Origin of the sequence: Staphylococcus capitis subsp. capitis (assembly GCF_040739495.1) — a bacterium.
GTDB lineage: Bacteria > Bacillota > Bacilli > Staphylococcales > Staphylococcaceae > Staphylococcus > Staphylococcus capitis.
The window spans coordinates 1,499,455-1,730,140 of record NZ_CP145263.1; the positions used below are offsets into that span (position 1 = coordinate 1,499,455).

Here is a 230,686-nt window from a genome sequence, read left to right on the forward strand (position 1 = left end):
TTAGCTTGATCCACCTCATCTTCATCAATAATAAATTTTGGTGATTCGTAATGATTGATAAGGTCTGGTTGCGTATTTCTTTCTAATTTGAATGGTTGAATTTCAAAGTTTTCTTGAATCATATCTATCACATTTTGTTTATCTACATTTCCAACTACGTAAATTGCACAATCATCATTATGTAACATTGATTTATATGTATCATACAAATTTTTAGCAGTCACATGAGGTATTCGTTCTACTTGTCCTGTAGCTAAATATTTATAAGGTTCATTTTCAAACATATGATTCATTAATTTTAAAAATGAATATTGAGCTTTATTATCTGACATTGCTTCAAGCTTTTTAGTGAGCAATGATTTCTCTTGGGCTACAAAATTTTCATTAAATTGCTCATCAGTAATTAAAGGATTATAAATAAGTTCTTTAAGTGTCTTGAGTCCCTTCTCGAATAATGGTGTTGAGTCCTTTAAATAACGCTCGTTAGCAATTTCTAAAGAAATCGTAATCACATGTTTATCCTTGAATTTAGATACAAAACTATTAATATATGCGCCATATAATGATGATAAGTGTCTATTTAATACTTTATCGTTAGGCCATTGTTGTGTAGCACGTACTAAGACTTTACTCAAAATTGAACGCGCCGTTATCGTTTTATAATCCAATGGTGCCATAAATTTAAAAGTCACCATGGTTGTTTTAAATTTTTCAGTTGGTAAAACGTTAATATGTATATTGGAATAATCGAGTTTCTTATTTTCCAAACGGCATACCTCCCATTACTGTAAAAACAATGATTATTAATTAGCTTTTACTAATTTTAAATTTAACCAAACTACTTTTAATATAGTTTAATGAATATAAAATAGGCTGATCTTGCTCATCAAAATGAACTACTTTTAATAACATTAAACCCTCGTGAGGAGAAGCGTTTAACACTTCGGAAATGTGAGGTTCATAACTTATTGCTTCTAAGTTCATTTCTGCATGTTTGACCTCATGTCCTGTTGACTCTTTAATGGCTTTTAACATAGAGCCACTACTTTTCTGATAGTCTGTACAAGTTAAATATTGTTTAGCAATTTTATCTAAGCAATACACAACTGGTATTTGATCAGCCGTTCTTAATCTTTCAATGATTGTTACTGGTTCTCTATCACTTATTTCTAATAGTTCAGCATCAAGAATTGTTGCTGGTTGTTCATCAAAATTTAAATATTCTATACCTCCTTTATACCCAGCTTCTTCAATCATATTACTAATACTTACTAATTTATCTAATGGATAAAAGAAGGGAGGCTGCTTTTTAACGCTAGTCCCCTCTTCAAAATTATCAGTTACAATCTGTTCGGTAATGAGTTCACCAATACCATCGTATACGTCATCAGTTTTCACATTGAGTGTACGTGCTATTGATAAATTGCTTGGTAATTTACCAGTACTATCTAATTCTCCATTTTTTATTAACTTTAAAATGTATTGTTTAACTCTAAAAATCGCATTCATTTCCGACATTTTTACACCTCATCATTATCTAAATCAACTAGAATTTGTCTAGGTTTACTTCCTTTTTGAGGACCGATTACTTGATTACGTTCTAAATCGTCCATTAATCGTGAAGCACGATTATATCCAATTCTAAATTGTCTTTGTAATAAAGATGTGCTCGCTTTTTGCTTTTCTATTACAAACAAGTAGGCTTCATCATATAAAGAATCTTCACTTTTCATCTCTGACTTATCAACTGGTGCATCTGGTTCCATTTCTTTTACGTAATTTGCTTTTTGTTGTTCTACGACGTAGTCCACTACATCTTGAACTTCTTTATCACTTAAAAAAGCACCTTGGATACGTGTTTGAGTCGATTCACCATTACCAATGTATAGCATATCGCCTTTACCTAATAATTTTTCAGCCCCACCTGAACCTATAATAGTTCTGGAATCGGTTTGTGAACTTACTGCAAACGCTATACGCGAAGGAATGTTATTTTTAATGATACCAGTGATGACGTCAACTGAAGGTCTTTGAGTAGCTACTATTAAATGAATCCCTGCTGCTCTGGCCATTTGAGTTATTCGTTGGATCGCATTTTCAACTTCTTTACCAGCAACCATCATTAAATCTGCTAATTCATCGACGATGACGACAATGTATGGAAGTTCTGATTGTTTCTCTTCTAACTCTTCATTTTGTTTACGTATATATTGATTATATCCTTCAATATTTCTTGTTGAAGAGTGTTGGAATAAATCATAACGACGTTCCATTTCAGCAACAACTTTATCAAGCGCTTGCGAGGCCTTATGTGGATTCGTTACTACAGGAATAAGTAAATGAGGTATGCCATTATATACGTTTAATTCTACCATTTTCGGATCAATTAACATCAGTTTTACTTCATGAGGTTTTGCATTAAGTAAAATACTTGTGATAATTCCATTTATACATACCGATTTACCACTACCTGTGGATCCTGCTACAAGTAAATGAGGCATTTCATTAAGTTGTATAGATATAGGTTCTCCAGAAATATCTCGTCCAATACCGACTTCTAATTTATGTTGAGATGGAAATTTATCTTCTAAAACTTCTTTAAGCGATACTAATGAAATTTTGTCATTAGGTACTTCAATTCCCACCGCTGATCGTCCAGGTATAGGTGCTTCAATTCGTACATCTTTCGCTGCTAATGCTAAGGCAATATCATTGTGTAAGTTAACGATTTTACTTACTTTAACACCTTGGGCTGGCTGAATTTCATATTGAGTTACCGCTGGACCAATTTTGATTTGTGTCACTTTTGCATTGACACCAAAATTTTTCATTGTAGATTCTAAAACTTGACCTTTTCTTTGAACTTCAGCTTTAGAAGTAGATTTTTGTTTAGCTGGTTGGTTAAGTAGTGATAAAGGAGGAACCACATATTCTACATTTGCTACTTCTCCAGCTTCAGAAATTGACCCTTCAGCGTTACCGCTATCATTGGATTTGTCATCATCCTTACTTAAAGCGTTATCTTTGCTATCCTTTTGGTTCATACCTTGAGAATTTGTTGTGATTTCATTACTATTACTTTCATGATCAAAAATACGCTTTTTGCGTGGCTTAGGTACACTATTGCTCTTATCTTCTTGATCACTGTGTCCATAAATAGGAATATCATTATTTTGTGGAACTTCAGGAAAATCACTAACGTCCTTAACGTTTTCTTGTTGAGATCTTTCTTGTTCTTTCTTTCTTTTTTTCTCTTCAGCTCTATCTGCTTTTAATTGAGCCTTCTCTTCTTTTCTAGCCTTACTTGTTTCTCTTTTTTCTTTAAATGATTCAGATGCACTTTCACTAGATGATTTCATACTTTCAAATAAACTTTTACTTACATCTCTATGTCTTAAATTTAATAAAAGTATGATACTTGAAGCTAATAATAAAATAGTAATAATAATAACGCCCGCTATTGATATAAGAGGTATAAATAATTTAAATAAGTAAAATCCTATTAAACCTCCTCCAAAATTAGGAAAGTGAGTATGTTCGTATGACTTATAAACATAAGATAATACTGGTTCTCTTTCAGAGGAAACGCCCTTACTAAAATGGTAATAAAGTTGTGTGATGCATAGTAAAGCAATTTGCAAAACAAGTGCACCTACACTTCGACGTGTTTTAGGAATTTTTTTGGAATATGTAATAAAGACTGTACCTAGAATCACTAAAATATAAGTCAAAAATCTACTCATACCGAATAGATAATTAAAGAAACTATCAATCATTTGACCAACAATGCCTAATTGAAAAGCTCCTAACACGACAAGAATGACAATCGCAATAGCAATAATATAGCGTAAAGGACTTTCATTCTGTTTCTTTCTTTTAGTATTTTTACGCGAAGCATTACTTTTCCTTCTAGTCGTTGTTTTTTTCTTTGTTTGTGGCAAGATTTTACACCTTCTTTTTTAATCTTTCACAGTTATTTAATTAAGGCCTATTGATAACTATTATGTATATATTTAATAAGATGAAAGAGGCAGGGACAATTAATTGTTTAAGGTCATCTCAATCATTCTCATATCTCAATTAGATATGTTTGAACAAAAATCAAGAAGACCTAGTTACAAAGCATAATCATCTTAAATGATTTGCTATACACAATTGTCCCAACCTCTTAAAATGTTATTTATTTAGATTATATCTCAGAAATTACTGGAATAATCATTGGACGTCGTTTCGTGCTTTCAAACAATAATTTGCTGATTTGATCGCGCATATTTTGCTTGATTTCAGACCATTCTATACGTTTTTCTTGTAATCCTGCTTCTACAATTGTACGTACTTTTTCCTCAGCTTCATTTAATAATTCTTCACTTTCTCTCACATAAACGAATCCTCTTGATTGAATTTCAGGACCTGCAGCAATACGTCTATTCTTAGGATCTAGTGTGACCACAGCAATGAAGATACCATCTTCAGCTAATAAATGACGGTCTCTTAAAACAATGTTACCTACATCTCCAACACCAATACCGTCTATAAGAACATTACCTGAATTTACTTTTTCATTTAGAACCATATCTTTGCCGTTGTAATTAATCACATCACCTTTTTCAACTAAGAAAATCTTTTCAGGTGCTACACCTGATTCAGCTGCTAACTTAGCGTGAGCGATTTGCATTTTAAATTCACCTTGAACAGGAATAAAGTATTCAGGTTTCATAATATTTAACATCATTTTTAATTCTTCCATACAACCATGACTTGAAGCATGAATTTTTTTATTATTAGGAATGATGTGTGCACCTGCACGTACAAGTTCATTTAGAGTATCAGCAATAATAACTTCCATATTAGCAGAAGCCGTAATTGCTAAGAACACTGAGTCGCCTTCTTCAATATTCATAATTTTATGCTTGTTTTGCGCCATTTGACTTAAAGCCTCTACAGGTTCACCTTGCATACCAGTTGCAATAATAATGACTTCGTTTTTAGGATAATTATCAACTTCATTAATAGGAATTAATAAGTCCTTCGGAATATCAAAATATCCCATCTTACGAGCAATATTAAATGAACTTTCAAGTGAGCGACCTAAGAATGATACTTTTCTATTCAATTTGCTAGCTATATTTAAAACTTGTTGTATGCGTATAAAATTAGATGCATAGCAAGAAACTATAAGTCTACCTTTAACTTTAGTGAATGCATCATACATGTGATGTTCAATGACATTTTCAGGAGTGTTATAACCAGGTTTCTCTGCTTCTGTAGAATCACTAATTAAAGCAAATACACCTTCATCACCAATTTCAGCCATACGCTTCATATCAGGTGCATATTGACCATGTAAACTTTGATCGAATTTAAATTCTCCCGTATAGACAATTGAACCATAAGATGTGTGAATACAAATTCCCAAACTATCAGGAATACTATGTGTCGTGTTAAAGAAACTCACATTTACATTTTTAAATTTCATTACTGAATCATGAGACACTGTATAGTAACGCACTTTTTTCTTAATATTACGGGCCTTCATATTTTCTTTAATGAGTGCAATCGTTAATTTAGAACCATAAACTGGTGCATCAATTTGCTCTAAAATATAGCTGACTGCACCAATTGCATGCTCATGACCGTGTGAAAGGAAAATACCTTTTAATTTATCTTTGTTTTCAATTACGTATTGAATGTCAGGTATAACAATATCTACACCTAACATTTCATCCTCGGGGAACATTAACCCCGCATCTAACATAAACATTTCATCGTCTACTTCAACGATGTACATATTTTTAGCGATTTCGCCAACACCACCAAGTGGTATGATGCGAATATCTTTATTTTTTTTCTTTATTAAACTCAAAATGTTACCTCCTATAAATAGTGACCCGTCCATATATAAACTCATCATTTATTATAAGTTAAAATATGCGTGATGTACACTATTATTGCACGGTTGTACCGCTTGAACATTTTGAATTATCATTTAAATTCATAACAACTAATTAAAATGATACTTTTCAGTTGTTGCCTTTTTTCAAAAAACAAAAAGATTGAGCATTCATTTAAGAATACTCAACCTTTGAAGTTAATATTAATCTTCTAATAAAGTTTTATGAGATGCATTGACGCGACCTTGTTTATCAATTTCTGTAATTTTAACTTCAATTGAATCGCCTATGTTTAATACATCTTCAACTTTATTTATTCTTTCTTTAGATATTTGTGAAATGTGAAGTAGTGCATCTTTGCCTGGGAATAGCTCAACGAAAGCACCATATTTCTCAATACGTTTTACTTTAGCATTATAAACTTGACCTACTTCAGCCTCACGTGTAATATCTTCAATAATTTCTTTCGCTCGATTAATCATAGCTTGATCTACAGCACCTATAAAGATTGTTCCATCTTGTTCGATGTCTAATTTAACGCCTGTTTCGTCAATAATTTCGTTAATTTTTTTACCACCAGGTCCTATAACATCTCTGATTTTATCAGGATTAATATGCATAGTTACAACTTTTGGAGCATAAGCGCTTAATTCTTTTCGAGGATGGTCAATTGTTTGTAGCATATGATCCATAATGGCCAAGCGACCTTGACGTGCTTGTTCTAGTGCTTCTTCAATAACTTCACGTGTTAAACCGTCAATCTTAATATCCATTTGAATAGCTGTGATACCTTCTTTAGTACCAGCCACTTTGAAGTCCATATCACCAAGTGCATCTTCCATACCTTGAATATCAGTTAAAATTGTATAGCTATCATCACGAGTTACAAGTCCCATTGCAATACCCGCTACAGGAGCTTTAATAGGCACACCTGCATCCATTAGAGCTAGTGTTGAACCACAAATTGATGCTTGTGAAGAAGAACCGTTTGATTCTAATACTTCACTTACTATACGAATTGTATATGGAAAATCAGCTGTATCAGGAATAATATAACGTAAAGCTCTTTCACCTAGAGCACCATGTCCTATTTCACGACGTCCAGGTGCACGTACAGGTCCTGTTTCACCAACTGAGAAGTTAGGGAAGTTATAATGATGCATAAATCGTTTTTCTACTTCTGGTCCTAAACCATCAATAAGTTGATAATCGCCTAAAGCGCCTAAAGTTAACACTGATAAAGCTTGTGTTTGTCCACGAGTAAATAATCCAGAACCATGTGCTCTTGGTAACAAGCCAACTTCAGAATCAAGTGGTCGTATTTCATCTACTTTTCGACCATCTGGACGAATTTTTTCATCTGCAATTAAACGTCTTACTTCTTCTTTCACTAAATCGTTTAAAATTGCATACACTTCATTAATAAGCGCTTCATTTTCTGGATCTTCTTCATCAATAAAATGTGCAACCACTTCTTCTTTAAGCGCATCTAGATTTTCATCACGTTGCTGTTTATCAAAGGTTAGAACTGTGTCTTTTAATCCTTTTTCTTCAGTTAAAGCTTGCACTTTTTCAACGAGTGCTTCATCACGTTCAACTGGAATAAATTCTTGTTTTTCAGGTTGAATATGATCAATGATTTCTTGTTGGAATGCAACTAAACGTTTAATTTCTTCATGTCCAAAGAAGATTGCCTCAAGCATTTCACTTTCTGTAATTTCACTAGCTCCTGCTTCTACCATATTTACAGCATCTTTATGGCCAGCTACTTCTAAATCTAATCTAGAAACTTCTTTTTCAGCAACTGAAGGGTTAATGACATAATTTCCATCAACATAACCTACATTTACGCCTGCAATTGGTCCCTGAAAAGGAATATCTGAGACACTTAAAGCCATTGAAGAACCAATCATTGCAGCCATTTCAGGTGAACAGTCTGAATCAGCACTTAATACGATGTTCATAATTTGAACATCATGTCTGTATCCTTTAGGGAATAGTGGACGAATAGGTCTATCGATTAATCGAGCTGTCAGTGTCGCTTCGTCTCCAGGTCGCCCTTCTCTTTTTTTGAATCCACCAGGAATTTTACCTGCTGCATACATTTTTTCTTCATAGTTCACTGTTAATGGGAAAAAGTCACCATCTCTAGGTTCCTTTGAAGCAGTAGCAGTTGATAATACTACTGTATCTCCATAACGTACTAAAACAGCACCGTTAGCTTGTTTAGCTAATTGTCCTGTCTCAATCGTTAAAGAACGTCCAGCCCATTCAGTTTTGAAAACTTTCTTCTCTTGAGACATTATGAATCTCCTCTCTTAATTCTATTACTTACATCATATCATTTATTCACATATTTTTATATTTTTTATTATGTACGATACTAAAAATATTATGTACGATAATAAAAAAAGGAAAGTACCATTCAACTGGTGCTTTCCTAATTCTATATTAAGATTAACGACGGATACCTAATGATTTGATTAGTTCACGGTAACGTTGAATATCTTTACTACGTAAGTAGTTTAATAAGTGTCTACGACGACCTACCATTTTTAATAATCCACGACGTGAATGGTGGTCTTTCTTGTGTTCACGTAAATGCTCATTTAATGCAGCGATTTCTCCAGTTAAAACAGCGATTTGAACTTCTGGAGAACCAGTATCAGTTTCGTGTACACGATATTGTTTAATTAATTCATCTTTACGTTCTTGTGAAATTGCCATAATCAATTTCCTCCTTAATATTATTTAACTCCTTAATCTGAGTTAGGCGTCGGAGAATCGACCTACTAAGAAAAAGGTATTTCAGAAGATAGCTACTTAACATAGCTTTTCTTCCTCAACTCTAAATATTATATGATATATCATCACCGAAATCAACAGATAATAAATATTTTGCACGCGCTTTATCTTCATTCATTTGTTCAACTAAAGGATCTATACCCGAAAATTTAACTTCCGGTCTTAAGAAATAATGCCAATATACAATAACACGCTCACCATAAATATTTTCATCAAAATCAAAAATATTTACTTCTATAACAACTTCAGCTTTAGCTGGATCATGGAAAGTTGGCTTGACGCCCACATTGGCGACACCTCTATATATTTTACTTTCTGGACCAATTTCCATACTAACTGCATAGACACCTTTTTTAGGTAAGACATAATCGTCGCTTGGTTGAACGTTTGCCGTTGGGAATCCTATAGTTCTACCACGTTTTTCTCCTTGAACAACTGTTCCTTTAATTCTATAAAGATAACCAAGTTCTTCGTTAGCTTTTCTCAGATTCCCTTCAGTTAATGCTTCTCTTATCGCGGTAGTTGAAATCTTTTCAGAGTCTAATTCTTGTTTACCTACGATTGTAGTTTTAAAATCATTAGATTCTTGTAAAACAGTCATATTTCCTTTTCCGAATTTCCCAAAAGTAAAATCAAATCCAGCAATCACTTCTTTTACATTATTATTAATTACATATTCCTGAATAAATTCTTCAGAAGTGACACTAGCGAATCGTGATGAAAAATTAATAACTATACAGTAGTCAACATCATGCTGTTCAATCATCTCTAATTTATCTGAAAGTGGTGTTAAATAAGTCGTACGTTTACGTTCTGGATTCAACACAACAGATGGATGTGGGTCGAATGTCATTACAGCTTTCTTTAAATTATTCTCTTCCGCTTTTTGATTCAATGCTTGAAACACTTTGTCATGACCTCTATGCATGCCATCAAAGAAACCAAACGCCATCGCAACATTTTCATTAATTAATTGATCTTTTTGAATGGGATGGGTAACTTCTATCACTTTCATAAATGTATAACTCCTTTAGTTAAATACTTTTTTCGGTTTAATTTCATGTAGCTTCTCAGGATGTATCATATAAATGGCTAATGCTTTTTTTGACCTTTGATCAATAAAAACAAATTGTGCCTCGATTTCTTGATTTAAATCTTTAACATTAAATTTTTGTCCATTTAAAATTCTTTTCTTGAATGCTTCATCATCTACTTCAATCTCTTGCAATCCTTTTAAGCCATATTCTATAGGAAACAACTTATCTTGTAATGAATCATGCTCATGCATGTCCTTGATTTGTTCTAATTTTAGACTATTGTCGATTTGAAAACCGCCAGAAGAAATTCTTGTCAATCGAGACATATGAGCTGGATAACCTAATTTCTTTCCAATATCAGTAGCTAAAGTTCTTATATATGTGCCTTTGCCACAACTCACTTCAATCTCAAAATGACATTGGTTATTTTGGAAAGTTAAATTCGAAATTCTATTAATATTTTTAATACGCACATGCCTTACAGGTCGTTCAACTTCTTCATTGTTTCGGGCATACTCATAAAGTTTTTTACCTTTAACTTTAACAGAAGAATACATTGGTGGAATTTGTTCGATAACGCCTAAAAATCTTTCAAGGGTTTGATCTATATCCTGTTCAGTAACGTCGTCAGTATCAATTCCTTTAACCTCTAATATATCTCCAGTTTGGTCTTCAGTAGTTGTGCTTACGCCCAGAGTAACTTCAGCTTTATATGTTTTACCCATCTCCATAACGTAATCACTCACTCTAGTTGCATTACCAAGACATATTGGAAGCACCCCATCTACCTCAGGATCCAATGTACCTGTGTGTCCAATCTTCTTCATTTTTAATATTTTTCTAAGTTTAAAAACGACATCATGGCTCGTTAAGCCTCTTTCTTTGAATACGGGTAACATACCGTTATACATGTTGTCACACCTTTAATCTACTGTTACTTTTACCTCAATCATTATAACATCTCTTTAGAAATAATTGCCCACTATTTTTACATAAAAAAGTAGGCAAAGATTCATATAAGATTATATAAATCTGCCTACTATGAATGAGAAATTATTTATCTTCTTTGTGTAGATCTTGAATCATGCGTTCAATTTTATTTCCGTATTCGATAGATTTATCATATTCAAATGTTAAATCAGGAATAATTCTTAAACGCATTCTTGAACCTAGCTCAGATTTAATAAAACCCTTAGCTTTTTCAAGTGCTTTAAATGTGTTGTCGATTTCTTTATTACTACCCAATACTGTTAAATAAACTTTAGCATGAGATAAATCATTCGTTAGTTCAACATCAGTAATAGTTAAAAATCCTACTCTTGGATCTTTTACTTTGTTATTAACTATATCCATGATTTCTTGTTTCATTTGTTCGCCAACACGTTCAGCTCTCATATTACTCATATTATTTCACCTCTTTATTTATATTTCTCTTCAAAATTAAATTACCTTTAGCAAGTAATATTTTATTAAACTACATAATTCTTAGCAATGCGCTTTACTAAAAATCTCCTCCCTATTTTATTAAATAGCGAGGAGATTGCATTAGTTTAAACATTTATTATCGTTGAATTTCAACCATTTCAAACGCTTCGATAATGTCGCCTTCTTTTAGGTCATTATATTTTTCAATTGTGATACCACATTCATAACCTTGTGCTACTTCTTTAGCGTCATCTTTGAAACGTTTTAGCGTATCTAATTCACCTTCGAATAATACAATACCGTCTCTAATTACTCGTACACCCGCATTGCGTGTGATTTTACCTTCTGTTACGTAACTACCTGCAATTGTACCAACTTTAGATACTTTGAATGTTTGACGAACCTCTGCTTGACCAATAACTTGTTCTTCATATTCAGGGTCAAGTAAACCTTTCATAGCAGATTCAATCTCTTCAATTACGTTATAGATAACACGGTGTAATCGCATATCAACGTTTTCAGCTTCGGCAGCACGTTTAGCACCAGCATCAGGACGTACGTTGAAACCGATAATGATACCATTAGAAGCATTCGCTAATGTTACGTCGGATTCATTTACTGCACCTACTGCAGTGTGAATAATACGTACGTTTACGCCTTCCACATCAATTTTCATTAATGAAGCAGCTAATGCTTCAACTGAACCTTGAACGTCACCTTTAATGATAACATTTAAATCTTTCATTTCGCCTTGTTTCATTTGTTCAAACAAGTTATCTAATGAAACATTTTTACTTTCTTGACGTTGTTGAATCACGCTTGCTTCATGACGAGCTTCACCGATACGACGTGCTTGTTTCTCATCACTAAATACTACAAATCGATCACCGGCAAGTGGAACATCATTGATACCAGTGATTTCTACTGGTGTGGAAGGACCTGCTGATTTAATACGTTTACCTAAGTCATTAACCATAGCTCGAATACGACCATACGTATTGCCGACTACGATTGAATCACCAACGTTTAAAGTACCATTTTGTACTAATAAGGAAGCTGCTGGTCCACGAGATTTATCAAGTTCAGCTTCTATAACTGTACCCACTACACGTTTATCAGGATTAGCTTTAAGTTCTTGCACCTCTGCAACAAGTCCAATCATTTCAAGTAAATCCTCGATACCGTCTCCACTTAAAGCAGAAAGTGGTACAAAGATTGTGTCACCGCCCCAATCTTCAGGAATAAGACCATATTCTGTTAATTCTTGCATTACACGGTCAGGGTTTGCAGTTGGTTTATCAATTTTATTAACCGCAACAATTGTAGGCACTTCAGCTTCTTTTGCATGGTTAATTGCTTCAATTGTTTGTGGCATCACACCATCGTCAGCTGCTACAACAAGAATTGTAATATCTGTCACTTGTGCACCACGCGCACGCATAGTAGTAAATGCTGCGTGTCCTGGAGTATCTAAGAAAGTAATTTTCTTTCCACCATTTTCAATTTGGTATGCACCAATATGTTGAGTGATACCTCCGGCTTCGCCTTCAGTAACTTTAGTGTGACGAATAGAGTCTAATAATGTTGTTTTACCATGGTCAACGTGTCCCATAATTGTAACAACAGCTGGTCTTTCAATCGCATCAGGATCTTCAGTTTCATCATCGAAATAGATAGATAAATCTTCTTCATCAATGACTACTTCTTGTTCAATTTCCACACCATAATCATCTGCAATTAATTCTAATGTTTCTTCATCTAACGATTGGTTAATGTTAGCCATAATTCCTAATAAGAATAATTTTTTAATGATACCTGAAGATTCAACATTAAGTTTCTCAGCTAATTCACCAACTGTAATTCCTTCTTGATACGTAATTTTAGAAGGCATTTCTTTAGGTTCTGAAGCTTGACTTTGCTGTTTATTATTTTTGTTGTTTTTGTTGTTTTTATTATTCTTGTTTTGTTGTTTACCTTTATTGTTCTGACCATTCTTTTTGTTTTGGTTCTTTTGTTGATTATTACTTTTTTGCTGGTTACCTTTGTTGTTTTGTTTTTCTTTATTTGATTGATTACTTTTGTTGTTTTGATTTTGTTTATTATTAGATTTTTGGTGATTATTTTGAGTATTTTGTTTGTCGTCCGTATTTTGTTCTTTTTTGAACTTTTTATCCAAAGCTTTAATTTGGTCATCTTCTAAAGCTTGCATATGGTTCGACACTTCAACATTCATACTTTTTAACTCATCTATAATCTCTTTACTCTTTAGATTTAATTCTTTCGCATATTCGTAAATTCTTTTTTTACTCATATAATCACTCCTTACGATATTCATCTATCATTGATAATAACTTTTTAGCAAAACCATTATCTGTTACACCAATATTCACTCTCTCGCCTTTACCAAGTGCTCCCCCTAAATCAGCTCTCGTTCCAAAACACCTTATTGGAATATGATTACTCTTGCACTTGTCTTTCATAACTTTAAAAGTATTCTCAGACGCATCGGTAGCTACGATTACGAGCTTTATCTTTTTGGTTTTAATGTCGTTTAAAATAACAGATTCTCCACTTTTAACTTTTCCTGCTCTCATTGCTAAGCCAAGAAAATTAAGTATTTGATCTTTAATCATTTAGGAATCTCTTCTCTATAAATTAAACGAATAATTTCTTTATATACCGGCTCTAGGGTTTCTTTAGAGGCGTTAAAGTATTTTTCAAGTAATTCTTTTTGTTGAGCCTTTTCAACTAAAGGAACATCTTTAGAAACATATGCGCCACGACCTTGTTTCTTCCCAGTCGCATCTGCAAAGATTTCGCCTTCTTTATTGATGACTACTCGAATCATTTCTTTCTTCGGATGCATTTCATTAGATATAATACATTTTCGCATTGGAATTTTTTTCTTTTTCATAAGTTAACACTCCAATCTATTCTTCTGTATTTTTATCTTCTTCAGCATCAGATTCTTTTTCTTCATCAGTCTCTGCAGCTAATTCTGCTGTTGTTAAATTAGATTCTTCTAAATTAACATCATCAAATTCAACATCTTCATCACCAGTATTTACGATTTCATCAGCTACTTCTTCTGATTCAATCACAGGATAAACACCTGCTTCACGCGCATCAGATTCAGATTTAATATCAATCTTCCAACCAGTTAATTTAGCTGCTAAACGTGCATTTTGACCACGTTTACCGATTGCTAAAGAAAGTTGATAATCAGGTACAACAACTACTGTTGATTGATTTTCTTCATCTACAATAACTTCTAGAACTTGTGATGGACTTAAAGCATTTCTTACGAATACTTTAGGATCCTCATTCCATTGAACGATATCTATTTTTTCTCCACCAAGTTCTTCAACAACGGCCTCAACACGCGCACCTTTAGAACCTACACATGCACCCACAGCATCAATATCTGGGTTTTCAGAGTAAACACTAATCTTAGAACGGTCTCCTGCTTCACGTGCTACAGACTTAACGATAACAGTACCATCATAAATTTCAGGAACTTCTTGTTCAAATAAACGTTTTAATAAACCAGGATGACTTCTTGAAACGTAAATTTGAGGACCTTTAGTTGTTTGTTCAACTTTGTTTACATAAACTTTAATACGTTCATTAGGAATATAGCTTTCATTAGGACTTCTTTCCGCTTCAGATAAAACAGCTTCGATTCGACCAAAATTAACATAAACATAGCGATGATCAACACGGTCAATCACACCTGTTAAGATATCTTCTTCTTTATCAATAAATTCATCATATAAAATTTCTCTTTCAGCGTCTCTTAATCGTTGCATAACTGCTTGTTTAGCCGCTTGTGCACCTACTCGTCCAAAGTCTTTAGGAGTAACATCTTCTTCATAGATATCACCGATTTCATAAGCTGGATTTTTAACTAATGCAGTGCTTAAATCTACTTCGTCTCTATCATCAAAGACTTCCTCTACAACTTCTTTACGAGCTATTACTCTAAACGAACCTTCATCCATATTCAATTCTACTCTTACATTTCTTGCACTATCATAATTTTTCTTATATGCAGTGATTAAAGCAGCTTCAATAGCATCGATAAGTACTTCTCTAGGAATTTTCTTTTCCTTTTCTAAATATTCAGTAGCTAATAATAATTCATTACTTGACACAGTTTTTCCTCCTCATCACGTTAAATCATAACAGCGTAACGTGCTTTAGCGATTTTATTTCTAGGTATTTCAATTTCTTTAGTTTTTGATTTTTCTTTTACTTCCATAACTATATTTTCTTCATCTACAGATTTTAAGATTCCTAACCACTCTTTATCACCTTCTATTGGCGCGTAAAGTGATACAAATATAGGTTGACTTACAGCATTTTGAAAATCTTTTTCTTTCTTAATAGGTCTTTCTGCCCCAGGAGATGCTACATCAAGGTAATACATTTCCGGGATAGGATCATTTTCATCCATTGCTTCGCTAATTTTTTCTGAAGCTAAAGTACAATCATTAAGATCTACGCCACCCTCTTTATCGATGGATACTCTAAGAAAGCGATCTTTACCTTCTTTAACATATTCAATTTCAACAAGTTCAAATTTTAAGTCATCTAATATAGGCTGAATTATAGTTTCTACTTGTTCAGTAATTTTACTCATACAGGCCTCCTTTTTTGGCAAATAGAAAAGAGCGGGTATATGCCCACTCTTCTGCCTGAGTTTAATCATTTTTTACACAATTTAAGTATATCATAACTCATGATACTAAACAAATTTCATAAGTTGTAGATGGAATTGAGGTGCTTTTAACATTGAATTGTTTAGCACCTTCATCCTAAATTTTTTGAAAATATTTTGATAATAAGCAATCATTTTCAAGGGCAAATTACATGTCAAAAATAGATAATTGCGCTTTATCTGGTAAACCTGGCAATGATCCCATTTCATCTAAGTAATCAATAACTTTTTGAGAAAGTCCCGCTTTCTTATTTAAATCTTCTTTGGATAAGAAAGGACCTTCCTCACGTGCTTCAACAATCCGTTTGGCAACGTTCTCACCTAAACCAGGTACTGCAACAAACGGAGGAATAAGCGTGTCTTCTTCAATAATAAAGTCGAAAGCCTGACTTTTTTCAAGACTAATTGGCTGCATGCGGAATCCTCGATGTGCCATTTCGTTCATGATTTCTAAAACTGTTAAAACATCTTTTTCTTTTTTTTCTAAGTCCATATAACGAGAGTACATGTCTTTAACAGTGTTGCGAATGCTTGTTTTATCTTTAATCATTGTAATGAGATCAAAGTCAGAAGCTCTAATAGTAAAGTACGCTGCATAATAATAAAGCGGATGGTGTACTTTAAAATAAGCAATTCTTACTGCCATCAGAACATATGCTGCAGCATGGGCTTTAGGGAACATGTATTTAATTTTTCGGCATGAATCTAAATACCAGTCAGGTACATCATTTTCTTTCATAGCTTCGACCATTTCATCTGTTAATCCACGACCTTTACGCACGAATTCCATTGTTTTGAAGGCCATAGATGGTTCTAATCCTGCGTACATAAGATAAACCATAATATCATCACGACAACCTATTACGCTTGATAAATCACAAATACCTTGTCGTATTAATTCCTGAGCATTACCAAGCCACACATCAGTACCGTGTGATAAGCCAGAAATTTGTACAAGCTCTGAGTAAGTTGTTGGTTTCGTATCTTCTAACATTTGTCTAACGAATCCAGTACCGAATTCAGGGACGCCAAATGTACCAGTTTTACATAATATTTCATCTTCAGTAACACCTAAACTCTCAGGACCACTGAAAATTTGCATCGTATCTTTATCATCAACTGGAATAGTCTTAGGATCAATACCTGATAAGTCTTGAAGCATACGTATCATAGTTGGGTCATCGTGCCCAAGTATATCTAGTTTTAAAACGTTATCATGTATGGAGTGGAAGTCAAAGTGTGTTGTCATCCAAGCTGCACTTTGATCATCTGCAGGGAATTGTATAGGCGTAAAATCGTAAATATCCATATAATCTGGAACTACTATAATACCACCCGGATGTTGTCCAGTCGTACGTTTAACACCAGTGCAACCTTTAACCAATCTGTCAATTTCAGCTCCACGTTTATGGATACCTTGATCATTGAGATATCCTTTTACAAATCCGAAAGCAGTTTTCTCAGCAACTGTACCAATCGTACCTGCACGGAAAACTTTATCTTCACCAAATAGCACTTTAGTATAGTTATGCGCGTTTGGTTGGTACTCCCCACTAAAGTTTAAATCAATATCGGGAACTTTATCTCCTTTGAAACCTAAAAACGTTTCGAATGGAATATCTTGTCCTTCTTTAATAAGGTCATTACCACAAGTAGGACACTTTTTATCAGGAAGGTCGAAACCTGAACCTACTGATCCATCATCAAAGAACTCGCTCGTTTTACAATGTGAACATATATAATGTGGAGGTAAAGGATTAACTTCGGTAATCTCAGTCATCGTAGCCACGAAACTAGACCCGACCGAACCACGTGATCCTACTAAATAACCATCATCAAGTGATTTTTTAACTAATCTTTGTGAAATCAAATAAATTACTGAGAAACCATTACCGATAATACTAGCTAATTCCTTCTCTAATCGATCTATAACGATTTGCGGTAAATCTTCACCATATAACTTTTTAGCATTAGAATAACTTAATTCACGAATCTCATCATTTGCACCTTCCATTCTTGGTGTAAATAATTTATCTTTAATCGGAACAACTCTCTCAATACGTTCGGCTAATTCGTTTGTATTTCTGACTACGATTTCATTCGCTTTCTCTTCTCCAAGAAAATGAAATTCGTCTAGCATTTCATCTGTAGTTCTAAAATGTGCTTCAGGTAACGTTGAACGATTTAATGGATTACCTGGTTGTGACGCAATTAAAATTTTTCTTGCAATTGCATCGTGTTCATATAAATAATGCACATTACCCGTCGCAATAACTGGAATATTTGCACTTTCTCCTGCTTCAATTAACCGTTGATAAATTTCTGTTAAAGTTTCATGATCACGAATTAATTCTCTGTCCATTAAATCTTGGTACAATGCAGGTGGTTGAACTTCTATAAAGTCATAATACTTTGCAATTTTTTCAACTTCTGATTGGTCTTTTTGCATTACAGCAGTAAATAATTCCCCTTCATCACATGCAGTACCAACCAATATCCCCTCTCTATATTCATTTAAAAGAGAGCGTGGAATTCTAGGTGTACGATAATAGTATTTTACTAAAGACGCACTTACGATTTTAAATAGATTTTTAAGTCCTTCTTGGTTTTGAACTATAAGTGTTACGTGAGATGGGCGTGCTCTTTTATAAGCATCTTCATTAGTTAGCTTTTTATTTATTTCCAAGTGATTTAGAACGCCGAGTTCTTTCATTTGTTGAATCATTTTGATGAAAATATATGCGGTTGCTTCAGTATCATAAATCGCTCTATGGTGTTGTGTGAGTTCGACGCCATACTTTTTAGCAAGGAAGTTTAAACCGTGTTTACCGTATTCAGTGTTAATCGTACGTGAAAGTTCTAATGTATCGATGACACCGTTAGTAGACGGCCCAAAGCCTAAGCGCTCATAACCAGTATCAATAAATCCCATATCAAATGAGGCATTGTGAGCTACAAATATCGCGTCTCCAACCCATTCTTTAAATTCAGTTAACACTTCTTCAATTTCAGGAGCATCCGTTAGCATGTCGTCTGTGATATGAGTTAAATTAATGATTGTTTCAGATAAACGTTCATGAGGATTACTAAAGCGTTCGAATTTATCAATAATTTCACCATTATGAACTTTTACAGCTGCTAACTCAATAATTTTATCGTATTGATTAGATAAACCTGTTGTTTCAACGTCAAATACCACATAAGTAGCATCTTTTAAAACGCGGTCAGTAGGTTTGTAAGCGATAGGTACTCCGTCATCAACAAGCATGCCCTCCATACCGTAAATCATTTTAATTCCATGTTTCTCTGCTGCATTATGTGCATCTGGAAATGCTTGAACGACATTATGGTCAGTAACTGCAATAGCAGAGTGTCCCCATTCAGCGGCTTGTTCAACATAAGAACTAATATTCGGTATACCGTCCATTTGGCTCATAGCTGTATGCAAATGAAACTCTACACGTTTTTCGTCAGCTTTATCTTTTTTTGGTGCTTTTTTAATTTCTTCAATATCTGACATCATCATAACTAAATCACGCACAAATGTATCTTCTTCAATACGACCTTGTGCTCTCACCCATTTTCCTACACTTAAAGCCTTAAAATGGTCTAGGTCATCTTTATTTTTACGTGTGAACTTTTTTAAAACTAAAGAATCTGTGTAGTCTGTAACTTTAAGCTCTACGATATGACGCCCACTTTTAAGTTCTTTTAAATTGATATCGAAAATAACACCTTCAATTGCTACTTTGAATTCTTCTTCGATAATAGAATCAATAGAACGAATGTTTTCAACTTGAATAGATTTACCGATTTGGCACTTATCAACAGAACTTTCATTATTATCTTGTTGTTTAGCCTTTTCAGCTTTCATTTTTTCTAATTTTTCAGTAGCCTCTCTAGCACTTTGCTCATCTTCTTGTTGAATATGAGCTTCTAATGAGGCTAGATCATCATCATGATTTGTAGTGTCTGTTTCAAAGATAACCTTGTCTATATTAAAACCACATTTTTGAAAAGCTTTAACTAAACTACCATTGCATGCTTTGTCAAAGTGATTACGTTCAATATCGTTAGATACCAATACTTTAATTACATTACCAGACATAATCAATTTCTTTTGTTTTAATTGTCCTTTAACTTTAGGTGATAATCTGGTTTGATCAATACAATGGGCAAAGTATTTCAATGCATGTTCATCTTGGTTAGTTGTATCTTTAATTGAAAAATGGATTGTAACTGTGGCTATTTCTTTAAATTCTTCTTCTATTGCATGAGTAAATAATAGATAATCTTCATTTGATAGAAAACGTGGTAGTGAGATTTGAAATTCCCATGTTCTATTCTTATTAGAGACATCAATTCGAGTTAATTCACCCTCATTAAGAATATCAGTCTCTAATTGATTTGATATTTTAATTTGATCGGCAAGCACTTTGAATTTTTCTTGATTTGTCATTGCCAAAATAATAACCACCTTAAATTTTATTACTTATACTTTTTATTTAGATTCTAATTATGTATGTGTTACGAAATACTTCTTAACTACTCACTCAAATTTAATAGCAAATTTGATTCATATTATACTACTCATTAGATTAATTTTCATGAGAAATTAGTTGTAAATGATAACAATAAAGAAGAGCAGGTTTGAATTTCAAACTCAAAATTCATTCCCCGCCCTACTTAAACAAGTTAAATTTCTAAATTCAAATCTATTTTAATTTGTCATATAAATCTTTTAAATAATTTTCTAAATCATTAACGTGAATCTCTTCACTTTCACCATTTAAGCGTTGTTTAACTTCAACAACACCCTCTTCAGCTCTTTTACCAACTACAACTCGTAAAGGTAAACCAATTAAGTCAGCATCGTTAAACTTAACACCTGCGCGTTCTTTTCTATCATCATAAAGAACATCGAATTTATCATTTAATTGCGCATAAAGTTGATCTCCTAATTCGCGTTGATCATCTTTTTTAGGGTTAATTGTTATTAAATGTAAATCGAATGGTGTGACTGATTTAGGCCAAATAATACCATTTTCATCATTATTTTGTTCAACGATTGCGCTAAGTGTTCTTGATATGCCAATACCGTAGCATCCCATAATTAATGGTTGCGCTTTACCTTGATTATCAAGGAAAGTGGCGTTCATAGCTTCAGAGTATTTTGTACCCAATTTGAAGACTTGTCCTACTTCAATACCTTCAGCAAATTGAGCTTTACCAGAACCATCACTTAACATTTCGCCTTCTAAAATAAATCTGAAATCACCATATTCATCAATGTTGAAATCTCTTTCGACATTAGCATTAACATAGTGATAGCCATCCTCATTAGCACCTATAACAAGATTATTTAAATCTTTAACATAATTATCAGCATATATCTTAATTTCTTTATTATGAATTGGGCCTATAGATCCAGGATTAGCTCCAACTAAATTTACGATTTCATCTTGTGAGGCCATTTCAACATTATCGGTACCAAAATATGCTTTTAATTTAACATCGTTTAGTTCATGGTGCCCTCTTATAAGAATCATCATAAATTCGCCATCTACTTTAAAAATCATCGTTTTTATAATTTCATCTAGTGGACGATTTAGGAAATCTGCAAGTTCTTGAGCTGTTTTGACATTAGGCGTCTCAATATTTGATAATTCAGCTGTTTCAGTATGTTTTTCTGAAGGATAATAAATAACTTCTGCTTTTTCAATGTTAGCAGCGTAATCACTTTCATTACTATAGACAATTGTATCTTCGCCAATTTCACTTAAAGCCATAAATTCATGAGTATGATTACCACCAATCGCTCCTGAGTCAGCAACTACAGGGCGTGCGTTAATTCCAACACGCTTGAAGATTCTGCTATATGCATTGTACATATCTTGATATGTTGCATCTAATGATTCTTCGTCAGCGTGGAATGAATAGGCATCTTTCATAATAAATTCTCTACCACGTAATAATCCAAAGCGAGGTCTTTTCTCATCACGGTATTTTGATTGGATTTGGAATAAAGTAAGAGGTAAACGTTTATATGATTTTAACTCGTCTCTAACTAGAGAAGTTACAACTTCTTCATGAGTAGGTCCCAATGCGAATTCTCTTCCATTTCTATCTTTAAGTCGCATTAACTCAGGACCATAAGCTCCCCAACGTCCAGATTCTTCCCATAATTCAGCTTGTTGTAAAGCGGGCATTAAAATTTCAACGGCATCGATACTTTCCATTTCTTCTCGCACAATTTTAGAAATGTTATTTAAAACTCGCGTTGCTAATGGTAAATAACTGTATATACCACTTGTACTTTGTTTAATTAAACCTGCTTTAAGCAATAAACGATGACTTAGTGCTTCAGCTTCTGCAGGAACCTCTCTCATCGTTGGTATAAATACTTTAGATTGTTTCATTCTCTATTTTCCTCCCTATTTATAAGAAATACCGTTGTATATCGTTCCAAGTTACGATAATCATAATAATGACAACAAATAATGCACCTGTTGCTATAATAGCTGTTTCAGCCTTTTTATTTACTGGTTTTCTGAAAATAGCCTCATATAATACGAATAAAATTCGACCACCATCTAACGCTGGTATAGGTAATAAGTTCATGATACCTAAGTTTACACTCAATAACGCTGTATAGCCTATTAAGTTTATAATACCAGACTTAACTACTGAGTCCACATTATGGTAAATACCTACTGGTCCATTGAGCAAGTCGAATGAGAATCCACCAGTAAAGATACTCGCAATCATACCTACAACAGCTGTGAAGATTAATTTACCTTTATCAAAGAAATTATAAATTCCATAACTTATTGGTTTAAAGATACTATGCTCCAGCTTTGGTGCAAATCCAATTTGGTAACTTGTTTGTTTTTTATTTTTACTAATTTTGTTTTCTACCTTTTTAGGTTCAAGTTGCATTGTTTTTGTATGATGATTTCTTTGAACTTTAATTGATGTTTTAGAAGTTTTATTTTCATCTAAAACTTTTCTTATTTCACTGAAATCTTTAATTTTATGATCACCGATTTGAACAATTTTATCACCTTTATGTAGCCCAGCTTCATCTGCAGGTGAATGGTTCATTACTTCACCTATTGTGTTTGTAGGCGTACCTTGATAATAAGCTAAACCTATGAAGAGCACCAATGCTAGAATAAAGTTGAATAGCGGGCCAGCAAATAGTGTTAAAAATTTAGGTAATGGTTTCTTATGTGCAAACTGTCTATCTCTAGGAGCAATTTGTATAAGGCTTCCATTTTCAACAAAATACGCTTTCTTAGCAATTGAGTAATGGTGTCTTTCCTCATCATAAGACGTTATACCTTCTAAATATAAATCATCTTTAAAGTCACATTTTTTAACTTCTATAGCTTCAATTTGTTGAAATTTATGTTGATCGTCTAAAATAATATGGGTAATTTCATCTTTATCATTTAATTTAATTTTTACGTTCATACCTGGTTGAACTGGTGGCTCCTCAAGGCCATCTCCAGCCATTCTTACATAACCACCGACAGGTAACAAACGTATTGTATATAATGTTTCATCTTTTCTAAAACTAAAAATTTTAGGACCCATGCCAATCGCAAATTCAGGACACATGATACCTGCTCTTTTAGCAAAGAACATATGACCGTATTCATGCACCGTAACTAGTACGCCAAATACGATAATAAATGAAACTATTGTTATTAAATAGCTCATACTCTACACCTCTATTGATATTATGTTTTATTTTCAATAAATCTAAGCACTCGAATAAATAAACAATATAAAACATTATAATACGCTTAAATTCATTCTCAAATAAATATGTATAATTGTAGTTAGGAATTTAAATAATGATAGTGTTCAAAAGGAGTTAAGAGATATTGTACTCTCTCCAATATCTCAATAACTCCTTTATTATAACATCTATTTTATTTTATAGACTGAACCACAAATTAAATTTGGATTAATAAAATATTTAGTAATGGTAATACAAACATAAAACTATCAAATCTATCTAAAATGCCACCGTGGCCTGGTAATATACGTCCTGAATCTTTTACACCAAAATGACGTTTAAATCCAGATTCAACTAAATCTCCTAGTTGTCCAAACATACTCAAAATTATTGTAACTATCAGTAATAGCCATATATTTAAATGGAAATTCACGAAAAATTGCATGATTAAAGGAACAAGTAAACTACAAATGATTCCACCTATAAAACCTTCAATCGTTTTATTAGGACTAATCACAGGCCATAATTTGTGTTTCCCCATTAATCGACCGAAAATATATGCTCCAGTATCTGTTAACCACACAATTAAAAAGGCAAATAATATGTAGTGTAATCCTTCTGAACGAGTTTCATAAAAATACATAAAACCAATTCCTACATATGCTACTGACATAAGACAAAAAGCTGCATCCATGAAACTAAATCTATTCTTAGATAAAACGGTATAACTAAGAACAATAAAACTCATAGCTATTAAACTTTTAAGTTGTATGGTTTGTACCCATTCTCCAGCATCTTGAGGCAACATGATAATAATTAAGGCTAATGCACTGATAAACCCTGGTATAGATAAGAACTTAATCATGTTCATGTTTAATAGTTCTTTTAATGCAATTAAAGCTAATAAGTAAGCGAAAAGCATTAAAATCATGCCACCTTTTAGTAAGAATGGCAAGAATATTAATAAAGCAATAATTGCAGTTAATGTTCTTACTTTCATACTTTACTCCTCACTTAATCCCCCAAAGCGTCTTTGGCGCGATTGATAAATTTTTAAACACTCTTTCAATTCATTTTCATCGAAATCTGGCCATAACTTTTCATTAAAAATAAATTCACTGTATGAAGCTTGCCAAATTAAAAAGTTACTAATTCTTTGTTCTCCAGAGGTGCGAATTAATAATTCTGGATCAGGGTAATCACGAGTCATTAAATGTTTGTTTAATAGATTTTCATCAATAGCTTCAGAACTTTGATGCTCAGATTGTAACTCTTCAAATATCTCTTTCATACTTTGAATAATTTCAGCACGTCCACCATAATTTATAGCGAAAATTAACGTTAGTCCTGTGTTATTCTTCGTCTTTTCTTTCGCTTGATCAATAGCTTCAATAGTTGATTGAGGTAAGCCTTCAGCAAATCCAATTGTTTCAACTTTAACATTTTTTTCAATTAACTCGGGTAAAAATGTTTTAAGAAAATTAACAGGCAGATTCATAATATAATTAACTTCGCTTTCAGGTCTAGACCAATTCTCTGTAGAGAAAGCATAAAGTGTTAAGTATTTAATACCAATATTACTCGCTTCTCGAGTAATTTTTTTGATTGTTTGCATGCCTTCATAGTGTCCTTTTATTCTTGGCATTTTACGTTTTTTAGCCCATCGACCATTTCCATCCATAATGATGGCCACATGTTCAGGAATATTATGTAAGTCTAAATCATTGTTTAGATTATTTTCAGTCTTATTTTTATTTTTTAGCTTTTTAAACATGGTCTTTCCTCCGAGCCTGATCATCTCTGTTTTATTGTATAGGTTAATTAAACAATCATCTACCATTTTATCATACTCATTTATTGCATTGAATAAGCAAAATAAAAAACTGTACCAAAGTCCTACTTGGTACAGTTTAGACTAATAAAGCATATAGATTCATGTTGTGTTTGAAACTTTGTAGATAGTAAAATCTCAAGTCGAGCTCATTCATTCTTAAACACTAAATGAGTATCTTGAGTAATTAAATATTTTTAATTCACTCAATCTCTTTATTAAACAGACATGATATCTTGTTCTTTATCCTCTACTAACTGATCTATTTCTTTAATAGAATTATCAGTAGCTTTTTGAACGTCATCAGTTTGGCTTCGTAAGTCATCTTCAGTAATGTCACCCTTTTTTTCTTGCTTTTTAAGGTGGTCATTAATGTCACGGCGAATATTTCTGATTGAAACCTTAGCATCTTCACCAATTTTCTTAACGTTTTTAACTAGTTCTTTACGTCTTTCTTCTGTTAATGCAGGAACTGAAATTCGAATAACCTCACCGTCACTAGTTGGATTAACACCTAAGTTTGCGGCGATGATTGCTTTCTCAATATCATCAACTGAAGTTTTGTCATATGGTGAAATGACTAATAAACGCGCTTCAGGAACATTGATACTTGCTAATTGTTGTACTGGAGTTGGTGCACCATAGTAATCAACAGTTACACCATTTAATAAGTTTGAATTAGCACGACCAGCACTAATATTAGCTAATTCACGTGATAAGTTGTCGATAGATTTTTGCATTCTAGCTTTAGTATCTTTGATAATGTCACTCATTTTTTACACCTCTAATTTATTTTGTAATAAGCGTACCGATTTTTTCTCCCATTACGGCGCGCTTGATATTTCCTTCTTCCATAATAGAGAATACATTTAATGGAATATTGTTGTCCATGCAGAATGATGAAGCAGTTGAGTCCATTACTTGTAAACCTTCTTGTAACATTTGAATATGTGTTAAATGTTCATATTTAACGGCATTTTCATCAACTTTAGGATCAGCTGAATAAACACCATCTACATTATTTTTACCCATTAAGATTACATCTGCTTCCACTTCAGCTGCACGTAAAGCTGCTGTAGTATCAGTTGAGAAGTAAGGGTTACCTATACCAGCCGCAAAGATAACTACGCGCTTCTTCTCTAGATGTCTTATTGCACGTCGACGAATATATGGTTCAGCAACTTGTTTCATTTCAATTGAAGTTAAAACACGTGTATCGCAATCTAATTGTTCTAAACTATCTTGCAACGCTAAAGCATTCATTACAGTTGCTAACATGCCCATATAATCAGCGGTGCCACGATCCATTCCTAAATCGCTACCTGTTTTACCTCTCCAAATGTTTCCACCGCCAACAATTACTGCGATTTCACAATCCATTTTAGCAACTTCAGCAACTTGTTTCGCTACACTTTTAATAATAATTGGATTGATACCGAATCCTTTATCTCCAGCTAAAGCTTCTCCACTCAATTTCAAGACTACACGTTTATATTTAGAAGTTTGAGCCATTTTCTTATCCTCTCTATAGTAAAAATATGTAAAAATATATAAGTAAAGAAGACACGGATGGCTCCTTTCTATAGATTAAAAACTATTAGAAAGGAAACTTAATAGGTGTCTTCTTCCTTGTTAAAATTATGACAGATTATTTCATTTGTCCTTTAACTTCATCAGCGAAGTTTTCTTCGCGTTTTTCCATACCTTCGCCTACTTCGTAACGAACGAAGTCAGTAAGTTGACCACCTTTTGATTTTAAGAATGCTTCAACTGTTTCATCTGGATTTTTAACGAAGTTTTGATCTACAGCACAAATTTCTTGTAAATATTTACGTAAACGACCTTCAACCATTTTTTCTACAATGTTTTCAGGTTTACCTTCGTTTAATGCTTGTTGTTTTAATACTTCTTTTTCGTGGTTGATTTCTTCTTCGCTTACTTGATCAGAAGAAACATATTTAGGGTTGATTGCAGCGATGTGCATAGCTACATCTTTAGCAGCTGATTCATCAGTTGTACCTTCAACAACAGTTAACACACCAATACGTCCACCCATGTGTAAGTAAGAACCGAAAGCGTCATTATCAGATTTAGTTCTAATAGCAAAACGACGGATACTTAATTTTTCACCAATTGTAGAGATAGCTTCTTTCATTCTTTCATCAACAGTTTTACCGCTTGATAATTTAGTTTCTAATAACGCTTCAACTGTTTCAGCTTTACTATCAAGAATTTGGTTAGCAATTTCTTTAACTAATTCTTGGAATCCTTCGTTACGAGCAACGAAGTCAGTTTCTGAGTTGATTTCAACGATAGCTGCTTCATTTCCTTTAACTTCTACGTGTACAAGACCTTCAGCTGCGATACGGTCAGCTTTTTTAGCTGCTTTCGCAATACCTTTTTCACGTAAGTAGTCGATTGCTTTATCGATGTCACCATCAGTTTCAGTTAGCGCTTTTTTACAATCCATCATACCTGCGCCTGTTTTTTCACGTAATTCTTTAACAAGTTTTGCTGAAATTACCATTAATTTCTCCTCCAATATATAATTGTATTTATGATATACCCAAATTTTACCATTATTTTAGATTATATTTCCAATACTCTATTATGATTTGTTTTACTTTTAAAAAAAGGTGATAAGCATTAGTATCTTATCACCCATTTAAACTATATCTTAGTTTGATTCAACAGAAGTGTTTTCTTCAGTTGTTTCTGCTTGTTCAGATTCTTCTTTTTCATCTAAATTGATGTTTTGTTCTGCAGCTACTTCTTCATTAGATACACCTTGTTGACCTTCTAAGATAGCATCTGCCATTTTGCCTGTTAATAATTTAACAGCACGGATAGCATCATCGTTTGCTGGGATAACGTAATCGATTTCGTCTGGATCACAGTTAGTGTCAACAATACCTACGATAGGAATATTTAATTTACGTGCTTCAGCAATAGCGTTGCGCTCTTTACGAGGGTCAACAACGAATAATGCTTGAGGCATAGATTTCATATCACGAATACCGCCTAAGAATTTAATTAAACGGTCGTATTCTTTTTTAAGTTCAACAACTTCTTTTTTAGGTAAAACTTCAAACAATCCGTCTTCTTCCATTTTTTCAATTTCAGAAATACGTTTGATTCGTTTAGAGATTGTTTTATAGTTAGTTAAGATTCCGCCTAACCATCTTTGGTTAACGTAGAATTGACCAGCACGTTCAGCTTCAGCTTTAACTGATTCTTGTGCTTGTTTTTTAGTACCTACGAATAAGACTTTACCGCCATCTTCTGATACTTGTTTAAGGAAGTTGTATGCTTCTTCAACTTTTTTCACTGTTTTTTGTAAGTCAATGATATAGATACCATTTCTTTCAGTGAAGATATATTTTTTCATTTTTGGGTTCCAACGGCGTGTTTGGTGACCGAAGTGAACACCGGCTTCAAGTAATTGTTTCATTGAAATTACTGCCATTTTTAAATTCCTCCTATTGGTTATTTACCTCCATAATTAACTCATATAAAGACAAATGTGATGATTTGCACCCTCTATATTTACATTAATTATGTGTGTATTGGCTTAATAGCCGTCAATTAATATATCATAACTTGTACAGAAACGCAATGCCTTTGTGAATGAACTATAAATATTATTCATCTTTACATATAAAAAGAGTATCGCTCGAAATATAAGCTGACACTCTTTTAAAAATATTTGATGTTCTATTAATTATTTAGTTCTTTCTAATTCATCTAAGAACTTTTCTTTTTTAACTTTGATGAAAGTACCTTTCATACCTAGTGAACGTGATTCAATTACACCGGCGCTTTCTAATTTACGTAATGCATTTACAATAACAGATCTTGTAATACCAACACGATCAGCCACTTTAGAAGCGATAAGTAAACCTTCGTTTCCACCTAACTCTTCAAAAATATGTTCAATCGCTTCTTTTTCAGAATAAGATAGCGAATTAATAGCCATTGTGATTGCAGCTTTATCACGAGCTTCTTTTTCAACCTCATTATGTTTCTCACGTAAGATTTCCATACCAATTACAGTTGCAGCGTATTCACCTAAAACTAGGTCGTTCTCATTAAAGTCATCTTGAACTCGACCTAAAACGAGCGTACCAAGTCGTTCTCCTCCGCCTAATATTGGGAAAATAGTTGTTCTACTATTTACAAAAACGTCTTTATTTTCAGGAGGGAACACTGTTAAAACATTATCAATATCGATGTTAGATTGTGTTTGTTTAACATCCATAAGTTTCTCAGTATACTCACTAGGAATATGTCTTTCTTCTAACATATTAATAATTCGTTCACTCTTTAATAATTCGTTAAGACTCGACCCTAAAATTTTACCTCTTCTAGATACGATAAATACATTTGTTACTGTAACGCTACTAATCGTTTGTGCAACATCTTTAAAGTCTACTGCAATGCCTTTATGTTTTTGTAATAACGTGTTTAATTCTCTAGTTTTAGATAATAAGCTCATAATTTTTCTCCTTGTATTTGTATTATAAAATAAATGCACTTAAATCCTTATTCGTTGAGATAGTTTTTAGTTTATCGTCAACATATTGTGGTGTTATGTCTACAACAGCATGTGGCATATTTGGTGCTTCGAATGATAAATCTTCAAGCATCTTTTCTAAAATTGTGTGTAATCTACGAGCACCAATATTATCAGTGTCTTGGTTGACTTGATAAGCAATTTCAGCTAAACGTTTGACCGCTTCTTCCGTGAAGTTTACAGTCACTTCTTCAGTTTGAAGTAACGCTTCATATTGCTTAATTAATGATAATTTAGGCTCTGTAAGAATTCGAACAAAGTCGTCTACAGAAAGACTTTCAAGTTCAACTCTGATAGGGAAACGACCTTGTAATTCTGGAATCAAATCACTGGGTTTTGATACGTGAAACGCACCAGCGCCAATAAATAGCATGTGTTCAGTATTTACAGTACCATACTTAGTTTGAATCATGCTACCTTCAAGGATTGGTAAAATATCTCTTTGAACACCTTGGCGCGAAACATCTTGGCCGCTATTGTGATTATTTGTAGCCACTTTATCAATTTCATCTATAAAGATGATGCCCATTTGTTCTGCAAGCTCTAAAGCTTCTTGATTTGCTGTCTCTTGATCAATAAGTTCATCAGCATAATCATCAGCAAGAATTTTTCTTGCTGTTTCAACAGATACCTCTCGTTCAACTTTTTTCTTAGGCATCAGTTGGTTCATCATATCTTGCATTTGTTGATTTTGATTTGTTCCTAACATGCCCATAGCAGCTGGATCTTGCTCTACTTTAATTCTTACTTTTTCTTTTTCAAGTTTACCTTCTTCTAATTGTTTCTTAATTTCTGAACGCTTAGTCTTTATCTCTTCAGTAGGTGGATCTTCCTCTTCTTCATTATTTTGACCAAAGTTTGGAATCGCACCTCCGAACAGATTCTCAAGTGGATTATTTCCTTGAGAAGCCTTCTTCTTCATGCTTGGCACTAACAATTTAACCAGCTTATCATTTGCTTTAGCGATGGCTTCATCTTTGACGAGTGCTTTCTTCTCCTCTTTCACTAAACGTACAGCTACGTCAACTAAGTCTCTTACCATACTTTCAACGTCTCGACCTACATAACCTACTTCAGTAAATTTAGTAGCCTCAACTTTAATGAAAGGTGCACCAACTATTTTAGCCATTCGTCTTGCTATTTCAGTTTTACCAACGCCAGTCGGCCCAATCATTAAAATGTTTTTAGGTGCGATTTCTTGTTTAGCTTCTTCGTCTAATAAACTTCTTCTATAGCGATTTCTTAATGCAATCGCTACTTTACGTTTTGCGTCATCTTGTCCAACAATGTATTCATTCAATTTAGATACGATATCTTTTGGAGTCAATTTAATTCCATTTGTATCCATATATAACATTCCTCCATCTTGTTACTTTGTAACAAAGATTCATTTCCTAATTTAATAAAAATAAAATCACATTATGCAATTCGACTACAATGTCTCAACGATAATATTATCATTAGTAAATACGCAAATGTCTGCAGCAACTTTTAAGCTCTCGTAAGCCATGTCTTTAGCAGAAAGTTGTGAAGCATGTCTCTTAAGCGCACGACCAGCACTTAACGCGTAGTTACCTCCAGATCCAATAGCTATAAGGTCATCGTCTGGCGCAATAACTTCGCCCGTACCACTTACAACAAGAATTGCATCTTTATTCATAACTATAAGCATTGCTTCTAATTGTCTTAGTTGCTTATCTCCACGCCATTCTTGTGCTAATTCAACTGCTGCACGTTCTAAATTCCCACTAAATTGTTGTAGCTTTGTTTCAAACTTTTCGAAAAGCGTGAATGCATCAGCGACACTCCCAGCAAATCCTGCTAAAACTTTCCCCTCATATAAACGTCTTACTTTTCTAGCAGTTTGTTTCATAATGACTTGTTGTCCTAGAGTAACCTGTCCGTCACCTGCCATTGCAGCTTCTCCATTATGACGTACAGCATATATTGTTGTTGCATGTAAAGTATTACTCATAACTTACTCTCCTTTTTTTGCTCGAGGATGTGCATTTAAATAAACCTTACGAAGTTGTTGATTTGAAACATGAGTATAACGTCCTGTCGTTGATAAATTAACATGACCTAAAAGAGATTGTACTGTTCTCAAATCAGCACCTTGATTTAATAAATGCGTTGCAAACGTATGTCTAAGCTTATGTGGGTGTATATCTGTGACACCTGCAGTACGTTTAACTACATCGTTAAGGACGTACCTCACACCACGTTCAGTGATAGGCGCACCACTCATATTAACTATAAGATATTCATGATCACTAGATTTTCTAGGTTGAAATTCATCTAAATATCTTTCAATACTTTGCTTACAAAATTCACCAAAAGGAATGAAACGTTCTTTATTACCTTTACCTAAAACTTTCACACCAGGTAAATTCATATCTATATCTTTAATTTTGATATTAATTAATTCTGACACACGTATTCCTGTTGCATATAATAATTCAATAATAACCCTATCTCGCATGCCCTTTTTGTTATCTTGCTCTACAGTTTGAAATAAAGCTTCCATTTCCTCTTCATAGAAAAATTGAGGAAGGTACTGCTCTTTCTTAGGGTGTACAAGTTGAACAAAGGGGTTAACTATTAATTCATCTTGAGTCATCCAATATTCATAAAAAGTACGTAAAGTAGAAATTTTCCTAGATACCGTCGTTCTTTTTAAATTATGAGAATATAAAAATGCTAAATAATTTCTAGCGTCTTTATATTCAAATGTTGCTAAATCTAAATGTTCACTAACTAAAAAGTCATTAAATTGAATCAAATCATCATGATAGGATTTCAAAGTATATTCTGAAAAATTTCTTTCTACCTTTAACATATATAAAAATGTTTTTTGGATTTCATTCAATATAATTCCCCTCCATCATATTGCATTGTAGCATATGAATGATAGGGCATACAGTAATTTGGTAATCAATTCAAAATCTTTAGAGAATTAATGTCAAAAAGAATTTATAAATCCTTGAATCATTAGACCTGAATAGCAAGGTGTAAAAAGTCATCTTTTCACCTAACAATGTACAATTTCTTCATAAAAAAACTAGGTAGTAAAATTTTTACTACCCAGTTGAACTACTACCGCTCATTAAAGTGTTTGTTTATAATTATCAAGATATTCAAGCGCTCTATTCGCTTGAGCTTCATATCTTTCTTTTTTATCTTTAATTCGTTTTTCTAATGACGGTAATAAACCGAAATTAGCATTCATAGGTTGGAAATTTTTCTCGTTTTTAGCGTGAGAAATATAATAGGCCATACTTCCTATCATTGTCTCTCTAGGGAAAATAACTTCCCCTTTACCAGCAAGTTTATGCGCAAGATTAATTCCAGCAACTAAACCACTGGCCGCACTTTCTACATAACCTTCTACGCCAGTCATTTGACCTGCGAAATAAAGATGCTCGTGTCCCTCAAGCTCATATTTCTCATTTAGAACATCAGGAGAGTTGATAAATGTATTACGGTGCATCACACCATATCTCACTATATCCACATTCTCTAACCCAGGAATGAGACGTATAACTTCTTTTTGTGCGCCCCATTTTAAATGGGTTTGGAAACCTACAATATTATATAGTGTTCCTGCTGCATCATCTTGTCTCAATTGTACAACCGCATATGGGCGTTCACCTGTTTTAGGATCTTCGAGTCCTACAGGTTTCATTGGACCAAATAATAATGTTTTACGACCTCTTTCAGCCATTACTTCGAAAGGCATACACCCTTCAAAATATTTTTCTTTTTCAAATTCATTAACAGGTGCAACTTCAGCTTCTAATACAGCATCATAAAATCTATTAAATTCTTCCTCGGTCATAGGACAATTAAGATATGCCGCTTCACCTTTATCATAGCGAGATTTTAAGTAAACTTTATTCATATCTATTGTATCTTTTTCTACAATTGGCGCTGCTGCATCATAAAAGTAAAGTTGATCTTTGCCTGTAATATCAACGATTTCTTGTGCTAAATGTTCAGTAGTTAAAGGACCTGTAGCTATAATTGTATATCCCTCAGGAATATGATTAACTTCCTTATTTAATACTGTTACATTTGGATGGTTACGTAGCGTATCAGTGATATATCCAGCGAAATCATGTCTATCTACAGCTAGAGCTCCCCCAGCTGGAACGCGTGCTTTATCTGCTGCTTGAATAATAAGAGAATCTAGACGTCTCATTTCTTCTTTAAGCACACCAACAGCATTTGTCAGAGAATTACCTCTTAATGAATTAGAACATACAAGTTCAGCAAATTTATCAGTGTGATGAGCTGGAGTTTGTTTAACTGGTCTCATTTCAATTAAATTAACATTTAAACCACGCTGAGCTAACTGATATGCCGCCTCAGAACCGGCCAATCCGGCTCCAATGACATTAACTGTTTGAGTCATCATTTTCCTCCTAATTTAATTTTACCTATTTTTGAACCTCTTCTTTGTAATCACAGTTAGAACATACTACTTGGCTACTTCTGCCCTTTTTCTTATCTACTAAGTAGTGGTTACATTTAGGACAATCTCTGCCTACTGGTTTATCCCAAGAAATGAAGTCACAATCGGGATATTGAGAGCATCCGTAAAATATTCTATTTTTCTTAGATTTACGTTCAACTACTTCACCCTCATTACATTTAGGGCATTTTACTCCGATAGATTTAACTATAGCTTTAGTGTTACGACAATCAGGGAAATTAGAACACGCCATAAACTTTCCATATCTTCCCATTTTAATAACCATAGGTGAGCCACATACTTCACAATCTTCTCCGGCTGGTTCGTCTTTAATTTCTATTTTTTCCATTTCCTCTTCAGCGCGTTCAACATCTTGTTTGAAACTATTATAGAAATCACCGACAACTTTACGCCAGTTAGTGTCTCCCTCAGCTATTTTATCTAATAAAGTTTCCATGTTAACGGTAAACTCTACATCAATAATTTCTGGGAAGTACTCTTGAACTTGTTCATAAACAATTTCACCAAGTTCTGTTGGAACAAAACGTTTACTTTCTAATTTAACGTAGTTACGTTTTTGAATAGTATCTATAGTTGGAGCATAAGTTGAAGGTCTTCCTATTTTAAGTTCCTCTAATGTCTTAACTAAACGTGCTTCTGTATAACGTGGAGGCGGTTGAGTAAAGTGTTGTGCAGGTTCAATTTGAGTTGCTGTAACTTTATCGCCTTCCTCTAATTTAGGAAGTTTGTTTTCCTTATCATTTTCCTTGTCATCTTTAGCTTCAACATAAAGCGTCATGAAACCTTTGAATTTGATAGTCTGACCATTTGCTCTAAACTTAATATCATTTTGAGTAACATCGAGTGCAATAGTATCTAAAATAGCCGGAGCCATTTGACTTGCCACAAAACGTTCCCATATTAATTTATATAAACGATGCTGGTCTCTAGTTAAATATGGCTTCATGTCGTCTGGTGTTCTAAGAGTACTTGTAGGTCTAATCGCTTCATGGGCATCTTGATCACCTTGTTTACCAGTTGCCTTACGTTTAGACACATATTCTTTACCGTATTTGTCAGTGATATAATTATGAGCTTCTGACTTTGCAGAGTCTGATATACGTGTAGAGTCCGTACGCATATAAGTAATCAAACCGATAGTACCTTGACGTTTTAAATCAATACCTTCATATAATTGTTGCGCTAACATCATAGTTTTACGAGCTTTGAAGTTTAGCTTACGTGCAGCCTCTTGTTGTAGAGTTGAAGTAGTAAATGGGTTAGCTGGATTTCGTGTTTTTTCTTTCTTATTTACATTAGTAATCTCAAATTGATCCCCATCAAGAGCTGCTGTTATTTTCTCAACGTCTTCTTTTGTATTTAATTTATAAGGTTTATTTTTAAAATGAAGGAATTTAGCATTAAATTTAGACTTTTTATACCTAAATTCCCCTTCAATAGTCCAATATTCTTCAGGTTTGAAATTACGTATTTCATTTTCTCGATCGATAACTAAACGTAGAGCTACTGACTGAACACGTCCCGCAGATAATCCTTTTTTAACTTTCTTCCATAATACAGGAGAAATGTTATAACCTACTAGTCTATCTAGAATACGGCGAGCTTGTTGAGCATCAACTAAATCCATTTCAATACCTCTAGGGTGTTTGAAACTATCTTTAACCGCATCTTTTGTAATTTCATTAAATACTACTCTGTTTTCTTTTGAGTCTTCTAATTCTAAAATTTTTGATAAATGCCAGGCAATCGCTTCACCTTCACGGTCGGGGTCACTAGCGAGAAATACTTTTTTAGCTTTTTTAGCATATTTCTTTAAATCTTTAACAACCGGACCTTTACCGCGAATTGTAATATATTTTGGTTCATAGTTATCTTCAGTATCGACACCCATTTGACTTCTAGGCAAGTCACGTACGTGTCCCATTGAAGCGATAACTTTGTATCTTTTTCCTAAATATTTTTCAATGGTTTTAGCTTTTGCAGGCGACTCAACTATGACTAAATTATCTGCCAAAGTGATTTCCCCCTTGCAAATTGAATTACTAAAGATAAATGATAAACGCTTAATTTTGTGTTTGTCAACGTTTTAATTTTTAATTTCTCATTTTGTTACAAATATTATTAATTTTGTCACATAAAACTTTAACTAATTTAATACATGTCACTCACTATAAATAGAGGTATATTCATTAGTATTTTAGAAATTGTAGTCCGAAAGGATACTACTTTCATCTAAAACTACTTGTGCACCCTCTTGAAGCCTAAGTAAATTACTTTTGGTCATAGGATTGAACATTGATCCTGGTAAAACATATACATTTCGATTTTGTTCTAAAGCGCAATCTACTGTTATTTGACTACCACTTATTTCCTCTGCTTCTGTAATTAATAAACCTCGAGCGAGACCACTAATCAATCTATTTCTTTCTGGAAATTTATATCTGGATATAGGAGAATGCGGCGGATACTCACTTATAACGAGCCCTTCTCGTTCGACACTCTCTCTTGTTTTAAAAGTTGATTTAGGATAATGATATGAATGTCCAAAACCAAGAACTCCTATTGTTGGCAGTTGATTTTTTAGTGCAACTTGATGAGCTACACTATCTGCACCGTATGCTAATCCTGATATAATCGTCATTTTTAGTTGTTTAAATGAGGGAAATAGATATTCTAATGCTTGTGTGGTATATGAAGTGGACTTTCTTGATCCTATAACAGCTAAAGTATGCGGATAGTTAAATAGTTGTTTATTTCCTTTGTAAAATATTATATATGGAAAATCATAAATTTCTTTAAGTAATTGAGGATAATTTTTATCAAAGTAAGTTAAAAATTTGAGGTTCTTTTTTGACATTTCTTGAAGTAGAACTTCTGTATCAAGTGATTTAAATAAGTTGAATTTTTTCTTCAATGTGGAGGTGGTTTGTCTTATAGTCCAATCTTCAATCATTTCTTTTTGAGTTGGAGGGCTTTCTGATATAACTTCAGGGTAATCTTTAATGAATTGATGAATTTGAGTGGTGGTGAAATTAGCCCAATAGAGCTTCAATAAAATATGTTGGATCACTAGTATTACTCCTTTAGAAGTATTATAGCTTAATTTAACTTAGATGGTTGTTACTATTCAAAGACATATTAGTGCTAAATTTAATGTATTTGTAAGGAGTAAATTTTTAATAACAACGTTCATTAAATTATGACGAGTTTCTACTATTATATATGTATCTTATACTCAGACAATAAAAAAGGGGGTAAGACAGAAATATAATTTATCAAAATTATTTTCGCTGTTCTCCCCCCAACTTGCATTGTTTGTAGAATTTCATTTTAAAGAAATTCTCTATGTTGGGGCCCCGCAACTTGCATTGTTTGTAAAATTTCATTTTAATGAAATTCTCTATGTTGGGGTCCCGCAGCAAGGATGACTAGGATTGAAAGAAGCTTAATATAAGCGTACTTTTAATTCAGACATCTACTGCCTATATCTTAAAAAAGACTGAGACAATAAAAAAACTCGAACCTCATTAAAGGTTCGAGTCAATTAAACTCTATCGATTATTTATCAACTGTTAATAGTTCATCATAGATTCCAGCTTTTTTAGCTGCATCGATTAGAGTTGTACCAATTTCTGAAGGTGTATCTGCAGTTTCAACACCACAATCATTTAACGTTTTGATTTTTTCATCTGCAGTACCTTTACCACCAGAGATAATTGCACCAGCGTGTCCCATACGTTTACCTGGAGGTGCAGTTTGACCACCGATGAATCCTACAACTGGTTTATTCATGTTTTGTTTAATCCATTGAGCAGCTTCCTCTTCAGCAGTACCACCGATTTCACCAATCATTACTACTGCTTTAGTCTCAGGATCTTCATTGAATTCTTTTAATACATCAATGAAGTTTGTACCATTAACTGGGTCACCACCGATACCAACAGCCGTTGTTTGACCAATGCCTTCTTCAGTTAATTGGTGTACCGCTTCATAAGTTAAGGTACCTGAACGAGATACAACGCCTACGTGACCTTTTTTATGGATGTATCCAGGCATGATTCCGATTTTACACTCATCAGCTGTAATAACCCCTGGGCAGTTTGGCCCTACTAAACGAGTTTTACGTCCTTGTAAATAACGGTTAACTTTAACCATATCCACAACAGGAATATGTTCAGTAATACAGATAACCATATCTAATTCAGCTTCAGCGGCTTCTAAAATAGAGTCTGCAGCGAATGGTGCTGGAACGTATACTACTGATACGTTTGCGCCAGTTTCATTTTTAGCTTCTTCAACTGTATTATAAACTGGAACACCTTCTACAACTTGTCCACCTTTGCCTGGTGTTACCCCTGCGACAATTTGTGTTCCATAATCAAGCATTTGTTTTGTATGGAAAAGGGCAGTAGACCCTGTGATACCTTGTACCATTACTTTCGTATTTTTATCAATAAATACACTCATCTTAGTGCTCCCATCCTTTCCTTACGCTTCTTTAACAAGTTTAACGATTTTTTGTGCACCTTCAGCCATAGTAGCTGCTGGTTCAATAGCTAAACCTGAGTCGTTTAAGATTTCTTTACCGCGCTCAACATTTGTACCTTCTAAACGTACTACTAATGGTAAAGTTAATTCTACTTCTTTAACTGCTGCTACGATACCTTCTGCGATAACGTCACATTTCATAATTCCACCAAAGATATTTACAAAGATACCTCTTACATTGTCATCACCTAAAATGATTTTGAACGCTTCAGTAACTTTTTCTTTAGTAGCACCGCCACCAACATCTAAGAAGTTAGCTGGATTTCCACCAAAATGATTAATAGTATCCATTGTTGCCATAGCTAAACCTGCACCGTTAACCATACAACCGATATCGCCGTCTAAAGCGATATATGATAAGTCATATTTTGATGCTTCGATTTCTTTAGGATCTTCTTCTTCTAAATCACGTAATTCAACGATATCTTTATGTCTAAATAAAGCGTTATCGTCAAAGTTTAATTTAGCATCTAGAGCTAATACTTGTCCGTCACCAGTAGTTACTAGTGGATTAATTTCCACGATAGAGCAATCTTTTTCGATGAACACGTTATAAAGTGCTAATAAGAATTTAGTTGCTTTACCAATAGATTCTTTAGGAATATTAATATTGAAAGCAATACGACGTGCTTGATAAGGAGATAAACCTACGACTGGGTCGATAGTTTCTTTAAAGATTTTTTCAGGTGTCTTAGCTGCTACTTCTTCAATCTCAGTACCACCCTCTTCAGACGCCATTAAAGTAACTTTGTCTGTTGCACGGTCAATTACAAAACCAACATAATATTCTTTCTGAATATCGCAACCTTGTTCGATATATAAGCGTTTAACTTCTTTACCTTCAGGTCCTGTTTGGTGAGTAACTAATTGTTTCCCTAATAATTCATTAGCGTAAGTTTCAACTTCAGAAAGTGATTTAGCAATTTTTACACCGCCTGCTTTACCTCTACCCCCAGCGTGTATTTGTGCTTTAACCACATATACATCTGAATCTAATTCTTTCGCTTTTTCCACCGCTTCTTCAGCAGTGAATGCTACTCGTCCTTCTGGAACAGCTACGCCCATAGAACGAAATATTTCTTTACCTTGATACTCGTGGATATTCATCTTCCATCCTCCTGTTTCTTAGGTTAAGTTCCCTTTTAATTATAAAAAATGAAAGCGCTATTGTAAACTGAAAGACCATATTTTTTGCAATTAAATCAAAATTCAAATTATTTTAACATCGATTTGATAGGTTCGAAGGTTTGGCGATGTTCCTTTATTACACCAAACGTGTCAATTGCTTCTAAATGCTGTTTCGTCCCGTATCCTACATTCTTTTCAAATCCATAATTAGGATACTCGTTAGCTAGTTCTTTCATATAATCATCACGATATTCTTTAGCCATAATACTAGCTGCAGCGATTGAAACGCTTTTAGCATCCCCTTTTATAATTGATGTTTGAGGAATATTATTATCGAGCTTCATTGCGTCTATAAGTAAATGAGTAGGTTTGATACTTAATTGGTCAATCGCTCTTTGCATCGCTACTTGAGTAGCTCGATAGATATTTAAATCATCAATTTCTTGTGGAGTCGCAATTCCATAAGCGTAACTCATGACATTATCTTTTAATTTTTCATTTAAAATTGAGCGTTGTTTAGCTGGTACCTTCTTAGAGTCATTTAATCCAAGATAATGATGGTCTCTATTTAAAATGACTGCACAAGCAACGACAGGACCAGCTAGTGGCCCTCGTCCAACCTCATCAACTCCACAAATTAATGCTTCATTATTATGATTTAATATTTCATTTTCATAGTGATTCATAATAATATAATCACTCTCTAATTCTTGCTGTTTGAATAATTGCTTTTTACGCGATTCTATAGCTTTTTGAACTCCTTTTCGGGTATCTTCATTGGCTACATGCGCTTCAAGTTCTTCTATAGATTGAATTAATGCGAGTTGATCACGTATTTCTTTTATTGTTGATGTCATATTATAAGTCACTCTTCATTTCTTTTAAAATATCAAAACAGTATGTGCCTATCTTAGCATTTCTCATATCATTAATTAGTAATTCTATAACGGATTCATAATCAACTTCATTACCTTTTTGGAGAAGGCCTCTTCTACGACCAATTGCATCAAACCACTCTAAAATTTCTGCATCTTTATCTACATCTATATTGTAATGTTGCTTTAGACCATCTATATCATGTTCAATCATAAAGTTTAATCCATAAATTGCAACTTCATCTAAATGAACGATGCTATCCTTGATTGCACCGGTCAAACTCAATTTCTTACCGACTTCTTCATCCTCAAATTTTGGCCATAATATCCCTGGTGTATCTAATAATTGAAGTGATTTTCCTACTTTAATCCACTGTTGTTGCTTGGTAACACCTGGCTTATTACCCGTTTGAGCAATGCTACGCTTAGCCAATTTATTAATTAAAGTTGATTTTCCTACATTTGGAATACCAACGATCATTGCACGTATCGCTCTAGGCTTAAGACCTTTTTCTTTTTCACGTTCAAATTTTTCTTTTGTTGCTTTAATCGCTTCAGCCTCTACATTTTTTAGATTTTTACCATGTTTAGCATCAACTGCAACTGGAAAGAATCCCTGTTCTTTGAAGAATCCTTCCCACTTTTCTAATTCTTTTAAGTTAGTCATATCTTTTTTATTTAAAATAACCACTCGAGGTTTTTGTTTAATGACTTCATCAATCATGGGATTTCTAGAACTATATGGAATGCGAGCGTCCACTAACTCAAATACTACATCAACTTTTTTAAGTTGTTCACTCACTTCTCTTTTAGCTTTCGCCATATGTCCTGGATACCATTGTATCGCCATGCCTATCACCTTACTTTCATATTCAATTTATGATAATCGTATAATTAATTCGACTTATTAATTATACTTTAATTCTATTTATACAACCACTTTTAGTGTAACATGCTCATCTTTTATTTTTAAAAATGAATAGCGAAATTAAATAACTTAAAAATTAAATTTATGTAAACATCACTTATATTAAACATAATCACTTTCATTCACAGACGCTATCGCCTACAATTTAAATAACTAATAAGAGAATTAGATAATGAGCATCAAGTTTTCTAGGAGTAATTAATGAAGAGATTTTTAAGTTATACCGTATTATTTATAGCACTACCAATCATCGGGCATAGTTATATCATATTTCGTTTTTATCATGATGGTATTTTATCAACTGGTCCAAATGATGGCATGGAACAAATGGTTCCAATACAAATGTATCTTTTTAATCAGTGGCATCAAGGAAATCTATTTTATGCGACAAACTTTGGTTTAGGTGGAGATTTCTTCACTGATTTAAGCTATTATTTTTCAACGAATATATTATTCATCATTAATGTTCTTTTTATTTCATTCTTAAAATTATTTATATCTTTAGATACTCATCAAGTGATGTTTTGGATGAATAATGCACTCATCGTCTCAGTATTTAAAGGAGCCATTGCACTTTATTGCACATTTTTATATGCACATTACTTATCTAAAAATAAAATTTTGAGTGTATTTATTGCATTTTTATTTGTCATCTCACCACTCTATTTCAGATTTACTGCTTATTGGCCATTTTTCAGTGATGTGTTTATTTGGTTACCATTACTTTTATTAGCTATCGAAAGAGCAATTCAAAAACAGAAGAGTGGTTTATTAATCGTCACAATTACATTAGTATTAATAAATAATTTCTATTTTGCTTACTATTTTTTAATTATTGCTAGTGTTTATGCATTGATTAGAATCATATTCAAACATCCGAATGATAATTTAACGCGTTTTAGAACTCTATGTACATTGCTTATCCCAGCATTATTAGCTTTAGGAAATAGTTTATTTATTTTCTTTCACGGCGTACAAAGTTTCTTGAATAACAGACGAGTATCGTTCTCGGGAAATGTTCCAGCTTTTGAACATCTTAATATTAATACAAACATATTTTTCGATAACTATCTTATCGTCATATTATTTTTAACAATTCAGAGTATATTGAGCTTTAAATTGTATAAACATTACTATTATCGATTATTTGTATTGCTTACTTTAGCACTTATCATATTTACTTTTATACCTCTTATAGATCAAATTTTTAATGGGTTTTCAGCTCCTCAGAAACGTTGGCATTTTATTTTAGCCTTTTCATCATCTTTATTAATTGGACTATACGTAAAGTACTTTAGAACAGTGAGTATTAAATCTTATATAACTACAAATTTAATCGCACAACTCGTCATTTATATTAGTGCGTATTGTTATCATAAATTTTTACCATGGTTAATACTTGTGCCTGTAGTTTCAATAATTGGATTATTAATTTTATTTTTAAAAGAGAAAAAGGTTCGCATACATCTTACATATATTTATATCATTTCAATTATTGCTTTAAGTATGATGATGAGTTTTGTATTTATAAAAAATCAAATATACTTCCAAGACCATCAAGATCGAGCAAATACATTTTACGCAAATTCAAGTTTATATAGTTCTGATTTGCAAAGAGCATTAGTTAAAGAAATGAAGAATAGTAAGAAAGACGACCAACGTATTGATTGGCGTGTTAACGAGCAGGATAATACGCCTATGTACCAAAACTTCAAAGGTTTAAGTCTCTATTCAAGTATCTTTCATCATAATATCTTAGATTTTTATTATGATGCTTTAAAAATTAATTTGGCAGAGGAATCACTCAGTCGTTATCAATCGACAAATGCTAGACAAAACATTGATAGTTTATTCTCTATCAAATATGTAATGTTAAAAAAATATCAAAATAATATACCTACATACTTCAAAAAAGTGAAATCGAGTGGCCAATATAACATATATGAAAATCAACTTAATTTACCTAGCGTTAAAGTAACTAATAACCTATATAGTAGTCAAAGCTTAAAAACACCGATAGACCGTGAACATGCAATGCTTAGAGGAGCGATAGTAGATTCTAATGATAAAGATTTTAATTCTAAAAGTAGAAATTTATTAAAACATGCAAAAATAACTACTAAAAACATTAAAAGCAGTAGTAATAATCGATTAGAAGTAAAAAATAATATAGGAACTATTAATATTCATGTTCCTAAAAATATACGTAAACAATTTAGAGACTTTTATTTAACTTTATATATCAAGCGAGGTACTCCAGACAGCAATTACACTGTAAATATCAATAATTACTTTAATAATCGTCTTTATAATAATTCTGTTTACAAAACTGGGATAAATACACAGTTATATCGGACACAACCGGATAAAAATGGAAATATTTCTATCAAGTTATCACCAAATGGCGGTTTTAAATTTAAATTACTCAATCTCAATGGAGAAAACTATAAAACACTTAAAACTGCACATCATAATGTAAATTTCAATATGAATTACAAAGATATTAAGAATGGTGTAAAAGTGAATCTCGCTAACCACTCAAAAGGTTTAGCTACAATAAATATTCCTTATAGAGCTGGTATGCGTGCTTATATTGACGGCCGTCAAGTTAACGTTCATAAAGTGAATTATATGATGACTGGCATACCAGTAAACAAGAATGATCACACAATAATCATTAAATATCAGCCCCCTTATTGGAAAACAATGATATTTATTTCATTTATAACTATTATTATTAGTATGATATATATAAGATATACGAATTCAATTAAAAGAAAGATGAGGATTCACCGTGATTAAAAAGTTTTGGCAAACACCTAAAAAGCGATTTTTATCTATTGTAATAATAAGCTGTATCTTTTCATTTATACTCTACTTCCCATTTATCTATCAATACATGACAAAAGGTGTCGTTTTCAGTGGAAGTGGTGATGGTTTTAGGCAAATGATGCCATTTCAAATGTATCTTTATGAACATTTTGCTTCTTTTAAAGGGTTCTATGATGCCTCTTTTGGTTTTGGTGGTGATTATGTTAAATCATTAGCATATTATTATTCAATGTCACCACTTATGTGGATTAATTTTGCATGTATTTGGGGGCTTGAACATACAATTCATATTAATCCGCATGATATTAGCTTTTGGCCAACTAACCAACTCATTATGGCGTACGTGCGAACTGTAATTACTTTCATTTTCACTTTATATTTGTTTATTTATTTAAAATTCAAACCCGCACCTATGTTTATTGCTACAATTTTATATGGCATGTCTACTGTTATGACATATTATAATTTTACTTGGTCATTTTACGGTAACCTACTTATCATGCTACCTATGTCACTTTGGGCTATGGAAAGATTTTTTAGAGAACGCAAGGTAGGATGGTTTATCTTTGCAATTGCATTTACACTATTTACTAATTTCTATTTTAGTTATTATGAAGCGGTTGTATTAGGATTTTATTTTATTTATCGTCTCATAGCCGCACACCCGCAAGATATTGTTAACCGTTGGCAAAAATTATATATATTAGTTATCGCTACTTTATTAAGTGGTTTATCGAGCTTCTTTGGTCTTTATACAGGTGTTTCTTCATTTTTAAATAATGATAGATCTCAGAATCCTAAATTTGGCATTACCTTTTTAACTAATTTATTTGAAAAAAATTATAATATATTTACTGATGGTTTTTACATAACAATTTCTATTATAGTGATTATTGCACTATTCTCATTCAAGTTATATCGACATTATTATTATAAGTTATTTGCCATCGCAACCTGGATATTGCTCATTGGTTCTTTATCGCAATGGTTTGATAGTGCATTCAATGGTTTCTCATTACCTCAAAGACGTTGGGTTTACTTTTTAGCATTATCCGCAGGTGCTTTAATTGCTCTTTTCATACAATATTTAAGTGAATTATCTTTAAAAAATTATTTAATCATAGCTATACCAATATTTTTATATAGCTGTTTCTATGTTATTTATACTGATCGCTCTGTAAATTGGATGTATATCGCAATTATAATCATGATAGTGCTTGGCTTATTAATATACAGAAAATCATTTTTAAACAGAAAATGGGTAGCAATTGGTTTAGTTATTCTATTTCTAGTTGAACAAGTTATTATGGTAAATGATTCGAAAAAAATAACTATTGAACCATATCAAACGACTATGAACACTATTAACGACTCAAGTTATAGAAGTAAAGTATTAAACAATAAAATCAATCAAATGACTCGTAATAAATTAGATCCTTTAAAAAGATTAGATTATTTTTCATTTTACGCACTTAACTCGCCATTTATTTATCACTATAATGGGACATCTTTATATTCAAGTATTTTCAACGGTCAAACTTTAAAATACTATGATCAAACAATGCAGATTAACATGCCTGTCGATAAAAATAGTACATATCGCTATTTAGGTAATCGAGCGAATTTAATGGCTTTATGGAATGTACAAGATAGATTAAGACATCCTAATGACTTGAACATACCCTATGGATTTAAAAAGAAAGATCTTATCAAAGACGGGAAAGACCAATGGATCCACTCAAAGAATACGATTTCTTATCCAAGTGCACATATTACGCATAAAGTCTATAATTCTAATGACTTAAAATCACCTTTAGATAGAGAACAAGCGATGCTTCAAGGTGTGGTGTTTGATAATAATAAGAAAAGTGCTAACACAAAGTTTAGCCCTAACAAAAATCTATTAAATGATGCTCAGCTACAACTCAAAGATTCACAATGGGAAAAGAAGAGTCAGCTAAACGTAGATAAAAATAACGGTGGTGTTCAACTCACATTACCTCAATCTTTAACTAAAAAATATAAAGACATGTATATCGAAATGGATGTTGAACTGCTCACTCCTGATAAAGAACATAGTATCGGCGTGAATGAATATACTCAAAATAGAAATGCACTTTCATATAAATATCGACGTGTGGTATCACCTGTAACAATGCGTGTTAAAGCTTCAGACAAACTAAATATTCATATGTCTGAAGGTACGTATAGATTTAAGATTAAAGGAATTTATGGGGAAAATTATCACACACTTAAAAAAGCTTCTAAACAATTACAACCGGTAAAAGTGAAAAAAGAAAGAAACGGTTATACGATTACTAAAAATAAAAATGATAGTGGATATATTGTGTTACCTATAGCTTATGAAAATGGCATGAAAGCTAAAGCCAATGGAAAGCCTCTAAATGTAGAAAAAGGAAATGGGATTATGACTACAATTCCAGTTAAATCAGGACAAACGACGATTAGATTGACTTACACACCGCCTCATTTCTATTGGCTAATTATTATTAGTATAATTGGCATCGTATTAAGTGTAATATTCTCTAAAAAATTCAAAGAAATAAACTTCACTAATCATTAAAATTTGTTCAACAATTAAACGTGACACATTTTAAACATTTGTATATAAAAAAGCTTTCAAACACCTGTACTGAACCCCAAAAGTTGTACTTTGGTTTAGTATACGATTTCAAAGGTTTGTTTCCTATATTGTGTAGGAGACAAGCCTTTTAATTTTGTTTTAATTCTAGTGTTATTATAAAAATTAGATAGACAGTTACCTTTTTTAGACATACTTTGAAACATGTGATTCTCTTTGAATATATATACTTCTTTCTAGGTCATGCTACACATAGTCCAAGTGAACTCTCAGGCGATAAATAACGCATGGACATTATTTTATAATATTATTTAAAACAACATTTCAAAATCTAATATAGAACGTTTAAGAACTTAACTCAGACATATAGGCAATAATACAAAACCTAACGATACAATATGATAAAAGTGAAGTGTATCACAAAATATCATGATTGAAGTGTTGGTTTTGTTTGTAAATATGAATAAACCATTGTCAAGATTTGTAATCTCTTTGCTGTTGTTTGTATTAGCATTAACTGTAGTTTCTCCATTTTCTTCTAAAGCTGAGGAAGGGCATAAATATAATCAAAAAGAAGTTGATGAATAAGCTCAAGCATTACAGGTTACGTTTGAACAGTCTTCAATAAAGTCAGAAGGTAAAATTATAGGATATCAAAATCTACCATTGTGAATAATTTGCAAAATAACAAATATAAATCAGAAATAATAAATGGGTTAAGTAAAAAAGGACTACTTTTGTCAGATCAAGATGCAAATCAATATAAACATAGCGGAACAGCATCAAGAGCCGCCGGTAATTTTTGAGATGATGCGCCAAATGCTAGTCCAGCTGAACAAAAACATGCGAAGAAATGGCTGAAAGTACGTAATGGTTGCCTTTACAATAAAATTCCTGAAATATTAGGTGTGTCTGCTACGGGTACTTTAATTGACGCTATGACTACAGGAAGTTGGCAAAAAGCAGCTAAAATAATATTGAAATTAGGCAGTAAAGGTACTGTAGTTGGATTAGCAGCTAGTTTGACATGGACGTATGGTGAATGTAGTAGATATGCCAATAGTAAAGTGGAATAGGAAGTGGTTCTTTGAAAAAATATATATTATTCGCATTTCCATTGGCTTTTGTATGTCTGTACACAATATTTAAAGTAATTTGGAATAAAGGAATTATTGTAAACAACAATCCAATACATGCGATATATTTTTTATTATTTTACTATATTGTTGCAGGATTTATTATATTAATTCTGTTTTTAAGAGAAAAATGATTTCCTTTTAGTGAATGTTAAAGTGTAATAATTAAATATAAGTTAGAATCTTGCCCATCAAAAGAGTTGTTGATGGGTTATTTTGTATAAATATGACACTCTTAGGCATTCATTTAAATAGTCTTGAACTATTTTTAACTTGATTTTAAATTTATAATATTTACTTATAAAATGTTCGCCTCTAATTTTAGATTTTCAGTCCAACTTTTAGGAGGCATATCATTCTTAAAGACAATGTTGTGTTTTATTTATACGATTTTGTCAGCACTTAACATTCAAATGAAACAAAAAAGCTTTCAAACACCTTTGATTAAGATGTTTGAAAGCTTTATCTTTATTACAAGTTACAAGCAACTTGTGTTGAAAATGTCGAGTTTGCTGATTAACGAATTTCTTGGATTCTAGCAGCTTTACCACGTAAACTACGTAAGTAGTATAATTTAGCACGACGTACTTTACCGCGACGTTTAACTTCGATTTTTTCAATTTTTGGAGTGTGTAATGGGAATGTTCTTTCCACGCCTACACCTGAAGAAATTTTACGAACTGTGAAAGTTTCAGAAATTCCTCCACCACGGCGTTTAATTACAACACCTTCGAAGACTTGGATACGTTCACGTGAACCCTCTACGATACGAACGTGTACACGTAAAGTGTCACCAGAACGGAAAGTAGGTAAGTCAGTACGTAATTGTGATTTAGTTACTGCTTCGATTAACTTATGATTACTCATTATAAATTCTCTCCTTCAACCTATGTTCTTGCCTAGACAAAAGTATAGCAGCGGATCATAGTGATTTTTAGTGTTTTTTCACACTTAAATTATGTTAGCATAACGCTACTTGTTTTTCAATTGCTTTTTGTACGTTTCTAAAATTTCTTTATCTTTTTGACTGAGCTCATAATTTTCTAAAAGGTCTGGTCGTTTTTCATAAGTGCGAATCAATTTTTGTTCATGTCGCCACTGCTCAATATGAGCATGATTTCCGGATAATAAGACATCCGGTACCTTCATTTCTTTATATTCACGGGGTCTTGTATATTGTGGAAATTCTAATAATCCATCTGAAAATGAATCATCTTGATGTGAAGCTTCATTACCTAACACTCCAGGAATCAAGCGTACAATCGCATCAGTCATTGTCATAGCAGGCAATTCTCCACCTGTAAGTACATAATCTCCCATAGAAATTTCATCAGTAACAAGATGTTCTCTGATACGTTCATCATACCCTTCGTAATGACCACAAATAAATACAATATGTTGCGCTTCACTTAACTCTTGTGCTATCTCTTGAGTAAAAGGTCTACCCTGAGGACACATTAATATCACACGAGTGTTATCATCTTTTTTTAAATCTTCCATAGCATTAAACACAGGCTCTGGTTTTAATACCATTCCTTGCCCACCGCCAAATGGGTAATCATCTACTTGATTATGTTTGTTAACTGAATAATCTCGAAAATTAATTGTATTTACATTAATAATTTCTTTATCTTGAGCGCGTTTCAAAATCGAATGATTAAGCACACCATCAAACATTTCTGGAAATAACGTTAAATAATCAATTCTCATTAATCTAACAATCCTTCCATAGGTGTAATTTTAATTGATTTACCTTCCACGTCTATATCTTTAACTACATCTTCAATGTATGGAATAAGGTACTCTTTATCTCCTTTAACAACCCACACATCATTAGCGCCAGTCTCAAAGATATTAATTACACGTCCGATGGGAGTGTCTGTATCATCAAAAACTGTACATCCTATAATATCAGAATAATAGTACTCATGTTCATCCAACTCTATATCCTCATGATCACGTTCTTGATATAAATAATCTCCTTTAAGGTGTTCAATATCATTTATATTATTTATTCCTTCGAACTTTAACATATGAAACCCTTTATGTATGCGATAAGATGAAACAGTATATTGTAAATCTTCGTTATTATGCTTAACAATTAAATTTTCACCTGGTTGAAATCGTGTTTCTGTAAAATCTGAATTTGATTTCACTTTTATTTCGCCTTTGATACCATGTGTATTTACAATTTGTCCTACTTCTACTTCCATACAACACCCCTCCTAGTCCATCTATTTCTGACTTTTTGAAAATGAATCACGTATATTTTATCACGTATAAGCGGTTATATAAAAAAGTGATAATAACAAACATGCTAGTTGTTTAGAAATTGTGATAAACGTATTTTATATAATAGAAACTTTCAAGTTTATAATTCATTATTTAGAAGAAATAAAAAAATGACTCACACATCTTTTAAATGCGTTTAATACTATCAAAAAGTTAAAAAAGTCTGAGACATCAATTCTGTCTCAGACTAACAAAGATTTTAGCTAATTATTTAGCATTTTTTTGTTCATCAAATTTTTTCAAGATACCTTCTCTTGATAAGATATTGTGAACTGTATCTGTTGGTTTAGCACCATCGTGTAACCATTTTAAAGCTAACTCTTCATCAATTTTTACTTCTGGTGCATTAACATTTGCTGGATTATAAGTACCTACTTGCTCGATGATACGACCATCACGTGGTGAACGTGCATCAGCAACTACGATACGATAGAATGGGTTTCTTTTAGAACCTAAACGTGTTAAACGAATTTTAACTGCCATTTAAATTACTCTCCTTTATGTGTTTTCATTTTATTTTCTACAAGAATAAATATTAACAGTTACACAAAAGTTTGTAAAGACTTTTTTCTTTACCAAAAGTAGATTTATGAAATAAATCGTACTTTTGGTTATGCATGAGCTTTAGCTCAGGCGCTCCTTTACTCATTTTATGAAATAAATCGTACTTTTGGTTATGGGAGCGAGACAGAATTCATCATGAATTCGTCTTCTCGCCCCCGCACAATTGATTAGGGTATTATAAACATAATGCCCAATCAATCACTGCGTACATGAGCTTTAGCTCAGGCGTTCCTCTAAATTTATTTAGTTAGTGAGACTTACGCACTGGCTTTTAACTCGAATGTACCATAATAAATAAAACATCGAACAATCAATAAAATTGTTCGATGTTTTTAAACTATTTATTAAAATGGTAAATTCATACCTTTTAACATATTTTCCATCTGGCTTCGCTTACCTTTTTTACCTTTGCCGCCACCAGTAAATTGTTTCATCATTTTCTTCATATCATTGAATTGCTTCATAAGACGATTAACTTCTTGTAATGATCGACCAGAACCTTTAGCTATACGTTTCTTACGAGAAACATTTAATGTTTCTGGGTTAGAACGTTCTTTTGGTGTCATTGACTGAATAATTGCTTTAATATGGTCAATTTGTTTATCGCTCATATTAAGCTTATCCAATCCTTTCATTTTATTCATCCCAGGAATCATTTTCATAATATCATCTAACGGACCTAAGTTTTTAACTTGGTCTAATTGTTCTAAGAAATCATCCAACGTAAATGAAGAATCACGCATTTTTTTCTCTAAATCTTTAGCTTTTTCTTGGTCAACATCTTGTTGTGCTTTTTCAATTAAGCTTAAAACGTCACCCATGCCTAAAATACGAGAAGCCATGCGTTCAGGATGGAATAATTCTAATCCATCTAATTTCTCACTCATACCTACAAATTTAATAGGTTTCTGAGTCACTGAACGAATAGATAGTGCAGCACCACCACGTGTATCACCATCTAATTTAGTTAGGGTTACACCTGACACATCTAGTTGATCATCAAATGATTGTGCAACATTGACAGCATCTTGACCTGTCATTGCATCAACAACTAGCATAATTTCGTCGGGTTTGGAAATTTCTTTAACTTCTTGTAACTCATTCATTAAAGCTTCATCGATGTGTAAACGCCCCGCTGTATCGATGATGACAAAATCTAAATGTTCTTCTTTAGCATGTTGCAATGCATTCTCAACAATTTGTTGAGGTGGAACTTGGTCACCTTCACTATATACAGGTATGTCGATTTGTTTACCAACAGTTTGTAATTGGTCAATCGCAGCCGGACGATAGATATCTCCAGCAACTAACATTGGCTTTTTATTATATTTTTTACGCATTAACAATGCTAATTTACCAGCAGTTGTAGTTTTACCGGCACCTTGTAAACCAACCATCATGACAACAGTAGGTGGTTTATTTGCCATTTTTATAGATGTATTTTCTCCACCCATCAAGCTTGTAAGTTCTTCTTGAACAATTTTAATCACTTGTTGGCCGGGTGTTAAAGATTGCATAACGTCTGAACCTAAAGCACGGTCAGAAACAGTTTTAACAAACTCTTTAACAACTTTGAAGTTAACATCGGCTTCTAACAATGCTAATCGTACTTCTCGCATCATTGTTTTGATATCCGCTTCGGTAACTTTACCCTTACCACGCATTTTTTGCATCGTGGCTTGCAAGCGATCGGATAATCCTTCAAATGCCATTACTATTGCCCTCCTTTTTAAAAATAATTACTACTCTAACTCTTCTAATTGAGTGATATATTCTTCTAGTAAATCTGAATTATTAAGAGATTGTTTCATTAAATCATAAATTTCTTGGCGTTTCTCAAATCTTCTATATAAACCTAGTTTAGTTTCATAATCTTCTACTAAATCGCCAGTTCTTCTTATATTATCATAAACTGCCTGTCTACTCACTTCAAATGTATCGGCAATTTCACTTAATGAATAATCTTGTAAATAAAATAATTCTAAATAGCTTTTCTGCTTTTGAGTTAATAATGATTGATAAAAATCAAACAAATAATTCATTCTAATTGTTTTTACTAAATCATCTTGGCCCATCTTGAGTACCTTCTTCAGTGTCAGTAGATGATTCATCTATTAATTCATCAGGGATATCTTCATTTTGTTCAATCATATCAGCAAATAAACCATACACGTAACTTTCAGGGTTAAATGGTTGTAAGTCATCAAGTTTCTCGCCTAAGCCTACATATTTAACAGGAATATGCAATTCATTACGGATGGCAAGAACGATACCACCTTTAGCAGTACCATCTAATTTGGTTAACACAATACCTGAAACATTTGTGACATCTTTAAATGAACGTGCTTGCGATAACGCGTTTTGACCTGTTGTAGCATCTAAACATAATAACGCTTCATGAGGTGCATCAGGGATAGATCGACTAATCACACGTTTCATCTTATCAAGTTCTTGCATTAAGTTAGATTTATTTTGTAAACGACCTGCAGTATCACAAATTAAAATATCCACACCTTTATTTTTAGCAGCGTTAATTGCATCGTACACCACTGCAGCTGGATCAGAACCTTCACTTTGGCTCACAACTTCAACGCCTACACGGTCTCCCCAAACTTTCAATTGTTGAATTGCACCAGCTCTGAATGTATCACCGGCTGCAAGCATAACTTTTTTACCTTCTTGTTGATAACGATATGCTAACTTACCAATCGTTGTAGTCTTACCTACACCGTTAACACCGACCATTAAGATAACGTTCAATCTTCCATCTTCAAGATTCATTGCTTCTGAATGATCATCTTCTTGGTGATAAATCTCAACAATTTTTTCTACAATTACTTCACGTAAGTCTTCAGTTTCTTGAATATTACGTCTTTGAGCTTCTGTACGTAATTCATCTGTCAATTTCATAACAGTATTGAAACCAACGTCAGCTGTAATAAGCATTTCTTCAAGTGCTTCAAAGAAATCTTCATCTACTTTTCTATATCGAGCAATTAGATTATTAAGTTGTTCTTGAAAATTTTGACGTGATTTTTCTAAACCAGCTTTAAATTTCGCACCAATTTTTTGAGCTTCAATTTCTTCAAAGTCTTCGATTGAGATTAAGCCATCTTCATCGAAATCAGCTTCACTTAATTTTTTTGGTTTTTTCTTAGGTTTAGGTTCTTCGATTGTATCATTAAAATTCGTTTCGCCTGATTCATTGGATGCATCCGAATCACTTGTTTCATCTGATTCCACATCTTCAGTTAATTCTTTTTGAATCTCATCTTCACTTTTACTTGAAAATTTATCTTTTAAGCGCTTAAAAAAGCTCATGCTTGTTCCTCCTTCATAACCTCATCTATAGTATTTAGGTTAACGCTAACTAACTTAGAAACACCTGACTCTTGCATTGTGACTCCATATAATCGGTCCGAGAACTCCATCGTTCCTTTTCGATGGGTAATAACGATAAACTGTGTTTGTTCTGATAGTTCATTTAAGTACTGTGCGTAGCGAATCACATTCGCTTCATCTAGCGCTGCCTCTACCTCATCTAGTATAACAAATGGAGCAGAACGTACCTTAAGAATTGCAAACAATAATGCTATCGCACTTAATGCACGCTCCCCACCACTTAATAATGAAAGATGCTGAAGCTTTTTGCCAGGAGGTTGAACAATAATATCAACACCAGCTGATAAGTAATCGTCCTCTGTTAAACGTAGTTCAGCTTGTCCACCACCAAATAATTGTTTGAAAACAGTTGTGAAGTGGTCTTGGACTGCATGGAAGGTATCTTTAAAACGTCCTTCAACTTCGCGATCCATTTCATTAATAATTTGTTCAAGCGTCTCTTTAGCTTCTCTTAAATCTGTACGTTGTTCATTGAGGAAGGTATAACGTTCATTTAATTCCTCAAATTGTTCAATAGCATTTAAGTTTACTGGGCCTAATTCATCTATCGACATCTTCGTAAGTTTGACTTTCTTACGTAAACTTTCAATCGGTTCATTAGATTCATATAAAGTACGTGCCCTCTCTACCGTTAATTGATATACATCATTGAGATGGTCTATAGCATGATTAATCAACACATCTAATTTTGATTGTTTTGCTTTAATATCTTGATAATGATTTTCGATAGCTAAAATATCTTGATGACACACTTGGAGCTGACTTTCATTTTTCTCAATTGTTTCATTGATGTTGATACGTTGTTGTTTAAGTTCTTCATGTTGTTTATTAAGCTGATCACGTGCCTCTTCTTGTTCTTGAATTTGAGATTTTAAATTCTCAAACGCTTGTTCACCCATCATTTCATCAGAATTAAATAGCTTTATTTTTTCTTCAACAGTATTGATTTGTTGCTGCGTAGATTCTTGTTGTTTAACTAAACGTTCAATCTCTATTTTTTGAGATTTTATTCGCTCTTTCACTACTGCTAAATCAGATTGCTTTTGATGAAGTTGTTGTTGTGTTTTAGTTGTTGATTCTTTACCTTCTTTAGACAATTGAGTATAACGTTCAATTTCGCTCTCTAATTCAGTCAATTGTTGTTGAATTTCAGATAAACGTGCTTGTTTTTGAGTTAAAGTTTCTTTACTTTTATCACTTTGATAACCATCATTCTTCTCAAATTCAAATTCTTCATGTTCGTTCTTGAGATGTGTCTCTTGTGTTTTCAAGCGATCTAATTCTAATTCATGATGATGCACTTTTTCTTTCAAGGTATTATATTGTTGACTCGCTTCAAAATACTGCTCACTTAATTGTTCGGCCTTATCTTTTGATTCTTTAAAATGACGTTCAAAATCAGCAGTTTGACGTTGATAATCCTCAAGTTGGTGACGCATCGTTGATAGTTCATCTTTTTGAGAAAGAATACTTTTCGATTTTCTTGCGCCACCGCCAGTCATTGAACCACCAGGATTAACTACATCTCCCTCTAAAGTTACAATACGAGTGCGATAGCGTATAGCTCTAGCTAATTCATTAGCATGTTTTAAATCATTTACGATGATTGTATTTCCTAATAAATTTTCAATGACACTTTGATACTTGGAAGACACTTTTACAGCATCTGAAGCAATATCAATAAATCCTTCAGTTTGACGGGCTATATCCTTAATATCTGAAGCAATATGTCGTGGCTTAATGACATTTAAAGGTAAAAATGTCGCACGCCCTAAATTGCGTTGCTTTAAGAATTGAATGGCTTGTCTCCCATCTTTCTCACTATCAACAATGACATGTTGTAGTGATGCACCTAAAGCTGTTTCGATTGCTTGAGTCATTTGGGATGGAACATCAATCACTTCAGCTACAGCGCCGTGAATGCCTTTTAATTCATTATTTTTTGCTTTAAGGATATGCTTAACCCCATTAAAGAAATATGTGTAATCCTCTTCTTGAGTAGCTAAACTATCAATTCTAGATTTTAATTTTTCATTATATCGGTAAGCTTGATATAACTTATCTTCATATTCAGATTGCTGTTTTTTAGATTTTGTTAAGTCTTTTTCAATGCGGTGAATTTGTTGTTCAGCTTCCGATAAAGCCTTTTTTGAAATTTTATTACTTTTTTCAGTTTCATTAATGTTATTTTGTATCTCTTTTAACTGATTAAATGCTTCAACAAGTCTGGAATCTAATCTAGATTTTTTCGCTTCGTTTTCATTAATTGTATGTTCAAGGAAACGTATATCATTATTAACATCCGATTGTTCAGACATTAACGTATAATAATTATTCTTGATTTCTTCAAGCTTTTCATCATGTTTTTCATCAGAAACATAGAGCAGTGACTCTAAATCCTGTACTTCTTTATTAAGATGCTTCTGTTTGTCTTTGAGCTCATTTAATGTTTCTTCATTTTGATGTTTATCATGCTCAATCGTTTTCATTTGGGCATTTAAATTTTCTAGTTCTTCTTCGTATCTAGCATTCGTTTCTGATTGGTTCTTTTTACGTTCTTCTAATACATTTAATTTCCCAGCAAGTTGTTCATATGCTTCAGTTGTTTTAACTAATTCATAATTTAATTTTTCAATATCATAATCAACTTGCTGACGTTCACCTTTATACTTTTGCAATAATTGATTTACTTGGGCTTGTTGAGCTTCTTTGTCGGCTTGTTGACTTTTTAACTCATTTAAACGCTGGTCTAATTGAGTATTATCTTCATTATATTGATCGATGTCATGAACCGTAACAATAACATCGCTTTGTTCCATTTGTTTAGATAATTGTTGATATTCTTTAGCAATAGCTGCTTCTTCTTTAAGAGGCTCAACTCGACCTTCTAAGTCATATAAAATATCTTCAACTCGAGTAAGATTGTCTTCCGTATGATCTAGCTTATTTATAGATTCAGCTTTACGCTTTTTATATTTTAGTACGCCAGCAGATTCTTCAATAATTTGTCGACGGTCGATAGGTTTAGCGTTTAATATTTCATCAACTCTACCTTGTGAGATGATACTGAATGCTTCTTTTCCCAGACCAGAATCTAAAAAGATTTCGATAATATCTTTTAAACGCGCACGATCGTTATTTAAATAGTACTCACTTTCTCCACTACGATATAGACGCCGAGTGACTACTAATTCATCTGAATCAATCTGCAGTTTTTTTGAATGATTATCTAATTTGAGTTTAACTTCAGCGTAGTTCTGAGCCTTTCTGTGTTCAGCTCCTGAAAAGATAATATCTTCCATTTTGGAACCACGTAACGACTTAGCTGATTGTTCACCCAATACCCATTTAATTGCATCAGTAATATTACTTTTACCACTACCATTAGGACCAACAATAGCTGTCACACCTTTATCGAATTGGACATTTGTATGGTCGGCAAAAGACTTAAATCCTATGGCATCTATCGATTTTAAATAAACCATCTTATTCTCCTTATCACATTCATGTTGAGTTTATCAGCATGTCACAATACAATCTAATGATTACTTATTCTATTGATAATAATATGTATGCGTATGCTCCTCTATAGATGTCATTCATCTACATTAAAATGACTCATTTTTCTTCATTATCTTATAAGCTTGCTCGGCTGCCTTTTGTTCGGATTCTTTTTTCGTCTTTCCTTTACCTTCTGCAACTGCATTATTTTCTAAAATAACTTCAGAAGTAAATAACCTATGATGTGCAGGACCTTCTTCTTTGATTAGCCGATAGGTCACATCACCTTTATTTTGTCGATGTACATATTCTTGAAACTGCGTTTTGAAGTCCACCACACCAACTAATTCATCATCTTCAACATATGGGAAAATGACTTTCTCAGCGAACTTCCATACAGTATCTAAACCTTGATCTAAATATAGAGCGCCTACAAACGCTTCAAAAGCATCAGATATTAACGATGGTCTTGTTCTACCACCTGTTTTCTCTTCACCTTTACCTAATAAAATAAGTTCATTTAAATCAATTTTATTTGCAAATATTACAAGTGAGGGCTCACAAACAATTGTTGCACGCATCTTTGTCAGATTACCTTCTGGCAAATGAGGATGCTTATCAAACAAATAGCGTGAGACCGTCAATTCTAATACCGCATCACCTAAAAATTCTAAACGTTCATTATGATCAAGTCGATTCATATTAAAATCATTGATAAAACTCGAATGCGAGAACGCTTGTTGATACAAATCGATATTATTGAAACTAAAACCCCACTCATCCATTTTATTGGCAAATTTTTGTTGAAATTCTATGACCATTTCTCTCTTTTTATGGTTAGCCACTGCCTAACCTCCTAACTCTAAACTAAATAATTATATATCTTAATTTTACGTGAAAATATAATAAAACTAAAGAAAAAATCTGAGCCGACGTGAGTGACGACTCAGATGTAAGTTTATTATTTTTCTAAGCTATTGATGTACTTAACAGCATCACCAACAGTGTTGATTTTTTCAGCTTCTTCATCAGGAATTTCAGTACCAAATTCGTCTTCTAATTCCATTACTAATTCAGCGATATCAAGTGAGTCAGCGCCTAAATCATCTTTGAATGATGCATCTTCAGTTACTTTGTCAGCATCAACACCTAAACGGTCAACGATGATATCTTTTACTTTATCGAAGTTTTCCACGTCGATTCACCTCCTTTAAAAGTGTCTATCCATAGACTACTATATTTTCCCATTTTACTTTCTAAAATACAAGTAGAATTTTTAGAAACACTTAGCACTTTAGTGCTTAGTGTTTCTTATGCAGTTGCGCTAGCAACTGTAATCCTTCTAACTAAAATGCACTTTAGTGCTTATATAGTATCACTTTCATTTTTAATGATTAGTGATAATTACACAATGGCTTGTCCATTGTGACCATTATAAATAAAATGCTATATTCCTCAGTTCATTACAACCGCTTTGCGGTTACATAAGTAACACTAACTTTCACCTCGTGAAAGAAGTGGATTTGCACTTCATGACTTACTTAAGATTTCACTTACTTCATTTATCTACTTTTGTCATTCGTGCTTACTTCAAGGATTACAACCGCTTTGCGGTTGCATAAGTAACACTAACTTTCACTTCGTGAAAGAAGTGGATTTGCACTTCATGACTTACTTGAGATTCCACTTACTTCATTTATCTACTTTTGTCATTCGTGCTAACTTGATGGATTACAACCGCCTTGCGGTTGCATAAGTAACACTAACTTTCACTTCGTGAAAGAAGTGGGCTTGCACTTCATGACTTACTTGAGATTTCACTTACTTCATTTATCTACTTTTGTCATTCGTGCTAACTTGATGGATTACAACCGCCTTGCGGTTGCATAAGTAACACTAACTTTCACTTCGTGAAAGAAGTGGGCTTGCACTTCATGACTTACTTGAGATTTCACTTACTTCATTTATCTACTTTTGTCATTCGTGCTAACTTGATGGATTACAACCGCCTTGCGGTTGCATAAGTAACACTAACTTTCACTTCGTGAAAGAAGTGTTACTTTACATATACATACCACCGTTGACATGAATTGTTTGACCAGTAATATATTTAGCTTTATCTGAAGCTAAGAATGCAACAGTATTCGCAATATCAGTATCCTCACCAAAACGTGCTAATGGAATTTGTTCTAACATTTGATCTTTAAGTTCATCGCTTAAAGCATCAGTCATATCAGAAACAATAAAACCTGGAGCTACTGCATTAACAGTAATACCACGAGAAGCTAATTCGCGAGCAGATGATTTAGTTAAACCAACCACTCCTGCTTTAGTTGCTACATAGTTTGCTTGTCCAGGATTTCCCACTGCACCAACAACACTTGATAAATTAATAATCGCGCCTCCGCGTTGACGTAACATTTGAGGTGTTACTTTTTGGATACAGTTAAATACACCTTTTAAATTAGTGTCAATAACATCGTCCCATTCTTGTTCTTTCATACGCATTAATAAATTATCTCTAGTAATACCAGCGTTATTTACTAATACATCAACTGAACCGAATTGGCTTACAACTTCTTTAATCATAGCCTTCACTTCATCGCCGTTCGCCACATTAGCTTGAATAGCAAAGCTATCTACACCTTTAGCTTTGATTTCTTCAACCACAGCTTCAGCTTTATCTTTACTACCTGCATAATTGACAGCAACATTATAGCCTTCTTCAGCTAATTGTAATGCGATGCTACGCCCGATACCACGTGAAGCACCTGTAACTAAAGCACTCTTACTCATTTTCATTCCATCCTTTCACATCTTCAAGTGTTTGAATTGAAGTAATTTTAACATCTCTATTAATTTTTTTAATTAATCCTGATAATACTTTGCCTGGACCAATCTCAATAAAGTGATCTACACCTTGTTCAATCAACCACTCTGTCGATTTTATAAATTGAACAGGTGAATACAATTGCTTAACCATATTATGTTTAATCACTTCAGCGTCTGTCTCGCCTTGTGCATTAAAGTTTTGTACGACAGGGAAGTTAGCATCATGCCACTCAAACTGATTAATATAAGAAGCAAAATCTTCTTCAATCACACTCATCATAGATGAATGGAATGGCCCTGAGACTGCTAGAGGAAGTACACGTTTAGCTCCTAAAGATTTACCTTCTTCAACTAATTTATCGATTAAAGTTTTATGACCTGAAACAACAATTTGTCCTGGTGAATTAATGTTAGCAGGTTCAATTAATTCTTCTTCATTAGATAAATCTTTACAAATCTTATCAACGTCTTCGTAATCTAATCCAAGTACAGCAGCCATACTACCTACACCATTAGGAAATGCTTGAGCCATAAGTTGTCCACGTTTACGAACAATCTTAACTGCATCTTCAAATGAAAGTACACCACTAGCTACTAAACTTGAATATTCACCTAAACTATGACCCATTGTAAAATCAGCATTTAAATTTTCTAATGCCTCTAATAATGCCACACTATGAGTTAATAAAGCAGGTTGAGTATTTTCAGTTTCACCCAGTTTACCTTCCTCATCAGTAAACATTGTTTCTAATAAATCAAAATCTAGTGCTTCTTGTGCTTGATTTAAGATTTCAGTTGAACGTGTTTCTTCATTATATAAGTCACTTGCCATTCCAACTTTTTGAGCGCCTTGCCCAGGAAAAATGATTGCCGTTTTACTCATTTTTACCACCTACCGTTTCTCTCATTGTTTGAACTATATTTTCTTCTCCAGCTATTTTGGCTTGTCTTATGGCTGAATAGAATGCTTTAGCATTTGAACTACCATGTGCTTTTACAACAGTTCCATCTAAGCCTAAAAGTACTGAGCCACCGTACTCAGAGTAGTCCATTTTCTTAGAGAAAGCGTCTAAGTCTTTCTTAAGGATAGCACCAGCAATTTTATTTTTAAAACTACCTAAAATAGTCTCTTTTAACATTTTACCAATAGATTTTGCAGTACCTTCTAGGTTTTTTAATACCATATTTCCGGTATAACCATCGGTAACGACCACATCTGTATTGCCATCCATTAGTGTTTTAGCTTCAATGTTACCTTGAAAATTAAATGAATGATCCTTTTCAAATAATTCATAAGCTTTTTTCGTTAATGAGTTACCTTTAGCTGCTTCAGTTCCTATATTTAATAATGACACTGAAGGATTCTTTATACCACGAATCTTTTGAGCATAGATATTACCTAATTGTGCGTATTGTAATAGATGCTCGGCCTTAGCATCAGCATTAGCTCCCACATCTAAGAAGACAAAGCCTTTACCATCAATTGTAGGTAATGTAACTACAAGAGCAGGTCTTGAAACGCCTTTTATACGACCAACAATAAACAATCCTGCTGACATTAATGCTCCAGTATTCCCTGCTGAAACACATCCATGTGCTTCTCCAGATTTGACAGCTTCTGCCATCTTCACCATTGAGCTATCTTTCTTACGTTTAATTGTTCGAACAGGTTCATCTTCCATTTCAATCTTTTCAGAACAATGTCTAAACTCAATACGATCGTGATTTAAATGATATTGTTCTTTATCTCCAAAAAGAATTATCTCTAAATCTTTAAAGTCTTCTACAGCTTTTTTAACTGCATCGAGTACGATACCTGGCGCATCATCTCCACCCATCATATCAACTGCAATTTTAACCATTGAATTCATCCTCACTTATATAAAACATTTTAAAATTCCCTTTAAAAACTAATTTATCTTTCACATATGAATTAACTTCTATAATATAATGCTTACATGTTTTATCTATGACTTGAGCCTTTGCTCTTACCGTATCATTTAATTTCACTTTTGCGATAAATTCAACCTGACTTTCCTGTGTCAGTACTGTTGGATTATGTATTAATGCTACGCACAAAGAATTCGCCTGCGCAAAGAGGATATGTCCTCTAGCAATTTGAGTTTTAGCAAAGACAGTATCTTCAGTAATCTCAATTAGAGATTGAGCTTCAATATCTGGCTCAACTTGTATTAAGTCTCCAATAATTTCATTAGCTTCAATCGATCTAATTTGACCATAGTTCTGTTCTGCCACTAACTTAATTCTCTTACGTAACTCAGGAATATTTAAATGTGTACGGTCTAAACGTATTGTTTGAATACTCACGCCAAACTTTTCGCAAAGTTCATGATCAGTAATAAAGGGGTTAGCATCAATAGCATTTTGAATAGCTATTCTTCGTTCGTCCTTCTTTAGTTTCAAACTCTCACCCCTCATTTTAGTACCAAGTCTTAAATATTCCTAACATATCATAACACTTTCTGATTCAATTCCTCAACAAATAACTGCACTGTCGTCATCTTTTCTACTTTAAAAATTTTTATCTTTAAAATATGCTCTGTGGCCAGTGGCCCCGATCCCCAGCTTGCACTGTCCGTTGACTTTCGCTTACGAAAGTCTCTTTGCTGGGGCCCCGCTAGTCCCTACTTCCATGGCCGGTAGCATTTCTTTTCGAAATGCTCTGTGTAGGGAACCCTAATCAAAACTGGTGTGTAGGAGGTTGTTTTGGATGAAGGTTCTGAGTTGTGTGTATGGTTGTTGGAAGAATTGTCCTGATTGTATGAGTTCGGCTGCTTCGTCTCTTGCTACTTCTAACATGCGATAGTCTTCTACGACGTTGGCGACTAGAAAGTCTGGTAGTCCGCTTTGTTTAACTCCAAAGAAATCTCCTGGACCTCGCATTTCTAAATCTCGCTCACTTAGCTCAAACCCATCTGAAGTTTGAGTCATAATTGTCATACGCTCTATACCAGTTTCAGTTTTTGGAGAAGCAATAAGTACACAATAACTTTGATGTTCACTTCTTCCCACACGTCCTCGTAATTGATGTAACGTTGATAAACCAAAACGATCTGCGTCATAAATCATCATAAATGTAGCATTTGGTACATTAACACCAACTTCAACTACAGTGGTTGAAACTAATATATCAATTTCTTTATCACTAAATCTTTGCATCACATCATCTTTTTCATCAGGAGTTAACTTACCGTGTAATAATCCAACTTTGTCTGCTCCATAATATTGTTGTAACGATTCGTATAACGCAACCACATTTTGAACATCTTCTAAATGCTCTGAACTTTCTATTAATGGACAGATTACATATGCTTGTCTACCTTTACGTAATTCACTCGTCATTTGCGCTAAAACTTGTTCATACTGCTCATGTTTAGCCCAGCTCGTAATAATAGGCTTTCTACCTTTAGGTAATTGTTTAATTGAGGAAACATCCATTTCACCAAAGACTGAAATAGCTAATGTTCGAGGTATAGGCGTCGCTGTCATAAATAAAACATTCGTCATAGCACCTTTCTCTCTCAACATTTGACGCTGGTTAACACCAAATCGATGTTGCTCATCTGTAATAACTAACCCTACATTTTCAAAAACAACATCGTCTTGAATAAGCGCATGAGTACCGATTAAGCAATCAATTGATCCATTCTCCAACTGCTCTAAAAGTATACGTCGCTTCTTACCCTTAACTGAACCAGTTAAAAGTGCAACATTCATCGTATCTCCAAACAATTCCATTAAACTTTCAGCGTGTTGCTCAGCTAATATCTCTGTCGGCACCATCAGAGCAGATTGGTAACCTGCCGTTTTTAATGCATACATACAAATTGCTGCGACTACTGTTTTACCAGAACCTACATCTCCTTGAAGTAAGCGATGCATACGAATAGGTGCCTTTAAGTCTCTAAATATTTCATTAACACTTGCTTTTTGTGCATCTGTAAGTTCAAAAGGTAAGCGATTGATAAATTGTTTAACTTTAGATATATCATAATCGATCTCAATCGCCTCATCTGATGACTTCTCTAAACGATTCAACCACTGCATGCGTAGTTCAAACATAAATAGTTCTGTAAAGGCATATGTTCGACGGGCTTTTAACAAACTTTGTTTATCCTTAGGGTGATGTAAAGTGCGTAATGTATATTCTAATGTTTCTAATTTATATTTCTCTCTTAAATCATCTGATAACCACTCATGTATCGTGACATCCTCTAACGCCTGTCTAATGTTATCTCGAATTTGTTTCTGTTTAATACCTTCTTTAATGCGATACACAGGCTCTAACTGAACATCATCTTGTGGTGATTGTTCATTAAAGAACATGCGATTGCCATTAATTTCTTGCTTAGCGCGATTCCACTTACCTTTTACTGTCACGGTACCGTGTAATTCAATTTTCTTTTTTAAATAAGGTTGATTGAAAAAGACACACTTAACCGCAATGTTGTTCACCATTATATGAACAGTGAGTTTAGATTTATTTCTACCAAAAAAGGCTACCGCTGGTGTTGAATATACTTCTCCTTGAACTGTAACTGTAGATTGATCTTCTGCTTGGTTTAGGTCAATCACAGTATTATCTTCATAACGCGTAGGTAAATAGAGTACAAGATCTTCTACAGTATTTATATTTAATTCTTCTAATATAGTTAATCTTTTCGGACCAATTCCTTTAATTTTGTCTAAAGTGTAGGGGCTTTCGATTAAATGTACTTTTGTCATGATCTATCACCTAAAACTTAATAATGTTTTTCTTCAATAGTCATTATATATTCTATCATGTTCATCTTAATTATTTGATTCACATACGTTAATAATTTGGAAAATTAACCTCAAGTCATTGTTTCATCATACAAAAAAGCTACTAACATTTTGAAAAATGCTAATAGCTTTGAAATATTTTTCTTTTTAATTATCTAACTTCACAAGCATAGTTATCTTTATCTCGATCTAGTTTAGCCCGATAAGCAGGATGTCCCTTTTTAACGCCGTGAGGATATTTCTTTCTTAAAGCTGTACAGTTTTTAAAATATTCTTTCTTAGAGGTACTTTTAGCTTTAGAAGGTGTCTTAGATTTTTTTGAATAATGATGTATCGTAGCCGGTTTAGTTGAAGTTGGTTTAACTGCTGTGTGTTTTTTCTTAGTCGAAGTTAGAGAAGTTTTCACAGTATTGGATACACTCCAAATATTAAGCTTTTCAGCTTTAGCCTGAGCTTCACTTGTTCTAATTAATTGTTCATACGTGTTGTTTGGTGGATAAACATATTTCACTCTAGCAAGGCCTTGTCTTACAACGGCATTGTTAACCATTTTCCCATCGGCATACACATATGCTAATAATCTTCCGTATTTATCAGTTCTTTGCCCTTTATCAAATTCTACTTCAATTTTTTTCGCTTTTGTCATCATGTTTGTAGTAAATGCACTTGCTTCTGGACCATATTTTTGAACTGGTTTTCTAGGATCTTTCGTTTCAGGTGTATCAATAAGTAATAGTCTAAACGTTGCAACTTTACCTTTGTAATTTAATTTCACTGTGTCGCCATCAATGACTTTAACTAAAGTCGCTTTCTCTTTATGTAATCCATTAGCTGCATGTGCTTGATGTGTATTAAACGTTTGACCTAATGTTGAGAATACAATAACAAATACAGCTAATAGCGAAATAACTCGCTTATACTTTAAACTAGATGATTTAGCCGTATATTTTCGAATACAAATAAAACCTAAACATAAAGTAACTAGAATCGATAAGAGAATCATCTTTTCCATTTCACACCTCTTTTATATGTAATATACATTTATTCTATAACATATTTATTTAGAATAGTGTATATTTTTTGTAAAAAGTGTTTATATCATTAATTTTCGTCATAATCTTTTTAACTTAACTAGAACACTTATATTTCAATACAACGTATTAGCGTATAGTATTGATCCGTTATATTAAATTTTATAAAAAAGCACGACAATGATTTTAAACTTTTAATCATTGCCGCGCTAAACTTACTTTAAATCTATTCTTTTATTTTCTAATATCTTTAATATGAGAAATTTGCTTCATTCTAGTTTCAGCAAAGTGTTGAGATGCTTCAAGTGGTGTTTCATTATGTTCATCTGAAATATCAAAGATGTGTTTTAATATTTGATCGATACTTTCAATACTTTCTTTAGCTCTTTCCTCATTATAGCCATTTAATTCATCAGCAGTATTGATAACACCACCACTATTTACAATGTAATCTGGTGCATATAGAATACCTTTATCTTCTAACATTTTACTATGTTTATCTTCATCTTTTAATTGATTGTTAGCTGAACCACATACTGCTTTTACTTTTAATTGAGGAATCGTATCATCATTTAAAACACCACCCAATGCACAAGGTGCAAAGATATCTGCGTCTACAGAGAATATATCATCTGGTTCAACAAACTCCGCACCGAAATCATCAACAGCTCGTTGTGCATTGTCTTTATTAATATCTGTAACAATTAATTTTACACCATCTTCATTTAATAAACGGCATAACTCGTATGATACATGACCGACACCTTGAACAGCGACTGTTTTACCTTCAAGTTTATCTCCATCGAATTTTTCTGCTACAGTACGTTTCAATGCAATATAAATACCATAGGCAGTCATAGGACTTGGGTTACCGGCTGAGCCAAATGATTTACTAGTTCCGCATACATATGGTGTTTCTTTATATATTAAGTTCATTTCATGTTCAGAAGTACCAACATCTTCTGCAGTATAATAACGACCATTTAATGTATTAACATAACGACCTAACGCTCTATAGAATGCTTCTTCATTCTGTTTATCAGGTGCGCCCATCACTACTGTCTTTCCTCCACCAAGGTTTAAACCAGCAGCAGCATTTTTATATGTCATGCCACGTGCTAAATTCATTGCATCCTCAATGGCCTCTTCCTCAGATTCATAATCATTTCTAACACGACATCCACCTAATGCTGGTCCCAATGTAGTATCATGGATACAAATGATTGCCTTAAGCCCTGTTACTTCATCTTGACAAAAGACAAGTTGTTCATAGTCTTTTTGCTCCATAGTTTCAAAAATCATTAAGAATACCCCTTTACTAAAAATTTTATCCACTATTCGCATACCCTGACATAAAGCGGTTAATCTCAATTATAAACACGCACAATATTAGCTAAATTGGGAATTATATGAAAATTCTTATTATACTTTTTTAACTTAGTTTTCCAAAACAAAATTTGTCATGTCATAAAGAAACAGCAATTCCTATCTCGTTAAAAAATAGAAATTACTGTTAAATAAATATTTAATAAATATGAAATTGCTATTCAACTGCAAAGAAATACTGATAAATAGGTTGACCACCCTCATGATGTTCAACTTCCACACCTGGATATGTTTCTTCAATCCATTCACTTAGTTGTTCAGTGACATCTTGATTAGATTCTTCCCCACTAATCATAGTTAAAATTTCACTATCGTCAGTAAGTAATTTGTCTAGTAAACCTTTCACCGCTGTTAATTGATCAGCATCGCTTGTTACAATTTTATCTTCTGCTAGTCCCATAAATTCATCTTTTTTAATTTCGATACCATCAATTTTAGTATCACGGACTGCATAAGTGACTGAACCTGATTGGACTTCCTCAAGTGCTGTTTCCATATGATTTTTATTATCTTCAAGAGATAACTCTTCATCATATTGGAATAAAGCAGTAATACCTTGAGGTATCGATTTAGTTGGAATCACTACAGTATCAACATCAACGATACTTGCTGCTTGTTTACTTGCCATTAAAATATTTTTGTTATTAGGTAAGATAATTGCTCGCTTACATTCGGATTGCTCAATAACTTTAACAATATCCTCTGTTGAAGGATTCATTGTCTGTCCGCCACTAATGATGTGAGTTGCACCCATAGATTCAAACAATTCTGAAATACCGTCACCCATGGAAATTGTGATTACGGCTGTTTCCACAGTTTTAGGTTGATCTACTTTGCCTTTTTGTTCTTGTCCACTTTGTTCTTTGCGAATAACCTCTCTATGTTGCTCTCTCATATTTTCTACTTTAAGTTTAATTAATTCGCCATACTGTTGCCCATAATTAAATACATCACCAGGATGTTCTGTATGAACATGAACTTTTACGATTTCATCATCATTTATTACAAGTAATGAGTCACCAAATTCACTCATATCATTTCTAAATTCCTGCTCTTCAAATGGTTTTTTATTTTTACCAAAACGAACCATCATCTCTGTACAGTAACCATAAACAATATCTTCAGTATTGATTACACCGTGAAAATCATGGTCATCATTGACAAGTGATTCCGTATCTAATTTAGGAGCTTGAGCTTCTACTTTTTCTCCTTTTAGACCTTTAAGAAAACCTTCATATACGCATAATAATCCCTTACCACCACTGTCAACGACACCTACTTCTTTAAGCACTGACAATAAGTTAGGTGTATTGTCTAACGATTCCTTAGCAGCTTGTATAGTATGCTCCATAAGTTCAATACAATCTTCTGTGCTTTGAGCTTTATCAACTGATGCAGCAGCTGCATCTTTTGCGACAGTTAAAATTGTTCCTTCAACTGGTTTCATTACTGCTCTATATGCTGTTTCCACTCCTGCTTGAAAACTCTCAGCTAGTTGTTGTGCATTGATATCGTCATTATTTTCGATGTTTTTACAAAAACCTCTAAATAATTGAGAAAGAATAACGCCCGAATTACCACGTGCCCCCATAAGTAATCCTTTAGAGAACGTCTTTCCTAACTCACCAATATTTTGAGATAGATTATTTTCTACTTCCTCGCGTCCAGAAGTAATTGTTAGATTCATATTCGTCCCAGTATCTCCATCTGGTACAGGATAAACATTTAAAGAATCTACTAAATCTGCATTATTTGATAAATTTTGAGCCCCTTGTATAATCATATCGGCAAATAATTTACCATTTATTTTGCTAATCATTTCACGATGTCCTCCTAAACCTTTTTGCCTGTATCGTTTACACGTACACCTTGTACGAAAATATTAATAGAATTGACTTTAACATTAAGTGTTTTTTCGAGTGTATATTTAACTGTGGATTGAAGGTTACTAGCTACTTCAGAAATTTTCACTCCATAACTCACAATAATATACATATCTATATCAATCGTGCCATTTTCTTCTCTTACTTTGATGCCTTTAGCATAATTATCATGTCCTAGAATCTCAGCAATACCGTCCCTTACTTGTTGTCTAGAAGCCATACCGACTATGCCATAACTTTCAACGGCTTTACCACCTACTACAGATGCAATCACTTCATTTGAAATATCAATTTTGCCATAATCATTTGAAATTTCTAATGTCATTTTTGTTTCCTCCTGGAATTCTCATGGTTTATGTTAAAGGTGCTTAAGCTTTATCTTATTATTTTAAATTGTTTAATTCAAAATTTCTAAAAATTAGAGCAATTGTAAAAAATAACAATTACTAATCATTTCAATTTCGTTATTTTTCTACCTAAAATCTAATTCAATTGTATAATTTCAACTATTGCTTTACAGTATCATACTATATAACTCCACAGCTTACAATTATACCATAATTATGGCATATGTAGCGTATCGAATTTTAATTAGATTAAATATTTATTGCTCAATTACCCTTTATGTGTTATCTTATTAAAGTATGTAAGTAGTAATGTGTATTTATATTTATTAAAGGAGGTACTTTCATGGGTAAACAATGTTACGTAACAGGTCGTAAAGCTTCGACTGGTAATAATCGTTCACACGCTTTAAATGCGAACAAACGCAGATGGAACGCTAACCTTCAAAAAGTTAGAATCCTTGTAGACGGAAAACCTAAAAAAGTTTGGGTTTCTGCACGTGCTTTAAAATCTGGTAAAGTTACTAGAGTTTAATAAATATAATGCACTAAAAATGCCCTTATGTGGAGGAGCACATTTTTTAGACCTTAAAGGCTATTGGCCTCTAAGGTCTTTTTTATTGCTGTATTTTTAATCAGTACTTCTCATTTGTAAAACAGTTCCCTTTTCCACATTCACCTTAGCAACATTTGTTGTAACTTCATTTGAAATAGTTAATGTAGAACCCGATTCTAAATGCTCGTGACTCAAATTATATTTAAATCCTTCTAATGATATGATTACCTCATCGTTTAATGGAATAAATGAAATGTATGGATAGGTACTATCTTGGTTAACTTGATGTTCACCTTGACTTAGTAAAGTAATTTCATTTTGCACATCTATAATTTGAATATTGATATGACACTTTAAATATTCAGGCTTTTGTAAAATTTGAATTACTCCCATAAAATGATCTAATCTCCCGCCAGTTGCTCCGTAAATTGTAATTGACGAATATCCTTGTTCTACAGCCTTTTGCACGCCAAGTGCGAGATCAGTATCATCTTTTTCAGCTTTTACAGGATGAATATTTAATTGATCTTTTAATATAAGTCTTTCCTCTTCATTGACTGAGTCAAAGTCTCCTACAGAAAATACAGGCTCTATACCATTTTCAACAAGTATAAGCGCACCTCTATCAATACCGGCCCAGTGTGAATGTTGTTCCATCATAAATAAATGAGTGGGGAGTAATCGATTCGAACATAATAAATTAATTTTCATAATATATTAGCCTTTCAATGCATTTGTGACCTTTGCATAGTCGTCTTGTTTAAAGAAATAAGAACCTGTAACAAGCATTGTTGCGCCTTGCTCAACACAATATTTACTTGTTGAATCATTTATGCCTCCATCAACTTCAATATCGAATGTAAGATTATTCTCATGTTTAATTTGGTTGAGTTGTTCAATTTTGTTAATACATTGATCAATAAATGATTGTCCACCAAACCCTGGATTAACAGTCATAACTAAAACGTAATCAACAATACTTAACACAGGTAAAATAGACTCTACAGGCGTGCCTGGATTGATGACAACTCCGGCTTTCTTCTTATGTAATTTAATTTCTTCAATTGCACGGTGAATATGTGGAGTTGCTTCTACGTGAACTGAAATCATATCTGCGCCATGCTCAGCAAATAAATGTATATAGTTTTCAGGCTGTTCAATCATTAAATGTACATCAATTGGTAATTTAGAATAACTGCGTACTGCATCCAAAAGCGGTATACCTATAGAAATATTAGGTACAAACTTCCCATCCATAACATCGAAGTGTAAGCCATCAACATTCGCTTTCTCTAAATGATCTAATTCTTCTTTTAAATTTAAAAAATCAACTGATAAAAGTGAAGGTAAAACCTTAACCATTAATATCGTACCTTTCTATTAGAGATTTCATTAAATAACTGTAAATAATGCTCATATCTAAATTGAGCTATTTCTCCCTCATCAACTAACTGTTTAACGTTGCATTTAGGTTCTTTGATATGATTACAATTTCTGAATTTACACTCTTGTCCCGCATCCTTAATATCAACAAAATAATTTTTAAGTTCATCTTTTTCAATATGATCAAAGTCGAGTGCACTAAACCCTGGCGTATCAGCAATATAACCATAAGTTCTCTCATATAATTCTACATGTCTAGTCGTATGCTTACCTCTATTCAATGATTTCGAGATATCATTTGTTTCTAAATTTAACTCTGGGCGATAATGATTAAGAAAAGTAGTTTTACCTACACCTGATTGTCCGCTTAAAACAATCAAACCATTGTTCCATTCATTGACAATATCGACTCTATTATCGTCTTTACCAATAAACTGTGTACGGTATCCAATTTCTTGATATACATTTAGCATAGCTTGAATGTATTCACGGTCATCCTCTGTAGTTAAATCTTTCTTAGTAATCAGTATTCGAGGTTCTAAATCATAAGAATGTGCTATGACTAAGAAACGATCAAGTAATTGAGTTGAAAATTGAGGCTCAACAGCACTCATTACAATAACTAGCTCATCTATATTACTGACAGGTGGTCGCTTAAGTTCATTTTCTCTTTCGTGAACATGATGAATATAGCCCTCTTGTTCATTTTGAACTTCAAAATCTACGATATCTCCTACTACCGGAGAAAATTTTTTCTTTCTAAACAACCCTCGTGGCTTGGTGTCAAATCGAACACCATCAACATCTACTTGATAGACACCACTAATGAGTTTAACGATACGTCCAGTCTTCAAATCGACACCTCTCTAGATTCATTTTACTATTCATAGTATATCAAAATCATTGTAAATATAATACGTTTAACCTAGTTTCTTAATGGCATATAGTTCAATTAAATTAATCAAATTATCTTGTCACTTCTCTAAGCAAGTGATACGATTTTAACATCTGTCAAAAGGAGGGATAGTCATGCCTAATGAAAAATTAGATAGACACATTAATTTATTATTAGTAGTAGGAATTATGTTGGTAGCAGCTAACTTACGTGCTCCCATTACATCGGTTGGCGTGGCATTACCTTCTATTAAAGAAACATTACATACAACTAACAGTGCACTTAGTTTAATGACTGTAGTTCCTTTAATAGCATTTGGAATTGTATCATTTTTTGCTTCTAAAATAGGCAATACATTAGGTTTAGAACGAACAATATTCGGAGCTTTAATCTTTATATTTTTAGGTATCTTATTACGGTCAATAATTGGACTAAGTTGGCTATATATTGGTACAACACTTATTGGAATAGGTATTGCGTTCGGTAATGTATTAGCACCAGCTATAGTTAAAACACGGTTCCCACTTCATATTGGTATTATGACGGGGCTATATACCGTAGTAATGAATGTTGTAGGAAGTTTAAGTTCTTCAGTTATAAGTCCATTAACCTCACATTTCAACTATGCAATCGCATTAGGACTAATGTCTGTGATTACTTTATTTACTATCATTATATGGACTTTTCAACTAAAGCAACAACCACCTAGAGCTACCAACACTGTTCATAGTCAAATCAACATTTGGAAGTCTCTATTAGCTTGGCGAGTTACAATTTTTATGGGTGCACAATCTCTTATCTTTTATACAATTATTAATTGGTTACCAGAATTACTAACCGATCACGGCATATCTATACAAACCTCAGGTATCTATGTATCAATATTACAAATTGCTATTATACCTTTAACTTTCATCACACCTATTATTACTACAAAAATGAAATCACAAGTGCCATTAACTTTATTAACGAGCATTCTTTTTATGATAGGCGTACTTTGTTTAATATTTGTTAATTACAAATATGTATGGCTAGGCATCATCTTAATAGGTGTAGCAAGTGGTCTAGCATTTGGATTAGCTAACACATTATTCGTTGTTCGTACTGAAAGTGGACAAACTGCGGCTAAATTGTCAGGCATGGCACAATCTATTGGTTATTTACTTGCTGCGATTGGTCCATTCTTATTTGGAATTTTCCACGATTTAACACATAACTGGACACTATCACTTAGCGTGTTACTCGTTACGTCACTACTGATTCTTCTCTTCGGAACAAAAGCAGGTAGTCAAATAACTATTGAACAAACGAAAACAAAATAAAAAACTAACTAAGCAAAATGAGGCTGAGACATAATTCATTGTCTCAACCTCATTCAACATATTGGCAGTAGATGTCTGAATTGAAAGTGCGCTTATATCAAGCTTCTTTCAATCCTAGTCATCCTTGCCGAGGTGGGACGATGAAAATAATTTTGACAAATTATATTTTCTGTCCCACTCTCATTTCATATAATTATATTAATCATCATAGCCAACATCTTTATCGGCAACAATTTTATTATCAACACGTACAGTGTATCCCGCTGTTTTACCTTTTTCAATTTTTAAAGGTATGCTAATCGTTTTATCCTTAGAAATTTTATAAGTTTGTGATGCTGAATTTCCAGTGTTGTCTTTATCTCTGATAAAGACTTCTACTGTTTGACTCTTACCTTTACTTCCTGAGTAAGGCACCTTAACTGTTTCAGTTGTAGTTTTCACATCACTATCGTCGGTGTCGTCATCGCCCTCACCAGACTTGCCTTTTGAAACGGTTAAATTAATGACAGAGCCTTCATCTACTGATTTATTTTTTGGTGATTGAGAAATAATATTCCCTTTTTTAACTTTGTCATCATTTTCTTGAGTGGCTTGTACTCTAAATCCTTTAGATTCCAGCTCTTTTTTAGCTGATGAATAAGATTTATTTTCAAAATCACTCACATAAACTTGACGTACACCTAGTGACTCGTAGATTTTTATATGATGATCATTTAGAGCGACTTCACTATTTGCTTCTACACTTTGTTCGGAAATTAAACCTTTGTCTACTGAGCGACTATATGCTTGTTCAACATCAATATCTTTTAATCCTAAATCTTTTAGCTTCTTAACAGCTTCGTCTTTAGGCAGTCCCACAAGATTTGGCATTTTTACTTTTTGAGGACCCTTAGAAAGAATGATATCAATCGCTTCTCCCTCTTCTACACGTTCACCACTATTTGGTTCAGACTTGATGATTTGACTTTCAGGGTATTTATCACTGTATTTCCTGGATATATCGCCCATGGTCAAGTGATGATCTTTTAATATTTGCTCTGCTTCTTTTTCAGTTTTTCCTGATAAATCTGGCATTTCTTCATACTTACTGCCAAATACGCCCATGCCAATAAATCCAACTAATCCGGCTAACAACAACGCGAATATTAGAGATAGGACAATTATTTTCATCTTAGAGTGTTTCTTCTTAGGTGGTGGCGAATAGCGCCCCTCTAACGATTGAAATTCTTGCTGACGTACTGGTTCATTTACAATGGGTATTTGCATTGTTTTATTTAAATCATCATCGTTATGCGTACTATTCATCTTTTTATTGAGTTCATCTTTAGTAAGTGGAACTGTTTTAGTTTTATCTAATTCATATTTTTCCTCGTTCGCACGGTTCTCATGTAGAGCACTGGTTAAGTCATCACACATTTCTTGAACAGTATGATAACGATTATGTTTATCCTTTTCAGTGGCGCGTAACACAACATTGCTTAACGATTGTGGTACTTCTTCGCGTTTATCAGTAGTAATATTGGGTATTGAATCTTGAATATGTTTTATTGCAATACTAACTGCAGTTTCCCCATTAAATGGAGGTTCACCCACTAACATTTCATATAGCACAATACCAATTGAGTAAATATCTGTACCTTCATCAGTTGATTCACCTTTAGCCTGTTCTGGTGAAAGATACTGTACTGTTCCAAGCACGTGATTCGTTTGTGTTAAGGATGTTTCACTTAACGCTTTAGCTATACCAAAATCAAAGATTTTCAACGTTTTGTTTTTATCTATTAATACATTTTGTGGTTTAATGTCCCGATGCACAATTCTCATGTCATGTGCATGTTTAATACCACTTAAAATTTGCTCAGTAAATTTTATAGCTGTTTCTACACTTAAAGGGCCATGACTATGTATGTATTCAGCTAATGTTGGACCTTCAATATATTCCATCATTAGATAGAAACATTCGTCTTCTTCATCTACATCAATCATACTTACGATGTTTTCATGTGAAAGCTGAGATGAATTATGTACCTCTCGTTCAAAACGTTTTAAGGTTTCTTCCTTCTCACGGGGTGGAATTGAAATAGCTTTGATTGCGACTTTACGATTGAGTATTGTATCCTCTGCTAAATATACAATACTCATACCTCCGCCACCGAGTTTATCTATAACTTTGTAGCGTTCATTAACCATCTTTCCTATCATACTTTGTCACCTTCTATCGATGACAGTATGAAACTAACGTTATCTTGGGAGTCATGGGACATCGCTAAACGCATAAGACGTTCACAATGTGCTTCAATGGTGTCATCTTGATTGAGCTCCTCCTGAATTTCGTAATCTCTAACGTAATCCGTTAAGCCATCCGTATTTAACAATAAGAAGTCATAAAAGTTAATTCTTTTAACAAACAAATCAGGTGACACGCGTTTATCAGTGCCCATAACTTTAGTAATGATATTTCTTTGTGGATGATTAAAAGCTTCTTCTTTAGTAATTTGACCAGTTATAACAAGATGATTAACAAAGGAATGATCACTTGTAATTTGCTCTATTTGTCTCTGATTAATAACATAAGCGCGAGAATCTCCAACATTAGCTACAACAACTTGCTTGTCGTAAACAATTGCGCACACAAGAGTTGTACCCATACCATTATAATCTGGATTTTCTTGAGCGTAGTTATACAATTGAAAGTTAATATCTTTAATGTTTGAACGCAACCATGATTCAGCTTGATGGATTTCAATGAGGTTTTCATCTTCAAAACGTTTTTGAAGTTCATACGTAACGAATTGACTTGCTACTTCACCGGCTTTATGACCACCCATACCATCGCATAAAACTAACAGCTGCTGCTGAGTTTGGTTATAAAAAATACCGCCAGCATCTTCATTTTTATCTCTATGTTGCCCAGTATCCGTGAAAAATTGTGCGTTTAACATATGTCTTTACCTCGTTTCTACTTGTCGTTCCTTTGCTCTTAATTGACCACACGCTGCATCAATGTCTGATCCTTGTTCACGTCTTATTGTAGCATTGATTCCTAATCTCTTTAATTCTTTTTCAAATTTAAAAATATCATCTTTAGGAGTTTTAACATAATTACGTTCAGGTACATGGTTTACTGGAATTAGATTTACATGACAGTTTAGATTTTTAATTAAGTGTGCTAAGTCTCTTGCATGTTCAAGTTGGTCATTTACGCCACCGAAAAGACCATATTCAAATGTAACACGACGATTTGTTTGTTCTTGATAATATTTAATCGCTTCCATTAATTTTTCAACATTATAAGCACGGTTAATCGGCATCAAACGAGAACGAATTTCATCTTTAGCACCATGTAGACTTACTGCAAAATTAATTTGAATGTCTTCTTCAGCGAAATCATAAATTCTAGGAATTATACCGGAAGTGGACACTGTAATATGACGAGCCCCAATATTTAAGCTATTATCATCATTAACGATTCTTAAGAAATCCATCATCTCATCATAATTTTCAAATGGTTCCCCGATACCCATAATTACGATTTGAGATACACGCTCATCCGTTTCGTCTAAAGCTTTTTGAACTGTGAGTACTTGAGACACTATTTCTCCCGCTTCTAGATTTCGCTTTAAACCACCTAAAGTAGATGCACAGAATGTACAACCGATACGACAACCTACTTGTGTTGTGACACAAACTGAATTACCGTATTCATGTCTCATCAATACCGTTTCGATCGTGTAACCATCTTGCAATTCAAATAAAAATTTAATCGTTCCATCTTTACTTTCTTGCTTAACTACTGTCGTCAATGTAGTCATTGCAAAATTATCTTTTAAAACTTGACGTAATTCTTTAGAAAGATTCGTCATTTCATCAATACTATCCACTCGTTTTTGATATAACCATTCAAAAATTTGTTTGGCTCTAAATTTTTGTTGTCCGTGGTCAATTAACCATTGCTGCATTTCATCATAACGCAAAGAATAAATTGATTGTTTATCAAAATTAGGTAAGAACTTATTCTTTTTCTTTTTTTCTGCAGTAATCATTCTTAACTTTCCTTTCTTTTAATTTGAGTTATAAAGAATCCATCCGAGTCAAAATCTTGTGGCAATATTTGTAATGTCTTTACTTGCTTTCCAGTAACAGGGTGTTGGAAAGGCTCAAATTCAAACTCTTCATTTTGTTTTAAAAATGTATAAATTACATTCTCATTTTCCATTTGTTCTATTGTACATGTTGAATACGTAATCGTACCACCAGATTTAATGTTATGTTTAATATTCTCTAATATTTGTAGTTGTAAATCAACAAGTGATTGAATGCTATCTTGAGTCTGAGTATATTTTATTTCAGGTTTATGTCTTAACACACCTAAACCACTACAAGGTGCATCTACTAAAATTTTGTCATACATCTCTTTATAAGGTTCAGTTGCATCATGTTGGAAAGCATGAATATTATCAAGCTTTAACTTTTTAATATTATACTGGATAAGGTCAATTTTATGAAGATGAATATCTGTAGCGTCAACTTGCCCTTCAGGAGATAATATTTCCGCCATATGACAGGCTTTTCCTCCCGGAGCACTACATGCATCTAATACTTTATCATCTCTGCCTAATTTCATTATATGAGCTACCATCATCGAGCTCTTATCTTGAATAGATACATAACCATCTTTAAAGGCTCTAGAATTTACAATCGTTTGCCCACTCACGTGCAAACAAAAAGGTAAAATATCATCTTTTTCAACATTAAATCCTTCATTTTCCAATTTAGTAACGATGTCATCTACAGAACCACGAGAAATGTTAGCTCTCACTGTTGACTTTACAGGAGCTAATAATGACTGTGCAATTTCTTCTGTTTTTTCAAGGCCATGATGCGTTACCCAGTGATTAACTAGCCATTTAGGCAAGCTATACTCTATAGCGATTCGTTTCTTGTCATCTCTTATTTCTTGAAAATCAGGCAGGTCACTTCTCATTAGTGAACGTAAAATACCGTTGACAATATTTCCATTATGATGGCCACCTCTTTGTTTAGCAATATCAACTGCTTCATTGATAATGGCATGATCTGGTACTTTATCTAAATAAACATATTGATAAATACTCATCCATAAAAGCTGACGTACCCATCCTTTTATTTTCGTTTTTACAAAAGGTTTTAAAATATAATCCAAGGTGTATTTTCTTTTAATTGTTCCATAAACAAGCTCAGTGAATAAATTTCGATCAACATCAGCGATGATATTAGAAGATAAGACTTCATTAATTTTCAAATTACTATATGCGCCTTCATTTAAAATATGCTGGATAGTTTCGAAGGCATGGGCTCTGACAGTATTTATCATATTAATTGTTTCCCAACTAGTGACTCTTGAACGCCACTAAGATAATTAGCTACTAACATGCGTTTTTTCCCAGCAAGTTGCATATCCGTTAAAGCGATAGCATCGTTAGATCCTGTTCCAATAATGATAGCTTTTTTAGTAGTTTCAATAATTTTACCCGTATCTCCATTTTTACCTGTGATAACGTGAGCTGAGAATAATTTAAGGTTTTTGTCATCCATAGTTGTATATGCTACAGGCCATGGTGATAACCCACGTATATGATTATGAATATCTTGAGCACTTTGGTTCCAATTGATTCGTTCATCTTCTCTGCTAATGTTAGAAGCAAATGTCGCTTTTGCATCATCTTGAGGAATACTATCATTCGTTTCATTAATAATCGAAGGCATTGTTTCTCTAAGTAAATCAGCACCAAGGAAACTTAATTTATCATGCATTGTACCTACATTATCATCTTCCTCAATGTTAATTGCTTTCTGAGAAATAATATTACCAGCATCTAATTTTTTCACCATATACATTATCGTTATGCCTGTCTCTGCTTCGCCATCAATAATTGCTTGGTGAATGGGTGCGCCACCACGATATTTTGGTAGTAATGAAGCGTGTACATTAATTGCTCCTAAACGTGGGGCATTAAGTAAAGACTCAGGTAGTAATTGACCAAATGCAGCGGTAACAATTAAATCAGCATCTAACGTTAATAATTCTTCAAGTTCTGCTGAATCTTTAAGTTTTTCAGGCTGATAGATTTTAATGTCATGTTCAAGCGCTACTTTTTTTACAGGAGGTGGCGTCATAACTTTTTTACGACCAACTGGACGATCAGGTTGTGTCACCACTGCAATCACGTCGTGTTCTGCAATTAACATTTCTAGTACTTTAGTTGAAAAGTCAGGTGTACCCATAAATATAATTTTACTCATTTTCAAAATATGCCTCCACTTCATCTTCATTTAAAATACGATTTGCTTTCTCTGTAAAAAGGATACCATTTAAATGATCTACCATATGTAATATCATTCGAGCTACATCATCATACGCTGTCAATTCAACTTGATTTCCATTTACATCATTGCATTGTACAACAATCATTTTACTTCTAGTTACCTCACCAAAAATATTAGGTAAAGTAATCGAACCTTCAAGATCAGTAATTTCTTCATCAGAATGACTTTTAATGACTGGATTAATTAATTGAAGTAGTCCCTCGAGTTCCATATCGATTAATGCAACTCGTTGGTTCACCCCAATTTGTGGTGCACTAATTGCAGCAGCCTCTTCTGCATATAAAGTATCTTCTAAATCCTGTAATAATGATTTTAACTGGTCATCATATTGATTCACGGTCTTAATTTCTTTTTTTAAAATCGGATGTGTAGATTTAACCAATTTCTTTACTGTCATGCTAACGGCTCCTCTTTAAAATTCATCATATCATTATAACTTACTTAAATTGAAATTGCGACCTTTCTTAAAAGTAATTTTAATTATTTAATGTCTTGCAACTTTAGTCTGAATTTGATTTATGGGAAAGTAAAATAATTGATTTTAATCTATGAACTAATAAAATACTAAGTAAGGTAAGTTTATTAAAGACTTAAAAATCTGGACGGAGGTGAACATTATGGAAGTAAATAAGGTAATATATATTTTATTAGCTGTTTTTCTAGGAAGCTTTGGCATTCATAAATTTTACGCTGGTAAACCATTTCAAGGAATTATGCATATTTTATTCTGTTGGACAGCCATTCCTCATATTCTAGCTATCATCAGTGCAATTTTAACTTTATTCAGACCAGCTGACGAATATGGTAATGTAACAATGTAAATATAAAAGTTTATAGTTGGTTACACAACTGCTTCTAAAATATTTTAAAAAGGCAATTTCTGTATGATTAAAACAGAAATTGCCTTTTTGCATTTATCTTATTTAAGCTCATATGATAGTATCACATCATCATTTGTGGGTTGATATCAATTTTAAGTGCTAATTTTTCTTTTACATACTGGTCATGATAATAATCATCTAAATATTGAAGTGCCTGATGTAATTGTGGTTCACTTTTATATTTTACTAAGATTTGGAAACGATATTCATTATTTATCCTTGATAAGGCTGCGGGCGATGGCCCTAGAACTAAAGCTTTCTCACTTAAATGCTGCAATAATATTTGATGAATGTGTTTTGACGCTTCCATCACTTTTTTCATATCTTTATGTGAAATTGTAAAATTAATTAAGAAATAATAAGGTGGATATTTCCCTAGTTTACGAAAGTTCATTTCTTTTTGATAGAACGTGAGATAATCATTTAGTTTTACATCTTCAATAGCATAATGTTCCGGATTATACGTTTGTATAATGACTTGACCTTCCTTTTCATGACGACCAGCACGACCAGAAACTTGAGTCAATAATTGATATGTTCGTTCACTTGCTCTAAAATCAGGCAAATTAAGCATGGTGTCAGCATTTAAGACACCAACTAATGTGATATTAGGATAATCTAAACCTTTCGCAATCATTTGCGTACCTAGGAGAATATCACCTTTACCCGCTTCAAAGTCATTTAGTAACTTTTCATGTGCACCCTTTTTAGATGTGGTATCAACATCCATTCGTATAATTCTTGATTCTGGAAATTCCTGTTGCAACAATTCCTCAACACGTTGCGTTCCAGTACCTACTTGTCTAATATGATCACTTTCGCAATTTGGGCATAAATTAGGTGGTGTTTCTTGATAACCACAATAATGACATTTCAGTTGATCAGTCGTTTTATGATATGTCAATGAAATATCACAATTAGGACATTGCGGAACATATCCACAATCTCTACATAACATAAATGAAGCATAGCCTCTTCTATTTAAGAAAAGTACGATTTGTTCTTGTTTATCTAAGCATTGTTGAATCGCTTCTTTAAGCGAATTAGAGAACATAGAGCGATTTCCTTCACTTAACTCTTCACGCATATCTACAATATTAATATGAGGTAATGCCTGTTGATTCACTCTATGTGGTAAGGATAGTAATTCGTAAACATCTTTCTCCGCTCTCGCATATGTTTCTAAACTTGGTGTCGCGCTTCCGAGTATGACAGGACATTGATGATATTGACTACGCCATTGTGCGATATCTCTCGCATGATATCTTGGATAATCTTCCTGTTTATATGTAGATTCATGTTCCTCATCGATAATAATAATTCCTAATTTTTTAAAAGGTGCAAACACACTCGAACGTGCACCTACACTTACACGCGCACGACCGTCACGGATTTTTTGCCATTCATCATAGCGTTCACCATTAGATAAACCTGAATGAAGTACAGCAACATCATCTCCAAAACGACGTTTGAACCTTAAAACCATTTGAGGTGTAAGGGCAATTTCTGGTACAAGCATCATCGCCTCTTTACCTTTATTTAAAACGGCTTCTATTGTTTGTAGATAAACTTCGGTTTTGCCAGAACCTGTCACACCATGTAGTAAAAAGGTTCTAGATTCATTGTGATCAATTTTATTTTTAACTGCTTCATAAGCCTGTTGTTGTTCAGTTGTAAGTTGACGTTTATCTTCTTGTTCAAATATGCGGTTAGCAAATGGATCACGATTAACCTCAGCATCATATTTTTCAACGTAGCCCTTTTTAATTAAAGAATCTAAACTAGACTTAGAGAATCCAATATCTTCTATTTCTTTTAAAAATATAGTGCGATGCGATTCCTCTAATAAAAAAGCGTATAAATCATATTGTTTCGCGTACTTTTCAAGTCGAGCTAAAACATCATCTCCATTGAATTCTTCTCTTACAGCAATCGCTCTTTGTGTTTTCTTCTTAATATTTTGAGTCAATAAAGTGACTTCTTGTACAAGTCCCTCTTTCATTAAAGAGAGCAGGTCATCTAAATCATTATTGTGTTGCGCATCTTTATATAAATAGTGACCATCTTTATTAAATTTCTTTAAAATTGCTTCAGGTAGGTCATCCCCCTTAATTATTTCAAAAGCTTTATTATATTTTGCTTTTATTGCACTCGGCAGCATAGCCTCAAGCACAGAAATACGTTTAGTAACGTGATAATGACTCATCCATTCACTTAATTGAACAAGTTCTGTAGTAAGCTCTGGTTGAATATCTTGAACTTCTTTAATCGCTTTAAGCTTGGAGATGTTAACATCTTCATCAGGTTCATCTTGAATGTCCATCACATAGCCTTGGATAGTACGAGGTCCAAAAGGAACAATCACACGCACTCCAACTTGAACGACACTTTCTAAATGAGTCGGGACAATATAATCGAATTTAAAATCAACACTTTTAGATGGTATATCAACAATTACTTTTGCAATCATTGTTGCCACCTAGTTTCTAATTCATCTAAAATTTGTTTAGCTAATTCTACTTTTTTGCCCTTCTTTATATTGACCATATCTTTATTCTTAAAATGCATCGTCAATTCATTATCATCAGAACTAAATCCTATAGATTGATCACCTACATTATTTGAAATAATGACATCAGCATTTTTACGAGCTAATTTATCTTGCGCATACGCTTCAATATTTTGAGTTTCAGCAGCGAAGCCAACTAAATATTGATGCTTTTTGTTGTCACCTAAATACTTTAAGATATCAGTTGTACGCTTGAATGTGACAGATAAGTCTCCTTCACGTTTCTTCATTTTATGATCTAGCACTTCTGAAGGTGTATAGTCTGAAACAGCAGCCGCTTTAAAAATAATATCTTGCGCATTATATCTTTCTTTTACAGCATTGAACATGTCCTCAGCACTTTGAACATGTATCACATTGATGCCCTTAGGATCTGTTAATTGCGTAGGCCCTGTTACTAATGTTACTTCAGCCCCCTTCTCTCTAAGAGCTTCAGCTATCGCAAAGCCCATTTTACCTGAAGAACGATTTGTAACATATCTCACCGGATCAATGACTTCAACTGTAGGCCCTGCAGTTACTAGAGCTCTCTTCCCTGAAAATGAACTATCAGTCGAAACTGCATCATTATTGAAAAATTGGTTCATTACAGACACAATTTGCAACGGTTCTTCCATTCGTCCTTTTGCTACATAACCACAAGCTAAATACCCGTCACCAGGTTCAATGAAATGATAGCCATCTCCTTTTAGAACTTCAATATTACGTTGAGTACGAGGATTTTCAAACATATGCACATTCATTGCTGGCGCAACAAACTTTGGCGTTTCAGTAGCAAGTAACGTTGATGTAATCATATCGTCAGCGATACCTACACTTAACTTCGCAATTGTATTAGCTGTAGCTGGCGCTATAACAATTGCGTCTGCCCAATCGCCTAAAGATACATGTTGAATTTCTTCTGGTGTTTCTTCTTTAAAAGTATTGGTATAAACTGGATTTCTGCTAATAGCTTGAAATGAGAGTGGTGTAACAAACTCTTGTGCATGGTTAGAAAGCATTACTCTAACTTCATAACCTGCTTGAGTTAACTTACTCGTTAAATCTATCGCTTTATATGCTGCAATGCCTCCAGTTACAGCTAATAAAATGTGTTTCATTATATAATCTCCTTGATACTTAACTTAAAATATTCATTTAGACAGTTAAAATGTTCAATTCCTATGCATAATTAGAGCATGAACCATGTTCTTCATATTTAATTTTATTATACACAAATAAGTTTAATAATTAAAAAAACACACCTTAATCATTATGGATCACACATCTAAAATATGTGTCCTTAATAAGGTGTGTCAAAGTTATAGACTAAAGTAAAAATATTAACCTAAGTATTCTTCAGGAATTACTGGTTCAATTTTACCATCAGCAATTTCTTCTAAAGCTCTACCGACTGGTTTAGCTGAATGATAATTTTCTATAAGTGCTGTTTCATGTTTTTCATCTAACTCGCGTGCTCTTTTCGCAGCAGTTGTAGCGATAAGATATTTAGAATTAATTTTTGCAGTAAGTTGGTTTAACGGTGGATTTAACATTATTTTTTTGCCTCCAATAACATTTTTCTATATTTAGCTTCGATGCGCTCTCTTTTTAAATGTTCAGCTTCTACTATAGACTGAATTCGATTTTTAGCAAGTTCAACTTCATCATTTACGACCACATAATCATATAGATTCATCATTTCAACTTCTTTACGTGCTTCATTCACACGACTTTGAATTTTCTCATCTGATTCAGTGCCTCTGCCAACTAAGCGCTCTCTTAAGTCGTCAAGACTTGGTGGCGCAAGGAAGATAAACAATGCATCAGGAAATTTTTTTCTTACTTGTTTTGCGCCTTCAACTTCAATTTCCAAGAAAACATCGTAACCTTGATCCATAGTATCTTTAACATATTGAACTGGCGTACCATAATAATTGCCTACATATTCCGCATATTCAATAAATTGATCGTCCTTAATTAATTCTTCAAACTGCTCTTTCGTTTTGAAAAAGTAATCTACACCATCCACTTCACCTTCGCGCATGTTACGAGTAGTCATTGATATAGAGTACTTATATGAAGTAGTGGGATCATCAAAAATCTGTTTTCTTACAGTTCCTTTGCCGACACCAGAAGGACCTGAAAGAACAATTAGCAATCCTTTTTCATTATCCATGCCTTACGACCTCTCTAAGCTATTCTTCTATTATTTAAATATAATATCATACCAAACTAAAGAATGTATAGGAGTACTTTTATCAGATTGATAAATAGTACTCCTTAATGCATTAACTTCAGTTTGATTATTTCACTAATGTTATTCACCATTCTATATTTTATAAAACTAAAACGATGACCGTTTAGATAACGCATGTTACAATATGATGAATGAAAAATTTTAAGGTGGCAGATAAATATGGCATATGATGGCTTATTTACTAAAAAGATGGTTGAATCATTACAAAATTTAGTTTCAGGTCGTATTCACAAGATAAATCAACCTGAAAACGATACTATTATTATGGTAGTACGACAAAATCGTAAAAATCATCAATTATTGTTATCTATTCATCCTAGCTTTTCAAGATTACAAATTACAGATAAAAAATATGATAATCCATTTAATCCACCTATGTTCGCACGTGTTTTTCGTAAGCATTTAGAAGGTGGATTTATAGAAAATATACGTCAAGTTGGCAATGATCGTCGTGTTGAAATTGATATTAAAAGTAAAGATGAAATCGGCGACACAATGCATCGTACTATTATATTAGAAATTATGGGGAAACATAGTAACCTTATTCTTGTAGATGAAAATCGCAAAATTATTGAAGGATTTAAGCATTTAACCCCCAATACTAACCAATATCGTACTGTAATGCCTGGCTTTGAATATGAAGCGCCTCCAAGTCAAAATAAGTTAAATCCTTATGAAATTTCTGGACAAGAAGCATTGAAATATATTGATTTCAATGCAGGCAAAATTTCTAAACAATTATTAAACTCATTTGAAGGGTTTAGCCCACTTATTACAAATGAAATAGTTAGTCGTCGACAATTTATGACACAAGATACGCTACCAGAAGCATACGATGAAGTGATGGCTGAAACTACATTAACCCCGACTCCTGTTTTTCATAAAAATCATGAGACTGGCAAGGAAGATTTCTATTTTATGAAATTAAATCAGTTTTATGATGATGTCGTAGAGTATGACTCACTTAACGATTTACTCGATCGTTATTATGATGCTCGTGGGGAACGAGAACGTGTTAAACAACGTGCAAATGATTTAGTCAGATTTGTACAACAACAATTGCAAAAACAACAAAATAAATTGAGTAAGTTAATTGATGAGTATGAGAGTGCTAAAGATAAAGAAACACAACAACTTTATGGTGAATTAATTACTGCAAACATTTACAGAATCAAGCAAGGTGATGAATCGGTAACGGCACTAAATTATTATACCGGCGAAGAAGTAAATATACCGCTCAATCCAACTAAATCCCCTTCAGTAAATGCTCAATACTATTATAAGCAGTATAACCGACTTAAAACACGTGAACATGAATTAGATCATCAAATTCAGTTAACGAAAGAAAATATTGATTACTTTTCAAATATCGAGCAACAATTAGAACATATCACCGTTGATGACATAGATGATATCCGCGACGAATTAGCTGACCAAGGTTTTATGAAACAGCGTAAAAATACTAAAAAGAAAAAGAATGCTCAAATTCAATTACAAACATATCGTTCAAGCGATGGTGACACCATCTTAGTCGGTAAAAATAATAAGCAAAATGATTACTTAACAAATAAAAAAGCACAAAAGTCTCATATTTGGTTCCATACTAAAGATATCCCAGGTTCGCATGTCGTTATTTTAAATGATAGTCCTAGTGATGAAACAATTAAAGAGGCTGCAATGTTAGCTGGTTACTTTTCTAAAGCAGGAAATTCTGGTCAAATTCCGGTTGATTATACAGAAATTAGAAATGTTCACAAACCATCTGGCGCAAAACCTGGCTTTGTAACTTATGACAATCAAAAAACATTATATGCAACACCAGACTATGATAAAATCCAACAAATGAAAGAATCTTAATATAAATAAATTCCGTGCGATAAACTGGATAAGTTATCGTACGGAATTTTTAATCATTCTCATCCTTATTCTGGTAGAGCAAGTTGGAAACTAACCCCAAACTTATCTTGAACCCAAGCAAACTCTCTAAAAGGTGGCATTTCAGTTTTAGGCATAAGAATAGCGCCTTCTTTTTTCAAGCCACTAAATAAGCGTTCCATTTCCATAGCATCTTTAACAGTGACATATAATGACATAGCAGGATTCATAGGCAATTCTTCACCATTATTCGCATCAATCGCCATAAATACTTGACCATTTAAAGTAAAGATAGAGTGTTGTACTGTTCCTGGAGTGCCAGGTCCATCTTCATCATATTTAACCATCGTCAATATTTCACTATCTTCGAATAGACTTGTATATAAATTAATTGCTTCTTCAGCTTGGTCATTGAACATAAGAAATGTTGTAATTTTAGGTATTTCCACTTTATATCTCCCCTAGTTTTTAAATTTTAATTACTTTACCAATTTAAGTATCTCGTATATCATTTTAACATGATAACTATTAGATTGTAGAATCTCACGATACAGATGAAACAAAACTATGGCTTCATTTTTTTTATGTTTATAAGATAGCTTACCCTAATCTTATTGTCACATAACAATTTAAATAAAGCTTTTTACTATATAGGGAGGTATGGCTAAAAATGATAATTCATTATGGTCTTCCAATTTTAATTTTATTAGTTGTTTTACTTATCGGTTGGTTACTCACTAAAGTATTTATCCGTTAATAAAAAAGAGCCAAAGACATGAAATTTCATGTACTTTGGCTTTAAATATTTTCAGATTTAATTTTCGATTATAATTGTCCTTTATGACGTAAACTTTCTTTAGCTCTTTTAAATATATCACCAGAATGTGTGAATGCATCATCATCTATTGATTCTGAGAAATCTCGAACACTTTCGTCAATGCTTTTTAAGTTTTTTGGGGCTTTGTAATCATCTTGTCTTTTTAGAAAATCATTACAATGCTTCATCGTAACATAAAGATAATTATTTTCATCTCTTTGAGTCATTCACGTTCCCCCTTCATAAACTTATCTTATGACAAGTTATCTCTCCAATCAACTAAAGTCTGAATATCATCTTCAGAAATTTTTCCTTCTTCTCTCGCTACTTCAATTAATTCATTATAATTACTTAAAGTATAGAAAGGAATTCCCGCTTCTTTGAATGTAACCTCTGCTTTATTCAAACCATACGTGAAAATAGCTACTACGCCAAGCACATCAGCACCAGCCTCTTTTAAAGCCTCTACAGCTGTTACTGAAGAACCACCAGTAGAAATTAAATCTTCAATCACTACAACTTTTTTACCTTCGCTTTTAGCGCCTTCAATTTGATTTTGTTTACCATGGCTTTTACTTTTAGAGCGAACGTAGTTCATTGGTAGTTCCATCTTTTCAGAAATAAAAGCAGCATGAGGTATACCTGCAGTTGCAGTACCAGACACTATTTCTACTTCTGAAAAGTGTTCATTTATTAATCGTGCTAAACCATCCCTAATTGCATTGCGTACTAAAGGATAACCAAGTGTGACACGATTATCACAATAAATTGGAGATTTAATCCCAGAACTCCAAGTGTATAAATCATTCGGAGACAATGAGACTGCCTCAATATCTAATAAAGCTTTTGCAATTTCTTTAGCCATTAACCTAACCAACTTTCTTTGATATTTTGATAGCTCTCTACAGGACGATCACTTTGCGTAATGGGTCTCCCTACTACTATATGTGTAGAACCTAAGCTTTGAGCTTCTTCGGGCGTGGTAATACGTTGTTGATCATTTTGAGCAGCACCCTTAGGTCTAATTCCGGGAGTGACTTTCATAAATTCAGGGCCTAATTCCTGAGAAATTAATTCAGCTTCTAGCGGTGAACATACTACACCGTCTAAACCAGCTTTATGAGTAAGACGAGCATAATTTAGTACCGCTTCATCAATAGTAGTTTGAATATTTTGCTCTTCATGCAACTGTTGTTCAGTAGTAGAAGTAAGTTGTGTTACAGCAATTATTTTAGTATGAGGATTAATTTTTCTTAAACCTTTTTTAGCCTCTTCCATCATCTTCACACCGCCAGCAGCATGAACATTTACTAAATCAACATCTAATCGTGCTAATCCTTCCATAGCTTTGCTTACGGTATTCGGAATATCATGCAATTTTAAATCTAAGAAGATATCGTGACCTCTCTTTTTTAGAGATTGGATAAGTCCAGGCCCCGTTTGGTAAAACAATTCCATACCAACTTTGACACATAATGGTTCATCAAATTGATCTAAAAAGGCATTTACTTCTTCTGCAGATTTAAAATCTAATGCAATGATTGGTAAATTTCTCATTTAAATACTCCTTCAATCATTCATTCTTTTAATTACATATTTCTCATTGTGAAAGTCATACTTTCAATTACGTTAGTCAATGCACTTGCAGTATCAAGTGATGTGAGACATGGCACACCATTTTCTACAGTTGTACGACGGATTTGGAAACCATCACGTTCAACCTCTTTACCTTTAGTCATTGTATTAATAACGATTTGTACTTCACCATTTTGAATACGAGTAAGTAAATCATCTTCGCCACCAATTTTTCCTACAACTTCAACAGGTATTTGGTTGTCTTCAAGTTTTTCAGCTGTACCTTTAGTAGCTAAAATTTTATAACCCACTTCATTTAAGCGATGTGCTATTTTTACGATTTCGTCTTTATCTTTATCGCTAACAGTCATTAAGACTGTGCCATGGTCTTTGACTTCTACACCACTACCTGTTAGTCCTTTGTAAAGCGCCTTTTCAAGAGTAAGATCTTTACCCATAACTTCACCAGTTGATTTCATCTCAGGTCCAAGCGTGATGTCTACATTTTTCAATTTATTAAAGCTAAATACTGGAGCTTTAACAAATACACCCTCTGAGTATGGTTGAATTCCTTGATGATATCCTATATCAGCTAATTTATGTCCCATAATAGAACACATAGCAAGCTGTGCCATTTGAATGTCAGTAATTTTACTTAAGAATGGGACCGTACGACTTGAACGTGGATTAACCTCTAACACATAAACACCATCATGAGCGATGACAAATTGAATGTTGATTAAGCCAATAATATTTAATCCTTTAGCTAGTTTAATTGTATAATCCTCGAGCGTATCAATCTCTTCTTGCGTTAACGTTTGTGGTGGGTATACTGCAATCGAGTCACCACTATGCACACCAGCACGTTCAATATGTTCCATAATACCAGGAATAATAACTGTATCTCCGTCACAAATAGCATCCACTTCAATTTCTTTACCTGTTAAGTAACGGTCAACAAGTACTGGATGTTCAGGGCTTGCTTTAACTGCTTGTGTCATATAATTTTCTAATTCTTGATCATTATCTACAATTTCCATAGCACGGCCACCTAACACGTATGAAGGACGTACGACAACTGGATAACCGATTTCACGCGCATTTTCAAGTGCCTCTTTAGGAGATGTAGATGTCTTACCTTGAGGTTGCGGTACTTCAATCTGACGTAATAGCGCTTCAAATTCTTTTCTATCTTCAGCGCGATTTAAATCTTCTAAAGAAGTTCCCATGATTTGAACACCATGTTTAGCAAGTTTATCAGCTAAGTTGATAGCAGTTTGCCCACCAAATTGAACGACAACACCTTTAGGTTGTTCTAAATTGATGATATTCATGACATCTTCTTCAGTTAATGGTTCGAAGTATAATTTATCAGATATTGAAAAATCAGTAGACACTGTCTCTGGATTATTATTGACAATAATAGCTTCATAACCCGCATCTTGAATAGCCCATACAGCGTGTACAGTAGCATAATCAAATTCTACACCTTGACCAATGCGAATAGGTCCTGAACCTAATACGAGGATTTTTTCTTTATCTGTTACGATTGATTCATTTTCAGATTCATACGTACCATAATAGTAAGGAGTCGTAGATTCGAATTCCGCAGCACATGTATCTACCATTTTATATACCGGTTTTACATCATTTTTAACTCGTAATTGATAAACGTCGTCTTCATTCATGTCCCAACGATGTGCGATGACTTTATCGCTAAATCCATAATCTTTAGCATATTTAAGGTATTCCAAATCACCTTGATGTTCTTTTAATTCGTGTTCTATGTTGATAATGTTTTGGAATTTATTTAAGAAGAAATAATCAATTTTCGTCATTTTATGGATTTCCTCTAAAGTTGTACCTCGACGAATAGCTTCTCCTATGAAGAATAGTCGTTCATCATCTTGATGACCAATACGTTCCTTAATGTAGTCTAAATCAAAGCTTTCACCATTTGGTAAACCTAAGTGATGCACGCCATACTCGAGTGAACGAATCGCCTTGAGTAGTGATTCCTCGTAAGTACGGCCAATAGCCATGACTTCTCCAGTTGCTTTCATTTGCGTACCTAGTTCACGTTCACCTTTTTCAAATTTATCAAATGGGAAACGAGGTATTTTAGAAATCACATAATCCAATGTTGGTTCGAAAGCAGCATAAGATGTTCCGGTAATAGGATTTAACATTTCATCTAATGTTAAACCTACTGCAATTTTCGCTGCTAATTTAGCAATTGGGTAACCTGTAGCTTTAGAAGCTAAAGCTGATGAACGAGACACTCGAGGATTCACTTCAATGATGTAATAATTAAGAGAATGTGGATCTAAGGCAAGTTGTACGTTACATCCACCTTCGATACCTAATGCTCTAATTACTTTTAATGACACATCACGTAACATTTGATATTCAACATCTGACAATGTTTGGCTTGGAGCTACGACAATTGAATCCCCTGTATGTATACCTACTGGGTCGATATTTTCCATGTTACATACAACAATGGCATTATCATTTTTATCACGCATGACTTCATACTCAATTTCTTTATAGCCTGCTATAGATTTTTCGATTAAACACTGTGTAGCCGGACTATAGTGCAATCCATTACTTACGATTTCTTTTAAATCGTCATCATTGTAACAGATTCCACCTCCAGTACCACCCATAGTGAAGGCTGGTCGTACGATAAGTGGATATCCCACTTGTTCTTTAAATTCAAAGGCTTGCTCTACTGTATTAACAATGTCACTTTCAGGCACAGGTACATTTAAATCATTCATAAGTGTTCTAAACATTTCACGGTCTTCAGCTTGTTGAATGGATTCTAACTCAGTCCCTAAAAGTTTTACATTATTAGCAGCGAGTACACCACTATCATGGAGTTGAATTGCCATGTTTAAACCAGTTTGTCCACCTAATGTAGGCAACAATGCATCTGGTTGCTCTTTACGTATAATGCGAGCAATAAAGTCATGAGTTAATGGCTCAATATAGACTTTATCAGCGATTTCTTTGTCAGTCATAATTGTCGCAGGGTTTGAGTTTACTAATATTACTCTATATCCCTCTTCTTTTAGAGCAAGACATGCTTGCGTACCTGCATAGTCAAATTCTGCAGCTTGACCTATAATAATTGGTCCTGAACCTACTACTAAAATTGTTTGAATATCGTCGCGTTTAGGCATTAAAATGACGCTCCTTTTCTTTGAACTCATTCATCATCGTTATAAACTCATCGAATAAATAGTTTGAATCACTTGGGCCTGGTCTTGCTTCAGGATGATATTGAACAGAGAAGGCAGGTAATTGTTTATGTCTTAAACCTTCAACTGTACCATCATTAAGCGCAATGTGTGTCACTTCTAAATCAGTATCTTTAAGTGAATCACGATCAATTGAATAACCATGATTTTGACTGGTGATGTCTACTTTACCTGTTCTTAAATCCTTTACAGGGTGATTAGCACCACGATGTCCGAATTTCATTTTGAAAGAAGTGGCACCTTGAGATAAAGCGAAAAGTTGATGTCCTAAGCAAATGCCGAAGAAAGGTATTTTACCTAAGATACCATTGATCATTTCGATAGCAACTTCATCTGGATCTCCAGGGCCGTTAGATAACATCACTCCGTCCGGTGACATGCCTAAAATTTCTTCTGCTGTTGTATTGTATGGTACAACGGTTACATTACAACCGCGTGAATTAAGTTCACGAACAATGTTTTGTTTCTTCCCGAAGTCGAGTAAAACAACACTTAAATCTGAACCTGTAGATACATACGGTGTTTTTGTAGAAACTGTTTGAACTTCATCTCTTGGCAATTCAGCAGTTTTTAATTGTTCTGCAAGCGCTTGAATGTCATCTTTATTATCTGTAAATCCAGCTCTTAACACACCGTGTTGGCGAATCTTACGTGTGATACTTCTAGTATCCACGCCAGAAATACCTGGGATATGATATTGAACAAGTACTTCGTGTAATGTTTTTTGGTGTCTAAAGTTACTAGGATGTGTGCTTGCCTCTTTCACAACTACACCATTCAATGTCGGTGTTAATGATTCAAAATCATCACGATTAATACCATAATTTCCAATTAATGGATAAGTAAATGTAATGATTTGACCTGTATATGAGGGGTCAGAAATAGTTTCCTGATACCCCGTCATTGCAGTATTAAATACGATTTCGCCTATTGAAAGATCATCAGAACCTAAGCGATATCCTTCATAATAAGAGCCATCTTCCAGTACAAGATAACGTTTTTCAAGCATCTATTTTTCCTCCTCAAATACTACTTCGCCTTTAACCATTGTTAAAATCGGATTACCATAAACTTTTTCACCGATAAATGGTGTATTGTCGGCCTTAGATAAGAAATCTTCACTTCTGATTTCTTTATCATTATTTAAATCAATAATTGTTAAATCAGCATAACTATCTTTATGCAATTTACCATAATTTAAATTAAAGATTGTTGCAGGTTTAATAGTGAAATAATCCACTAACTGTTGAAGTGACCAATTACCTCTTCTTACAAAATGAGTGTAAAGTAATGGGAAAGCTGTCTCACTACCTACAATACCGAATGGTGCTTGAGTCATTGGTTGATCTTTTTCTTCTTTCGCATGTGGTGCGTGGTCAGTGGCGATACAATCAATCGTTCCATCTAATAAACCTTCTAATAACGCCTCTCTATCCTCTTTACTTCTTAATGGCGGATTCATTTTATAATTGGCATCATCACCTGGTACATCATTTTCAGTTAAAAGTAAGTGATGCGGTGTTACTTCTGCAGTAACGTGAATGCCCGCTTTCTTAGCGTCTCTAATTACACGTACACTTTCTTTAGTAGAAACGTGACATACATGATAATGACATCCTGTAGCTTCAGCTAGTAAGACATCTCTAGCAATTTGTACTGATTCGGCAATATTTGGAATACCTGGAATACCTAGTTCTTCACTACGTTTACCTTTATGCATTGCGCCACCATAAATCAAGCTATTATCTTCGCAATGTGCTACGATTGGTTTCTTAACACGAGCTGCTTGTTTCATAGCTGCATACATCATACTGGCTTGTTGAACTCCTACGCCATCATCTGTAAATGCAAATACCCCTTCTAATGCTAACTCTTTGAAATCAACAAGTTCTTTTCCTGCTTGTCTTTTAGTGATAGATGCGTAAGGTAATACACGTACTTTAGCTGTTTCTGAAATTCTTTGTCTTAATTCTCTAACATGTTCAACTAAATCTGGTACTGGTCTAGTATTAGGCATTGGGCATACAGTAGTGAAACCACCTCTTGCAGCTGCTTTCGTACCAGTTTCAATTGTTTCTTTATGTTCCCCACCGGGTTCACGTAAATGCACGTGGACATCAACAAATCCTGGTGCGATTAAATTACCTTTAGCATCGATAACTTCAATATTTGGTGATGAAGAATTGATTTTACTACTAATTGTTTTAATACGTTTACCATCAATTAAAATCTCAGTATCTTTTAAAATTCCGTTTCTTAAAATCTTTCCATTTTTGATTAATTTCATTTTTAAAATAACCCCTTCCTATTTTAAAAGCGCGCTTATAACTGCCATTCTTAAATACATCCCATTTTCCATTTGTTTAAAAATGCGTGATTTTGGTGCTTCTACTAAATCACTTTTAATTTCGACACCTCGATTGACTGGAGCAGGATGCATGACAATGGCTTCATCTTTTAATTTATCATATCTTGACTGAGTTAACCCATATTGTTGATGATATTCCTCTGCTGCAAAATTAGCTTCACCAGCTATACCATGTCTTTCATGTTGAACTCTTAACAACATTACAATATCGACTTGATCAATCACATCATCTATATTAACGTATGGCGCCTCTAATGTCTCATCTACCCATTCTTTAGGACTTGAGAACATTACATTTGCACCTAGCGCTCTCAAACTATGATAATTACTTCTAGCTACTCGAGAGTTTTTAATATCACCGCAAATCAATATGTTTAATCCATCAAATGATCCATACTCTTCATATATAGTCATTATATCTAGTAAACTTTGCGTAGGATGTTGACCGCTTCCATCTCCTGCGTTTGCAATAGGTATATTGATGTTTTCTAATTCTTCGTAATATGCATTTTGAGAGTGACGAATAACTAATAAATTAACACCAATACTTTCTAATGTTTTACAAGTGTCATATAAAGACTCCCCTTTTTTAACTGAAGAGGTACTCGTTTCAAAGCTCACTTGTTTTAGCCCTAATTTGAGTTCAGCTACTTCAAAACTACACTTTGTTCTTGTTGAATTTTCAAAGAATAAGTTCGTTACATACGTATCATCAAATTGAGGTAAAGCTCTTTCACCTGATTTATATTGGCTTGCAGTTATAACTAAATCATATATTTCGTCAGTTGATAGATGTTCCATAGATAATAAATTTTTCATATAGCGCCCTCCTAATGGATTAAATCTTAATTTTCTTCTTTTTTATCTTTTGGCAAAATTAAATTTAAAATAATTCCAGAAAGTGCGGATAATGCCATACCTTCAATTTGTAAATTAATTCCAATACCTTTTAAATTGATAAGTAAATTACCAATACCTACTACAAGTATTACTGAAGCAATCACTAAGTTACGGTTACTTGAAAAATCTACATTACTTTCCACTATCATACGCAAACCACTCGCCGCAATGATACCAAATAATAGTATAGAAACACCGCCCATGACAGGAGTAGGTATCGATGAAATCAATGCAGTAAATTTACCTATGAAAGCTAGAATGATTGCGATGACTGCTGCCCCACCAATTACGTAAATACTATATATTTTAGTAATCGCTAGTACGCCTATATTTTCACCATAGGTTGTACTTGGAGGCCCACCGATAATGCTCGCAAACATTGTAGAGACCCCATCTCCAATAATTGATTTATCTAATCCTGGATCTTTAAAGAAATTGCGACCTACAATTTTATTAATGACCATTTGATGACCGATGTGTTCACTTACTGTTACAAATACAACGGGTATCATCACTAATACTAACCCTAGATGAAATGACGGCGTGTAATCTTTAAATGGTAAATAAATATGTGGAAAATCTAACCATTTTGCTTGAGCAATAGGCCCGAATTTTACTAAGCCCATAAAAATAGAAACAATATAACCTACTACAATGCCAATTAATACAGGTATCAGTGATAAAAATCCTTTAAAGAAACCTTGTACTACGATTGTGACTATAAGAGTAATAAGCGCAACAAGTAAATAACTTAAGTTATAACCTTTCATATCTGAAGAATTCTCATACATAGCCATATTAACGGCTGTAGGTGCCAAACTTAATCCAATCACCATAATCACTGGTCCCACTACAACTGGTGGTAGCAAATGCATTAACCAACCCGTTCCACTTAATCTAATAAGCAAACCTATAATGACGTACATCAAGCCACTCATGAACAGAGCCACTAACATATCTCCTAAGCTGTGTGTGCTTAGGCCAGTGATAATCGGTGTAATAAAGGCGAAACTTGAGCCTAAATAAGCTGGAATTTTAGCTTTTGTGATTAATATGTAAATAAGCGTGCCGATACCTGAAGCAAGTAATGCAGCTGATATCGGTAAATGCGTTAAAAATGGTACAAGGACAGTTGAGCCAAACATTGCAAATAAATGTTGTAAACTTAAGAATGCCCATTGTGCTGGTTTAGGTTTGTCTCTAACATCAAGCACTGGCTTAACAGTGCGCTCAAACATTTGTTCATTTTCCATTTAATTCATTTCCTTTCATAAAAAAATCTCTTTACATCAGCAAATGCAAAGAGACTAATTGAAATGTATTTGAATAAGGTTTCACACCTTTAAGGTTACATTTCTAACGAAGTATTACATTAAGCAATGTTTAAGATATGATTAAATCTTTAGTGATTGCACATTCATTCCATTATATATCAAATGCTTAATTTATTTACTTCACCTTTTTCAGTCTCTCGTACTGCTTTAAAAGGGATATTATTTAATTATTACTGCATTCTGAGTATCAATTTCATTTAAATAAACTGAAACGGATTCATCACGTGCAGTTGGTATATTTTTTCCTACGAAGTCTGCTCGGATAGGAAGTTCACGATGACCTCTATCGACAAGCGTTGCTAGTCCAATTTTAACTGGTCGTGAGTGTAATAATATTGCGTCTAATGAAGCTCTTACTGTACGACCGGTATATAAAACATCGTCAACGATAACTACCACTTTATCAGTAATGTCAACGTCGATATCAAACGCTTTAATGTCTGATTGTTGTGTGACATTATCAATATCATCACGAAAATGTGTGATATCAATCGTGCCGGTTGGTACATTACGCTGCTCAATAGCGTGAATCTTTTCTTGGATACGATTCGCTAAAAATGCGCCTCGTGTTTTGATTCCTAAAAGCACTAAATTGTCAGTGCCTTTGTTATATTCTAAAATCTCATGTGCAATTCGAGTGATTGTACGTTGTATCGCGGCTTCATCTAAAATGATACGTTCAGACATCGTTTCACCTCTTCTATATAGAAAAAACCTCATATCTTTAATCAAGACATGAGGTTAAGGCGCACTTCAAGAAAATAAATTACACTTAAGTAATTAACTTTCAAGTATATCATTACAGCATTTTCACTTTAAGAACGCGAATACATTCTTAAGCAAAATTACATTAATATGCATAATTATTCCTATTATCATGTCTTCGGAGCCTCTCTGGACTCGCAATTAAAGACTAAGATTAATATATTTAAACTGTTACTAGTCTAAAACTTTTTGATAAATAAGTCAATGTTTTATTTAAACTAAAAGTTATCAATAGTATTCGAAATGTTTAACCTTATAAAGTGGTTAAATTATTAAAATATTTTAAGCATCACGACGTCGAATGTCTTCTAATAAATCTTTAAAATCATTAGGCAATTCCGAACTTCTTTCAATATACTCATGTGTTACTGGATGATCGAAACCAATTACACCTGCGTGCAATGCTTGACCACCGATATCTAATGTTTTCTTCGGACCATATTTAGGGTCTCCCACAAGTGGAAAGCCAATATATTTCATATGCACACGGATTTGATGCGTACGTCCAGTTTCTAATTCACATTCAATCAATGTATAATCTTTAAAATGCTCTAATACATTGAAGTGCGTGACAGCTTCTTTTCCATCATCAACTACAGACATAGCTTGACGATCGTTTTTATTACGACCGATTGGAGCATCTACTGTGCCATAATCATGTGGGATATTACCGTGAACTAACGCAGTATATTTACGTTTAACACTTTTATTCATAAGTTGCTCGACAAGACCTCGATGAGCGATGTCATTTTTAGCAACCATCAATAATCCAGAAGTATCTTTATCAATACGGTGAACAATACCCGGACGTATTTCACCATTTATACCAGATAAGTTTTTAATTTGATACATTAAACCATTCACGAGTGTTCCAGTGTAATGACCTGGTGATGGATGTACTACCATACCTTTAGGTTTATACACAATCGCCACATCATCATCTTCATAATAGATATCCAAATCTAAATCTTCTGGTTGAATATCTGCTTCTACGACTTCCTTTTCAGTAACAATTATATGATCATTTAATTTAACTTTATAATTAGATTTAATCACTTTATCATTAACTTTGACTAAATCCTCTTTAATCCAATCTTGGAGTTGACTACGTGACCATGCATCATTAGACTCAGATAAAAATTTATCTATTCGTTGACCGACTCGTCTTTCATCTGTAATCTTAAATTCATGTTTTTCCAAGAGTATACCTCCTTAATTCTTTTTAGTTGTATCTTTCAATAACGCGATAACTACAAATATAACACCTATTGTTAAACTTGAATCTGCAATATTAAAGATCGGGAAATCATAACCAAATATATTTGTATCTATAAAATCGACAACTTCACCATTAAATACACGATCAATAAAGTTACCTAACGCACCAGCAAAGAGTAAGCTAATTGCAACTTGCATAAATAAATTATATTTAGCTTCTTTTATATAAAACAGCACGAGAACTACTAAAATGACTAGTGTGATAATATAGAAAAATCCCATTTTACCACTTAAAATTCCCCAAGCTGCTCCGTTATTTCTATGTGAAGTAATATTTAGAAAATGAGGAATGACTTCATAGGAATCACCAATTTTCATGGATGAAGCAATAATCCACTTTGAAACTTGGTCAAAAACTATAATTAAAATTGTTATTAGAAGTGAGATTCCAGTATAATATTTCTTTTTCATTCATGTGCCTCCATTCAGTTCAACGTCACTTTTGACAACACTTAACATTATATCCTACTCCAAGTCATAAAAAAAGATTGCCGAGTATAAATCTATTCTTTAATAATTAATGGGTAGCATCAACATATAAAAAGTTGAGACCTAATAGTGTCCCAACTCTTTATAGTAAATATTAATTTCATGCAATCATTCTTCTTTAATTCGATTAAATCTGAAGTATAATCCATCTGGACCTTTTAAATTTATATGCGTAGATTCAGGGTAGTGGAAATCAATCAACGCTAAACCATAAGTGTTTTCATTATCAATACGTTTTGTTCCTGATAACCATTGATTCACCGCTAAATGATTATAATAATTATTTGAGGATAAGAATAACGAGAAATCATCCATATAAGCTGACTCTTCTAAACCGAAATAGTTAAGATAATATGCTTTAATCTCTGAAATTCTAATCGTTTTAAGATGCAAAGAACCAAATTTCGCTTCATCAGGTATACCTTGCCATTTTGCGTCAGAAACTTCTTTCAACAATCTAGGTACATTGATGGGTCTTATATCCATTTTCACTCTATTTTCTTCATCATAATTCCACATTTCAAAATCATAGTCGACATAAAATTTGAGCGCGTTGCCTTCAGGATCTTCAACAAAGAGAGATGTTCCAACACTTTGTTCTCCACCATTGACCGGTATCTCAAAATCACTCAATTGTACTAATAAATCTGCTAGAGAGGATAAATTAGGCAGCTCAATTCCTATATGAAATAAGCCAGCTTCAGACATGAGTGGTTCTCTACCATTTTGTATTTCATTAAAAGTTATATATTGATTATGAGCTCCAACCTTATATTGAACAGCTTTCATAGATTCATTAACAAAATTAAACCCTAAAACTTCTTCATAAAAAGCTCTAATAACTTCTATATCACGTACATTGATTATTATTCCATTGACGAAATGTGCATCTTTACTATGAAACATCTTTCTACCCTCTCAACAATTACTTGTACTATTAATGGTAGTCTTAATTTAAGACCCCATCACCATATTTTTAACATTATGACTAAAAACATTTAAGAATTCAAATTTCTGATTTATAGTATCCATTTAAAGTCTATGTAGATATTATTCATAACATCTTACTACTCATTTTCAAATAAATTTTTCAAAGTAAAAAGACCTAAGAAAACTTCTTTATGATGAGAAATCTTCTTAGGTCTTTGATTCATAATTATCACTTAAACGTAATTATTGAGAAATTATACTAATGTTTTAACTACTTCTTGGCAACGTGGGCAAAGATGATCAAGTTCTCCTACAGAACCTAATTCATCACTATAGTTCCAACATCTTTCACATTTTTCGCCTTCTGCATGTTCAATGCGAATGTCACCATATTTGTACGTTTCTCCATTTTCAACTGAATCGACAACTTCAACTTGAGAAACGATAAATAATTGTTGTAAGTCTTTGAACTCTTGTAAGAACTCGGCAGCTTTAAATGACTCATTATTACCGATAACTACTTTAGCTTCTAATGATTTACCAATAACTTTTTCATTACGAGCTTGTTCTAATGCACGGTTCACATCGTCGCGTAGATCCATTAGTGTATTCCATTTATCTAATAATTCTCTATCAACTTCAACAACTTCTGGCATATCTGTTAAATGAACACTCTCTTCTTTAACATGAGGTGTATGTGACCATACTTCTTCAGCAGTATGAACTAGGATTGGTGATAATAATTTTGTCATATCAGTTAAGATTTGATATAACACTGTTTGCATACTGCGACGTTTATGAGAATCTTTCTTTTCAATATAAAGAATATCTTTACCATAGTCTAAGTAGAAGTTACTTAATTCTACGTTAATGAAGTTCTGAACTTCTTGATAGATGTTTAGGTAATCAAAATTCTCATAATTATTAATAGTGCTAGCCGTAAATTCACGTAAACGGTTAAGTAAATAACGATCTACGTCGAGTAATTCATTTTCAGGGATATAATCTGTCTCAGGGTTATAATCATTAATATTACCTAACATAAATCTTAGAGTGTTTCTAATTTTACGATAAACATCAGAAGTTTGTTTTAAGATTTCATCTGATATACGTACGTCTGCAAGATAATCAGTACTACTTACCCATAGACGTGCGATATCTGCACCTTTTTGCTTAACAACTTGGTCTGGAACGATGACGTTACCAAGTGATTTACTCATTTTTTTACCTTCTCCGTCCATAACGAAACCGTGTGAGAGTAAGAACTTATAAGGCGCTTGGCCACGAGTTGCCACAGCAGTAGTAATTGAAGAGTTAAACCATCCGCGATATTGGTCACTACCTTCAAAGTAAAGATCTGCTGGGAAACTTAACTCTGGTCTTGTTTCTAATACACTACGGTGAGATGAACCTGAATCGAACCAAACATCCATGATGTCTGTTTCTTTAGTAAATTCACCATTAGGGCTCCCAGGGTGTGTGAATCCTTCTGGTAGTAAATCTTTCGCTTCGCGTTCAAACCAAATATTTGAGCCGTGTTCTGCGAATAAATCAGCAATATGATTAACAGTTTCTTTCGTCATGATGATGTCACCATTTTCAGCATAAAATACTGGTAATGGAACACCCCATACACGTTGACGAGAAATAACCCACTCGCCACGATCACGAATCATATTATAGATACGTGTTTTACCCCAATCTACTTTAAAGTTAGTCTCTTCAATTGCATCTAAAATATCTTGTCTTACTTTGTTAATTGAAGCAAACCATTGAGGAGTTGCTCTAAAGATAACCGGTTTTTTTGTACGCCAGTCATGTGGGTAACTATGTGTAATAAAGTCGAGTTTAAGAAGTGCGTCCTTTTCAGTTAATAAGTCAGTGACAGCTTTATTCGCTTTGTCATAGAACATACCTTCAAATTGGCCACCCTCTTCAGTAAATACACCCTTATCATCTAAAGGACTGATGACAGGTAGTTCATATTTTTGACCGACAATATAGTCATCTTCCCCGTGTCCTGGAGCAGTATGTACACATCCAGTACCTGCATCTGTTGTAACGTGTTCACCATTAATCACTAATGATGTACGATCTAAGAAAGGATGTTGCGCTTCAACATACTCTAATTCTTTTCCAGTGAATTCTTTTTCAAGTTGAATTGATTCTTTATCCCAACCTAAGGCATCAGCTACAGTCTCAGATAAAGCTTGAGCAACAATATATTTTTGTCCATTTACATTATATTGACCATACTTAAGTTCTGGATGAACAGTGATGGCTACGTTTGATGGAATTGTCCAAGGCGTTGTAGTCCAGATAATAAATTTAGCATCTGAATCAACGACACCTTTATCATCTTTAATGTTAAATGCGACATAAATAGAGGCAGAACGTTTATCATGGTATTCAATTTCCGCTTCAGCTAATGAAGATTCACTTGATGGTGACCAATAAACTGGTTTCTTACCTTTATAAATTAAACCTTTATCTGCCATTTCACCGAATAAACGAATTTGTGCTGCTTCGTATTCAGGAGTAAGTGTAATGTATGGATTATCAAAGTCACCACGAACACCTAGGCGTTTGAAATCCTTCTTCTGAATATCTACTTGCTTAAGTGCAAATTCTTTACACTTTTCTCTAAATTCAGCAATTGACATTTTTTTACGGTCTACACCTTTTTTAGTTAAAGCCTGTTCTATAGGTAAACCATGTGTGTCCCAACCCGGTACATATGGTGCATAAAAACCTTGCATTGTTTTATAACGTACGATGAAGTCCTTGATAATTTTATTAAGTGCATGTCCCATATGTAAACTACCGTTTGCATACGGAGGTCCATCATGTAAGATATAGGATTGATTTCCTTTATTCTTTTCTAATGCTTTTTTATATTGATCTTCTGCATCCCATTTTTCCTGAATTTGAGGTTCTTTATTAGGTAAACCGCCTCTCATAGGAAAGTCAGTTTTGGGCATTAATAAAGTATCTTTGTAATTCATTCTGTTCACTCCTTCTAATGATAAAAAGAACTCTAAGTTCAATTAATAGGGACGGCTAAACCGCGGTACCACCCTATTTAACTCAACTTAGAGTTCTCTCGTAAATCTATTAAAAATTAAAAGCCAGTGATATAAGAAACAAACTATATGTTAGGCTCTCACCATTCCTAACTCGCTGGAATATGTTTCCTGTTTCTTACGCGTCTGTCTTTTTATATCATATCAATAAATTGTCTTTAAGAAAATGTATTTTTAACATAAATAACTTCACAAATTCAATATTCTAGGATTAAGTCTCCAGTTACTGATTAACAATTTATAAAAAAATGCTTATACATTACTATTAGTTGTAGAAGTTTCTGATTGACTATTAGTTGTGTGTGATGATTCAGAAGTAGAAGTTACTCCACTATTAGTTTGTGCTTGAGACTGACTTTCTTTCATAGCACGTTCTTCAGGTGTAAGATCATTATCATTTAAGTGATGAATATCTTCTAGAGTCACTTGTTCTGCATCTAGATCATAATTTAATAAGTAATCCCAATCTTCACTTTTAAGTAAGTCTAATTGAGCTTCTACCAACATACGGAAACGAGATCTAAACACTTTAGATTGACGTTTCATATCTTCAGTTTGGAATGATAAACGACGTGCTTTTTCAATAGCATCATTCACAATTTTGTCAGCTTGAACTTGAGCTTTAGCAAGTGTAGCTTCAGCATCTTTATTTGCAGCTAATTTCGTTTCTTCTCCAACTTTTTGAGCTTGAATTAGAGCATCACTTACAGATTGGTGCACATCTTTGTAAGATTTAATATTAGTATCTCTATCTTCAACTACTTTTTCAAGTTGCTTTTTATCTTCTTTAAGTCGTTCAATTTCAGTGCTTAATTGATCTAAATAATTAGCAACTTCAGTAGGCTCTAAACCATTCTTCACTCGACTAAACTCTTTATTTTTAATCTCACTTGGTGTGAAAGGCATGATATATCCTCCTTATTTCATCACTATTTAAATAATGTTTGATAGGTAATGTGTAGTTTATCTTTTTTAGTTCTTCCTCCAATTTGAGTAATTTGAGCTCTGCCAAATCCTTGGATAGAAAGAAGATCATTTTGTTCTAATTGAAAGTCAGGTGTATCAATAATAGTATGATTCACTTTGACTCTCTTCTTTTCTATTAATTGCTTTGCTATATTACGAGATTTATGGATCATATCTTTCAAAACAACGTCCAATCTCATTGCACTTACAGTCGTGCTGTGAATTTTCCAATTCTCTTCTGATTGTATCATATCTTTTATAGGAATAGAATTAAGTTTAACTGTTGCACCTTTAATCCTATTTAATTCAAACATAATATAAGATTCTAAACGTTCTGTCAAAACAAATTGTATATCACCAGCGACTATAATATCTCCCAATTGCTCTCTTTCAATACCTAAAGACATTAAGGTACCCAACACATGTTGGTGATGAATTGAAACAAATTTCTCAGGATAATCGATGCGTAATAGTGAAAGTTCAAAATCTTCTGGTTGTGCTTCATAATATGAGGGAGCTATGATAGCACGTTTTCTTTCAGCATAAGGGCCACCATAAAAGTTGACTTTTAACATATCATAACTCCCTACGATTACTTCTAAGATATATTGACCCCTTGGATCTAAAAATGCAGTAAGCACGGGCGCATAATGATTATCAGCTTGATTGCACTTATCTATTAATTGATCTATTAATTCTTGCTCTTCTCTTCTAAAATGTTGATATATATCGATGTGAGACACTCCTAACATTTTATTTTCACAACATTAATTTAGATAACTTCAATTTCACATGATAAAAACGAGGTCAAAGTTCACTAATTACTTTGCCTCGCTTAGAATACTCATATAAAGTTTAAATTACATCATTTTACGCTAAATGTGTAAGTATCATATTAAAAATAGACACTAAACCTCTTTGAAATAACATTAATACAATAATCGCTGCTATAGAAGAAATATCTATGATACCAATGGGCGGAATGATTTTTCTAAATGGTTCTAAAAAAGGTTCATAAATTTTACCAAGAAATTCTCCCACTTTTGATTCTCTAATGCTTGGAACCCAAGAAGTGAAGAAATAAATAATCATTCCTATATAATAAATTTGAACTAAAAATAATATAAATCGGAATATAGTACTAAGTAGACCGATATCCATAATTAGACTCCTTATTCGTAATGTTGCTCCATGTTTTCGATATGATCAGTTATGCTTCCAGCAACTTCTACGTTATCAGGTGTACATAAGAATATATCAGTGCCTACACGTTGAATATCTCCACCAATCGCATATACCGTTCCACTTAAGAAATCAATAATGCGTTTAGCAGATACTTTATCAATACGTTGTAAGTTAACTAAAGTAGCACGTCTATTTTTTAATTCATCCGCAATATCTTGTGTATCTGAAAATACACGTGGTTCAAATAAGCACATTTTAGAGCTTTCTTGAGTCGCATAATTTTGTGATGATTGATTCATAGTTACAACATTACGAGAATTACTTTTAGAATTATTATTCATACGATAATTCCTTTCTTCAGAAGTTGCACTTTTTCTTGTTGTGCTCTTTTGTGGCACAGATTTAATTGCATTTTGTTTGTTCACATTATTTTGTGATTGCGATGATGTTAAATTATTTTCATTTCGTGATTCAACATCACGTTCTTGACCACGCTCACGTGTATGAGATGTTTCACGTTCTTCAGGTGCTTCAACTTCTTCTTCATCTTCTACTACAAAAAATCCATTAAATAAATCCTTTAAAGCCAAGGGGCTCACTCCTCTTCTCCTACAAGTTTAGTCCCAATTCTGACGAAGGTTGCACCTTCTTCAACTGCTATCTGATAGTCATTACTCATTCCCATAGATAATTCTGTGCAAGGTGCATGTTCTAAATTGAATTGTTGAATTTCTTCTTTTTTATGTCTTAAATCATTGAAAATTGATTTTATGTACGCACTATCATCAGTTAAAGGTGCCATTGTCATTAAACCAATTACTTTGATGTTTTCATAAGCTTTTAATTCTTTTAAAAATTCATTAACTTCGTCTAATGCTATACCATGTTTAGATTCTTCCCCAGAAACATTAACTTGTAAAAAACAAGATATAACATGGTCTGCTCTCTTATTAATCTCCTTAGCTAAACTCAGGCGATCTAAAGCGTGAAAATAGTCAACTTCATTAATTACTTCTTTAACTTTTCTAGATTGCAAAGAACCAATAAAATGAAATACAGCATCATCAGGTAATGTTGCTTTTTTCTCTTTGAAGCCTTCTAATCTATTTTCGCCAAAGTGCCTAATACCTGCTTCATAAGCTTCTTTAGCTCGCTCTATTGTAACATACTTTGTCACTGCAATCACGTGAGGGTGTGCTGAATTAGAACTTTTTTCTAAATGTTCACTTATTTTTTGTTCAATTTGCCTTAAATTTTGTTTAACACTCACTAATTTTCCTCCTCACTTTACTTGCGACCTATAAATGCTAACATACGCCCAGTTTGACCTTTTTCAATTCTATATGAGAAAAATAAGTCTAAATTTTCAGAAGTAGCATATTCAGTTATATAAATATTATCTGATGGAACGCCTACTTCTTCAAGTAATAAAGCATTGGCTTTCTTTAAATCAATGCCGTGTTTATCTACCGCACGCGAGTCAATATATTTAGATGAATCTATTGATAATGTTTCAAATTTGTCTTTGATATCATCATTTATCTCGTAGGTATTAGATGTTGCTGGTCCGATGACCACATGTAAATCTCTTAAATCAAAGTTAATTCTTCTAACCATTTCTTTAACAATTTCACCATAAGTTCCACGCCACCCAGCATGGGCGAGGCCCACATATCCATGATTTTCGCTGTAGAAGTAAACAGGAACACAATCAGCATAACACATGGTTAATAATATATTGGAATCATATGTGAAAATACCATCTATACCATATAAGTCATTAGTTAATTTATCAATGTTCATACCTCGATGTTCTTCAGTAATTTCTGTGACTTTATTTCCATGAGTTTGAATTGGAAAAACCCAGTCTTTTCTATTAAATTCTATTTCATTTGCAAGGATTTCCTGATGTTGAGTGATATTCTCTTGGTTATCATCCACGTATCTCGCCAAGTTAAAAGCGTGTTCAGGATAATGACTCAGCCCATTCTCTCTAGTTGTGAAACCGAGCTTAATATTACTAGTAGGTTTTACATCATAATCTAAATAATGTTCTTTCTTTATAAACTTTTCAGTCACTATGTTTCACCACCATTTGAGAACGTTATTAAAGCATGATTATACTTCATGACAATAAAGTATATTATAAAACTATTATATATCATACTTTCTACCATTTAAACTACTAGTTATTAGAACAAATAATTTAAATACGTGCTTAATATTGGGTTAAAGAAATAAGTAAACTATATATGTAATTAATAAACGGTAATTTAAAAAGCCATCAGTACAAACTCTGATGGCTTTTTATGTTAATTATTGTATATTGAATTAGCGTCTTGTTCTTCTAGAACGTCTTTCCTCTCTATTTCTAATGAAGCTAGGAATATCGTCATCTTTAGTAGAGTGACTTCTTTCGCTTACACCTTCTGAAGATTGAGAGCTAGATGAAGTGTTTGTAGCAAATGAGTCTTCTTTAGGAGCAGAATGACTTTGGTTAGAAGAATTGCTATTTACACTTGAACCGAAACCAGTACTTGTAGCTTTACGACCTTGAGATGACGGTTTATCTTCAAAACCTGTAGCAATTACTGTAACAACGATTTCATCTTGAAGTTCAGGATTAATTACTGTACCGAAAATCATGTTTACATCTTCGTCAGCTGCATCTTGAACAATATCAGCTGCTTCTTGAGCTTCAAATAATGAAAGTGATTCTCCACCAGTAATATTCATAAGTACGCCTTGCGCACCAACAATTGAAGTTTCTAATAATGGTGAAGAAATAGCTTTTTTAGCTGCTTCAACTGCTCTGTTTTCACCAGAAGATACACCGATACCCATTAATGCTGAACCTTGGTTAGACATAATCGTCTTAACGTCTGCAAAGTCTAAGTTTACTTCACCTGATACAGCGATTAGATCTGAGATACCTTGTACACCTTGACGTAATACATTATCTGCTTCTTTAAATGCTTCCATCATAGGTGTTGATTTATCTACGATATCTAATAAACGATCGTTAGGAATAACGATTAATGTATCAACTGCAGCTTTCATTGCTTCAACACCTGCAGCGGCTTGAGTTTGACGTTTACGTCCTTCAAAACCGAATGGACGAGTTACAACACCTACTGTTAAAGCACCCATTTCTTTAGCGATTTTAGCGACAACTGGAGCAGCTCCTGTACCAGTACCGCCACCCATACCAGCAGTAACGAATACCATGTCTGCACCTTGGATAGCATCTTCGATTTGTTCACGTGATTCTTCGGCAGCTTTTTTACCAATTTCCGGATTAGCACCTGCACCAAGACCTCTTGTTAACTTTTCACCAATTTGGATTTTTGATTCCGCTTTAGATAAGTTAAGTGCTTGCCCATCCGTATTGATAGCGATAAACTCAACGTTATTCATACCATGGTCAATCATACGATTAACAGCGTTGTTACCGCCGCCACCTACACCGATGACTTTCAATGTAGCTAAATGATTAAATCCTTGTTCAAATTCTAACATTTAAATTTCCTCCTAGTCTTAATGGCCAATAATCATTCAAATAGAGATTTCATTAATTTTTTAAATTTACCTTCTTCTTTGTCCTTACCTTCTGCTTGATGATAATCTTCTTCGTGATGTTCTCTGCGGCCTTCATATGATTCCTCACGAGGCGTTTCAGGTTCTTCCTCATGATTCTCTTTTTTGTTTGATTTACGTTTAAACCAATCAAAACCGCTTGATTTAGATTCGTTATCTTTATCTTCTGATTCGATAACTTCCTCTTCAAATTCTTCATTATCTTGATAACTAATTGTAACATAATCTAATAACTCGTCAAAAGCGATACTACTAGAAATTGTCGAAATAGCAGAAGAGAATTCAGGCTTTCTTATACCCATTTGTGATGGAGTATGAATTCTTACCTTTTCACTTACCATATCTTGTAGCAATTCTTTTACACCAAGTAAGTTAGCAGAACCACCTGTAACAATAAATCCGCCATTTACTTTAGTAAGTCCAAGTTCTTGTAACACATCGAACACTTCAAAGAATATATCCTCTACTCGTTGTTCGATATAATCGCTTAAATCTTTCTGAGTATATTGAACATGTTCTTCACTATCAATTTGATCTACTGAGAATACATCTTGCTCTGAAGCAGAATCATAGAAAGCATGTCCATATTGATGCTTAATCTTCTCAGCAGTATCATATGTAGTATTCAAGCCTTGCGCAATATCATCAGTGATATCACGACCAGCCATTTCAATTGAATCAGCATCGACTAACTCTCCACGCTCATAAAAAGCAATTTGAGTTAAATCTTCGCCAATATCAATGACACAAGCGCCTAATTCTTTCTCTGTAGCGGTTAAAATTGAACCATAATTATAAGCATCAGAATAAACATCTAATACATCTACGCCACATGCTTCAACACATTTAATCATATTAATTAAAATAGATTTTTGTATCGCTATAACGCCTGCATCAACTTTCAATGAGTGTCTAGCAATTAATTCTTTAGGGTCAGAAACTTCATTGTCTTTATCAACTACGAATCGTATAGGAAAGACATTAATCACTTCTGTTTCTGTTACATCATTCTTATCACGAATTCCATCTAAAACCGATTCAATGTGTGTTCCATTAATTTCAGTATCTTCATAAAACTCAATTTCATTTGATTCATCGTATACTTCGGTACCAATGATAGGTAACTTTAAGAATACTTCTTTTATATCTACACCAGAGGCAATTGAAGCCTTCTTAATCGTATCTTTGATTGCTTGTCTCGCAATATCAAAATCATCAATAAGACCATTTTTGATACCGCTAGTGTAGGTTTGTCCTGTACCTATCACATTTATTCCATTGTGAAATTTTTCGCCTACTATCGTTTTTACGCTTGATGAACCTATATCTATACTTACATAGTAATGTTCCTCCATAGATAGGCACCTCCTGACAAATTACTATTAAAATACACTATGTTTAGTTTACAATACGTTGAATAGCTTGTGAACTATAAACACATAGTATTAACGAAATTTTTTAATTATTATCTTTTGATTGATTATTAATTTTATTTAAAACACTTTGAAGTTCTTCCTTAGCTTCACTTTCTTGCTGAGTAGATTTAGTTACATTCTGATCAGATTCAGACTCAGCACCTGTTGCTCCACTATAAGGTATAAACGAAGCACCGACTGATAAATCAATGTATCCATCCGTCTTAAGATTGCCTGAATCATCTCTACTTAAAGATTGGGACATCTGCGGATAATATTTCATTTTATCAGCTATTGTAGTTATATCACCGACAACTTGCATATCATCTTTAGTAAAGATCTCTATTCTATTTTGTTTATTCTTTTCTGGAGCATAACTCACTTCACCAATTAAACTTCTCACTTCAGGTGACATTTCAGATAAAGCTTGAATGATTCGTGTTTTTTTATTTCCTTTAAAGCCATCGATAATTGGCCCATCATGTGAAACATCATCACTATAATCTTTTAATTCTTTGCCATCTTCAATAATTGGAACGTAACTGTCTTTATTTTTTTCTAAACCAACAACTTGATACTCAGTTACTTTTACATTTAACGTGTTTGGCAATTGTTTATGAATTTCCACATCCTTGATTAAAGGATTCTTCTTCAAATTGTTAATTGCCTTTCTCTTACTAAATGTGTACATTCTTGAATGAGATGTGACATTTAACTCTTTATTGATTTTACTCTTACTAACATTGTTATTACCTTTAATATTTACATTAGAAATCTTGCTTAAAGGAGTAAACATATAAAGTAAGAAAATAACAATCAACAATATTAATACAGTAATAATGACATACTGTATTCTCTTTTGTCTTTTTCGGCGTAACGCTCTTTTTTTCTCCAATGTTAGAGGTTTTTGATGTTCATTTTTATCTTTTTCTTTGTTGTGTTTACTGTTGTTTTTAGAAAAAGGTATCTTATTTATAAAACCTTTTCTACCACTTTTCTCTTCTTGAGCATCTTTTTCTATCTTATCCTTCTCATCTTGGTTAGCTTCAGAAGAATCACTTTTACTATCTGAGTAGGATTCTTCTTTATCTTCGATGTCCTCATTTGATTCTTTTTTATAATCTTCATTTGGTTTTGTGTCAGCATTATTATGATGTTGAATTACTTCATCACCATTGTCTAGACTTTCATTATCGTGTTCTTTCTTATATTGAGTCTTTTCATCTTGTTGCGTACGTTCCATCTCGCGAGTATCATCTTCATGTATTTCCTCATTCGAATATTCATCATCTTTAACTCTATCACCGAAACGTTTTCTTTTTCTATTACGGAAATCTTTATTTCTTCTAAAAAGACTCACATCATCTTTATCATTATTGTCTTTCTTAGATGTAGTAAAATCTTCAATACGCGAAACTTTATCATTTTTATTTTTATTATTTTCATCCATGAGCATTCACACTCCTTAATAAGATGGCAAGTGTGCTCGGAATCTCTCGATAAATTTCTCACCACGTTCTTCAAATGTTTTATATTGATCCCAACTTGCACAAGCTGGTGATAGTAACACCACATCATTAGGTTCGATAATGTCTTGAATCTTATCAACTGCATCTTCAACGTTAGTTGCTTTAATTACATATTTACCTTGGCTATTACCTAGTTTAGCAAATTTTTCTTGTGTTTCTCCAAAAACAATCATCACACGTACATTATTCATATATGGTATAAGCTCATCAAAGTCGTTACCTCTATCTAAACCACCACATAACCAAATAATAGGTTGTTGGAATGAATTTAAAGCGAATTGAGTAGCTAAAGTATTAGTTGCTTTTGAATCATTGTAATATTTATTCGTACGATTAGTACCAATGTATTGCAGTCTATGATCAATTCCTGAGAAAGTTGTCAGACTATCTACGATGGCTTTAACTGGTACGCCTGCCAAAATAGCAGCTAATACTGCAGCCAAAATATTCTCTAAGTTGTGTTCGCCTGGTAAAACTAAATCTTTAACATTTATTATACGAACGCCATTAAATACGATAAATCCGTCTTTAATATATATTCCATTAACTTCTTGCTGTGTTGAAAAGTAAAGTGTTTTTGCTTTGAGATTCTCTGTTTCAATTAAATGTCTTTGATGATAGTTACAAATAAGATAATCATCTTCAGTTTGATTTTTATAAATTTGCTTTTTAGCATTTTGATAATTTTCTAAAGACTCATGATAATCTAGATGTGCTGAGTATATATTTGTAATGATAGCTATGTGAGGCTTATATTCATTAATACCTAGTAATTGGAAAGATGAAAGTTCTGTAATTAAATATTCATCAGCTTTAGCTTCCTGAGCCACCTTCGAAGCAACATAGCCTATATTTCCTGATAAACGTCCTGTTATGATACTTTTTTTAAACATATCTCCAATTAAAGATGTCACAGTTGTCTTCCCATTAGTACCAGTAACACCTATAATAGGCGCTTCAGAAATAAGGTAACTTAATTCGACTTCGGTTAAGATTTTTAAACCTCTTCGAACTGCCTCATCAATAATTGAAACTGTATAAGGAATACCCGGATTTTTGACGATAATAGGATTATCATCAAGTAGTGAAAGAGGGTGTTCTCCACTAACAACCTCAATTCCCATTGATTCAAGATCTTTTGCATGTGCGTCTTGGGAAAGGTCTTTTCCATCATTTACTTTGACGTTTGCGCCTAATTTAGCTAATAATTTAGCTGCTTCATAACCGCTTTTAGCTAAGCCAACTACTAGAACATTTTTATTTTCTAATCCTGTGTAATTTAGCACTCTAATGCACTCCAATCCATAAGCCTATTAATCCTGAAATTAAACCTACTGTCCAGAATACAGTTACTACTTTCCATTCTCCCCATCCACTTAATTCAAAATGATGATGAATAGGACTCATTTTAAAAATTCGTTTCTTAGTTAATTTATAAGACGCCACTTGCATCATAACTGATAATGTTTCAATTACGAATACTAATCCTACAAAGATAAGTGACAATTCTTGATTTAACATAATTGAAATTGTGGCAAATATTCCCCCTAATGCTAGACTACCTGTGTCACCCATAAACACTTTAGCAGGGTTAAGGTTATAAGGTAAAAAGCCAATTAATGCAAACACCATGATGACACAGAATGTACCGATTGCTGGAGAATCTAGTATAAAGCTCATAATCGCATAGATTGCAAATCCAATGATAGATAACCCAGTAGCTAAGCCATCCAATCCATCAGTTAAGTTAACCGCATTTGAGAAACCAACCTGCCAAAAGATTATGAATATTACATAAGCAAAAGAGAGGGGTAAATCAAAATGAGTAAATGGAATATGTAAGTTTGTAGCGAAATTGACTAAATGAAAGATATCACCCAGCACAAAGAATATAACTGCAATTAAAATTTGAGCTAAGAATTTTTGTTTACTCGTTAAACCTTGGTTATTCTTCTTAACTACGATAATGTAGTCATCAATAAATCCAATTAACCCAAATCCAATTGTAACTAATAATAATAAGATAATAGGGTTTGATTTATCGACAAATATAATCGCAATAATAGAAGTAATAATAATACTTATTAAAAACGTGAGTCCACCCATAGTCGGTGTTCCTGTTTTTTTCATGTGGCTTTGAGGCCCTTCTTCTCTGATACTTTGGCCAAATTTCATTCTTTTCAAGGTTGGAATGAGCACGGGTACTAATATAAATGTTATGAGTAGTGCGATGATCGCATATATAAATAACATATGAATCTCCTTTTCTTCACTTTCTAATTTATTCGTTAAATGTAAATAACCTTTAATAGTTTATCAGTTTTCGTTTTATTTTCATATAAAACTTAAAACATAAATAAATGAGGTTGGGACCATCTCTTAGTTAATCCCTAAAATGATCATCCCAACCTCTGTTGTCTGCTTAGTTCAATCAGCTGTCATCGCTGGAACTTGAATTATTTTTTGAATTACTATTGGAGTCTTTTTTAGAGTCAGAATTAGAACTATCCTTTGAATCTGATTTTGAAGATGGGCTTGAATCTTGTTTAGAGTTTTTATCTTTAGACTTACTGTCATCTTTTGAGCTTTTGTTAGATTCAGTTGCATTAGAATCATCTTCACTATCATCAGTTTTATCAGCAGATAGAGTCACTTCTACTTTATCTTTGTTTTTCAACGTTTGGCCTTTAGTAATACTTTGATTAGTTACAAAACCATTACCTTTAGTAGAAACCTTAATATTTGTTAAGTCTTCAAATGCTAGTACATCTTCTTTTGTCCAACCAGTCATATCAGGCATCGTGATATCACCATCAGTAAGTAGTAACACTTTACTATGAGGTAAGATCTTTGTTCCTGCTTTAACAGATTGAGATTTAATCTGTTTACCACTACCTATAGTAACTGGTTTGAGTGACTGTGCATTCATACTATCTTCAGCTTTTTGAGTTTCTTGACCTTCAGCATTAGGTACTTTGCTGTAATCAGCTTTAGATGCAGAATCACTTGATTTACCTGCATTGAGATATTTGAGAGTATTTTCCATAATAGGTTTAAATGCTTTACTCACACCCATCTCGTAAGCTTCTTCATCATTTTTCTGAGCTAAACTCATACCTGCGTAAACAATGACTTTAGGATTCTTCTTAGGTGCGTCGCCTATAAAGCTTACAAAGTAAGGATTTTCACCTTTAACATAACCGCCACCATTTGAATCTGCAACTTGAGCAGTACCTGTTTTACCTTCGATGTCATAACCTTTAACACGATAATTCATCGCATGACTTTGTTTACTATTAACAACCTTATCTAGCTCTTTTTCAACTTTGTCTGCAGTATCTTTAGTAATTGGTTTTCCTGCATATTGTTTTTTACCACTATAGGAGTTTTTCTTAGTAACAGGATTATCGATACTATTTACAAACCAAGGTTTTAGCATATTACCTTTATTGAAGAATGCTGATTGCGCTTGAATCATCTGTACTGGTGTAACAGTCGTAGATTGTCCGAACGCAGACGTTTTTTGTTGTAACTCATTAGACCAAGCTACATGTCCTGACGCTTCTCCATCAAACATTCCATTTGTTTTCTTACCGAAGCCAAAACGTTCATACCATGATTTCATCTTATCTGCACCAACTAAATCTTGTAAGTGCATCATTAGAGTATTAGATGAGTAAGTGAAACCTAGTGTCATAGGTATATTGCCCCAGCCTTCTTTATTCCAATCGGAAATTTCAGAACCCATAATATCTCTGTGACCAGATTTATATTTTTCATTAGGTTTAAATTTACCTTCTTGAATAGCAGCGGCTAATCCATAAGACTTAAATGTAGAACCTGGTTCATACGTATTCTGGTATAAATCGTTGGCCCATTTCTTACCGAAATCCTTACCTGTTTCAGGATTAAAGGTAGGTCGTTGACTATAAGCAAGTATTTCACCTGTTTTAGCATCCATCACTACTGCAAATAAATCTTTAGGAGCATATTTATCTACCATGCCATCTAACGCTTCTTCAACAAAGACTTGAATATTAGAATCAATCGTTAAATGAACATCATCTCCTCGTTTAGGAGTTTGTTCTTTTTTAGTGTTAGGAGCTATATACCCCCAAATATCTTGGATGTATTTAAGCGTACCTTGCGTTCCATTTAAGTAACTATTAAAGATTTTTTCAACACCTAGTGCACCATTGAGTTGCCCTGTGTCAGGATCTTTTTGAGCCATACCAATTAAATGGGAGGCAAAGTTTCCATTAGGATAGAATCGTTCTGTCTCTGGATATAATGAAACACCAGGTAAATTCATCTTTTCAATTTTTTCTTTATCTTGATATGTTAAGTTAGTTCCTTTTTGACCAAACTCAACTTGGAAAGCTTTCTTTTGATTGAGTCGTTTTTCAATATCAGAGGCTTTCATATCTATAATTTTAGATAATTGTTTAGCTGTTTTCTTCTTATCTACTACGTGACGTGGCTTTTTACTGTTTTCACTTGCCTTTTTATCGACAACTGCAACAACTTTATACCTTTCAACATCTTCAGCAAGAACCTTTCCATTGCGATCATAAATTTTACCTCGCTCTGGTTGCTCAGAGTTTTTAACTAAGTATTTTTCATTTGCCTTCATCACAAGATTCTGACCATTAGAATGACCTGTTACCATAATATATGAGAACCTTAAAACCAATATAAAAAAGAGCAGTCCGAATAAACCAACTAGTAGGACTGCCCCTATTTTATTTTTTTTAATTTTAATTTTTCGCTTCGCCATTACTACGCACTACCTTTACATTATCGTTCTGTAGGCTCATACCTTGTTGTTTAGCCTTATCGTAAATGCGTTCATATGAAGAGTTTTTCTTGATTTCAGACTTTAATGCGCTGTTTTCACTAGATTGTTTTTCTATTTTTTGATCTAAATCTGCAATTTTTCCCCGCGTATCATACGCATCCATTTTTAAAGATAGCATATAAATACTAATCATGGCAATTACTGTAATAAGCGTTATGTATAAAACTTTTTCAAATCTAGTTAATTGTACGACTACTTTTCTTTTAACAGTCTGTTTTTCAGGACGAGATTGCGGTTGTCTTTGTGGAATACTGGTTTGAGTTGCTTCATCATAAGGTTGATAAATTTTTTCTACAGCCATTTCAATTACTCCTTATTTTAAAATTTCTGCAACACGTAGCTTCGCACTACGCGCACGATTGTTTTCGTCTAAATCTTCTTCAGTAGCAGTTATCGGTTTGCGATTTACACGTTTCAATTTCGGCGAGTAACCTTCTGGAATAATTGGTATCCCTCTCGGAACTTCTGGTCCTTTTTCATACTCTTGGAAAATTTGCTTACATAAGCGATCCTCCAAGGAATGGAACGTGATGACCGAAATCCTTCCATTAATATTTACACTCTCAATTGCTTGTTCAATTGAATCTTCAAACGCGGATAATTCATCGTTTACAGCTATTCGAATTGCTTGAAAAACTCTTTTAGCAGGATGTCCCCCTTTACGTCTCGCTTTTGCTGGTATACCTTCTTTGATGACGTCAACGAGTTGTAAAGTCGTTTCTATTGGATGTTGTTCTCGATTAGCTTCAATTCTTCTTGCAATTTGTTTTGAAAACTTTTCTTCACCGTAACGATAAAAGATCTTAACTAATGCTTCATAAGACCATTCATTCACTACCTCAAAAGCTGATAATGTTTGAGTCTGATCCATTCGCATGTCTAATTTCGCATCGTGATGATAACTAAATCCTCTTTCAGGGACATCCAATTGCGGACTCGAAACACCGAGGTCGTAATAGATGCCGTCCACTTTTTCAATGTTTAAGTCTTTTAAAATATTCGTTAATTCTCGAAAGTTGCTGTGAACAAAAGTGACTTTATGTAAGTGCTCTTTTAAAACAACTTTTGCATTTTCTAAGGCTGTTAAATCTTGATCAATCGCAATAAGTCTACCTTCATCATTTAATTGATTAAGTAAATAAAGGGCGTGACCTGCACCACCAAGCGTACAGTCAACATACACACCATCTTCTTTAATATTTAAATAATCAATGGTTTCGTTTAACATGACGCTGACGTGATGAAACACTTAAATACCTCCATTTAGAAATCAAAATCTATTAAATCTTCAGCAATATCTTCGAAACTATCTTCAGATTCTTCATAGAAGTCATTCCAAGTTTCTCTGTCCCAAATCTCAATACGATTTGAAACACCTATTACTGTACATTCTTTGGTTAAATTAGCGTATTTCCTCAAATTCTGAGGTATGTTAATACGCCCTTGCTTATCTAATTCCACTTCTACAGCTCCAGAGAAGAACATACGCATAAATTTACGTGCATCTTTTTTAGTCATAGGTAAGGTTTTCATCTTCTCTTCAATTTGTTGCCATTCTTCAAGTGTGTAACCAAATAAGCATTTATCAAGGCCTCTAGTGATAATAAAACGTTCATTTAAGTCATAACGAAACTTGGACGGTACTATCATCCGTCCTTTTGTATCTAATTGATGATCGTATTCTCCCATGAACATTTTTTATCACCTCACCTTATCTATAATTTACCACATCTCCCCACTATCCTCCACTAATTATGCAAAAATAGTTCAATTAATTTGCTCAAACACAAAAAAACCCGTTTTATCAAATTGATAAAACGGGCTTAAAAGGCTTTATATCAAGGTTTTATAATAATATGATTAAAAGTGTATTGAAGTGGTGGATAGGTGGAGGGATTGAACACATCTTTCCCAAAATCATTCATTATTTGGATTGGATTCCAAATTCTTTCCTGTAATCCACCCATTGGGTGGAGCACTTCATTGATTTCTCTAAATTGACGCATACTAATATCATTTTCTCTTTCTACATTTAATAAGTAGCGTTTCAACAAGTAATCATATTGCTTTTGATGAATTTCATTATTTTTTTCTACCAATAATTCATTATCATGATTTCCTGTAACTTGAGCTTTTAATCTTTCAGTTAGTTTTTGTTGTTGTGCTTTCATTTGTTCTACTTCATCTATCATTTCTTGAGAAGCTTTTTCACGAACAAATTTCTGTCTATCTTGTTCAACTCCATGTGAGATAATCATTTCAGTTTTCAGATTATATTGATTCAACAGTTTTTGAGTTCTATCATACATATAGCTTATTCTAAGTCTAGGTAAAACAATAGGCATTTCAACATCGAGTAAATTAAACACTTCTTTTAATTCTGCCCAATATTTAATTTCACTTGGTCCACCAATAAATGCAACAGTATTAAACAACCATTCTTCCATGACCGGGCGAGTAACAACATTATTTGATATTCTTTCAGGCTCATTATCAATTATTTCAAACAAATCTTCTTTCGAATAAGATATGTCTGACTTACTAGTAATAAACTTGCCATCTTCATATGTTAATAACTGCCTCATATTTTCCTCATGAATAAATAAATGCGTGTTCGTATCCGTTTGAATCCTTGGTTTTAACCCTTGAGCTTCAATTTTAAATTGTGTGTTTCGAAAAGCTTGATCCAAACTTTCACGTTTTTCTAGCATATTTTTGAGAATAGGCTTCTCCATTTTTCTCAACTCTGAAAATTGAGCATCTAGGAGTAATAATCCATATTCTTTAAAAATTTCATGTAGTAGCCCTTTAAAGATATCAGTCCAACTTTCATAACGTAAGATAATGTTACGACACAACTGATACACTTCATTGCTATGCTGGGTCTCTGTTAATTCTTTAAAAAACTGATTCAGTGCATCTAACAAAGCCTCTTTATCAGGAGTAAAACGAGTAACATTACTTTCAGGTGGAGTCATCGTGTGATATTTAATCTTATTAAGCGTTGCCTTATTATGATTAAATGCAAAAGTATGATTAACCTCATCAAAATCATGATCTTCTCCAGCAATCCAAAATACAGGAATAATTTTTTCGTTATATTGATCTGCCAACTCATTACTTAAAGTTATAATTGAAAAAATTTTATGAAATGTATAGAGTGGTCCTCCAAACATCCCCGCTTGTTGTCCACCAATCACTACTTTAGCTCCCTTAGCTAAATCATCAATATTTATCATTTGTGATTCCGACAAATCTAAATCACCCATATAAGATTTTATAACAGAAGAAAGTTGCTCTTCTCTACCATTATTAGGTGTCTTAAGTCTTTTAGAAAAACTATCATTTAAACTTACATCATATTCATAAAATGTCGTAATTTGAGAATCGCCATTTTTTATTTTAGAGATAAACTGATCATCTTCATTTAACTTTATTACATTGCACTTCATGTTTTAACTCCTTCAGTATCACTATTACTCATATAGTATAAAGACTATACTCATTTATGACAATTTTACGGCTTAAATTTATTTACATATTCTCTTTAATACTTTGAATTTCTATAATTTTAAATAAATGAAAGTTACCATTAAAATAAGGTATAATAGAGAAAAGAAATTAAAGGGGAGAGAAAATATGAGCGAGGTAAAACATCTAGAGATTAATTATAAAACTGATGAGCGTTTTGAAGATTTCAGAGAGTTCGGAAATAAAGATCTCTATATGGTCGAAGAATTAAAAGGTCAAATGATAGATGCAAGTTCAGATTCACCTTTTTATGGCATTTTTGTAGGAGATAAATTAGCGGCAAGAATGGCTTTACTTAATAAGGGTGAAGTTGAAGAAACTTATTTCCCAGATTGTGATGATTACATCTTATTATGGAAATTAGAAGTTCTTGAAAAATATCAAGGTCGTGGATATGCTAAAAAACTTATCGATTTTGCTAAAGAAAATAATAAACCTATTAAAGCCATCGCAAGAAACAACTCAAAAGACTATTTCTTAAAACATGGCTTTAAGGATGTTGAAGCTAAAAATCCTGAAGGTCACGATGTATTAATTTGGAAACCTTAATATAATTAGAAGAGAGTGGGACAGAAATATAATTTAAAAAAATTATTTTCGTTGTCCCACCCCAACTTGCATTGTTTGTAGAATTTCTTCCAAAAGAAATTCTCTATGTTGGGGCCCCGCGGCAAGGATGACTAGGATTGAAAGAAGCTTGATATAAGCGCACTTTCAATTCAGACATCTACTGCCAATACGTTATGTGAGGCTAAGACAATAAATTATGTCTCAGCCTCATTTTCTATTCAACAATATCAATAAGTTCTGTTAAATTACTGATCTCGTAATGAGGTTGGATGTTAGAGTTATTTTCTTTTTCACGATAATTAAACCAGCATGTTTTAATATTAGCATTGAGGCCACCCCTGACATCAGAAGTCAAAGAATCTCCGACTATAATCGTTTCCTCTCTATTAAGATCTCCAATTTTATTAAAAATATAATCAAAAAACTCTGGCATAGGTTTTTGGTACCCTGTCTGCTCTGAAATAAATATTCCATTAAATTTATCATTAAAATTTGTCTGAGCAATACGACGCTGTTGCGTAATTGTCACACCATTTGTAACTATATATAATGAGTGTTTGTTTTTCAGTTGATTAATCGTTTCAATCGTTTGATCGAAGAATTTGAGCGGGGCTTTAGCTAATTCATCTCTAAATATCTCATCTGCCTCTTTACCGTCTACTTTTATGTGATAATCATTAAAATAGTTAGTAAATCGATGAGATAAAACTTGCTCTTTCGTCAATTCATTCTTTTGAAAGGCTTCCCAATGTGCTTGATTGACCTTTCTAAAATGTTGAAAATCTTGTTCAGATGGAAAATGACGATAATGTTTCGACATATTATAAAATGCTTTTTCCTCTGCATCGTAAAAATCAACAATGGTATCATCAAAGTCTAATAATATATTTTTATAAGTCACAATTAATCCCCGTTTCCTATTTTAATGAGCAAATATTTTAATCTTCTTTATATTAACAAATATTTTCCAAATAAAAAAAGACCAGAGCGCTTGCCCTGGTCCATTGAATAATTTATTAGAATCCGAATACTTTACCTAATAAACCGATTCCGTTTTCTGCGATACCCACGATGCTTGTACCTAATTTTGCCCAGTCATGATCTTGTCCTGCTTTTACTGTGTTTGCGATTGCTTCTGCTAATTTTTGCATTATAATCTCTCCTTTTAGTAGTTTATTGTAATATTAGTAATTCGCTTAAATTAGAATCCGAATACTTTACCTAATAAGCTAATTCCGTTTTCAGCAATACCTACGATGCTTGTACCTAATTTTGCCCAATCTTGGTCTTGTCCTGCTTTTACTGCGTTTGCGATTGCTTCTGCTAATTTAGTCATTATAGTCTCTCCCTTAGTATATTTTATTTATTATTAAAGTTCTTATTTATCGAAAATTAACCACCGAATACTTTAGTTAATGCACTTACACCGTTTTCTACGATATCAACGATGCTTGTACCTAATTTAGTCCAATCTTGGTTGATTCCAGCATCTACTGTGTTTCTAATTGCGTCGAATAGTTTTTCCATTACAAACACTCCTTAAGTAAAATGTAATAATGCGTGAGTTAATTAATTTAAAACGATGAATGAACTTGTGTTGTTTGTTTATCTATCGTTTTGTTACTTATACTATAAAGCGGATTTAGCACAATTTGTTCATATTTCCTTAAGTCGGTATTTAAAGGTCTAAACTGTTAAATGAAAACGTTTACACAACAGTTTGGAATTCGCTAGTGTATTGTTTACAATCCAATTGTTAAAAATTTCTTGCATCTTTACAATAAATTAACATTCTAGTATAAAAAGCACTAATATAGTGAAAAATATAAACATTTTTTATTAGAGAACTATTGCTAAAACTCCCCCACTTAGATATAATAATTCTTGTGTTAAAAAATGTCCTGGTAGCTCAGCTGGATAGAGCAATGGCCTTCTAAGCCATCGGTCGGGGGTTCGAATCCCTCCCAGGACGCTAATAGCTTAAAATTAAACACTTTTCGAAACAGAGAACCCCGTAACGACGGGGTTCTTTTTATTTTGCTTGTTTATAACACAACATATAACGAATCTAAACTGCACCAAAACTGCACCAAAAGCCATCGATATACAAAATCTAGTTTCTACCACTATATAAAGCGAATTTTTATGGCACCGAGTCCCTAAAAAATAACCACGCCTTTTAGTGACGTGGTTGGAAAATAAAACCCACCTCTATAACTTAAACTAACTACCACTATTTATAATGATAGTTTCTTTCATTTTAATAATACTTATGAAATTTTTAAGTGTGTGTTTCAATTCTTCCAAAGCAAGTATGCATTATAATCACGTAAATTCATAAAAATAGTACAGTTATCGTGCCTAACTGTACTTAAAAATTGCTAAAGTGTTACTTGATAAAAAAATACCCATCCTTTTATGGATAGGTTTAGCACTTTAATGCTTATCTGTTTAAATATCTATCTTAACTGTATCTATTATTTTATTTTCTCTGTTTCTAAAGTTTAGTTGAGCCTGCGTGTCTGTATCGTTAATAATAAGTTCGGCAAATGTTTCTTCTATATTACTGCGAGATTGAGAAATGCTTCCCGGATTAATTACATGAATTCCAGCAATATTTTCATATTTAGCAACATGGGTATGTCCATAAAATGCGAATGGGCAGGATAGAGATTTTGCTTTTTCAGCAAGTTTCATACGCGTACGATTGACATCATAAAAATGACCATGAGTATAAAATGCTTTAATACCGTCTTGTTCAATCATATCTTCTTCAGGAAATTCAGGATAAAAATCACAATTACCTTTAACACGATGATATAGACTTAATTCCGTATCATTATATTGAAACTCTGAATCACCTAAATGTAGAAAGACATCTGCATCTTGATGCTTTTCAAAAACGTGATACAAAATCCCTGATTCATTGTGATTATCACTAATAATGATCCACTTACTCATCTTGACCACCTTCTAGATACTCTTTCAATAATTGAATCGCATTTCCTCTATGACTTATTTCACTTTTTTCTTCATCAGTAAGTTCTGCCATTGTTCTTTTTTTATCAGGCACAAAGAAGATTGGATCATAACCAAATCCGTGATTCCCTTGTCTTGTATGAGTAATCTCACCAGAAACTGTGCCTTTAAACGTTTTTGTTTCTTCACCTGGTGCACTCATGCTAATCACACAAACAAATTGTGCTCGTCGATCAGATTCATTCTCTAAATTAGCCAATAACTTATCAATATTAGCATCATCACTTTTATCTAATCCTGCATATCTTGCTGAATAGACACCAGGTTCACCATTGAGTGCAAACACCTCAAGTCCACTGTCATCTGCAATTACACGCTTATTTAATGCCTTAGCTGCAGCTTCAGACTTTAACTTAGCATTTTCTTCAAAAGTAGAACCTGTTTCTTCAACATCAAAATTTGGAATAAGTTCAGAAATACCTATTACATTATCTTCTTTGAAGATAACTTTAAAGTCATTAATTTTACCTTTATTGTTCGTTGCAATGACAATATCTTCCATAATTACATCTACTCCCTTCTACTATTTACCTACAGTAATTTGTTCAACTTGCACATTCATTTTAAGCCATTCAGCAATGATATTTTTTATGTGTGTGGTATCGCCAGTTGCAAAGAATCGATGTTTCGGATGTTCAGTGTAACTCGCATGTTCATTACTAAACGTTAATAATGCACTTACTTCACGTGCTGTTTCTAAGCCTGAAGAAATTACAGTTTTTTCACCATCAAAATAATCATAAATCGGTTTATATAATAGTGGATAATGCGTACAACCTAAAATTACAGTATCAGCATCACTATTTCTCCATTGCTTTAATGTTTGATGTATAACAATACTTGTGATAGTTGGGTCGTTATATCTCATTTGTTCAACTAATGGTACGAAACCTGGACATGCTACACCATATACATTGACATTAGGATTAATCTTTTTAATATGTGTGCGATAGGCTTCTGATTTGATTGTACCTTCGGTGCCTAATACTAAAACATTTTGATTTTTAGTCGTCATAATCGCAGTTCGTGCACCTGGTTCAATAACCCCAATCACGGGGATTGGTAACAATCTTTGTAAATGCTCTAACGCAACGGCTGTTGCTGTATTACAAGCAATGACTAACATTTTTATATCAAATTCCATTAATTTTTGAGCAATTTCTGTAGTAAATTGTCTAACTTCATCCCCAGGTCTAGGTCCATATGGACATCGTCCAATATCACCGAGATAATATATCGTCTCATTAGGTAATTGTCTCATAATCTCTTTGGCTACCGTTAAACCTCCCACACCTGAGTCGATAACACCTATAGGTTTATTCATATATCTTCATCCTTATTTTTTCAGTTAACCTTTATTTTATCACAACGGACTTAAGCTGTTTATTATTACGAATTTAGTTTTTCTTTCTATTTTAAAAATAATTCTAAGAGGCATACCATTTAAAAAGTCTCTAATATTAATACTAAATTGGCCAAAACAAAAAACGACTAAGACTCAAATAGTCTTAGCCGTAATCTAATTAATATTAATCTACTTTATGGTCAGAACCGAAGAATGATTTAAACATATGGAATGACGTCTCTCTGTTTAAAGCTGCGATAGAAGTTGTCAAAGGAATACCTTTAGGACAAGCATTTACACAGTTTTGAGAGTTACCACATTCTTGTAAACCACCCGTACTCATTAAAGCATCTAAACGTTCATCTTTAGTCATAGAACCAGTTGGATGTAAGTCGAATAAACGTACTTGAGAAATTGCTTGTGCCCCAACGAATTTGTTGTTAGGCGTGACGTTTGGACATACTTCCAAGCAAACACCACATGTCATACATTTAGATAACTCATATGCTGTTTGACGTTTTTTCTCTGGCATACGTGGACCTGGACCTAAATCATAAGTACCATCGATTGGAATCCAAGCTTTCATTCGTTTTAAGTTGTCGAACATTCTTGAACGGTCAACTTGTAAGTCACGAATTACTGGAAACGTACTCATTGGTTCTAGACGAATAGGTTGCTCTAATTGATCAACGATTGCTGAACAAGATTGTCTTGCGCGACCATTGATAACCATTGAACAAGCTCCACATACTTCTTCAAGACAGTTCATATCCCAAGTTACTGGAGTCGTTTTCTCACCTTTAGCATTTACAGGATTACGTCTAATCTCCATTAAACATGCGATAACATTTAAATTCTCTTTGTAAGGAATTTCAAAAGTTTCTTCGTAGGGTTTAGATTCGTTATTATCTTGTCGTTTAATAATTAATTTAACTGTTTTTTGTTTAGATTGTTGATTCTGTTCTTTTGCTTGTTGATTACCTTGAGTTTCTGGAGTTTCTTTTACTGATTGTTCAGCCATTATTTTTTACCTCCTTTAGACTTACTAGTGTAATCACGTTTACGAGGTGGAATTAAACTTACATCAACTGGCTCGTAAGTAAATTCTGGTTTTTCAGTTCTACCTCTATAATGAGCCATTGTAGTTTTTAACCATTCATCATCATTACGATCTGGGAATTCTGGTTTGTAGTGTGCACCACGAGATTCGTTACGGTTGTAAGCCCCAATAGTAATAACACGTGCTAATACTAGCATATTCCATAATTGACGAGTGAAGAAGACAGCTTGGTTACTCCAAGTTTGTGTATCTTCCATATCGATATCTTCATAACGTTTCATCAATTCTTGGATTTTCTTATCTGTTTCTAATAATTTATCATTTTCACGTACTACTGTTACGTTAGCTGTCATAATTTCACCTAACTCACGGTGAAGTTTATATGCATTTTCAGTACCACGCATGTTTAATAATTTGTCAAAACGCTCTTGTTCTTCTTTAACGCGTTTTTCATAGATACTGTCGTCTAACTCTGAGTAAGAAGTTTCGATGTTTTGAACATATTTAACAGCGTTAGGACCTGCAACAGTACCACCGTAAATTGCTGATAATAAAGAGTTTGCTCCTAAACGGTTACCACCGTGTTGAGAGAAATCACACTCACCAGCAGCGAATAAACCTTTAATATTTGTCATTTGATCATAATCTACATATAGTCCACCCATTGAGTAGTGTACAGCTGGGAATATTTTCATTGGTACTTTACGTGGATCATCACCTGTGAATTTTTCATAAATCTCAATGATTCCACCTAATTTAACATCTAATTCATGTGGATCTTTATGAGATAAATCAAGATATACCATGTTCTCGCCATTGATACCTAATTTTTGGTTAATACATACATCAAAAATTTCACGCGTCGCGATATCACGAGGTACTAAGTTACCATAATCTGGATACTTCTCTTCTAAGAAGTACCAAGGTTTACCGTCTTTATATGTCCAAATACGTCCACCTTCACCACGAGCTGATTCACTCATAAGACGTAATTTGTCATCGCCAGGAATAGCTGTTGGATGAATTTGAATAAACTCACCATTGGCATAAATTGCACCTTCTTGATAAGCAATTGATGCTGCAGATCCTGTATTAATCATTGAGTTTGTTGTTTTACCGAAGATGATACCAGGACCACCTGTAGCCATAATAACTGCATCTGATCCAAATGATTGAATTTCTGATGTAGTCATATTTTGAGCAACGATACCTCTTGCTGCATCCTCATCATCTTTAACGATACCTAGGAATTCCCAGCCTTCGTATTTAGTTACTAATCCATCAACTTCATAAGAACGAACTTGTTCATCTAAAGCATATAATAATTGTTGACCTGTTGTAGCACCAGCAAATGCAGTTCTGTGATATAACGTACCACCAAAACGTCTGAAGTCTAATAAACCTTCGTTTGTTCTACTAAACATTACGCCCATACGGTCTAATAAGTGTATAATTTTTGGTGCTGCTTCAGCCATCGCTTTAACTGGTGGTTGGTTAGCTAAGAAGTCTCCCCCATATACTGTGTCATCGAAGTGAATCCACGGAGAATCTCCTTCACCTTTAGTATTAACCGCACCATTAATGCCCCCCTGGGCACAAACAGAGTGCGAACGTTTTACAGGCACTAATGAGAATAAATCTACATGCGCACCTTGTTCTGCCGCTTTAATTGTTGACATCAGACCGGCAAGTCCTCCACCGACAACAATAACTTTTTTCTCTGCCATAGAAATGTCACTCCCCTGATATTATAAATCTAAGACTTAAGTTGAAATCATCGTTGTTACATAAATGCGATAATAGCTGATACACCGATATATGAAACCACTAAGAATACAATTAAAGAAATCCATGTGAATACGCGTTGAGATTTTTTAGATTGTAAAAAGCCCCACGTAACACAGAAAGACCATAAACCATTTGCAAAGTGGAACACTACCGCAATGATACAAATGATATAGAAAATCGCCCATAATGGATGCTTCAACGTTTCATGCATCATGTTGTAATCCACTGCTTTACCGAAAAATGCTTTCTGTAAGCGTGTTTGCCATAAGTGCATTGCGATGAAAACGAAAGCTAAAATACCACTTACACGTTGGAAGAAGAACATCCAGTTTCTAAATAGAGAATAGTGACCGATGTTTTCTTTAGCAGTAAATGCGATATGTAGTCCAAAAAGACCATGGTATAACAATGGAATATAAATGAATAAAAATTCTACCACAATTAAGAATGGTAGTGATTCCATGAAACCAGATGCTTTATTGAAAGCCTCTGCGCCTTGTGTTGCTTGATGGTTTACCAATAAGTGAACAATTAAGAATGCACCAATTGGGATAATACCTAATAACGAATGTAGTCGTCTAAGGTAAAATTCGTTTTTTGATTGAGCCAAAAGGAGTCCCCCCTGTAAAACAAATAATTAAATTTGCTAATTCCCAGAAAATTGTATGCAATATGCCCTGAAATTCCATATAAAAGACTAGCTTTCATTTACTTCTTTATTTTGTACTTGTACGTGTAAACACTTTAGTTAAATGAGAAATACATCCACACAAGTATGGCTTAAAAAAGTAAAAGGCTAGTGATTATAAAGAATTCTTTAATAAAGATGTGACGACTCATAGTTGAAGTTACCAACACCTAATTGATAACATTTCTCATTTAGAAAACGCTTCCACACAACCTTAAAAAAATTAGCTTTTGTTAACCATATTGTAACATTATTTATACTACTTTTGGGCATGAGAATAATTCTCATGCCCATTTTTTTAAAATTTATTTATTTTGTAGAGCTTTTTGTAGGTTTTTAGCGACTTTTTCAGGTAAGCCTGCACCTTTTAAATCATCTAAATTTGCTTCCTTCATTTTCTTAATAGATCCGAATGTTCTTAAAAGCGTGGTTTTTCTCTTAGCACCAATACCATCCACATCATCTAAAACTGATTTAAGTCCTGTTTTTTGTCGAGTTTGTCTATGGAAAGTAATCGCAAAACGATGTACCTCGTCTTGGATTCTATGAAGTAAATAAAATGCTTGGCTGTTTTTCTTCAATGGCACAATTTCAGCACTCGCACCATAAAGTAATTCAGATGTTTGGTGTTTGTCATTTTTTTGAAGTCCTGCAACAGGAATGTCTAAGCCTAATTCATTTTCAAGGACATCCATCACGCCGTTCATATGACCTTTACCACCATCAACAATAATTAAATCTGGTAAAGGTAAACCTTCATTTAAGACACGCGTATAACGACGGCGTACTACTTCTCTCATTGATTTATAATCATCAGGGCCTTCTACAGTTTTAATTTTATATTTACGGTACCCTTTCTTGTCTGGTTTACCATCTACAAAAGTAACCATCGCAGAAACTGGATCCACACCTTGAATATTGGAATTATCAAATGCTTCTATTCTAATAGGCGTTTGAATTCCCATGCGTTCTCCTAATTCTTCTATAGCTTTCACAGTTCGAGATTCATCTCTAGCAATTAATTCGAATTTATTTTCAAGTTGCACTTCGGCATTGTGATTGGCTAAATCAACCATTTCTTTTTTAGCTCCTCGAGAAGGTTGAACAATTTTTGTATCTACAACTGAATATATCATATCTTTATCGAGGTTCTTTGGTACATGGACTTCCTTTGGCAAGATATGTTGATTTAGGCTATAGAATTGTCCTATGAAAGTATAAAACTCTTCTTCCTCTGATTGTTGTATCGGTATCATTGTAGCATCTCGTTTTATCATATTACCTTGTCTAATGAAGAACACTTGAACACACATCCAACCTTTAGAAACATTGTATCCAAAGACATCTCTAATTGTATTATCAGTAGACATAATTTTTTGTTTCTTCGTTAAGTTGTGAATGTGCTGAATCATATCACGATACTCTTTAGCTTGTTCAAAGTCTAAATCTTCACTAGCTTTCGTCATTCTGCTCTCTAAATTATGAATAATCGTTTTATCTTCTCCATTTAGAAAATCCGTAATTTCCTTCGTCATTTGTGCATATTTATCTAAATCAACATCATAGACACATGGTCCCATACATTGACCGATGTGATAGTATAAGCATAGTTTATCAGGCATATTATCGCATTTTCTAAAAGGATAAATTCGATCTAATAACTTCTTAGTTTCTTGTGCAGAATACGCATTTGGATAAGGACCAAAGTATTTTCCAGTTCCCTTTTTAACAGTGCGTGTAACGATAAGCCTAGGATGCTTTTCTTTAGTAATTTTAATAAATGGGTAACTTTTGTCGTCTTTAAGTAAAATATTGTAACGTGGTTGATATTGCTTAATTAAATTTAATTCTAATAATAGAGATTCAGTTTCACTTGAAGTTACAATAAACTCAAAGTTTCGTATCTCACTAACTAAGCGTGTCGTCTTAGCATCATGTGCACCAGTAAAATAGGAACGCAAACGATTCCTTAATTTTTTGGCTTTACCTACATAAATCACTTGATCATTTCTATCTTTCATCAAATAGCAACCCGGCTCTAGGGGTACAACGTTAAGCTTTTCCTTAATTTTCTTTTGATAGTCCTCCAATGTCTTCCTCCTTTCTTTTATGTTTTAATTTCTGTCCTTAAACAAAATAAAGCTGGAGCATTTACATAATGAAATGCCCCAGTCTTAAGTCATATAATTCTTATAGATGTTTATCTAATACTTCTGCTAAGTTTTCTTTTGGTTGGAAACCTACAACTTTATCAACTGGTTGACCATCTTTAAATACGATTAAAGTTGGAATACTCATTACTTCGTATTTTGCAGCAGTTGATGGGTTTTCATCAACATCTAATTTTAAAATATCAGCTTTACCATCATAATCTCCGGCTAACTCCTCTAATACTGGAGCGATCATTTTACAAGGTCCGCACCAAGTAGCCCAGAAGTCTACTAATTTAACGCCAGATTCAATTTTAGTATCGAAATCAGAGTCAGTTACTTTTACGATTGCCATAAATGCCAATCCTCCTTAATTTTTAAATGATGAGCAAATTATAACAGACTTTAATAACAACTGCATTGCTATTGCTCAATTAAAGTATGAATATCTCATTAGCTTCATCACATCGTATTATTAACTAATAATACTGGGTTTATTGTACGTTATTTTTTCAAAAAATCAAATGCAGTGCTTTTATTAATCAAAAGTATTTATTTTAATTCTGCAACTGTTACGCCAAAACCACCTTCACTAGGCATACCACCTCTAAAGTTGTTCACACTTTTATGTTTTTTCAAATGCTGTTGAACACCTTTTTGAAGCGCGCCTGTGCCTTTACCATGAATAATATAAACTTGCTCGTAATTACTTAAAACTGCTTGATCAAGATATTGATCTAATTCTAATAATGCTTCTTCATAACGATATCCTCTTAAATCAAGCTCAGTTTTAATCGTTTGTCTATTTTGACGCGTAACCATTTTAGCTGGCTTTTCTTTTTTCTTCTTCGTTTTCTCTAAATCTTCAATAGGTAATTTCATTTTAATAATGCCCATTTGTACAACTGCTTCATCTTCACCAACAAGTTCAAGTACTTCGCCTTTTTGACCATAAGAAAGCACTTTTACTTCATCACCAGCGTTAATTTTATCGTATTTCTTCTTCTGGACAGTTTGTTTAATTGACTTCGCTTCATATTGATCATCTAGTTGTTTTTTCTTATCAATTAATTCATGTTCTTTAACTTCTGCACCTTTATTGTCGCGTAAATCTCTTAATTCTTTAAGAATTGTATCCGCTTCTTTAGTCGCAGATTTAACACGTTGGTTGGCTTTTTCTTTCGCTTCATTCATCAATGATTGTTCATAATTTTGATATTGTTGATATTGCTTTGCTAGTGCATCGTGTGTTTCTTGTGCTTCTCGAACGAGTCGATCTAATTCAATACGTTGTTCATCTACACATTTAGAATTCCTTTCAAGAGATTCTATCATTGAGTTGATTTCTTGTTCGTCTGTACCAATCATTGTTTTTGCTTTATTGATAATATTGAGGCTTAGTCCTAACTTTTTAGAAATATCAAATGCGTTAGAACGTCCAGGTACGCCCATGAGTAATTTATAAGTTGGACTTAACGTATCAACATTAAACTCCACACTAGCATTCATTACTCCTTCGCAATTATAACTATAAGCTTTTAACTCTGGATAATGCGTTGTTGCCATAACAAGTGATCCTAAGTTACGAACGTAATCTAATATACTCATTGCTAGGGCTGCCCCTTCACTTGGATCAGTTCCAGCTCCCAATTCATCAAATAATATTAAGCTGTTTTTATCAGCCTCGTGTAGAATTTCGACAATATTCTTCATATGAGAGGAGAAGGTTGATAATGACTGTTCAATTGATTGTTCATCGCCTATATCACAGTAAACATTTTCAAAAATACTTAATTGACTGCCATCAAGCGTCGGAACTAATAAACCTGATTGTGCCATCACAATAATGAGTCCAAGTGTCTTCAGTGTCACTGTTTTACCGCCTGTATTAGGCCCAGTAATAATCACCGTCTCAACATCATCGATAAATTCAATCGTATTCGCAACAACAGTTTCTTTATCTAACAATGGATGGAACGCATTAGGAAGATAAACTGTTCTCTCTTTCTTAAAAGTAGGTTTCGTTCCCTTTATCGAACGTGCATAACGTGCTTTAGCAATCAAGAAGTCAATCTGACCCATCACTGATTCAGCAATAAGGATTGAATCGGCGTCTACAGCTACTTGACCAGTCAATTCAGTAAGAATACGTTCACGTTCCACAGCTTCATCATTCCGTAAACGACTGATTTGATTGTTCATCTCGACTACTGAAGTTGGCTCAATATAGAGCGTTTGTCCAGACGCTGATTGATCATGCACAATACCATTAAAATCCTGTCGATATTCCGCTTTGACCGGAATAACATTACGATCATTTCTAACTGTGACGATGGCATCAGATAATTTCTTTTGATTGCTCTGACTTTTAACAATACGATCTAAATTCTGTCGAATCCTCTGATTAGTACTTGAAATTTTGCTTCTAATACCTTGCAGAGCATAACTTGCGTGGTCAAATAAATCATAAGTATCACATTTATCTTTGATTTCTTGAAATAAATCAGTTAAAACCGGTAGCTGGTTCATCTTCTCATCTAATATAGGATACTTTACTTCTTCATCTTCTTCTAAAAGTTGGTTGTAAAATGTTTTAAATTGATTTTGAACTTGAATGAGTCGTTTAATTACATTCAATTCAGACACATTTAAAACACCACCTATATTCGCTCTATGGATTAGTGGTGAGACCTTTGCTAAACCACTTAAACTTGGTAATCGATGTTTATTGTATATTTGAGAAATTTCATCAGTTTCATTGATTTGAAATTCAACAGTATCGAATTCAGTTGCTGGTGTCATTGCATCTACTTTTTCACGACCTAAATCACTTATTGTTTCATCCGCAACAAACGATTTAATCTTATCGAATTCCAAAACATCTAATGTCTTTTGTCTCATGCAATCCCTCTATTTCCTTAATTTAATATTATTTTCAATGAGTGATTTAAACTCTTCTCGTGATAACGCGTTGACCACTCTATCTTTTGCTACAAAGCCTTTCTGTGCCGTAGCAACACCATATTTCATAAATTCTAGGTGATTCGTATGATGTGCATCCGTATTAATCGTTAACTTAACGTTAGGATACTTACGAACAGTCTCAGCATTTAAATCTAAACGTTTAGGGTTCGCGTTAATTTCTAATATCGTATTTGTTTCTTCAGCTAATTTCATTAGTTTTTCTATATTAGGTTTATAACCAGGACGTCGCCCAATAATTCGACCTGTTGGATGTGCTATATGACGTACATAAGGATTTTTACAAGCTACTTCTAAGCGTTTCATTATCTCATCTTCAGATTGATTAAAACTCTGATGGATAGCTGCTATCACATAATCAAGTTGTGCTAGTACTTCATTATCATAATCTAGTGAACCATCTGGTAATATGTCCATTTCTGTACCTGAGTAAATATCAATTTCATCATATTCCTCATTTAATTTCTTGATTTCTTCATTCTGTCGTAAGAGACGCTCTACCTGTAAACCATTTGCAACTTTTAAACTTTGTGAATGGTCTGTAATAACCATGAATTTATAACCTTTAGCGATATTTGCTTCTACCATTTCTCTTATTGAGTTAGCACCATCACTATACGTGGTATGCATATGAATATCTCCATTAATATCCTCTAATGAAATGATATTGCTTAAGTCTTTATCAAATTCACTGCCATCTTCGCGCATTGCAGGTGAAATCCAACTTACGTCAAAATGGTGATAAATTTCTTCTTCACTTTGAAATTGTAATAAAGTACCATCAGCTTGTTCTATACCATATTCACTTACTTTTTCATTACGTTCTTTAGCTAATTGTCGAATACGAATATTATGGTCTTTCGAACCTGTAAAGTGTTGAAGAGTATGATAGAAGGCTTTAGGTTCAATTAATCTGAAATCTACACCTATCGTCTCATCATCATAAGATAACTCTAACGATACTTTAGTATCCCCTACTGCAACTTCTTTTACTTTGTTAGGAATATTAAGCAATTGTTGTTGAACTTCTAGAGGTTGTGTCGTACTGATAATGAAGTCTAAATCTTTACTCTTTTCTTTATAACGTCTAAAACTGCCAGCTGAAGAATAGTTATCTACATGTTCAAGCTTTTTAATGAAATCAATAATTTCATTATTTAGCCCTCTCATTTGATCAATTGGATAACTGTCTTTTTTAGCGCCCATTGCTTTAACTGCTTCTAAAATATTTTGCTCAGTTTTTTTCGCGAAACCACTTAGTTTACTCACTTCACCTTTTTCACAAGCTTTCTGTAAGCTTTCTTTATCGATAATTTGCAGTTCTTGATATAGTTTAGCGATTTTCTTGCTACCGAGTCCTTGAATTTTTAGTAATGGGACTAAGCCTTCTGGCACTTCCTCTTGGGGAGCTTTTAATGTGCTAGACTCCCCTTTATCTCTATATTCGTTAATGACGTCACCCACACCTTTACCGATGCCTCTAAGTTCAGTAACATCCTTAATATCATCCAAAGGTCGTTCATCTATTTCTAAACTCTGTGCTGCTTTTCGATAGGCAGATACTTTAAATGTATTTTCTCCTTTTAACTCCATATATGTTGCTATTTTTTCTAACAATTGAATTACATCTTTTTTAGTCATATACATCTCTCCATAAAAAGAAGACCAGGACACAACATTCAAGTTAGCTCTAGTCCTGACCTTATATAATTAGTTTATAAGTTTAAAATAACATGTGATACATAGGGTAAATTTAAAATTAACCTTTTACTTATTAACGATTGTGCTATTTGATTTTGAATAAATGGCTCTGGATATAATGAAATAAAATAAAGTCCAATTTGAATTACGATTAAACTCATTATAAGTCCTAAAATAAGTCCTATAATTCGACTGACTAATTGGTGTTTCTGATACGCTACTATATTATCAAATGTAACAATAATTAGATACAAAATAAGCTTAGCTAATATCGCTAACATTATAAACGCAACAATATTTTCAAATCGTTGTTGCAATTGATTATAATGAATTGCATAAGACGTGTCATATGCTACCGTCTTAGGGAACGGTAAAAATACAATTAGTCTCTGTGCTATCGGTTGATAAAACTGAGATGCAATCCACAATGATACGATTGAAGAAATAAAATGTAGTGTCGACAACCACGTGCCTCTACGGAAACCAATCATCATAAAGTAGGCAATCAATATAATGACAATTAAATCAACAATCATCTAATCTTCACTTTGTTTGAATTGATTGATTTCTTGTTGTAATCGACGATTTTCTTCTTCTAATAAAACTTTCTCATGCATAATATTTACCGCTGTTAAAATCGATTTACGAGTTGTATCTAAGCCTGCGGATTTTTGACCTAATTCTTGCATCTTCTCATCTACAAGATGTGCAACATAACGAATATGCTCAGGACTGGCATCGCCAATGATTGTGAAATGTTGATCGTTGATCGTAACATTTATTCTATTTTTAAATTCACTCATATTTAATTGCTCCTGACCTAATATTTAAATGATTTTAACTTTCTATAATGTTTTACTTCAAGATACTTCACTTAATCTTGAAAATAAATAGCTATTTGTTTTAATTTCAATTTTTACTTATCAACACACATTATACATGAGAGTAAAAAATTATGTAAGTAGCTGTTTTTAAACAAATTTAGCTATTATATTATTTTAAATCATTTAATAGTTATAATTTATATTCATGAATGTGTTAGAAAATGAAATTTGATAGAATATATTAGTACGAAATCAAAAGTGAGGTTACTTACCATGGGAAATGTCGTTCAAAAATTAACTCAAAGTGAAATAGATAAATTATTATCTCAAATCCAATTTGAAACAACTCAATTGCCACAAGGTATGAGAGCTCGAACTAAATACCAAAACACTACAATTAACATATATAATTCAGGGAAAGTCATGTTTCAAGGAAAAAATGCAGAAGTAGTAGCTCAAAACATATTACCTAATCAAGCTATTTCTTCACCGTCTCAATCCAATACCTCTACTCCTAAACAGTCTTCAATTCAATACAATAAATATAATTGCATAGGGAGTGATGAAGCAGGTAGTGGTGATTATTTTGGTCCATTAACGGTCTGTGCAGCATATGTTTCAGAAAAAAATGCTCAAGTTTTAAAAACTTTAGGCGTGGATGATTCTAAAAAATTATCTGATGACAAAATTGTTGAACTAGCCGAACAGCTCATCACTTTTATTCCTCATTCTCTACTAACTTTGAATAATGTGAAATATAATGAGCGTCAAAAGATGGGTTGGTCACAAGTGAAAATGAAAGCCGTCTTACATAATGAAGCCATCAAAAATGTCGCTCAGAAAATTGAAGTAGATGACTTAGATTATATTGTGATAGACCAGTTTGCTAAACGTGAAGTTTATCAACACTATGCACTTTCTGAATTACCATTTCCTAATAAAACTAAATTTGAAACTAAAGGTGAATCAAAATCTCTAGCCATTGCAGCAGCCAGTATTATTTCGAGATATGCTTTCGTAAAACATATGAACCATATAACACAACAAATTAAAATGGATGTTCCAAAAGGTGCTAGTAAAAAAGTTGATTTATTCGCAGCTAAAATCATTCAAAAATGTGGCTTAAGCCAACTCGATGCTATATCTAAAAAACATTTTAAAAATCGTGAAAAAGCACTTGCTTTAATCGAGAAAAAATATAAATAAATAAAATAAGACCTATCCTCATTTTTTTAATTTTTATTGAGGATAGGTCTTTTTTCTTAATAAATTATCTTATTGTAGCCCCTTGTTGCTGTAGCGCTTCTAAAATTTTATCGTGTACTGCTGATACACGTTCGTCTGTAAGGGTATTTTCAGTATCTAAATAATTCAATCTAATAGCTACTGATTTTTTACCTTCTTCTAAGTGTTCACCTTCATAAACATCAAATACTAACGTATCATCTAGAATATCTTCCCCGTTATTATGAATGATAGATATTAAATTTGAAGCAGGAACTTCATGATCCACTTCTAACGCTATATCTCTTGTTACACCTGGGAATCTAGGTATTGGTTCATAATTAATATAACCTACAGATACTTTCATAATCGCATCATAGTTTAATTCAAATACATATGTGCGTTTTAAATCATTCTCTGCAGCAAGCGTTGGATGTAATTCACCAATAAAACCAATATCTTCTCCATTTAATGAAACTATAGCAGTTCTACCTGGATGTAAACCTGTGATTTGACCTGCTCTATAATCAAATTTTAGATTTAGCTTTTCAGCCACTCGGTCAACAACACCCTTAGCTAAGTAAAAATCTACTGACTCTTTCTTACTTTGCCAAGCATGATTAACATATTGACCTGTTAAAATACCACTTAGATATTCAACCTCATCTGGTAATTGTCCTTCTCCATTACCGAAAAAGACACGACCAATTTCATATAATTTAACATCTGAGTTTTTACGCGCAACATTGTATGCCACCGCTTCAATCAGATGCGGTAAAAGACTTTGTCTTAATGTAGAATGCGCTTCACTCATTGGCATTAATAGTTCGATAGTAGAACGATCTTGTAAAGCAAAGTCTTTAGCGTGATCTTTAGATACTAATGAGTATGTGATAGCTTGATCAAGACCAGCACCTTCAAGCGTTTCTTTTACCGTACGTGTTTTATATTGACGATCTGTTAATGATCCACTCGTTACATCTTCAAATACAGGAAGTGTTGAAGGGATTTCGTCATATCCATATATACGTGCAACCTCTTCAATTAAATCCTCTTTAATTGAAATATCTTTACGACGTGATGGTACATTAACTATTAATTGTCCATTTTGATTTTGAGTTTCAAATCCAAGTTGTTCAAATATATTAATGATTTCTTCATCACTTAAGTTAAACCCAATTGTTTGATTTACCTTTTCAGCAGTAATATTGATTGGAGTCACCATTGCTCCTAAATCACCTGCTGCTACTCTATCTTTTAAAACTGTACCTGAAGCATATCTTTCTAGTAAATAACAAGCTCTATCTACTGCTTCATCTACAAATTCAGTTGCAATACCTTTTTCAAAGCGACTTGATGATTCACTTCTAAGATTTAAACGACGCGAAGTATGACGAATAGATACTGGGTCAAAGATTGCACCTTCGATAATTACATTGCGTGTTTGATCAGTAACTTCTGAGAAGTCTCCACCCATTACTCCACCTAAAGCTATCGGCTCATTTCCGTTAGTAATAACGATATCTGAATCGAGCAATTCTCGCTCACAATCATCTAAAGTCGTCATTTTTTCATTTTGATTGGCTTGTCTTACTTCAATCTTTTGTGAACCAATTTGATTTTGGTCAAACATATGAAGTGGTTGACCATATTCTAATAGAACATAGTTAGATATATCTACAACATTGTTAATAGGACGAATACCCGCTTTCATTAAGCGTGCTTGCATCCATACGGGTGATGGCGCAATAGTTACATCATGAACAATTCTTGCACTATAATAAGGCACTTTATCTTCATTTTGAACTGTAACAGATAATTCATCACTAGCTGATTTGTCACTTTCTTGACTTGAAGTTTGTGGTTTTGTCATTTCAGTTTGATATAAAGCAGCTACTTCATAAGCCGTACCAACCATACTTAATGCATCAGCACGGTTAGGAGTTAAGTCAAATTCCATCACTTGATCATTAAGATATAATGCTTCAAGTGCATCTGTTCCTGGAATAACTTCCGTTGGAAATACATAAATACCTGATTCAAACGCTTTAGGCGTAACGTTACTTGAAATACCTATTTCTTGTAATGAGCAAATCATACCTTCAGAACGTTCACCACGTAGCTTCGCACGTTTAATTTTCACGCCACCAGGTAGACGACCTCCAACTTTTGCAACGATGACATGCTGCCCCTCTTCTACATTAGGAGCACCACAAACGATTTGAACCGGCTCATCCTCACCTAAATCAACTTGACAAATATTTAATTTATCGGCGTCTGGGTGCGGTGCTTTTGACACAACATGACCAACCACTAAATTTTTTATATCTTTCGTATAATCGATAATGTCATCAACTTCGATACCTGTACGAGTAATTCTTTCTGCTAAATCTTGAACGGGTTGATTAATATTGACATAATCTTTTAACCATTCATTTGAAATCAACATTATTGGTCACCTCTATCTTCCACTGCTTTAAATTGATCTAAGAATCTAACATCATTTGTATAGAAATGACGAATATCTTCGATACCATATTTCAACATTGCGATACGATCTGGCCCCATTCCAAATGCGAATCCTGAATATTCATTTGAATCAAAGCCCGCCATTTCAAGAACGTTTGGATGTACCATACCAGCACCTAAAATTTCAATCCAACCTGTGTGTTTGCAGACATTACAACCCTCTCCTTTACATTTGAAACAAGACACATCTACTTCAACTGATGGTTCTGTGAAAGGGAAATAACTTGGACGCAGACGTATTTCACGATCCGCCCCGAATAACTTTTTGGCTAATAATTCTAAAGTACCTTTCAAATCACTCATTTTAATATTTTTATCAATAACTAAACCTTCAATTTGTGTAAATTGATGACTATGTGTCGCATCATCTGAGTCTCGACGGTACACTTTACCTGGACATATTATTTTAACGGGGCCCTGTCCACCACGTTTCTCCATTGTTCGAGCCTGAACTGGTGACGTATGTGTACGCATTAGTATTTCTTCAGTAATATAGAAACTATCTTGCATATCTCGGGCAGGATGTGACTTAGGTAAATTTAAAGCTTCAAAATTATAATAATCCTGTTCAACCTCATAACCATCTACAATTTCATAACCTAATCCAAGGAATAAATCCTCAATTTCTTCAACTGTACGAGTAAGAGGATGCTTTGAACCAATCTCAATATGACGACTAGGTAACGTCACATCAATAGTTTCCTCAGCAAGCTGTTGATTTAATTTCTCTTCTTTTAACAACTTCTGTCTTTCATCTAATTTATTCTGAATTGTTTGACGCAATTCATTTACTTTTTGACCATATGCAGGTTTTTCTTCATTAGGTAAATCTTTCATATTTTTCATTAAACCACTTACTGAACCTTTTTTACCTAAATACTTAACTTTCACATCTTGTAATGCACGTTCATTATCTGCTTCATTAATATCAACGAGAGCTTGTTGTTTTAATTCCGCCATCGTATCATTTTGAGTCATGACCGAACTCCTCCTTTTTATGCCACTATTTTATTTTTGAAAATAAAAACCCAAATACTTCAACATCAAAAAAAGCTTTCACCCCATATCGAACTGGGACGAAAGCTTTCCGTGGTACCACCCAAATTTATGCCTAAGCATACACTTGTATATCTATTGATAACGGAATGACAATTCCGACTTAAATTTCTTTAAGTAACCAAAAAGATGAACAAAACTATTTCAAGTTGGAATAACTTTCAGTCACGGTTATTCTCCCTTTTCAACTTTCTAAATAATTTACGTCTTTTTATAGGCTAATCATTTAATTGTATTAGTGATGTCTAAATGATAATGAATACTTCATTTTTAATAAATTCATTAATTATTATAGCCGAAATTTCAACAAAGGGTCAACCTTTCAACTGGTAGAGTAATATACTACCTGCAATGGCAACATTTAAACTCTCAGCTTTACCATAAATTGGTATAATCAGATTTTTAGTAGTTCGTTGTAACAAATCTTTGTTAACACCTTCACCTTCGTTGCCTAATAATAAAGCGAATTGTGATTGTGATTCTATTTCTTTAAAACTTACTGCATTTTCAAGTGCTGTTCCATACACCGGCCCCTCAAATTCAGTGATATAGGTAGCTAAGTCTTTAATAACAACAGGAATATGGAATATACTACCTTGACTCGCTCTCATTACCTTATCTTGATATGGGTCTGCAGTCCCCTTTTCCATTACAATTAAATCTATACCAGCAGCATCTGCAGTACGAATTAATGTACCTAAGTTCCCTGGATCTTGAATACGATCAATTAATAATACTTGCAGCGCTTCTATTTCATTATATTGTGGCTTTTCAATCACTGCAAAGAAACCTTGAGGTGTCACCGTACCAGAAAGCGCTTCAGCCACTTTCATATTAATTTCGTACGCTTCATTCGCGTAATCCAGTAGTGCTTCATCTGTTCTGTCAGGTTCTATCACAAATAATTGCGTTATCTCAATACCACTTTGATATGCTTCTTCAATAAGATGTATTCCTTCTATTAACGCTAGGCCTGTCTTATCACGATCACGTTTCTTTTTTAACTTGTTTGCATTTTTTATTTTATTATTTTGAGCAGACGTAATTTGTTCCATGATCAATTCTCCAACTCTTAAGTTAATGTATTCATATTGTAATCTACTTTTTATTGATTTCAAAGTCTACTATAATTTCTTCCATTAAAAAGAAGCAAGCGAAAGTTCCACATGAATATAATATGTTTCAATTATATATAGCCTGTAAACTCTCGACTTGCTTTAGTTTGATAGAAATCAAGTAATCATAATTTTAATATTAGTACTTTAACTTCATTTAAATAACAGTTCTTATTATTTGAAGTATTGATATCCAATATCATATTTCTTAACTACATTTTCAAGAATTGGACTTGATGCATCCGCTGATTGATGACGAACGTTTCTATGTGCCTTTTTAAACACATCTGATTGTAACCAATCGGTAAAAGCTTGTTCAGATTCCCATAACGTTAAAATTTTTACTTCATCATAATCTGATTGTTCTTTAGTGTTTGTTACAAACATCCCTTTAAAACCTTCAAGTGTTTCAATGCCATGTCTTGTATAGAACCTTTCAATTATATCTTGTGCTGTTCCTTTATCTAATTTTAACTTATTTTCTGCCATAAATTTCATGATGTCTTCCTCTTTTCTGTTAATTTATTTTGACTAATTTCGCCACGACTACAATTCTTCCTGATGTTTGGTTATAAGCATCTTCACACGTAGACAAAGTAACTACCTTGTCTTGAGCATTAATTTGAACTTTCGATTGTATCTCTGATTTATTCTTAGTATTATTTATAAATTGTTGAAATTCAGAGGGTGTTTTAAAGTCAGTTTGTATGTAATTATCTTTCGTAGTAGTGCGGTATGCACTAAAAACTTCCAATTGATATTTTCCATATTTCGTGTCGTATTGAATATCTTTATGCTGATCAAAGTAACTTTGTTTTAAATACTTTTCTAATACATCAAACATTGTATTATCACCCATATGGTGACCATAAATAATTGTGTTAGCATTAGGCGTTTTTATAGAATTTCGATAATCCATAAAAATACTTCCCTTGCGCGTCTTTTCGTGATCAAAATCTTTCCTTAAATAGTCATGATTAGTTTTACCTTGTAATACTGGATAATTTAATGATGTTCCATTAAGTTGAATCCAACCAACAATATCTTTATTAATAGATTCTAATTTAGAAAATTGCGGGCGCACCTCATTTTTATTGGACATAGACTCTGACTTAAATTGTTGTTGTAAATTTTCATATCTTTTGGCTGACGCTTTGTCTTCAAAGTAAGTTTTGAACAATTGATAACTAAATACAAGAATAACTGCTATCAATACAATTTGAATAATCCTAACGATTTTAATCATTTGAAGTCATCACCCTTTTTCTACAAACAATCATGCCACATTCTCTATCTTTAATAATTTTAGTATCAATTTGATACATTTCTTTTAAAATGATTTCATTAATAACTTCATGAGGAGCACCCTGCGCAATAATTCCTTTGTCACTTAAGCATATTACTTCATCACTATATTCTATTGCTTGATTGATGTCATGAAGTACCATTATAAAAGTGATTTGGTAATAATTTTTTAAGTTGCGAATAGTATCTAAAACTTGATACTGATAATGAATATCTAAATATGTTGTTGGTTCATCCAATAAGATGTAACGTGGTTCTTGCACGAGTGCAGTTGCTAAAAATACTCTTTGCGCTTCACCTCCAGATAAAGACGCCAACTTTTTATTTTGAAGAGGTACTAAATTTAATTGTTGTAGAATGTGTTGAACAATTGTTTCTTTTTTAACATCCTTCTTCAACAAACTTTCATGACTATATCGTCCAAGTTCTATGTATTGTCTTACAGTGAATTCTTCAGGTATATTCATCTTTTGAGGTACTGTAGCAAGCATACGCGCAAATGCTTTCTTACTAAATGTCTTCAAATCTAACTCATCTAAATATATGACACCTTCTGAAGGCTTCAAATTACGAGAAAGTAACTTTAATAAAGTGGATTTACCGCATCCATTCGGTCCAATTATAGAAGTGATTGCATTAGAGCTAAATGTTAATGACAAATCTTTTATAATTTCAGATCCATTTTTATATTGAAAATGAAGCCCCTTAATTCGCATCATTAATCGCTCCCTTACAGATAAGATAAATTAAGACTGGCCCACCTATAAGCATCATAATGACATTCGCTGGTATTTCGAGTGGTGGATGTAACGTTCTACCTAATAAATCAGTAGCAACAACAAACCACCCACCTAAAATCATTGATAGTGGTATCACTTTTTTATAATTACTTCCGATTAACTTACGCACAATATGTGGAATAATTAAACCTACAAAAGTTAACGGTCCTACAATTGCAGAAGAAGCACTCGCTAGAAATACAGCAACGCCCCCAATGATTAATCTATATTTAGTAATGTGAAAACCTAAATTGTTAGCTTGCTTGTCCTCTAAAGCTAATAAATTAACTTTAGATATTAATAGCAATGTAATCACTAAGCCTATACTCGCTGATATCACAATAATTTTAACGTCGTTCCATGTTTTCATGGTTAAACCTTGAGGAATTTTCAAAAATGGATTCTGCGCAAATAAATCAAGTAATCCTGTAAGCATCGCATACATCGCTACACCGATTAATATCATACGTGTCGGTTGAAAGTTGAATTTCAAACTTAAGAGAAATAATAATAAAAAAGGTATCATTCCCCCTATAAAACTAAGTAAAGGTATTACAAAAAATAAATGGGGTGTCATCAACACTAGAATCATACGCATGACCAGTGCTCCTGATGAAACACCAAGTAGTTGCGCCTCAGCTAAAGGATTTTGCAAAACTGCTTGCAATAATGCCCCAGACACCGAGAGCATCGCACCGACGCATAAAGCGATTATAATTCTAGGTAATCTTAAATCAATAATTGTCTCAACATTAGACACATGACCAGTGGTAAGTTGGTTTAAAATATCTTTAAACGTAATTGGTATCGTGCCAACAATAAATGATATATATAATGTTACGCATAGGAGAATAAATGAAATTAAAAAGAGTAATTTAGAATAGTGTTGTAACATTATGTCCCCCATCACTTTTTATAAAATAAATTATATAGCTGTGTCATCGCATCATCAGCGTCTACATTTGCGGTGATACCAAATGGCACTTCCTCTAGATCATAAACTTGATGAGTCTTGACTGCTTTAAAATGCTTCCAAATATCATTTTGTTTAAATTCTTTTTGGAACATTTTCTTTACTTCATCTGGCATCCCGTGAGGAAGTCTTAATATAATATCGGGATTCACATTGACTAAATGTTCAGTATTAGAAGAAATATACTGTTTAGAATGATCTTGTATCACATTCTCCCCACCAGCGATTTTCACAAGATCACCGATATATGATTTATCAGTGGCTACTAAATAACTGCCAGGTATACCCGTCAGAATAAGTACTTTAGGGTGTTTCTTTTGTTTAGCAACTTTACTTTCAATATTAGACTTCACAGAATTAAGGTGATTATTTAGTTCTTTAGCCTTTTTCTCCCTATTAAACTGTTTACCAAGTTCAGTAATCGATTTTTCCATACCATCTAAACTATCGTAATCATAGAAGTAACCTTTCATGTTTAACTGTTTATAAAAGGGCTTCATTTCATCTTTGATTGTAGATACACTTAAAACATGTGTGGGATTAACCTTTTTTACTGCCTCAACACTTGGTTCCATAGGTTGTCCGACTTCCGGAACATTTTTATAACGATCTGGTAACTTTTTATAAGAGGTTGGCTTACCTACAATAGGTAAATCTAACTTGTCTAATGTCATAGTTAATGCGACGGTAGTAGGTACGATACGAACATCCTTCGATTCAGCTTTATCTTTCTTTTTATTGCTATCATCCGTCTCGCAACCACTGAGTAAAACGATAAATGTTATGATAGTAATCAATATTCGAGTTATTCTCATTCTTTCGACTCACTCTTTCTTTTAACAAAATATGTTGTGATTAAAGCTAAAATTGCCAATAAAATAATGGATCCTAGAAGATAATAAGTACTTCTATGATTAGAGGGCATATCTTGATTAATTTCTTTTTTTGCAACTTTTTTCTTATCAGCATCCCTATTGAAACTTGGATTAGGTTTTTCCTTTTCTTTTTTAAAAGGATTAAGTTGAGGCAATTGGCTATACTTAGAATTAGTATTTAAACTAGTTGGTGTATTTGTGATAGTATGATTGGGTGAAACTGCGCTTGGATTTGATAATCGATTGCTATTTGAATTAGAAAAATTATTTTGTTTTTCTCTATTAATAGTTTGAATTGAAGAAATATCATGTTGAGTTGGCTGTTTTGACTCATTTGGATGATTATTATCATTTTTTATTTCATGAAGTTCATTTTCCGTTTTAGACGTTTCTTTTTGACACTCTTTATCATTACAATGATTAGAATTTTTACTCTGAGTGGCTTCTTTGTTAATTTTTTCTTCTTTCTTTTCGCTATGATTCATAACGATGTAAGTTGTATATATATGATCATAATGTATCGAAGGTATTTTAATATGGATAAGAGATTTTATTTCTTCTTTTGTATTTATTAGTGGTATTTGAATGGTAACAGTACCTTGTTCCTTATCCTCTTTCGTAATACTAACTTTTAATTCTTTATCTTGTTGATAAAATTTATAACTTTCCCACCATTCTCTATTTAATAATGTCATTACAAAATAAGTTTGTTTGCCGTCATTAACAATATAACCTGGATGTTTTACATATTCATTCATATGTGAAACATCCTGATTATTCTGTTTACGAACGTAAAATTCTATAGCTTGCTTTTTCTTATTTTTGATTTCTTGATGATCACTATAGCGTTTCGCATGCTTTTTATCCTCTTCAAAGCTTTCTTTTATATAATAATCGGCTGATGATAAATTTTTATCATCAGCCTTTACTTGATATGTATCATTATTTAAAGATAAAGATATTTCTAAAGTAAACGCTATAACGAATAATTTCATCATTAAGCGACTACAATATTTCATTATTCATTACCTTTTTTTAATTTGAATGTGAAAACTGAAATTGTAACTAATATAAATAGAGAAACTATAGGAAGTAAATATGTATATGCTGGTATTCCACCACTAGTTTGAGGATTTTCAACAGTTGATTTATCTTGGACAATATTCGGTGAACCAGTCGCTCCACCACCATCTTTACCATCAAATTTAAAAGTAATATTGTAATGATGATCATATTTAAATGGTTTACCATTAACTGGCTCATTGATATATACTGCAATTGTTCCATTTACTTTACCAGAAGCTTTGTTTACCACAAATTCATATGTTCTCATGTCTTTACTAGCATCTTTGCTAATAATTTTCTCTTTACTACCGTCAATACTCATTCCAGTTATCCAATGACTATGATTGACTGTAATTTGAAGTACTTTCTTTCCATCTTTTTCAATTAATTTTGCAGGCTTTTCAAAATAGTCATTAGCCATTGAAGTATCATTTGTATTGTATTTTAAAACTTCAAAATTAATAGACTTACCTTCGGCTGCGTAACTTACATTAGGTCCCCAATTCACTAAAAATATTAATAAAACTAAAATAAAACTTAACGCTTTATAAGTCACTTTCATTTATACAACCTCCATAAGAGTGAAAAACTTGATAAATAACTCACCCTAATTCTTGTAAAAAGAATAAATGAAAATAGTTATCAATGTCAATATAAAATCGATAATATTTTTAATTAGTTGTTTAAAGTTATAAAAATATTCTAATATATTGTTTGACCATTATCATTGGATAATGTTTTATTTCACTCTAATTCTATAACTTCTCAAAAGACAACTGAGACAACTACTTATCAAAGGAGAGAATAAGTTATGAACAAACCTAACAATTTTTTCAAATGGCAAACCCACACAGAAAAATCACTATTCAATTAGAATATTCACGGTTGGTACTGCTTCTATTATCGTAGGTTCATTCCTTTTCTTCGGACAAGCACATGCTGAAGAAGGTACAAATGGTAATACTTGGCAAAGAGAAGCCGTAGGTACTGTTGGTCCAACTGGGCAACCTAGTACTACTGGTCAAGACCAAAATAACCAAGCTGGTACTCCTGCTGCTACACAAACAGGCCAAGACGGAGCTAGAACAAACGCTGCTGACCAACAAGGTCAAGGTACTGCAGAAGCTACTGGAACTCAAACTAATCAAGCTGATGCTACACAAACTAATCCTAGCCCAAATACTACTGGTCAAGATAACCAAGCTACTGGAACTCCACAAGGCACTCAAGCTGCTGGCACAGAACAAGCTGCGCCAACTACAGCTACTGGAGATGCTCAAGCAAAACCTAACGCTGAAACGGAAGGTCAAAGTAACGGAGCTACTGTGACTCCTAGCCCTCAAAATGATACAGCTTCCCCAGCAGCTCCAACAAAACCAGAGGCAACTACTGGTCAAGACACTGCACCTAAACCAGGTACTACTGAAAATAATGGTACAGGTCAAGATGGTACTGTAGCTGGAACACCTGCTCCATCTCAACCTGAAACACAACCTAATACCGACACTACAGGTTCAGCTAAGCCAAGTACTGGTACTACTGGTCAAGAGAAACCTAATACAGAAGCTCAAGGAGAACAAACAGGTACTTCAGCAGGTAACGCTCAAAATACTGCAGGTACCACAGGTGAAACTAAACCTAATCAAGCTACACCTGCTCCTAACAACCAAGACACTCAAACTGGTAATACAGAAAATGGCGCTGATACAACTCCTCAACCAGGTACTACTGGTCAAGATAATCAAGGTACTCAAACTAAACCTGGCACAACTGAAACAAGTACAGGTCAAAATACAGGAACAACAGGTACACCAGCTACACCTGAAGCTGGCAATCAAAATGCAGGAACTACTGTGACTCAACCTGCAGATAAAGATAACCAAGCGGGTTCAGGAACTCCTGGTAATGAAAATAATAATCAAGCTGGACAAGGTACTACTGGTCAAGACACTGGTACTAAACCTGATACTGATCAACAAGGTCAAGACACACCTCAAACTGGTACTTCTGGACAAGGTAATCAGACAGGTGAAAATGGTGCTGGCACTACTGTAACGCCTTCTCCTGATCAGAATGCTGAAGTAAAACCTAATGACAATGGTGTCGCTAAACCTGATACTGATAATAACGCTGGCGCTACTACACCTGATCAAGGTACTGCACCTAAACCTGGCACAGAACAGAATGCTGGAACAGCTACTCCAGAACAAAATAATCAAGCAGGTGCTGGCACTACTAGTACTCCAGCTCCTGAAAATAATAACGGCGCAACAGGTACACCAGAGCAAACTACACCAACGCCAAATGATCAAGATAATCAAGGAAAACCAAGTACTCCTGGTACTGATCAACAAGGTCAAGACACACCTCAAACTGGTACTCCTGGTCAAGACAATCAAACAGGTGAAAACGGTGCTGGTACTACTGTAACGCCTTCTCCTGATCAAAACCAAGCTGGTACTGAGAACCAAACTAAACCTGATACTGATAATAACGCTGGGGCTACTACTCCTGACCAAGGTGCTGGTAACAAACCTGAAACTGATCAAAAACCTGGAACAGCTACTCCAGAACAAAACAACCAAGCAGGTGCTGGTAATACTGGTGCTACTGCTCATGAACAAAATGGTCAATTAGGTGCTGGTGTTAAACCTGGTACAGCTAAACCTGATCAAAATACTGAAGTAAAACCTGATGACAACGGTAATGGTAGTCCAACTGGCGGAGATACTGGTAACAGAACTGGTTCAAACAATGTTAACGAAAAAACTGTTGTTAACGATGAGGTGAAAACTTCAAATGTTTCAAAAGAAAAATCTGAATTACCAGAAACTGGATTAAGTAATGAATCAGACTACACTACTACTGTTTTCGGCACACTATCTTTAGCTGCGTCATTACTTTTATTAAGAAGACAAAGAAAAGAATCTAAATAGTTATTAAATTATAGGCGAGTTAATCTTTAAGTAGATTAGCTCGCCTTTTGGATGCAAAATATAATAATAAAATTATTAAAAATCTATCCACTTATTTAAATATTAGTGTATAATACCTTTATGTTAATTGATAAATAATATCAATAAAAAATTACATAGGAGTTGTTAACAACATGAAACACCAACATAAGAAAAATACACTCATTTCAAATAATTTCTTTTCGATTAGAAAACTCAAATTTGGAGTTGCTTCAATCACATTAGGTTCAGCACTTGTTATTGGTGCACACCATGAAGCTCAAGCTGCTGAAAACAATGACAGTCAAGCTACTCAAAACTCTACTACTCTCGACCAAACTAGCACTAATACGAATCAATCAACTCAACAAGATCAGTCCAAACCATCCAAAACAGTTGATAGTCAGAATTCAAATGCACAAAATAGTCAATCTACGACTCAAAATGCGCAAACTACTAATGCATCAAATAATAATTCTCAGTCAAATGAACTTTCTCAACCTTTAAATTTCCAAGTTCAAAAAGATAAAACAAACGACGTTTCTCACATGGATCAATATGTGCAACACCCAGGTAAAGTCATTAAAAAAGATGATAAATACTATTTCCAAATTACTTTAGATAATGCCTCATGGTGGAAGAGTTTTCGATTTTTCGATGAAAGCGATACTGAATTACCTACTACTGTTGTAGATAATAATACTGAAAAAGATACTAAAACAGTTAATATAGAAGTAACGCCAGGCATGAATAATATTATTAGTAAAGTTCATATTGTAATACCAGCATTAAAATATGATCACGAATATACAACACATATTGAATTAGAAAGTGTCATTCCTACTATTGAGGATCCAGAGCCAACAACTGATCAAGACCAAGCTAAACAAAATGATACTTTAAATGACAACCAAACTGATGCTAGTAAAAATCAAGTTGATAATGAAAAACCAGTAGCGCCGGCAAACGATACTGATAAACAAGATGTGAAAAATGATAATCAAGCTAAAACAGACGATTCTTCTAAAAATCAACAAGCTGATTCTAGTAAGAAACAAGATACAACTCAAAAAACATCTACTTCAGAAAGCAATACTACAAATAAACAAGATGTAAAAACTGATAATCAAGCTAAAACAGACGATTCTTCTAAAAATCAACAAGCTGATTATAGTAATAAGCAAGATACAACTCAAAAAACATCTACTTCAGAAAGTAATACTTCTGATAAACAAGATGTAAAAACTGATAAGCAAGTTAAAAAAGACGATACTTCTAAAGATAAAGACCAACAAGTTGTTTCTGACAAAAAACAAGATACAACTCAAAAACCAGTAGCGCCGGCAAACGATACTACTAAAAAGCAAGATGTAAAAATTAATAAACAAGATAAAAAAGATGATACTTCTAAAGATCAACAACCTGATGCTGATAAAAAACAAGATACGACTCAAGAACCATCATATCAAGTAAGCGATACTGATAAACAAAAAGTAAAAACTAATAAACAAGATAAAAAAGACAATAAAACACATAAGGACACCTACGACCCTAAACCTAAGAAAGATCAGAAACATGATAACGATACTAATAAAGACCATGTAAAAGGTAAAGATTCTAAAGCAACCATATCTAATTCTTCTGAAGTTAAAGATGATAGTAAATCTAAATCTTCAAAAGAATTACCAGAAACTGGTTCACAGCATGAATCAAATAATAATGGAATGGTATTTAGTCTAATTGCCCTATTATCTTCATTACTCCTTCTTAAAAGAAAAAACAATAAAAATATCTAACGAACCACTACAAGTACATCATTAAGCGATGTACTTGTTTTTTATTATAAAATTAAATCAATAAAATATTTTTAAAATACTATTCAAATTTAAAATAAATAGTGTATAATAACCCTAAGCTAATTGATAAGATTTATCAATTAGAAATTTATTTTCAGGAGTTGTTAACATCATGAACACACATCATAAGAATCATTCATTGAGGTATACCAATTACTTTTCAATTCGTAAATTAACTGTAGGAGTAGCTTCAATAACGTTAGGAACTGCAATCTTTCTAGGTACTAATCACGAAGCACAAGCTGCTGAAGATACTACTTCCCAACCTAGTACTAATACGGTTACTTCTTCTGGACAAAATACTAATTCAGCTAACCCAACAACGTCTTCTACTTCAAGTTCAACTAATCAAACTCAACCAAGTCATACTACTCAAGCTACAACTGGCACACAAAGCACGCCTACTTCTCAAAATAATACAAATAATAATGCAAGCAATCAAACACCATCCGCTTCAAGCACTAACCAAAGTGCACAAACTCAATTTCACTCTGCTGATAATTTAAAAGAAGCAATTAAAGACCCAGCAGTCGCAAACCAACCACATGATGAAGGACCTAGACGTCCTATTGAATTTAGTGTTGAAGGTAGTAGTGAAAAAACTTTCTATATTGAAGCGAGCACAAAAAATCCAGCCGATGTCATCTTTGCTAGAGATGGGGCAAAAGTTGAACTTGAAGTTCAAACGGCAGATTCATTTGAAAAATTGGAAGTATATAATGGTGACACTAAATTACCCGTAAATCTTGTTTCATTTGATTCAGAGAAAGATTATGCATATGTAAGATTTCCAGTTACAGACGGAACTAAAGAAGTCAGAGTTCTTGCTACTATTGTATGGGGAGGTAGCAACAGAGATAATTATGATGCGAGATTAGTATTTAAACAGCCTATTCAAAATGATACATCTCAATTCCAAACTCAACAGGAATATGATACTGAAAAATTATTAGAACCCTACAGAAAAGCTAAAACACTGGAAAGACAAGTTTATGAATTAGAAAAGATACAAGATAAATTACCTGATCATTTAAAACAAGAATATAAAGAAAAACTTGCTAAAGCTAAAAGTGATTTAGAGCAAGAAGTAACATCCGCTAAAACAGAGTTTGAAAATGTAGAACCAACTCCTAAAACATTAACTGACGAAAAAAATGCAGACTTTGTGGTACTTGAAAGCACTGAAGATAACCCTTCAGTTATGGACGGTTTTGTTCAACATCCTTTTAAAACAGCAACTATTGATGGTAAAAAATATGTTGTAATGCAAACTAAAACTGACTCATATTGGAAAGATTTAAAAGTTGAAGGTAAACGTGTAGTAACTATTTCTCGTGATAAAACGAATGATACACGTACAATCATTTTCCCTTATGAAGACGGTAAAGATATATACAACGCTATCGTGAAAGTTTTAGTTAAAAATATAGGATATGATGGTCAATATCATGTGAGAATTCAAAATAATGAATTTGCGAAAAAACCTGTTTTAAGTGATTCAACAGAAAATAAAACCACACCAACAGAAACAAGTACTTCAAACGCATCACAAGACAATAATTCATCGAAAAAAGTGACCGCAAAAGATTATCAAGCTACGACTTATAAAAATATATATAAAGACGTGGTGTATGATAAAAATAAATTACATAAAGAATTACCAATTTTTGTAAGCGGACATTTTAGAAATGCAATTAATAATGAAGAATCATCTTTATATGAAGGTGCTTTAAACCCTAATGTAAAAATCGAAAAATTAAATGACCTCTATAAATACACTGTTCACTTACATCCTGGAATTGCGGATGTAGGCGGAGAATTTTATGATTTCGAACTTTTTAAAGTAGAATATAAAGACCAACCATTAGAACTAAAAACAATCAATGAAAAGAATAAAATAAAAGAGTTCACTGTAACTTCTAAAGATTTATTGGAGAAAATTCAACTTACAGGCACAACTAAATATCCTGAAAATATTAACAATCCAAATAAAAGTAGAGATCAAGCTCATGACGTTACACTTCAATTATACTATGATAGTGCACGCCAATTTAATAATGACTTATGGAATGATCCAAAAGAACGTCCATCTAAGCCAGCTAAAACAACAAAACCGGCATCATCTTCATCTCAGAATCAACAACCTACTACTCAAACTAATAGCACTGCCCAATCACCAGTTCCAGACCACGAAGTAGAAACAACAAAAGTTCCAACTTCTTTCCCTGTAACTATCAAAGGTGATTTAAAATATCAAAAAGATAATAATCAAGATTCAACATATGCTAATTTATTTGAAAAGGATGTAAAAGTAGAAAAAGTTGGGGACAATTATCAATATACTTTCAAAGTTAAAGAGGCAAATGGTAATTCGCTCATTACTAAGAGAACTAAATATCAATTCTCTAAAATTACGCATAATGGCGAAAATGTAACATTGACTGATCAAGGTAATAAAGTTAAAGAAGCAATTTTAACTACTAATAAATTACTAGATAAAATCCAACTTAAAACGACTGTCGTTTCTAAACAAGATAAAGCTGGTAATGAAGTAGATACTACTCTTGCACTTGACTTCCCTATTGTTGAAAAGGCACCTGAAACACCAGCATCACCAGAATTTAATGATCATGTAGTAGATGCAAACAAGGTTCCAGAAACTTATCCTATAACAGTCAAAGGTGATTTAAAATATCAAAAAGATAATAATCAAGATTCAACATACGCTAATTTGATTGAAAAAGATTTTAAAGTTGAAAAAGTTGGGGACAAGTATCAATATACTTTTAAAGTTAAAGAGGCAAATGGTAATTCATTGATTACTAAGAGAACTAAATATCAATTCTCTAAAATTACGCATAATGGCGAAAATGTATCTTTAACTGATCAAGGTAATAAAGTTAAAGAAGCAGTTTTAACCACTGATAAATTACTAGATAAAATCCAACTTGTCACTAAAGTGGTATCGAAATTAGACAAAGAAGGAAATGACGTAGGCACAACATTAGTACTTGATTTCCCTGTTATAGAGAAACCAAAAGCTGATTCTAACCAAACGAACAATCCTACAGATAGTAATTCTAACATTAATAATGCAACTACTAACCCTATAGAAAAGCCAGTAGAAACGCCGACTAATAAAACGGTCGAAACACCAACAGATACATCAACTACGAAACCTGTTGAAACACCAAATACAAAACCTGTAGAGACTCAAAAAACGACAACAGTAGTAAAACCAAATATAACAGAGTTTGAGAGTGCTACAACAATACCTACAATGTTAAAAGAAGAAAAAGCCGTTGATTTTTCTATACTGAAAAAATTAAAAGATCAACCTTCTATCATAGAAAGTTATATTCAAAAACCTTTCAAAGTTGCTATAGATGACAAAGGTAATAAACTTGTCGTTTTAACAATCAAGAATGATTCTTATTGGAAAGAATTTAAAGTTGAAGGTCAACGTGTAACTACAATAGCAAGAGATAAAGAACATAACACACGTACTGTAACGTTCCCTTATGTAGAGGGCAAAAAGGTTTATAACGCATTTGTAAGTGTTGAAGTACCTAAAATTGGCTATAAAGGAAATTACGATATTAGAATAGTCAATAACGAATTCAATAAAAAAGCAGAACCTACTCCAACTCCTAATACAGAAAAACCAAATACTAAGAGTCCAACTAAACCTACAAAGGTTACTACAAAAACTAAAACTACAACGGTAACAGTTACTAAAGATAGCAAGTCAAACAAGGCTCAATCAACTAATAAATCTAAAACTTTACCTAATACAGGTTTAAATTCTTCTCAAACAACGATTTGGGCAAGTTTATTAGCTTTCTTAGGTTGTACGTTACTCATTAATAGAAAGCAACGTAAAGACAACAAACATTAATATCATCATTACGCGCATGATTAATAAATAATTTATTTTCGAGGCTGAGACATAATTAATTGTCTCAGCCTCACTTAACATATTGGCAGTAGATGTCTGAATTAAAAGTGCGCTTATATCAAGCTTCTTTCAATCCTAGTCATCCTTGCCGAGGTGGGACAACGAAAATAATTATAACAAATTATATTTCTGTCCCACTCTTTATTTTATATAACAAATTAAAAAATCCAGTAACCTTAGTAAGATTACTGGATAGAAATAAATAGATATATTTATTATTTAGAAACGACTTCTTCACCATTGTAAGAACCGCAGTTTTTACATACACGGTGAGATAATTTGTATTCGCCACAGCTTGGGCATTCAGTCATACCAGGTACTGAAATTTTGAAATGCGTACGGCGTTTATTTTTTCTAGTTTTAGACGTTCTTCTTTTTGGTACTGCCATGATTAATCCTCCTTAGAATAGACACTTAATTAAAATGTCAGTTCAATTAATACTATTATACCATTAATTAAACTGCTATTGCTCTTTATCATATAATTGTTGTAATTTCTGAAGCCTTGGATCAATTTGCTTAGTTTCAGAATCATCATTTTCTTGTTCTTTTTGAACTTCAATTAATTGATCTTCATCAATGACTTCCCAGCCATTACCTTCTGTTAGCATTTGATCACTATTCTCAGAAAAGGCACGCATAGGCTTTTCAATAATTACAAGTTCTTCAGCAATGTCTTTAATATTAATCATACCATCAGTCACAAGATGATAATGTTCATCTTCTTGATCGTCATCATCGGTATAATTATCATAGCCTTCTAAGTCAAATACTTCTGAAGTAGTTACATCTAAAGGCACATCTACTGGCTCTAAAGTACGTGCACATGGCATAGTATATGTACCAGTCACATGCATGTCTGCAATTACTTCATTAGATTTCACTGTTAATTGGCCTTCAACATTTATTTCTGATAGATCAATTAAATCTAATGACTCTTTCAAATGATCAAAATGAGCCTTTTGGTTAAACTCAAACGGCTTACCTTGATACTTTCTCAATTGTGTTATTGACCATTTCATATGGCTTCACCTCTAACAAGCACAAAATTTATTTTAACTTTCCCAACAAAAGTTGTCAAGATTTTTTCTTAACATATATTGTTCTGTTACAATACTAATGATGAATATTGAAAGGACGAAATGCAAATGAAAAGTGTTGGGCTCATAACTGAATATAATCCTTTTCATAATGGACATTTGTATCACGCACAACAAACTAAATTACACTCCAATTCAAATTTAACAATTGCGTTGATGAGTGGCAACTTTGTTATGCGTGGAGAACCTGCAATTTATAATAAATTTACTCGTGCTCAAATGGCCCTCACTGGCGTTGATTTGGTCGTGGAATTGCCTTTAATAGCTAGTCTTTCTTCAGGAGATACATTCGCTGAAATGGCTATCAAAGTAGCTGATTATTTAGATATTGATGAAATTTCTTTTGGAAGTGAAAGTGCTGATATAGAGGAACTACAGCAACTTGCGACTTATATTTCAACTCTTGAAAGTCACCCTGATTTTAAAAGTAAACTTAAAGAAGGAAAGAGTTACCCTCGTATATTGAGCGAACTTACCCATCATCATGAACTCATTCAATCGCCGAACAATCTGCTAGGGTTGAGTTATCTCAAAGCAATCAAACAATTGGCGCCACATATAAAAGCTATGACAATTAAACGTGAAGGTTCCCACCATCATCACTCTGAAATACAACATCATACTTTTGCAAGTGGTACATCAATTCGTCAATCTCTAACAAATGGCGATAATGAATGGAAACGTGTGGTTCCCGAATCAGCACACGCTTTATATCAAAAACCTCACGCTCTAATCGAAGATACATTTCCTCTTATTAAATATCAACTCACAATACAGGATGCTGATTCTCTAGCATCAATATACACTGTCAATGAAGGCTTCGAAAATCGTTTAAAGTCGATGGTTCAAGTGAGTCACTCACATAGAGAACTAATGGAAAATCTTAAAACCAAACGTTACACATATACTCACATACAACGCATTCTTATGAATGTATTAATGAATATATCTGGTCAAGATGTCAGCAAAGAAATCAATGCTGTCAGAATTTTAAGTATGAATGATACTGGCAGAAATTACTTAAAATATTTAAAAAATAAATTTCCTTATCGTCATTTCATCACTAACTTAAATAAAAAAAATGCCCATTATTTTCATAATGAAATTAAAGCTACAAACGTTTATAACCTAATCAGCAGTCAATCGCAAACAGATTTCAACACACCTATTATTTGCAAATAAATAACCATTTCAACACGTACCTTCACTGATTGAATTTCTGTCAGTAAAATGTGTTGAAATGGTTATTTTTTAAACATCAAATTTATCTTTTAATGCTTTTTCGACGTTTGGTGGCACAAATGCTGAAATATCTGCTTTATAGGCTGCTACCTCTTTTACAATGCTTGAACTAATAAAAGAATAATTTGTGCTTGTCATCATGTACATTGTTTCAATGTTATTATTCAACTTCTTATTCATTGAAGTTAAACGTAATTCATATTCAAAGTCACTCACTGCACGTAAACCTCTAATAATCGTTCTTGCTCCTACTTGATCACAGAAATCAACTAGCAAGCCATTAAAGTGATGAACTTCGACATTTGATAGATGTTGAACGGAATCTCTGATTAGATCCATTCGTTCTTCTAAATCAAATGTTCCACCTTTGCTGCTATTTTTTAATACACATACATGAATTTCGTCAAAGCGATCGGCACTTCGCTCTATAATGTCTAAATGACCATATGTAATAGGATCGAAACTACCGGGAATAACTGCTCTCGTCTTACTCATATTATTCTCCTTTTTCAAGTAACAAAGTATCTGTTAAACCATAATGATAACGCTTAATCACTTGGAACGGCTCATATTTGATATCCTCATGATTACTAAACTCACAAACGATAATACCATTTTCTTTTAATAAATTAAACTCCGAAATTCGTTCAATTGCTTCATCAATCAACCCCTTTTTATAAGGGGGATCTAAGAAAATGACATCAAATTGAATATCACGTTTAGCAAGTGCTTTTAGTGCTCTATCGGCATTATTTTTATATACCTCAGCTTGAGTCATTAAATCCAATTGATTTAAATTAGCTTTAATGACTTTAACAGCCTTAAAGTTTTGATCCACAAAAATAACTTTCTCCATACCACGTGACAAAGCTTCTATACCTAATGCACCGCTTCCGGCGAATAAATCTAAACCTATACCTGAAACTTCATGCAAACTATTAAAAATGCCTTCTTTCACTTTATCCATAGTAGGTCTTGTATTTCGCCCTTCAAGACTCTCTAACGCTTTACTTTTATGCTTCCCTGCTATTACGCGCATCGCTTACACTTCCATTTCAATAAGTTATTTAATATAATTTGTTGTATCAAAGGAGAATGATTAAAATATGAAACAATCTTTTATCAAAATCGGTGAAGGTTTAACAGATTTATTCGAGTTTACCACTCTCATCGAATACAATCACCCTCGTATCAATCGCATCATTTACTTTCATTCGCCACAATCTGAGAAACAATTATCTTCAGTAGCAATGATAATGAATCCAACATCTGGTAACCACTTCCAAGCCATGTATATCATGGTCAATGCTCTAAACTATCCATATCCTGATGGAAATAAGAAATTTGATATCATTAACACTGAAGCTGAAAAGTATGATATCCCAGTTGTAGGCATTGATGTTCAACCACCAGAAACATACCCTGACCTAGACTTATATTTCAACTATCTTATCAGTGTATTACGTCTACAGCGTTGGATTCCACCATTGCAATAAAACATGAGTGTTTATGACACTTCATGTTTTTTCCTTCTCATAAGTTTTCTTTAAGAACTTATAAGGCGATCCGTCAATATCTCGCACATATTTTAGCTGCATAAGTTTGTGCACTACATAATCAGCATCCGCTTCATCGACGTACATCACTACATATTTTCTTTGTCTATTTGAATGAACAATATGTCCATACTTTCTTATTTGTCGTTCATGCTTAATATGTTTTAAATAAATAATTAAACTCACTCTAGGAATTAAATTCATATCTTGCTCACTCCATTATTTATACATAAGTAATCATATCACGTCTATGTTTGTATTGAAATGACTATGATTCTTCTTGAAACACCATATCTTTTCTATTAAAGATGATTCTTATGCCCATTAATTTTTAAAAAGAATAAAATCATTACTATATGAAATGAAGGTACTATACTTTTAATAATAAGAAAATATTTGTTAAGCTATGTCTTATAATAAAGAGGAGGCTCATAAATGAGTAATAATAAAAGATGGTTAGTCAAATGTTCTTTAGCAACGGCTGGTATCATAGGTAGTTTGTTTTATTTTAATAAAAATAAAGCACCTAAACAGGCTAAGTCTATTCCAGCATTCTTCTCAGGTCAAGCACCCTATTTATTCGCCCATAGAGGTGGTATGGCGGTTCGTCCCGAACAAACTCAATTAGCATTCGACAATGCTGTAGAATACGGTCTAGATGGTTTCGAAACAGATGTACGTTTAACTCAAGATGGTAAATTAATTGTCTTTCACGATGCACTTGTCGACCGTACTACTAATGGTTCAGGGAAAGTAAGTGAACATACATTAGAAGAATTAAAACGTTTAGACGCAGGCTATCATTTTACAGATATTAATGGTACTACGCCTTATCGCAATGATCCACACGCTAAAATACTTTCATTTGAAGAATTATTAGAGATGTACCCAAACATGTATATCAATGTTGATTTAAAAGATGCTCCCAATACGTACGAAGGGCGTCTTGCTCCTGAGATCATGTACAATAATATTGTTAAACATCAAGCCCAAGATCGCGTACTCGTAACAAGTTTTCATAAAACTCAAATTCGACGTTTTGTCGAGTATAGTAAGGGAGAAATAGCTGTCGGTGCAAGTCAAGCTGAAGTAGCTGAAGGGTTCTTAAAATTTAATAGTATGCTTGGTAATACATTTACGCCTCAAGCTGATACATTTCAAATGCCAACTGAATTTAAAGGTGTGCCTTTAACATCTAAACGTTTTATTGAATGGCTAAATCTTAATAATATCGTACCAGGTTTCTATGGTATTAATAGTATTGATTTAATGACAGACTTGTATCATAAAGGCGTTCATACCTTAGTTACTGACCGCCCTGACTTAGCTAAACAATTTAAAGAAACACTTCTTAAAAAATAAGATGTTACAGCTTAAGGTTTCTCGATAGAGTTGAGACTCAATATAAAAATAATGACACTTATAAATTTATATTTCTTTCTCTTTGTAGGATTACATCATTTTTAGTAGATATATCATCATAAATCACATCTTAATCAGATAAAAAACACTTTCGATGACATTTTTATATTCACCGAAAGTGTTTTTATTTACAAATATTGTACGCTCTTCATATGTTCCTTCATCAACATTTACAATGAACAGTTGCAAGATCCACCAGTTGCACACCCGTTATGCCCTGTTTGGAAGAAAGGGTTCCCTGCTTCTATTTTTACGTTTTCTGAAACTGCAAAAGCAATTTTTGTGAGTACTTCATCAATTAAATTTTGTAATGCAACTTCCTTTGTTTTATATTCCATAACAACAGGTAACATTTCGTATGCACGCTTACGTTGACGTGTTTCCATCATAATTCTTTTATAGTCAGGGTGATATTTACCAAATCTCATGACATCATCGTATTGATCTTTTGACTTTAAAAATGCTTGATAAAGTAGATGTGCTTCGTCATCATTTTCTAAATTTTCTTTAGCATATTGATAATTTTGATATACTTCTGATTGAACAATCATATCAGATAGATTTTCTATCTCATCTAAAATGGATAATGTTTCTTCAGTAATCATTTTTTCACCCTTTCGTTTTTACTTTTCCAAGAAAATTAATGAATAATAATCTTTCATGACCTCTCCGCCCATTTCGTCATACTTATTATTTAACATGCGAGAGCGATGGATATCTGAGTTCATCCAACTATGAATTAAGGTTGGTACATCATCAAAATCATACCCTACATTCTGACTCGTTGATGAGTAAGACACATTGTTTTCATCGAGTTGTTGTGTTAATGCACTCTCAGTGAATTCAGCACTATCTGTACCTTTTTCAGTTGCTTCGTATAAATTAATTGAAGCTATGTGTGCGATATCATCATTAATTTTTAAAGGTTTTAAACCTTTTAATTCTCTCATTTGATTAGCTACTTCATAAAGTGTAATAAGTTGATTTGGGGTTTGTTCGAATGGTGTTTCTTTGTCTTTAGACTCCGAGCTATCCCCTTCATCTGTATTGAGTTTGTATGGTTGTAAGGCTGCTAATGTATCAGAATCTAAAAATCGAACTGCTAAAATTTTATTTGATTGTTGATCTGAGTAAACTTGTGCGTAAATATTACCATATTTAATTAATGTTTGAGTTTTCATGTCTTCATCTGACATTTCAAATCGATACGTCTTACCTTTAGATTGTATCGTTGGTTCAGGATTAATGCTTGTATTTTCAAAAAGGTGTGAAGCACTCTCGCCAATGGATAACGGATCAACTTTGACATCTTTTCCGGTTGCATAAACTGAGGTAATGATATCTTTCTTAGTACTTACAATATAATATTGCTTATCTTTCTTGAATATGTAATTTTTATAACCATATTTAAATGGATATGTGCGATCAGCTTGACCGTAGTGTTTAGTCATAAATTTAATATCCTTACCTATCCAAGTGCCGATACCTTGTTTAGGTTTAGGATTTTCAACATTTTTATTAGACTTTTGGAATTGTTCTGAGTGATTACTTTTATGACTTTTATTTGGATTTTCTAACACATCAAATTTAAGACGTGGTGAGTAAAATAAATAAATTAAAAAAGTAATTAAAAAAATGACACCTACTACTTTGATAACTAACTTTTTCATTACTCACCCACCTCTTCAGAATTAAGTTTATTGTACAAAAATATTCTATTAATTATCAAGACAAGCGATTAAGCTTTCTGCGCTAATTCACAGTTTAGTGCAATAATAAATTAAAATTTAAAAAAACTGACAAAACCCAGAATGAAGTTTTATCAGTATACATTGAATAGAAAGAACGAATAAGTAAATTATAGTCCTAGTGTTGCTTTGATTAACGAAGTTGTTTCTCCTCCTGGGTAAAGTACATACAATAGAATGTACACCGCTACACCAGTGATTGCTGTGAAGAACCAAATTATCGACGCAACCGGTCCAATCTTTCTATGAATATTAAATTTATCTTTAAAAGCTAAAATAATTTGTAATAATCCTAATATACCGCCAATAGTAGCTAAGTTGATATGGAAAACTAAAAAGATGGTGTAGTAGATTTTCACTGAAGCTGGACCACCAAATGCAGTATTTCCAATAAAAATAGTTCTACTAGCGTAAATAATAAAGAAAGTTAATGCAAAAATTGCTGCCCATAACATGACTTTTTTATGTTTATCAATTTGACGTTTCCAAATTAATCTCCATCCAATAGCAACTAAGATTGCACTAATGACGATACACGAAGTACTTATCGTGGGTAAAATAGGTACGCTCATAAGTTTCATCCTTACTTAAGTAAATTTAGATCATTTTTATTAATGAAACGACAACAACAAGTACGAAGAATACAACTAAGTAGTTCAATGAATAAATGAACATTTTTGTCGCCCATTTTGTTTGGTCAGAATCTTTCTTAAAGGTAGTCAATCCTAAAGCTAACCATCCTAGATTAAGTAATGTAGCAATGACTACAAATGTTACACCTAAGTCTGATAATAAGAATGGTAAAGGTAATAAGAAGACTAACCAAATAAACATGCTAATTCTAGTGCGTTTAAAACCTTTAACTGATGGTAACATTGGAATATTAGCCAATGAATATTCGTCACTTCTTTTAATTGCAAGCGCATAGAAATGAACTGGTTGCCAACAAAAGACAACTAAAAATAGCGCAATGGCTGCTAAGCTAATATTGCCATCGATAGCTACCCAACCAATTAATGGTGGTACAGCACCAGGAAAACTTCCGACAACTGTATTCCAAGTTGTATGTCGCTTAGACCAAATTGAATAATAAGAAACATATCCTACAATACCTATTAAACCTAAAACGCCTGATGGTACGTTTAATAAGAAAAGACAAGCTTCACCTATTAACATCATACCAAAGCTTAATATTAATAAGTTTTTATCTGAGATTCTATCGTTTACAGTTGGTCTACCTTGTTTACTAGGCATGATGCTATCAATATCTTGATCATAATAATTATTTAAAGCACATGCGCCCCCCATGATTAATGTAGAACCAACAATCATCAATAATATTTGAGGAATAGACGATAGGAAGGAATGGTTTGTCATTACAACTGCAAGCCAAGCGCCTGCAAATGCAGGTATCAAGTTACCTTGAACGAGGCCCATTTTAATAATTTGTTGTAATTCTTTGAAGGTTACTCGGCCCGTATCCTGTGACAAAGTGTGTTCTTTGCTCATAGTTCCCCTCCTTGAATTTTTCATATAGTACAATGATATAGCATATTTTACTAAAAGACTAGGTTTTATAAAATTAAATTGTGACACTTTAGCGACATTATAAATCGTCGATTTTGTGACACAATTAAAAATGGTATTCTTGTTATAATAAGTTAAAAGTAAAAATATGTACATTAATCTAAAGTACTAAAACTAACAAGTGTCAAAACAGTTTATAGCATATCTTTTGTCTCATACTCACAATATGTGATGCAATAAGTAGAGTTAAGATTAATGACAAATGATGGCAATGAAATAAGTACTTTAATTAATGATGGGGTGTTTATCATTGTTTAGAAAGCAGAACCTTAAATGGTTAGGTGTTTTAGCTACGATTATTATGACCTTTGTTCAATTGGGTGGCGCCCTCGTAACTAAAACAGGATCAGAAGATGGTTGTGGATCATCATGGCCATTATGTAATGGTGCACTTCTTCCTCAAAATTTACCAATTCAGACGATTATTGAATTAAGCCACAGAGCTGTATCAGGTCTTTCTCTTATCGTTGTGCTTTGGTTAGTTATTACAGCATGGAAGAATATTGGATATATTAAAGAAATCAAACCACTTTCAATCATTAGTGTTGCTTTCTTACTTGTCCAAGCGCTAATAGGAGCCGCAGCCGTTATATGGCAACAAAATGCTTATGTTCTTGCATTACATTTCGGTATTTCTTTAATTAGTTTTTCATCAGTATTTGTTATGACTTTAATCATATTTTCAGTCGACCAGAAATATGAAGCTGATGAATTATTTATTAAGAAGCCACTGCGAACATTAACATGGCTCATGGCAATTATCGTGTACCTTACTATTTACACTGGTGCTTTAGTAAGACATACTAAGTCAAGTCTTGCTTATGGTGCATGGCCAGTTCCATTTAATGATATTGTGCCGCATAATGCGCATGATTGGGTACAATTCGCTCATAGAGGTATGGCGTTTATCACTTTTATGTGGATTATGTTCACATTTATTCATGCTATTAAAAATTATCCAGACAATCGTACAGTACGCTATGGTTATACAGCTGCATTTATTTTAGTTATTTTACAAGTTATTACAGGTGCACTCTCAGTGATAACAAATGTAAATTTAATAATTGCATTATTCCATGCGTTATTTATCACTTATTTATTCGGTATGATTGCCTATTTCATCTTATTGATGTTAAGAACGACTCGTAGCATGAAGTAGTATCACAACAAGATTTTTTAACCTTTCATTTCTAGGTTAATTGAAAATAATATTTATAAACGCGCCCTTCAAGGTAAACTTAAACTAATTATCCTTGAAGGGCGCGTTCTATATACCTATACATATGTAATACATCATTGCTAGCATATATAAAATCCCGCCCGATTGTGTAAACTTTTAATTATCACACAATCGGGCGGGATTCGCATGTTATGATAGCTTTTCTATTTCAATAAGTAAATCACCTGTAGCAATAGCATCACCACTTACTACAGTCACTTGTTTAATAACACCATCAAATGGTGCTTGTATCGTAGTTTCCATCTTCATGGCTTCAGTAATCAGCAATGGTTGATTCGCTTTTACTTCATCACCTGTAGCAACCTTAACCTCTGTGACAGAACCTGGCATCTGAGCCCCTATATGACTAGGATTAGTTTTATCAGCTTTAGGTTTGACATTAGCATTTGTTTTCACATTTTCATCTTTAATATAAATTCGACGTGCTTGACCATTCATGGCGTAATAAATTGTACGATTACCATTTTCATCAGGTTCACTAATTGTTTCAAGTTTAATGATTAAACGTTTACCTGTATCAATTTCTATTTCAACCGTTTCACCATTACGCATACCAAACAAGAATGTCGGTGTATCAAGTAATGATAAGTCACCGTATTGCTCTTTAGTTTGAATATATTGGTTATACACTTTCGGATATAAGACATAACTTATAACATCTTGTTCTGTCACTTCACCTTGTTGCTTATCAGCTAACTCTTCACGAATTTCATCAAAGTTAACTGGCTCTAAATATTCACCAGGTCTCTCAGTAAGCGGTTGTTGACCTTTAAGAATAACTTCTTGTAACTTTTGATTAAACCCATTTACCGGCTGACCAATCTCACCTTTAAAGAATGAAACCACTGATTCAGGAAAATCAAGTTTATACCCATCGCTAAGTACTGATGATTCATCTAAATCATTCTGTACCATGTAGAGCGCCATATCACCCACTACTTTGGAAGATGGTGTAACCTTAACGATATCACCAAATAAGAAATTCACTCTACGATACATATCTTTGACTTCATCAAATCGCTCACCTAAACCTAAACTTTTAGCTTGTTGGCTTAAATTAGAGTACTGACCTCCAGGCATTTCATGTTGATATATTTCAGTGTTAGGTGACTTAATATCGCTCTCAAAGTCAGCATAGTAAGGACGAACAGTAGCCCAGTAATGACTTAATTCTTCTAAACCTTCAATATCAGTTCTTAAATTGCGTGGGAAACCATTGAGAGCATAGTATAATGAATTCGCACTAGGCTGACTCGTCAATCCACTCATTGAAGCAACAGCTGTATCTATGATGTCTACACCTGCATCGATAGCTTGTTTATAAGTTAACAGACCATTTCCACTTGTATCGTGTGTATGAAGATGAATAGGTAAATTAACAGCTGCTCGTAATTCACCAATTAATTCATTTGCTGCTTTAGGTTTAAGCAAACCAGCCATATCTTTAATAGCTAATATATGGAAACCTTCACTTTCTAGCTCTTTAGCCATTTTCACATAGTAATCTAATGTATAAATATTAGAGCGTTCGACATTTAAAATATCTCCTGTATAACAAATAGCACCTTCGGATATTTTACCTGCCTCTTGTACAGCTTCATTAGCAATTTTCATTTGATCGACCCAGTTTAATGAGTCAAAGATACGGAAGACATCTACACCTGCGTTGGCACTCTCATGTACAAATTTCTTAATAACATTATCAGGATAGTTTTTGTAACCAACAGCATTAGAAGCACGTAATAACATTTGGAATAAGACATTAGGTATTGCTTTACGTAATCTTTCTAAACGTTCCCATGGATTTTCTTTTAAGAAATTATAAGCCACATCAAAAGTTGCGCCGCCCCACATTTCTAATGAAAAGCTATCTTTGAATACTTCAGCTGTTTTAGATGCAATATTCATCATGTCCTTCGTTCTTACACGAGTGGCTAGTAATGATTGATGCGCATCTCTAAATGTAGTATCTGTAATGAGTACATCTTCTTGTGCTCGTACCCAATCAGCAAGACCCTTAGGTCCTTGTTCATCTAAAATTTGTTTCGTACCAGATAATTGATTCACACGTTCTTGAGATACTCTTGGAATTGATGTTGATTCATAATCTGGTTTAGGACGTTGTTCTACATTAGGGAAGCCATTTATCGTCACATTACCGATATATTCAAGTGTCTTTGTACCTCTATCAAGTGTGGGTGCGATATCAAATAATTCAGGTGTTTCTTCTATAAATTTAGTTGTATAGTCTCCACTTCTAAATTTATTATTTCGCATCACGTTGATTAGAAACGGAATATTCGTTTTAACTCCACGTATACGCATTTCTCGTAGTGAACGTTCCATTTTTTCTTCAGCTTGTTTAAATGAAACTGCATGCGTAGATAATTTAACTAGTAGAGAATCATAATATGGCGAGATTTCAGCCCCTTGGAAACCATCACCCGCATCCAATCTAACTCCAAATCCACCACTTGAACGATATGCAATGATTGTTCCAGAGTCTGGCATAAAATCATTCAAAGGATCTTCAGTAGTAATACGACATTGAATCGCATATCCAAGCGTTTGAATATCTTGCTGTTTTGGCATAGCTATTCTATCACCGAAAAGTGACTCGCCATCAGCTACTAAAATCTGAGTTTTAACGATATCTATACCTGTAATCATCTCAGTAATTGTGTGTTCTACTTGTACACGTGGATTGACTTCAATAAAGAAGAATTCATCACCTGAGACTAAAAATTCCACTGTTCCAGCATTAACGTATTTAATGTTCTCCATCAATTGAATGGCTGCTTCACAAATACGTTCTCTTAAACTGTTAGATAATCCTACTGAAGGAGCAACTTCAACAACTTTTTGATGTCGTCGTTGTACCGAACAATCTCTTTCATATAAATGTATGATGTTGCCTAGTTCATCACCAATGACTTGTACTTCAATATGTTTAGGATTATCAATATATCTTTCTATATAAACTTCGCTATTGCCAAAAGACTTTTCAGCTTCAGATTTAGCACGGTGGAAAGCATCTTCAAGTTCACTTTCTTCCCGTACAATACGCATGCCTTTACCGCCTCCACCACTAGTTGCTTTAATCATTAGTGGGAAGCCAGCTTCTTGTGCGAATTGCTTAGCTGCTTCAAAACTTTCAATTGGTCCATCTGTACCAGGAATAACAGGCAAATCTGCTTTAATAGCAGTTGTTCTTGCTTTGACTTTATCTCCGAACATATCTAAATGTTCAAGATGTGGACCTATAAATTTAATATTTTCTTCCGCACAACGACGTGCGAATTGTTCATTTTCACTTAGAAAACCATATCCAGGGTGAATCGCATCAACACCTGCACGTTTCGCTACATCGATAATGCGTTCAATGTTTAAATAACTTTCAGCAGGTCCTAAATCACTACCTACTAAGTAAGATTCGTCTGCTTTATATCTATGTAATGAACTTTTATCTTCATTAGAATATATTGCTACTGTACTGATATTTAACTCTGCTGCTGCTCTAAAAATCCTGATGGCAATTTCACCACGGTTAGCAACAAGTAACTTCTTTATTTGTTTCAAAAGCGAAGACACCCCTCGTATTTTTTGAATTTTCTAACTAATTAGATAATAAGATTTTATCTTAAATGATTGAATAATTCTATAGTAATTTACAAAGTTAAAGATAATTTAATTTTTTGTAACACTTTACAATACAACATAGTTATCGTGAGAACCCTCTACATGAGGAAAATCAAATACATCTATAACTTTACATAATCTTATTACTATCGATAACATAATTTTATCATTAAAAGAATATGCGCGCTAGTTTAGAATGTATGCTTTACATAATTTTAATTTTTTAAAAAAATAAAAAAGACAATCTATAGCAATTTGATCTCAACTTCTTGATCATCATTTAGCTATCGATTGTCTTAAATCACATATTTAATTATAACGGCGTTTCATATCGTTTTTACGTTGTTTTAGACGTTTATCATCTTGTTTGATTTGTTTAGCAGTAATTAATAAAAGCCCCATTGCAATACTTAAACTAATCATTGCTGAACCACCAAAACTAATAAATGGTAACGGCACACCTGTTAATGGAATTGTAGCTGAAATACCACCAATATTAACAAATGTTTGGCTTCCTATATAACTTGCAATACCAACACATACTAATTTGTAAAAATATGAATTTGTTTTATTAGCTAATTGGAATGCTCGGTACACAATGAAATATTCTAAAATAATTACTAATAAACCACCCACGAGACCTAACTCCTCACAAATAACTGCAAAGATAAAGTCGGTATGTGGTTCTGGCAAGTAACCCAGTTTCATAATACTGTTACCTAATCCTCGTCCAAATAGTCCGCCATTACCTATCGCCATTAAGGAATTAGAAATATGATACCCTGTACCAGATTCTTGACCAAATGGATTCGTTAACGTACTAAAACGTGCCTCTAAATAGCTAGGAACCATATGTAATATCAACATGAACGAGGCAATAATAACAAATCCCAATGCAACTAATAGTCCCCATTTCAATATATTCTGGACACCTATACCAGAATAGAAAATGATTGAGAAGAAGATTATTAATATTAACATTGTTTGCCCAACGTCCTTTTGGAAAAGAACAAGAACCAGGCACGTTACTACGAATAGAATTGGACCTAAAATTAACTTGATGTTTTGTCTTACTGCGGGCATTTTCTTTTCAATCATAAATGGTATGTAAAGAATGATGGCAATTTTTAATAACTCTGATGCCTGTAAATTCATAAAACCTAAATTAATCCAACTTTTGGAACCATTGATATTTTTACCAATGACTAAAGTCAGTAATAGTAATACGAAAATACCAATCATCATTCCTTTTTGAACATTAGGCTTCTTAAGCACTTTTACATTCATAATAAATGCCATAAAAAAGACTATGGCGAAACTCATAATAACGTATAAAAGCTGTCTATTATAAAAGTAAGTTCCTGCAACGGCTACACCACCAGTTAAAGTACCTTTAGTTGCAGCTACCATACTTGCACTGTATACCATTACTAATCCAATCAAACAAAGGAGTACGTATGTAACTAATAATGGATAATCGATAAATTTAGAAGTTTTTCCAATATACCGCATTATATTTTTAAAATTATTCATATACTAGATCATCCAATTCTAAATTTTTAAAGTTAATCACTTCGTTGACTTAGTTCATTTATCTTCACTTTTTAAAAAGCTGTCTTACCTATTATATACTTGAACCCTTCAATTAAACAAATATTATTAGGCTAATCAGCTACTTAATTTAAAAGATAACCTTGAAACAAAAATGACTGAGAAGGACATCACATTTAGATATCATCTCAGTCACTCATACGATGACGTATATGTACGATTAAGCTTATACGTTGTCGTAATTATATATGTTATTAACGCAGTTCATATTGACACTTAAAATATGTGCGTTATGTTATATCTATTGTAAGTAAAACATTAAACATTTGTGAAAGCTTCATGTAATTTAGAAAGTTCTTTTTCTAATCTTAACATTAATTGCTTACCATCTTCTTTATCAACTAAACCAAGTTGAACAGCGAAATCAACCTCTTTTTGAAGGCCAAACATTTGAGTATCTAGCACTTCTTCATAAAGCGGGCAAGAAGGTAAAGTTAAGTTATCCATCTGAACTTTAATAAGATGTAAAATTCTATCAGCATCTTTATTCAACTGGTCATATGCCGCATTATTTAATTTCGATTGGTTAGCCATGACATACTCCCCCTATCATTTCAATTAATATCTTCACATTAGAAGTTTATCTTAATAGGTATTAAAAAGCAAGTGAATTTGAATTATGTCACTATGATTTTATGTTAAAATAATTAAAGATAAAAAATGAGGGAGTGGGCATATATGATCCAAATTAAGGGCGCAGTAAAGTTTCCTATCTCTTTGGATAGTACAACTTGGATTTTCGATGACAGAAAAGTAAGTATCGACGATTTAGAACGTGGGGTTTTCGACGGTACTAGACCTGTTAAATTTGAAGATAACACTGAATGGAATCGAGCTATTTTAGAAGGACAAACAAATCCTCCCACACTTGATTCTGAAATTAAATATAAAAAGCGTTCAGTTTTAGAAGGATCTTTCGTCATTAATATGACACCATTTTTCAAAAATGCTGAACCACGTGATGAAGCAACAACTATTAAACTTTATAATGACAATGATGCTATCGAAGTACCTATTGAATTATTACCATACTTATTCTTCCAATTCGCGAAAGATGGCAAACGTTTATATAGTGATAATGCAGTTGATAGCTTTGTTTATGTACCAGAAGATGGGTATACATATGAATTCAAATATGTAACTCATATAGAGGTGATTTAATGTGCTAGAAGTTCAATGTATCATTTGTGATACTAAAGTGTTTATTGATGAAAATACAGTTGAGGCTAAACGCTTGAGAAACAATCCAATTCGCACCTTTATGTGCGATGATTGTAAAAGTCGTTTAGATACACCTAAACAACGTAAACCACAAGTGATGGATGAAATTTCTGAAGCAGAAAATCAGCAGTCATTCGATAAAAATTAATCTTAAGGAAAAGAGGCTGAGACATAATTCATTGTCTCAGCCTCACTTAACATATTGGCAGTAGATGTCTGAATTGAAAGTGCGCTTATATCAAGCTTCTTTCAATCCTAGTCATCCTTGCCGCGGGGCCCCAACTTGCATTGTTTGTAGAATTTCTTCCTAAAGAAATTCTACAAACAATGCAAGTTGGGGGTGGGACAACGAAAATAATTTTGACAAATTATATTTCTGTCCCACTCTCTTTTTTATGTTTATTGATCTTCTTGCATCATTTGTTTAACACGTTTTGCTTCTTTTTCACGCGCTGATTTATTTAGGATTTTCTTTCTTAATCTAATATTTTCTGGCGTAACTTCAACTAATTCATCGTCATTGATAAATTGTAATGCTTCTTCTAGAGTTAAAATTCTAGGACGATTCATAGTTTGAGTTTGATCTTTTGTTGCAGAACGCACGTTAGTTTGATGCTTCGCTTTCGTAATATTGACTGTTAAGTCATTTTCACGGTTATGCTCGCCAACAATCATACCCTCATAAACTTCTGTACCTGGCTCCATAAAGTTTACACCACGGTCTTCTAAGTTAATAATTGCATATGATGTTGCTTGACCTTGGTCCATAGAGATTAGAGCACCGTTACGACGACCACCAATTTGAGCCTTAACACGAGGTCTAAATTCTTCGAAAGTATGGTTAATAATACCATAACCACGTGTCATAGACATGAATTCTGTAGTGTAACCAATCATACCACGTGCTGGTACCATAAAGATAAGACGAGTTAGACCATTATCGGTAGTCATCATATCTAACATTTCACCTTTACGTGCACCTAAAGATTCGATGACTGCACCAGCATTTTCAGAAGGCACCTCACATTGTACGCGTTCAAATGGTTCGCTTAACACACCATCGATTTCTCTTAAGATTACTTGAGGTTTAGAAACTTGTAATTCAAAACCTTCACGTCTCATATTTTCAATTAAGATTGAAAGGTGCAACTCACCACGTCCAGCTACAATCCATGCATCTGGTTGATCAGTTTGAGTTACTTTTAATGAAACGTCTGTTTCAAGTTGTTGTTCAAGTCTTTCTTGAATTTGACGTGCAGTAACATAATCACCTTCTCGTCCAGCAAATGGTGAATTATTTACTCGGAAAGTCATTTCAAGTGTAGGTTCGTCAATACGTAAAACAGGTAATGCTTCTTGATGATCGTGTGGCGTCACTGTTTCACCAACGTTAATGTCTTCCATTCCTGATACAGCGATTAAGTCCCCTGCTTGTGCTTCTTCAATTTCTTCACGTTTTAAACCAAAGTAACCAAATATTTTAGTTACGCGGAAATTCTTAATTGAACCATCTAATTTAATTAATGACACGTTATCTCCAACGCGCATTTTACCTCTGAATACACGTCCAACCCCTATACGTCCAACGTAATCATTATAATCTAATAAAGCTACTTGGAATTGTAACGGTTCATCTTGATTATCAATTGGTGCTGGAACATAATCAATAATTGTTTCAAATAAAGATTGCATATTTTCATCTTGCTTATCTGATTCAAGACTTGCTGTACCATTAACTGCTGAAGCATAGACAACTGGGAAATCTAACTGTTCATCATTAGCTTCTAATTCGATAAATAAGTCTAATACTTCATCAACTACGCCTTCAGGACGTGCAGCAGGTTTATCAATTTTATTTACAACCACTACAGGTTTTAGATTTTGTTCTAGTGCTTTCTTAAGAACAAAACGAGTTTGTGGCATTGTACCTTCATAGGCGTCGACTACAAGAACAACACCATCAACCATTTTCATAATACGTTCAACTTCCCCACCGAAATCGGCATGGCCAGGTGTATCTAAGATATTAATACGAGTACCTTTGTAATCAATCGCCGTATTTTTAGCAAGAATCGTAATACCACGTTCTCTTTCTAAATCGTTTGAATCCATTGCACGTTCGTCGACATGTTCATTTTCTCTGAAAATACCAGACTGTTTAAGCAACTCATCTACTAAAGTTGTTTTACCATGGTCAACGTGCGCAATAATCGCTATATTACGAACATCTTCTCTTAAATTAGTCATTTTATAAATTTCCTTTCTTGAGTAAACTCCCACTTTTAATTACAACTGTTTTATTATATCATATATTAGTGAAAAGATAAGTAAAAGGTGGGGTATGGGATGCAACAAAAAAAATCAAAAGGCATCTTCTGGGTATTTTCTATTTTAGCAGTCATTTTCTTAGTATCATTTAGTTTTGCATTAGGCGCTGCTAACGTTCCATGGATGATTTTAACATTTATATTACTCATTGCAACATTTGGCGTTGGATTCACTGTTAAAAAGAAATACCGAGAAAACAACTGGCTATAGCCCAGAAATCTTACATTTTAATACTCAATCAATGAGTAAAAGCAGAGACGAAAATAAATCGTCTCTGCTTTTTTATTTTTCTCGTTGTCTACCAAATCGCTTTTCATGATGTGTAGCAATTATCTCTTCAAATTCACATAAATAATTATTTAATATCTCACGATGAAGTTTTGCGTTAGCCATTAAAATAGAATTAGGTTGATTCATTTCTAGACGGTCACCTAATAAGTTTGTACCTACGCCTCCCACTTCATTCAATATCATCAGGCCTCCAGCATAATCCCATGGTTGTAATCTTGGTGTGAGATATGCAGCGAGTTGGCCTTTAGCTACGCTTATAATTTCTAATGCTGCGCTACCATAAGCTCTTGCGCTCCTAGCATCCTCAACGATTGGCGTAAACACTTTACCCATTATCGGTTTAGTTAACCAGTTAGGATTTATACCTATAAGACTTTTTTTAAGTTCAGTATCTTTTAGTGGCTTTAATTGATGGCTATTTTCAAAGGCACCTTCACCGACTTTAGTATGATATAAAACATCTCTCATTACATCGTACACAAACCCAGCATATGGTTTCCCATTATGATAAATACCAATTGATATCGCAAAATTTTCATTTTGATGAACGAAGTTAAGCGTACCATCAATTGGATCTATTACCCAAATGACACCTTGCGTATCTTTCAAATCGTGCCCGTGCCCTTCTTCACCTATAACGCGATGTTCAGGATAATTATGATGGATTGTTTCATAAAGATAATTTTCGGTAGCCTTATCAACATTTGTAACTAAATCATTAGGATTAGATTTCATTTCTATATCCAAATCTTCTTTCATCATATGACGAACTTTATTACCAGCCTCTAAAATGATTCCCTTTGCAAAATCATATAATGCCATCGTATCATCTCCTATTACTTACCATTATACATGATGTACACTAGAAAATTATATTAATACACATTGATATACCTTATTTTCAATAAATCAAACACTTGCTCAAAAAGCTTATACTTTAGGTTAGTAGTACTTACTTGTGCTACAATATACGTAATTAATAATTAGGAGGCTTAAAATGACTCAATATACATTTGCTCCAAAAGATTTCAAAGCTTTCGATGTTGAAGGTTTAGACAATCGTATGGAGGCGCTCAATGAATACGTTAGACCTCAATTAAATAATTTAGGTACATACTTTGCGGATTATTTTAGTTCTCAAACTGGCGAAGAGTTCTACCCTCATGTAGCTAAACATGCGCGTCGTAGTGTCAATCCGCCAAAAGATACGTGGGTAGCATTTGCTCCTAATAAACGTGGATATAAGATGTTGCCACATTTTCAAATTGGATTATTTAGAGATCAATTATTTGTAATGTTTGGCGTCATGCATGAAGCTAAAAATAAAGCCGATCAGATGAAAATATTTAAAAAGCATTTCGATAAAATAAAAGACTTACCTGAAGACTATAGTGTTTGTTTAGATCATATGAAACCTGATAAGACACTTATAAAAGAGATGAGTGACGACGATCTTCATAAAGCGATTGATCGCGCTATCAATGTTAAAAAAGGTGAATTTTTCATTGCACGAGAAATTCAACCTTCCGATAAAAGATTAAAAAGTGATAAAGCCTTTTTACAGTTTGTTGAAGAGACATTTGATGCATTTTTAAGGTTTTATCAATAATACATTTATAATTTCAAGCTTGGATGGAAATTTTAGAATTCCATTCAAGCTTTTTTATAGTCTCACAATATTTTTAGGTTGACCTAATTTTTTGTTTAGGTTAATATATCTTCATAAGATTTTAGGAGTGATTTGATTGAAGTTAAAAGACGACAACTATGAACAGCAACGAAGTTTAGACGAAATTAATAATACGATTCATTTTGACCATAAAAGTAGTGCAAGCCAGAAATTTTTAGCATTTTTAGGTCCTGGTTTACTCGTCGCAGTAGGTTATATGGACCCCGGCAACTGGATTACATCCATGCAGGGTGGTGCACAATATGGCTATACCTTGCTATTCGTGATTTTAATCTCAAGTTTAGCAGCAATGTTATTACAAAGTATGACGGTTAGATTAGGAATAGCAACTGGTAAAGATCTTGCGCAAATGACACGTCACTTTTTAAGTAAACCTGTAGCTATCATATTTTGGATTATCGCTGAATTGGCTATAATTGCTACTGATATCGCAGAGGTAATTGGTAGTGCTATCGCATTAGACTTAATTTTTGGTATCCCATTAATTGTCGGCGCATTAATTACTGTATTCGATGTTTTCTTATTGTTATTCATTATGCGCTTCGGTTTTAGAAAAATTGAAGCTATTGTTGGAACATTAATATTTACAGTATTAGCGATTTTTGTATTTGAAGTATTTATATCTTCACCTCAATTAACTGACATATTAAATGGCTTTGTACCACATAAAGAAATTGTTACAAATCAAGGTATCTTATATATTGCCTTAGGTATTATTGGTGCGACAATCATGCCACATAATTTATACTTACATTCTTCTATAGTTCAGTCTCGTAAGTATGATCGACATGATAACCAAGAGAAAGCTCAAGCAATTAAGTACGCTACAATTGATTCAAACCTTCAATTATCTATAGCTTTTGTAGTAAACTGTTTATTATTGACTCTAGGCGCAGCTTTATTTTTCGGAACTAAAACAAATGATTTAGGTGGTTTCTACGATTTATATCATGCTTTAAAAACTGAACCAGTATTAGGTGCAACTTTAGGTGGAATCATGAGTACACTATTCGCAGTAGCTTTATTAGCTTCTGGTCAGAATTCAACTATTACAGGTACTTTGGCTGGTCAAATTGTTATGGAAGGATTTTTACGTTTATCCATCCCTAACTGGTTACGTAGATTAATCACACGTGCGCTTGCAGTTATTCCAGTTATAATTTGTTTAATTATCTTCAAGGGTAACTCTGAAAAGATTGAACAACTACTTGTATTTTCACAAGTCTTTCTAAGTATCGCCTTACCTTTCTCATTAATACCGCTTCAACTTGCTACAAGTAATAAAAAATTAATGGGACCTTTTATTAATAAAACGTGGGTTAATATTATTTCATGGACGCTTATTGTAATTCTAAGCGGATTAAATGTTTACTTAATCATTCAAACTTTCCAAGAATTATAAAAATTTCATTATTATTTAAAAAAGCACAAAGATGATTCGATTAAAAAATCATCTTTGTGCTTCTTTAGTAAAATCAGACATGTTGAGTCACTTATTTTTTTAATAAACTATTGTTAAATATTATAAACTTAAAAATTTCTTTTCTTTAAAACTTAATAAATGTAGGGATCATCTTTTTTGTGATTTTTTAATTCTTTATCTGGATCCCATTCTTTATCATGTGATTGAGTATTTTCACGGTAATCATCTTTAAGTTGATGATTATCATTAATTTGATTAAGATGTTTATTATTATATTTGTCTTTCTTTTTACTAAACAACATAATAGCTGCAATAATCCATAAAATCATGGCAATGAGATTCATAGTTATCAAACCAGTTACTGCAGCAGCTACAAGTAATCCTCCTGCTAGATTTTTACGACCTTTAATAGTTAAGGCCCCAAAAATACCTAATATTGTAGAGAATGCTAAAAATCCAATTGAAAAAATCATGGATGCTATTAAAATATCAGAGGTAACATTTTGGTCATTCCCATACATTTGTTTCATTAAATCTCTATATTGTTGTTGATTATGACCACTTTTCATCACTGTCAGTGATAAACAAGTTAATAATAAATATATAATACTTAAACCATTAGCTATCCATGCTAAGATAGTTTCTGTTTTTTTACTCATATTAGGCTACACTCCTCTTTGTTACGTTCTAAAATTAATAATACTAAAAATTAGATCTTATAGCGAACACATATAAAAAGAGGCTGAGACTTAATTCATTGTCTCAACCTCACTCAATATATTGGCAGTAGATGTCTGAATTGAAAGTGCGCTTATATCAAGCTTCTTTCAATCCTAGTCATCCTTGCTGCGGGGCCCCAACATAGAGAATTTCTTTTGGAAGAAATTCTACGAACAATGCAAGTTGGGGTGGGACGACGAAAATAATTTTGACAAATTATATTTTCTGTCCCACTCTCTTTTTTGTGTTATTTATTTTCGGTGTCGTCTCCATGTTCAACTTGGTTCTCTTGAATATCTTCTTGAGGTTGTTCCTCTTGGAACATTTGACGACGTTCCTCGTAATTCATTCTTCGTTGATTGACTGCACTAGGTTGATTTTTTCTTCTTTCTTTCATGCGTTTATTATAAGCTTTTTTCTTTTCTCTTTTCTTCGCACGAATTTCAGCTTTTTCCTTCTTACGTTGAGCCTTAAGTTCTTTAGGATCAACTTGAGGTTCATGCGGCTCTTGGTGATAGGCATAACCATCTTCATAACCGTAATTATCATCTTCATTTTGATAATAATCTTCTTGGAATTGTTCGTCACGCTTAGCTTTTTTAGATTTCTTATTATATTTAGCTTGTCTAGACATGATTGCCGGTTCTTCTTCGTCTTGTTGAGTAGATTTATATTCACTTTCTACAGCACGCTTTGGAAATTGTGCGTATTTATTATCTTCCTCATCATAATAATGACCCTCTGGCTCATCATTAACATAACCATCATGTTGTTGCGATTCATAGTGTTGCTCTGCTTCATAAGCTTCTCTACGTTGACGTTCTTTTCTACGTTTTCGACGTGTATTTCTATATTCTTTATTATCACGAGGTTGTTCATAATCATCGTAATAACCGTGATTGTACCCCTCTTCATAATGGTCACTATGAGGATTAGCCTGTGGTCCGCGATTATCATAGTATTCATAATCATCATAATATGGTTGTCCATAGCCATCATTATAATATGCCGGTACGGTTTCTACCCGATTTTTTCTAGCAAACATCATGATAGCGATGATAAAGAATAAAATTGGAATAATTAAAGTAACAACTAGTAATACCAATGGAATCGTAACTACAGCTGCTAATAGAAATAAGAAACCTGAAAGTATTCTAATGTTCATTGAGATTAACGCTAAGAATGAAATCAATAAACAAATGATGAAGTAAACAATGATAGCCCAAACACCATTTTGTAACCAAATAACAAATTGAGTTGTACTTAAATCATTGTTACCTAAAATTTGTTGAACCAACTCATTATTATTTAATGAACTCTCCAAATTAGCAATCGAAGTATCATTACTAAATGATACAAGTGCAATAAACATCGTTACAATCGTCAAAATGAGTAAAAATACCCAACTAAACCAACCTAGTACTTTTTCAGTTAGCCGACCGACTGGACGCTTAATTTGTGTGTATTGCTCTCCTGACATCCGCTACAACTCCTTACTTTACTATCAAATCATTATATAAGAAATGTGAGTAAATAACTACTATTTATCATTAATCTATTTTAAGGTCATTTTAAAATTTAAAAAACTCTCGTTATATTCACTGAGTGTTTGTTGACCTAAATCTTTGTAAACTTCTAAACGCTTTTGTTCTTTATTTGTAGGATAAAATCTATGGTCTTCTCTAATTTCTTTAGGCAGCTTATCTCTAGCCGCTTTATTAGGCGTTGCATAGCCTACCCACTCTGTATTCTGTTTATTATTTTTCTTATCTAATAAGAAGTTCATAAATTTATATGCGCCTTCCTTATTCTGAGCAGTTTTAGGAATAACCATGTTATCAAACCAAAGATTAGATCCTTCTTTAGGAATAACATAGTCATATTTATTACTATTTTGTACTAAAGGTGCTGCCACTCCACTCCAAACTACAGCGATGTTACCTTCATTTTGTTGAAGCATCATTGTTATCTCATCTCCAACAACACCTCTTACTTGTGGAGCTAACTTTTTCAAATCCACTTCAGCCCTTTTAATATGAGAAGGATTACTATCATTCAAACTATAGCCTAATTTGTTGAGTCCCATTCCCATAATTTCGCGAGCACCGTCTACTAATAAAATATCATTTTTATACTTAGATTGATACAAATCACTCCAACTATTGAATTTTTCATGAGGGTATTTCTCTTTATTATATAAGATACCCACTGTACCAAAGAAATAAGGTAATGAATATTTATTATGAGGATCATAAGACATATTCATATAGTCAGAATCGAGATTTTTTATATTTGGTATTTTATTATGATCTAAAGGAACTAACAGATTTGAACGCTTTAGCTTTTGCACAGTGTACTCACTTGGAAATGCCACATCATAATGTGTACCACCATTACGAATTTTGGCCTCCATTGCTTCATTTGAATCAAACGTTTCGTATACAACTTGAATACCTGTTTGTTTTTCAAACTTTTTAATTAAACTAGGATCAATATATTCTCCCCAGTTATAAACATAAATCTTTTCATTTGTTTGGGTGTTCTCTTTAGATTTAAACCAATGACTCACAACTAAACATAAAATACCAATAATTATTGCGGAAATGATAAGTTGTAGAAATCGTTTCATTCATTTACACCTCGCTTCACTGTCTTTTGGCGTTTGACGAAGTGTAGTATTAAATAATAACCTATTATACCTATTAAAATAGCTACAAATAAAATTGTAGATATCGCATTAATCTCCATACTTATACCTTTTCTAGCCATTGCATAAACTTCTACAGATAAGACACTAAACCCGTTTCCTGTTACGAAGAAGCTAACTGTGAAATCATCTAAAGAATATGTTAAAGCCATAAAGAATCCGCCAATGATTGATGGCATAATATTGGGTATAATGACGCTACTTAATAATTGAGATTCATTTGCTCCTAGATCTCTAGCCGCATTCAACATATTATCATTCATTTCATACAGTTTCGGTAACACAATAATCACGACGATAGGTATACAAAATGCAATATGTGAGGCTAAAACAGTAGAGAATCCTAAACCTAATCCAGTGAAATGTCCAATTGCAGTAAACATAATTAAAAATGACGCACCAATAACTACATCCGATGAAACCATGAGTACATTATTTAAAGTCAATAAGGTCACTTTGAATTTTTTATTACGTAAATAATACAAAGCAATTGCGCCAAATGTACCAATTACTGTAGAAACTGATGCAGCTAATAATGCCACTGCTACAGTATTAAATATTACAGACATTAATCGATCATCTTGGAAAAGAGTACGGTAATGCTCTAACGTGAAATGCTCAAAATGAATCATATTTCCAGCTGAGTTAAATGAATACAACATTAAGAAAAAAATCGGTATATAAAGTATTACTATTAAAATACCTATGTACACCTTTCCATACCATTTCACGTCGCTCACCCCTTCCCATTAGATGATTTAGATTTAGTTATAATTAAAATAAAGGCCATAAATATAATTAAAAATAACGCAATTGTAGAGCCCATACCATAATTTTGAATAGTTAGAAATTGCTCTTCAATCGATGTACCTATATTAATGACTTTATTACCTGCAATTAATCGCGTAATCATGAATAGAGATAACGCAGGTATGAATGTAACTTGAATGCCTGTCATTACTCCTTCTTTAGTTAAAGGAATGATAACCTTTCTAAAAGTAGTTAATGGACTAGCGCCTAAATCACTAGAAGCTTGTAACAAGTTATTAGGTATTGCTTTCATACTATTAAATATAGGTAAAATCATAAATGGGATATAAATATAACTTGCAACCAATAGAAATGCTCCACTTGTAAAAAGCATATTAAATACTGGTAAATGAAAGACATGTAATGTCTGATTTATAATACCATCATGACTTAATAGTCCTATAAAAGCATAGGTCTTCAGAAGTAAATTAATCCATGTTGGAATTATCATTATCATTAGTAATATATTTTGGAATCTAGATTGAGCAATATAATATGCCGCTGGATAGCTAATAAACAAAGTAATTATAGTAATTAGAAACGCATACCATATTGAATCCGCAAACATTTTAAAATAGCGTAGTGAAAAAATTTGTTCATAATTTGTAAAACTAAAATGACCATGCACATCTGTAAATGAGAAATAGACGAGTAAAATGACAGGTATAATAATAAAAATAACCATCCATAATAAATATGGAATAAGAAGTACTTTATTAATATTACGCATGGTCCACATCCTCATAACTCTCTATACGCTTATCAAATTCTTCCTCAGTTTCACCAGGTACCATAATGTGAATTGCTTCTGGTTCAAAGTATAGACCTATTTCGCTGCCAACTTCAGCCTTCTTAGTAGATTGAATAACCCATTCGTAACCTTTTCTATCAATACAGCAAATTTCATAATGAACGCCTCTAAATAACATTGAATCTACAGTCGCTTTAAAAAGTCCTTGATCTTTTTCAATAAGTGAAATGTCCTCTGGTCTAATTACAACTTCTACTTTCTTATTTTCAGGTATTCCCATATCAACACATTCAAAGTCTTGGCCATAGATATTCACCACGAAATCTTTAATCATTCGTCCCTCTACGATATTGGATTCACCAATAAAATCGGCAACGTAACGATTAACAGGTTCATCATATATATCTATAGGCGTACCAAATTGCTGAATTTTTCCATCTTTCATAACAAAGATGTAATCACTTAATGCTAATGCTTCCTCTTGATCATGTGTTACAAATATAAAAGTTATCCCTAAACGAGATTGTAATTCTCGTAACTCATATTGCATTTCCGTACGTAATTTTAAATCTAATGCGGATAATGATTCATCAAGTAAAAGTATTTCAGGTTCATTCACAATTGCCCGAGCAATCGCTACACGTTGTTTTTGTCCACCACTCATGCCTTCAATTTGTCGTTGTTCATAACCTTGTAATTTCACTAATTTTAATGCTTCTGATACCTTTTTATCTATCTCAGTCTTGCTATATTTTTTTAATTTTAAGCCATAAGCAATATTGTCATAAACATTAAGATGGGGAAATAACGCATAATCCTGGAAAACTGTATTGACTTTACGTTTATTTGGGGGCAATTTTCCGATAGGTTTATTCTGGTAAATCACTTCTCCGCTGTCAGGATATTCGAACCCAGCAATCAACTTTAATATTGTAGTTTTTCCACAGCCAGAAGGTCCTAATAATGTATAAAAATAACCTGATTCAATATCAATATCAATTTCATCTAAAATTTGTACATCATCATAGCCTTTACTTACAGATTTGAATGAAAGTAATGGATTCATGATCATTCCTCCCTATAAATATGAAGCTGTGGCAACAATTAATATTTTCACTTCTTCATTTGTTTCATTATATAAGCGATGCTTATCTTTTGCCTTAAAATAAAGTACATCTTCAGCACTCGCTTTAAAGGTTTGATTACCAAGTAGCAACGACACTTCACCTTCTAAACAATATATAAAAGTGTCTGATTCAGATGGTTTAAAATTTTTATAGGATGCGCCAGGTTTCAATGTTAGTATGAGTGGTTCCATTTCAAATTCATTAGAATCTGTAACAAGCCAATTAAGGATATATCCTCGATCATATTCATCATATGTAATTTGATCTTTCTTTTTATATAACACTTTTTCACTCGGACTCTCTTGAAAAAAATCACTGGCCGATGTTCCAAGCACTTCCAAGATGTTTAAAAACGTCTCCATACTCGGCGATGCATGTTGACTTTCAATCTGAGAGATATACCCTTTTGACAAATCCGTACGTTCGGCAAGTTCTTCTTGTGTGAGATTTTTTATGCGTCTTAAATTTCGTAATTTATATCCTATATTCATAATTTAACCACCTAAAAAAGCTACATTAAGTTTACTAATATCAAACATTTTGTTTAATGCTTAATAAAAGTAACAGAATATAGCTTTGTAAGCAATAGTTTTATTAAATTGTTTTAAAAAACAAGTGAGTATAAATTTTTAGATATTAAGTGCAAGTGAAATCAATTAAGATTCTTTACCAAATCGCTGTTGCTCAGGATTTTTATTTACTTCTTGGACAACTTTATAACTATTATATCCACTTTTATTCTCAAATTCTTTAAAAATTTGTTTTTCTTCAGCTTTACCAGGTACAATTTCTTTAAATTTTTTATAAGCTTTTTTTACGTCTTCACCCTTAACAGAAGATTCATAGTAATTTTCAATTTTATTAAAAAAGTGAATGACTTGCATCATTTCTTCATTTGTCCAATCTAAATCTAACGGATATTGATACTCCATTGTGATGATAACCTCCTATGATAATAATGTATGTACAGTGTATCGGAGCCATTTTCATAAAACAACCGATTCAAATAATCTAAAAAAGCTGAGACCCGTACATGACGAGTCCCAGCAGTATATAATAATTAATCTTTAACTATTGTGATTAAGGCTGAATTACATAGTGTGGATTGGATAACCAATTGCTTTTTCAGCAGCTTCCATTGACATTTCACCTAAAGTAGGGTGAGCATGAACAGTTAATGCGATGTCTTCTGCATTCATACCTGATTCAATTGCTAAACCTAATTCAGAGATGATATCAGATGCGCCGGTACCAACAACTTGAGCACCGATTAAAGTATCATCTTCTTTAAGTGTAATTAATTTAACAAAACCATTCGTATCATCTAATGATAATGCACGACCATTAGCTGCATAAGGGAATTTAGAAGCTTTAATTGATAAACCTTCTTCTTTTGCTTGAGCTTCAGTGTAACCTACTTGAGCTAATTCTGGTTCAGTGAAGCATACTGCAGGCATACCAATGTAATCAACTTCAGCAGCTTGACCATCTATTGCTTCAGCAGCAACTTTAGCTTCATAACTTGCTTTATGAGCAAGTGGTAAACCAGGAACGATATCACCAATTGCAAAGATGTTCTCAATTGAAGTACGGCTTTGTTTATCTACTTCTAATAATCCACGATCTGCGAATTTAAGACCTAATTCTTCTAAACCTAATTCATCAGTATTTGGACGACGTCCAACAGTTACTAGTACGTAGTCAGCTTCAATAGTTTGTTCTTCACCATTAGCTTCATACGTAACTTTAACACCATTGTCAGTTTCTTCAGCAGATTTAGCCATAGCTTCAGTGACAATTTCGATACCTTTTTCTTTCATGCCTTTTTTAACTGGTTGTGTCATTTGTTTTTCGAATCCACCTAAGATGTCTTTCGCACCTTCAAGGATTGTTACTTCAGAACCGAAGTTAGCAAATGCTGTACCTAATTCAGAACCGATGTAACCGCCACCGACAACTACAAGTTTACCTGGTACTTCTTGTAAATTTAAAGCGCCAGTTGAATCGATAACACGTTCACCAAATTCAAAGTTAGGAATTTCAATTGGTCTAGAACCAGTTGCAATAATTGCATGTTTGAAATTGTAAGTTTGAGCACTTTTTTCGTCCATAACGCGAAGGCTATTATTATCTACAAAGTATGCTTCACCTTTGACAATCTCAACTTTGTTACCTTTTAATAAACCTTCAACACCACCAGTTAATTTATTTACTACTGATGATTTGAATTCTTGAACTTTTTCATAGTTTAAAGACACGCTTTCAGCAATAACCCCTAAGTTTTCTGAATGTTGCGCCTCAACAAAACGATGAGATGCGTGTAATAATGCTTTAGATGGAATACAACCAACGTTTAAGCACACACCACCTAAATTACCTTTCTCAACGATTGTTACTTTTTGTCCTAATTGTGCTGCGCGAATTGCTGCAACGTATCCACCTGGACCTGCTCCGATTACAATAGTATCTGTTTCAATTGGGAAATCTCCAACTACCATGTTTTTACCCCTCCATTAATAATAGTTCTGGATTATTTAATAAACGTTTAATGTGATTCATAGCATTTTGACCAGTTGCGCCATCAATTTGTCTGTGGTCAAAGCTTAATGATAACGCTAATACTGGAGCTGCTATAATTTCTCCATCCTTAACAATAGGTTTTTGAGCAATACGGCCAATTCCTAAGATGGCTACTTCTGGGTGATTGATAACTGGAGTGAACCATTGTCCACCAGCTGAACCGATATTACTAATTGTACAAGTTGCACCTTTCATTTCATCTGAAGTCAATTTACCATCACGAGCTTTAACTGCAAGTTCATTGATTTCATCTGAAATTTCAAAGATTGATTTACGATCCGCATGTTTAACAACAGGAACTAATAAACCTTTATCTGTATCTGCTGCGATACCGATATTCCAATAATGTTTGTGTACAACTTCGCCAGCTTCTTCATTAAATGAAGTGTTAAGTGCTGGATATTTTTTAAGTGCTGAAACTAAAGCCTTAACAACATATGGTAAGAACGTTAGTTTAGTACCTTGTTCAGCTGCAATTTCTTTGAATTTCTTACGGTGATCCCATAGTTCTTGTACATCAATTTCATCCATTAATGTAACATGTGGTGCTGTATGTTTTGAGTTAACCATTGCTTTAGCAATTGCTTTACGCATAGCAGGGATTTTCTCAGTAGTTTCTGGGAAGTCACCTTCTGGTACTGATTGACTAGCTGAAGTGCTAGTTTCTTCATTACCTGTAGATGATGCAGCTGCACTTTCGTTAGAAGCAGAATCAGTGCTTCCACCATTTAAGTATGCGTCTACGTCTTCTTTTGTAATACGGCCGTTTTTACCAGTGCCCGTAACAGCTTTAATGTTTACACCATTTTCACGAGCGTATTTACGTACAGAAGGCATAGCCTTAACTGTTTTATTCTCATCAACTTCCGCTTCTTGATTAGAAGCTGTTGAAGCTTGCTGAGTTTGTGATGATGAAGTTGATTCTTCTTCAGCTGATGCTTCTTCTTGTTTCTCTTCTTGTTTAGAAGAAGAGTCATCACTATGACTACCTTTAAATTGCATTTCTTCAGCATCAGGAGCATCAATTTTTACAATAACGTCACCAACTACTGCAACAGTTCCTTCATCTACTAAAACTTCTTCCACAGTTCCGCTAACAGGCGATGGGATTTCTACTACAGATTTGTCGTTTTGCACTTCTGCTAAGACATCATCTTCTTCGATGGTATCTCCAGCTTTAACAAACCACTTTACAATTTCACCTTCGTGGATACCTTCCCCGATATCGGGTAATCTAAATTCAAATGCCACGTTCTTGTCCTCCTAAGATTTTACTTAATCAAATCATTTCAAATACTTATATACTAAAGTTGCAAGTTAAGGAAGCCCTTACAACTTAGTTTACACTTATTCATCACTCATTGCTATAGTTAGCTACTTAATTTATTCATGAGTTTAAATTAAAACTCTAATGTAGCTTTCGCTTGCTCGATGATGTCATTTTTATTTGGTAACCAAACATTCTCAGCTTGAGTAAATGGATATACAGTATCAGCTGCAGCTACACGAGCGATAGGTGCTTCTAATGAAAGAATTGCACGCTCAGCTAATTCTGCAGCAACTTGTGCACCTACACCAGCTTGGCGTTGCGCTTCTTGAACAACTACTGCACGTCCAGTTTTTTCTACTGAAGCAACTAAAGTATCAATATCAATTGGTTGAACTGTACGTAAGTCAATAACTTCGACAGAGTGTCCATCTTTTTCAAGTTCTTCAGCTGCTTTGATAGATTCTTGAACCATGGCACCGTATGCGATTAGAGTAATATCATTACCTTCTTTTTTAACATTAGCTTTACCAATGTCGATTGTATACTCTTCTTCAGGTACTTCTTCACGGAATGAACGATACAATTTCATATGTTCTAAGTATACAACAGGATCGTTACTTTGGATCGCTGAAATTAATAAGCCTTTCGCATCATAAGGACCTGATGGAATAATAACTTTTAAACCAGGTGATTGTGCTAAGATACCTTCTAAATTATCAGCGTGTAATTCTGGAGTATGTACTCCCCCACCAAATGGTGCACGAATAGTAACCGGTGCTGGTTTAGATCCACCTGAACGGAATCGTGTACGAGCAATTTGACCCGCAACTTCGTCAAACACTTCAAATACGAATCCTAAGAACTGGATTTCCATAACTGGACGATAACCTGTTACAGCTAATCCTAGGGCTAAACCGCCAATACCAGATTCAGCTAATGGTGTGTCGAATACTCGATCTTCACCAAATTCTTTTTGTAAACCTTCAGTAACACGGAATACACCGCCGTTAACACCAACGTCTTCACCGAAAACTAAAACGTCTTCGTCTCTTTTAAGTTCACTTTTAAGCGCGTCATTAATCGCTTGAACCATTGTCATTTGTGCCATGGCTTACTTCGACTCCTTCTCTTTATAAATTTCATATTGTTCTGATAAATTTTGAGGCATATCTTCATACATAATATCCATTAGAGAAGTAACAGTTTGTTTGTCTGTATTGTCAGCCTCTTTAATAGCTGTTTTAATTTCAGATTTAGCACGTTCAATGACTTCATTTTCTTTATCTTCGTTCCAAAGACCTTTTGCTTCTAAGTATTTTCTGAAACGTACTAATGGGTCTTTTTTCTCCCACTCTGCATCTTCGTCTGAAGTTCTGTAACGAGTTGGATCGTCACCAGCCATAGTATGTGGTCCATAACGATATGTTAAAGTTTCAATAACTGTTGGACCTTCACCCGCAACAGCTCGTTCACGCGCTTCTAATGTTGCTTGATATACTGCTAATGCATCCATACCATCTACTTGGATACCTGGTACACCTACTGCGATAGCTTTTTGTGCTAATGTAGTTGCCGCTGTTTGTTTACTGCGAGGTGTAGAAATTGCGTAATTGTTGTTTTGAATTACAAAAATAGCAGGCGCTTTATACGCTGATGCAAAGTTGATACCTTCATAGAAGTCACCTTGTGAAGAACCACCGTCACCAGTATAAGTAATTGCAACTGCATTTTTACCTCGTTTTTTAAGACCGAATGCTACTCCAGCTGTTTGAACATATTGAGCACCGATAATAATTTGTGGGCTTAAAGCATTAACGCCCTCAGGGAATTGATTACCTTTGAAGTGTCCTCTAGAGAATAAGAATGCTTCTGTAAGTGGTAAACCATGCCAAATAATTTGAGGAACATCACGATAACCAGGTAAGATGAAGTCTTCTTTTTCTAAAGCATATTGAGAAGCAAGTTGAGATGCTTCTTGACCTGCTGTAGGTGCATAGAAACCTAAACGTCCTTGTCTGTTTAATGAGATAGAACGTTGGTCAAGAATACGCGTCCATACAATTCTTTCCATTAATTCTACTAATTGTTCATCTGTTAAATCAGGTACTAAGTCTTCATTTACGACATTACCATCCTCATCCAAAATTTGAACCATTTCAAATTTCGATTGAGTTTCATTTAATACTTTAACTGCATCGAATTGGGCTTGTAACTTAGGAGCCATTCAATTCACCATACCTTTCCCATGTAAATAGAAATTCATTTTATCCTCCCTAATTGTATCACAAATGATTTTACCTGTTAAACGATTTCATAAAGTTCTGTTTCAATAGAAAAAGATACAGTTGCGCAGTCTGTTATAGTACTTTTCGCACAACTGTATCAGTTCACTAAATTATTTTAATTGATCTACGTCTTGTTTCTCTTGAGTAACCTTTCTCATCGCTTTTGAATAGGTATTGAATTTTTTATTCATGTCTTTGTATGCTTTTGATAAATCTTTAGATTTACTGTCTACTTCTGATTGTGTAGCACCATCTTGGTTCAAGAACGTAAACAGTTCTTTCTCTTTATTTAAAGCTTTCTTGTAAGCCTTTGCATATGCGTCATGTGCTTTGTATTTTTCTTTGATTGCATCATTAAGTTGTGTCACTTCTTTTTTCTTAGCTGAGTTCTCGATATGACTCATATACTGTTTAGCTTTTTTAAATTCTTTTTCAGAATTATTTAACGCTTTCTCTTCATTTTTAAACTCTTTTTGACGTTTCTCTACATTCTCAACGATATCTTCTGCAGCTTGTTTTCTAGTATTCTGATCCTTGCCATTTACTTTTTTGAATAATTTTTGTTTCTCTTCTTCTAAATTATTTAATTTTTTACTTGTACTATTTACTGATTTTTCTTGGTCAAAAGCTTTTTGAACTTGATTGTCATATTTTTTAATTTCTTTTTTATCAGTAGTACACCCAGCTAATAACACTGTTGATGTTAGGACAATTGCGACAGTTTTACCGAACTTCATTAACTGTTACCTCCTCATAGTTGTTCGCTTGTAATATTAAATAATAATCTTTCATAAATCAATATACACTAATATAACTATTCATAGAAGCTAAGAGAAATAATCATAAGATTTAGTTTAATCTATAATATAAAACATGTATTTAAAATCAAGTACCTATTAATGTACGAATCTCTATCGTATCTGATATATTATTACATAAGGAAGGTGTATGACATGTTAACTATGAAAGATATTATTAGAGACGGTCATCCAACGCTTCGTGAGAAGGCTAAAGAATTAAGCTTCCCTCTTTCTGAAGAAGATAAAGAAACATTACGCTCAATGCGAGAGTTTTTAATTAATAGTCAAGATGAAGAAACTGCAAAACGTTATGGATTACGTTCTGGCGTAGGTTTAGCAGCCCCACAGATTGATTTGGCTAAAAGAATGATTGCAGTTTATTTACCAGACGATGGTAATGGAAAATCTTATGATTATATGCTCGTTAATCCTAAAGTTATGAGCTACAGTGTGCAGGAAGCTTATTTACCCACTGGCGAAGGTTGTTTGAGTGTTGACGAAAACATTCCAGGGTTAGTCCACCGTCATAATAGAGTAACAATTAAAGCTCAAGATATTGATGGCAATGAAGTTAAACTCAGACTAAAAGGCTATCCAGCAATTGTGTTTCAACACGAAATTGACCATTTAAACGGCGTTATGTTCTATGATTACATTGACGCTAATGAACCACTTAAACCTCACGACGATGCAGTTGAAGTTTAAGTAAACTTATGGACATTTATTAGCACTTCATCAAGTTAGTAATTGATTACGCTTGTTGAAGTGTTTTTTTATTTTTCAAAATAAAAATATTTCTATATATAATAATAAGTATGACTCAATAATTAGTAAGATAAAACTGCTTTATTTATTCAAATACATCATGTAAAATATAACTTAACTGAAATCTTAGTATATTAATACTAATTTCTAAATAGGAACGACACTATTACCCTAGAAAACATACTGGGCAGTGAAATTAAACGAATGTGTATTTACTAAAGTTTAGATTGAGCTGGTATGTTTCTAAATACAATATTAGAAAACTAAATTATTGAAGACTTAATTTTTAAAGTATAAATATTCTTTAATAACCCGAGTATTAATCACTAGGGTCGTAAATAAATTATGGAAATTATTCTAGGAGGAAATATAAAAAATGGCAGTATTTAAAGTATTTTATCAACATAATAAAGATGAAGTCATCGTTCGTGAGAACACTCAAACAATTTATGTTGAAGGACAAACTGAAGAACAAGTTCGACGTTATTTGAAAGATCGCAATTACAACATTGAGTTTATTACTAAATTAGAGGGCGCACATTTAGATTATGAGAAAGAACACTCAACTCATTTTAATGTGGAGAATGCTGAATAATGAAGCAATTACATTCTAATGAAGTAGGTGTGTATGCACTTGGTGGTCTAGGTGAAGTTGGTAAAAATACCTATGCCATTGAGTACAAGAATGAAATTGTTATCATCGATGCAGGTATTAAATTCCCTGATGATAACTTACTAGGAATAGATTATGTTATTCCTGACTACACTTACTTAGAACAGAACCAAGACAAAATTGTAGGTCTGTTTATTACTCATGGACACGAAGACCATATAGGTGGTGTGCCCTTCCTATTAAAACAAATTAATGTACCTATTTACGGTGGTCCATTAGCATTAGGTCTTATACGCAATAAATTAGAAGAACATCATTTACTTAGAACTACTGAATTACATGAAATTGATGAAAGTAGTGTAATAAAATCTAAGCATTTTGAAATATCATTCTATTTAACTACACACAGTATTCCTGAAGCATACGGAGTTATCGTTGATACACCGGAAGGTAAAATTGTTCATACTGGTGACTTTAAATTCGATTTCACTCCAGTTGGCGAACCAGCTAATATAGCTAAAATGGCTAAACTTGGTGAAGAAGGCGTATTATGTTTACTATCTGACTCAACAAACTCATTAGTACCTGACTTTACCCTCAGTGAACGTGAAGTTGGTCAGAATGTTGATAAGATTTTTAGAAACTGCAAAGGTCGTATCATTTTTGCGACTTTCGCATCTAATATCTATCGTGTTCAGCAGGCTGTCGAAGCAGCAATAAAATATAATCGTAAAATCGTTACTTTTGGTCGTTCAATGGAAAATAACATAAAAATTGGTATGGAGCTTGGATATATCAAAGCCCCACCTGAAACATTTGTAGAACCAAATAAAATCAACAATATTCCTAAACATGAATTGCTAATCCTTTGTACTGGTTCACAAGGTGAACCAATGGCTGCTTTATCAAGAATTGCAAATGGTACACATAAACAAATTAAAATTATACCTGAGGATACCGTAGTATTCAGTTCATCCCCTATTCCAGGTAACACTAAAAGTATCAATCGCACAATTAATGCTCTTTATAAAGCTGGTGCGGATGTTATTCATAGTAAAATCTCAAATATCCATACATCAGGACATGGTTCACAAGGCGATCAACAATTGATGCTACGTTTAATTCAACCAAAATACTTCTTACCTATTCATGGTGAATATCGTATGTTGAAAGCACATGGTCAAACTGGTGTTGAATGTGGTGTAGATGAGGATAATGTGTTTATTTTTGATATCGGCGATGTCTTAGCTTTAACACATGATTCAGCTCGTAAAGCCGGAAGAATTCCTTCAGGTAATGTGTTAGTAGACGGCAGCGGTATTGGGGATATTGGAAATGTAGTTATTAGAGATCGTAAATTACTTTCTAAAGAAGGTTTAGTGATTGTTGTTGTTAGTATTGATTTTAATACTAATAAATTATTATCTGGACCTGATATCATTTCACGTGGCTTTGTTTATATGCGTGAATCTGGTCAACTTATTTATGATGCGCAACGTAAGATTAAAACAGATGTTATATCTAAATTAAATGGTAATAAAGATATTCAATGGCATCAAATTAAATCATCTATAATTGAAACACTTCAACCTTATCTATATGAAAAGACAGCTCGTAGACCTATGATTCTACCAGTTATTATGAAAGTGAATGAAGATAAAGGTAATAATAAGTCTTCCAACAAGAAAAATAACAAACAAGATAAAAATGAGTCTAAGTAATTAAATAATACTTTTTAACTTATAAAATTTATCTATTTTAATACTAAAGGCAAGGACTTGCGTCCTTGCCTTTATTTCTTTCTCCTTCTAACAGTAGTACCTATAATAATCATTATAAATGAAATAAACATGATGAAATAAATAAGTCTGTAACCTATTGGACTTTCAATGACACTTTCGTTAAAATTAAGAACAAGTCTATAATCATGAATATGATAATGCTAAGTATATATAATTTGTTATTAATTAACATTTTCTTTACTCCTATGGTTTTCACTCTAGTTGTTGCATGAAAATATATTACTATGATGTCTTTTTGTCTAATATACGTTTATAGTCTTTATATTCATATGGATTTTTTACTTTTTCGCCATTTATGTATACTAAAGGAACTTTCTTAACATTTTTCTTTTTAGCAACTTTTTTATCATCGCTAGCCATTTCTCAAGCTTTACTATTTTTTTCTTTATACATTTTCTTAACTTTCTCTGTTTCTTCATCGTTTAAGTTAAGTTTATCTATTTGCTTGTCTAATAAGTTTTTAGTAATCCAAGTTTTATGGCTATTTTTAGGTTGCTCGTTAAAAATTAAGTGATTTAATTTTAGATACTCTTTATCAGATATGAGTTTGACTGCTAAAGCTGCTCTCCCAGCATTTATTGAATCTTTACCTAAAAAGCCAAGATTGACAAAATTAACTTCCGCTTTGTCCTTTTTTACATAATCTTTTTTCAATTTAGGAACAATTGTATTTTCAATCTTTTTACAGTAGGCACACTTGTAATCGCCATAAATTGTTATGCATTTAGTTTGATCCAAATGGTTGTTAAATGCGCCATTTTTTATTGTAGAGCAACTACATAATAACAAAACAATAACTAACAATGATGTGCATTTTAAAACGAATTTCACATATCTACTCTCCTTATTTATTTTTTCAAATGTAATGTTAACATCATCGTTTAAAAATTTTTGTTATCTTCCCCAATTGATATATTCTCTTTCTCAAGTGTATACACAAAACTAAATAAATTATAAATTCAATCAATCACAATATTTCATATTTTGTTTTATTTTTAAATTGGCTAAAGCTTTATTATTTTTTTATAAATCATTATATATCAGATAATTTGATACGTATAATCAACTGAATTAGATTATTGCTTAATATAAAAAAGCTTATATACGAATTTAAACTCAATTCATATATAAGCTATAAAGATAAGAACTTATGTCTTAATGTTTATTAAAATTTATTTGCTAATATTCTTTTCAAAACGGCCTAAATCATTATCATGACCAATCATTATGAGAATATCACCAATTTCTATATTCATATTAGGATCTGGTGAGACGATAAATTCTTTCGCTCGCTTAATTGCAATTATATTTATACCATATTGCGCGCGGATGTCTAGATCAATTATATTTTGTCCAGCCATTTTTTCAGTTGCTTTAAGTTCTACAATTGAATGCTCATCTGCAAGTTCTAAGTAATCTAATACACTTGCACTTGCAACATTATGCGCTATACGTCTACCCATATCACGTTCTGGATGAACGACAGTGTCTGCACCTATTTTATTTAATATTTTAGCATGGTAGTCATTTTGCGCTTTAGCAGTTACCTTTTTAACACCTAATTCTTTTAAAATTAAAGTCGTTAACGTACTTGATTGAATGTTTTCACCAATAGCTACGATGACATGATCAAAATTACGTATACCTAAACTTTTCATCACCGCTTCATCAGTCGTATCTGCTACAACTGCATGTGTTGCGATATCACTATATTCATTTACACGATTTTCATCATTATCAATTGCCATGACATCCATATCTAGAGCGTTAAGTTCTCTCACAATACTGCCACCAAAACGACCTAGTCCAATAACGACGTATTCTTTATCCATATGCGTCCTCCACTAAATGAATGAGAAAAAGAGAGTTGCTAATGAAAGATTTATGAACTTTTCTCCTCTTTTACTCATAGGTTATATTATTTCTTTCCTTCTACATATTCTTTATCGAAAACAAATAGTCTTAATAATAATATTAACGATGGAATTAATAAAAGTAAACCTAAAATAAACGCTATTACTAACGCTAGTCCCATTTCTGGGTTTACATGAGAGCCTGTGATTTTCACAAAAGGATGCAATAGAAATGGTAATTTACTCATTCCATAGCCAAAGAATGCAAAAAACATTTGTAAGATTACCATGACAAAAGCCAATCCATGATTTATCTTAAGAATCGTTAATGCACCGGCGATTAAAAAGAAGATAAAACTTATTACAAACATCCACCAATAATTAAATACGGCATTATTGAAATGATCTGCATTTTGTATTCTTAAAGATAAAAACACAAACAGTGAGATGACAATCATAGGCGGGTGCCAAAAAATATGCCATTGTCTTGTTAAATGATAAGCAGGTTTATCTTTAGCTTTACTAGCATAAAATGTTAAGAACCCTGAAGAAATATATAGAACCGAAATAATTGCTAAAAATACCACAGACCAGGCGAATGGGCTTAATAGCAATTGTACCCAGTTTAAATCTATATGAGAACCATGTTCTCTTATATATCCGCCTTCTGAAATGGTTAGTGCAGTAGCTAATGATGCTGGAATAAGTAATCCTGTAAAACCATACAGAACTATCCAAGGCAACTTCGTATCTTGGCCATAATTTTCAAAAGCATAAAAGCTACTTCTAATAGATATAAGAATTAAAGCTATAGAACCTGGTATTAATAAAACCGTTCCTAGATACTTGGCAGAATCAGGGAAGAACCCAATAAATCCAACAAAGAAGAAGACAAAGAAAACATTTGTAACTTCCCATACTGGATTAAGGTAGCGATGAATTAAGTGATTGATTTTCTTCTCTTCACCAGTAATTTTGGAATGTAAAGCGAAAAACCCAGCACCAAAATCAATTGAAGCTACGATGATGTAACAAAATAAAAATATCCATAATACTGTAATTCCAATATAAGCGTAAATCATTTTGTTCCACCTCTTTCTTCAATCACTTTATCTACATCTTGATAAGCTGGTTTATTTCGGTACATACGAATAAGTACATATGCTGCTGTTACCATAAGTACGAGGTATAATATACCGAAGAGAATAGTAACTAATGTGATACCACCTGCTTGTGTTGCAGCTTGAGACACACGCATATAGCCTCTAATGATCCAAGGTTGACGACCCATTTCAGTTAAGAACCAACCAAATTCTATCGCAAGCAAGGAGGCTGGGCCGGTTAAAAGTATTGCATAAAGCATGGCTTTATTAGTTTTATATTTACGTAACTTCTTGAAGAATAAAATTAGCATATATAATCCTGAAATAATGAAACAAAAAACTCCCATAGAAACCATTAAATCAAAGAAATAATGGACAATCATAGGCGGTAAATCATTTTTAGGAAAATCATTTAATCCTTTAACTTTTGTTTTAAAACTGTCATCTGCTAAGAAACTAAGCAATCCAGGAATCTCAATAGCACCAGATACTTCATGTGTCTTCTCATTCAACACACCAAAGAATACTAAGTTAGCATGAGATTGTGTATCATAATGCCACTCATAAGCAGCTAATTTTTCTGGTTGAACTTTGTGCAAGAATTTAGCAGAAAGATCTCCAGCTACCATTGATAATATTGTTGATAAGAAACCAACTATCATTGTCATTTTCAATGCTTTCTTATGATACGTTCTATCTTCAGAATGTCTATTACGTAGTAATTTGAACGCAGCAATTGCAGCCAATATAAATGCCATCGTCATACCTGCAGTAGCTACGACGTGGAACGCTCTGACAATAAATGACGAGTTAAACATTGCCTCTAACGGTTGTACATTAACCATGCGTCCATTCTTCATTTCAAAACCTGCTGGTGTATTCATAAATGAGTTAACTGATGTAATGAAAAACGCAGAAAATGAACCACCTATAATTACTGGTAATGAAATAATAAAATGCGTCCATTTATGTTTAAATCTATCCCAAGTATATAGATAAATACTTAAGAAGATTGCTTCAAAGAAAAATGCGAAAGTTTCCATAAATAAAGGTAATGCAATGACATGCCCACCCATTTTCATGAATGTCGGCCATACAAGTGAAAGTTGCAAACCGATAATAGTACCTGTTACGACTCCAACGGCTACTGTAATTGTGTACCCTTTTGACCATCTTTTAGCTAATGCAATGTAATTTGCATCATTTTTTCTAATACCGATAAATTCTGCAATCGCAAACATTAAAGGCATACCAACGCCAATTGTGGCAAATATGATATGTACTGCTAATGTCATACCCGTGAGAAATCGGCTAATTTCAACTGAATCCATATAATAATCACCTTTTTTATCTATTTTTATAAAAATTGGAGTCACAAGTGTTTAAAATTATAAAACCTCAAGACTTTGAACAAAATTAAATTGCTTTAAATTTATATGTCTATTTTTTGACAGGACACATAATGTTCACATAGTTGAAATTCATAATATTTTTCTATATAGTATTTTGAGAATAATTGATGAAAGGACGACTTACATGACCTCAAATATAGTCATCTATACTCAAGATGATTGTCCACCATGCACTTACGTGAAAAATTATTTAACAGAGCAAGGTGTTGATTTTATTGAAAAGAATATCAAAAATAATCAATATCGTAATGAAATGATTGATTATGACGCATTTGCAACGCCTTTTATCTTATTAAATAATGAACCTATGTATAGTGTAGATATGGACAAAATTAATCGTACATTGAATCTAAATAGTCAAAATTAATCATAAAAATCACTCAACATTATCTTTTCTAGGATGCTGAGTGATTTTTTTTATAAATACAGCTAGCTTACTTCATTTAGAGATTAAAAAGAGAGTAAATGCAATGCTGCATTCACTCTCTCATGCTGTAAATTACTGAGCTCTATTATTTTGCTTTGTTATTAACTAATTCCATAACTTCTTCTTGAGTTGCACATTCAATAGCACGATTAGCTAATTCAGCCATTTCATTTTTACTTAAGCCATTAATTTGTCTTCTAGCTTTAAGAATAGAAGTAGCACTCATTGAGAACTCATCTAATCCTAAACCTAGTAATAATGGAATAGCTGTTTCATCTCCGGCCATTTCACCACACATACCAGTCCATTTACCTTCTTTATGAGAAGCTTCAATGACTTGCTTAACAAGACGTAATATAGATGGGTTATATGGTTGATATAAATAAGATACACGCTCTGACATACGATCAGCAGCTAGTGTATATTGAATTAAATCATTTGTACCAATACTAAAGAAATCTACTTCCTTCGCAAAGACATCTGCTAATGCAGCAGTTGCTGGAATTTCAACCATGATACCTAATTCAATATCATCAGAAATGTCATAACCTTCATTTTCAAGGTTTTTCTTTTCCTCTAAAAGAATTGCTTTGGCATCACGGAATTCTTTAATAGTAGCAACCATTGGGAACATGATATTTAATTTACCGTAAGCAGATGCACGTAATAATGCACGTAATTGCGGTCTAAAAATATCTTGTTGAGCTAAACATAAACGAATTGCTCTATAACCTAAGAATGGATTCATTTCTTCAGGTAAATTTAAGTAAGGAAGCTCTTTATCTCCACCGATATCTAAAGTACGAACAACAACACGTTTACCATCCATTGTTTCTAGAACTTGTTTATAGGCTTCAAATTGTTCTTCCTCAGTTGGCATTTGGTCTCTTCCCATATAAAGGAATTCTGTACGATATAAACCTATACCTTGAGCGCCGTTTTCAATAACTCCTGGTAAATCATTTGGGGTACCAATATTCGCTGCAAGTTCAGCATGTACACCATCAACAGTTACTGTATCAGCATCACGTAATTTTTGTAATTCTTTCTTATCTTCGAAGAAACGTTCACGTTTATTTTGGTATGCGATTAACTCATCCTCAGTTGGATCGATAATTACATCACCTGTAATACCGTCTACAACAATCATATCACCTTGTTTAACTTGTTGAGTGATAGTTTGAGTACCTACAACTGCTGCAATTTCAAGTGAACGACTCATAATTGCAGAGTGACTTGTTCTACCACCAATGTTAGTTACAAAGCCTTGAACGAATTCTTTGTTCAATTGTGCAGTATCTGAAGGTGTTAAGTCGTTACCAATAATAACAACGCTTTCATCAATCATACTTGGGTTTGGTAATTCTACACCTAGAATGTGCGCTAAAACACGTTTAGAAACATCTCTAATATCAGCCGCACGTTCTTTCATGTATTCATTATCCATAGACTCGAATATAGTAACAAATTGAGTTGTTACATCACTTAATGCTGTAGCCGCATTAACTTTATCGTTTCTAATTTTATCTTGGATAGGTTGAATTAATTCTGGATCATCTAGAACTAATAAATGAGCATCGAAAATAGCTGCTTTATCAGCGCCTAATTGAACTTCAGCATTATTTCTAATCTTAGTTAATTCAACTTTAGATGCTTCGATAGCTTGATTAAATTTATTAACTTCGCCTTCTACATCAGTGACTTTTTCATTACTGTCAAAAGATAAATCTGGCTCTACTAATAAGTAAGCTTTTGCGATTGCTACACCATCAGAGGCAGCAATCCCTTTAATTAAGTTAGACATAATTATTTAGTTAATCCTTCTTTTGATAAGACATCACTGATAGATTCAATAGCATCAGTTTCATCGCTACCGTCAGCATAAATAGTGATTTCAGCATCTTTTCCTACACCTAAACTCATAACACCCATGATTGATTTTAAGTTAACTTTTTTACCGTTATATTCTAATTGAATATCTGAATCAAATTTTGATGCAGTTTGAACTAGCATTGTAGCAGGGCGAGCGTGAATCCCTGTTTCGTCGATAATTACATATGATTTTTGTTCCATAATTATATTCTCCTTCGTATAGTTAGAATCTTCAATATTACTACAATCTAACATATATTTTATACAATAACTTTACCAAAACCGATTGTTAAATTCAATTCGTTTAAAACCGGTTTCAGTATCATTATTTCACTACATTAGAAATTATATCACTTACTATAGGTTATTGATAACTTTTTCACATTTTTCAACATGATCTTTGCCCAGTTTATTCATAAAGTAGTAACTAACTGAAGCTGAAACAGCTTGACCGATAACCGGGAACCATTTTGTTTGTTTCGCAGCTGCACGTTTAGCTACATCTTTAATAACAACTTTTAAGAGTGCTTCTGAAACTTTTCTTCCTACGAATTGACTACCTTGAATTGCTGCTGCAGACATCACTCTTTCTCTCACATCATCACCCAATGAATTTACTTCTTTATGATCTAGACCATAAATTTTGTTTACATCCTCAATAATGTCTCTCATTAATTTGATATCCACACCGAAGTCTAATCCTGGAATAGGTACAATACTTGCACCTGAAGAAAGTATAGATTTCTTTTTAACTAAAGTTAGCGCTTGTTCTCGGCGACGCTCAAGTTCTTCTCTAGTCTTAGGTAAGTTATTTTTTTCTTTAATTTCTTCTATATTTAAAAGTTCATTGCCTACTTTGTTTGTAATATCATTTGTGAATTTACTTCTAATACCCAAATTCAAACATCCTTTCTTTGTTTTGTTTCAATAAAATCTTATACCCATTATTCTAAAATTTAATGCTTAATATCTATAAACACGGCTTTTAAATATTTTGAAGGTTTATAATGAGGATGTGTCTTGAAATCTTTAGGAAGGCCCATTACTTCTCTTATTTCAAACTCAACACCCTCTTCATCTAATGTCTTTTTAATCACATTTTTGAACGCCTTTAAAGAAAATGCACTTGAATTTGTACATAATAGTAATGACCCCTCTGGAGCTAATACACTCAAAGCTCCTTTAATAAGGGCACCATAGTCTTTCTGAACAGAGAATGTCTTTTTCTTATTACGAGCAAAACTTGGCGGATCAATAACTATTGTGTCATACTGAAGACCATGACGTGCCGCGTAGTTATAATAATCAAATGTATCCATTACATAAATATACTGAGATTTTGGATCAATAGCATTTAATCCAAAGTTTTCTTCCGTTAAGCCTCTTGAACGATTTGCTAAGTCAACACTTGTAGTTGAACGTGCATTTTGCGCTGCTATAACTGAAAATGCCCCAGTATAACTAAATTGATTTAATACATCTTTATCTTCGGAAAATTGATCCCTTAATTTCTTACGTACTTCCTTCTGATCTAAAAAGATACCTGTCATCAAACCATCTTCTAAATCTACATTATAAAATGTGAAATTTTCCTCAATAGTAATTGGAAACTCAGGTGCTTCACCTTCAACAAATCCCCCTGTATACTCTGTATCTTTAAATCGCATTTTTTCATATAAAGATGTAAAACCAAACACCATTTTAATTGCTTCCAAAATAAGGTATCTAAATTTATAAATTCCTTTTGAATACCATTGAATTAATAAATGGCTATCATAATTATCGATTGTTAAACCACCAACGCCGTCACCCTCAGCGTTAAAAAGTCTAAAAGCATTTGTACCATCAATATTAAAATAGTATTCTCTTTCATCTAATGCTTTTTCAAATAATTTTACGAAAAATTGAGTATTAATGTCTTCATTCTCATCGTAGCTTAATACCCAACCCAATCCTTTATGTTGACGGCCAACATAACCAGTAGCAATGTATTGCTGTTGATCAGTCACAATCTTAACTAAATCCCCTTCTTTTAAGTGATCATGTTGGTAAATATCTTCCTCATCTATTAAAGGATATTGATTAAGATATTTCGTTTCTTTACCTTTGTTCAACGTTGCTATTTTCATTTTCACCTTTACCTCACTTTCTATTCTCTTTTTCTAAAAATAAACCGTATGCACAATTTCAAAAATTATTTTAACAAATATCAGTCTGTAATTATATTTAAAAAAGCCACTGCTATTGAATAAACAATAACAATGACTTTTATTAATGAATTATGGTTTCTCTCCTAACTGTAATGAATAAGCAACAATCATTGCAATTAACATTAGCAGTAAAATTGGTGTGATGAAAATTGATAACAATAGACCGTGAATCATAATATTGATAAATTCAGTTAAGAATTTAAAGAATAAAATACTACCCATAAAGAGCTGTAGATAATAAAATTTATCTCTTAAGTAATAAGTTAAAGTCGTAGCAATAAAGATAATAATGATGAATAGTAATAAGATGAGTGTTACCCACTCTACGACATATTGTGTTTGTGAAAGTTCCCATTCTCCTGATAAGAACAAGGCGTTACGGTTATTAAATTCTAAGAATGTAAAGAATAATATAACAGCGCCACAGAACAACTCAACATACATTGGTTTAATCCATTTTGGCTTTCTCATCCAATTTGGAATATCATCTTCTTGTATATCTACAATATTTTTAACTTTCTCTTTAAATTTATCTCTTTTAGCTCTTATTTTATCTAAATCTACACTTCTTCTAGTCTTACGTGCATATTCTGTTGTCTTATCTTGTAGTTGTTTTAAGTGAACTTTAGTTTGATTAGATACGTTCCCTTTATTTGTTCTAGAAAGTTCAGGTTCTTCCTCACCTAACTCTTCTTTAGTTAATGGTAATGAGCGTCTTAAGAATAAGAAATTCCATATAGACATTTGGCCTAATAACCACATTATAATGAAGAATGTGTTCACACTTAAAATATCTATTGATTCAATTTCATTCGCATCTATACGACCGTATAAAAAAATTTGTGTAATTAAATAACTAATACCATATGTCACAATAATCCACATGTAGTGACTTTTACGGTTATTTTTATTTAATTCATCTTTATAAACAATGTAACCAATGTGAACGATGAACGGTATAATGAACACAATTGCGAAGAAACCATAAACTTGAGTCATTAATATTAATGTAATGATAAAATACATAATACCAATAACTAAGAAGAAAATGGATATGTCATAGTCATATTTTATAGTTCTAAATAAAGTATGACCTAAAAGCATAACTAAGATACCAAATAAAATAATGATAATGGCACTTATAATTGGGAAACTACCTATAAACCTACTCATCACTTTTATAATTTCAGCGAAGAATGCATTAAGAAATTCCCATACATTATGTACATGAGTATTAACTTTTTTGTCACCATTGAATTGTTTTATTAATGGTAAGTTAATTAGAATGATGAGACCTGTGAAAAGTGAAACGATACCGATAATGTAGCTAAATATGATCTCGGTGTGTTTCCTAAGAAAAGACATACTGTTCACCTCAAACGTTATTATATATGAAGATATTATAATTGTCTTTAAATTAACCATGAAATACGTCTAGAGACCTATTAGGGTTTATCTATAGAATAACGGGGTAAACTTAATGTGTAAACTATTATTCCTATATAAGGGGTGGAAATACTATGGGAAAAGAAGAATTTGAAAAGAAATCAGCTGAAAAAGCGAAAGAAACAGAAGAAAAACTAAAAGAGCAAAATGAAGAAAAGACTGATGATATTGAACAAACTAAAAAAGATGTACAAGATACATTAGACTAATTTTTATATATCGTAATCATGAAGCGCTCTCAAAGTTTTTGCTTTGAGAGTTTTTTTAATTAAAAACTTTACTAACTTATTTATCCATGTCTTTAAACAGCCTTGACAATACAACAGAAAAATCATACATTTAAGTTAAATTAAAAATATCGACGCACTAGGGGTGTATATTTACTGAGATGAGGAATCCCTCAAACCCTTTGAACCTGATCTAGCTAGATACTAGCGTAGGAAAGTGTAGTTAACTATAGAATCTAGATGAACTTACTTCATTAAGATATATCTTCTGACGCACAACTTTCCTAGGGAGGGTTGTGCGTTTTTTTAGGAGGAGACACAATGTCTAAAGGTTTAAAACTATCAGAAATACTTGTAACTGTATTAATTTCTGTAGTCTTTGCAATCATCTATAACTTATGGTGGTTCTTCTACAATATTACGCAAGTTGCAGGTATCCACTTAGAGCAACTTACATATGGCGTATGGTTCATGGCAGCAGTTGTTTGCTACTTAATTATTCCAAAACCAGGTATCGCAATCTTAGCTGAACTCGCTGCTGGAGCTGGAGAAACCATTGTAATGGGTAAATTTGATATACCTACAATTATCTATGCTTTATTACAAGGTGTAGCTTGTGAAATTATTTTTGCAATTTTTAAATATCAATCTCGTTCTGCAGCAGTAGCAATGCTTGCTGGTCTCGTAACTGCTCTCGCTACTTTTCCTGTAGATTATTTTTACGGTTATTTAAATGAAGTTGCTGGATGGAACTTATTTTTATACATTTTATTCCGCGCAATTAGCGGAATTGTTATCACAGGGTTAGTGTCATATTGGCTTGTTAAAGCACTCGACAAAACGGGAGTTACTAAACTCTTCAGACCTGCTTCTAAACATGATTATGACAACCTATAAGGGGATTTTTTAATTGTTAAAAGTAAAAAATTTACGCTTGAAATACCCAAACGGGGATAGAAAAATATTTGATAACTTAAATATTGAGATTAATGATAAAGAAAAAGTGCTTTTACTCGGTCCATCAGGATCGGGTAAAAGCACATTACTTAATGTACTAAGTGGTATTGTTCCTAATTTAATCGAACTACCAATGAAATATGATGAATTACATATCGATCGTCAAAGTGGTGTTATTTTCCAAGACCCTGATACGCAATTCTGTATGCCTAAGGTATACGAAGAGTTAGCTTTTGTGCTAGAAAATCGTAAAATCCCTCGTAGTGAAATGGATAATGAGATAAAAAAAGCGCTTGAATCAGTGAATTTAAAAGTTTCTGATCAAACTTATGTCAATCATCTAAGCGGAGGCATGAAGCAAAAATTAGCTATAGTAGAAACCATTTTACAAAGAGCGAAGACCTTATTCTTAGATGAACCAACTGCAATGTTAGATGTGCAGGCAACTGAGGATTTATGGAAGAAATTAATAGAATTGTGGGACGATCAAACAGTATTAATAGTTGAACATAAGGTTGAACACATCTGGCAACATGTCGATCGTGTACTATTAATGAATTATGAAGGAGAGATCATAGCTGATGGTACTCCTCAACACATCCTTAATGATTATGAACATTTACTAACTGAGTATGGCGTATGGCATCCCAAAGCCTGGAATAATGCGCCACGTCCTATTAATCTAGGTGATCAACCTTCTCATACCTTATTTAAATTTGAACAAGGTCAAATTGTGCGTGGTAAACAAACACTCTTTTCTATAGATGAACTTGAATTACATAAGGGAGAATGGCTAACTATAACAGGGAAAAATGGTGCTGGAAAAACATCTTTACTCGAATCGATACTTCAATTAATAAAATATAAAGGCCGAATGACCTATAAAAACGAAGAATTGAAAAAGATAAAACAAGCAGCGAAACATATGTATCTCGTGTATCAAAATCCAGAATTACAATTTATTACGAATTCTGTCTATGATGAAATTTACATTCATTACAATCATTTAGACCCTGAAAATGCTGAACAAGAAACCACTCAATTGCTTAAATTGCTACACCTAGATCAAGTGAAAAACCATCATCCCTTTGAAATATCAACGGGACAAAAACGGCGATTAAGCGTAGCGACTGCTCTTAGTTCAAAAGCACAAATTGTGTTATTAGATGAACCTACATTCGGTTTGGATAGTCATAATACATTCCAGCTTATTAAACTCTTCCAAGAACGTGTTAAGCAAGGACAAACAATTGTTATGGTTACACATGATTCTGAAATTATTCGTCGCTATCCAACACGTCGTTTACATGTTGAAGATGGCATACTTAAAGAGATTGAAGGTGAACACGTTGTTTGAAAGATGGAAGAAACGTCACACCTTTGTTGATGATGTAAATATTATTACGAAATTGATACTAGGGATAGCACTGTTTTTCTTTATAATTTTTATTCATAATTTCGATTTTATGATTTATATCGTGTTACTCATGTTCATTTTCTTACTATTATTTAATGGCACAGAATTTAAAATTACAGGTCTATTCATACTCGTTACCACCCTATTCGCACTACTATCATCACTATTTATGATTCTTTATGGAGATGGCGAGCATATGTTAGTGAAATTTGGAATTGTTCAAATCAGTGAAGAAAGTATTGTTCGCGGCTTACATCTTTCTTTAAGAACTATAACAGTATCAATGTTTGGTATTCTGATTGCATTAACATCTCAAATAGTTATGATTTTTTATAGTTTAATGCAACATCTGAAAATCAAACCTAAAATCGCTTATGCCTTTATGGCAGCGATTCGAATGGTACCTTTAATTATTAGTTCATTAATACAATTGAGACGCTCATTAAAAATGAGATACCAAATGATTGATGCCTCTAATTACAAAGGGCTCAAAAGATTAAATCATTTAGTTATTCCATTATTAAGTCAAAACATAAGACGTGCTCATCAACTCTCAGTTGCGATGGAATCTAAAGGATTTAAAGATGGTCCTAGAACATACTATTACAAGACACCTTTCTCTTATAAAGATTTAGTATTTATTGTATGTGTATTAATGATTATTGGGTTGTCTTTCATACTATCAAGTTATATACCATTAACTGGCATTCACGATGTACGTTTTGGTAAATTAGGATAAAATCTTGCTAGGTTCTTTAGATTGTATCTGTATAAACTATATACACTAAAAAGAGGCTGAGACATAATTCATTGTCTCAGCCTCACTTAACATATTGGCAGTAGATGTCTGAATTGAAAGTGCGCTTGTATCAAGCTTCTTTCAATCCTAGTCATTCTTGCCGCGGGGCCCCAACATAGAGAATTTCTTTAGCAAGAAATTCTACAAACAATGCAAGTTGGGGTGGGACAACGAAAATAATTTTGACAAATTATATTTCTGTCCCACTCTCTTTTTTACTATTTTATTGCTTTATTACCTATATCCTTACGATAGAAAAGATTATCACTTTCAATTTTATCTACATTGTTATAAGCAGCAACTTGTGCATCCTTAACCGTAGCTCCTTCGCCGATGGCTAAAATCACACGCCCACCAGCATTAACAAAATGGTCTCCATCTTTCTTTAAACCACTAACGAAATAATGAGAATCTAAGTCGAAACCACTAACTTTATACCCTTTGTCATAAGCTCCTGGATATCCTTTGGACGCTAACATTACTCCTACAACTGCTTCTTCTTTCCATTTAAAATCAATTGGTTCACGTTCTTCTAAATCAATGATGTGCTGCATTAAATCACTATCTAAACGTGTGAGTATTACCTGCGCTTCTGGATCCCCAAATCTCGCATTAAACTCTATCACCTTAGGGCCCTCTTTAGTTAGAATAGCTCCAATATAAAGTAAGCCAAAGAAATGATGCCCCTCTTTACTCATCGCTTGAGCAATAGGCTGGGCAATGCGCTCATTTGTTTGACGAAGTACATTTTCACTAATATGTGGAACGGGACAATATGCACCCATACCACCAGTATTAGGCCCTTCATCATTGTCATATGCACGTTTATGATCTTGAGCGATACAATCAAAAGGAACTGCATAATCACCATTAACGAATGTCATAAGAGAAAACTCTTCACCCTCTAGAAAGCTTTCAAAAACAACTCGTCCCTGCTCTTCAGGATATACAGCTTTTACACCTTCGATTGCCTCATCACGTGTTTTGGCAATGATTACACCTTTTCCAGCTGCTAAACCATCTTTCTTAATAACTACTGGCAACTCACACGTTTCAACATATTTTAGAGCATCTGATTGATTTGAAACTTCCCTATAATCTGCGGTGGGGATGTCATACTTTTCCATTAGTTGTTTCGCAAATAGCTTAGAGCCTTCAATTTGAGCAACATCTTGTCCGGGGCCAAATACTTTTACCCCTTGTTGTCTAAGCAAATCTCCTAGACCGTCAATTAATGGTTGTTCTGGACCAATGATCACCCAATCAATGTTTTTATTTTTAGCGAAATTGATTATCTCTTGATGATTTGACTCGGCTATTTCATTATGAATTTCAGCCACTTTAACCATTGCTTCATTGCCTGGTATAGCATAGACCTTTTCAACGAGTGATGATTGATTAATTTTAGAAGCTAACGCATGTTCACGTCCACCAGCTCCGATAACTAAAACTTTCATAAGTTTACTCCTTTCTTTAAGTAAAACTTAATGCTTGAAGTGTCGCATTCCAGTCATAACCATTGTGATTCCATATTTATTAGCCATATCAATAGATTCTTGGTCTTTTATAGAGCCACCAGGTTGAATAATCGCTTTAATACCATGTTCTGCCGCGTATTCTACTGTATCTCCCATTGGGAAGAAGCCATCTGAAACAAGCGCAACGTTATCGTTTATTTCAATTGCTCTCTCGATAGCAATTTTAGCTGAACCAACACGATTCATTTGACCCGCACCAATACCAACTGTTTGTTTATCGTTACTTAAAATCACTGCGTTACTTTTAACAGAACTTACAACTTTCCATCCTAACAACATTGCTTCCCACTGTGATTCAGTAGGTTGTGCATCAGTTGCAACAGTCATGTCATCACGTTTGACATCCTTATTATCCTTATCTTGCACTAAATAACCACCTGAAACAGAAACAAATTCTTGTTCAGCATTATCAATTGTCATATCTATTTCAAGTAAACGGATATTTTTCTTTTTAGTCAAAATTTCAAGTGCATCTTCAGTAAATTTAGGAGCGATAACTACTTCTAAGAAAATTGAATGTAATGTTTCTGCTAATTCAGCATCTACTGTACGATTCAAGGCAATAATTCCGCCGAAAATAGATTGATTATCAGCATCATATGCATTTTTAAAAGCATCTTCAATAGTTTCTCCAACACCTAAACCACATGGATTCATATGTTTAACAGCTACTGCTGTAGGTTCCTCGAATTTTTTAACTAAACTTAGTGCCGCATCCGCATCTTTAATATTATTAAAGCTTAACTGTTTACCATGTAATTGTTTTGCACCAGCAATTGTGTGTTTACTATTAGATGTTCTTACAAAGTATGCAGATTGTTGAGGATTCTCTCCATATCTAAGTGTTTCTTTGTCACCTTTAAAGAAACTTACAATAGCATGATCATACTGATTTGTATGTTCAAATACTTTAATCATTAATGATTTTTTATAAGCTTCATCCAATTGATTATTTTTAGTTCTATCAATGACCTCATTGTAATCGGAAGGATGTACGATTGTTGTTACATGTTTAAAGTTCTTAGCTGCAGCCCGTAACATTGTTGGTCCACCAATATCAATATTTTCAATCGCATCTGCTTCAGTTACATCTGGGTTTTCTACTGTCTTTTGGAAAGGATATAAGTTAACTACAACCATATCGATAAGATCGATATGTTGTTCATTCAATTGATCGAGATGTTCTTGTTTATCACGATCTGCTAAAATACCTCCATGAACTGCTGGATGTAATGTTTTTACTCGACCGTCCATAATTTCAGGAAATTGAGTTAATTCAGATACTGATTTTACAGCGATACCCGCATCTTCTAGCGCACGTTTAGTGCCGCCTGTAGAATATAATTCATAATCTAATGATGTTAATGATTGAGCGAATTCTACAATTCCACTTTTATTTGAAACACTTAAAATTGCTTTTTTCATTGCTTAGATACTCCTCTATTTAATGATTTTAGCGATAACTCTAGGATAAAGTTCATATTCTAAATTTTTGACTCTCTCTTCTAGATCTTCTTTTGTGTCGTCCGTTCTAATATCACATTGTTGTTGTTCAATAATTTCTCCCGTATCCATGCCACTATCTACATAATGAACAGTTGAACCTGTTACTGAATCTCCACTTTCAAACGCTTGTCCTATTGCATCTAACCCCTTATATTTAGGCAATAGTGAAGGATGTATATTCAACATGCGTCCTTCAAAGGCTTGGAGTAAATCTTGTCCAACCAATCTCATATAACCTGCTAAAACTATCCATTGAACCCCTCCGTCGGATAAATGTTTAAGCAACTGTTGTTCATAAGCAGACTTTGAAGCAAAGTCTTTGGGTTGGTTAATATGAACAGGTATATTTAGTTTTTTAGCACGTTCTATACATTGAGCGTTTGCTTTATCAGTGTATAGTGCAGTTACTTCTATATGAGGTAAATCACCATCTTGAACACGTTTAACGATATTTTCAAAGTTACTACCTGAACCGGAAGCGAAAATCGCTATTTTAATCACGATTCTACCCCCATTAAATGAAGTGGTGTATGAGCATCTTCAATCACTTCACCAATTTCATAAGCTTTGACATCAAGCTCTTGTAAGGTCGCTAAAGCTGTTGATACATCTTTTTTATCTACTATAACGGTGTAACCTATACCCATGTTAAAGATATTGTACATTTCATCTGTACTAATATTCCCTTGTCGTTGCAACCAATTAAAAACTTCTTGTGTCGGGAATGATGTTGTATCTATTCTAGCCGACAAACCTTTAGGCAAAGCTCTAGGGATATTTTCATAAAATCCGCCACCAGTGATATGATTCATTGCTTTAATATCCACATGCTTTTTCAATTTAAGAATTGGCTTTACATATAATTCAGTTGGTGCTAAAAATGTCTCTAAAAAAGACTTACCATTGAAATCATCGTTTAAGTTTACGCCTGATTCCTTAATGAGCTTTCTAACCAAACTATAACCGTTAGAATGAATACCATTTGATGCTAAGCCAATAATTGCCTGTCCTGCTTCCACTTTGGAACCATCTATGTACTCATCTTTTTCAACAGCTCCCACTGCAAAACCTGCAATATCGTACTCACCTTCGTGATACATTTCACCCATTTCTGCAGTTTCTCCACCAATTAACGCGGTATTAGTTTGTTCACAACCATCACTTACACCTTTAACGATTTGTTCAATAATTAATGGAACTACTTTATTTGTAGCAATGTAGTCTAAGAAATATAGAGGTTCTGCGCCAGTTGTTAAAATATCATTCACACACATCGCTACAGCATCAATACCAATCGTATCGTGTTTGTCATGATCAATAGCAAGTTTTAGTTTTGTACCTACACCATCTGTACCAGAAACTAGTACAGGTGCTTTCATATTGAGTTGAGATAAATCGAAAGTAGCACCAAAACCTCCAAGTCCACCTAAAACTTCTTTACGCATCGTACGTTCGACATGACTTGTTATTCTCTCTACCGCTTCATAACCTGCATGAATATTTACACCTGATTGTTCATACGCTTTAGACATGTAAGTTTCCCTCACTATCAAAATAATGTTTATTATTAGCTATATACGCTTTCTGACGCTCACTTAAATGTGACTTGTAATTCTTTTCATAATCGTAAAGACCTGCTGGATAATCACCTGTGAAACTTTCCACACATAAACCACGATACGGGGCATCATAATTTAAACCAATTGAGTCTATAAGCCCATCAACACTTAGATATGCAAGTGAATCAGCACCAATATAGTCTTTAATTTCTTCTGGTGATTTACTTGCTGAAATTAATTCAGCAGTAGTCGACACATCAATACCATAGAAACTAGGGAACATGAACTCTGGAGAAGCAATTCTCACATGCACTTCATCAGCCCCTGAATCTTTAAGCATTTTTACAATTCTTTTACACGTAGTTCCGCGCACGATTGAATCATCTACGAGGATGATTTTCTTACCTTCTACAATATCTTTGACTGCCGATAATTTAACACGCACACCCTGCTCACGTAATTCTTGAGTAGGTTGAATAAATGTACGTGCAACATATTGGTTTTTAACGAGTCCCATTTCATAAGGAAGTCCTATTTGTTCAGCATAACCACTAGCTGCAGACAACGAAGAATTAGGTACTCCGATTACCATATCCGCTTTGGCAGGGCTTTCTTCTGCAAGTCGTTTACCAGAAGCTTTTCTCACAGCGTGTACATTCTTACCGGCTATTGTAGAATCTGGTCTTGCAAAATAAATATATTCCATTGCCGAAATAGCAGTATTAATATGGCGAGTATAATTTTTAACTACTATTCCGTCATCATTGATAATGACATATTCTCCAGCATGGATATCTTGTACAAACTCTGCACCTAGAACATCAATGGCACAGGTCTCACTAGCTAAGATATAAGCACCATTTTCCATTTTACCAACTACAAGAGGACGAATCGCATTAGGGTCGACTGCACCATAGAGTGCATCTTTAGTAAGTATCGCAAAGGTAAAACCACCTTTAATTTGGCGTAAGCTTTCTTTAAGTGCTTCTTCAAAGGTCGGTGCTTTACTGCGACGAATTAAATGCATGATGACTTCTGTATCTGATGATGAATGGAATATAGCACCATGTTCTTCTAAATTTTGGCGTAAAGATTGTGCATTAATTAAATTACCGTTATGACAAATACCGACACTCATATCATAAAAGTGATATAAGAACGGTTGTATATTTTCAATTCCTTTATTACCAGATGTTGCATAACGCACATGACCAATCGCATGAGGGTACCCTTTCAAATTTTCCATATTCGTATCTTTAATTGCTTCAGTCAGTAAACCTAGTCCTCTTTCACCTTTAAGTGTTTGATCATCCGAAACAACAATCCCTGCACCTTCTTGACCACGATGTTGTAAACTATGAAGTCCCATATATGTTAATTGAGCTGCTTCAGGATGATTCCAGATTCCAAATACGCCACATTCTTCATTTAATCCTGAGTAGTTAAACATTGAGCGATTGCTCCTTCCCATGTGTGTTTAATGTCTGAGACCTTTTTCGAAATTGTAACTTCTGAATTAGATACCTCAAATGTGCCATCACTTGTTAATTGACCAATTTCTATAGCTTGATTCACATCCAGAGACTGACCGTCTTTAACTGAGATAATATAACGCCCTTGAGTTTCACTAAATAATTGTGCATTTGTCATATCAAGTTGAGCATTTAGTCCAAGGTTATAGTAAGCACTGATTTTAGCTAAGGTAAGAAGTAACCCACCTTTACCTACAGTTTGAACGTGAGAAGCTACTCCGTTTCGAATTGCCTCTTTAATGGATTCACCTTTTTCTACTTCATCACTTAAATCAATCGCTTCAAATTCATGATTAACAGAACCGTATAATAACTTCTCAATTTGGCTTCCACCGAAATCATCACGTGTATCCCCAACTAGATAAAGTTTCTCTCCAGCTTTAGGATGGAAGTCATTTAAATAATTGATATCTTCAATAAGACCAACCATTCCTACAACCGGTGTTGGGAAAATGGACGTACCACGCGTTTCGTTATACAGCGACACGTTACCTGATACAACAGGTGTATTTAAAACTTCACATGCTTCTGACATGCCTTTAGTTGAATCAATTAATTGTTGATAAATTTCTTTCTTTTCAGGTGAACCATAATTTAAGCAATCTGTCATTGCAAGCGGTGTCGCACCAACCGCAATTAAGTTACGATACGCCTCTGCAACAACCATCTTTCCACCCTCATAAGGTTGATTAAATACATAACGCGCTTCTCCATCAATTGTTGAAGCTATTGCTTTATTAGTCCCTTCTACTCGTACAACTGAAGATTGAAGGCCTGGCTTCACAATCGTGTTTGCTCCAACTTGTTGATCGTATTGTTCATATAAATATCGTTTTGAAGCAATCGTTGGATGCTTTAATAATTTTGAAAATACATCTCTTACATCAATATTGCTATAATCATTTTTTGACGTATTATATTCTTTATCTTCACCTTCAAGTACATAAACAGGCGCTTCGTCAGATAGAGGTTGAACAGGAATATCCGCAAACACCTCATCTTCATATGTTAAGACGAATCGATCCGTATCAGTTACCTCACCAATAACAGCACTATCAAGTTCATGTTTATCAAATAGGTCTAAGAATTTTTGTTCAGTACCCTTTTCTACTACAAGAAGCATTCTTTCTTGTGTTTCAGAAAGCATCATTTCATATGGTGAAATATTAGGTTCTCGAGTTGGAACTTGGTCAAGATTTAAATGAAGACCGCTTCCACCTTTAGCAGCCATTTCAGATGAAGAAGATGTTAAACCAGCTGCCCCCATATCTTGAATGCCTACAAGCTCATCAAAGGTAATGGCTTCAAGTGTTGCTTCCATAAGTTTCTTACCTACAAATGGATCACCGATTTGAACAGAAGGTCGTTTACTTTCACTTTCTTCAGTAAGCTCTTCTGAAGCAAAGGTTGCACCATGAATGCCATCGCGACCAGTTTTTAGACCAACATAAATAACTGAGTTACCAACGCCTTTAGCTGTACCTTTCTGTACCATGTCATGGTCAATGACACCTACACACATCGCATTTACTAGCGGATTACCATCATAGCGGTCATCAAATTCAATCTCACCAGCTGTAGTTGGAATACCTATACAATTTCCGTAACCGCCAATTCCGCTCACAACTCCTTTTAATAGGCGTTGATTTTGTTTGACTGACAATTCACCGAAACGTAGACTATTCAACAAGTTAATTGGTCTCGCTCCAATAGAGACGATATCTCTGATAATTCCACCTACACCTGTTGCTGCGCCTTGATAAGGTTCAATGGCTGATGGATGGTTATGTGATTCCACTTTAAATACCACTGCTTGGTTATCTCCAATATCTACAACACCAGCCCCTTCTCCGGGACCCATTAGGACATGTTCGCCAGTAGTAGGGAACTGCTTTAAGAATGGTTTAGAATGTTTATATGAACAATGTTCACTCCACATTACTGAAAAGATTCCTACCTCAGTAAAGTTGGGTTCTCTGCCAAGAATTTCAACCACTTTATCGTATTCTTTATCACTAAGCCCCATATCTTGATAAAGCTTTTCAAGTTTAATTTCTTCAACACTTGGTTCGATAAATTTAGACATGTTGTTCCCTCCAACTTTTAACCATTGATTCAAATAATTTCACTCCACTGTCAGTGCCTAATAAAGTTTCTAATGCACGTTCAGGATGAGGCATCATTCCACAAACATTTCCTTCTTTATTAACAATGCCTGCTATATCTTCATAAGAGCCATTAGGATTATCTGTATATTTAAGGATGATTTGATTATTTTGTTCAAGTTCATTAAAGATCTCTTCCGTACAATAATAATGTCCCTCACCATGAGCTACAGGATAAATAACTTCTTGATTGTCTTCATATAAATGCGTAAATAGAGTTTGGTTATTAACTATTTTTAAAGTTTCATTTCTACTTATAAAAAGATGTGAATCATTATGCAGTAACGCACCAGGAAGTAATCCAATTTCTGTTAATATTTGGAAACCGTTACATACACCAAGCACTGGTTTTCCTTCTTTTGCAAGACGTTTAACCTCATTAATAATAGGTGCTACACTTGCCATTGCTCCAGATCTTAAATAATCACCAAATGAAAAGCCACCAGGAATAAGCACCCCATCAAATCCTTCTAAGCTCGTTTCTCGATAATCGACGTAAGCTGCATCAACACCAGATTTAATTGCGGCATTATACATGTCTCTATCACAGTTTGAGCCAGGGAATACAAGCACTGCGAACTTCATCTTATGCATTCTCCTTTTCTTCAATCACTTTATAGCTATATTCTTCAATTACTGTGTTAGCAAATAACTTTTCACTTAATGTCGTAATGATATTATCTACCGCTTCATCTGTTGCTTCATCAACCGTCATATATAGAACTTTACCTACACGGATGTCGTTCACTTGCGTATAACCTAAATCATGTACGGCTCTGTTTAGGGCTTGTCCTTGAGTATCTAATACTTGTGGTTGTAAAGTGATGTGCAATTCGATTGTTTTCATTATTTAAGATCCTCCAATTTATTTAAGAATGTTTGATACGTATCAATAAGTGAGCCAGTATCATTTCTATAAACGTCTTTATCAAAGTTTGTATCTGAATATTTATCCCATATGCGACATGTATCAGGAGAAATTTCATCCGCTAATAAAATTTTGCCATCATGTGTTTTACCAAATTCAACTTTGAAATCAACAAGTCTAAGTTCCATTTCATCCATTAGTTGAACCAACACTTTATTGATCTCTTTTGCCATATGTTTTAACTTGGCGATTTCGTCATCATCAGCAATATGAAGAAGCTTTACATGATCATCTGTGATGAGTGGGTCGTTGAGGTCATCATTTTTATAGAAAAATTCGACTAATGGTTCTTCAAACTCGTGTCCTTTTTCAAATCCTAATCGCTTAGTAATAGAACCAGTGGCGATATTTCTCACTACGACTTCTAAAGGGATAATGTCTACTTGTTCTACGAGTTGCTCTGTCTCTGAGAGTTGCTTAATGAAGTGGTTATTGATGTCGTTACGAGTTAAATAATCAAATATAATAGATGTGATTTGATTATTTAACTTTCCTTTGCCGACCATTGTGTCTTTTTTGACCCCGTTGCCTGCGGTTACTTCATCTTTGTATTCTACTCGCAATTGATATTCTGTCTCAGTGGTGTAAACACGTTTTGCTTTTCCTTCATATAATAATGACACTTATTTGTCTCTCCCTTCGAATTTCATTAACATGTATTGTTCAGTTTGATTAACATCATTAGTAAGTAATGTCATGTGCCCCATTTTTCTATCTGGTTTACGTTGTGACTTACCATAAATATGAACATGCCATTCAGGATGATTCGCAAATTCATTTTCAAGCAAATCTAAATCGCGTCCGAGTAAATTCATCATTACAGCTGGTTTAAGTACATCAATTTGTTGTGGGAGCTTCTGTCCTGTTACTGCTAAAATATGTGTATCGAATTGAGAAAAGTCACATGCTTCTATTGAATAATGACCAGAGTTATGAGGGCGTGGCGCTATCTCATTAACGTAAAGGTTATTTTCTTTATCTATAAAGAACTCAACGGTAAATGTGCCTACAAAATGAATGACATTAGTTATTTTATCTACTTCTTTACGCGCTTCTTGTTCTTTATTAGATCTAGCAGGTACGATAGTCTTAAATAAGATTTGATTTCTATGTTCATTCTCTTGTAAAGGGAAATATGTTGTTTGTTGCTCATTTCCGATTGTTACTGTAAGAGAAACTTCCTTATCAATATCAAGATATTGTTCTGCTACACATTCTTGGTCGGAAATTAAATCAATCGCTTCATCTAAATATGATTCACTTTTGACTAGAATTTGTCCTTTTCCATCATAGCCACCAAAACGGGTTTTAACGATAAATGGATAACCTAGTTCTTTAGAAGCTAGATATAAATCTTGTTTATTTTTAATTTGTAAAAAAGGAACAATATGTGCACCAGCATCTTGTAAAGTTTGCTTTTCAGTGAGACGGTCTTGAAGTAACTGAATCGCTTGATATCCTTGAGGTACATTGTAGTTGTCAGTAAGTTGTTTAAGTAGTTGAGAAGAAATATTTTCAAATTCATAAGTGATGACGTCTGAACTTTCACCTAGTTCTGTTAATGCTTGTTCATCGTCATAATTAGCGTGGATAAAGTGATGTGCAACGTAGCGACATGGACTGTCTTCATTTGGATCAAGAACAATAACCTTATAGCCCATTTTTTGTGCAGACTGTGCCATCATCTTTCCTAATTGTCCTCCCCCAATTATTCCGATAGTTGAACCGAATTTCAGTTTATTGAAGCTCATTCTGCATTGCCTCCACTTTATTCACTAATGTTTTTTCATAATTTTCCAAATTCTTGTGAACCGAGTTATCAGTCATGCCAATCATTCTAGCTGCTAATATTCCAGCGTTTTTTGCACCTGATTTGCCTATAGCCGTAGTTGCTACCGGTATTCCACCTGGCATTTGTACAATAGATAATAGAGAATCTAACCCCTTTAAACTTTTTGACTCTATTGGTACACCTATTACAGGTAAAGTAGTCATTGATGCTACCATACCAGGTAAATGTGCTGCGCCACCTGCTCCAGCAATAATGATGTCATAGCCGTTTTGCTTTGCTTGACTAGCGAATTCAAACATAAGTTGAGGCGTACGATGAGCAGAAACTACTTTTTTATCGTACGGAATATTAAATTCATCTAACATCAAGCAACTCTCTTTCATAATCTCCCAGTCTGAAGAACTACCCATAATGACTGCTACTCTCACTTTTTACACCCTTTCAAAAGTTTGGATTGTGATATGAATTAGTTGTATATTACAGATATAGCATAACAATCATATGATAGTTTTTCAATTAAAAATCGAACTTTAATTCTTATTTTAAATTTAATTTACGTCTTTTGACTATCAATTACTTTATAATTAATGTTAAAGTTAAGTTATTAAAGAAATTTAAGGAGGAGTTTTAAGTGGTTGCTAAAATTTTAGATGGAAAACAAATAGCAAAGGAATATCGTCAAGGATTACAAGAACAAGTTGAAGCATTAAAAGAACGTGGTTTCACTCCAAAATTATCAGTTATATTAGTTGGTAATGACGGCGCAAGTCAAAGTTATGTAAAGTCTAAAAAGAAAGCCGCTGAAAAAATAGGAATGATTTCCGAAATTGCTCATTTAGATGAATCAACATCAGAAGAAGATGTTTTAAAAGAGCTAGATAGACTTAACAACGATGATTCAGTAAGTGGAATTCTTGTTCAAGTTCCTCTACCTAAACAAGTGAGCGAACAAAAAGTTTTAGAATCTATTAACCCTGACAAAGACGTAGATGGGTTCCACCCTTCAAATATTGGTAAACTATATATAGATGAACAAACTTTTGTACCTTGTACACCGTTAGGAATCATGGAAATTTTAAAACATGCGGATATTAATTTAGAAGGGAAACATGCGGTCGTAATTGGTAGAAGTCATATTGTTGGTCAACCTGTTTCAAAATTGTTATTACAACAAAATGCGACTGTAACTATTTTACATTCACGATCTAAAGATATGAGTAAACACTTAAAAGACGCTGACGTTATTGTCAGTGCGGTAGGTAAACCTGGTCTTGTTACTAAAGACGTAGTTAAAGAAGGTGCAGTGATTATTGATGTTGGTAATACACCTGATGAAAATGGCAAATTAAAAGGCGATGTAGAATATGAAGAAGTAAAAGAAATAGCTGGAGCTATTACACCTGTTCCTGGCGGAGTAGGCCCACTAACAATTACTATGGTACTCAATAATACACTCATAGCAGAGAAAATGCGCAGAGGTATTGAATAAATCTTCAAGCTCTTTAAATCTTCACTTTTGAATGATATAAAAAATTAACCATCTCAGTACTTGTTTTAATACTGAGATGGTTTCTTCATTATCTTATACAGTTACACTTAATTTTGGAATAAATGTTTCATAATGAATTTTACTTGTATCAACATTCATTTCTTTTAATGCTTTAATAATAGATTGTAGGAAGTGAGTGCCTCCACAAATATAAATTTCTGTTTCTTCATTAATATAGGCTCTAAGTTTTTCAGTATCTAAATAGCCTTCTGAGTTTTTATCATGGAGTTGATAATTAACAGATTCTTTAGTACTAGCAATTTCATTTATTAATGATTCAAAAGGTACATCGTTCACATCATTAGTAACTTGAATAAATTGTGCTTTAGAACCATTTGTAACAACTTCATTGAACATAGGTACTAAAGGCGTAACCCCAATTCCAGATCCTAAGAATAATTGTTCATTATTTAGGTTTTCAACTTTAAATGGACCAACTGGTGCAGATAAATTAATTGAATCGCCTTCAGCTAACTCATCATGTAATATAGTAGAAACCTCTCCTTCATGCTCAGTTGTCACATCGCGTTTAACTGCAAAAGTGAGATGTTGTTTATCACCTTTTACTATTGAATAGTGACGTTTAGCACGATAAGGCATCTTTTCACTACTTACATCTACAGTAATATATTGACCTGGAACAAATTGACTTAAATCATGTTTATCAGAAACAACTGTGAAAGACTTAATATCTGAAGAAATTTGATTAATTTCTTCTATTTTAAATGGTTGGAAACCGTCCCAAGCCATTTGACTATAAATGTCTTGTTCAACTGAAATAAAAACATCAGCGATATCTTGATATGCTTTTTTCCATGTCTTAATAATTTCATGATCATCATCTAATCCTACTACTTCTTTGATAGATTCAATTAGATTTTCACCAACGATATCATATCCAGCAGGTGGAACTTGTAATGCACAGTGTTTATATGCGATTTCTTTAACTACTGGCATAATATTTTCCAAATGTTCAATGTTTACGGCTGCAGCCAAAACACTTTGCGCAAGTGCTGTTGATTGAAGACCTTTTTGTTGGTTCGTTTGATTGAACATATTCTTCAATTCAGGATGTTGTTTAAACATTCTTTTATAAAAATGTGATGTAATTATTTCACCTTTATCCTGTAATACAGGCACAGTTTCTTTAATGATACTTTTTTCTTTTTCAGTTAACATCATTTCCACTCCCACATAAAGGTTTTAAAAGGCCTATTAATTTATTACAAGTTAATTCTATTCCTATTTTTCTAAAAAATAAATAAAATGCTAAAACCTTCACAAAACTTTCAATTTACATAATCTTTAATGAAATTTACTTAAAATATATTTAATTTTTATTAATACTGGGGTATATTAAGACCATAGTATGATGTATAAATCTTAAATATAAAGTATATTAGATTTAAATCATAGATGACTATCAGACGGAGGTTAAGTTATGAACAAATTACTACAGTCATTATCAGCGCTTGGCGTTTCAGCTACCTTAGTTACACCTAATTTAAATGCAGAAGCGACAACTAATACTGAACCTCAATTACGAGGTGTCAATGACATTGTCATCGAAAAAGGCCAAGATTATAATTTATTAAAAGGTATAAGCGCATATGATAAAGAAGATGGTGACTTAACTCATAAAATCAAAGTTGACGGTCAGGTAGATACATCTAAAGCTGGAAAATATGAAGTGAAATATATAGTAACTGACTCTGATGGAGCAGAACAAACATCTACTAGATATATTGAAGTAAAATAAAACTTCCTAATTAAAGTTGAGAATTTTCTCAACTTTTTTATTTAAAAACCCTCTCAACCCTTTAATTGATAACACTTCTCAATACATAAGTTGTATTACATGCAATTTTGTTAAATTTGTCTAATTTCACAAAATGTACACATAATTTTAACAAATCTTAAAATCCCCGTCATACCTTATATCAATGCTTATTCTTTACATATAACAACAAATTTTTTTTTACAGGTACTTGTAAATATTGTGTAATAAACTAAAATTAGTGGTAAGCCCTACATTTGTAGTATTAGGAGGTTAAAAAAAGTGTCAAAATTTAAGTCTTTGCTTCTATTATTTGGCACACTAATTTTACTTAGTGGCTGTTCAAATATAGAAGTTTTTAATGCAAAAGGGCCAGTAGCAAGTAGTCAGAAGTTCTTGATCATCTACTCAATCATCTTCATGCTTGTTATTGTTGTCGTTGTGCTTGCCATGTTTGCATTCTTTATTTATAAGTATAGTTATAATAAGAATGAAGTCTCAGGCAAGATGCACCACAATTCTTTAATAGAAACAATTTGGTTTGTGGTACCTATCCTAATCGTTATTGCTTTAGCTGTACCAACAGTTAAAACATTATATGATTATGAGAAACCACCTCAAAAAGACAAAGACCCACTTGTGGTATACGCAGTAAGTGCTGGTTACAAATGGTTCTTTGCTTACCCAGATCAACACATCGAGACTGTTAATACTTTAACAATTCCTAAAGATCGTCCAGTCGTATTCAAGCTTCAAGCTATGGATACTATGACAAGTTTCTGGATTCCACAATTAGGTGGTCAGAAATATGCTATGACTGGTATGACAATGAATTGGACTTTAACAGCAGATCAATTAGGTACATTCAGAGGTCGTAACTCAAACTTCAATGGTGACGGATTCGCTCGTCAAACATTTAAAGTTCACTCTGTAAGCCAAAATGATTTCGATAAATGGGTTAAAGAAGCTAAAGGTAAGAAAACATTAAATCAAGATACATTTGATAAACAACTCTTACCAAGCACACCAAATAAAGAATTAACATTCAATGGTACTCATATGGCGTTTGTTGACCCAGCGGCTGATCCAGAATATATCTTCTACGCTTATAAACGTTATAATTTCGTTCAAAAAGATCCTAACTTCACTGATGAAAAAGATCTTTATAAAGATGTAAAAGATAAACCTGTTAAACCAGCTCGTAAGGTTAAAGTTACAAACGCGAACTATGAACGTCATGGTATGAAACCTATGATTCTCGGCAACAATGAAAAATATGACAGTGAGTTCAAAAAAGAAGAGGACCATAACTCTAAAGAAATGGAAAAAATTTCTAAGGGAGCAAAAGACGAAAATGCGTCTAAACTTCAAAAAAAAGAACATGATGATCATGGAGGTGGACATTAATGAATTTTCCATGGGATGAATTACTCGTTAAAGGTAACTGGATGATTATCATGGCGCAAATTGCTGCCCCATTCTTAGTTATCGGACTTATCGCAGTAATTAGCTATTTTAAATTATGGAAATATCTATACAAAGAATGGTTCACATCCGTAGACCATAAAAAAATCGGTGTAATGTATTTAATCTGTGCCGTATTAATGTTCGTACGTGGTGGTATTGACGCGTTATTAATTCGTACTCAATTAACTATTCCAGATAATAAATTCTTGGAAGCAAACCACTATGATGAAATTTTCAGTACGCACGGTGTAATCATGATTATCTTCATGGCGATGCCTTTCATCTTTGGTTTATGGAATATCGTAGTTCCATTACAAATCGGTGCACGTGATGTTGCCTTCCCTGTAATGAACAACGTTAGTTTCTGGCTATTCTTTGCTGGTATGATTTTATTCAACCTATCATTTATCGTAGGTGGATCTCCAGCTGCAGGTTGGACTAACTATGCACCACTTGCTGGTGAATTTAGTCCTGGACCAGGAGTCAACTATTACTTAGTTGCAATTCAAATTTCCGGTCTTGGTACATTAATGACTGGTATTAACTTCTTTGTAACAATACTTAGATGTAAAACTCCTACAATGAAGTTTATGCAAATGCCAATGTTTACTGTAACAACATTTATTACTACACTTATCGTCATTTTAGCTTTCCCTGTTTTAACAGTAGCATTAGCTTTAATGACAACAGATAGAGTGTTCGGAACACACTTCTTTACAGTAGCAGATGGCGGTATGCCAATGTTATGGGCAAACTTCTTCTGGGTATGGGGGCACCCTGAGGTATACATCGTTATCTTGCCAGCATTCGGTATTTACTCTGAAATTATTCCAACTTTCGCACGTAAACGCCTATTCGGTCACCAAAGCATGGTTTGGGCGACTGCAGGTATCGCGTTCTTAAGTTTCTTAGTTTGGGTTCACCATTTCTTCACAATGGGTAATGGTGCATTAATCAACTCATTCTTCTCAATTTCAACAATGTTAATCGGTGTTCCAACCGGTGTTAAATTATTTAACTGGTTACTAACATTGTATAAAGGTAGACTTACATTCGAGTCACCTATGTTATTCTCACTAGCATTCATCCCTAACTTCCTATTAGGTGGGGTTACTGGTGTAATGTTAGCGATGGCATCTGCTGACTATCAATATCACAACACTTATTTCTTAGTAGCCCACTTCCACTATACATTGGTTACTGGTGTAGTATTTGCCTGCTTAGCTGGTTTAATCTTCTGGTATCCAAAAATGATGGGTTACAAATTAAACGAAACATTAAACAAATGGTGCTTCTGGTTATTCATGATTGGATTTAACGTTTGTTTCTTACCACAATTCGTACTCGGATTAGATGGTATGCCACGTCGTTTATACACTTACATGCCTTCTGATGGTTGGTGGTTACTAAACTTCATCTCAACTATCGGTGCATTATTAATGGGAATTGGTTTCCTATTCTTAGTTGCAAGTATCGTTTATGCTCATATCAAAGCACCACGTGAAGCAACTGGTGATAACTGGGATGGACTTGGTCGTACTTTAGAGTGGTCTACAGCTTCAGCTATTCCACCTAAATACAACTTTGCAATCACTCCAGATTGGAATGACTACGATACGTTTGTTGACATGAAAGAACATGGTCGTCACTACTTAGACAACCATAATTACAAAGATATTCATATGCCTAACGATACTCCAGTAGGTTTCTGGATGGGTATCTTCTTTACAATCGGTGGTTTCTTCTTAATCTTTGAAACACTCGTTCCTGCAATTATCTGCTTAGCAGGTATCTTCGGAACTATGATTTGGAGAAGTTTCCAAATTGACCATGGTTACCATATCCATGCTTCTGAAGTTGCAGAAACTGAGAAACGTTTAAGAGAAGCTCGTATTAAAGAAAGGGAGGCTGTAAGTCATGAGTCATGATACTAATACAATCGATTCACGTAGTCATGAAGGCGAATTAAATAAACTTGGCTTCTGGATTTTCCTTACAGCTGAATTCGCGTTATTCGGTACCCTATTCGCAACGTTATTAACATTGCAACATGGTGGCGATTACGCTCACAAAATGACTACAGAGTTATTTGAATTGCCTCTTGTACTAATTATGACATTCTCATTATTATTAAGTTCTTACACTTGTGGTATTGCAATTTACTACATGCGTAAAGAGAAACAAAACTTAATGATGATTTGGATGATTATCACTGTATTATTAGGGCTTGTATTCGTAGGTTTTGAAATTTACGAATTCGCACACTATGCACAAGAAGGAGTAAACCCTACTATCGGTTCCTTCTGGTCTAGTTTCTTCATCCTATTAGGTACGCATGGATGTCACGTATCAGTAGGTATTGTTTGGATCATTTGTTTATTAATCCAAATCGGAACTCGCGGTTTAGATTCTTACAATGCTCCTAAATTATTTATAGTAAGTTTATATTGGCACTTCTTAGATGTTGTTTGGATCTTCATCTTCACTGCCGTATATATGATAGGGATGGTGTATAGCGGATGAATACAATCGTAAAACATACTGTCGGTTTTATTGCTTCAATTGTTTTAACGCTTTTAGCAGTTTTCGTAACACTATACACTTCAATGACATTCCACGCTAAGGTAACAATTATCTTTGGTTTTGCTTTTATTCAAGCTGCAGTACAATTATTAATGTTCATGCACTTAACTGAAGGTAAAGATGGTCGAGTTCAATCATTCAAAGTTATCTTCGCAATTATCATTACTCTAGCTATCGTTATCGGTACTTATTGGGTAATGCAAGGTGGTCACTCTCACCACTTATAAAACTGAGATAAAGATTATCAAGCTCATGGCTTAGTTAATCTACTCGCAAGCTAACATATATGTGTTAGCTTGCTTTTTTATTGTCGAAATTATGATGATACAATGATACGCTTAATGGGAAATTCATTTTTTAAAAGGAGAATTGATACAATGGCAACCCCAATTATTATTGATACTGATCCAGGAATAGATGATGCTGCAGCAATTAGTTTGGGTCTGTGTCACCCAGATTTTGATGTAAAGATGATTACTACTGTGAATGGCAACGTGGGAATCGAGAAAACTACTGCAAATGCCCTAAAGCTTAAACATTTCTTTAATAGTGATGTTCCTGTTCATAGAGGTGCATCAAAACCTTTATTAAATGAAATTGTTGACGCTGCCCCAGTTCATGGCGAATCTGGTATGGATGGCTATGACTTTCCCCCTATTGCTGAAAAGGATTTGGCGTCTACCCACGCTGTTGAAGCTATGAAAGAGACAATTCTTAAAAGCGATGACCCTTTAACTATCATTGCAATTGGTCCATTGACTAATATAGCGATACTCCTTTCTACATATCCCGAAGTAACTGATTACATTAAAGAAATTGTCCTTATGGGTGGTAGTACAGGAAGAGGGAATGTCATTCCTTTAGCAGAATTTAATATTTATTGTGATCCAGAAGCCGCACAAGTGGTATTTAACTCTGGTTTGCCCCTAACAATGATAGGTTTAGACTTAGCTAGAGAAGCCATGTTTTCTCATGATTTCGTTAAAAGCTTTAAAAATCAAAATGAAACAGGTCATATGTTACATGATTTATTTCAACATTATAGAAGCGAAGACTTCGAATATGGCGTTAAAATTTATGATGTGTTTACAATACTTTATTTACTGCAACCGCAAGCATTTAATGTTAAAGAGGCAGATGTTCAAATAGAATTAGCTGGTCAATACACTAAAGGCGCAACTGTTGTAGATTTTGAATCTCATTATCCTAATTGTACAGTTGTACTCTCACCTGTAGATAAAGGTTATGAAGATTTATTCCTAGACGCATTGAATTATTGTAAATAGTAAGATTATGATTTAACTATTTAAAAAAACAGACTGAGATAAGATTAATATCTCAGTCTGTTTTTATATTAGCAAACGACATTTTTATTGAATATGTGCATTTATTTCTAACGCACTCGCCCTTCTAGACGAATAGCTATTGATTTATATGATGTTTATCATGAACTTTAACACCTGGTGTGTTATAAGGTTTCTTTTGATTAAGTATATTATAGAAAATATGCTTCATTTTGTCTTCATTTGGTACGAATCCATTAGTGTTTTTAATGTTTGTACCTAATATAGCAATATAGCGGTCATTGAAGTAAGCTGTAAATGTTTGACCAAAGAACACGCCATTCACTCTATTAAGATATGGTGTTACATAGAAACCATATCGATATTCTTCAGGATACTCTTCAGTACCAAATTCATGTAACATTGGATTTGTCACATTAGAACTAAATATCTTATCTTGTTGTAAAATATGAATAAGTTTGCCCATGTCATAAGGTGCCATATATAAGTTCCCTGCACCAAAATACTGATCTAGTACATTAGGACGTAGGAATG

The 230,686-nt window shown here is 33.4% G+C and carries 207 protein-coding genes, 1 tRNA gene, 3 pseudogenes and 1 riboswitch (2 of these 212 running past the window's edge); of the genes and pseudogenes, 38 read left to right on the plus strand and 173 right to left on the minus strand.

Annotation, left to right across the window (positions count from 1 at the left end; genetic code table 11):
• The 34 genes from V6C74_RS07535 to ylqF form a co-directional block, all read right to left on the minus strand.
• Positions 1–767 carry the 5' portion of a pitrilysin family protein gene (locus V6C74_RS07535; RefSeq protein ID WP_016898114.1) on the minus strand. 508 nt of this gene lie to the left of the window's left edge, so the window shows 767 of its 1,275 coding nt (coding positions 1–767); the start codon lies at positions 765–767; its stop codon lies off the left edge, out of view.
• 40 nt (positions 768–807) lie between these two features.
• Positions 808–1,518, minus strand: a complete 711-nt coding sequence (locus tag V6C74_RS07540) for a GntR family transcriptional regulator (RefSeq protein ID WP_016898113.1) — start codon at positions 1,516–1,518, stop codon at positions 808–810.
• Positions 1,519–1,520: 2 nt separating this feature from the next.
• Positions 1,521–3,941 (minus strand): DNA translocase FtsK, encoded by a 2,421-nt coding sequence (locus tag V6C74_RS07545; protein ID WP_002453106.1) that lies wholly within the window; start codon positions 3,939–3,941, stop codon positions 1,521–1,523.
• Between the two features lie 248 nt (positions 3,942–4,189).
• Complete coding sequence (locus tag V6C74_RS07550; protein WP_002453105.1) at positions 4,190–5,863, minus strand: ribonuclease J; 1,674 nt, start codon at positions 5,861–5,863, stop codon at positions 4,190–4,192.
• Between the two features lie 231 nt (positions 5,864–6,094).
• The gene (gene pnp, locus V6C74_RS07555) at positions 6,095–8,194 is read right to left on the minus strand and encodes a polyribonucleotide nucleotidyltransferase (protein WP_016898112.1); all 2,100 of its coding nucleotides are present in this window, start codon (positions 8,192–8,194) and stop codon (positions 6,095–6,097) included.
• A 154-nt stretch (positions 8,195–8,348) separates the two neighbouring features.
• Positions 8,349–8,618 (minus strand): 30S ribosomal protein S15, encoded by a 270-nt coding sequence (rpsO, locus tag V6C74_RS07560; protein WP_367141503.1) that lies wholly within the window; start codon positions 8,616–8,618, stop codon positions 8,349–8,351.
• 121 nt (positions 8,619–8,739) lie between these two features.
• Complete coding sequence (gene ribF, locus V6C74_RS07565) at positions 8,740–9,711, minus strand: riboflavin biosynthesis protein RibF (protein ID WP_002453103.1); 972 nt, start codon at positions 9,709–9,711, stop codon at positions 8,740–8,742.
• 15 nt (positions 9,712–9,726) lie between these two features.
• Positions 9,727–10,644 carry a tRNA pseudouridine(55) synthase TruB gene (gene truB / locus V6C74_RS07570; protein WP_002453102.1) on the minus strand — a complete coding sequence of 306 codons (918 nt, stop codon included), beginning with the start codon at positions 10,642–10,644 and terminating at the stop codon, positions 9,727–9,729.
• A 142-nt stretch (positions 10,645–10,786) separates the two neighbouring features.
• Positions 10,787–11,137: a 30S ribosome-binding factor RbfA gene (rbfA, locus tag V6C74_RS07575; protein WP_002453101.1), complete on the minus strand. Its 351-nt coding sequence runs from the start codon at positions 11,135–11,137 to the stop codon at positions 10,787–10,789.
• Between the two features lie 157 nt (positions 11,138–11,294).
• A complete protein-coding gene (gene infB / locus V6C74_RS07580) occupies positions 11,295–13,469 on the minus strand; it encodes a translation initiation factor IF-2 (protein WP_016898111.1) in 2,175 nt (724 codons plus the stop codon).
• A 4-nt stretch (positions 13,470–13,473) separates the two neighbouring features.
• Positions 13,474–13,791: a ribosomal L7Ae/L30e/S12e/Gadd45 family protein gene (locus V6C74_RS07585; RefSeq protein ID WP_002453099.1), complete on the minus strand. Its 318-nt coding sequence runs from the start codon at positions 13,789–13,791 to the stop codon at positions 13,474–13,476.
• Positions 13,788–14,072, minus strand: a complete 285-nt coding sequence (locus tag V6C74_RS07590; protein WP_002453098.1) for a YlxR family protein — start codon at positions 14,070–14,072, stop codon at positions 13,788–13,790. The genes V6C74_RS07585 and V6C74_RS07590 overlap by 4 nt, the downstream gene beginning before the upstream one ends.
• A gap of 16 nt (positions 14,073–14,088) precedes the next feature.
• A complete protein-coding gene (nusA, locus tag V6C74_RS07595) occupies positions 14,089–15,312 on the minus strand; it encodes a transcription termination factor NusA (RefSeq protein ID WP_016898110.1) in 1,224 nt (407 codons plus the stop codon).
• Between the two features lie 20 nt (positions 15,313–15,332).
• Positions 15,333–15,800 carry a ribosome maturation factor RimP gene (gene rimP / locus V6C74_RS07600; RefSeq protein ID WP_002453096.1) on the minus strand — a complete coding sequence of 156 codons (468 nt, stop codon included), beginning with the start codon at positions 15,798–15,800 and terminating at the stop codon, positions 15,333–15,335.
• A gap of 226 nt (positions 15,801–16,026) precedes the next feature.
• Entirely contained in the window at positions 16,027–20,337 is a 4,311-nt protein-coding gene (locus V6C74_RS07605) for a PolC-type DNA polymerase III (protein WP_103175563.1), read from the minus strand.
• Between the two features lie 256 nt (positions 20,338–20,593).
• Positions 20,594–22,297, minus strand: a complete 1,704-nt coding sequence (locus tag V6C74_RS07610) for a proline--tRNA ligase (RefSeq protein ID WP_002453094.1) — start codon at positions 22,295–22,297, stop codon at positions 20,594–20,596.
• A gap of 19 nt (positions 22,298–22,316) precedes the next feature.
• Positions 22,317–23,603: an RIP metalloprotease RseP gene (rseP, locus tag V6C74_RS07615; protein WP_002453093.1), complete on the minus strand. Its 1,287-nt coding sequence runs from the start codon at positions 23,601–23,603 to the stop codon at positions 22,317–22,319.
• A gap of 239 nt (positions 23,604–23,842) precedes the next feature.
• Positions 23,843–24,625, minus strand: coding sequence for a phosphatidate cytidylyltransferase (locus V6C74_RS07620; RefSeq protein ID WP_002453092.1), 783 nt, complete (start codon positions 24,623–24,625; stop codon positions 23,843–23,845).
• A gap of 3 nt (positions 24,626–24,628) precedes the next feature.
• Complete coding sequence (locus V6C74_RS07625) at positions 24,629–25,399, minus strand: isoprenyl transferase (RefSeq protein WP_002453091.1); 771 nt, start codon at positions 25,397–25,399, stop codon at positions 24,629–24,631.
• A 275-nt stretch (positions 25,400–25,674) separates the two neighbouring features.
• Positions 25,675–26,229, minus strand: coding sequence for a ribosome recycling factor (frr, locus tag V6C74_RS07630; RefSeq protein WP_002453090.1), 555 nt, complete (start codon positions 26,227–26,229; stop codon positions 25,675–25,677).
• 16 nt (positions 26,230–26,245) lie between these two features.
• Positions 26,246–26,968 (minus strand): UMP kinase, encoded by a 723-nt coding sequence (gene pyrH / locus V6C74_RS07635; protein ID WP_002436299.1) that lies wholly within the window; start codon positions 26,966–26,968, stop codon positions 26,246–26,248.
• Positions 26,969–27,104: 136 nt separating this feature from the next.
• Positions 27,105–27,983: a translation elongation factor Ts gene (gene tsf / locus V6C74_RS07640; RefSeq protein ID WP_103175550.1), complete on the minus strand. Its 879-nt coding sequence runs from the start codon at positions 27,981–27,983 to the stop codon at positions 27,105–27,107.
• 150 nt (positions 27,984–28,133) lie between these two features.
• A complete protein-coding gene (gene rpsB / locus V6C74_RS07645) occupies positions 28,134–28,922 on the minus strand; it encodes a 30S ribosomal protein S2 (protein WP_002436327.1) in 789 nt (262 codons plus the stop codon).
• A 255-nt stretch (positions 28,923–29,177) separates the two neighbouring features.
• Positions 29,178–29,951, minus strand: coding sequence for a GTP-sensing pleiotropic transcriptional regulator CodY (gene codY / locus V6C74_RS07650; protein ID WP_002436324.1), 774 nt, complete (start codon positions 29,949–29,951; stop codon positions 29,178–29,180).
• Between the two features lie 22 nt (positions 29,952–29,973).
• Complete coding sequence (hslU, locus tag V6C74_RS07655) at positions 29,974–31,377, minus strand: ATP-dependent protease ATPase subunit HslU (RefSeq protein WP_103175551.1); 1,404 nt, start codon at positions 31,375–31,377, stop codon at positions 29,974–29,976.
• 84 nt (positions 31,378–31,461) lie between these two features.
• Positions 31,462–32,004 carry an ATP-dependent protease subunit HslV gene (gene hslV, locus V6C74_RS07660; RefSeq protein WP_002453086.1) on the minus strand — a complete coding sequence of 181 codons (543 nt, stop codon included), beginning with the start codon at positions 32,002–32,004 and terminating at the stop codon, positions 31,462–31,464.
• Between the two features lie 3 nt (positions 32,005–32,007).
• Positions 32,008–32,898: a tyrosine recombinase XerC gene (gene xerC, locus V6C74_RS07665; RefSeq protein ID WP_002453085.1), complete on the minus strand. Its 891-nt coding sequence runs from the start codon at positions 32,896–32,898 to the stop codon at positions 32,008–32,010.
• A gap of 237 nt (positions 32,899–33,135) precedes the next feature.
• Positions 33,136–34,443, minus strand: coding sequence for an FADH(2)-oxidizing methylenetetrahydrofolate--tRNA-(uracil(54)-C(5))-methyltransferase TrmFO (gene trmFO, locus V6C74_RS07670; protein ID WP_002453084.1), 1,308 nt, complete (start codon positions 34,441–34,443; stop codon positions 33,136–33,138).
• 25 nt (positions 34,444–34,468) lie between these two features.
• A complete protein-coding gene (gene topA, locus V6C74_RS07675) occupies positions 34,469–36,544 on the minus strand; it encodes a type I DNA topoisomerase (RefSeq protein WP_029625697.1) in 2,076 nt (691 codons plus the stop codon).
• Between the two features lie 177 nt (positions 36,545–36,721).
• A complete protein-coding gene (gene dprA, locus V6C74_RS07680) occupies positions 36,722–37,594 on the minus strand; it encodes a DNA-processing protein DprA (RefSeq protein ID WP_002453082.1) in 873 nt (290 codons plus the stop codon).
• Positions 37,595–38,082: 488 nt separating this feature from the next.
• A complete protein-coding gene (sucD, locus tag V6C74_RS07685) occupies positions 38,083–38,991 on the minus strand; it encodes a succinate--CoA ligase subunit alpha (RefSeq protein WP_002453081.1) in 909 nt (302 codons plus the stop codon).
• 21 nt (positions 38,992–39,012) lie between these two features.
• Complete coding sequence (sucC, locus tag V6C74_RS07690) at positions 39,013–40,179, minus strand: ADP-forming succinate--CoA ligase subunit beta (protein ID WP_002436291.1); 1,167 nt, start codon at positions 40,177–40,179, stop codon at positions 39,013–39,015.
• A 107-nt stretch (positions 40,180–40,286) separates the two neighbouring features.
• A complete protein-coding gene (locus tag V6C74_RS07695; RefSeq protein WP_002453080.1) occupies positions 40,287–41,057 on the minus strand; it encodes a ribonuclease HII in 771 nt (256 codons plus the stop codon).
• 1 nt (position 41,058) lies between these two features.
• Positions 41,059–41,925 carry a ribosome biogenesis GTPase YlqF gene (ylqF, locus tag V6C74_RS07700; protein WP_002453079.1) on the minus strand — a complete coding sequence of 289 codons (867 nt, stop codon included), beginning with the start codon at positions 41,923–41,925 and terminating at the stop codon, positions 41,059–41,061.
• Between the two features lie 279 nt (positions 41,926–42,204).
• Here ylqF and V6C74_RS07705 point away from each other — a divergent pair, with 279 nt between their 5' ends.
• Together V6C74_RS07705 and V6C74_RS07710 are read left to right on the plus strand one after the other, a co-directional pair.
• Positions 42,205–44,805 (plus strand): YfhO family protein, encoded by a 2,601-nt coding sequence (locus V6C74_RS07705; RefSeq protein ID WP_002453078.1) that lies wholly within the window; start codon positions 42,205–42,207, stop codon positions 44,803–44,805.
• Positions 44,798–47,419, plus strand: coding sequence for a YfhO family protein (locus V6C74_RS07710; RefSeq protein ID WP_002453077.1), 2,622 nt, complete (start codon positions 44,798–44,800; stop codon positions 47,417–47,419). Before V6C74_RS07705 ends, V6C74_RS07710 begins: the two co-directional genes overlap by 8 nt.
• Before the next feature lie 95 nt (positions 47,420–47,514).
• Here V6C74_RS07710 and V6C74_RS07715 read toward each other — a convergent pair.
• Positions 47,515–47,661: pseudogene (locus tag V6C74_RS07715) on the minus strand (IS3 family transposase); the annotation flags it as partial.
• 684 nt (positions 47,662–48,345) lie between these two features.
• Between V6C74_RS07715 and V6C74_RS07720 the strand changes: the two are divergent.
• The gene (locus V6C74_RS07720) at positions 48,346–48,513 is read left to right on the plus strand and encodes a hypothetical protein (protein WP_229716903.1); all 168 of its coding nucleotides are present in this window, start codon (positions 48,346–48,348) and stop codon (positions 48,511–48,513) included.
• Positions 48,514–49,089: 576 nt separating this feature from the next.
• On the opposite strand, the gene rplS is transcribed toward V6C74_RS07720, so the two are convergent.
• The 20 genes and pseudogenes from rplS to V6C74_RS07820 all read right to left on the minus strand — a co-directional run bounded on the left by rplS (position 49,090) and on the right by V6C74_RS07820 (position 70,574).
• Positions 49,090–49,440 (minus strand): 50S ribosomal protein L19, encoded by a 351-nt coding sequence (rplS, locus tag V6C74_RS07725; protein ID WP_002436293.1) that lies wholly within the window; start codon positions 49,438–49,440, stop codon positions 49,090–49,092.
• Positions 49,441–49,545: 105 nt separating this feature from the next.
• Positions 49,546–50,283, minus strand: coding sequence for a tRNA (guanosine(37)-N1)-methyltransferase TrmD (gene trmD / locus V6C74_RS07730; protein WP_002453073.1), 738 nt, complete (start codon positions 50,281–50,283; stop codon positions 49,546–49,548).
• Positions 50,283–50,786 carry a ribosome maturation factor RimM gene (gene rimM / locus V6C74_RS07735; RefSeq protein WP_002453072.1) on the minus strand — a complete coding sequence of 168 codons (504 nt, stop codon included), beginning with the start codon at positions 50,784–50,786 and terminating at the stop codon, positions 50,283–50,285. Before rimM ends, trmD begins: the two co-directional genes overlap by 1 nt.
• A gap of 286 nt (positions 50,787–51,072) precedes the next feature.
• The gene (gene rpsP, locus V6C74_RS07740) at positions 51,073–51,348 is read right to left on the minus strand and encodes a 30S ribosomal protein S16 (RefSeq protein ID WP_002453071.1); all 276 of its coding nucleotides are present in this window, start codon (positions 51,346–51,348) and stop codon (positions 51,073–51,075) included.
• A gap of 425 nt (positions 51,349–51,773) precedes the next feature.
• A complete protein-coding gene (gene ffh, locus V6C74_RS07745) occupies positions 51,774–53,141 on the minus strand; it encodes a signal recognition particle protein (RefSeq protein ID WP_002453070.1) in 1,368 nt (455 codons plus the stop codon).
• A gap of 30 nt (positions 53,142–53,171) precedes the next feature.
• On the minus strand, positions 53,172–53,504 hold the full coding sequence (locus V6C74_RS07750; RefSeq protein WP_002453069.1) for a putative DNA-binding protein: 333 nt from the start codon (positions 53,502–53,504) through the stop codon (positions 53,172–53,174).
• Complete coding sequence (gene ftsY, locus V6C74_RS07755) at positions 53,491–54,750, minus strand: signal recognition particle-docking protein FtsY (RefSeq protein WP_002453068.1); 1,260 nt, start codon at positions 54,748–54,750, stop codon at positions 53,491–53,493. The genes V6C74_RS07750 and ftsY overlap by 14 nt, the downstream gene beginning before the upstream one ends.
• A complete protein-coding gene (smc, locus tag V6C74_RS07760; RefSeq protein ID WP_002453067.1) occupies positions 54,747–58,316 on the minus strand; it encodes a chromosome segregation protein SMC in 3,570 nt (1,189 codons plus the stop codon). Before smc ends, ftsY begins: the two co-directional genes overlap by 4 nt.
• A 123-nt stretch (positions 58,317–58,439) precedes the next feature.
• Positions 58,440–59,177 (minus strand): ribonuclease III, encoded by a 738-nt coding sequence (gene rnc / locus V6C74_RS07765; protein ID WP_002453066.1) that lies wholly within the window; start codon positions 59,175–59,177, stop codon positions 58,440–58,442.
• A gap of 116 nt (positions 59,178–59,293) precedes the next feature.
• On the minus strand, positions 59,294–59,527 hold the full coding sequence (locus tag V6C74_RS07770; RefSeq protein WP_001830184.1) for an acyl carrier protein: 234 nt from the start codon (positions 59,525–59,527) through the stop codon (positions 59,294–59,296).
• A gap of 866 nt (positions 59,528–60,393) precedes the next feature.
• Positions 60,394–61,128 carry a 3-oxoacyl-[acyl-carrier-protein] reductase gene (fabG, locus tag V6C74_RS07775; protein ID WP_002435264.1) on the minus strand — a complete coding sequence of 245 codons (735 nt, stop codon included), beginning with the start codon at positions 61,126–61,128 and terminating at the stop codon, positions 60,394–60,396.
• Positions 61,121–62,047 carry an ACP S-malonyltransferase gene (gene fabD, locus V6C74_RS07780; protein WP_016898737.1) on the minus strand — a complete coding sequence of 309 codons (927 nt, stop codon included), beginning with the start codon at positions 62,045–62,047 and terminating at the stop codon, positions 61,121–61,123. Before fabD ends, fabG begins: the two co-directional genes overlap by 8 nt.
• On the minus strand, positions 62,040–63,026 hold the full coding sequence (gene plsX / locus V6C74_RS07785; RefSeq protein ID WP_002453062.1) for a phosphate acyltransferase PlsX: 987 nt from the start codon (positions 63,024–63,026) through the stop codon (positions 62,040–62,042). The genes fabD and plsX overlap by 8 nt, the downstream gene beginning before the upstream one ends.
• Positions 63,019–63,588 (minus strand): transcription factor FapR, encoded by a 570-nt coding sequence (gene fapR, locus V6C74_RS07790; RefSeq protein WP_002453061.1) that lies wholly within the window; start codon positions 63,586–63,588, stop codon positions 63,019–63,021. Before fapR ends, plsX begins: the two co-directional genes overlap by 8 nt.
• Before the next feature lie 273 nt (positions 63,589–63,861).
• Positions 63,862–65,910, minus strand: coding sequence for an ATP-dependent DNA helicase RecG (recG, locus tag V6C74_RS07795; protein ID WP_016898738.1), 2,049 nt, complete (start codon positions 65,908–65,910; stop codon positions 63,862–63,864).
• A 190-nt stretch (positions 65,911–66,100) separates the two neighbouring features.
• Positions 66,101–66,355 (minus strand): excalibur calcium-binding domain-containing protein, encoded by a 255-nt coding sequence (locus V6C74_RS07800; RefSeq protein ID WP_229716922.1) that lies wholly within the window; start codon positions 66,353–66,355, stop codon positions 66,101–66,103.
• Between the two features lie 12 nt (positions 66,356–66,367).
• Positions 66,368–66,961: pseudogene (locus V6C74_RS07805) on the minus strand (thermonuclease family protein); the annotation flags it as partial.
• A 253-nt stretch (positions 66,962–67,214) separates the two neighbouring features.
• On the minus strand, positions 67,215–68,282 hold the full coding sequence (locus tag V6C74_RS07810; protein ID WP_002453058.1) for a Glu/Leu/Phe/Val dehydrogenase: 1,068 nt from the start codon (positions 68,280–68,282) through the stop codon (positions 67,215–67,217).
• 241 nt (positions 68,283–68,523) lie between these two features.
• Positions 68,524–70,185, minus strand: coding sequence for a fatty acid kinase catalytic subunit FakA (gene fakA / locus V6C74_RS07815; protein WP_002453057.1), 1,662 nt, complete (start codon positions 70,183–70,185; stop codon positions 68,524–68,526).
• A gap of 14 nt (positions 70,186–70,199) precedes the next feature.
• Positions 70,200–70,574, minus strand: coding sequence for an Asp23/Gls24 family envelope stress response protein (locus V6C74_RS07820; protein ID WP_002453056.1), 375 nt, complete (start codon positions 70,572–70,574; stop codon positions 70,200–70,202).
• 365 nt (positions 70,575–70,939) lie between these two features.
• Here V6C74_RS07820 and rpmB point away from each other — a divergent pair, with 365 nt between their 5' ends.
• Positions 70,940–71,128 carry a 50S ribosomal protein L28 gene (gene rpmB / locus V6C74_RS07825; RefSeq protein WP_002435210.1) on the plus strand — a complete coding sequence of 63 codons (189 nt, stop codon included), beginning with the start codon at positions 70,940–70,942 and terminating at the stop codon, positions 71,126–71,128.
• Between the two features lie 96 nt (positions 71,129–71,224).
• Here the strand turns inward: rpmB and V6C74_RS07830 are convergent, their stop codons facing one another.
• From V6C74_RS07830 to rsgA, 3 genes are read right to left on the minus strand one after another with little or no spacing between them, the layout of a single operon-like run.
• Positions 71,225–71,860 (minus strand): thiamine diphosphokinase, encoded by a 636-nt coding sequence (locus tag V6C74_RS07830; protein WP_016898739.1) that lies wholly within the window; start codon positions 71,858–71,860, stop codon positions 71,225–71,227.
• Positions 71,861–71,866: 6 nt separating this feature from the next.
• Positions 71,867–72,511 (minus strand): ribulose-phosphate 3-epimerase, encoded by a 645-nt coding sequence (gene rpe / locus V6C74_RS07835; RefSeq protein WP_002453054.1) that lies wholly within the window; start codon positions 72,509–72,511, stop codon positions 71,867–71,869.
• Complete coding sequence (gene rsgA, locus V6C74_RS07840) at positions 72,511–73,386, minus strand: ribosome small subunit-dependent GTPase A (protein WP_002453053.1); 876 nt, start codon at positions 73,384–73,386, stop codon at positions 72,511–72,513. Before rsgA ends, rpe begins: the two co-directional genes overlap by 1 nt.
• 175 nt (positions 73,387–73,561) lie before the next feature.
• Between rsgA and V6C74_RS07845 the strand changes: the two genes are divergently transcribed.
• A complete protein-coding gene (locus tag V6C74_RS07845) occupies positions 73,562–74,749 on the plus strand; it encodes an MFS transporter (protein ID WP_016898740.1) in 1,188 nt (395 codons plus the stop codon).
• A gap of 198 nt (positions 74,750–74,947) precedes the next feature.
• On the opposite strand, the gene pknB is transcribed toward V6C74_RS07845, so the two are convergent.
• The 6 genes from pknB to V6C74_RS07875 are packed head-to-tail and all read right to left on the minus strand — an operon-like array spanning position 74,948 to position 81,512.
• Positions 74,948–76,951, minus strand: coding sequence for a Stk1 family PASTA domain-containing Ser/Thr kinase (gene pknB / locus V6C74_RS07850; protein WP_016898741.1), 2,004 nt, complete (start codon positions 76,949–76,951; stop codon positions 74,948–74,950).
• Positions 76,948–77,691 carry a Stp1/IreP family PP2C-type Ser/Thr phosphatase gene (locus V6C74_RS07855; protein WP_002453050.1) on the minus strand — a complete coding sequence of 248 codons (744 nt, stop codon included), beginning with the start codon at positions 77,689–77,691 and terminating at the stop codon, positions 76,948–76,950. The genes pknB and V6C74_RS07855 overlap by 4 nt, the downstream gene beginning before the upstream one ends.
• Positions 77,692–77,697: 6 nt before the next feature.
• A complete protein-coding gene (rlmN, locus tag V6C74_RS07860) occupies positions 77,698–78,792 on the minus strand; it encodes a 23S rRNA (adenine(2503)-C(2))-methyltransferase RlmN (protein WP_002453049.1) in 1,095 nt (364 codons plus the stop codon).
• Between the two features lie 2 nt (positions 78,793–78,794).
• The gene (gene rsmB / locus V6C74_RS07865; protein ID WP_016898743.1) at positions 78,795–80,102 is read right to left on the minus strand and encodes a 16S rRNA (cytosine(967)-C(5))-methyltransferase RsmB; all 1,308 of its coding nucleotides are present in this window, start codon (positions 80,100–80,102) and stop codon (positions 78,795–78,797) included.
• Positions 80,099–81,031, minus strand: coding sequence for a methionyl-tRNA formyltransferase (gene fmt / locus V6C74_RS07870; RefSeq protein WP_002453047.1), 933 nt, complete (start codon positions 81,029–81,031; stop codon positions 80,099–80,101). The genes rsmB and fmt overlap by 4 nt, the downstream gene beginning before the upstream one ends.
• On the minus strand, positions 81,024–81,512 hold the full coding sequence (locus V6C74_RS07875; protein ID WP_002453046.1) for a peptide deformylase: 489 nt from the start codon (positions 81,510–81,512) through the stop codon (positions 81,024–81,026). The genes fmt and V6C74_RS07875 overlap by 8 nt, the downstream gene beginning before the upstream one ends.
• A 220-nt stretch (positions 81,513–81,732) precedes the next feature.
• On the opposite strand from V6C74_RS07875, the gene V6C74_RS07880 reads away from it, so the two are divergent.
• A complete protein-coding gene (locus tag V6C74_RS07880; protein ID WP_002453045.1) occupies positions 81,733–81,936 on the plus strand; it encodes a TM2 domain-containing protein in 204 nt (67 codons plus the stop codon).
• Positions 81,937–82,057: 121 nt separating this feature from the next.
• Here the strand turns inward: V6C74_RS07880 and priA are convergent, their stop codons facing one another.
• The 4 genes from priA to gmk form a co-directional block, all read right to left on the minus strand.
• A complete protein-coding gene (priA, locus tag V6C74_RS07885; RefSeq protein ID WP_002453044.1) occupies positions 82,058–84,466 on the minus strand; it encodes a primosomal protein N' in 2,409 nt (802 codons plus the stop codon).
• Positions 84,463–85,665, minus strand: a complete 1,203-nt coding sequence (coaBC, locus tag V6C74_RS07890) for a bifunctional phosphopantothenoylcysteine decarboxylase/phosphopantothenate--cysteine ligase CoaBC (protein WP_002453043.1) — start codon at positions 85,663–85,665, stop codon at positions 84,463–84,465. Before coaBC ends, priA begins: the two co-directional genes overlap by 4 nt.
• Positions 85,666–85,887: 222 nt before the next feature.
• Positions 85,888–86,100: a DNA-directed RNA polymerase subunit omega gene (gene rpoZ, locus V6C74_RS07895; protein ID WP_002435135.1), complete on the minus strand. Its 213-nt coding sequence runs from the start codon at positions 86,098–86,100 to the stop codon at positions 85,888–85,890.
• Positions 86,100–86,723, minus strand: a complete 624-nt coding sequence (gene gmk / locus V6C74_RS07900; RefSeq protein ID WP_002435146.1) for a guanylate kinase — start codon at positions 86,721–86,723, stop codon at positions 86,100–86,102. Before gmk ends, rpoZ begins: the two co-directional genes overlap by 1 nt.
• A gap of 240 nt (positions 86,724–86,963) precedes the next feature.
• Here gmk and V6C74_RS07905 point away from each other — a divergent pair, with 240 nt between their 5' ends.
• Positions 86,964–88,661, plus strand: coding sequence for an NFACT family protein (locus tag V6C74_RS07905; protein WP_002453042.1), 1,698 nt, complete (start codon positions 86,964–86,966; stop codon positions 88,659–88,661).
• Between the two features lie 65 nt (positions 88,662–88,726).
• Here the strand turns inward: V6C74_RS07905 and V6C74_RS07910 are convergent, their stop codons facing one another.
• From V6C74_RS07910 to bshC, 30 genes are all read right to left on the minus strand, one after another.
• On the minus strand, positions 88,727–89,128 hold the full coding sequence (locus V6C74_RS07910; RefSeq protein WP_002453041.1) for a VOC family protein: 402 nt from the start codon (positions 89,126–89,128) through the stop codon (positions 88,727–88,729).
• 376 nt (positions 89,129–89,504) lie between these two features.
• On the minus strand, positions 89,505–89,723 hold the full coding sequence (locus V6C74_RS07915; RefSeq protein WP_002453040.1) for a hypothetical protein: 219 nt from the start codon (positions 89,721–89,723) through the stop codon (positions 89,505–89,507).
• Between the two features lie 26 nt (positions 89,724–89,749).
• Entirely contained in the window at positions 89,750–90,361 is a 612-nt protein-coding gene (gene pyrE, locus V6C74_RS07920) for an orotate phosphoribosyltransferase (RefSeq protein WP_002453039.1), read from the minus strand.
• Positions 90,361–91,053, minus strand: a complete 693-nt coding sequence (gene pyrF / locus V6C74_RS07925) for an orotidine-5'-phosphate decarboxylase (RefSeq protein ID WP_002453038.1) — start codon at positions 91,051–91,053, stop codon at positions 90,361–90,363. Before pyrF ends, pyrE begins: the two co-directional genes overlap by 1 nt.
• A gap of 32 nt (positions 91,054–91,085) precedes the next feature.
• On the minus strand, positions 91,086–94,259 hold the full coding sequence (gene carB, locus V6C74_RS07930) for a carbamoyl-phosphate synthase large subunit (protein WP_016898747.1): 3,174 nt from the start codon (positions 94,257–94,259) through the stop codon (positions 91,086–91,088).
• Complete coding sequence (locus tag V6C74_RS07935) at positions 94,252–95,346, minus strand: carbamoyl phosphate synthase small subunit (protein ID WP_002453036.1); 1,095 nt, start codon at positions 95,344–95,346, stop codon at positions 94,252–94,254. The genes carB and V6C74_RS07935 overlap by 8 nt, the downstream gene beginning before the upstream one ends.
• The gene (locus tag V6C74_RS07940) at positions 95,347–96,624 is read right to left on the minus strand and encodes a dihydroorotase (protein ID WP_002453035.1); all 1,278 of its coding nucleotides are present in this window, start codon (positions 96,622–96,624) and stop codon (positions 95,347–95,349) included.
• An 18-nt stretch (positions 96,625–96,642) separates the two neighbouring features.
• The gene (locus V6C74_RS07945; protein ID WP_002453034.1) at positions 96,643–97,524 is read right to left on the minus strand and encodes an aspartate carbamoyltransferase catalytic subunit; all 882 of its coding nucleotides are present in this window, start codon (positions 97,522–97,524) and stop codon (positions 96,643–96,645) included.
• A 26-nt stretch (positions 97,525–97,550) separates the two neighbouring features.
• Positions 97,551–98,858, minus strand: coding sequence for a solute carrier family 23 protein (locus V6C74_RS07950; protein ID WP_002453033.1), 1,308 nt, complete (start codon positions 98,856–98,858; stop codon positions 97,551–97,553).
• A gap of 240 nt (positions 98,859–99,098) precedes the next feature.
• Positions 99,099–99,626, minus strand: a complete 528-nt coding sequence (gene pyrR / locus V6C74_RS07955; RefSeq protein ID WP_002453032.1) for a bifunctional pyr operon transcriptional regulator/uracil phosphoribosyltransferase PyrR — start codon at positions 99,624–99,626, stop codon at positions 99,099–99,101.
• Positions 99,627–99,986: 360 nt separating this feature from the next.
• Positions 99,987–100,904, minus strand: a complete 918-nt coding sequence (locus V6C74_RS07960; RefSeq protein ID WP_016898748.1) for an RluA family pseudouridine synthase — start codon at positions 100,902–100,904, stop codon at positions 99,987–99,989.
• A 12-nt stretch (positions 100,905–100,916) separates the two neighbouring features.
• Positions 100,917–101,393 (minus strand): signal peptidase II, encoded by a 477-nt coding sequence (gene lspA, locus V6C74_RS07965; RefSeq protein WP_002453030.1) that lies wholly within the window; start codon positions 101,391–101,393, stop codon positions 100,917–100,919.
• Between the two features lie 186 nt (positions 101,394–101,579).
• Complete coding sequence (locus V6C74_RS07970) at positions 101,580–102,377, minus strand: VOC family protein (RefSeq protein WP_016898749.1); 798 nt, start codon at positions 102,375–102,377, stop codon at positions 101,580–101,582.
• Between the two features lie 278 nt (positions 102,378–102,655).
• Complete coding sequence (gene ileS, locus V6C74_RS07975; protein WP_049390979.1) at positions 102,656–105,406, minus strand: isoleucine--tRNA ligase; 2,751 nt, start codon at positions 105,404–105,406, stop codon at positions 102,656–102,658.
• 330 nt (positions 105,407–105,736) lie between these two features.
• Positions 105,737–106,390 carry a DivIVA domain-containing protein gene (locus tag V6C74_RS07980; protein ID WP_002453027.1) on the minus strand — a complete coding sequence of 218 codons (654 nt, stop codon included), beginning with the start codon at positions 106,388–106,390 and terminating at the stop codon, positions 105,737–105,739.
• 23 nt (positions 106,391–106,413) lie between these two features.
• Positions 106,414–107,202 (minus strand): RNA-binding protein, encoded by a 789-nt coding sequence (locus V6C74_RS07985; protein WP_002453026.1) that lies wholly within the window; start codon positions 107,200–107,202, stop codon positions 106,414–106,416.
• A 118-nt stretch (positions 107,203–107,320) separates the two neighbouring features.
• On the minus strand, positions 107,321–107,611 hold the full coding sequence (locus tag V6C74_RS07990) for a YggT family protein (protein ID WP_002453025.1): 291 nt from the start codon (positions 107,609–107,611) through the stop codon (positions 107,321–107,323).
• 11 nt (positions 107,612–107,622) lie between these two features.
• On the minus strand, positions 107,623–108,234 hold the full coding sequence (locus V6C74_RS07995; protein WP_029625771.1) for a cell division protein SepF: 612 nt from the start codon (positions 108,232–108,234) through the stop codon (positions 107,623–107,625).
• Positions 108,231–108,905, minus strand: coding sequence for a YggS family pyridoxal phosphate-dependent enzyme (locus V6C74_RS08000; protein ID WP_002453023.1), 675 nt, complete (start codon positions 108,903–108,905; stop codon positions 108,231–108,233). The genes V6C74_RS07995 and V6C74_RS08000 overlap by 4 nt, the downstream gene beginning before the upstream one ends.
• Before the next feature lie 17 nt (positions 108,906–108,922).
• Entirely contained in the window at positions 108,923–109,714 is a 792-nt protein-coding gene (gene pgeF / locus V6C74_RS08005; protein ID WP_016898751.1) for a peptidoglycan editing factor PgeF, read from the minus strand.
• A gap of 252 nt (positions 109,715–109,966) precedes the next feature.
• A complete protein-coding gene (gene ftsZ / locus V6C74_RS08010; RefSeq protein ID WP_002453021.1) occupies positions 109,967–111,154 on the minus strand; it encodes a cell division protein FtsZ in 1,188 nt (395 codons plus the stop codon).
• 32 nt (positions 111,155–111,186) lie between these two features.
• Positions 111,187–112,587 (minus strand): cell division protein FtsA, encoded by a 1,401-nt coding sequence (ftsA, locus tag V6C74_RS08015; protein ID WP_002453020.1) that lies wholly within the window; start codon positions 112,585–112,587, stop codon positions 111,187–111,189.
• A gap of 103 nt (positions 112,588–112,690) precedes the next feature.
• Positions 112,691–114,097, minus strand: a complete 1,407-nt coding sequence (locus V6C74_RS08020) for a cell division protein FtsQ/DivIB (protein WP_016898752.1) — start codon at positions 114,095–114,097, stop codon at positions 112,691–112,693.
• A 15-nt stretch (positions 114,098–114,112) separates the two neighbouring features.
• Positions 114,113–115,462, minus strand: coding sequence for a UDP-N-acetylmuramoyl-L-alanine--D-glutamate ligase (gene murD, locus V6C74_RS08025; RefSeq protein ID WP_002453018.1), 1,350 nt, complete (start codon positions 115,460–115,462; stop codon positions 114,113–114,115).
• 1 nt (position 115,463) lies between these two features.
• On the minus strand, positions 115,464–116,429 hold the full coding sequence (mraY, locus tag V6C74_RS08030; RefSeq protein ID WP_002453017.1) for a phospho-N-acetylmuramoyl-pentapeptide-transferase: 966 nt from the start codon (positions 116,427–116,429) through the stop codon (positions 115,464–115,466).
• Positions 116,430–116,607: 178 nt separating this feature from the next.
• Complete coding sequence (locus tag V6C74_RS08035) at positions 116,608–118,953, minus strand: penicillin-binding protein (RefSeq protein ID WP_103175552.1); 2,346 nt, start codon at positions 118,951–118,953, stop codon at positions 116,608–116,610.
• A complete protein-coding gene (gene ftsL / locus V6C74_RS08040; RefSeq protein WP_002453015.1) occupies positions 118,934–119,335 on the minus strand; it encodes a cell division protein FtsL in 402 nt (133 codons plus the stop codon). Before ftsL ends, V6C74_RS08035 begins: the two co-directional genes overlap by 20 nt.
• Positions 119,336–119,347: 12 nt before the next feature.
• Positions 119,348–120,283: a 16S rRNA (cytosine(1402)-N(4))-methyltransferase RsmH gene (gene rsmH / locus V6C74_RS08045; protein WP_070664506.1), complete on the minus strand. Its 936-nt coding sequence runs from the start codon at positions 120,281–120,283 to the stop codon at positions 119,348–119,350.
• A 14-nt stretch (positions 120,284–120,297) separates the two neighbouring features.
• Positions 120,298–120,729: a division/cell wall cluster transcriptional repressor MraZ gene (mraZ, locus tag V6C74_RS08050; protein WP_002435248.1), complete on the minus strand. Its 432-nt coding sequence runs from the start codon at positions 120,727–120,729 to the stop codon at positions 120,298–120,300.
• 143 nt (positions 120,730–120,872) lie between these two features.
• Positions 120,873–122,486, minus strand: coding sequence for a bacillithiol biosynthesis cysteine-adding enzyme BshC (gene bshC, locus V6C74_RS08055; protein ID WP_016898754.1), 1,614 nt, complete (start codon positions 122,484–122,486; stop codon positions 120,873–120,875).
• 187 nt (positions 122,487–122,673) lie between these two features.
• Between bshC and V6C74_RS08060 the strand changes: the two genes are divergently transcribed.
• The gene (locus V6C74_RS08060; RefSeq protein WP_002453011.1) at positions 122,674–123,114 is read left to right on the plus strand and encodes an N-acetyltransferase; all 441 of its coding nucleotides are present in this window, start codon (positions 122,674–122,676) and stop codon (positions 123,112–123,114) included.
• 235 nt (positions 123,115–123,349) lie between these two features.
• Here the strand turns inward: V6C74_RS08060 and V6C74_RS08065 are convergent, their stop codons facing one another.
• The 4 genes from V6C74_RS08065 to V6C74_RS08080 form a co-directional block, all read right to left on the minus strand.
• Positions 123,350–124,036, minus strand: coding sequence for a YjjG family noncanonical pyrimidine nucleotidase (locus V6C74_RS08065; protein WP_103175553.1), 687 nt, complete (start codon positions 124,034–124,036; stop codon positions 123,350–123,352).
• 115 nt (positions 124,037–124,151) lie between these two features.
• Positions 124,152–124,286 (minus strand): beta-class phenol-soluble modulin, encoded by a 135-nt coding sequence (locus V6C74_RS08070; RefSeq protein WP_016898755.1) that lies wholly within the window; start codon positions 124,284–124,286, stop codon positions 124,152–124,154.
• Positions 124,287–124,336: 50 nt separating this feature from the next.
• Entirely contained in the window at positions 124,337–124,471 is a 135-nt protein-coding gene (locus V6C74_RS08075) for a beta-class phenol-soluble modulin (protein ID WP_002435169.1), read from the minus strand.
• Positions 124,472–124,527: 56 nt separating this feature from the next.
• Positions 124,528–124,662 carry a beta-class phenol-soluble modulin gene (locus V6C74_RS08080; protein ID WP_016898756.1) on the minus strand — a complete coding sequence of 45 codons (135 nt, stop codon included), beginning with the start codon at positions 124,660–124,662 and terminating at the stop codon, positions 124,528–124,530.
• A 371-nt stretch (positions 124,663–125,033) separates the two neighbouring features.
• Here V6C74_RS08080 and V6C74_RS08085 point away from each other — a divergent pair.
• Positions 125,034–125,107, plus strand: a tRNA-Arg gene (locus V6C74_RS08085).
• Between the two features lie 479 nt (positions 125,108–125,586).
• Here the strand turns inward: V6C74_RS08085 and V6C74_RS08090 are convergent.
• The 12 genes from V6C74_RS08090 to zapA form a co-directional block, all read right to left on the minus strand.
• Positions 125,587–126,096: a metallophosphoesterase gene (locus V6C74_RS08090; RefSeq protein WP_002453008.1), complete on the minus strand. Its 510-nt coding sequence runs from the start codon at positions 126,094–126,096 to the stop codon at positions 125,587–125,589.
• Entirely contained in the window at positions 126,089–126,676 is a 588-nt protein-coding gene (locus V6C74_RS08095; protein ID WP_002453007.1) for an XTP/dITP diphosphatase, read from the minus strand. The genes V6C74_RS08090 and V6C74_RS08095 overlap by 8 nt, the downstream gene beginning before the upstream one ends.
• Positions 126,677–126,697: 21 nt before the next feature.
• The gene (gene racE, locus V6C74_RS08100) at positions 126,698–127,498 is read right to left on the minus strand and encodes a glutamate racemase (protein ID WP_002453006.1); all 801 of its coding nucleotides are present in this window, start codon (positions 127,496–127,498) and stop codon (positions 126,698–126,700) included.
• 205 nt (positions 127,499–127,703) lie between these two features.
• Positions 127,704–128,540, minus strand: coding sequence for a succinate dehydrogenase iron-sulfur subunit (sdhB, locus tag V6C74_RS08105; protein WP_002453005.1), 837 nt, complete (start codon positions 128,538–128,540; stop codon positions 127,704–127,706).
• A complete protein-coding gene (gene sdhA / locus V6C74_RS08110) occupies positions 128,540–130,306 on the minus strand; it encodes a succinate dehydrogenase flavoprotein subunit (protein WP_002453004.1) in 1,767 nt (588 codons plus the stop codon). Before sdhA ends, sdhB begins: the two co-directional genes overlap by 1 nt.
• A 56-nt stretch (positions 130,307–130,362) precedes the next feature.
• Positions 130,363–130,977: a succinate dehydrogenase cytochrome b558 subunit gene (locus V6C74_RS08115; protein ID WP_002453003.1), complete on the minus strand. Its 615-nt coding sequence runs from the start codon at positions 130,975–130,977 to the stop codon at positions 130,363–130,365.
• A 383-nt stretch (positions 130,978–131,360) separates the two neighbouring features.
• Entirely contained in the window at positions 131,361–133,145 is a 1,785-nt protein-coding gene (uvrC, locus tag V6C74_RS08120) for an excinuclease ABC subunit UvrC (protein WP_002453002.1), read from the minus strand.
• A gap of 100 nt (positions 133,146–133,245) precedes the next feature.
• The gene (trxA, locus tag V6C74_RS08125) at positions 133,246–133,560 is read right to left on the minus strand and encodes a thioredoxin (protein WP_002435174.1); all 315 of its coding nucleotides are present in this window, start codon (positions 133,558–133,560) and stop codon (positions 133,246–133,248) included.
• A 197-nt stretch (positions 133,561–133,757) separates the two neighbouring features.
• Entirely contained in the window at positions 133,758–136,106 is a 2,349-nt protein-coding gene (locus V6C74_RS08130; protein WP_016898758.1) for an endonuclease MutS2, read from the minus strand.
• 9 nt (positions 136,107–136,115) lie between these two features.
• Positions 136,116–137,828, minus strand: coding sequence for a DNA polymerase/3'-5' exonuclease PolX (polX, locus tag V6C74_RS08135; protein WP_016898759.1), 1,713 nt, complete (start codon positions 137,826–137,828; stop codon positions 136,116–136,118).
• Between the two features lie 74 nt (positions 137,829–137,902).
• Positions 137,903–138,424, minus strand: a complete 522-nt coding sequence (locus V6C74_RS08140) for a CvpA family protein (RefSeq protein ID WP_002452999.1) — start codon at positions 138,422–138,424, stop codon at positions 137,903–137,905.
• Positions 138,425–138,691, minus strand: a complete 267-nt coding sequence (zapA, locus tag V6C74_RS08145) for a cell division protein ZapA (protein ID WP_002452998.1) — start codon at positions 138,689–138,691, stop codon at positions 138,425–138,427.
• 294 nt (positions 138,692–138,985) lie between these two features.
• Between zapA and rnhC the strand changes: the two genes are divergently transcribed.
• The gene (gene rnhC / locus V6C74_RS08150) at positions 138,986–139,918 is read left to right on the plus strand and encodes a ribonuclease HIII (protein WP_016898760.1); all 933 of its coding nucleotides are present in this window, start codon (positions 138,986–138,988) and stop codon (positions 139,916–139,918) included.
• A gap of 64 nt (positions 139,919–139,982) precedes the next feature.
• On the opposite strand, the gene pheT is transcribed toward rnhC, so the two are convergent.
• The 10 genes from pheT to isdC form a co-directional block, all read right to left on the minus strand.
• Positions 139,983–142,385 carry a phenylalanine--tRNA ligase subunit beta gene (gene pheT / locus V6C74_RS08155; RefSeq protein ID WP_016898761.1) on the minus strand — a complete coding sequence of 801 codons (2,403 nt, stop codon included), beginning with the start codon at positions 142,383–142,385 and terminating at the stop codon, positions 139,983–139,985.
• Complete coding sequence (gene pheS, locus V6C74_RS08160) at positions 142,385–143,443, minus strand: phenylalanine--tRNA ligase subunit alpha (protein ID WP_016898762.1); 1,059 nt, start codon at positions 143,441–143,443, stop codon at positions 142,385–142,387. Before pheS ends, pheT begins: the two co-directional genes overlap by 1 nt.
• A 392-nt stretch (positions 143,444–143,835) precedes the next feature.
• Positions 143,836–144,576, minus strand: a complete 741-nt coding sequence (locus tag V6C74_RS08165; protein ID WP_002452995.1) for an RNA methyltransferase — start codon at positions 144,574–144,576, stop codon at positions 143,836–143,838.
• A gap of 234 nt (positions 144,577–144,810) precedes the next feature.
• Positions 144,811–145,134: an antibiotic biosynthesis monooxygenase gene (locus tag V6C74_RS08170; RefSeq protein ID WP_002452994.1), complete on the minus strand. Its 324-nt coding sequence runs from the start codon at positions 145,132–145,134 to the stop codon at positions 144,811–144,813.
• Between the two features lie 19 nt (positions 145,135–145,153).
• The gene (gene srtB, locus V6C74_RS08175; RefSeq protein ID WP_016898763.1) at positions 145,154–145,882 is read right to left on the minus strand and encodes a class B sortase; all 729 of its coding nucleotides are present in this window, start codon (positions 145,880–145,882) and stop codon (positions 145,154–145,156) included.
• Complete coding sequence (locus V6C74_RS08180) at positions 145,875–146,657, minus strand: ABC transporter ATP-binding protein (protein WP_016898764.1); 783 nt, start codon at positions 146,655–146,657, stop codon at positions 145,875–145,877. The genes srtB and V6C74_RS08180 overlap by 8 nt, the downstream gene beginning before the upstream one ends.
• Positions 146,647–147,615, minus strand: a complete 969-nt coding sequence (locus V6C74_RS08185; protein ID WP_002452991.1) for an iron ABC transporter permease — start codon at positions 147,613–147,615, stop codon at positions 146,647–146,649. The genes V6C74_RS08180 and V6C74_RS08185 overlap by 11 nt, the downstream gene beginning before the upstream one ends.
• 11 nt (positions 147,616–147,626) lie before the next feature.
• On the minus strand, positions 147,627–148,508 hold the full coding sequence (isdE, locus tag V6C74_RS08190) for a heme ABC transporter substrate-binding protein IsdE (protein ID WP_016898765.1): 882 nt from the start codon (positions 148,506–148,508) through the stop codon (positions 147,627–147,629).
• Positions 148,505–149,566, minus strand: coding sequence for an NEAT domain-containing protein (locus V6C74_RS08195; RefSeq protein WP_229716906.1), 1,062 nt, complete (start codon positions 149,564–149,566; stop codon positions 148,505–148,507). Before V6C74_RS08195 ends, isdE begins: the two co-directional genes overlap by 4 nt.
• Before the next feature lie 20 nt (positions 149,567–149,586).
• Positions 149,587–150,195 carry a heme uptake protein IsdC gene (gene isdC / locus V6C74_RS08200; protein WP_103175554.1) on the minus strand — a complete coding sequence of 203 codons (609 nt, stop codon included), beginning with the start codon at positions 150,193–150,195 and terminating at the stop codon, positions 149,587–149,589.
• Between the two features lie 428 nt (positions 150,196–150,623).
• On the opposite strand from isdC, the gene V6C74_RS08205 reads away from it, so the two are divergent.
• From V6C74_RS08205 to V6C74_RS08220, 4 genes are all read left to right on the plus strand, one after another.
• The gene (locus V6C74_RS08205; protein WP_016898767.1) at positions 150,624–150,962 is read left to right on the plus strand and encodes a hypothetical protein; all 339 of its coding nucleotides are present in this window, start codon (positions 150,624–150,626) and stop codon (positions 150,960–150,962) included.
• Positions 150,959–152,569, plus strand: coding sequence for a hypothetical protein (locus V6C74_RS08210; protein WP_016898768.1), 1,611 nt, complete (start codon positions 150,959–150,961; stop codon positions 152,567–152,569). Before V6C74_RS08205 ends, V6C74_RS08210 begins: the two co-directional genes overlap by 4 nt.
• 173 nt (positions 152,570–152,742) lie before the next feature.
• Positions 152,743–154,383, plus strand: a complete 1,641-nt coding sequence (locus tag V6C74_RS08215; RefSeq protein ID WP_016898769.1) for an NEAT domain-containing protein — start codon at positions 152,743–152,745, stop codon at positions 154,381–154,383.
• Positions 154,384–154,555: 172 nt separating this feature from the next.
• Positions 154,556–158,341, plus strand: coding sequence for an NEAT domain-containing protein (locus V6C74_RS08220; RefSeq protein WP_002452986.1), 3,786 nt, complete (start codon positions 154,556–154,558; stop codon positions 158,339–158,341).
• 275 nt (positions 158,342–158,616) lie between these two features.
• Here the strand turns inward: V6C74_RS08220 and rpmF are convergent, their stop codons facing one another.
• Positions 158,617–158,790: a 50S ribosomal protein L32 gene (rpmF, locus tag V6C74_RS08225; RefSeq protein ID WP_002435373.1), complete on the minus strand. Its 174-nt coding sequence runs from the start codon at positions 158,788–158,790 to the stop codon at positions 158,617–158,619.
• A 75-nt stretch (positions 158,791–158,865) separates the two neighbouring features.
• Positions 158,866–159,423: a DUF177 domain-containing protein gene (locus tag V6C74_RS08230; protein ID WP_016898770.1), complete on the minus strand. Its 558-nt coding sequence runs from the start codon at positions 159,421–159,423 to the stop codon at positions 158,866–158,868.
• Positions 159,424–159,549: 126 nt separating this feature from the next.
• Between V6C74_RS08230 and V6C74_RS08235 the strand changes: the two genes are divergently transcribed.
• Positions 159,550–160,683, plus strand: coding sequence for a nucleotidyltransferase (locus V6C74_RS08235; protein WP_002452983.1), 1,134 nt, complete (start codon positions 159,550–159,552; stop codon positions 160,681–160,683).
• A gap of 69 nt (positions 160,684–160,752) precedes the next feature.
• On the opposite strand, the gene coaD is transcribed toward V6C74_RS08235, so the two are convergent.
• Together coaD and rsmD are read right to left on the minus strand one after the other, a co-directional pair.
• Positions 160,753–161,238 (minus strand): pantetheine-phosphate adenylyltransferase, encoded by a 486-nt coding sequence (gene coaD, locus V6C74_RS08240; RefSeq protein ID WP_002452982.1) that lies wholly within the window; start codon positions 161,236–161,238, stop codon positions 160,753–160,755.
• Position 161,239: 1 nt separating this feature from the next.
• Entirely contained in the window at positions 161,240–161,782 is a 543-nt protein-coding gene (gene rsmD, locus V6C74_RS08245) for a 16S rRNA (guanine(966)-N(2))-methyltransferase RsmD (protein ID WP_002452981.1), read from the minus strand.
• A 67-nt stretch (positions 161,783–161,849) separates the two neighbouring features.
• On the opposite strand from rsmD, the gene V6C74_RS08250 reads away from it, so the two are divergent.
• Positions 161,850–162,239: a hypothetical protein gene (locus V6C74_RS08250; RefSeq protein ID WP_002452980.1), complete on the plus strand. Its 390-nt coding sequence runs from the start codon at positions 161,850–161,852 to the stop codon at positions 162,237–162,239.
• A gap of 21 nt (positions 162,240–162,260) precedes the next feature.
• On the opposite strand, the gene V6C74_RS08255 is transcribed toward V6C74_RS08250, so the two are convergent.
• On the minus strand, positions 162,261–162,503 hold the full coding sequence (locus V6C74_RS08255) for a DUF2129 domain-containing protein (protein ID WP_002452979.1): 243 nt from the start codon (positions 162,501–162,503) through the stop codon (positions 162,261–162,263).
• 231 nt (positions 162,504–162,734) lie between these two features.
• Here V6C74_RS08255 and V6C74_RS08260 point away from each other — a divergent pair, with 231 nt between their 5' ends.
• Entirely contained in the window at positions 162,735–163,661 is a 927-nt protein-coding gene (locus V6C74_RS08260) for a glycerophosphodiester phosphodiesterase (protein WP_002452978.1), read from the plus strand.
• Between the two features lie 230 nt (positions 163,662–163,891).
• Here the strand turns inward: V6C74_RS08260 and V6C74_RS08265 are convergent, their stop codons facing one another.
• The 4 genes from V6C74_RS08265 to cyoE form a co-directional block, all read right to left on the minus strand.
• Positions 163,892–164,326, minus strand: coding sequence for a YlbF family regulator (locus V6C74_RS08265; RefSeq protein ID WP_002452977.1), 435 nt, complete (start codon positions 164,324–164,326; stop codon positions 163,892–163,894).
• An 18-nt stretch (positions 164,327–164,344) separates the two neighbouring features.
• Positions 164,345–165,391, minus strand: a complete 1,047-nt coding sequence (locus V6C74_RS08270; protein ID WP_103175555.1) for a CAP domain-containing protein — start codon at positions 165,389–165,391, stop codon at positions 164,345–164,347.
• Between the two features lie 188 nt (positions 165,392–165,579).
• Complete coding sequence (locus tag V6C74_RS08275) at positions 165,580–166,041, minus strand: DUF420 domain-containing protein (protein ID WP_002452975.1); 462 nt, start codon at positions 166,039–166,041, stop codon at positions 165,580–165,582.
• A 25-nt stretch (positions 166,042–166,066) separates the two neighbouring features.
• Entirely contained in the window at positions 166,067–166,978 is a 912-nt protein-coding gene (cyoE, locus tag V6C74_RS08280; protein ID WP_016898772.1) for a heme o synthase, read from the minus strand.
• 328 nt (positions 166,979–167,306) lie between these two features.
• Between cyoE and V6C74_RS08285 the strand changes: the two genes are divergently transcribed.
• A complete protein-coding gene (locus V6C74_RS08285) occupies positions 167,307–168,215 on the plus strand; it encodes a heme A synthase (protein ID WP_002452973.1) in 909 nt (302 codons plus the stop codon).
• Positions 168,216–168,425: 210 nt separating this feature from the next.
• Here the strand turns inward: V6C74_RS08285 and V6C74_RS08290 are convergent, their stop codons facing one another.
• The 3 genes from V6C74_RS08290 to V6C74_RS08300 form a co-directional block, all read right to left on the minus strand.
• The gene (locus tag V6C74_RS08290; protein ID WP_016898773.1) at positions 168,426–171,875 is read right to left on the minus strand and encodes a pyruvate carboxylase; all 3,450 of its coding nucleotides are present in this window, start codon (positions 171,873–171,875) and stop codon (positions 168,426–168,428) included.
• 369 nt (positions 171,876–172,244) lie between these two features.
• A complete protein-coding gene (locus V6C74_RS08295) occupies positions 172,245–173,468 on the minus strand; it encodes an FtsW/RodA/SpoVE family cell cycle protein (protein ID WP_002452971.1) in 1,224 nt (407 codons plus the stop codon).
• A 336-nt stretch (positions 173,469–173,804) separates the two neighbouring features.
• Positions 173,805–174,080, minus strand: a complete 276-nt coding sequence (locus V6C74_RS08300) for a YlaN family protein (protein WP_002435383.1) — start codon at positions 174,078–174,080, stop codon at positions 173,805–173,807.
• A gap of 144 nt (positions 174,081–174,224) precedes the next feature.
• On the opposite strand from V6C74_RS08300, the gene V6C74_RS08305 reads away from it, so the two are divergent.
• Both V6C74_RS08305 and V6C74_RS08310 read left to right on the plus strand, forming a co-directional pair.
• Positions 174,225–174,707 (plus strand): hypothetical protein, encoded by a 483-nt coding sequence (locus V6C74_RS08305; RefSeq protein ID WP_002452970.1) that lies wholly within the window; start codon positions 174,225–174,227, stop codon positions 174,705–174,707.
• 1 nt (position 174,708) lies between these two features.
• Positions 174,709–174,915, plus strand: coding sequence for a YlaI family protein (locus V6C74_RS08310; protein ID WP_002452969.1), 207 nt, complete (start codon positions 174,709–174,711; stop codon positions 174,913–174,915).
• 251 nt (positions 174,916–175,166) lie between these two features.
• On the opposite strand, the gene typA is transcribed toward V6C74_RS08310, so the two are convergent.
• Entirely contained in the window at positions 175,167–177,014 is a 1,848-nt protein-coding gene (gene typA / locus V6C74_RS08315) for a translational GTPase TypA (protein ID WP_002452968.1), read from the minus strand.
• Positions 177,015–177,113: 99 nt separating this feature from the next.
• Between typA and V6C74_RS08320 the strand changes: the two genes are divergently transcribed.
• The gene (locus tag V6C74_RS08320) at positions 177,114–177,305 is read left to right on the plus strand and encodes a DUF5325 family protein (RefSeq protein ID WP_002452967.1); all 192 of its coding nucleotides are present in this window, start codon (positions 177,114–177,116) and stop codon (positions 177,303–177,305) included.
• Between the two features lie 72 nt (positions 177,306–177,377).
• Here the strand turns inward: V6C74_RS08320 and V6C74_RS08325 are convergent, their stop codons facing one another.
• Entirely contained in the window at positions 177,378–178,208 is an 831-nt protein-coding gene (locus V6C74_RS08325) for an inositol monophosphatase family protein (protein ID WP_002452966.1), read from the minus strand.
• A 175-nt stretch (positions 178,209–178,383) separates the two neighbouring features.
• On the opposite strand from V6C74_RS08325, the gene V6C74_RS08330 reads away from it, so the two are divergent.
• Positions 178,384–178,995: a YktB family protein gene (locus tag V6C74_RS08330; RefSeq protein WP_002452965.1), complete on the plus strand. Its 612-nt coding sequence runs from the start codon at positions 178,384–178,386 to the stop codon at positions 178,993–178,995.
• Positions 178,996–179,131: 136 nt separating this feature from the next.
• A complete protein-coding gene (locus V6C74_RS08335) occupies positions 179,132–180,478 on the plus strand; it encodes an Nramp family divalent metal transporter (RefSeq protein ID WP_002452964.1) in 1,347 nt (448 codons plus the stop codon).
• Between the two features lie 152 nt (positions 180,479–180,630).
• Here V6C74_RS08335 and V6C74_RS08340 read toward each other — a convergent pair whose 3' ends face one another.
• The 13 genes from V6C74_RS08340 to V6C74_RS08400 form a co-directional block, all read right to left on the minus strand.
• Positions 180,631–181,158 carry a DUF4064 domain-containing protein gene (locus tag V6C74_RS08340; RefSeq protein ID WP_002452963.1) on the minus strand — a complete coding sequence of 176 codons (528 nt, stop codon included), beginning with the start codon at positions 181,156–181,158 and terminating at the stop codon, positions 180,631–180,633.
• A gap of 308 nt (positions 181,159–181,466) precedes the next feature.
• Positions 181,467–182,699 (minus strand): DUF4064 domain-containing protein, encoded by a 1,233-nt coding sequence (locus V6C74_RS08345; protein ID WP_002452962.1) that lies wholly within the window; start codon positions 182,697–182,699, stop codon positions 181,467–181,469.
• A gap of 75 nt (positions 182,700–182,774) precedes the next feature.
• Positions 182,775–183,848, minus strand: coding sequence for a spermidine/putrescine ABC transporter substrate-binding protein (locus V6C74_RS08350; RefSeq protein ID WP_002452961.1), 1,074 nt, complete (start codon positions 183,846–183,848; stop codon positions 182,775–182,777).
• Positions 183,845–184,657, minus strand: a complete 813-nt coding sequence (locus V6C74_RS08355; protein ID WP_016898775.1) for an ABC transporter permease — start codon at positions 184,655–184,657, stop codon at positions 183,845–183,847. The genes V6C74_RS08350 and V6C74_RS08355 overlap by 4 nt, the downstream gene beginning before the upstream one ends.
• A 5-nt stretch (positions 184,658–184,662) precedes the next feature.
• The gene (locus V6C74_RS08360; protein WP_002452959.1) at positions 184,663–185,466 is read right to left on the minus strand and encodes an ABC transporter permease; all 804 of its coding nucleotides are present in this window, start codon (positions 185,464–185,466) and stop codon (positions 184,663–184,665) included.
• Positions 185,459–186,553, minus strand: a complete 1,095-nt coding sequence (locus V6C74_RS08365; protein WP_002452958.1) for an ABC transporter ATP-binding protein — start codon at positions 186,551–186,553, stop codon at positions 185,459–185,461. The genes V6C74_RS08360 and V6C74_RS08365 overlap by 8 nt, the downstream gene beginning before the upstream one ends.
• Positions 186,554–186,565: 12 nt before the next feature.
• A complete protein-coding gene (locus V6C74_RS08370; protein WP_016898777.1) occupies positions 186,566–187,105 on the minus strand; it encodes an XRE family transcriptional regulator in 540 nt (179 codons plus the stop codon).
• Between the two features lie 165 nt (positions 187,106–187,270).
• On the minus strand, positions 187,271–187,546 hold the full coding sequence (locus V6C74_RS08375; protein ID WP_002452956.1) for a UPF0223 family protein: 276 nt from the start codon (positions 187,544–187,546) through the stop codon (positions 187,271–187,273).
• Between the two features lie 159 nt (positions 187,547–187,705).
• Positions 187,706–189,112 carry a dihydrolipoyl dehydrogenase gene (gene lpdA / locus V6C74_RS08380; RefSeq protein ID WP_002435425.1) on the minus strand — a complete coding sequence of 469 codons (1,407 nt, stop codon included), beginning with the start codon at positions 189,110–189,112 and terminating at the stop codon, positions 187,706–187,708.
• A 4-nt stretch (positions 189,113–189,116) separates the two neighbouring features.
• Positions 189,117–190,445: a dihydrolipoamide acetyltransferase family protein gene (locus V6C74_RS08385; RefSeq protein ID WP_002452955.1), complete on the minus strand. Its 1,329-nt coding sequence runs from the start codon at positions 190,443–190,445 to the stop codon at positions 189,117–189,119.
• 149 nt (positions 190,446–190,594) lie between these two features.
• The gene (locus V6C74_RS08390; RefSeq protein ID WP_002452954.1) at positions 190,595–191,572 is read right to left on the minus strand and encodes an alpha-ketoacid dehydrogenase subunit beta; all 978 of its coding nucleotides are present in this window, start codon (positions 191,570–191,572) and stop codon (positions 190,595–190,597) included.
• Positions 191,573–191,575: 3 nt separating this feature from the next.
• Positions 191,576–192,688, minus strand: a complete 1,113-nt coding sequence (gene pdhA / locus V6C74_RS08395) for a pyruvate dehydrogenase (acetyl-transferring) E1 component subunit alpha (protein ID WP_016898779.1) — start codon at positions 192,686–192,688, stop codon at positions 191,576–191,578.
• Positions 192,689–192,859: 171 nt separating this feature from the next.
• Positions 192,860–193,486 (minus strand): YkyA family protein, encoded by a 627-nt coding sequence (locus V6C74_RS08400; RefSeq protein ID WP_002452952.1) that lies wholly within the window; start codon positions 193,484–193,486, stop codon positions 192,860–192,862.
• Between the two features lie 216 nt (positions 193,487–193,702).
• Here V6C74_RS08400 and def point away from each other — a divergent pair, with 216 nt between their 5' ends.
• The 3 genes from def (at position 193,703) to V6C74_RS08415 (ending at position 196,648) form a co-directional block, all read left to right on the plus strand.
• Positions 193,703–194,254, plus strand: coding sequence for a peptide deformylase (def, locus tag V6C74_RS08405; protein WP_002452951.1), 552 nt, complete (start codon positions 193,703–193,705; stop codon positions 194,252–194,254).
• A gap of 436 nt (positions 194,255–194,690) precedes the next feature.
• Positions 194,691–194,909 (plus strand): DNA-dependent RNA polymerase subunit epsilon, encoded by a 219-nt coding sequence (locus V6C74_RS08410; RefSeq protein ID WP_002435438.1) that lies wholly within the window; start codon positions 194,691–194,693, stop codon positions 194,907–194,909.
• Positions 194,909–196,648: a ribonuclease J gene (locus V6C74_RS08415; RefSeq protein WP_016898780.1), complete on the plus strand. Its 1,740-nt coding sequence runs from the start codon at positions 194,909–194,911 to the stop codon at positions 196,646–196,648. Before V6C74_RS08410 ends, V6C74_RS08415 begins: the two co-directional genes overlap by 1 nt.
• Positions 196,649–196,951: 303 nt before the next feature.
• Here V6C74_RS08415 and V6C74_RS08420 read toward each other — a convergent pair.
• The 4 genes and pseudogenes from V6C74_RS08420 to V6C74_RS08435 all read right to left on the minus strand — a co-directional run bounded on the left by V6C74_RS08420 (position 196,952) and on the right by V6C74_RS08435 (position 201,016).
• A pseudogene (locus V6C74_RS08420) lies at positions 196,952–197,560 on the minus strand (DsbA family protein).
• A gap of 341 nt (positions 197,561–197,901) precedes the next feature.
• The gene (locus V6C74_RS08425) at positions 197,902–198,561 is read right to left on the minus strand and encodes a TrkA family potassium uptake protein (protein ID WP_002452947.1); all 660 of its coding nucleotides are present in this window, start codon (positions 198,559–198,561) and stop codon (positions 197,902–197,904) included.
• Positions 198,562–198,647: 86 nt separating this feature from the next.
• On the minus strand, positions 198,648–199,664 hold the full coding sequence (locus tag V6C74_RS08430) for a cytochrome d ubiquinol oxidase subunit II (RefSeq protein ID WP_002452946.1): 1,017 nt from the start codon (positions 199,662–199,664) through the stop codon (positions 198,648–198,650).
• Positions 199,661–201,016 carry a cytochrome ubiquinol oxidase subunit I gene (locus tag V6C74_RS08435; RefSeq protein ID WP_002452945.1) on the minus strand — a complete coding sequence of 452 codons (1,356 nt, stop codon included), beginning with the start codon at positions 201,014–201,016 and terminating at the stop codon, positions 199,661–199,663. Before V6C74_RS08435 ends, V6C74_RS08430 begins: the two co-directional genes overlap by 4 nt.
• Before the next feature lie 205 nt (positions 201,017–201,221).
• Between V6C74_RS08435 and V6C74_RS08440 the strand changes: the two genes are divergently transcribed.
• The gene (locus tag V6C74_RS08440) at positions 201,222–201,464 is read left to right on the plus strand and encodes a glutaredoxin domain-containing protein (protein WP_002452944.1); all 243 of its coding nucleotides are present in this window, start codon (positions 201,222–201,224) and stop codon (positions 201,462–201,464) included.
• Between the two features lie 145 nt (positions 201,465–201,609).
• On the opposite strand, the gene ptsP is transcribed toward V6C74_RS08440, so the two are convergent.
• The 5 genes from ptsP to V6C74_RS08465 all read right to left on the minus strand — a co-directional run bounded on the left by ptsP (position 201,610) and on the right by V6C74_RS08465 (position 206,971).
• Positions 201,610–203,328: a phosphoenolpyruvate--protein phosphotransferase gene (ptsP, locus tag V6C74_RS08445; protein ID WP_016898782.1), complete on the minus strand. Its 1,719-nt coding sequence runs from the start codon at positions 203,326–203,328 to the stop codon at positions 201,610–201,612.
• A gap of 2 nt (positions 203,329–203,330) precedes the next feature.
• Positions 203,331–203,597, minus strand: coding sequence for a phosphocarrier protein HPr (locus V6C74_RS08450; RefSeq protein ID WP_002435387.1), 267 nt, complete (start codon positions 203,595–203,597; stop codon positions 203,331–203,333).
• Positions 203,598–203,753: 156 nt separating this feature from the next.
• Positions 203,754–204,293, minus strand: a complete 540-nt coding sequence (locus V6C74_RS08455; protein WP_002452942.1) for a hypothetical protein — start codon at positions 204,291–204,293, stop codon at positions 203,754–203,756.
• A gap of 59 nt (positions 204,294–204,352) precedes the next feature.
• On the minus strand, positions 204,353–205,525 hold the full coding sequence (locus tag V6C74_RS08460; RefSeq protein ID WP_002452941.1) for a class I SAM-dependent rRNA methyltransferase: 1,173 nt from the start codon (positions 205,523–205,525) through the stop codon (positions 204,353–204,355).
• A gap of 150 nt (positions 205,526–205,675) precedes the next feature.
• The gene (locus V6C74_RS08465) at positions 205,676–206,971 is read right to left on the minus strand and encodes a hypothetical protein (protein WP_002452940.1); all 1,296 of its coding nucleotides are present in this window, start codon (positions 206,969–206,971) and stop codon (positions 205,676–205,678) included.
• Positions 206,972–207,126: 155 nt separating this feature from the next.
• Here V6C74_RS08465 and graF point away from each other — a divergent pair, with 155 nt between their 5' ends.
• From graF to V6C74_RS08485, 4 genes are all read left to right on the plus strand, one after another.
• Positions 207,127–207,261: a glycopeptide resistance-associated protein GraF gene (gene graF, locus V6C74_RS08470; protein WP_016898783.1), complete on the plus strand. Its 135-nt coding sequence runs from the start codon at positions 207,127–207,129 to the stop codon at positions 207,259–207,261.
• Between the two features lie 149 nt (positions 207,262–207,410).
• A riboswitch (TPP riboswitch) is annotated at positions 207,411–207,512 on the plus strand.
• Between the two features lie 88 nt (positions 207,513–207,600).
• Complete coding sequence (locus V6C74_RS08475) at positions 207,601–208,176, plus strand: ECF transporter S component (protein WP_002452939.1); 576 nt, start codon at positions 207,601–207,603, stop codon at positions 208,174–208,176.
• 13 nt (positions 208,177–208,189) lie between these two features.
• Positions 208,190–209,593 carry an ABC transporter ATP-binding protein gene (locus tag V6C74_RS08480; protein ID WP_002452938.1) on the plus strand — a complete coding sequence of 468 codons (1,404 nt, stop codon included), beginning with the start codon at positions 208,190–208,192 and terminating at the stop codon, positions 209,591–209,593.
• Positions 209,586–210,392, plus strand: a complete 807-nt coding sequence (locus V6C74_RS08485) for an energy-coupling factor transporter transmembrane protein EcfT (RefSeq protein ID WP_002452937.1) — start codon at positions 209,586–209,588, stop codon at positions 210,390–210,392. The genes V6C74_RS08480 and V6C74_RS08485 overlap by 8 nt, the downstream gene beginning before the upstream one ends.
• A gap of 278 nt (positions 210,393–210,670) precedes the next feature.
• Here V6C74_RS08485 and purD read toward each other — a convergent pair whose 3' ends face one another.
• Genes purD through purE form a run of 11 tightly spaced genes read right to left on the minus strand, consistent with a single transcriptional unit; the run spans position 210,671 to position 221,900 of the window.
• Positions 210,671–211,909: a phosphoribosylamine--glycine ligase gene (gene purD, locus V6C74_RS08490; RefSeq protein ID WP_002452936.1), complete on the minus strand. Its 1,239-nt coding sequence runs from the start codon at positions 211,907–211,909 to the stop codon at positions 210,671–210,673.
• A gap of 27 nt (positions 211,910–211,936) precedes the next feature.
• Positions 211,937–213,415: a bifunctional phosphoribosylaminoimidazolecarboxamide formyltransferase/IMP cyclohydrolase gene (gene purH / locus V6C74_RS08495; protein WP_002452935.1), complete on the minus strand. Its 1,479-nt coding sequence runs from the start codon at positions 213,413–213,415 to the stop codon at positions 211,937–211,939.
• 15 nt (positions 213,416–213,430) lie between these two features.
• Positions 213,431–213,997, minus strand: a complete 567-nt coding sequence (purN, locus tag V6C74_RS08500) for a phosphoribosylglycinamide formyltransferase (protein WP_002452934.1) — start codon at positions 213,995–213,997, stop codon at positions 213,431–213,433.
• On the minus strand, positions 213,994–215,028 hold the full coding sequence (purM, locus tag V6C74_RS08505; protein WP_016898784.1) for a phosphoribosylformylglycinamidine cyclo-ligase: 1,035 nt from the start codon (positions 215,026–215,028) through the stop codon (positions 213,994–213,996). Before purM ends, purN begins: the two co-directional genes overlap by 4 nt.
• Positions 215,021–216,505 (minus strand): amidophosphoribosyltransferase, encoded by a 1,485-nt coding sequence (gene purF / locus V6C74_RS08510; RefSeq protein ID WP_002452932.1) that lies wholly within the window; start codon positions 216,503–216,505, stop codon positions 215,021–215,023. Before purF ends, purM begins: the two co-directional genes overlap by 8 nt.
• Positions 216,484–218,673 (minus strand): phosphoribosylformylglycinamidine synthase subunit PurL, encoded by a 2,190-nt coding sequence (gene purL / locus V6C74_RS08515; RefSeq protein WP_002452931.1) that lies wholly within the window; start codon positions 218,671–218,673, stop codon positions 216,484–216,486. Before purL ends, purF begins: the two co-directional genes overlap by 22 nt.
• Positions 218,666–219,337 (minus strand): phosphoribosylformylglycinamidine synthase subunit PurQ, encoded by a 672-nt coding sequence (gene purQ / locus V6C74_RS08520; protein ID WP_002452930.1) that lies wholly within the window; start codon positions 219,335–219,337, stop codon positions 218,666–218,668. The genes purL and purQ overlap by 8 nt, the downstream gene beginning before the upstream one ends.
• 1 nt (position 219,338) lies before the next feature.
• The gene (gene purS / locus V6C74_RS08525; RefSeq protein ID WP_002435433.1) at positions 219,339–219,599 is read right to left on the minus strand and encodes a phosphoribosylformylglycinamidine synthase subunit PurS; all 261 of its coding nucleotides are present in this window, start codon (positions 219,597–219,599) and stop codon (positions 219,339–219,341) included.
• Positions 219,599–220,303, minus strand: a complete 705-nt coding sequence (gene purC / locus V6C74_RS08530; protein ID WP_002452929.1) for a phosphoribosylaminoimidazolesuccinocarboxamide synthase — start codon at positions 220,301–220,303, stop codon at positions 219,599–219,601. Before purC ends, purS begins: the two co-directional genes overlap by 1 nt.
• Entirely contained in the window at positions 220,304–221,431 is a 1,128-nt protein-coding gene (gene purK / locus V6C74_RS08535; protein ID WP_002452928.1) for a 5-(carboxyamino)imidazole ribonucleotide synthase, read from the minus strand. It abuts the gene before it with no gap.
• Complete coding sequence (gene purE / locus V6C74_RS08540) at positions 221,418–221,900, minus strand: 5-(carboxyamino)imidazole ribonucleotide mutase (RefSeq protein ID WP_016898786.1); 483 nt, start codon at positions 221,898–221,900, stop codon at positions 221,418–221,420. Before purE ends, purK begins: the two co-directional genes overlap by 14 nt.
• A 203-nt stretch (positions 221,901–222,103) precedes the next feature.
• On the opposite strand from purE, the gene folD reads away from it, so the two are divergent.
• Complete coding sequence (gene folD / locus V6C74_RS08545) at positions 222,104–222,961, plus strand: bifunctional methylenetetrahydrofolate dehydrogenase/methenyltetrahydrofolate cyclohydrolase FolD (protein ID WP_002452926.1); 858 nt, start codon at positions 222,104–222,106, stop codon at positions 222,959–222,961.
• A 93-nt stretch (positions 222,962–223,054) separates the two neighbouring features.
• On the opposite strand, the gene V6C74_RS08550 is transcribed toward folD, so the two are convergent.
• The gene (locus V6C74_RS08550) at positions 223,055–224,200 is read right to left on the minus strand and encodes a globin domain-containing protein (RefSeq protein WP_016898787.1); all 1,146 of its coding nucleotides are present in this window, start codon (positions 224,198–224,200) and stop codon (positions 223,055–223,057) included.
• Between the two features lie 262 nt (positions 224,201–224,462).
• Here V6C74_RS08550 and V6C74_RS08555 point away from each other — a divergent pair, with 262 nt between their 5' ends.
• The 6 genes from V6C74_RS08555 to rihC all read left to right on the plus strand — a co-directional run bounded on the left by V6C74_RS08555 (position 224,463) and on the right by rihC (position 230,134).
• Positions 224,463–224,780, plus strand: a complete 318-nt coding sequence (locus tag V6C74_RS08555; protein WP_002452924.1) for a DUF5011 domain-containing protein — start codon at positions 224,463–224,465, stop codon at positions 224,778–224,780.
• A 300-nt stretch (positions 224,781–225,080) separates the two neighbouring features.
• Positions 225,081–226,205 (plus strand): cytochrome aa3 quinol oxidase subunit II, encoded by a 1,125-nt coding sequence (gene qoxA, locus V6C74_RS08560; protein WP_002452923.1) that lies wholly within the window; start codon positions 225,081–225,083, stop codon positions 226,203–226,205.
• A complete protein-coding gene (gene qoxB, locus V6C74_RS08565) occupies positions 226,205–228,193 on the plus strand; it encodes a cytochrome aa3 quinol oxidase subunit I (protein WP_002452922.1) in 1,989 nt (662 codons plus the stop codon). The genes qoxA and qoxB overlap by 1 nt, the downstream gene beginning before the upstream one ends.
• Positions 228,183–228,788: a cytochrome aa3 quinol oxidase subunit III gene (gene qoxC, locus V6C74_RS08570; protein WP_002435471.1), complete on the plus strand. Its 606-nt coding sequence runs from the start codon at positions 228,183–228,185 to the stop codon at positions 228,786–228,788. Before qoxB ends, qoxC begins: the two co-directional genes overlap by 11 nt.
• Entirely contained in the window at positions 228,785–229,075 is a 291-nt protein-coding gene (gene qoxD, locus V6C74_RS08575; RefSeq protein WP_002435478.1) for a cytochrome aa3 quinol oxidase subunit IV, read from the plus strand. Before qoxC ends, qoxD begins: the two co-directional genes overlap by 4 nt.
• Positions 229,076–229,225: 150 nt before the next feature.
• A complete protein-coding gene (gene rihC / locus V6C74_RS08580) occupies positions 229,226–230,134 on the plus strand; it encodes a ribonucleoside hydrolase RihC (protein ID WP_002452921.1) in 909 nt (302 codons plus the stop codon).
• 136 nt (positions 230,135–230,270) lie between these two features.
• On the opposite strand, the gene V6C74_RS08585 is transcribed toward rihC, so the two are convergent.
• Positions 230,271–230,686: the final stretch of a serine hydrolase gene (locus tag V6C74_RS08585; RefSeq protein ID WP_016898788.1), read on the minus strand. 808 nt of this gene lie beyond the right edge of the window; only the last 416 of its 1,224 coding nucleotides appear in the window; its start codon lies beyond the right edge, outside the window; it ends in the stop codon at positions 230,271–230,273.

Coding starts and splice junctions, on each gene's coding strand:
- coaBC (WP_002453043.1), bottom strand. CDS start 85,665: ATGAAACACATTTTATTAGCTGTAACTGGAGGCATTGCAGCATATAAA.
- V6C74_RS08450 (WP_002435387.1), bottom strand. CDS start 203,597: ATGGAACAAAAATCATATGTAATTATCGACGAAACAGGGATTCACGCT.
- cyoE (WP_016898772.1), bottom strand. CDS start 166,978: ATGAGCAAAGAACACACTTTGTCACAGGATACGGGCCGAGTAACCTTC.
- V6C74_RS07880 (WP_002453045.1), top strand. CDS start 81,733: ATGGAAGTAAATAAGGTAATATATATTTTATTAGCTGTTTTTCTAGGA.
- V6C74_RS07750 (WP_002453069.1), bottom strand. CDS start 53,504: ATGGGCCAAGATGATTTAGTAAAAACAATTAGAATGAATTATTTGTTT.
- rsmD (WP_002452981.1), bottom strand. CDS start 161,782: ATGCGCGTAATAGCAGGGAAGCATAAAAGTAAAGCGTTAGAGAGTCTT.
- V6C74_RS07705 (WP_002453078.1), top strand. CDS start 42,205: ATGAAGAGATTTTTAAGTTATACCGTATTATTTATAGCACTACCAATC.
- qoxC (WP_002435471.1), top strand. CDS start 228,183: ATGAGTCATGATACTAATACAATCGATTCACGTAGTCATGAAGGCGAA.
- purH (WP_002452935.1), bottom strand. CDS start 213,415: ATGAAAAAAGCAATTTTAAGTGTTTCAAATAAAAGTGGAATTGTAGAA.
- trmFO (WP_002453084.1), bottom strand. CDS start 34,443: ATGACTCAAACAGTTAATGTCATTGGAGCCGGATTGGCCGGTTCTGAG.
- rpsP (WP_002453071.1), bottom strand. CDS start 51,348: ATGGCAGTTAAAATTCGTTTAACACGTTTAGGTTCTAAAAGAAACCCA.
- V6C74_RS08075 (WP_002435169.1), bottom strand. CDS start 124,471: ATGACTAAATTAGCAGAAGCAATCGCAAACGCAGTAAAAGCAGGACAA.
- rihC (WP_002452921.1), top strand. CDS start 229,226: ATGGCAACCCCAATTATTATTGATACTGATCCAGGAATAGATGATGCT.
- V6C74_RS08410 (WP_002435438.1), top strand. CDS start 194,691: ATGGCAGTATTTAAAGTATTTTATCAACATAATAAAGATGAAGTCATC.
- ftsA (WP_002453020.1), bottom strand. CDS start 112,587: ATGGAGGAACATTACTATGTAAGTATAGATATAGGTTCATCAAGCGTA.
- ffh (WP_002453070.1), bottom strand. CDS start 53,141: ATGGCATTTGAAGGATTATCCGATCGCTTGCAAGCCACGATGCAAAAA.
- V6C74_RS08270 (WP_103175555.1), bottom strand. CDS start 165,391: ATGAAAAAGTTAGTTATCAAAGTAGTAGGTGTCATTTTTTTAATTACT.
- V6C74_RS08170 (WP_002452994.1), bottom strand. CDS start 145,134: ATGAAATTTATGGCAGAAAATAAGTTAAAATTAGATAAAGGAACAGCA.
- lpdA (WP_002435425.1), bottom strand. CDS start 189,112: ATGGTAGTTGGAGATTTCCCAATTGAAACAGATACTATTGTAATCGGA.
- qoxD (WP_002435478.1), top strand. CDS start 228,785: ATGAATACAATCGTAAAACATACTGTCGGTTTTATTGCTTCAATTGTT.
- pknB (WP_016898741.1), bottom strand. CDS start 76,951: ATGATAGGAAAGATGGTTAATGAACGCTACAAAGTTATAGATAAACTC.
- V6C74_RS07855 (WP_002453050.1), bottom strand. CDS start 77,691: ATGTTAAACGCACAATTTTTCACGGATACTGGGCAACATAGAGATAAA.
- V6C74_RS08300 (WP_002435383.1), bottom strand. CDS start 174,080: ATGGCTAACCAATCGAAATTAAATAATGCGGCATATGACCAGTTGAAT.
- V6C74_RS08165 (WP_002452995.1), bottom strand. CDS start 144,576: ATGGAACAAATTACGTCTGCTCAAAATAATAAAATAAAAAATGCAAAC.
- V6C74_RS08325 (WP_002452966.1), bottom strand. CDS start 178,208: ATGGCATTATATGATTTTGCAAAGGGAATCATTTTAGAGGCTGGTAAT.
- V6C74_RS07940 (WP_002453035.1), bottom strand. CDS start 96,624: ATGAAATTAATCAAAAATGGAAAGATTTTAAGAAACGGAATTTTAAAA.
- purD (WP_002452936.1), bottom strand. CDS start 211,909: ATGAAAGTTTTAGTTATCGGAGCTGGTGGACGTGAACATGCGTTAGCT.
- V6C74_RS08555 (WP_002452924.1), top strand. CDS start 224,463: ATGAACAAATTACTACAGTCATTATCAGCGCTTGGCGTTTCAGCTACC.
- pheT (WP_016898761.1), bottom strand. CDS start 142,385: ATGTTGATTTCAAATGAATGGTTAAAAGATTATGTCAATATTAATCAA.
- V6C74_RS08400 (WP_002452952.1), bottom strand. CDS start 193,486: ATGAAGTTCGGTAAAACTGTCGCAATTGTCCTAACATCAACAGTGTTA.
- isdC (WP_103175554.1), bottom strand. CDS start 150,195: ATGAAAGTGACTTATAAAGCGTTAAGTTTTATTTTAGTTTTATTAATA.
- rimM (WP_002453072.1), bottom strand. CDS start 50,786: ATGGAAGTAGAAGTAGGACAAATTGTAAATACACATGGTATCAAAGGC.
- fabG (WP_002435264.1), bottom strand. CDS start 61,128: ATGAGTAAGAGTGCTTTAGTTACAGGTGCTTCACGTGGTATCGGGCGT.
- V6C74_RS07905 (WP_002453042.1), top strand. CDS start 86,964: ATGGCATATGATGGCTTATTTACTAAAAAGATGGTTGAATCATTACAA.
- V6C74_RS08345 (WP_002452962.1), bottom strand. CDS start 182,699: ATGTCAGGAGAGCAATACACACAAATTAAGCGTCCAGTCGGTCGGCTA.
- sdhA (WP_002453004.1), bottom strand. CDS start 130,306: ATGGCAGAGAAAAAAGTTATTGTTGTCGGTGGAGGACTTGCCGGTCTG.
- purS (WP_002435433.1), bottom strand. CDS start 219,599: ATGAAAACAATCGAATTGCACATCACTTTACAACCACAAGTATTAGAT.
- purL (WP_002452931.1), bottom strand. CDS start 218,673: ATGTCTAAATTTATCGAACCAAGTGTTGAAGAAATTAAACTTGAAAAG.
- V6C74_RS07945 (WP_002453034.1), bottom strand. CDS start 97,524: ATGAAAAATTTATTATCTATGGAACATCTATCAACTGACGAAATATAT.
- V6C74_RS07620 (WP_002453092.1), bottom strand. CDS start 24,625: ATGAAAGTAAGAACATTAACTGCAATTATTGCTTTATTAATATTCTTG.
- def (WP_002452951.1), top strand. CDS start 193,703: ATGTTAACTATGAAAGATATTATTAGAGACGGTCATCCAACGCTTCGT.
- V6C74_RS07980 (WP_002453027.1), bottom strand. CDS start 106,390: ATGCCTTTCACACCAAGTGAGATTAAAAATAAAGAGTTTAGTCGAGTG.
- sucC (WP_002436291.1), bottom strand. CDS start 40,179: ATGAATATCCACGAGTATCAAGGTAAAGAAATATTTCGTTCTATGGGC.
- ylqF (WP_002453079.1), bottom strand. CDS start 41,925: ATGGCGATACAATGGTATCCAGGACATATGGCGAAAGCTAAAAGAGAA.
- V6C74_RS08435 (WP_002452945.1), bottom strand. CDS start 201,016: ATGGATTCAGTTGAAATTAGCCGATTTCTCACGGGTATGACATTAGCA.
- V6C74_RS08330 (WP_002452965.1), top strand. CDS start 178,384: ATGACTCAATATACATTTGCTCCAAAAGATTTCAAAGCTTTCGATGTT.
- V6C74_RS07950 (WP_002453033.1), bottom strand. CDS start 98,858: ATGGAAAATGAACAAATGTTTGAGCGCACTGTTAAGCCAGTGCTTGAT.
- purM (WP_016898784.1), bottom strand. CDS start 215,028: ATGTCTAAAGCGTATGAACAATCAGGTGTAAATATTCATGCAGGTTAT.
- V6C74_RS07695 (WP_002453080.1), bottom strand. CDS start 41,057: ATGACATCAACAATAAAAGAAATACGTGATCAACTCGCATTAATTCAA.
- fabD (WP_016898737.1), bottom strand. CDS start 62,047: ATGAGTAAAACGGCAATCATTTTTCCTGGGCAAGGCGCTCAAAAAGTT.
- V6C74_RS08375 (WP_002452956.1), bottom strand. CDS start 187,546: ATGGAGTATCAATATCCGTTAGATTTAGATTGGACAAATGAAGAAATG.
- V6C74_RS08360 (WP_002452959.1), bottom strand. CDS start 185,466: ATGCGTAATATTAATAAAGTACTTCTTATTCCATATTTATTATGGATG.
- racE (WP_002453006.1), bottom strand. CDS start 127,498: ATGAATAAACCTATAGGTGTTATCGACTCAGGTGTGGGAGGTTTAACG.
- V6C74_RS07625 (WP_002453091.1), bottom strand. CDS start 25,399: ATGTTTAAAAAGCTAAAAAATAAAAATAAGACTGAAAATAATCTAAAC.
- fakA (WP_002453057.1), bottom strand. CDS start 70,185: ATGATTAGCAAAATAAATGGTAAATTATTTGCCGATATGATTATACAA.
- carB (WP_016898747.1), bottom strand. CDS start 94,259: ATGCCTAAACGCGACGATATTCAAACAATTTTAGTAGTAGGTTCAGGA.
- V6C74_RS07845 (WP_016898740.1), top strand. CDS start 73,562: ATGCCTAATGAAAAATTAGATAGACACATTAATTTATTATTAGTAGTA.
- pyrR (WP_002453032.1), bottom strand. CDS start 99,626: ATGTCTGAACGTATCATTTTAGATGAAGCCGCGATACAACGTACAATC.
- ptsP (WP_016898782.1), bottom strand. CDS start 203,328: ATGTCTAACTTAATTAAAGGGATTGCTGCCTCTGATGGTGTAGCAATC.
- ftsZ (WP_002453021.1), bottom strand. CDS start 111,154: ATGTTAGAATTTGAACAAGGATTTAATCATTTAGCTACATTGAAAGTC.
- pyrH (WP_002436299.1), bottom strand. CDS start 26,968: ATGGCTCAAACTTCTAAATATAAACGTGTAGTCTTGAAATTGAGTGGA.
- V6C74_RS07985 (WP_002453026.1), bottom strand. CDS start 107,202: ATGTTAGGAGTGTCTCACATCGATATATATCAACATTTTAGAAGAGAA.
- srtB (WP_016898763.1), bottom strand. CDS start 145,882: ATGATTAAAATCGTTAGGATTATTCAAATTGTATTGATAGCAGTTATT.
- rplS (WP_002436293.1), bottom strand. CDS start 49,440: ATGAGTAATCATAAGTTAATCGAAGCAGTAACTAAATCACAATTACGT.
- V6C74_RS07540 (WP_016898113.1), bottom strand. CDS start 1,518: ATGTCGGAAATGAATGCGATTTTTAGAGTTAAACAATACATTTTAAAG.
- hslU (WP_103175551.1), bottom strand. CDS start 31,377: ATGGATACAAATGGAATTAAATTGACTCCAAAAGATATCGTATCTAAA.
- V6C74_RS08090 (WP_002453008.1), bottom strand. CDS start 126,096: ATGAGTAAGTGGATCATTATTAGTGATAATCACAATGAATCAGGGATT.
- rbfA (WP_002453101.1), bottom strand. CDS start 11,137: ATGAGTAATATGAGAGCTGAACGTGTTGGCGAACAAATGAAACAAGAA.
- V6C74_RS08250 (WP_002452980.1), top strand. CDS start 161,850: ATGAAACAATCTTTTATCAAAATCGGTGAAGGTTTAACAGATTTATTC.
- rimP (WP_002453096.1), bottom strand. CDS start 15,800: ATGAGTAAAATTACTGAACAAGTAGAAACTATAATTCAGCCTATATTA.
- plsX (WP_002453062.1), bottom strand. CDS start 63,026: ATGGTTAAAATTGCAGTTGATATGATGGGTGGAGATGATGCGCCAGGT.
- trxA (WP_002435174.1), bottom strand. CDS start 133,560: ATGGCAATCGTAAAAGTAACTGACTCTGATTTCGATACTAAAATTGAA.
- V6C74_RS08220 (WP_002452986.1), top strand. CDS start 154,556: ATGAACACACATCATAAGAATCATTCATTGAGGTATACCAATTACTTT.
- V6C74_RS08265 (WP_002452977.1), bottom strand. CDS start 164,326: ATGATTACTGAAGAAACATTATCCATTTTAGATGAGATAGAAAATCTA.
- V6C74_RS08370 (WP_016898777.1), bottom strand. CDS start 187,105: ATGAATATAGGATATAAATTACGAAATTTAAGACGCATAAAAAATCTC.
- fmt (WP_002453047.1), bottom strand. CDS start 81,031: ATGAGTAAAATTATATTTATGGGTACACCTGACTTTTCAACTAAAGTA.
- V6C74_RS08465 (WP_002452940.1), bottom strand. CDS start 206,971: ATGTCTTTTCTTAGGAAACACACCGAGATCATATTTAGCTACATTATC.
- V6C74_RS08035 (WP_103175552.1), bottom strand. CDS start 118,953: ATGGCGAAGCGAAAAATTAAAATTAAAAAAAATAAAATAGGGGCAGTC.
- V6C74_RS08230 (WP_016898770.1), bottom strand. CDS start 159,423: ATGAAATGGTCAATAACACAATTGAGAAAGTATCAAGGTAAGCCGTTT.
- lspA (WP_002453030.1), bottom strand. CDS start 101,393: ATGAAAAAGAAATATTATACTGGAATCTCACTTCTAATAACAATTTTA.
- V6C74_RS07935 (WP_002453036.1), bottom strand. CDS start 95,346: ATGCTTGAAAAACGTTATCTTGTACTGGAAGATGGCTCTTATTATGAA.
- V6C74_RS07605 (WP_103175563.1), bottom strand. CDS start 20,337: ATGACAAATCAAGAAAAATTCAAAGTGCTTGCCGATCAAATTAAAATA.
- isdE (WP_016898765.1), bottom strand. CDS start 148,508: ATGAGAATAACTCGAATATTGATTACTATCATAACATTTATCGTTTTA.
- V6C74_RS08365 (WP_002452958.1), bottom strand. CDS start 186,553: ATGAATCCATTACTTTCATTCAAATCTGTAAGTAAAGGCTATGATGAT.
- V6C74_RS08390 (WP_002452954.1), bottom strand. CDS start 191,572: ATGGCACAAATGACAATGGTTCAAGCGATTAATGACGCGCTTAAAAGT.
- priA (WP_002453044.1), bottom strand. CDS start 84,466: ATGATTGCAAAAGTAATTGTTGATATACCATCTAAAAGTGTTGATTTT.
- ileS (WP_049390979.1), bottom strand. CDS start 105,406: ATGAATTACAAAGATACTTTATTAATGCCCAAAACTGACTTTCCTATG.
- V6C74_RS08070 (WP_016898755.1), bottom strand. CDS start 124,286: ATGCAAAAATTAGCAGAAGCAATCGCAAACACAGTAAAAGCAGGACAA.
- rnhC (WP_016898760.1), top strand. CDS start 138,986: ATGGGAAATGTCGTTCAAAAATTAACTCAAAGTGAAATAGATAAATTA.
- V6C74_RS08180 (WP_016898764.1), bottom strand. CDS start 146,657: ATGCGAATTAAGGGGCTTCATTTTCAATATAAAAATGGATCTGAAATT.
- bshC (WP_016898754.1), bottom strand. CDS start 122,486: ATGAAGTGCAATGTAATAAAGTTAAATGAAGATGATCAGTTTATCTCT.
- rpoZ (WP_002435135.1), bottom strand. CDS start 86,100: ATGTTAAATCCACCGTTAAACCAACTTACTGCAAAAATTAATTCTAAA.
- V6C74_RS07875 (WP_002453046.1), bottom strand. CDS start 81,512: ATGACAGTAAAGAAATTGGTTAAATCTACACATCCGATTTTAAAAAAA.
- pdhA (WP_016898779.1), bottom strand. CDS start 192,688: ATGGCTCCTAAGTTACAAGCCCAATTCGATGCAGTTAAAGTATTAAAT.
- purK (WP_002452928.1), bottom strand. CDS start 221,431: ATGAGCTTCAATAAACTGAAATTCGGTTCAACTATCGGAATAATTGGG.
- graF (WP_016898783.1), top strand. CDS start 207,127: ATGGGAAAAGAAGAATTTGAAAAGAAATCAGCTGAAAAAGCGAAAGAA.
- V6C74_RS08350 (WP_002452961.1), bottom strand. CDS start 183,848: ATGAAACGATTTCTACAACTTATCATTTCCGCAATAATTATTGGTATT.
- rlmN (WP_002453049.1), bottom strand. CDS start 78,792: ATGATTACTGCAGAAAAAAAGAAAAAGAATAAGTTCTTACCTAATTTT.
- rpmB (WP_002435210.1), top strand. CDS start 70,940: ATGGGTAAACAATGTTACGTAACAGGTCGTAAAGCTTCGACTGGTAAT.
- V6C74_RS08195 (WP_229716906.1), bottom strand. CDS start 149,566: ATGATGAAATTATTCGTTATAGCGTTTACTTTAGAAATATCTTTATCT.
- pheS (WP_016898762.1), bottom strand. CDS start 143,443: ATGACTCAAAATGATACGATGGCGGAATTAAAACAACAAGCTCTCGTT.
- V6C74_RS08425 (WP_002452947.1), bottom strand. CDS start 198,561: ATGGATAAAGAATACGTCGTTATTGGACTAGGTCGTTTTGGTGGCAGT.
- rpsB (WP_002436327.1), bottom strand. CDS start 28,922: ATGGCAGTAATTTCAATGAAACAATTACTTGAAGCCGGTGTTCACTTC.
- V6C74_RS08215 (WP_016898769.1), top strand. CDS start 152,743: ATGAAACACCAACATAAGAAAAATACACTCATTTCAAATAATTTCTTT.
- rpmF (WP_002435373.1), bottom strand. CDS start 158,790: ATGGCAGTACCAAAAAGAAGAACGTCTAAAACTAGAAAAAATAAACGC.
- zapA (WP_002452998.1), bottom strand. CDS start 138,691: ATGAGTGAATTTAAAAATAGAATAAATGTTACGATCAACGATCAACAT.
- V6C74_RS07915 (WP_002453040.1), bottom strand. CDS start 89,723: ATGACTCAAAGAGATGAAAATAATTATCTTTATGTTACGATGAAGCAT.
- recG (WP_016898738.1), bottom strand. CDS start 65,910: ATGACAAAAGTACATTTAATCGAAAGCCCCTACACTTTAGACAAAATT.
- purQ (WP_002452930.1), bottom strand. CDS start 219,337: ATGAAGTTCGCAGTGCTTGTATTCCCTGGCTCAAACTGTGATAGAGAC.
- V6C74_RS08080 (WP_016898756.1), bottom strand. CDS start 124,662: ATGGAAAAACTATTCGACGCAATTAGAAACACAGTAGATGCTGGAATC.
- infB (WP_016898111.1), bottom strand. CDS start 13,469: ATGAGTAAAAAAAGAATTTACGAATATGCGAAAGAATTAAATCTAAAG.
- V6C74_RS08320 (WP_002452967.1), top strand. CDS start 177,114: ATGCAACAAAAAAAATCAAAAGGCATCTTCTGGGTATTTTCTATTTTA.
- V6C74_RS07610 (WP_002453094.1), bottom strand. CDS start 22,297: ATGAAACAATCTAAAGTATTTATACCAACGATGAGAGAGGTTCCTGCA.
- smc (WP_002453067.1), bottom strand. CDS start 58,316: ATGGTTTATTTAAAATCGATAGATGCCATAGGATTTAAGTCTTTTGCC.
- V6C74_RS08185 (WP_002452991.1), bottom strand. CDS start 147,615: ATGTTACAACACTATTCTAAATTACTCTTTTTAATTTCATTTATTCTC.
- codY (WP_002436324.1), bottom strand. CDS start 29,951: ATGAGCTTATTATCTAAAACTAGAGAATTAAACACGTTATTACAAAAA.
- V6C74_RS07830 (WP_016898739.1), bottom strand. CDS start 71,860: ATGAAAATTAATTTATTATGTTCGAATCGATTACTCCCCACTCATTTA.
- V6C74_RS08430 (WP_002452946.1), bottom strand. CDS start 199,664: ATGATTTACGCTTATATTGGAATTACAGTATTATGGATATTTTTATTT.
- frr (WP_002453090.1), bottom strand. CDS start 26,229: ATGAGTGACATTATCAAAGATACTAAAGCTAGAATGCAAAAATCTATC.
- V6C74_RS08440 (WP_002452944.1), top strand. CDS start 201,222: ATGACCTCAAATATAGTCATCTATACTCAAGATGATTGTCCACCATGC.
- V6C74_RS08140 (WP_002452999.1), bottom strand. CDS start 138,424: ATGATTGTTGATTTAATTGTCATTATATTGATTGCCTACTTTATGATG.
- trmD (WP_002453073.1), bottom strand. CDS start 50,283: ATGAGAATTGATTATTTAACGTTATTTCCAGAAATGTTTGATGGTGTG.
- V6C74_RS08475 (WP_002452939.1), top strand. CDS start 207,601: ATGTCTAAAGGTTTAAAACTATCAGAAATACTTGTAACTGTATTAATT.
- V6C74_RS07820 (WP_002453056.1), bottom strand. CDS start 70,574: ATGACATTAGAAATTTCAAATGATTATGGCAAAATTGATATTTCAAAT.
- sucD (WP_002453081.1), bottom strand. CDS start 38,991: ATGAGTGTATTTATTGATAAAAATACGAAAGTAATGGTACAAGGTATC.
- V6C74_RS08550 (WP_016898787.1), bottom strand. CDS start 224,200: ATGTTAACTGAAAAAGAAAAAAGTATCATTAAAGAAACTGTGCCTGTA.
- V6C74_RS08235 (WP_002452983.1), top strand. CDS start 159,550: ATGAAAAGTGTTGGGCTCATAACTGAATATAATCCTTTTCATAATGGA.
- V6C74_RS07590 (WP_002453098.1), bottom strand. CDS start 14,072: ATGAAAAAGAAAAAAATTCCAATGCGAAAATGTATTATATCTAATGAA.
- V6C74_RS08260 (WP_002452978.1), top strand. CDS start 162,735: ATGAGTAATAATAAAAGATGGTTAGTCAAATGTTCTTTAGCAACGGCT.
- pnp (WP_016898112.1), bottom strand. CDS start 8,194: ATGTCTCAAGAGAAGAAAGTTTTCAAAACTGAATGGGCTGGACGTTCT.
- V6C74_RS08460 (WP_002452941.1), bottom strand. CDS start 205,525: ATGAAAATAGCAACGTTGAACAAAGGTAAAGAAACGAAATATCTTAAT.
- ribF (WP_002453103.1), bottom strand. CDS start 9,711: ATGAAAGTGATAGAAGTTACCCATCCCATTCAAAAAGATCAATTAATT.
- V6C74_RS08255 (WP_002452979.1), bottom strand. CDS start 162,503: ATGAATTTAATTCCTAGAGTGAGTTTAATTATTTATTTAAAACATATT.
- V6C74_RS07990 (WP_002453025.1), bottom strand. CDS start 107,611: ATGGATATCGGTCTACTTAGTACTATATTCCGATTTATATTATTTTTA.
- tsf (WP_103175550.1), bottom strand. CDS start 27,983: ATGGTAATTTCAGCAAAACTTGTTAAAGAATTACGTGAAAAAACAGGC.
- sdhB (WP_002453005.1), bottom strand. CDS start 128,540: ATGGCTGAACAATCAGTAAAAGAAACTCCAGAAACTCAAGGTAATCAA.
- coaD (WP_002452982.1), bottom strand. CDS start 161,238: ATGAGTAAGACGAGAGCAGTTATTCCCGGTAGTTTCGATCCTATTACA.
- V6C74_RS08060 (WP_002453011.1), top strand. CDS start 122,674: ATGAGCGAGGTAAAACATCTAGAGATTAATTATAAAACTGATGAGCGT.
- V6C74_RS08095 (WP_002453007.1), bottom strand. CDS start 126,676: ATGGAAGATATTGTCATTGCAACGAACAATAAAGGTAAAATTAATGAC.
- V6C74_RS07970 (WP_016898749.1), bottom strand. CDS start 102,377: ATGTTTCATAGTAAAGATGCACATTTCGTCAATGGAATAATAATCAAT.
- V6C74_RS08305 (WP_002452970.1), top strand. CDS start 174,225: ATGATCCAAATTAAGGGCGCAGTAAAGTTTCCTATCTCTTTGGATAGT.
- gmk (WP_002435146.1), bottom strand. CDS start 86,723: ATGGATAATGAAAAAGGATTGCTAATTGTTCTTTCAGGTCCTTCTGGT.
- rsmB (WP_016898743.1), bottom strand. CDS start 80,102: ATGATAAATACTGTCAGAGCCCATGCCTTCGAAACTATCCAGCATATT.
- V6C74_RS08295 (WP_002452971.1), bottom strand. CDS start 173,468: ATGAATAATTTTAAAAATATAATGCGGTATATTGGAAAAACTTCTAAA.
- rpsO (WP_367141503.1), bottom strand. CDS start 8,618: ATGGCAATTTCACAAGAACGTAAAGATGAATTAATTAAACAATATCGT.
- polX (WP_016898759.1), bottom strand. CDS start 137,828: ATGACTAAAAAAGATGTAATTCAATTGTTAGAAAAAATAGCAACATAT.
- mraZ (WP_002435248.1), bottom strand. CDS start 120,729: ATGTTCATGGGAGAATACGATCATCAATTAGATACAAAAGGACGGATG.
- truB (WP_002453102.1), bottom strand. CDS start 10,644: ATGTATAACGGTATGTTACCCGTATTCAAAGAAAGAGGCTTAACGAGC.
- rpe (WP_002453054.1), bottom strand. CDS start 72,511: ATGGTTAAGGTTTTACCTTCACTTTTATCAGTTGATTTTTTAAATTTA.
- ftsL (WP_002453015.1), bottom strand. CDS start 119,335: ATGGCTGTAGAAAAAATTTATCAACCTTATGATGAAGCAACTCAAACC.
- qoxB (WP_002452922.1), top strand. CDS start 226,205: ATGAATTTTCCATGGGATGAATTACTCGTTAAAGGTAACTGGATGATT.
- V6C74_RS08340 (WP_002452963.1), bottom strand. CDS start 181,158: ATGAGTAAAAAAACAGAAACTATCTTAGCATGGATAGCTAATGGTTTA.
- V6C74_RS07585 (WP_002453099.1), bottom strand. CDS start 13,791: ATGATTAAAGATCAAATACTTAATTTTCTTGGCTTAGCAATGAGAGCA.
- pyrF (WP_002453038.1), bottom strand. CDS start 91,053: ATGAGAAATTTACCAATCATTGCATTAGATTTTAAATCTGCAGAAGAA.
- pyrE (WP_002453039.1), bottom strand. CDS start 90,361: ATGGCTAAAGAAATTGCAAAAGCTTTATTAGATATTGAGGCAGTCTCA.
- V6C74_RS08415 (WP_016898780.1), top strand. CDS start 194,909: ATGAAGCAATTACATTCTAATGAAGTAGGTGTGTATGCACTTGGTGGT.
- V6C74_RS07810 (WP_002453058.1), bottom strand. CDS start 68,282: ATGATTTTTGAAACTATGGAGCAAAAAGACTATGAACAACTTGTCTTT.
- V6C74_RS08275 (WP_002452975.1), bottom strand. CDS start 166,041: ATGAGCGTACCTATTTTACCCACGATAAGTACTTCGTGTATCGTCATT.
- mraY (WP_002453017.1), bottom strand. CDS start 116,429: ATGTTATTTATATATGCGATCATCGCACTACTCATAACATTTATATTA.
- V6C74_RS08020 (WP_016898752.1), bottom strand. CDS start 114,097: ATGGATGAAAATAATAAAAATAAAAATGATAAAGTTTCGCGTATTGAA.
- ftsY (WP_002453068.1), bottom strand. CDS start 54,750: ATGAGCTTTTTTAAGCGCTTAAAAGATAAATTTTCAAGTAAAAGTGAA.
- typA (WP_002452968.1), bottom strand. CDS start 177,014: ATGACTAATTTAAGAGAAGATGTTCGTAATATAGCGATTATTGCGCAC.
- purF (WP_002452932.1), bottom strand. CDS start 216,505: ATGTTTAACTACTCAGGATTAAATGAAGAATGTGGCGTATTTGGAATC.
- hslV (WP_002453086.1), bottom strand. CDS start 32,004: ATGAGTAATACTTTACATGCAACAACAATATATGCTGTACGTCATAAT.
- rseP (WP_002453093.1), bottom strand. CDS start 23,603: ATGAGCTATTTAATAACAATAGTTTCATTTATTATCGTATTTGGCGTA.
- V6C74_RS08130 (WP_016898758.1), bottom strand. CDS start 136,106: ATGAGACAAAAGACATTAGATGTTTTGGAATTCGATAAGATTAAATCG.